Annotated in this window: 215 protein-coding genes, 5 tRNA genes and 2 pseudogenes (1 of these 222 running past the window's edge); 80 read left to right on the top strand and 142 right to left on the bottom strand. The window is 69.9% G+C overall.

The window, feature by feature from the left end; all coding sequences use genetic code 11:
* Positions 1-82: 82 nt before the first annotated feature.
* From HW837_RS04555 to HW837_RS04505, 11 genes are all read right to left on the bottom strand, one after another.
* On the bottom strand, positions 83-889 hold the full coding sequence (locus tag HW837_RS04555; protein ID WP_193383440.1) for a helix-turn-helix domain-containing protein: 807 nt from the start codon (positions 887-889) through the stop codon (positions 83-85).
* Positions 890-1493: 604 nt separating this feature from the next.
* On the bottom strand, positions 1494-2147 hold the full coding sequence (locus HW837_RS04550) for a hypothetical protein (RefSeq protein ID WP_193383439.1): 654 nt from the start codon (positions 2145-2147) through the stop codon (positions 1494-1496).
* A 198-nt stretch (positions 2148-2345) separates the two neighbouring features.
* Positions 2346-2765, bottom strand: a complete 420-nt coding sequence (locus HW837_RS04545) for a hypothetical protein (RefSeq protein ID WP_193383438.1) — start codon at positions 2763-2765, stop codon at positions 2346-2348.
* 56 nt (positions 2766-2821) lie between these two features.
* A complete protein-coding gene (locus HW837_RS04540) occupies positions 2822-3118 on the bottom strand; it encodes a hypothetical protein (protein ID WP_193383437.1) in 297 nt (98 codons plus the stop codon).
* 24 nt (positions 3119-3142) lie between these two features.
* Complete coding sequence (locus tag HW837_RS04535; protein ID WP_193383436.1) at positions 3143-3361, bottom strand: hypothetical protein; 219 nt, start codon at positions 3359-3361, stop codon at positions 3143-3145.
* Positions 3358-3606, bottom strand: a complete 249-nt coding sequence (locus HW837_RS04530) for a hypothetical protein (protein WP_193383435.1) — start codon at positions 3604-3606, stop codon at positions 3358-3360. Before HW837_RS04530 ends, HW837_RS04535 begins: the two co-directional genes overlap by 4 nt.
* A gap of 234 nt (positions 3607-3840) precedes the next feature.
* Positions 3841-5127 (bottom strand): AAA family ATPase, encoded by a 1287-nt coding sequence (locus HW837_RS04525; protein ID WP_193383434.1) that lies wholly within the window; start codon positions 5125-5127, stop codon positions 3841-3843.
* Positions 5124-5546 (bottom strand): hypothetical protein, encoded by a 423-nt coding sequence (locus HW837_RS04520; RefSeq protein WP_336512571.1) that lies wholly within the window; start codon positions 5544-5546, stop codon positions 5124-5126. Before HW837_RS04520 ends, HW837_RS04525 begins: the two co-directional genes overlap by 4 nt.
* A gap of 381 nt (positions 5547-5927) precedes the next feature.
* Positions 5928-6284 carry a hypothetical protein gene (locus HW837_RS04515; protein ID WP_193383433.1) on the bottom strand — a complete coding sequence of 119 codons (357 nt, stop codon included), beginning with the start codon at positions 6282-6284 and terminating at the stop codon, positions 5928-5930.
* 143 nt (positions 6285-6427) lie between these two features.
* Positions 6428-6772, bottom strand: coding sequence for a helix-turn-helix domain-containing protein (locus HW837_RS04510; RefSeq protein ID WP_193383432.1), 345 nt, complete (start codon positions 6770-6772; stop codon positions 6428-6430).
* The gene (locus HW837_RS04505; RefSeq protein WP_193383431.1) at positions 6772-6996 is read right to left on the bottom strand and encodes a helix-turn-helix domain-containing protein; all 225 of its coding nucleotides are present in this window, start codon (positions 6994-6996) and stop codon (positions 6772-6774) included. The genes HW837_RS04510 and HW837_RS04505 overlap by 1 nt, the downstream gene beginning before the upstream one ends.
* A 93-nt stretch (positions 6997-7089) precedes the next feature.
* On the opposite strand from HW837_RS04505, the gene HW837_RS04500 reads away from it, so the two are divergent.
* Positions 7090-7662, top strand: coding sequence for a helix-turn-helix domain-containing protein (locus HW837_RS04500; RefSeq protein WP_193383430.1), 573 nt, complete (start codon positions 7090-7092; stop codon positions 7660-7662).
* Complete coding sequence (locus tag HW837_RS04495) at positions 7659-9167, top strand: tyrosine-type recombinase/integrase (protein WP_193383429.1); 1509 nt, start codon at positions 7659-7661, stop codon at positions 9165-9167. Before HW837_RS04500 ends, HW837_RS04495 begins: the two co-directional genes overlap by 4 nt.
* A gap of 60 nt (positions 9168-9227) precedes the next feature.
* Here the strand turns inward: HW837_RS04495 and HW837_RS04490 are convergent.
* Positions 9228-9321 (bottom strand) — tRNA-Ser (locus HW837_RS04490).
* 211 nt (positions 9322-9532) lie between these two features.
* Between HW837_RS04490 and HW837_RS04485 the strand changes: the two genes are divergently transcribed.
* Both HW837_RS04485 and HW837_RS04480 read left to right on the top strand, forming a co-directional pair.
* A complete protein-coding gene (locus HW837_RS04485; protein WP_193382237.1) occupies positions 9533-10039 on the top strand; it encodes an SSI family serine proteinase inhibitor in 507 nt (168 codons plus the stop codon).
* A gap of 300 nt (positions 10040-10339) precedes the next feature.
* The gene (locus HW837_RS04480; RefSeq protein ID WP_193383067.1) at positions 10340-15688 is read left to right on the top strand and encodes a PAS domain-containing protein; all 5349 of its coding nucleotides are present in this window, start codon (positions 10340-10342) and stop codon (positions 15686-15688) included.
* 106 nt (positions 15689-15794) lie between these two features.
* On the opposite strand, the gene HW837_RS04475 is transcribed toward HW837_RS04480, so the two are convergent.
* From HW837_RS04475 to HW837_RS04450, 6 genes are all read right to left on the bottom strand, one after another.
* The gene (locus HW837_RS04475) at positions 15795-17453 is read right to left on the bottom strand and encodes a long-chain fatty acid--CoA ligase (protein WP_078853512.1); all 1659 of its coding nucleotides are present in this window, start codon (positions 17451-17453) and stop codon (positions 15795-15797) included.
* Between the two features lie 316 nt (positions 17454-17769).
* On the bottom strand, positions 17770-18396 hold the full coding sequence (locus HW837_RS04470; RefSeq protein WP_078853514.1) for a SigE family RNA polymerase sigma factor: 627 nt from the start codon (positions 18394-18396) through the stop codon (positions 17770-17772).
* 227 nt (positions 18397-18623) lie between these two features.
* Positions 18624-19790, bottom strand: coding sequence for a lipid-transfer protein (locus HW837_RS04465; protein ID WP_045558415.1), 1167 nt, complete (start codon positions 19788-19790; stop codon positions 18624-18626).
* Positions 19787-20218: a MaoC/PaaZ C-terminal domain-containing protein gene (locus HW837_RS04460; protein ID WP_193382342.1), complete on the bottom strand. Its 432-nt coding sequence runs from the start codon at positions 20216-20218 to the stop codon at positions 19787-19789. Before HW837_RS04460 ends, HW837_RS04465 begins: the two co-directional genes overlap by 4 nt.
* Before the next feature lie 26 nt (positions 20219-20244).
* Positions 20245-21222, bottom strand: coding sequence for a bifunctional MaoC family dehydratase N-terminal/OB-fold nucleic acid binding domain-containing protein (locus HW837_RS04455; RefSeq protein WP_193379341.1), 978 nt, complete (start codon positions 21220-21222; stop codon positions 20245-20247).
* 296 nt (positions 21223-21518) lie between these two features.
* Entirely contained in the window at positions 21519-21824 is a 306-nt protein-coding gene (locus tag HW837_RS04450) for a hypothetical protein (protein ID WP_045558418.1), read from the bottom strand.
* 362 nt (positions 21825-22186) lie between these two features.
* Here HW837_RS04450 and HW837_RS04445 point away from each other — a divergent pair, with 362 nt between their 5' ends.
* Positions 22187-23149, top strand: a complete 963-nt coding sequence (locus HW837_RS04445; RefSeq protein ID WP_045558419.1) for a bifunctional DNA primase/polymerase — start codon at positions 22187-22189, stop codon at positions 23147-23149.
* 146 nt (positions 23150-23295) lie between these two features.
* Positions 23296-23661: a hypothetical protein gene (locus HW837_RS04440; protein WP_045558420.1), complete on the top strand. Its 366-nt coding sequence runs from the start codon at positions 23296-23298 to the stop codon at positions 23659-23661.
* 31 nt (positions 23662-23692) lie between these two features.
* Here HW837_RS04440 and HW837_RS04435 read toward each other — a convergent pair whose 3' ends face one another.
* The 4 genes from HW837_RS04435 to HW837_RS04420 form a co-directional block, all read right to left on the bottom strand.
* Positions 23693-23965 carry an antitoxin gene (locus tag HW837_RS04435; RefSeq protein ID WP_371271449.1) on the bottom strand — a complete coding sequence of 91 codons (273 nt, stop codon included), beginning with the start codon at positions 23963-23965 and terminating at the stop codon, positions 23693-23695.
* Between the two features lie 205 nt (positions 23966-24170).
* On the bottom strand, positions 24171-24362 hold the full coding sequence (locus HW837_RS04430) for a KOW motif-containing protein (protein ID WP_045558421.1): 192 nt from the start codon (positions 24360-24362) through the stop codon (positions 24171-24173).
* 358 nt (positions 24363-24720) lie between these two features.
* Positions 24721-25116, bottom strand: coding sequence for a hypothetical protein (locus HW837_RS04425; protein ID WP_193379342.1), 396 nt, complete (start codon positions 25114-25116; stop codon positions 24721-24723).
* A 206-nt stretch (positions 25117-25322) separates the two neighbouring features.
* Positions 25323-25407, bottom strand: a tRNA-Ser gene (locus HW837_RS04420).
* Positions 25408-25536: 129 nt separating this feature from the next.
* Between HW837_RS04420 and HW837_RS04415 the strand changes: the two genes are divergently transcribed.
* Positions 25537-26040, top strand: a complete 504-nt coding sequence (locus HW837_RS04415) for a hypothetical protein (RefSeq protein WP_234442576.1) — start codon at positions 25537-25539, stop codon at positions 26038-26040.
* A gap of 84 nt (positions 26041-26124) precedes the next feature.
* Here HW837_RS04415 and HW837_RS04410 read toward each other — a convergent pair whose 3' ends face one another.
* Positions 26125-27831, bottom strand: a complete 1707-nt coding sequence (locus tag HW837_RS04410; RefSeq protein WP_193379343.1) for a S1C family serine protease — start codon at positions 27829-27831, stop codon at positions 26125-26127.
* Positions 27832-28101: 270 nt separating this feature from the next.
* On the opposite strand from HW837_RS04410, the gene HW837_RS04405 reads away from it, so the two are divergent.
* The 3 genes from HW837_RS04405 to HW837_RS04395 all read left to right on the top strand — a co-directional run bounded on the left by HW837_RS04405 (position 28102) and on the right by HW837_RS04395 (position 31073).
* Positions 28102-28911 (top strand): glycerophosphodiester phosphodiesterase, encoded by an 810-nt coding sequence (locus HW837_RS04405; protein WP_045558442.1) that lies wholly within the window; start codon positions 28102-28104, stop codon positions 28909-28911.
* A gap of 266 nt (positions 28912-29177) precedes the next feature.
* A complete protein-coding gene (locus tag HW837_RS04400; protein WP_078853516.1) occupies positions 29178-29807 on the top strand; it encodes an ATP-binding protein in 630 nt (209 codons plus the stop codon).
* Between the two features lie 276 nt (positions 29808-30083).
* Positions 30084-31073: a DUF5926 family protein gene (locus HW837_RS04395; RefSeq protein ID WP_045558444.1), complete on the top strand. Its 990-nt coding sequence runs from the start codon at positions 30084-30086 to the stop codon at positions 31071-31073.
* Between the two features lie 254 nt (positions 31074-31327).
* Here HW837_RS04395 and HW837_RS04390 read toward each other — a convergent pair whose 3' ends face one another.
* Complete coding sequence (locus HW837_RS04390; RefSeq protein ID WP_390623551.1) at positions 31328-32215, bottom strand: hypothetical protein; 888 nt, start codon at positions 32213-32215, stop codon at positions 31328-31330.
* A gap of 55 nt (positions 32216-32270) precedes the next feature.
* The gene (locus HW837_RS04385) at positions 32271-32936 is read right to left on the bottom strand and encodes a bifunctional DNA primase/polymerase (RefSeq protein WP_193379344.1); all 666 of its coding nucleotides are present in this window, start codon (positions 32934-32936) and stop codon (positions 32271-32273) included.
* Between the two features lie 513 nt (positions 32937-33449).
* Here HW837_RS04385 and HW837_RS04380 point away from each other — a divergent pair.
* Together HW837_RS04380 and HW837_RS04375 are read left to right on the top strand one after the other, a co-directional pair.
* Positions 33450-34973: a PP2C family protein-serine/threonine phosphatase gene (locus HW837_RS04380; protein WP_078853518.1), complete on the top strand. Its 1524-nt coding sequence runs from the start codon at positions 33450-33452 to the stop codon at positions 34971-34973.
* A 174-nt stretch (positions 34974-35147) separates the two neighbouring features.
* Positions 35148-36638 carry an aminopeptidase P family protein gene (locus tag HW837_RS04375; RefSeq protein WP_045558447.1) on the top strand — a complete coding sequence of 497 codons (1491 nt, stop codon included), beginning with the start codon at positions 35148-35150 and terminating at the stop codon, positions 36636-36638.
* 175 nt (positions 36639-36813) lie between these two features.
* Here HW837_RS04375 and HW837_RS04370 read toward each other — a convergent pair whose 3' ends face one another.
* Both HW837_RS04370 and HW837_RS04365 read right to left on the bottom strand, forming a co-directional pair.
* Positions 36814-37635, bottom strand: coding sequence for a triphosphoribosyl-dephospho-CoA synthase (locus tag HW837_RS04370; protein ID WP_045558448.1), 822 nt, complete (start codon positions 37633-37635; stop codon positions 36814-36816).
* Positions 37636-37644: 9 nt separating this feature from the next.
* Positions 37645-38580, bottom strand: coding sequence for an intradiol ring-cleavage dioxygenase (locus HW837_RS04365; RefSeq protein WP_177261929.1), 936 nt, complete (start codon positions 38578-38580; stop codon positions 37645-37647).
* A 382-nt stretch (positions 38581-38962) separates the two neighbouring features.
* Between HW837_RS04365 and fxsA the strand changes: the two genes are divergently transcribed.
* From fxsA to fxsT, 4 genes are all read left to right on the top strand, one after another.
* The gene (gene fxsA / locus HW837_RS04360; RefSeq protein WP_193379345.1) at positions 38963-39160 is read left to right on the top strand and encodes an FxSxx-COOH cyclophane-containing RiPP peptide; all 198 of its coding nucleotides are present in this window, start codon (positions 38963-38965) and stop codon (positions 39158-39160) included.
* Positions 39161-39203: 43 nt separating this feature from the next.
* Positions 39204-41642 carry an FxsB family cyclophane-forming radical SAM/SPASM peptide maturase gene (locus HW837_RS04355; protein ID WP_093790335.1) on the top strand — a complete coding sequence of 813 codons (2439 nt, stop codon included), beginning with the start codon at positions 39204-39206 and terminating at the stop codon, positions 41640-41642.
* A 230-nt stretch (positions 41643-41872) separates the two neighbouring features.
* On the top strand, positions 41873-43123 hold the full coding sequence (locus tag HW837_RS49905) for a TIR-like protein FxsC (RefSeq protein WP_060884057.1): 1251 nt from the start codon (positions 41873-41875) through the stop codon (positions 43121-43123).
* Positions 43124-43194: 71 nt separating this feature from the next.
* Positions 43195-47190: an FxSxx-COOH system tetratricopeptide repeat protein gene (gene fxsT, locus HW837_RS04345; protein ID WP_045558452.1), complete on the top strand. Its 3996-nt coding sequence runs from the start codon at positions 43195-43197 to the stop codon at positions 47188-47190.
* A 72-nt stretch (positions 47191-47262) separates the two neighbouring features.
* Here fxsT and HW837_RS04340 read toward each other — a convergent pair whose 3' ends face one another.
* Positions 47263-47709, bottom strand: coding sequence for an ATP-binding protein (locus tag HW837_RS04340; protein ID WP_045558453.1), 447 nt, complete (start codon positions 47707-47709; stop codon positions 47263-47265).
* A gap of 437 nt (positions 47710-48146) precedes the next feature.
* Here HW837_RS04340 and HW837_RS04335 point away from each other — a divergent pair, with 437 nt between their 5' ends.
* The 9 genes from HW837_RS04335 (at position 48147) to HW837_RS04295 (ending at position 58419) form a co-directional block, all read left to right on the top strand.
* Entirely contained in the window at positions 48147-48962 is an 816-nt protein-coding gene (locus tag HW837_RS04335) for a hypothetical protein (protein ID WP_193379346.1), read from the top strand.
* A gap of 259 nt (positions 48963-49221) precedes the next feature.
* Positions 49222-49974, top strand: a complete 753-nt coding sequence (locus HW837_RS04330) for a YcnI family copper-binding membrane protein (RefSeq protein ID WP_045558454.1) — start codon at positions 49222-49224, stop codon at positions 49972-49974.
* Positions 49975-50055: 81 nt separating this feature from the next.
* Positions 50056-50730: an SCO family protein gene (locus HW837_RS04325; protein WP_045558455.1), complete on the top strand. Its 675-nt coding sequence runs from the start codon at positions 50056-50058 to the stop codon at positions 50728-50730.
* Positions 50727-51197 carry a copper chaperone PCu(A)C gene (locus HW837_RS04320; RefSeq protein ID WP_093790332.1) on the top strand — a complete coding sequence of 157 codons (471 nt, stop codon included), beginning with the start codon at positions 50727-50729 and terminating at the stop codon, positions 51195-51197. Before HW837_RS04325 ends, HW837_RS04320 begins: the two co-directional genes overlap by 4 nt.
* Before the next feature lie 14 nt (positions 51198-51211).
* Entirely contained in the window at positions 51212-53293 is a 2082-nt protein-coding gene (locus tag HW837_RS04315; protein ID WP_193379347.1) for a copper resistance CopC/CopD family protein, read from the top strand.
* Between the two features lie 8 nt (positions 53294-53301).
* Positions 53302-54639, top strand: a complete 1338-nt coding sequence (efeB, locus tag HW837_RS04310) for an iron uptake transporter deferrochelatase/peroxidase subunit (RefSeq protein ID WP_093790330.1) — start codon at positions 53302-53304, stop codon at positions 54637-54639.
* A 100-nt stretch (positions 54640-54739) separates the two neighbouring features.
* Positions 54740-55675, top strand: a complete 936-nt coding sequence (gene pheA, locus HW837_RS04305) for a prephenate dehydratase (RefSeq protein ID WP_045558458.1) — start codon at positions 54740-54742, stop codon at positions 55673-55675.
* A gap of 570 nt (positions 55676-56245) precedes the next feature.
* Positions 56246-57523 (top strand): serine--tRNA ligase, encoded by a 1278-nt coding sequence (gene serS, locus HW837_RS04300; protein ID WP_045558459.1) that lies wholly within the window; start codon positions 56246-56248, stop codon positions 57521-57523.
* Between the two features lie 47 nt (positions 57524-57570).
* Positions 57571-58419: an HAD family hydrolase gene (locus tag HW837_RS04295; RefSeq protein WP_193379545.1), complete on the top strand. Its 849-nt coding sequence runs from the start codon at positions 57571-57573 to the stop codon at positions 58417-58419.
* Positions 58420-58525: 106 nt separating this feature from the next.
* Here the strand turns inward: HW837_RS04295 and HW837_RS04290 are convergent.
* From HW837_RS04290 to HW837_RS04265, 6 genes are all read right to left on the bottom strand, one after another.
* Positions 58526-58609 (bottom strand) — tRNA-Ser (locus HW837_RS04290).
* A gap of 281 nt (positions 58610-58890) precedes the next feature.
* Positions 58891-59160 (bottom strand): SGM_3592 family protein, encoded by a 270-nt coding sequence (locus tag HW837_RS04285; RefSeq protein WP_193379348.1) that lies wholly within the window; start codon positions 59158-59160, stop codon positions 58891-58893.
* 154 nt (positions 59161-59314) lie between these two features.
* The gene (locus tag HW837_RS04280; RefSeq protein ID WP_045558461.1) at positions 59315-60034 is read right to left on the bottom strand and encodes an ABC transporter permease; all 720 of its coding nucleotides are present in this window, start codon (positions 60032-60034) and stop codon (positions 59315-59317) included.
* A 10-nt stretch (positions 60035-60044) separates the two neighbouring features.
* Entirely contained in the window at positions 60045-60956 is a 912-nt protein-coding gene (locus tag HW837_RS04275; RefSeq protein WP_045558462.1) for an ABC transporter ATP-binding protein, read from the bottom strand.
* Positions 60953-61891, bottom strand: a complete 939-nt coding sequence (locus HW837_RS04270) for an ABC transporter permease subunit (RefSeq protein ID WP_045558463.1) — start codon at positions 61889-61891, stop codon at positions 60953-60955. Before HW837_RS04270 ends, HW837_RS04275 begins: the two co-directional genes overlap by 4 nt.
* On the bottom strand, positions 61881-62870 hold the full coding sequence (locus HW837_RS04265; RefSeq protein ID WP_045558464.1) for an ABC transporter ATP-binding protein: 990 nt from the start codon (positions 62868-62870) through the stop codon (positions 61881-61883). The genes HW837_RS04270 and HW837_RS04265 overlap by 11 nt, the downstream gene beginning before the upstream one ends.
* A gap of 403 nt (positions 62871-63273) precedes the next feature.
* Between HW837_RS04265 and HW837_RS04260 the strand changes: the two genes are divergently transcribed.
* The 5 genes from HW837_RS04260 (at position 63274) to HW837_RS04240 (ending at position 68572) form a co-directional block, all read left to right on the top strand.
* A complete protein-coding gene (locus HW837_RS04260) occupies positions 63274-65040 on the top strand; it encodes an SDR family oxidoreductase (protein WP_045558465.1) in 1767 nt (588 codons plus the stop codon).
* Positions 65037-65993, top strand: coding sequence for a MerR family transcriptional regulator (locus HW837_RS04255; RefSeq protein WP_193379349.1), 957 nt, complete (start codon positions 65037-65039; stop codon positions 65991-65993). Before HW837_RS04260 ends, HW837_RS04255 begins: the two co-directional genes overlap by 4 nt.
* A 141-nt stretch (positions 65994-66134) precedes the next feature.
* Positions 66135-66683 (top strand): RNA 2'-phosphotransferase, encoded by a 549-nt coding sequence (locus tag HW837_RS04250; RefSeq protein WP_045558467.1) that lies wholly within the window; start codon positions 66135-66137, stop codon positions 66681-66683.
* A 36-nt stretch (positions 66684-66719) separates the two neighbouring features.
* The gene (locus HW837_RS04245) at positions 66720-67622 is read left to right on the top strand and encodes an LLM class flavin-dependent oxidoreductase (RefSeq protein WP_045558468.1); all 903 of its coding nucleotides are present in this window, start codon (positions 66720-66722) and stop codon (positions 67620-67622) included.
* Between the two features lie 80 nt (positions 67623-67702).
* A complete protein-coding gene (locus tag HW837_RS04240; protein WP_045558809.1) occupies positions 67703-68572 on the top strand; it encodes an HAD family hydrolase in 870 nt (289 codons plus the stop codon).
* 22 nt (positions 68573-68594) lie between these two features.
* Here HW837_RS04240 and HW837_RS04235 read toward each other — a convergent pair whose 3' ends face one another.
* From HW837_RS04235 to hisC, 5 genes are all read right to left on the bottom strand, one after another.
* A complete protein-coding gene (locus tag HW837_RS04235; protein ID WP_045558469.1) occupies positions 68595-69659 on the bottom strand; it encodes a peptidoglycan DD-metalloendopeptidase family protein in 1065 nt (354 codons plus the stop codon).
* Between the two features lie 248 nt (positions 69660-69907).
* Positions 69908-73429: a thiol reductant ABC exporter subunit CydD gene (cydD, locus tag HW837_RS04230; protein ID WP_193379350.1), complete on the bottom strand. Its 3522-nt coding sequence runs from the start codon at positions 73427-73429 to the stop codon at positions 69908-69910.
* A gap of 99 nt (positions 73430-73528) precedes the next feature.
* On the bottom strand, positions 73529-74533 hold the full coding sequence (cydB, locus tag HW837_RS04225; RefSeq protein WP_045558471.1) for a cytochrome d ubiquinol oxidase subunit II: 1005 nt from the start codon (positions 74531-74533) through the stop codon (positions 73529-73531).
* A gap of 27 nt (positions 74534-74560) precedes the next feature.
* The gene (locus HW837_RS04220) at positions 74561-76069 is read right to left on the bottom strand and encodes a cytochrome ubiquinol oxidase subunit I (protein WP_045558472.1); all 1509 of its coding nucleotides are present in this window, start codon (positions 76067-76069) and stop codon (positions 74561-74563) included.
* A 218-nt stretch (positions 76070-76287) separates the two neighbouring features.
* The gene (gene hisC / locus HW837_RS04215) at positions 76288-77367 is read right to left on the bottom strand and encodes a histidinol-phosphate transaminase (protein WP_093790324.1); all 1080 of its coding nucleotides are present in this window, start codon (positions 77365-77367) and stop codon (positions 76288-76290) included.
* A 423-nt stretch (positions 77368-77790) separates the two neighbouring features.
* Here hisC and HW837_RS04210 point away from each other — a divergent pair, with 423 nt between their 5' ends.
* The 3 genes from HW837_RS04210 (at position 77791) to HW837_RS04200 (ending at position 81259) form a co-directional block, all read left to right on the top strand.
* Complete coding sequence (locus HW837_RS04210; RefSeq protein WP_078853520.1) at positions 77791-78903, top strand: LacI family DNA-binding transcriptional regulator; 1113 nt, start codon at positions 77791-77793, stop codon at positions 78901-78903.
* Positions 78904-79117: 214 nt separating this feature from the next.
* Positions 79118-80197: a metallophosphoesterase gene (locus HW837_RS04205; RefSeq protein WP_045558475.1), complete on the top strand. Its 1080-nt coding sequence runs from the start codon at positions 79118-79120 to the stop codon at positions 80195-80197.
* Positions 80198-80380: 183 nt separating this feature from the next.
* The gene (locus tag HW837_RS04200) at positions 80381-81259 is read left to right on the top strand and encodes a hypothetical protein (RefSeq protein ID WP_045558476.1); all 879 of its coding nucleotides are present in this window, start codon (positions 80381-80383) and stop codon (positions 81257-81259) included.
* 179 nt (positions 81260-81438) lie between these two features.
* On the opposite strand, the gene thiC is transcribed toward HW837_RS04200, so the two are convergent.
* Positions 81439-83265 carry a phosphomethylpyrimidine synthase ThiC gene (gene thiC / locus HW837_RS04195; RefSeq protein WP_045558477.1) on the bottom strand — a complete coding sequence of 609 codons (1827 nt, stop codon included), beginning with the start codon at positions 83263-83265 and terminating at the stop codon, positions 81439-81441.
* A gap of 220 nt (positions 83266-83485) precedes the next feature.
* Here thiC and HW837_RS04190 point away from each other — a divergent pair, with 220 nt between their 5' ends.
* Positions 83486-84976 (top strand): YibE/F family protein, encoded by a 1491-nt coding sequence (locus tag HW837_RS04190; protein ID WP_045558478.1) that lies wholly within the window; start codon positions 83486-83488, stop codon positions 84974-84976.
* Positions 84977-85005: 29 nt separating this feature from the next.
* On the opposite strand, the gene HW837_RS04185 is transcribed toward HW837_RS04190, so the two are convergent.
* The 4 genes from HW837_RS04185 to HW837_RS04170 all read right to left on the bottom strand — a co-directional run bounded on the left by HW837_RS04185 (position 85006) and on the right by HW837_RS04170 (position 87598).
* On the bottom strand, positions 85006-85443 hold the full coding sequence (locus tag HW837_RS04185) for an SsgA family sporulation/cell division regulator (RefSeq protein ID WP_033530686.1): 438 nt from the start codon (positions 85441-85443) through the stop codon (positions 85006-85008).
* 97 nt (positions 85444-85540) lie between these two features.
* Positions 85541-86266, bottom strand: coding sequence for an IclR family transcriptional regulator (locus tag HW837_RS04180; protein ID WP_060884028.1), 726 nt, complete (start codon positions 86264-86266; stop codon positions 85541-85543).
* Between the two features lie 639 nt (positions 86267-86905).
* A complete protein-coding gene (locus HW837_RS04175) occupies positions 86906-87118 on the bottom strand; it encodes a DUF5326 family protein (RefSeq protein WP_093790323.1) in 213 nt (70 codons plus the stop codon).
* 162 nt (positions 87119-87280) lie between these two features.
* The gene (locus HW837_RS04170) at positions 87281-87598 is read right to left on the bottom strand and encodes a cupin domain-containing protein (protein WP_045558481.1); all 318 of its coding nucleotides are present in this window, start codon (positions 87596-87598) and stop codon (positions 87281-87283) included.
* Between the two features lie 57 nt (positions 87599-87655).
* Between HW837_RS04170 and HW837_RS04165 the strand changes: the two genes are divergently transcribed.
* The 5 genes from HW837_RS04165 to HW837_RS04145 all read left to right on the top strand — a co-directional run bounded on the left by HW837_RS04165 (position 87656) and on the right by HW837_RS04145 (position 91376).
* Positions 87656-88033 carry a phage holin family protein gene (locus HW837_RS04165; protein WP_045558482.1) on the top strand — a complete coding sequence of 126 codons (378 nt, stop codon included), beginning with the start codon at positions 87656-87658 and terminating at the stop codon, positions 88031-88033.
* Positions 88034-88042: 9 nt separating this feature from the next.
* On the top strand, positions 88043-88534 hold the full coding sequence (locus HW837_RS04160) for a low molecular weight protein-tyrosine-phosphatase (protein WP_045558483.1): 492 nt from the start codon (positions 88043-88045) through the stop codon (positions 88532-88534).
* Positions 88531-89676 carry a cystathionine gamma-lyase gene (locus HW837_RS04155; RefSeq protein WP_045558484.1) on the top strand — a complete coding sequence of 382 codons (1146 nt, stop codon included), beginning with the start codon at positions 88531-88533 and terminating at the stop codon, positions 89674-89676. The genes HW837_RS04160 and HW837_RS04155 overlap by 4 nt, the downstream gene beginning before the upstream one ends.
* A 187-nt stretch (positions 89677-89863) precedes the next feature.
* Positions 89864-90769: a LysR family transcriptional regulator gene (locus tag HW837_RS04150; protein ID WP_045558485.1), complete on the top strand. Its 906-nt coding sequence runs from the start codon at positions 89864-89866 to the stop codon at positions 90767-90769.
* 124 nt (positions 90770-90893) lie between these two features.
* On the top strand, positions 90894-91376 hold the full coding sequence (locus HW837_RS04145; RefSeq protein ID WP_045558486.1) for an NUDIX domain-containing protein: 483 nt from the start codon (positions 90894-90896) through the stop codon (positions 91374-91376).
* 31 nt (positions 91377-91407) lie between these two features.
* Here the strand turns inward: HW837_RS04145 and HW837_RS04140 are convergent, their stop codons facing one another.
* The gene (locus HW837_RS04140) at positions 91408-92877 is read right to left on the bottom strand and encodes a globin domain-containing protein (RefSeq protein WP_093790319.1); all 1470 of its coding nucleotides are present in this window, start codon (positions 92875-92877) and stop codon (positions 91408-91410) included.
* 684 nt (positions 92878-93561) lie between these two features.
* Between HW837_RS04140 and HW837_RS04135 the strand changes: the two genes are divergently transcribed.
* Entirely contained in the window at positions 93562-94428 is an 867-nt protein-coding gene (locus HW837_RS04135; RefSeq protein WP_045558811.1) for a GNAT family N-acetyltransferase, read from the top strand.
* On the opposite strand, the pseudogene HW837_RS04130 reads toward HW837_RS04135, so the two are convergent.
* Positions 94343-95397: pseudogene (locus tag HW837_RS04130) on the bottom strand (MFS transporter). The gene HW837_RS04135 and the pseudogene HW837_RS04130 sit on opposite strands and share 86 nt — an antisense overlap.
* 120 nt (positions 95398-95517) lie before the next feature.
* On the opposite strand from HW837_RS04130, the gene HW837_RS04125 reads away from it, so the two are divergent.
* The gene (locus tag HW837_RS04125; RefSeq protein ID WP_045558812.1) at positions 95518-95970 is read left to right on the top strand and encodes a GNAT family N-acetyltransferase; all 453 of its coding nucleotides are present in this window, start codon (positions 95518-95520) and stop codon (positions 95968-95970) included.
* A gap of 78 nt (positions 95971-96048) precedes the next feature.
* On the opposite strand, the gene HW837_RS50250 is transcribed toward HW837_RS04125, so the two are convergent.
* The 3 genes and pseudogenes from HW837_RS50250 to dnaB all read right to left on the bottom strand — a co-directional run bounded on the left by HW837_RS50250 (position 96049) and on the right by dnaB (position 98962).
* On the bottom strand, positions 96049-96315 hold the full coding sequence (locus HW837_RS50250; RefSeq protein ID WP_419585444.1) for a DUF7586 domain-containing protein: 267 nt from the start codon (positions 96313-96315) through the stop codon (positions 96049-96051).
* A 162-nt stretch (positions 96316-96477) separates the two neighbouring features.
* Positions 96478-97433, bottom strand: a pseudogene (locus HW837_RS04120) (serine hydrolase domain-containing protein); the annotation flags it as partial.
* Between the two features lie 50 nt (positions 97434-97483).
* Positions 97484-98962, bottom strand: coding sequence for a replicative DNA helicase (gene dnaB / locus HW837_RS04115; RefSeq protein WP_045558488.1), 1479 nt, complete (start codon positions 98960-98962; stop codon positions 97484-97486).
* Positions 98963-99411: 449 nt separating this feature from the next.
* Between dnaB and HW837_RS04110 the strand changes: the two genes are divergently transcribed.
* Positions 99412-100758: an MATE family efflux transporter gene (locus HW837_RS04110; RefSeq protein WP_093790316.1), complete on the top strand. Its 1347-nt coding sequence runs from the start codon at positions 99412-99414 to the stop codon at positions 100756-100758.
* Positions 100759-100891: 133 nt separating this feature from the next.
* Here HW837_RS04110 and rplI read toward each other — a convergent pair whose 3' ends face one another.
* From rplI to rpsF, 4 genes are all read right to left on the bottom strand, one after another.
* Positions 100892-101338: a 50S ribosomal protein L9 gene (gene rplI / locus HW837_RS04105; RefSeq protein WP_045558490.1), complete on the bottom strand. Its 447-nt coding sequence runs from the start codon at positions 101336-101338 to the stop codon at positions 100892-100894.
* A gap of 18 nt (positions 101339-101356) precedes the next feature.
* Positions 101357-101593: a 30S ribosomal protein S18 gene (rpsR, locus tag HW837_RS04100; protein WP_003949403.1), complete on the bottom strand. Its 237-nt coding sequence runs from the start codon at positions 101591-101593 to the stop codon at positions 101357-101359.
* 81 nt (positions 101594-101674) lie between these two features.
* Complete coding sequence (locus tag HW837_RS04095; protein ID WP_045558491.1) at positions 101675-102271, bottom strand: single-stranded DNA-binding protein; 597 nt, start codon at positions 102269-102271, stop codon at positions 101675-101677.
* Positions 102272-102351: 80 nt separating this feature from the next.
* The gene (rpsF, locus tag HW837_RS04090; RefSeq protein WP_005482942.1) at positions 102352-102642 is read right to left on the bottom strand and encodes a 30S ribosomal protein S6; all 291 of its coding nucleotides are present in this window, start codon (positions 102640-102642) and stop codon (positions 102352-102354) included.
* A gap of 263 nt (positions 102643-102905) precedes the next feature.
* On the opposite strand from rpsF, the gene HW837_RS04085 reads away from it, so the two are divergent.
* From HW837_RS04085 to HW837_RS04075, 3 genes are all read left to right on the top strand, one after another.
* Entirely contained in the window at positions 102906-103220 is a 315-nt protein-coding gene (locus HW837_RS04085) for a hypothetical protein (protein WP_013002267.1), read from the top strand.
* Positions 103221-103444: 224 nt separating this feature from the next.
* Entirely contained in the window at positions 103445-104566 is a 1122-nt protein-coding gene (gene femX, locus HW837_RS04080; protein ID WP_045558492.1) for a peptidoglycan bridge formation glycyltransferase FemX, read from the top strand.
* Positions 104567-104631: 65 nt separating this feature from the next.
* Positions 104632-105663, top strand: a complete 1032-nt coding sequence (locus tag HW837_RS04075) for an alanine racemase (RefSeq protein ID WP_045558493.1) — start codon at positions 104632-104634, stop codon at positions 105661-105663.
* 145 nt (positions 105664-105808) lie between these two features.
* Here the strand turns inward: HW837_RS04075 and HW837_RS04070 are convergent, their stop codons facing one another.
* Positions 105809-107308, bottom strand: coding sequence for a glycosyltransferase family 87 protein (locus HW837_RS04070; RefSeq protein WP_078853555.1), 1500 nt, complete (start codon positions 107306-107308; stop codon positions 105809-105811).
* A 182-nt stretch (positions 107309-107490) separates the two neighbouring features.
* Positions 107491-110154, bottom strand: coding sequence for a transglycosylase domain-containing protein (locus HW837_RS04065; protein ID WP_193379351.1), 2664 nt, complete (start codon positions 110152-110154; stop codon positions 107491-107493).
* A 373-nt stretch (positions 110155-110527) separates the two neighbouring features.
* On the opposite strand from HW837_RS04065, the gene HW837_RS04060 reads away from it, so the two are divergent.
* The 3 genes from HW837_RS04060 to HW837_RS04050 all read left to right on the top strand — a co-directional run bounded on the left by HW837_RS04060 (position 110528) and on the right by HW837_RS04050 (position 113703).
* Entirely contained in the window at positions 110528-111208 is a 681-nt protein-coding gene (locus tag HW837_RS04060) for a PadR family transcriptional regulator (protein ID WP_045558496.1), read from the top strand.
* Positions 111209-111252: 44 nt separating this feature from the next.
* Positions 111253-112335, top strand: coding sequence for an inositol-3-phosphate synthase (locus HW837_RS04055; RefSeq protein WP_045558497.1), 1083 nt, complete (start codon positions 111253-111255; stop codon positions 112333-112335).
* A gap of 78 nt (positions 112336-112413) precedes the next feature.
* Positions 112414-113703: an MFS transporter gene (locus HW837_RS04050; RefSeq protein ID WP_193379352.1), complete on the top strand. Its 1290-nt coding sequence runs from the start codon at positions 112414-112416 to the stop codon at positions 113701-113703.
* Positions 113704-113802: 99 nt separating this feature from the next.
* On the opposite strand, the gene HW837_RS04045 is transcribed toward HW837_RS04050, so the two are convergent.
* Positions 113803-115251: a CCA tRNA nucleotidyltransferase gene (locus tag HW837_RS04045; RefSeq protein WP_045558499.1), complete on the bottom strand. Its 1449-nt coding sequence runs from the start codon at positions 115249-115251 to the stop codon at positions 113803-113805.
* A gap of 236 nt (positions 115252-115487) precedes the next feature.
* On the opposite strand from HW837_RS04045, the gene HW837_RS04040 reads away from it, so the two are divergent.
* From HW837_RS04040 to trxA, 7 genes are all read left to right on the top strand, one after another.
* Positions 115488-117896: a DUF6049 family protein gene (locus HW837_RS04040; protein WP_193379353.1), complete on the top strand. Its 2409-nt coding sequence runs from the start codon at positions 115488-115490 to the stop codon at positions 117894-117896.
* A gap of 47 nt (positions 117897-117943) precedes the next feature.
* Positions 117944-120160: a murein biosynthesis integral membrane protein MurJ gene (murJ, locus tag HW837_RS04035; protein ID WP_193379354.1), complete on the top strand. Its 2217-nt coding sequence runs from the start codon at positions 117944-117946 to the stop codon at positions 120158-120160.
* Between the two features lie 118 nt (positions 120161-120278).
* Complete coding sequence (locus HW837_RS04030; RefSeq protein ID WP_193379355.1) at positions 120279-122006, top strand: protein kinase family protein; 1728 nt, start codon at positions 120279-120281, stop codon at positions 122004-122006.
* Positions 122007-122029: 23 nt separating this feature from the next.
* Entirely contained in the window at positions 122030-122743 is a 714-nt protein-coding gene (gene sigM / locus HW837_RS04025; RefSeq protein ID WP_045558503.1) for an RNA polymerase sigma factor SigM, read from the top strand.
* Entirely contained in the window at positions 122740-123630 is an 891-nt protein-coding gene (locus tag HW837_RS04020; RefSeq protein WP_193379356.1) for an anti-sigma factor family protein, read from the top strand. Before sigM ends, HW837_RS04020 begins: the two co-directional genes overlap by 4 nt.
* A gap of 173 nt (positions 123631-123803) precedes the next feature.
* Positions 123804-124775 carry a thioredoxin-disulfide reductase gene (gene trxB, locus HW837_RS04015; RefSeq protein ID WP_045558505.1) on the top strand — a complete coding sequence of 324 codons (972 nt, stop codon included), beginning with the start codon at positions 123804-123806 and terminating at the stop codon, positions 124773-124775.
* A 41-nt stretch (positions 124776-124816) separates the two neighbouring features.
* On the top strand, positions 124817-125149 hold the full coding sequence (gene trxA, locus HW837_RS04010; protein WP_045558506.1) for a thioredoxin: 333 nt from the start codon (positions 124817-124819) through the stop codon (positions 125147-125149).
* A gap of 51 nt (positions 125150-125200) precedes the next feature.
* Here the strand turns inward: trxA and HW837_RS04005 are convergent, their stop codons facing one another.
* From HW837_RS04005 to rpmH, 9 genes are all read right to left on the bottom strand, one after another.
* Positions 125201-125818, bottom strand: coding sequence for a GNAT family N-acetyltransferase (locus HW837_RS04005; protein ID WP_045558507.1), 618 nt, complete (start codon positions 125816-125818; stop codon positions 125201-125203).
* Positions 125819-126142: 324 nt separating this feature from the next.
* Positions 126143-127234, bottom strand: a complete 1092-nt coding sequence (locus HW837_RS04000; protein ID WP_045558508.1) for a ParB/RepB/Spo0J family partition protein — start codon at positions 127232-127234, stop codon at positions 126143-126145.
* Positions 127231-128304 carry a ParA family protein gene (locus HW837_RS03995; protein ID WP_078853556.1) on the bottom strand — a complete coding sequence of 358 codons (1074 nt, stop codon included), beginning with the start codon at positions 128302-128304 and terminating at the stop codon, positions 127231-127233. Before HW837_RS03995 ends, HW837_RS04000 begins: the two co-directional genes overlap by 4 nt.
* A gap of 279 nt (positions 128305-128583) precedes the next feature.
* The gene (gene rsmG / locus HW837_RS03990; protein WP_045558510.1) at positions 128584-129300 is read right to left on the bottom strand and encodes a 16S rRNA (guanine(527)-N(7))-methyltransferase RsmG; all 717 of its coding nucleotides are present in this window, start codon (positions 129298-129300) and stop codon (positions 128584-128586) included.
* A 115-nt stretch (positions 129301-129415) separates the two neighbouring features.
* Positions 129416-129928, bottom strand: coding sequence for a Jag family protein (locus HW837_RS03985; protein ID WP_045558511.1), 513 nt, complete (start codon positions 129926-129928; stop codon positions 129416-129418).
* Between the two features lie 15 nt (positions 129929-129943).
* A complete protein-coding gene (gene yidC / locus HW837_RS03980; RefSeq protein WP_193379357.1) occupies positions 129944-131215 on the bottom strand; it encodes a membrane protein insertase YidC in 1272 nt (423 codons plus the stop codon).
* A gap of 3 nt (positions 131216-131218) precedes the next feature.
* On the bottom strand, positions 131219-131572 hold the full coding sequence (yidD, locus tag HW837_RS03975; RefSeq protein WP_045558513.1) for a membrane protein insertion efficiency factor YidD: 354 nt from the start codon (positions 131570-131572) through the stop codon (positions 131219-131221).
* Positions 131569-131940: a ribonuclease P protein component gene (gene rnpA, locus HW837_RS03970; RefSeq protein ID WP_078853524.1), complete on the bottom strand. Its 372-nt coding sequence runs from the start codon at positions 131938-131940 to the stop codon at positions 131569-131571. Before rnpA ends, yidD begins: the two co-directional genes overlap by 4 nt.
* A gap of 21 nt (positions 131941-131961) precedes the next feature.
* Positions 131962-132099 carry a 50S ribosomal protein L34 gene (gene rpmH, locus HW837_RS03965; RefSeq protein WP_005482975.1) on the bottom strand — a complete coding sequence of 46 codons (138 nt, stop codon included), beginning with the start codon at positions 132097-132099 and terminating at the stop codon, positions 131962-131964.
* 416 nt (positions 132100-132515) lie between these two features.
* On the opposite strand from rpmH, the gene dnaA reads away from it, so the two are divergent.
* The 10 genes from dnaA to HW837_RS03915 all read left to right on the top strand — a co-directional run bounded on the left by dnaA (position 132516) and on the right by HW837_RS03915 (position 146618).
* Complete coding sequence (gene dnaA / locus HW837_RS03960) at positions 132516-134543, top strand: chromosomal replication initiator protein DnaA (protein ID WP_193379358.1); 2028 nt, start codon at positions 132516-132518, stop codon at positions 134541-134543.
* Positions 134544-135578: 1035 nt separating this feature from the next.
* Positions 135579-136709, top strand: coding sequence for a DNA polymerase III subunit beta (gene dnaN, locus HW837_RS03955; protein WP_045558515.1), 1131 nt, complete (start codon positions 135579-135581; stop codon positions 136707-136709).
* Between the two features lie 210 nt (positions 136710-136919).
* Positions 136920-137795 (top strand): phosphogluconate dehydrogenase (NAD(+)-dependent, decarboxylating), encoded by an 876-nt coding sequence (gene gnd, locus HW837_RS03950; protein WP_045558516.1) that lies wholly within the window; start codon positions 136920-136922, stop codon positions 137793-137795.
* 119 nt (positions 137796-137914) lie between these two features.
* Complete coding sequence (recF, locus tag HW837_RS03945; RefSeq protein WP_045558517.1) at positions 137915-139039, top strand: DNA replication/repair protein RecF; 1125 nt, start codon at positions 137915-137917, stop codon at positions 139037-139039.
* On the top strand, positions 139036-139572 hold the full coding sequence (locus HW837_RS03940) for a DciA family protein (protein WP_064744235.1): 537 nt from the start codon (positions 139036-139038) through the stop codon (positions 139570-139572). Before recF ends, HW837_RS03940 begins: the two co-directional genes overlap by 4 nt.
* 385 nt (positions 139573-139957) lie before the next feature.
* Positions 139958-142027 (top strand): DNA topoisomerase (ATP-hydrolyzing) subunit B, encoded by a 2070-nt coding sequence (gene gyrB / locus HW837_RS03935; RefSeq protein WP_045558519.1) that lies wholly within the window; start codon positions 139958-139960, stop codon positions 142025-142027.
* A gap of 42 nt (positions 142028-142069) precedes the next feature.
* Entirely contained in the window at positions 142070-144664 is a 2595-nt protein-coding gene (gene gyrA, locus HW837_RS03930; protein WP_045558520.1) for a DNA gyrase subunit A, read from the top strand.
* A gap of 18 nt (positions 144665-144682) precedes the next feature.
* Complete coding sequence (locus HW837_RS03925) at positions 144683-145504, top strand: DUF3566 domain-containing protein (RefSeq protein WP_193379359.1); 822 nt, start codon at positions 144683-144685, stop codon at positions 145502-145504.
* A gap of 110 nt (positions 145505-145614) precedes the next feature.
* Positions 145615-145688: transfer RNA gene (locus tag HW837_RS03920), tRNA-Ile, on the top strand.
* A gap of 651 nt (positions 145689-146339) precedes the next feature.
* Positions 146340-146618: a helix-turn-helix domain-containing protein gene (locus HW837_RS03915; protein WP_193382343.1), complete on the top strand. Its 279-nt coding sequence runs from the start codon at positions 146340-146342 to the stop codon at positions 146616-146618.
* Positions 146619-147002: 384 nt separating this feature from the next.
* On the opposite strand, the gene HW837_RS03910 is transcribed toward HW837_RS03915, so the two are convergent.
* The 59 genes from HW837_RS03910 to HW837_RS03620 form a co-directional block, all read right to left on the bottom strand.
* The gene (locus HW837_RS03910) at positions 147003-147206 is read right to left on the bottom strand and encodes a hypothetical protein (RefSeq protein WP_193382344.1); all 204 of its coding nucleotides are present in this window, start codon (positions 147204-147206) and stop codon (positions 147003-147005) included.
* 302 nt (positions 147207-147508) lie between these two features.
* Positions 147509-148690 carry a helix-turn-helix domain-containing protein gene (locus HW837_RS03905; protein WP_193382345.1) on the bottom strand — a complete coding sequence of 394 codons (1182 nt, stop codon included), beginning with the start codon at positions 148688-148690 and terminating at the stop codon, positions 147509-147511.
* 101 nt (positions 148691-148791) lie between these two features.
* Complete coding sequence (locus HW837_RS03900) at positions 148792-149433, bottom strand: HAD family hydrolase (RefSeq protein WP_193382346.1); 642 nt, start codon at positions 149431-149433, stop codon at positions 148792-148794.
* 68 nt (positions 149434-149501) lie between these two features.
* Positions 149502-149756: a hypothetical protein gene (locus tag HW837_RS03895; protein WP_060903427.1), complete on the bottom strand. Its 255-nt coding sequence runs from the start codon at positions 149754-149756 to the stop codon at positions 149502-149504.
* Positions 149753-149977 (bottom strand): hypothetical protein, encoded by a 225-nt coding sequence (locus HW837_RS03890; protein WP_193382347.1) that lies wholly within the window; start codon positions 149975-149977, stop codon positions 149753-149755. Before HW837_RS03890 ends, HW837_RS03895 begins: the two co-directional genes overlap by 4 nt.
* Positions 149978-149980: 3 nt before the next feature.
* Positions 149981-150985: a LysM peptidoglycan-binding domain-containing protein gene (locus HW837_RS03885; protein ID WP_193382348.1), complete on the bottom strand. Its 1005-nt coding sequence runs from the start codon at positions 150983-150985 to the stop codon at positions 149981-149983.
* A complete protein-coding gene (locus tag HW837_RS03880; RefSeq protein WP_193382349.1) occupies positions 150985-151209 on the bottom strand; it encodes a hypothetical protein in 225 nt (74 codons plus the stop codon). Before HW837_RS03880 ends, HW837_RS03885 begins: the two co-directional genes overlap by 1 nt.
* 64 nt (positions 151210-151273) lie before the next feature.
* A complete protein-coding gene (locus HW837_RS03875) occupies positions 151274-151522 on the bottom strand; it encodes a hypothetical protein (protein WP_193382350.1) in 249 nt (82 codons plus the stop codon).
* A gap of 7 nt (positions 151523-151529) precedes the next feature.
* Positions 151530-153143, bottom strand: coding sequence for a right-handed parallel beta-helix repeat-containing protein (locus HW837_RS03870; RefSeq protein WP_319771727.1), 1614 nt, complete (start codon positions 153141-153143; stop codon positions 151530-151532).
* Positions 153144-153160: 17 nt separating this feature from the next.
* A complete protein-coding gene (locus HW837_RS03865) occupies positions 153161-156292 on the bottom strand; it encodes a hypothetical protein (RefSeq protein ID WP_193382351.1) in 3132 nt (1043 codons plus the stop codon).
* Between the two features lie 4 nt (positions 156293-156296).
* Positions 156297-158837, bottom strand: coding sequence for a phage tail tape measure protein (locus HW837_RS03860; protein ID WP_193382352.1), 2541 nt, complete (start codon positions 158835-158837; stop codon positions 156297-156299).
* 204 nt (positions 158838-159041) lie between these two features.
* Complete coding sequence (locus HW837_RS03855) at positions 159042-159569, bottom strand: DUF7426 family protein (RefSeq protein WP_060903420.1); 528 nt, start codon at positions 159567-159569, stop codon at positions 159042-159044.
* Positions 159569-160045: a phage tail tube protein gene (locus tag HW837_RS03850; protein ID WP_060903419.1), complete on the bottom strand. Its 477-nt coding sequence runs from the start codon at positions 160043-160045 to the stop codon at positions 159569-159571. The genes HW837_RS03855 and HW837_RS03850 overlap by 1 nt, the downstream gene beginning before the upstream one ends.
* Positions 160046-160054: 9 nt before the next feature.
* Positions 160055-160492, bottom strand: a complete 438-nt coding sequence (locus HW837_RS03845; RefSeq protein ID WP_193382353.1) for a minor capsid protein — start codon at positions 160490-160492, stop codon at positions 160055-160057.
* A complete protein-coding gene (locus HW837_RS03840; protein ID WP_060903417.1) occupies positions 160489-160839 on the bottom strand; it encodes a minor capsid protein in 351 nt (116 codons plus the stop codon). The genes HW837_RS03845 and HW837_RS03840 overlap by 4 nt, the downstream gene beginning before the upstream one ends.
* A gap of 9 nt (positions 160840-160848) precedes the next feature.
* Positions 160849-161166 (bottom strand): hypothetical protein, encoded by a 318-nt coding sequence (locus tag HW837_RS03835; protein WP_060903416.1) that lies wholly within the window; start codon positions 161164-161166, stop codon positions 160849-160851.
* Positions 161166-161834 carry a hypothetical protein gene (locus HW837_RS03830; RefSeq protein WP_060903415.1) on the bottom strand — a complete coding sequence of 223 codons (669 nt, stop codon included), beginning with the start codon at positions 161832-161834 and terminating at the stop codon, positions 161166-161168. The genes HW837_RS03835 and HW837_RS03830 overlap by 1 nt, the downstream gene beginning before the upstream one ends.
* Entirely contained in the window at positions 161834-162805 is a 972-nt protein-coding gene (locus HW837_RS03825; RefSeq protein ID WP_060903414.1) for a hypothetical protein, read from the bottom strand. Before HW837_RS03825 ends, HW837_RS03830 begins: the two co-directional genes overlap by 1 nt.
* Positions 162806-162820: 15 nt before the next feature.
* On the bottom strand, positions 162821-163267 hold the full coding sequence (locus HW837_RS03820) for a hypothetical protein (protein WP_060903413.1): 447 nt from the start codon (positions 163265-163267) through the stop codon (positions 162821-162823).
* Positions 163268-163270: 3 nt separating this feature from the next.
* On the bottom strand, positions 163271-164275 hold the full coding sequence (locus HW837_RS03815) for a hypothetical protein (RefSeq protein ID WP_193382354.1): 1005 nt from the start codon (positions 164273-164275) through the stop codon (positions 163271-163273).
* A complete protein-coding gene (locus tag HW837_RS03810) occupies positions 164272-164907 on the bottom strand; it encodes an FkbM family methyltransferase (protein ID WP_193382355.1) in 636 nt (211 codons plus the stop codon). The genes HW837_RS03815 and HW837_RS03810 overlap by 4 nt, the downstream gene beginning before the upstream one ends.
* Positions 164908-164910: 3 nt before the next feature.
* The gene (locus tag HW837_RS03805; protein WP_193382356.1) at positions 164911-165564 is read right to left on the bottom strand and encodes a hypothetical protein; all 654 of its coding nucleotides are present in this window, start codon (positions 165562-165564) and stop codon (positions 164911-164913) included.
* Entirely contained in the window at positions 165555-166481 is a 927-nt protein-coding gene (locus HW837_RS03800; RefSeq protein WP_193382357.1) for a glycosyltransferase family 1 protein, read from the bottom strand. The genes HW837_RS03805 and HW837_RS03800 overlap by 10 nt, the downstream gene beginning before the upstream one ends.
* Positions 166482-166523: 42 nt before the next feature.
* Positions 166524-167441, bottom strand: a complete 918-nt coding sequence (locus HW837_RS03795; protein WP_060903408.1) for a major capsid protein — start codon at positions 167439-167441, stop codon at positions 166524-166526.
* A 22-nt stretch (positions 167442-167463) separates the two neighbouring features.
* Positions 167464-168258 (bottom strand): hypothetical protein, encoded by a 795-nt coding sequence (locus HW837_RS03790; RefSeq protein WP_193382358.1) that lies wholly within the window; start codon positions 168256-168258, stop codon positions 167464-167466.
* A gap of 90 nt (positions 168259-168348) precedes the next feature.
* Positions 168349-169464, bottom strand: coding sequence for a phage minor capsid protein (locus HW837_RS03785; protein WP_193382359.1), 1116 nt, complete (start codon positions 169462-169464; stop codon positions 168349-168351).
* Positions 169465-169482: 18 nt separating this feature from the next.
* On the bottom strand, positions 169483-171000 hold the full coding sequence (locus tag HW837_RS03780) for a phage portal protein (protein ID WP_193382360.1): 1518 nt from the start codon (positions 170998-171000) through the stop codon (positions 169483-169485).
* Positions 170981-171226, bottom strand: a complete 246-nt coding sequence (locus HW837_RS03775) for a hypothetical protein (RefSeq protein ID WP_193382361.1) — start codon at positions 171224-171226, stop codon at positions 170981-170983. The genes HW837_RS03780 and HW837_RS03775 overlap by 20 nt, the downstream gene beginning before the upstream one ends.
* Positions 171223-172500 (bottom strand): PBSX family phage terminase large subunit, encoded by a 1278-nt coding sequence (locus HW837_RS03770; protein WP_193382362.1) that lies wholly within the window; start codon positions 172498-172500, stop codon positions 171223-171225. Before HW837_RS03770 ends, HW837_RS03775 begins: the two co-directional genes overlap by 4 nt.
* Positions 172487-172984, bottom strand: coding sequence for a helix-turn-helix domain-containing protein (locus HW837_RS03765; RefSeq protein ID WP_193382363.1), 498 nt, complete (start codon positions 172982-172984; stop codon positions 172487-172489). The genes HW837_RS03770 and HW837_RS03765 overlap by 14 nt, the downstream gene beginning before the upstream one ends.
* Positions 172985-173061: 77 nt before the next feature.
* Positions 173062-173586: a hypothetical protein gene (locus HW837_RS03760; RefSeq protein ID WP_193382364.1), complete on the bottom strand. Its 525-nt coding sequence runs from the start codon at positions 173584-173586 to the stop codon at positions 173062-173064.
* A 326-nt stretch (positions 173587-173912) separates the two neighbouring features.
* Positions 173913-174302 carry a DUF6221 family protein gene (locus tag HW837_RS03755; RefSeq protein ID WP_193382365.1) on the bottom strand — a complete coding sequence of 130 codons (390 nt, stop codon included), beginning with the start codon at positions 174300-174302 and terminating at the stop codon, positions 173913-173915.
* 4 nt (positions 174303-174306) lie between these two features.
* The gene (locus HW837_RS03750; protein ID WP_193382366.1) at positions 174307-174711 is read right to left on the bottom strand and encodes a hypothetical protein; all 405 of its coding nucleotides are present in this window, start codon (positions 174709-174711) and stop codon (positions 174307-174309) included.
* A gap of 145 nt (positions 174712-174856) precedes the next feature.
* Complete coding sequence (locus HW837_RS03745; protein WP_193382367.1) at positions 174857-175237, bottom strand: hypothetical protein; 381 nt, start codon at positions 175235-175237, stop codon at positions 174857-174859.
* Positions 175238-175390: 153 nt separating this feature from the next.
* Positions 175391-175600: a hypothetical protein gene (locus HW837_RS03740; protein ID WP_060903399.1), complete on the bottom strand. Its 210-nt coding sequence runs from the start codon at positions 175598-175600 to the stop codon at positions 175391-175393.
* Entirely contained in the window at positions 175597-175743 is a 147-nt protein-coding gene (locus HW837_RS03735; RefSeq protein WP_159061349.1) for a hypothetical protein, read from the bottom strand. Before HW837_RS03735 ends, HW837_RS03740 begins: the two co-directional genes overlap by 4 nt.
* A gap of 78 nt (positions 175744-175821) precedes the next feature.
* A complete protein-coding gene (locus HW837_RS03730; protein WP_159061348.1) occupies positions 175822-176445 on the bottom strand; it encodes a hypothetical protein in 624 nt (207 codons plus the stop codon).
* On the bottom strand, positions 176442-176951 hold the full coding sequence (locus HW837_RS03725; RefSeq protein WP_060903397.1) for a hypothetical protein: 510 nt from the start codon (positions 176949-176951) through the stop codon (positions 176442-176444). Before HW837_RS03725 ends, HW837_RS03730 begins: the two co-directional genes overlap by 4 nt.
* 9 nt (positions 176952-176960) lie before the next feature.
* Complete coding sequence (locus HW837_RS03720) at positions 176961-177116, bottom strand: hypothetical protein (RefSeq protein ID WP_193382368.1); 156 nt, start codon at positions 177114-177116, stop codon at positions 176961-176963.
* Positions 177117-177127: 11 nt separating this feature from the next.
* Entirely contained in the window at positions 177128-177922 is a 795-nt protein-coding gene (locus HW837_RS03715; RefSeq protein ID WP_193382369.1) for a DUF2637 domain-containing protein, read from the bottom strand.
* A gap of 291 nt (positions 177923-178213) precedes the next feature.
* The gene (locus HW837_RS03710; RefSeq protein WP_193382370.1) at positions 178214-179083 is read right to left on the bottom strand and encodes a hypothetical protein; all 870 of its coding nucleotides are present in this window, start codon (positions 179081-179083) and stop codon (positions 178214-178216) included.
* A gap of 88 nt (positions 179084-179171) precedes the next feature.
* Positions 179172-179579 (bottom strand): HAD family hydrolase, encoded by a 408-nt coding sequence (locus tag HW837_RS03705; protein WP_193382371.1) that lies wholly within the window; start codon positions 179577-179579, stop codon positions 179172-179174.
* A gap of 3 nt (positions 179580-179582) precedes the next feature.
* Complete coding sequence (locus tag HW837_RS03700) at positions 179583-179804, bottom strand: hypothetical protein (RefSeq protein ID WP_060903393.1); 222 nt, start codon at positions 179802-179804, stop codon at positions 179583-179585.
* Positions 179805-180033: 229 nt separating this feature from the next.
* Complete coding sequence (locus HW837_RS03695) at positions 180034-180972, bottom strand: hypothetical protein (protein WP_060903392.1); 939 nt, start codon at positions 180970-180972, stop codon at positions 180034-180036.
* Entirely contained in the window at positions 180969-181529 is a 561-nt protein-coding gene (locus tag HW837_RS03690; protein ID WP_193382372.1) for a hypothetical protein, read from the bottom strand. The genes HW837_RS03695 and HW837_RS03690 overlap by 4 nt, the downstream gene beginning before the upstream one ends.
* Entirely contained in the window at positions 181526-181861 is a 336-nt protein-coding gene (locus HW837_RS03685) for a hypothetical protein (protein WP_193382373.1), read from the bottom strand. The genes HW837_RS03690 and HW837_RS03685 overlap by 4 nt, the downstream gene beginning before the upstream one ends.
* Positions 181858-182007: a hypothetical protein gene (locus tag HW837_RS03680; protein WP_193382374.1), complete on the bottom strand. Its 150-nt coding sequence runs from the start codon at positions 182005-182007 to the stop codon at positions 181858-181860. The genes HW837_RS03685 and HW837_RS03680 overlap by 4 nt, the downstream gene beginning before the upstream one ends.
* Complete coding sequence (locus HW837_RS03675) at positions 182004-182837, bottom strand: hypothetical protein (RefSeq protein ID WP_193382375.1); 834 nt, start codon at positions 182835-182837, stop codon at positions 182004-182006. Before HW837_RS03675 ends, HW837_RS03680 begins: the two co-directional genes overlap by 4 nt.
* Before the next feature lie 69 nt (positions 182838-182906).
* On the bottom strand, positions 182907-184121 hold the full coding sequence (locus tag HW837_RS03670) for a 3'-5' exonuclease family protein (protein ID WP_193382376.1): 1215 nt from the start codon (positions 184119-184121) through the stop codon (positions 182907-182909).
* Complete coding sequence (locus tag HW837_RS03665; protein WP_193382377.1) at positions 184114-184731, bottom strand: hypothetical protein; 618 nt, start codon at positions 184729-184731, stop codon at positions 184114-184116. Before HW837_RS03665 ends, HW837_RS03670 begins: the two co-directional genes overlap by 8 nt.
* A gap of 59 nt (positions 184732-184790) precedes the next feature.
* The gene (locus tag HW837_RS03660; RefSeq protein WP_193382378.1) at positions 184791-185339 is read right to left on the bottom strand and encodes a 3'-5' exoribonuclease; all 549 of its coding nucleotides are present in this window, start codon (positions 185337-185339) and stop codon (positions 184791-184793) included.
* The gene (locus HW837_RS03655; protein WP_193382379.1) at positions 185339-185521 is read right to left on the bottom strand and encodes a hypothetical protein; all 183 of its coding nucleotides are present in this window, start codon (positions 185519-185521) and stop codon (positions 185339-185341) included. Before HW837_RS03655 ends, HW837_RS03660 begins: the two co-directional genes overlap by 1 nt.
* The gene (gene ssb / locus HW837_RS03650) at positions 185521-186024 is read right to left on the bottom strand and encodes a single-stranded DNA-binding protein (RefSeq protein WP_193382380.1); all 504 of its coding nucleotides are present in this window, start codon (positions 186022-186024) and stop codon (positions 185521-185523) included. Before ssb ends, HW837_RS03655 begins: the two co-directional genes overlap by 1 nt.
* Before the next feature lie 2 nt (positions 186025-186026).
* Positions 186027-186308, bottom strand: coding sequence for a hypothetical protein (locus HW837_RS03645; RefSeq protein WP_193382381.1), 282 nt, complete (start codon positions 186306-186308; stop codon positions 186027-186029).
* Positions 186305-186532, bottom strand: a complete 228-nt coding sequence (locus HW837_RS03640) for a DUF6011 domain-containing protein (RefSeq protein WP_193382382.1) — start codon at positions 186530-186532, stop codon at positions 186305-186307. The genes HW837_RS03645 and HW837_RS03640 overlap by 4 nt, the downstream gene beginning before the upstream one ends.
* Positions 186529-186825: a hypothetical protein gene (locus HW837_RS03635; RefSeq protein ID WP_193382383.1), complete on the bottom strand. Its 297-nt coding sequence runs from the start codon at positions 186823-186825 to the stop codon at positions 186529-186531. Before HW837_RS03635 ends, HW837_RS03640 begins: the two co-directional genes overlap by 4 nt.
* Positions 186822-187106, bottom strand: coding sequence for a zinc finger domain-containing protein (locus HW837_RS03630; RefSeq protein ID WP_193382384.1), 285 nt, complete (start codon positions 187104-187106; stop codon positions 186822-186824). The genes HW837_RS03635 and HW837_RS03630 overlap by 4 nt, the downstream gene beginning before the upstream one ends.
* Positions 187103-187801, bottom strand: a complete 699-nt coding sequence (locus HW837_RS03625) for a zinc finger domain-containing protein (protein ID WP_193382385.1) — start codon at positions 187799-187801, stop codon at positions 187103-187105. Before HW837_RS03625 ends, HW837_RS03630 begins: the two co-directional genes overlap by 4 nt.
* On the bottom strand, positions 187798-188277 hold the full coding sequence (locus HW837_RS03620; protein WP_193382386.1) for a hypothetical protein: 480 nt from the start codon (positions 188275-188277) through the stop codon (positions 187798-187800). Before HW837_RS03620 ends, HW837_RS03625 begins: the two co-directional genes overlap by 4 nt.
* A 355-nt stretch (positions 188278-188632) precedes the next feature.
* Between HW837_RS03620 and HW837_RS03615 the strand changes: the two genes are divergently transcribed.
* Positions 188633-188821 (top strand): hypothetical protein, encoded by a 189-nt coding sequence (locus HW837_RS03615; RefSeq protein WP_159061344.1) that lies wholly within the window; start codon positions 188633-188635, stop codon positions 188819-188821.
* A gap of 88 nt (positions 188822-188909) precedes the next feature.
* Here the strand turns inward: HW837_RS03615 and HW837_RS03610 are convergent, their stop codons facing one another.
* The 11 genes from HW837_RS03610 to HW837_RS03560 form a co-directional block, all read right to left on the bottom strand.
* Entirely contained in the window at positions 188910-189335 is a 426-nt protein-coding gene (locus HW837_RS03610; protein ID WP_060903379.1) for a WhiB family transcriptional regulator, read from the bottom strand.
* Entirely contained in the window at positions 189335-189607 is a 273-nt protein-coding gene (locus HW837_RS03605; protein WP_060903378.1) for a hypothetical protein, read from the bottom strand. Before HW837_RS03605 ends, HW837_RS03610 begins: the two co-directional genes overlap by 1 nt.
* Positions 189604-190119: a hypothetical protein gene (locus HW837_RS03600; protein ID WP_193382387.1), complete on the bottom strand. Its 516-nt coding sequence runs from the start codon at positions 190117-190119 to the stop codon at positions 189604-189606. Before HW837_RS03600 ends, HW837_RS03605 begins: the two co-directional genes overlap by 4 nt.
* Complete coding sequence (locus HW837_RS03595) at positions 190116-191588, bottom strand: UvrD-helicase domain-containing protein (protein ID WP_193382388.1); 1473 nt, start codon at positions 191586-191588, stop codon at positions 190116-190118. Before HW837_RS03595 ends, HW837_RS03600 begins: the two co-directional genes overlap by 4 nt.
* Positions 191589-191667: 79 nt before the next feature.
* Positions 191668-192951 carry an AAA family ATPase gene (locus HW837_RS03590; RefSeq protein ID WP_193382389.1) on the bottom strand — a complete coding sequence of 428 codons (1284 nt, stop codon included), beginning with the start codon at positions 192949-192951 and terminating at the stop codon, positions 191668-191670.
* Positions 192948-193244: a hypothetical protein gene (locus HW837_RS03585; RefSeq protein ID WP_193382390.1), complete on the bottom strand. Its 297-nt coding sequence runs from the start codon at positions 193242-193244 to the stop codon at positions 192948-192950. Before HW837_RS03585 ends, HW837_RS03590 begins: the two co-directional genes overlap by 4 nt.
* The gene (locus tag HW837_RS03580) at positions 193241-193831 is read right to left on the bottom strand and encodes a hypothetical protein (RefSeq protein ID WP_193382391.1); all 591 of its coding nucleotides are present in this window, start codon (positions 193829-193831) and stop codon (positions 193241-193243) included. Before HW837_RS03580 ends, HW837_RS03585 begins: the two co-directional genes overlap by 4 nt.
* Positions 193828-194592: a BN159_2729 family protein gene (locus HW837_RS03575; RefSeq protein WP_060903372.1), complete on the bottom strand. Its 765-nt coding sequence runs from the start codon at positions 194590-194592 to the stop codon at positions 193828-193830. Before HW837_RS03575 ends, HW837_RS03580 begins: the two co-directional genes overlap by 4 nt.
* Complete coding sequence (locus tag HW837_RS03570) at positions 194589-194924, bottom strand: hypothetical protein (protein ID WP_193382392.1); 336 nt, start codon at positions 194922-194924, stop codon at positions 194589-194591. The genes HW837_RS03575 and HW837_RS03570 overlap by 4 nt, the downstream gene beginning before the upstream one ends.
* On the bottom strand, positions 194921-195520 hold the full coding sequence (locus HW837_RS03565) for an RNA polymerase sigma factor (protein WP_319771729.1): 600 nt from the start codon (positions 195518-195520) through the stop codon (positions 194921-194923). Before HW837_RS03565 ends, HW837_RS03570 begins: the two co-directional genes overlap by 4 nt.
* Before the next feature lie 84 nt (positions 195521-195604).
* Positions 195605-196102 carry a hypothetical protein gene (locus HW837_RS03560; protein WP_193382393.1) on the bottom strand — a complete coding sequence of 166 codons (498 nt, stop codon included), beginning with the start codon at positions 196100-196102 and terminating at the stop codon, positions 195605-195607.
* Positions 196103-196333: 231 nt separating this feature from the next.
* Here HW837_RS03560 and HW837_RS03555 point away from each other — a divergent pair, with 231 nt between their 5' ends.
* From HW837_RS03555 to HW837_RS03545, 3 genes are all read left to right on the top strand, one after another.
* The gene (locus HW837_RS03555; protein ID WP_060903368.1) at positions 196334-196756 is read left to right on the top strand and encodes a helix-turn-helix domain-containing protein; all 423 of its coding nucleotides are present in this window, start codon (positions 196334-196336) and stop codon (positions 196754-196756) included.
* Positions 196757-196932: 176 nt separating this feature from the next.
* Entirely contained in the window at positions 196933-197181 is a 249-nt protein-coding gene (locus HW837_RS03550) for a hypothetical protein (RefSeq protein WP_060903367.1), read from the top strand.
* Positions 197182-197194: 13 nt separating this feature from the next.
* Positions 197195-198628, top strand: coding sequence for a site-specific integrase (locus tag HW837_RS03545; protein WP_193382394.1), 1434 nt, complete (start codon positions 197195-197197; stop codon positions 198626-198628).
* Between the two features lie 483 nt (positions 198629-199111).
* Here the strand turns inward: HW837_RS03545 and HW837_RS03540 are convergent, their stop codons facing one another.
* Positions 199112-199489, bottom strand: a complete 378-nt coding sequence (locus HW837_RS03540) for a DUF6344 domain-containing protein (RefSeq protein ID WP_193379360.1) — start codon at positions 199487-199489, stop codon at positions 199112-199114.
* Between the two features lie 363 nt (positions 199490-199852).
* Here HW837_RS03540 and HW837_RS48385 point away from each other — a divergent pair, with 363 nt between their 5' ends.
* Positions 199853-199981: a DLW-39 family protein gene (locus HW837_RS48385; RefSeq protein WP_003999697.1), complete on the top strand. Its 129-nt coding sequence runs from the start codon at positions 199853-199855 to the stop codon at positions 199979-199981.
* A gap of 296 nt (positions 199982-200277) precedes the next feature.
* The gene (locus tag HW837_RS03530; protein WP_193379361.1) at positions 200278-201870 is read left to right on the top strand and encodes a hypothetical protein; all 1593 of its coding nucleotides are present in this window, start codon (positions 200278-200280) and stop codon (positions 201868-201870) included.
* Between the two features lie 48 nt (positions 201871-201918).
* Here the strand turns inward: HW837_RS03530 and HW837_RS03525 are convergent, their stop codons facing one another.
* The gene (locus HW837_RS03525) at positions 201919-203856 is read right to left on the bottom strand and encodes a serine/threonine-protein kinase (RefSeq protein WP_193379362.1); all 1938 of its coding nucleotides are present in this window, start codon (positions 203854-203856) and stop codon (positions 201919-201921) included.
* A gap of 283 nt (positions 203857-204139) precedes the next feature.
* On the bottom strand, positions 204140-204688 hold the full coding sequence (locus HW837_RS03520; RefSeq protein ID WP_033530590.1) for a helix-turn-helix domain-containing protein: 549 nt from the start codon (positions 204686-204688) through the stop codon (positions 204140-204142).
* Between the two features lie 182 nt (positions 204689-204870).
* On the opposite strand from HW837_RS03520, the gene HW837_RS03515 reads away from it, so the two are divergent.
* A tRNA-Ala gene (locus tag HW837_RS03515) sits at positions 204871-204943 on the top strand.
* A gap of 470 nt (positions 204944-205413) precedes the next feature.
* On the opposite strand, the gene HW837_RS03510 is transcribed toward HW837_RS03515, so the two are convergent.
* On the bottom strand, positions 205414-206115 hold the full coding sequence (locus tag HW837_RS03510) for a DUF5324 family protein (protein WP_045558524.1): 702 nt from the start codon (positions 206113-206115) through the stop codon (positions 205414-205416).
* A gap of 360 nt (positions 206116-206475) precedes the next feature.
* Between HW837_RS03510 and HW837_RS03505 the strand changes: the two genes are divergently transcribed.
* Both HW837_RS03505 and HW837_RS03500 read left to right on the top strand, forming a co-directional pair.
* Entirely contained in the window at positions 206476-207009 is a 534-nt protein-coding gene (locus HW837_RS03505) for a peptidylprolyl isomerase (protein WP_045558525.1), read from the top strand.
* A gap of 150 nt (positions 207010-207159) precedes the next feature.
* Entirely contained in the window at positions 207160-208044 is an 885-nt protein-coding gene (locus HW837_RS03500) for a rhomboid family intramembrane serine protease (protein ID WP_045558526.1), read from the top strand.
* A gap of 303 nt (positions 208045-208347) precedes the next feature.
* Here the strand turns inward: HW837_RS03500 and crgA are convergent, their stop codons facing one another.
* Positions 208348-208602: a cell division protein CrgA gene (gene crgA / locus HW837_RS03495; RefSeq protein WP_045558527.1), complete on the bottom strand. Its 255-nt coding sequence runs from the start codon at positions 208600-208602 to the stop codon at positions 208348-208350.
* Between the two features lie 142 nt (positions 208603-208744).
* On the opposite strand from crgA, the gene HW837_RS03490 reads away from it, so the two are divergent.
* Genes HW837_RS03490 through HW837_RS03465 form a run of 6 tightly spaced genes read left to right on the top strand, consistent with a single transcriptional unit; the run spans position 208745 to position 213133 of the window.
* Positions 208745-209524 (top strand): DUF881 domain-containing protein, encoded by a 780-nt coding sequence (locus HW837_RS03490; RefSeq protein ID WP_177261925.1) that lies wholly within the window; start codon positions 208745-208747, stop codon positions 209522-209524.
* Positions 209525-209541: 17 nt separating this feature from the next.
* On the top strand, positions 209542-210234 hold the full coding sequence (locus tag HW837_RS03485; RefSeq protein ID WP_093790307.1) for a class E sortase: 693 nt from the start codon (positions 209542-209544) through the stop codon (positions 210232-210234).
* Between the two features lie 53 nt (positions 210235-210287).
* Positions 210288-210449: a hypothetical protein gene (locus tag HW837_RS03480; RefSeq protein ID WP_045558530.1), complete on the top strand. Its 162-nt coding sequence runs from the start codon at positions 210288-210290 to the stop codon at positions 210447-210449.
* Entirely contained in the window at positions 210446-211096 is a 651-nt protein-coding gene (locus tag HW837_RS03475; protein ID WP_033530582.1) for an aminodeoxychorismate/anthranilate synthase component II, read from the top strand. The genes HW837_RS03480 and HW837_RS03475 overlap by 4 nt, the downstream gene beginning before the upstream one ends.
* A complete protein-coding gene (locus HW837_RS03470; RefSeq protein ID WP_045558531.1) occupies positions 211093-212367 on the top strand; it encodes a class E sortase in 1275 nt (424 codons plus the stop codon). Before HW837_RS03475 ends, HW837_RS03470 begins: the two co-directional genes overlap by 4 nt.
* A 31-nt stretch (positions 212368-212398) precedes the next feature.
* A complete protein-coding gene (locus HW837_RS03465) occupies positions 212399-213133 on the top strand; it encodes a class E sortase (RefSeq protein ID WP_371271447.1) in 735 nt (244 codons plus the stop codon).
* A gap of 169 nt (positions 213134-213302) precedes the next feature.
* On the opposite strand, the gene pknB is transcribed toward HW837_RS03465, so the two are convergent.
* On the bottom strand, positions 213303-215291 hold the full coding sequence (pknB, locus tag HW837_RS03460) for a Stk1 family PASTA domain-containing Ser/Thr kinase (protein ID WP_193379363.1): 1989 nt from the start codon (positions 215289-215291) through the stop codon (positions 213303-213305).
* A 169-nt stretch (positions 215292-215460) separates the two neighbouring features.
* Positions 215461-216228, bottom strand: the 3' portion of a protein-coding gene (locus HW837_RS03455; protein WP_193379364.1) for a peptidoglycan D,D-transpeptidase FtsI family protein. The gene runs 699 nt beyond the window's last position; only the last 768 of its 1467 coding nucleotides appear in the window; its start codon lies off the right edge, out of view; it ends in the stop codon at positions 215461-215463.

The raw sequence follows: 216228 nt of genomic DNA, 5'->3' as shown, positions 1-216228 counted from the left end.
TCGACCTCTTCCGCCGTCTCGATGATGAGGCGGCCGATGCGCTCCGCAGCATCGTTGAGGATCCGCTCCCGCTCGTCCTCGATCATCGCTGCCCCCTCTCCGAGGCACGCGTGTCGATCGCGGACGCGTCCGCCGTTAGAGACCGCAGGGTCTGCTGCAACCGGAGCGCGTATCTCCGGTCACCGGACCGCTTCGCCGCCTTCAACCGCTCGCGGGTCTCCCTCAGACGACGGGCCACCAGAGCCTTCCCGTCGTCGTCCACGGAAGGCCGCGCCGAAGCCGTCACCGCCCGCTGAGAGGCCCACTCCCGGGCGGCCTGCCGCTCCGCCTCAGAAGGGCGCGGAGGCGGCCCTGGCGGCCGGCGGTCACCCGCGCGCACCCGGGCCCCCAGAGCGGCCATGAACGGGGCCAGCAACCCCGGGCCGCACACCCCGCACGGGTCCGCGCCGAACAACTCCTTCAACGCCGGCGAGAACTCCGGCGGACGCAGCCCGCGGAAGTCGGCGAACTCCCGCGCACGGCACCACCGGCAGCCCTCGCCATCCCGCACGCATGCCGCTGCGAGTTCCGCCGGCGAGAACACCGACCGCCACGTGATCGGCATCGCCTTGAGCCGCACCGCAAACGGGCGCGGCATCCCCAGCTCCTCGGCGTGCAGACGCTGACGTACCTTGCGGGCCGCGCTCACCGGGGTCTCCCCGGCCCGCGCCAGACTGGCGACGTTCTCCAGCACACGCCCCTGGTGGTACGCCTCGACAGCCGCCCGCGAGAACCGGCGCGGCCCCTCCCCGCCGAGCACGGAAAGGCGCCCTTCACGGGCTGCGAGGTCCACGGATTCGCGGCTGATGTCGAGCCATTTCGCGGCCTCGGCGGCGGTGAATTCGTCCATGCCCGGACGGTAAAAGCCACCCCGCAAAGATCATTCCGGAGCTTCCGGAAGGACACCTACGGAAGCCGCGCTACCCTCCAAAACAGTGCCGCCCCGGGGCCTGTCCGTGATCCAGGTTCCGGGACGGCCCAACGGCCCGCCCCGTCCTCCTTTGTTGGTCTGCACACCGGGGCGGGTCGCCGGAGCCCGCTCCCCCCAACGTCGGCCGGGGAAGCGGGCTCCACCCCGCTACCGGCCCGGCCTCCAAATCACCTCAGACATCGGCCCCCCAGAACGCCGCCACGGACGCAACCCGTACGCCGGCCTCACCGGCTCCTCCCGCGGCACGCCAATCCCGCGCGCCCTCTGCGCAGCCAACGGACTCGCAAACCCCGGCGGCAGACGCCACACCCCCGACGGCACCGGCCGCCCCCGCACCACCCGAGCCCGCCGCGCCTCCGCTCGCGCACGAGCAGCAGCACGGCCCTCCTCCTCCGCCCGCGCCATCTGCTCGGCCTTCAACGCGGCGTACGCGGACGCCACCGCCCCGAACTCCCGCTCCCGACCCTCACGCCGCAGCTTCGCCAACGCCTGGCGCATCTTGGCGAGCCGCTTCTCCGTCTCGTCAGCCATCCCCACGGCCCTCCTCCTTGTCGACCTCTGCGAGCAGCGCGTCGACATCGACGTCCTCGTCCGCGACCAGGTCCCGCAACCGCTGCTCCATCCCCGCACGCGGATCCACCGGCACCTCGACCGGAGCGGCAGGCGAAGAAGGATGCGGCGGAGGCGGAGGCGCATCAGCAGGCGGATCCTGGCCAGCCGACTGATACAACGCCGTCGACGCCGCGTACGCCGCCCAAGCCTGCTGCTCCGGCGACAACTCCAGCGCATCAAAGGCCGCCCGCAGCGCAGCCGCCACCAACTGACCCTGGTCGTCAAGGTGCCGCTCGAACGTCACCGCGATCGGCTCCACAGCGTCCGTACCCAGCGCCTTCGCCTGCCGCTCCAGCACCCTGAGCGCGGCGCCCACGGCCTTCGGGTCACCGCTCATCGCGGCCGGCCATACCGCGGCGAGCAGAGCGTCCGTACGCTCCTGCGCGAGCAGAGCCGCATCCGTACGAGCCACGTCACCGATGCTCGCCCTGATCTCACTCAAGATCTGCGACACCCTCTGTTGGGTCACACCATGCTGGCGGGCAATGGCCTCTTGGGTCGCCCCTGAGATGTACGCGGCCCACACCTGGCCGTCGCGTCCGTCGAGTCGTTCGGGTCCGTCCACAGCGGGTCACCTCCCTTGTGAAATCTTGTGCTCTACGAGGTCGTACGGATTCCGGACAGCAGAACGGCCCGGCCGGAAACCCAGCCGGGCCATCGCCACCACCCGCCAACCACACCTGGCCGGCCGTCGCGCGGACGGCCGGTGCGATCCTGGGGGTGGCCGGCCCGGTTCCCGCGGGCCGGCCGTTTCGTGTGCGGGTCAGGCGTTGGTGGACTCGACCGGGTTGCCGTACGCGTCCTGTACTCCGTCGCACGTGCAGTGCGTGCCCTCGACCGACGGCCCGTCGTGCAGCGGGCAGGGAGCGGGCAGCGACGCGGTCCAGGCCGCCATCTCCGCGTCCTTACGCTCCTCGACCATGGCGTGGGCCTTCTTCAGCAGGCCGCCGATGTAGTCGGCGCGGTGGTCGTCGAGGCTGATCTCAAGGGAGCGGCCGTCGCTGAACTCGAAGGTGACGTACACGGTGTTGTCGGTGTCTCCGTCGTCGTCGGTGTCGCCGAGCTGGACGCGGACGGCGTGCGGGTCGTTGGGTCCGGTGACGATGCAGGGTTCGGTGGGGCCGTCGAGCTGCGGGGGTTCGGTCTGCTCGGCGGTGTGCACGAGGCTGAGGGGCTTGTTCACGGTGCTTCTCCTTGCTCGGGTTGGCCGGCCGCCGGTCGACGGCCGGAGTGGGTTGGTTAGTGGTCCTCGAGGAGTTGTTTCGCGGCGAGGTACGCGGCGTGCGCCACCCGGAACGCTTCCGCCGTGCCGCCTCGGTCGGGGTGGGCGTCGGCGGCCTCGCGGCGGAGCTGCTTCACGAACTCGGCGGTGAGGATCGGGCGGGGCGGTGGCGGCTGGTACACGAACCTCGCAGCCCTCGGCGGCATGGAGTACGTGCGCGGTCCCTCGTAGACACCCTTGCGGCGGCGTGGCGGCGGCTCGGGTTTCGGTGGCGCGGTCCGATACGGGGCCTCCTCGAACAGGCCTTCCTGCATGGGGTGCATCTCCTTTCAGGCGGGTCAGTCGGTGTCGTCGTCCTGGTCGTGGTCGACGTCGTCGGCCTGGCGCTGCTCGGCCTCGGCGAGGTTTCGTAGCTTCCTGGCGTGCCGGTGGGCGAGGCCGCGCCGGCGGGCCTGGGCGAGGTCGTCCCTCCGCTCCTTCGCGGCGGCCACGCGGACCTTCGCGGCGGCGATACGGGCCGCTACCTGCTGCTCTACGTGGCTGGTCGACTCGGTCACGACGGCTCCGATCCGTCGACGGCGGGGTCACGGTTGGGGAGGTAGACGACGGACCATTCGTCCCGAGGGAAGGCTTTGAGGTCGAGCACCTCGGGCGGGTAGCCGCGGCCGGCGGGAACGAAGGGCAGCAGCACTGTGCCGCCGTCGAGGTCGGGAGCCAGGGTCCACGCGATGACGGGGTCGATGGCTCCGACGGTGTGGCTCTGGACGTACCAGCCGGGTGCGGCGGGGATGATCTCTGCCATTACTGCTCCTTACGTAAAGGGGAATGAATGACATACATGGCAAACATGGGGATGACCTGCGGTTTTGGGGTGACATTTATGGGTGACACGCGGTGACACGAATGGCATGAATGGCCGTCCATGCGTGTCACCATGCGTGCCATGTCTGTCACCTGACCCGTATGGCATCGATGCAGGTCACGACCATGTCTGTCATTCGTGCCATGTGTGCCATGGGGGTAATGAGGCGGGTGTTCACGACTCGCCTCCGTCCTCGACGACGGCCTCCGGCAGGCTCCACGTGGAACGCCGGTCCTTGCCGAACCCGGACTGCTGCATCGACACCCCGAGCTTCCGGCGGGCGCGCTGGAGGCTGGACTCGCTGATGCCGTCCTTCTTCGCTGCGATCTTGACGTCGGCGGCGAGGTCGGAGCCTCCCTGGTCCGTGAGGTAGGCGCGCAGCCATACGACGGTTTCGTTCGTCTCGCCGCGGTTGGTGTCGGGCATGGACTCGTCCCGCATGACCTCGCGCACGCTGGTCGTCGTCTCGCCGCCGAGGACGAACCGGGAGACGTGCGACGGGCCTTCGTCGGTGGCGATCGTGACGGGCTGGATCGCGTACTCGTACGAGGGGAGGCCGAGCCGCCCGAGGTTGTTCTTCTCCAGCGACATGACGAACCGGTCGGGCTCGTCGCGCTCACCCTCTTCCTTGGCGAACGCGATCAGGCTCCGGATGAGCTGGCCGAAGGCACCGGATCCTGCAACGCGGGCGAGCGGGTCGGCGGCACCGGACTTCGTGAAGTGGGCCAGGCCCAGGATCGTGAAGCGGTGCCGGTCGGCCGCCTCGACGAGGGGCTCCAGCGCCTGCCGGACTTCTGCGGCCCGGTAGTCGTTGATGCCCTTGTCGATGTACGACAGCAGCGGGTCCATGACGAGCAGGGCGACGCTGTGCCGCTCGGCTTCCTTCGCCAACAGGGACGTGTCGATCGGGAGCGTGAGCCGGGCGTAGATCCTTTCCTCGTCCCGTACGGAAACGTGGAACACCATCTCCATGTCCGCTCCGGCGGCCAGCAGACGGGGCGCAATGGTGAAGGACCACGAGTCCTCTGCGGCGGCGTAGATGACCGGGCGAGGCTTCCCGTACAGCTCACCGGGCAGCGTGCCCGTTGTGATGCGCGCAGTCATCCACACCGCGAACTGCGACTTCCCCAGCCCTGGGCCGCCGGCCGCGATGGCGAGGGAGTGCAGCGGAATCCGGCCGTGGCTGGTCGGTGGGGCACCCTCGGGGGTGGTGTCCCACAGCCAGCGCACGGGCCGGATACGGATGCCGGAGGCAGGCCGCAGCAGCAGAGAACGGGGCCGCGATTCCTGCTCGTCATCCTTGCCTACGACGTTCGGGCTCCGATCCTGGTCGGCCCTCGCCGAGCCTCCGCGCTCCTCTTCGCGGCACTCGACATGTCCGCACGGGAGGTACTGGCTGTGCTGCTCGCAGCGCGCCCGTTCGCCCGTGAGCTGGGCCATGAGGTCGAACGTCTCGGTCATGCCGCCATCTCCGTCCGCTGCGCGTCGACCTGGCGGCCGTTGACGAGGTGCCGGTACCAGCCGGGCCGTCCGGGGATCGCAACGGGCGGCCAGCCGCTGGCGGCCTGGACCGGTCGGGGCGGCTTCGGCTTCGCGAGTGCGTCCAGTTCGGCGCGGGTCTTCCAGCTCGCGAGCGGAGTGCGCGCACGGGACGCGTCACGGAACCAGGCCAACAGGTCTTCCTCGTCTCCGAACCGACGCCACAGTTCAGCGGCCGTGATCACTGCCGCGCCCTTGCGCGGGTCGTTCCCAGCGAGCCGATGCCACTCGGCGCTGCCGTACTTCGGCGGACGCGTCGCGCTGTCGCCGAGCAGCTCGGTCACGCGCGCCGATGCCCAGAGGGACACCGGGTCGTCGTCTGGCACGTTGATGACGCTCACGTGGTGCGGTCCTTGCGGTCGGGTGCGAAGCGGAGCCGGATCTCCCACAGCTGCCAACCGCGTGCGGTACAGCGGCGGATCTCGGCCCGGACCTCGCGAAGGGAAAGCCCGTACGGGTTGTTCAAGAGCGCGGTGCGGGTGCGCCCTGCCACCGAAGCGGCAGAGCCACCCGAGGCAGGGCGGCCGGCCATCAGACTCGTGCTCCGATGCGGCGCAGCGCGGCCCGCGTGTTCGTCAGCGTCCGGCCGCCCGACGGCGTCGACGACACCGACACGACCCCACGACGGCCACGTACAAGGAAGTGACCCGACCCCGTAGAGCGGACGGTGAACCCCTGCTCGCGAACCTTGTCGAGGAGCCGCTTCGTGTCCTTGCTGCCGCTCACCGGTCGCCCGCCTTCCTGCGCTCCTCCGCCGCCCGCGCCGCCTGGTAGACGTGAGCGGACGACCGGCGACGGCCGGAAGCAACGGCCCTCTCGTCGAAGAGGGCGGAGGCGGACAGCGGGCTCGGCGTCGTCCACGCGTCGGCCGGCCAACCCGGGCCCGGCTCGAACTCCGGCAGACCGCGCAGCGCGCGCGGCGTGTGGAGTGGGCAGCACAGGCCGGTGAGGTACGGGCGTACGCCCTCGATGGCACCGCAGTGGCGGCGCTCGGCGCCGATCCAGTGGGCGCAGATCTTCGAGGGCTGGCCGTCGGTCGGTGTGGTCTGGTCGGGCGGCTGGCCCGTATCGTGGGTCATGGTGATGGTTCCACTTCTGTGAAGCGATGCCCTGGGTTCCGGTCGAGTGGAGGCCCGGGGCTTCGCGCTTTCCGTGGTCTGTCGCTGAGGCCCCTCGCGGTCGTCGGTGCGGCTAACACCGGCGCATACGCGAGGGGCCGCTTCTATGCGCCCCTCAGGGGGCGGATCACCGCCGAATCGGCAGGGGTACAACCGCATGAGGTATGCGGTGTGCTGGCTGCGACCTGCGGATACTCGGCGTGATGGCACTGTGATGGCACTGCCGGGTTGGCCTGCGAAGCGGGCTCCGACTCGTACAGGAGTGCGATCAGGTCACGCGTCGGAATCTTGATCTTCCGGCCGAGGGTGAGCACGCGGGTCGCGGTCCACTCGCCGCGCCGGATCGCCGCGTACACGGTGTCCTTGTGCACGTCGAGGATCGCCGCCAGCGTGGGCACGTCCGTGACCGGACCGAGCGCCGCGATCGCATCGCGCGTCCAGGCGGACATCAGGCGGCACTCGCCTTCTGGTCCCCCTGGAGCCAAGCGAGTACGTCGCTGCGCCTGTATCGGACGCGTCCACCCTTGCCGGGCGAGAGCTTCCGGTAGGGCGGGCCGATCTTCTTCCAACGTCGGTCCGACAGCGTGCGCACGCTGAGCTTGGCGAGCTTGGCGGCCTCGGAGGGCGTGAGCCATTCGTCTACTTCGAGCACGTCAACTGCGCTCTTGCGCATTGCAACCTCCAGGAATCGCAGCGGTTACTGCGACACCTGAAACTGTACGGGACTGACGTTGACTACACAAGAAGCGCATGGGACGCTGCGAAAGTGACAGCGAATCCGACACCCCCCAAGCCCAAGCCCACCGGCTGGGGTCCCGTCAGCCGGTACGCGGCCGACAACCTCGTACGCCTCCGTAAGGTCCGCGGCCTTTCGACGACCCGCCTGTCCGCAGCGCTGAAGGAGATCGGTCACTCGATCCCGGCCACCGGGATCACGCGTATCGAGAAGGGCGAGCGGCGCGTCGACGTCGATGACCTGGTCGCGCTCTCCGTTGCGCTCAAGGTCTCTCCGGGCGCATTGCTCCTTCCGCCCACGGTCGTGGGTGAGGTGGAGGTGGCCGGCTCCAAGACGGTGCACGCGCTCGACGCGTGGCTGTGGATGAACGGTCAGCGCCCGCTCGAAGCACTTGAAGACGAAGAGCAGGCTGGAGCCGCCCTCGACGACCACCAGATCCATTCGCTTCCGCCGGGCTTGCGGAAGTGGCGCCCGCAGGACGTCACGGTGACCTTGGAAGACCAGGTTGCAGTGGTCGCGGCCATGGACCGGACCAGCGATGACGAGGCGCGCCGTGAGGTCTACCGCCGCGCCGGCATTGAAGCTGAGGGGGAGAAGGAGTGAAGCCGTACAAGGCCTGCTCGTGCCGGGACACGGAGACGAAGAAGCTGCTCGGCAAGAAATGCCCCGACCTCAGCAAGAAGGGACACGGCGGCTGGTACGCCCGGTACGAGGCACCGCCGTCCGCCGAGGGGAAGCGCCGGCAACCGCGCATCGGCCCGTACGACACCGAACGCGAGTGCCGGACCGAGCTGGGCAAGGTGCTCGGCACCGCCGCCAACCCGAAGGCGCACGACGAGCGGAAGACCACGCTCGGCGAGTACCTCGAACGTCGGTACGCCTGGCGGAAGTCGGAGGCCGAGACGGGCGAGGGCCTGAAGAAGTCCACCCTCGACGCCGAGCGCGAGACGATCGACCTGTACGGGAAGCCGGGGCTCGGTCACATCAAGGTCGTCGACCTCACCGACGAGCACTTCCGGGAGCTGTACGCGGCCATGCGGAAGATCAACCGGCCCGAGGAGCAGGGCGACCGGTCGGAGATCCTGCGCCGCCTGAAGGACGCGCGCGCCACCCGCGACGGGAAGCGGCTGCACTCCCGGCCGATCTCCGAGGGCCGCATCAGGCGCGTCCACGCGGTCCTGCACGGCGCCCTCACGGACGCGTCGAAGCTGTCGAAGATCCGGCCGGACAACCCGGCTGACGGGGTCTGGCGGTCCAAGGGCGGGAAGCGGAAGCAGGGGCGCGCGCGTCCACTGCTGTGGACGGCTGAGCGCGTCGAGGCATGGGAGAAGACCGGGAACATCCCGGCGAAGGTGATGGTCTGGACGTCCGACCAGTGCGGCGCGTTCCTCGACTTCGCCGAGGCCTCCGCCGAGCGGCTGTACCCCGCCTTCCACCTCGACGCGTACTACGGTCCCCGCCGCGGCGAGCTGGTCGGCGCCGAGGAGAAAGACCTCAGCCTCAACCGTCGGCGGCTGCACGTCCTGCAATCGCAGTCGGACGACGACCTGGACGACACGAAGACCGAGGCCGGGTACCGGCAGATCCCCCTCGACGACGAGACCGTCCGCGTCTTCAGGGCGTGGCACAAGCGGAAGCTGGAGGAGCGGCTGGCGTGGGGTGAGGCCTACCAGGACGCGGGCCGCGTGTTCTGTTACGAGGACGGCACGGCGCTGAAGGCGGAGTATCTGTCGAGCCGGTTCCGGATCTTGCTGGAGCGGTACGCGAACATCCGCGGGAAGGCCAAGGAGGGTTGGTCGATCGAGCGGATCGCTCGGAAGTACCGGACGACCGAGGCGGCCGTCGAGGTGGCGCTCAGGCTGACGCTCCCGCCGATCCGCTTCCACGATCTGCGGCACGGTGCGGCCACGATGTTGATCGCCGCCGGGGTCGACGACAAGTTCGTGTCCGAGGTGCTGGGCCATTCGTCGGTGGCCTTCACCAAGGACGTGTACGCGGTCGTCGCGGAGGAGCTGGCGGAGGACGCCACGCGCCGTATCGCCGCGTTCATCCCGCGCCAGAACCGGCTTTCCGCCGTTGGTGCCAGCACCGTGCCATCTGGGGGCTGAAAGTGGCTCAGAAAGCGACTCAGGGAGCCCCGCCCGTTTGGGCCGAACTCCCTGGTCAGGTGGCGGAGGCGGAGGGATTTGAACCCTCGATGGGATTGAAGTCCCAAACCGCATTAGCAGTGCGGCGCCATAGACCGGACTAGGCGACGCCTCCAGCACAACCTCCCGAGCGAGCGCGAGTGGTGCGTGCAGATGATGACACAGCCGGGTGGGCTGTCACCAATCGCCTCCCACGGTACTAGGCGGAGAGGTCGCAGGGCAAAGCCGTAGGGCACGTCGGGAGTGGTGCGACGTGCCACGGATCACGGCGCGCACAGCGCGACGCGGCGCCGCAACCGCGGGGCGGGCGTGGCGTTAGTCAGGTCATGTCGCAGAGCCTTCCCCCCACCCGCCCCACCCTCGCCCTGGGCCGGCTGTTCCTCGGTGCCGTCGCCTCGTTCGCCGCGGTCGCCGCCGGCCCCCTCGCACCGGTGGCGCCGGAGGCGTACGCCGCCGAGCCGGTCGCGCGCCCGTCGCCGCCCATGCCCACCCTCGCCGCCGGCCCCGGGGACCGGCTGACCGTCACCGTGCGCGAGGCCGGCGGCGGCGCGGACGGGACCTTCGAACTGCGGTGTCATCCGGAAGGGGGCGACCACCCGGACGTACGGGAGGCGTGCGGGCGGCTCGATCGCCGGACGACCTGGGGGACGGACCCCTTCGCCCCGGTCCGGTCCGGCACCGTGTGCACGATGCAGTACGGCGGTCCGGCCACCGCCCATGTGACCGGGACCTGGGCCGGGCGCCGTGTCGACGCCCGCTTCGACCGCGGGGACGGCTGCGAGATCTCCCGCTGGGACGCCATGGTCCCCCTGCTGCCGAAGCTCCGCGCGTAAAGAGGAGGGGCGCGAAACCGGCCACCCGCCGATCGGCGCGGTCGCTCCCCTCCTTGCCCCGCGCACAGCCCGTACATATGTGCCTCCGTCAAGGTCCTCCGGCAAAACACACGGTCACGGCATCCCCGTCCGCGCGGTCACCGCATCTCCAGATGTTCGGTGTGCGACCTCCCTCTCATCCGGCGTCGCGAGCGCAACCTCTGCCCGTAGACTCCCTCGCGTGACACGTTGCGGGCCGGTTGGCAAGATGGCCATGGGCCCAGCGGTCGGCAAGGTGCGGTAACAGGGAGGAAGCGTCTCGTGAGCAGCAGGCCATCCCGAGGCGCTGCTCGCCTCGCAGCCATACTGGACGCGCTGCCCGATGCGTTGGTGCTGGTCAACGCCAATGGGACCGTCGTCAACGCCAACACGATCGCCCTGGAGGCCTTCGAGGCGCCCGGCACCGCCCTGGTCGGACGCGGGCTGCTGGACCTCCTTCCCGAGTTCGACTCCCGGCTCATCCCGGGCTCCATGCGGCGGCCCGACACCATGGACCCGACGGGGCGGACCAAGCCGACCCGGATGACCGCCCGCCGGACCGACGGCAGCGAGTTCCCGGTCGAGGTCACAAGCGCGAATCTGGAGAACGGCCAGCAGGCGTACGACGGTTACGGCTACGCCAACGACGAGCTGCTCATGCTGGTCGTACGGGATCTTTCGGGCACCGTCGACACCGAGGCCGAACTCGCGCGTTCGCAACGGCAGACCGAGATGATCCTGCGGGCCGCCTCCGAGGGTGTCGTCGGGACCGACACCGACGGGCGGATCGTCCTCGTCAATCCGGCCGCCGCTCAGATACTGGGGTACCGGGCCAGTGACCTCGGCGGACGCGAGCTGCACACGCTCGTGCTGCACTCCCGCGAGGACGGCGCCCCCTTCCCGTACACCGAGTCCCCGCTCGCGGACACCCTGAAGTCCGGGCGCAAGCACCGGGTGCGCGGGCAGGTGCTGTGGTCGAAGAACGGCGAGAAGGTGTCGGTCGACCTGACGACCGCGCCGGTGCGCGACGGGGATCAGCTCGTCGGCGCCGTGATGACGTTCACCGACCGGCGGCCGTACGACAAGCTCGCCGAGGAGAAGGACGCCGAGGCCGAGACCCACGCCGAGGAGCTGGAGCGGCTCGCCAAGGAGCACGCCGAGGAACTCGCGGGGGTGCGCGAGGAGCACGCCGCCGAGCTGGCCGAGCTCAGCGAGCAGCACGCCGAGGAACTCGCCGCCGGGGACGAGCGGTACGCGGCGCTCGGGGAGCGCGAGAAGGACCGCTACGAGGCGCTGGCCGCGCGGCACGAGCAGTTGCTCGCCGTGCTGGGCACCTCGCTGCGCGGCCCGCTCGACCAGCTCCGCAGTGAGCTGGGCACCCTCGCCGCCGACGACGCCGGGCAGCTGTGGCCCGAGGCGAACCAGGTGCTGCACCATCTGACCGCCGGGTACTCGCGGATCACGACGCTCATCGACAACGTGCTCGGCTACCAGCGGATCGACGCGGGCGAGGACGAACTCGTACGGACGGCCGTGATGCTGGACGCGGTCGTCGCGGCCGGTGTCGACGGGGCCGTCGAGCTGGTCGGGCCGGGGCGGGTGCAGTTCGCCGTGCACGCGCCGCCCATCGAGGCCGAGGTGGACCAGACGCGGCTGGCGACCGCCCTCGCGCATCTCGTCGCCGACGTCGCCGGTGTCGACGCGACGGGCAACGCGCCCATGTCCACCGGCGGCTACATGGACAACACCGTCGTCGTGGCGGCCGCGCAGCGCGGTGAGGTCGTGCGCATCGAGGTGCGCGGGCCGTACGCCGGGGGAGACCCGGTGCACCAGCCGATCGTCCAGGGGATCGTGCGGGCGCACGGCGGTGTGCTCCAGACGGTCGAGGTGCCCGGGATGAGCGGCAGCGCGTATGTGCTGGAGGTGCCGCTGGGTGGTGGTGCCGGGGCCGTGCCCGCCGCGCAGCTGCCCGTGGCGATGGGCGTCGAGGCCGATCCCGGGGCCGTGGCCACGGGTGCGGAGGTCGCCCTGCCCGAGCAGGCCCCCGTCGGTGGCGGGCGGCGTCGGGCGCGACGGTCGTCGGTGGACGCGTTCCTGGAGAGCGAGGACGCTCCGGAGAGCCGGGAGGCCGAGGCCCCGGTCGCCCCGACCGGGCGGCGAAGGCGCCGGGCGGAGGACGCGGCCGGTGCGCCGGGTGCGGCCGTCGCCGTCGTCGGTTCCGGTGAGGGCGCCGAGGCCGACGGTTCCGGGGGCACCGGGCGGCGACGTGGGCGGGCCGCCGCTGCCGAGGAAGCCGGTGAGGCCGTGGCCACCGAGGGCGCCGTCGTCACGGCGGCCGAGCACGCGGCGGGTGCCGCTGCCGCCGCCACCGGGCTGGGCGGGACCGTGCCGCCGCAGGGTGTGCCCGCCCCCGGCGGACGGCGCGCGCGCCGGGAGCCCGCCGCACAGAACGCGTTGCCGCCGGCCCTGCCCGCGGGGCCGGTCCCGGCCGCCGACGGCCCCGGCGAGGCGGGCGGTGCCCAGCAGCCCACGGGCCGTCGTCGTCGCGCCCTCGGCGGCACCGAGGAGCGTGCCGCCGCGCCCGAGCCGGGTGCGCGAGCCGTCTTCGCCCTGCCCCCGGCCGAGGCCGACCGGGGCCCCGAGTACGCGGAGGCCGCGGGCCGCGGCCCGGTCCCGCTGCCGGCGGCGCCGGGCGCCTCCGGCACACCCATGCCGATGCCCCTGCCCGCCGGGACGACCGGCACCGCCGGACCCGTGCAGGGCGGGGGACCCGCGCAGGGCGGGAAGGGGTACGACGGTGAGGGCGCCCAGGGTGTCGCGGCCGCGGCGGCCGGGGTTCCCGGGGTCGGCGGGCCGGTGCCTGGAGGAGGGCAAGTTCCGGTGGCCGGGCAGGCCCCCGGCGGTGGGCAGGCCCCCGTGGGAGGGCAGGTGCCCGTCGGTGGGCCCGTGCCGCCCGGGGGAGTCGTGCCCGCCGGAGGGCCGGTGCCCGTCGCCGGTGTCGGGCAGCAGTTCACCGGAGTGGGACAGCAGCTTCCCCAGAGCGGTCCGGGGGCGCCTGGTGGCGTCGCCGGGCCGGGCTCGGGGCAGGGGGCCGACGCGGGGCAGCAGGCCGGTGCCGGTCAGGTACCCGCCGGTGGTCAAGTGGCCGCCGCGGGGCCGGTGTCGGGTGCCCCCGCCGACGGCGCCGACGACGGCCGCCATGACGCCGCGCTCCATGACCCGGGCGACGACCACACCCCGCCGCAGCCGCACCCGGTTCCCACGCCGACGGGCCGACGCCGTGCGGTACGGCAGTCCGCCCCCCAGCAGGGCGAGGGCGCCGGTGCTATGACGCCCGGGCAGCAGGCGCCGGTCCAGGGCGCCGGTGCTCAGGGCATCCCCCCGCAGGGAGGGCCCGGCCAGCCGGTCCCGGCGCAGGGCGTACCCATGGCGGCCGGGCAGCCCGTTGCCGCCCAGGGGATCCCGGGCGGCCCGCAGCCGGTTCCCGCCCCGGCCGTCGGGCCGACTCCCGGTCAGCCCGTCCCGGCGGGGATCGCGGCCGCGCAGGCCGCCGTTCCGCAAGGGGTCCCAGGAGGCGGCCCTGCTCAGGCGGTCGCCGGACAGGCCCTTCCCGGACAAGCCCTTCCGGGGCAGGCGGTCGCCGGACAGGCCGTCACAGGACAGCCAGTCGCAGGACAGCCAGTCGCCGGGCAACCCCTTGAGGCTGTCGCGGCGCAGGGCGCGGTCGCTGCCGCCCCGAACGCGCTGAACGCCCCGGGTCAGCCCGTCGTCGGACAGCCCGGTGCCGTCCAGGGAGTCGTCCCGCCGCAGGGCGCACCCGGTGGCCGACAGCAGGTGCCCGCGCAGGCCGGAGCCCTCGGGCACTCGGTCGTCGTACCGGGAGCACAGGGCGTACCGGGGCTCCAGGCCGTCCCGGGGGCGCAGGGCGCGCAGCCGGTGCAGGGCGTCGCGCAGCCCGTGCCCGCCGCCGGGGTGCCCGTCGTCCAGCAGGCCGCCCCCGCTCAGGTCGCCGCTCCCGGAGCGGCCCAGCCGCAGCAGCCCCAGTCGTGGCCCGACCCCCGCCATGCGACCTCCGGCGCCGGTATCCCCGTAGCCTCTCCTCAGACGGCGCTGCCTCCGCAGTCCACCCCGTCCTCGGGCACCCCGTTGCCGCCGGAGGTCGCGGTCCAGCAGCAGCCGCGCGCCGCACAGCCGTTGCCGGCCGAAGCCGCAGCCCCGGCCCCGGCCCCGGCGCCGGCCCCGGCGCCGGCCCAAGCTCAGGCCACGCCGACGCCCTCCGCACCCGCACCCGCACCCGCACCCGTCGACCCCAACTCCACCCAGGGCCGGTCGATCAGCGTGCGGACACTCGGCCAGGGTGTCCCCTTCTCTCGCCAGGGCGGCCCTCAGGTCCAAGTCCAGGCCCAGACACAGGCCCAGGCCCAGGCCCAGGCCCAGGCTCAGGGACAGGCGCAGCCCCAGGCCGGGTCCACGCCCGCCCCGAACCAGCCCGGTGGCTCCGGCAGGCGCCGCAAGCTGGGGACGCCGCCCACCGGTGATCGTCCCGAGACGACCGCGCGCCCCCACCCGCAGTCCACGCCGACCAACGGCACGGGCCTTCGCCTCGGTGTCGGCCAGACCCCACCCCCCGCCCAGCCCCAGCAGGCTGCCGCGCAGATGTCGCAGCCCTCGCTGGCCGGGCAGGTCCCGCTGCCCGCGCAGCCCTCGCTCGCGGGCCAGGTCCCGCTGCCGCCGCAGCCGTCGCTCGCCGGGCAGTCCCGGCTCACGGGCCGTACGGAGGGTGCCGGGCGGTCGTACGCCATAGGGGCGCCCGACGAGAACGCGGACGAAGGTCCCGAGCCGCTCGACGGGCCCGGCGGCGCGGTGGAGGTCCCGGACCGGCCGCATCCGCAGCCGATGGACGACGAGTTGCCGCCGGAGCCGCTCGACAACCCGCGCCGCCTGCTGGTGTGGCCCGCGCCGGACGCGACGACCCACCAGGCGTTGAGCGAGCGCGGCTACCGGCCCGTCATCGTGAACTCCCGCGAGGACGTGGACGCCCAGATCGCCGCGTACCCGGCCGCCCTCTTCGTCGACCCGCTCACCGGCCCCATCACCCGCACGGCACTGCAGTCGCTGCGCCAGGCCGCCGTGGCCGCCGAGGTGCCCGTCCTCGTCACGGCGGGACTCGGCCAGGCGACGCGTGAGGCGGCGTACGGGGCCGACCCGGCGATCCTGTTGAAGGCACTCGCCCCGCGCGACTCCGAGCAGCACCCGCCGCGTGTCCTGCTCATCGAGGAGCACGCGGAGATCGCGCTCGCCCTGACCGCGACGCTGGAACGGCGTGGCATGCAGGTCGCGCGGGCGGCGTCGGACGCGGACGCGGTCACCCTGGCCGCGCAGATGCGGCCCAACCTCGTGGTGATGGACCTGCTCCAGGTGCACCGCCGCCAGGCCGGGATCATCGACTGGCTTCGGGCGAACGGCCAGTTGAACCGCACCCCGCTCGTCGTCTACACAGCCGCCGTCGACCAGTCCGAACTCCCGCGCCTGGCCTCGGGCGAGACGGTCCTCTTCCTCGCGGAACGCTCCACGAGCCCCGAGGTCCAGACCCGGATCGTGGACCTGCTGGCACGAGTCGGCACCAACTGAGCCTCGTTGCACACACCGGCAGCTCGGCGGCGGTTTCGCGGACGGCAACAGGTGGGGCGGTGTTTCACGTGAAACACCGCCCCACCTGTTGCCGTCCCTACGCCTGCTAGATCTGCGTCACGTCCAACGCGCCCTCCGCGTACTGCCGTCGCAGCACCTTCTTGTCGAACTTGCCCACGCTCGTCTTCGGAACCGACTCGATGATCGTCCAGCGTTCGGGGAGCTGCCACTTGGCGATGTGGCCCTCATCGGCGAGGAAGGAGCGCAGGGCGGCGAAGTCGGCGGTGGAGCCCTCCTTCAGCACGACCGTGGCGAGGGGACGCTCGCCCCACTTCTCGTCCGGCACGGCGACGACGGCGGCCTCGGCGACGTCCGGGTGGGCCATGAGCGCGTTCTCCAGCTCGACGGAGGAGATCCACTCGCCGCCGGACTTGATGACGTCCTTGGCACGGTCGGTGAGGGTGAGGAAGCCGTCGGGGCTGATCGTGCCGACGTCGCCCGTCTTCAGCCAGCCGTCCTCGCTGAACTTGTCGTCGGGCCGGATGGGCTCGGCTCCCTGGCCGCCGAAGTAGGCACCCGCGATCCAGGGCCCCCGGACCTCCAGCTCACCGGCGGACTCGCCGTCCCAGGGGAGGCGTTCGCCGCCGGGGCCGGTGAGACGGGCCTCGACTGAGGCGGGGAAGCGGCCCTGGGTGAGCCGGTAGGTGAGCTCCTCCTCCGAACCGGGCTCGACATGGGCCGGCGGCCGGGCGATCGTGCCGAGCGGGGAGGTCTCCGTCATGCCCCAGGCGTGGCAGACGCGCATCCCCAGCTTGTCGAAGGCCTCCATGAGGGCGGGCGGGCAGGCCGAGCCGCCGATGGTGACCTGGTTGAGCGAGGAGACCTCGCGCGGGCGGGCGGTCAGCTCCGCGAGCAGGCCCTGCCAGATGGTGGGGACGGCGGCCGCGTGCGTCGGCTTCAGCGTCTCGATCATCTCGGCGAGCGGGCCGGGCTGCAGGAAGCGGTCGGGCATCAGCATGTTGACGCCGGTCATGAAGGTCGCGTGCGGCAGACCCCAGGCGTTGACGTGGAACTGCGGGACGACGGCGAGCGAGAGGTCCGCGTCCGTCAGGCCCATGGACTGGGCCATGTTGACCTGCATGGAGTGCAGGTAGATCGAGCGGTGGGAGTAGACGACGCCCTTGGGGTCGCCGGTGGTGCCGGAGGTGTAGCACATGGCCGCGGCGGTGCGTTCGTCCAGCTCGGGCCAGTCGTAGGTGGTCGGCTTGCCGGCGATCAGGTCCTCGTACTCGTGCACCTGGACGCTCGCTCCGGCGAGCAGCGAGCGGTCGCCGGGCCCGGCCACGACGACGTGCTCCACCGGCTTGAGGTGCGGGAGGAGCGGCGCGAGGAGGGGCAGCAGTGAACCGTTGGCGATGATCACGCGGTCGGCGGCGTGGTGCACGATCCAGGCGAGCTGCTCGGGGGGCAGGCGCAGGTTGAGGGTGTGGAGGACGGCACCCATGGAGGGGATCGCGAAGTACGCCTCGACGTGTTCCGCGTTGTTCCACATCAGCGTGGCGACCCGCTCGTCGCCGTCGACGCCGAGGTCCTCGCGCAGGGCGTGGGCCAGCTGCGCGGCGCGGGCGCCGATCTCGGCGTAGGAGCGGCGGTCGGGTTCGCCCTCGCCGGTCCAGGTGATCACCTGCGACGTCCCGTGGATGCTCGACCCGTGGGTCAGGATCCTGGAGATCAACAGCGGTACGTCCTGCATGGTGCTCAGCACGGCGTCCTCCCGGGGCGGCTCTGCCTACGCGGTGGTAACGGTTGCGCTGATTCTGCTCACATACCGCTCGGTATGTCACTAGCTGTCTGGATGATCGATCAGAGAGAGCCGTCCCGCGCGAGCCGCACGACAGGCCAACGAACGTGCCGGCGCACGGGTTCCAGGCAAGAGCATGACTTCCACGTCGGCGCGCGGTTCCGCGTCAGCACGCAGATTCCGTGCCGACGCACAGGTTCCGCATCAGCACGCAGATTCCCTGCCGACGCACGGGTTCCGCATCAACACGCAGATTCCCTGCCGGCGCACGGGTTCCGCGTCAGCGCACAGGTTCCAGCTCGGGGTCCTCGCGGAGTTTGCCCAGTGCCCGTGAGACCGCCGACTTCACCGTGCCGACCGAGACGCCGAGCACCTCGGCCGTCTGGATCTCGCTCAGGTCCTCGTAGTACCTGAGGACGACCATCGCCCGCTGCCGCGCCGGCAGCTTCATGATCGCCCGCCACATCGCGTCGTGCAGCGCCTGCTGCTCGGCCGGGTCGGCGGCCTGGGCCCCCTCGGGCTCCGGCAGCTCGTCGCACGCGAACTCGTCCACCTTGCGCTTGCGCCACTGGGACGTCCGGGTGTTCAGCAGCGCCCGGCGGACATAGCCGTCGAGGGCCCGGTGGTCCTCGATGCGCTCCCAGGCGACGTACGTCTTGGCCAGCGCGGTCTGCAGCAGGTCCTCGGCGTCGCACGGGTTCGCGGTCAGCGACCGGGCGGTCCGCAGCAGCACCGGCTGGCGGGCCTTCACGTACGCCGAGAACGACGGGTACGACAGGTCCGTCAGACCCGACCGAGCCGGCCGGGCGGTGTGCGAACGGGGCGAGTGCGAACGGGCCTGGGGCGACAGGGTCCGCGACACTGGAGCAGCGGCCTGCGAAGCGCTGGTGCAGACGGGTGTGGTCATGGCTCCACGCTAGGAGCGGGCCCCGCCCGGCGGATCGGCCGCAGGTCCCGAAGACGAATCCCCCTCAGGTTGTAGGAGTGGGGCAGACCCCACCTACTGGAGGTGGATGAACAGCCCCCAGGTACTGAGGGTGTATCCCTGAGAACCACCTGCCCACGGCGTACGTCGGCTGTCCCACCGGACTCCAGGGTGCCCGAAGGCCTCCTCAGCCGCCCCTTCCGCCACCCTCACCCGTCCGTTCCCAGCACCAACCCCGACGTGGGGACCCCCGTCCCCGCGGTGACCAGCACCCGCTCGGCACCGGCGACCTGGTTCACGGAGGTGCCCCGCAGCTGTCGTACGGCCTCGGCGATGCCGTTCATCCCGTGCAGATACGCCTCGCCGAGCTGCCCGCCATGGGTGTTGAGCGGCAGCCGGTCCTCGGCGACGAAGTCCGCCGCCTCCCCCGGCCCGCAGAACCCGAACTCCTCCAGCTGCATCAGCACGAACGGCGTGAAGTGGTCGTAGAGGATGCCCACGTCGATGTCGTCGGGGCCCAGCCCCGAGGTCCGCCGCAGCTGCCGGGCGACGACGCCCATCTCCGGCAGCCCGGTGAGATCGGCGTCGTAGAAGCCGGTCATCTGCTGCTGCGCCCGGCCCGCGCCCTGGGCGGCGGCCACGACCACGGCGGGCGGCTTCGGCAGATCACGCGCGCGCTCCACCGAGGTCACGACAAGCGCCTGACCGCCGTCCGTCTCCTGGCAGCAGTCCAGCAGCCGCAGCGGCTCGGCGATCCAGCGCGAGGCCGCGTGGTCGTCGAGGGTGATGGGGCGGCCGTGGAAGTACGCCGCCGGGTTGGTCGCCGCGTGCCTTCGGTCGACCACGGCCACGTGCCCGAACGCCTCCGGGGTCAGCCCGTAGGCGTACAGATAGCGCTGTGCCGCCATCGCGACCCACGAGGCGGGCGTGAGCAGCCCGAACGGCAGCGTCCAGCCCAGGGCCACGCCCTCCGCCGACGGCTCCCGGTGCCGTACGCCCGACCCGAAACGCCGCCCAGAACGCTCGTTGAAGGCCCGGTAGCAGACCACGACCTCCGCCACGCCCGTCGCGACCGCGAGCGCCGCCTGCTGCACGGTCGCGCACGCGGCACCCCCGCCGTAGTGGACGCGGGAGAAGAAGGACAGCTCGCCGATGCCGGCCGCCTGCGCGACCGTGATCTCGGGGCTCGTGTCCATCGTGAACGTCACCATGCCGTCCACGTCGGCCGGTGCCAGGCCCGCGTCGTCCAGCGCCGCGCGCACCGCCTCCACGGCGAGCCGCAGCTCGCTGCGCCCCGAGTCCTTGGAGAAGTCGGTCGCCCCGATGCCGACGATCGCGGCCCGCCCGCCGAGCCCGTCCTTGGCCCGTACGCTCACGCCGTCTCCCCCAGGGTCAGGGTCACCGTGCCGGTGACGTGCCGCCCGACGCTGTTGTCGCCGGTCACCCTGACCGTGACGGTCGTGCCGTCGGTCGCCTCGACGAGGCCGGTCAACACCATCGTGTCGCCGGGGTAGTTGGGCGCGCCGAGCCGGATCGCCACCTTGCGCAGCACGGCGGCCGGCCCGAAGTGGTCGGTGACGTACCGTCCCACCAGCCCGTTCGTGGTCAGGATGTTCATGAACACATCGGGCGAGCCGCGCCGCCGCGCCAGCTCCGGGTCGTGGTGCACGTCCTGGTAGTCGCGCGAGGCGATCGCCCCGGCGACGACGAGCGTGCGGGTGATCTCGATCTCCAACGACGGAAGCACGTCCCCGGCCCCGACGCTCGTGCCACCCCCGACGCCCGTGCCACCCCCGGCCCTCATTCCGCCCCTGTCCCCTCCTCGAACCCTCATGCCGACACCACGCCCTCCTCGATCGCGCGGAACACCGGAAGCTCCAACTCCTCGTCGCAGCGCAGGAACTCGAGCCGTACGGGCATCCCGATCCGCACCTTGTCGCACGGCACCCCGACGACGTTGCTGACCATCCGCACCCCCTCCACCAGCTCGATCAGCCCGACGGCGTACGGCGGGTCGAAGACCGGGAAGGGCGGATGGTGCATGACGACGTACGAGTACACGACCCCCTCGCCGCTCGCCTCGACCGTGTCCCAGGCGGCCGAACCGCACGCGTTGCAGCCGGGCAACCAGGGGAGCCGGAGCGTGGCGCAGTCGGCGCAGCGCTGGATGAGCAGCCGGTGCCGTGAGATCCCCTCCCAGAAACCGGAGTTGTCGCGGTTGACGACGGGGCGGGGGCGGCGGGGCTGTTCCTGGGGCGAGGACGTCGTGGAGGACGTCGTGGAGGACTTCGTGGAGGGCGGCGTGCCTGGCGAGGGAGCTTCGGGGGCGTGAGCCGGCGCGTACTTCAGGATCCGGAAGCGATGGGTGCCCACCAGTTCGTCGCCCACCCGCACATCCATCCGGGTCGTGACGAAGTGCCCGGTGCCGAGCCGGGTGGTCTTCCGCTCCGACACCGACTCGATGACCGAGTCGAAGGTGATCTCGTCCCCCGGCCGCAGCCCCCGCAGGTACTCCTGCTCGCAGTCCGTGGCGACGACGGAGGTGCATCCGGCGCCGTCGAGCAGCGCGAGGAGGTCGTCGTACGCCGGTGAGCGCGTCTCGTGGCCGCTCAGTCCGCCCATCGTCCACACCTGGAGCATGGTCGGCGGCGCGACGGCGTCCGGTCCGGTGTACGCGGGGTTGGTGTCCCCCATGGCCTCGCACCAGTGCCGGATCATGGGCGAGTTGACGGGATCCTTGCCACGGCCGCCGAGGACGGCCGGGCGCCCCTCGTAAGCCTTGAGCCGTACGGACAGGTCCTCGACCATCGTGGCGCAGCCCCCTCCGACGTATCTGACTGTCCGTCAGATTGAGGGCGCGCCCGCATCACTGTCAAGGTCGCCGCAGCACCGTGCGCGGACGACACGGGCGCCCCACACGAGGGCCCGCGCCGCACACCGGCGAAAACGCCTGTGCGGCGGCGCCGAAGCACCGCCGCACAGGCGTGTCACACCCCACGAACATGTCCCACACGTCCTACGTCGCCCGAGGGCGGTGGCCTCGGGGCCGGGGCGACCTCATCCATCCACCCCGGGCCCGACGACCCCGGCCGCCCTCGCCCGACTCACCAGAGGTTGGTGAAGCTGACGACCGCGTTGTCCTGGTCGATGGCCGTGAAGCCGGAGCCGTTGACCTGGGCGGTGTTGTTCTGGTTCGAGGCGCCCGAGCCGTTCGCCTGCTGCTGCGAGGTCGACGAGTTGCCGCTGTTGTCGCGACCGACACCGCTGCCGACGATGTTCGCCACGCCGGCGTTCGAACCGTCGTTCGCGAAGGAGCCGTTGTCGGCCGTCGCGACGCCGGTGAACAGGGCGGCGGCGAGCGGAAGCGCCGAGACGGCGGCGAGAACGCGGGCGGTACGGATGCTTGCCATGTGCATTTCCTCCAGGGCCTTTCACACAAGTACGGGGTGCCCCCAGGCAGTTGGCCGACCGCCTCGGTGCGTGTCTTCGGGACTTCGACGTCGCGAACCAAGAGTTGCCCACCGAATCCCCGGCGAACCACCCCGGAAGCCCTCATTCCCCCTGAAGCGTGACGACAAGTCGATAAACCCCCCTGGATCAAGGAACTCCCAGTTCAGGCGGGTCGCTCCCGACGAGGAGGATCAAGATCAAGGGAGGCAAGAGAGGAAGCGTTCCGCCACATTTCCACCCAACCTGCGAACAGACCTCCGACGACCGAAAGCACACCCCGTACACCCTTCCCTTTATCGAACACTCGTACGAACATGGAGGTATGGCCACCACGGACCGGCAGGCCAGCACCCTGGCCCTGGCACACGCGCTCTCCGCCGCCGAACGCGGACTGGCGGTGATCCCCCTGTCCCGCACCAAGCTCCCGGCCCTACGCTCCCCCCACCGACCGCCCCACTCCTCCGCCCCGACCCCGACTCCGCCCCCATCCCACTCGGCATCCCCCTCCCCTCCTCCATGCCATGGGGAGTGCGGGCGCTTCGGGCACGGTGTGTACGACGCCTCCACCGACCCCCGGCGCATCCGCGAACTCTTCGCCGCCGCCCCCTGGGCCACCGGCTACGGCATCGCCTGCGGTGTCCACCCCCACCATCTGATCGGCGTCGACCTCGACACGAAATCCGGTACGGACTCCTCGGCGGCCCTGCGCGAACTGGCCCTGCGCCACCTGTTCACGATCCCCGAGACGGTCGTCGTGCTGACCCCCAGCGGCGGCCGCCACCTCTGGCTGACCGGCCCGCCCGACGTCGCTGTCCCCAACTCCGCGAGCCGCCTCGCCCCCGGCATCGACATCCGCGGCGCCGGCGGCTACCTCGTGGGCCCCGGCTCCCGCACCGACCACGGCGTCTACACCGCGGCACCCGGCACGTCCCACCTCCACCCGGCCCCCTGTCCACCGGCCCTGCTTCACCTCCTGCTGCCACCACCGCGCACGGGCTCCTCGCGTACGCCGGGCGGCGCGTCCCGTACGCCGGGCGACGGCGTGTCTCATACGCCGGGCGGCGCCCAGGGCAGCGGCCACGGCCTCGTCCACTTCGTCCTGACCGCGCAGGAGGGGCAGCGCAACACCCGCCTCTTCTGGGCGGCTTGCCGCGCCTACGAGAACGGCCTCGGCCCCGAACTCACGAACGCCCTGATCGAGGCCGCCGTACGCACGGGCCTCACGGAACGTGAGGCGAGGTCGACGATCGCCTCGGCGGCGCGGATGGCGAGAGGGGGGCGCTGACGGGGGTGGCGTGCCCACGGGCGCCGCCCCGGCGCGCCGATGCGCCGATACGCGCGTTTCGGGGCGCCGGTGGTTGGAAGAACTGAAGGTGCCGCGGTCCGGCGTGGCCCGGCCCGTGTGAGTTACAGCCGCTCCGGAGGCACGTCGTGGACTGGGACAGGGAACACCGCCGGGAACTGCTCGCCGAGGTGCACCGGGAACGGGACCGACTGCTCCCCTTCCGCGCGGAGGCGACGGAGACCACGATCGAACTGATGCGCACGAGCACGGGCCAGGTCTCGGAACCGGACCTCGTGCCCTACCTGAACCTCATGTATCTCCTGACGGTCAAACGAGCCTACGGAGACGACCAACTCCTGGCCTTCGCCCTCTCCTTGGCGAACTGGGCGGTCGTCGCCATCGACGAGGTGGCGAAGGCGACGGGCCGCACGGCGGAGCAGGTCATCGACCAGTACGAAACGGAGATCATCGCGGCCCGAGAGTCGACTCCGCCGGAGACCGACGAGCCGTGACGGCACAACGCCCTACCCGTCACCGAGACCGTCACCGAGGCGGATCCTCGGGCCCCATACCCTCCCGCCCGACATCGGGCCGCCCGGTGTCGGGCCGACCGATGTCCGGACGCCCCGCATCTGGCCGGCCCGGCCCCGACCGCGCCTGATCCGAGCCCAACTGCTGATTGAGCCTCTCCTGCACGGAGTCGACCTGACCGCTGTACTTCCCCTGAGTCCGCCCGTCGACGAAGTCACCGGCCTTGTCGATGCCCTGCCCGGCCTGCTCCTCATGCCCCTTGAGCATCTGCTTGATCTTGCCCATCACAGACATGGCAGCTCCTCCTCCGGTAGCTCCCCCTCCCCACCAGAATCCGCGCCACACCGCCGGCCCGCATCTCGTAACCCCACGAACACGCACACCCCGCGACGGCACACAGGCACGGACGCTTGCGGACCCTCAGTGCAGGTGAGAAGCAGAGCAGCCCAGGGAACCCCAAGTTGCCCCGGGACGACGAGTGTTCATGGCGTCAGGGACCAGTGACCTTCTCAACTGTGTCGAGAGGGACGTCGATGACGGTGTCGTCCCCGAAAATCTGAACGACGAGGCGCACGCGCTCTCGCTCGTGGTCGATGGAACGCACCGGTCCCGTGAACTCCGCGAAAGGCCCGTCAGTCACCAGAACCTCGTCACCGACTTGTAGCTCCGGAGTGGTCCGCATCCCGTCTCCATCGTGGTCACGTGCAACCCTGATCAGGGGAGTGCTCTCTGGAGTGCCTCACAACGAGCAGATCGTGCCACAGTCGTGCCGAATGCACAGGGGCAGCCACGGTCAACAACGGGTAAGAGCGGGTGCATCCGCGCCCGCCGGCCCAACCGATGAAGCCGCAGGTCGCCGGCCACGCACCCCAGCCTGTCTCACAAGACGGTGTCGCAGGTTCGGATTCTGCCGGGAGCCCATAAGAAGGGCCAGCTCAGGAGAGTTTCCTCCCAGTCTGGCCCTCCGTCTTGGGAAGCGCAGGCTCGGCGTCTGAGCTTCTAGGGGCAGGACCTGGGGCAGGATTCGGAGAACACACGCTTCACTGGCTGAATCTTTCGACAAGGGCTTGCTGCTCTGCGTTGCGGATGTACAGACGCTTCCAACGGACGTGGTCGAATCCAGGTTCCTCCCGCCATGGCTCGGCCATGCACACCAGCCAGTTCCAGTGCAGGAGGATCCCCTTGCTAAGCCGCTCGGTGTTTGCAGATCGCTCCGCTGCCGTACCGAAGCGAGGCAGCGACTTGGCTTGGATGTATGAACTCAAGATCGGGACGACCTCGGACAGCAGGTTGGACACGCTCGCTGCGGCCCGATGCTCGTCGGACCCAGGAGGCTGAGTGTCTTGCACCTGACGGAGCCTAGGCCCAAGGAAGCGCTCGATCGCCTCCACGTCCGAACTGGCAAGCTCGTCGGACCACCGCAGCATCCGCTCCATAGCTCCCCCACCTCTGTCACCTGTACACAGGCAAGACGTTGCGCTGGCTCTACCCAACCGGCAACGACTTCCACCAGACAACAGTTGCCGTGCCGCCCCAAACGTGCCCGGTAGGCCGGGAAACCACGGGGAACAGCGGAAGCCCTCGGACACCGACCAAGCCGAAGGCCCCCGACCGATCTACCTGGTCAGGGGCCGTTCACCTGCGGTGGGTGTGGGATTTGAACCCACGGTGACTTGCGCCACGACGGTTTTCAAGACCGTTCCCTTAGGCCGCTCGGGCAACCCACCTGCGCCCCGCTCACCTGGGGCGGAGCGGGTACAGCGTACCGGCTGCGGTCATGATCATGAGATGGCGGTCCGGAACTGGCCGCCCGCGGCGTGGGCAACCGGCTACAACTGGTAGCGGGGGGGAGGCACATGAAGCCCGAAACGTTGATCTCCATGTCGGCGACCGTGATCGCGCTCGCTTCGCTCTGGGTGAGTTTCACGGAATCGAGGAGCATCAGGTCCCACAATCGGCAGTCGGTGAGACCGCTCCTGCAGATTCGGCGCGTGCTGAACTTCGAGGGAACGAGGACCGGGATCCAGCTCGTCAACGCCGGTCTGGGGCCGGCCGTGGTCACCAGGAGCGTGGTCCGGGTGGATGGCGACGTGGTCGGCGAGTGGGACCTCCGGATGTACAGGCAACTCACGCGCGGACACTCGGTGCAACCGAAGGTGTCGACGCTGCAACCAGGAGTTCCCGTACTCTCCGGCCAAGTCGTGCACCTGCTGTTTTTCGACGACTTCGACCAGAGTGAGCACGCGTGGTTCTGGACTCTCGTCAGTGAGCGCCTGATGGTCGAGATCTTCTACGAGTCGATGTACGGCGGCGAGAACTTCAGAGCCGCGCTGGTGCCGCCCTGGGAGCCCCCGTCCTGATCCTGTCCGGTGCCCGCCGAGCCGTTCCCACTCCCGCAACGGACGGCTGAGGGAACGGGAACGGCTCGGCCGCGGTGGTGTGGATCAGCTGTCGCCCTCGCGTTCGCCCAACGTGACCTCCGCCGTGCGGGTCTTGCCGTCGCGGGTGTACGTCAGGGTGACCTTGTCGCCGGGGACGTGGGTCCAGATCTCGCCGATGAGGGTGGGGCCGCTGTCGATCACGTGGTCGTCGAGCTTGGTGATCACGTCACCGGGCTCCAGGCCGGCCTTGTCGGCGGGGCCGCCCGTGGTGATGGAGTCCGCGCCGCCCTCACCCGAGTTCGTGATCTTCGCTCCGCCTGTGACCTCCTCCAGGGAGACCGAGGCACCGATCACCGGGTACACCGGCTTGCCCGTCCTGATCAGCTGCTGGGCCACGTTCTTGGCCTGGTTGATCGGGATGGCGAAGCCGAGGCCGATGGAGCCCGCCTGGCCGGAGCCGAAGCTGCCGCCGCTGCTGGCCGACTGGATCGCCGAGTTGATGCCGATGACGTTGCCGCGGGCGTCGAGGAGCGGGCCGCCGGAGTTGCCCGGGTTGATCGACGCGTCGGTCTGCAGGGCGCTCATGTAGGAGGCCTTGCTGCCGGAGGAACCGTCGCTGGAGGCCACCGGACGGTTCTTGGCGCTGATGATGCCCGTCGTGACCGTGTTGGAGAGGCCGAAGGGCGCGCCGATCGCGATCGTCGAGTCGCCGACCGCGACCTTGTCGGAGTCGCCGAGCGTCAGCGGCTGGAGGTTCGACGGGGCGTTCTTCAGCTTGATGACCGCGACGTCGTAGCCCTGCGCGTGGCCGACGACCTCGGCGTCGTACTTCTTGCCGTCGGGGAAGGTGGCCGACACCTTGCCCCCGTCGACGGCCTCCGCCACCACGTGGTTGTTGGTGACGATGTGGCCTTCCTTGTCGAACACGAACCCGGTGCCCGTGCCGCCCTCGCCGTCGTTGCCGGACGCCTCGATGGTGACCGTGCTCGGCAGCGCCGAGGAGGCCACGGCGGCGACCGTACCGGCCGCGCGCTTGACGTCACCGCCGTTCTGGGAGGCCGAGACGGTGGTGGAGCCCGTGGAGTTGTCGTTGCGGTCGGCCAGCGTGTAGCCGATGCCACCGCCGACACCGCCCGCGACCAGCGCGGCCACGAGGATCGCGGCGATCAGACCACCGCGCTTGTTGCCCGCCGGCTTGGGGGCCGGCTGCTGCGTCTGCTGCCAGGAGGAGCCCCAGCCGCCGTCGCCCGGGCCACCGGGACCGCCCGCGCCACCGGCGCCACCTGCGGCGCCCGCGTCGCCGTACGCGCCGGTGCTGTCCCCGTACGCGCCGGCGGCGGCGCCGTTGTCCGCGTACGACGGGACGGCGGGCGGCGGCGGGGGAGGCCACGAGGCGTCAGGCGCGGAGGACCCGCCCGGACCGGCCGGCCCACCCGGAGCACCCGGTGCCTGTCCGTACGCGCCGCCCGGCGCCTGGCCGTATCCGCCGCCGGGCATCTGGCCCTGCCCCTGGCCCGCCGCGTAACCGGGTGCCCCCGTGGACACCAGCTCGGGCTGGGGCTGCTGCGCCGTCGGGGGGACGGGCGGCAGCTGGGTCGTCGGGGCGCTGTCGGCGGCGGTCTCGGCGGAGGGGGCCGGAGCGGTGGTCTCGGCCGGTGACGCGCTCGGCTCGTGCGCCGGGGCCGGCGCGGAAGCAGCGGGAGCATCCACCGGCACGGGAGGCGCGGACGGGGCCGGGGGTACCGCGGTGCCCTCGTTCTCGGTGCTCACAGCTTTTCTCCTCGGTCCACGGCTTCACCTGGTAGGCGGTCGACCGTTCTCGGGTCGACTGTTGTCGGTCGCACAGAGGCGCTGTGCGTGATTTTTGTCTGCGGTCAGCTTTTCCCACGAGCCGTCAGGGCACCATAAGCGGTGTCTGTGGGTCCGGGACCATCCTTTATATAGGATCAATCAGACTAACTACGCATACTGTGCGTACAGACCCGGTCGTCCACGGTCACCACCCCCACGCGTACCCCGTCACGGTGGCACCATGACGCGGTGACCCACGCACGACAGCTCCCGATTCAGGTCGTCGCCCACCGGGGTGCCTCCGAGGCCGCCCCCGAGCACACCCTGGCCGCGTACAAGAAAGCGATCGAGGACGGCGCGGACGCCCTCGAGTGCGATGTGCGGCTGACGGCGGACGGCCACCTCGTCTGTGTCCACGACCGACGCGTCAACCGTACGTCGAACGGCCGCGGCGCGGTCTCCGCCCTGGAGCTCGCCGACCTGGCCGCCCTGGACTTCGGCTCCTGGAAGAACGGCGACGAGGCCCCCGACTGGGAGGTCACCCCCGAGGACCGGGCGGACACCTCCGTCCTCACCCTCGAACGCCTGCTCGAACTCGTGGCCGACGCCGGGCGCCGGGTCGAGCTGGCCATCGAGACCAAGCACCCCACCCGCTGGGCCGGCCAGGTCGAGGAGCGGCTGCTGGTCCTGCTGAAGCGGTTCGGCCTGGACGCCCCGGAGTCGGCCGCCGACTCACCGGTGCGGATCATGAGCTTCTCGGCGCGCTCGCTGCACCGCGTCCGGGCGGCGTCCCCGACCCTGCCCACGGTCTATCTGACGCAGTTCGTCTCGCCCCGGCTGCGTGACGGCCGGCTGCCGGCCGGTGTCCGGATCGCGGGCCCCTCGATCCGGACCGTGCGCAACCACCCCCTGTACATCGAACGCCTGAAGAACGCCGGGCACCAGGTGCACGTGTGGACGGTGAACGAACCCCAGGACGTCGACCTCTGTGTCGGGCTGGGCGTGGACGCCATCATCACCAACCGGCCGCGCGCGGTCCTCCGTCAACTCGGCCGCTGAGCGCACGAGTTCACACAACTCCGAACACACCGTTCCGGACAACTCCGCACACGCGCTCCGCGACAGTTCCGAACACGCCCCTGTTCACACCTGCGACCACCCCGTCACGCTCCTGCGGCGCCCCCGCGCGGTGGTTGGCGGAGGTAAGAATTCCGCCAAGACGGCCAGGCTCGGAGCAGGGACAAGTCGGCATATCGGGGACGAAATTCAGCCATCCGGCTACGGGGTGTGCACCGGCGCGTTCGGTCCGTATTCGAGTGCGAGGAGTGCGTCAGAGCACGTGGGTTGGCCGGTTTCCAGTCCAGTCCAATGGGGCATTCACACCGTGGCGTGGGGCGAAGGAGGTCTCGGGGGTGGCGTTGGTGGTGGCACAGGAGGTGCCCACGTCGTCGAGCATGGCCGTACCCCATGGCCCTGCGGGCGTGGGGGAAGCGAGGCACCGGATGCGCGATCAGTTGCGCACCGGCGGTGTGGCGGAATCGGTCATCGACGATGCCCTACTGATCCTTTCCGAACTACTCAGCAATGCCTGCAAACACGGCAGGCCGCTCGGCGACGCGTTCGCCGGCGACGGCGACGTGCTCTGCTCCTGGCGCATGGATCCCTCGGGGCGGCTCACGGTCGAGGTGACGGACGGCGGTGGTCCGACCCGCCCTGTTCCGTCCACGCCCTCGGTCACCGCACACGGCGGCCGCGGGCTGAACATCGTCACGGCACTGGCGGACGACTGGGGCGTACGGGACGACGCCCGCGGTGAGGTCACGGTGTGGGTCGTCGTCCAGGACGACGTCTACCGCGCTCACCGCCGGGACGACTTCGCCACCCGGGTCGTCGCCCCCTCGGTCTCCGCCCTCCCCGATCTGGACTTCGCGGACGCGTTCGACGACATGGACTGACGGGCGCATGGACTGACTGCTACATGGGCTGACTGCCACATGGCCGACGGGGACGCGGACTGGCGGGGACACGGACTGACGGGGCATGGACTGACGGGGCATGGACCGACCAGCCGGGCGCTTCCGGTCACAGCGCCGCGCCGCGCCAGGCACATCCGGCCCGAACCGCCGGTTCCGGGACGACTCGGTGCGTTGTCCACAGGGTCCCGTCGGGTGTCGTACGAGCGGCTAGGCTCGCGCGAGTACGAGACGAGCCGTGATCGGGAGACACCCACGATGGCCAAGAAGCGACCCCACACGAAGGCCAAGCGCCCGCAGGGCACCGGCGGAGTCGGCGCCGCAGGCGCCGATGGGCAGGTTCCGGTTGTCGGCGCGCGCGAGCAATGCCCCTGCGGCAGCGGCCGCCGCTACAAGGCCTGCCACGGCCGGGCCGCCGCCCAGGCCGTGACCGAGCTGGTGCAGCGCCCCTTCGAGGGCCTGCCCGGCGAGTGCGACTGGATCGCGCTGCGCGAGCTGGTGCCCGCCGCCACCGTCGAGCTGAAGCTGAAGGACGCGCTCCCCGAAGGCGTCCCGTCGGTGACGCTCGCCACCGTCCTGCCTATGGCGTGGCCCGCGCTGCGCCGCGACGACGGCTCGATCCTGCTCGGCCTGCAGAACGACACCGCGTCCGGTGACATCAGCCGCGACCTCGCCGACACCCTGCAGCGCGCCCTCGTCGCCGAGCCGGGCACTCCGGTTCAGGGGCGCCGCGCCCCGGCCGACGGGCCGCGGCTGCAGGACCTGCTCGACCCCGAAGGTGAGTTCGAGCCAGTTGTGCACACGGGCTTCGAGTTCTGGGTCCCGGACACGGAGAACGCGACTCCGGAGGTGACCGCCTCCCTGGAACGCGCCAACTCCGCAGCGATCCCGACGGTGAAGCTCGCGGGCGTCGACGCGGCCTACTGGTGCGAGACCCCGGAGAAGAACCACCTGCGCTGGGTCATGCCGCACGCCGAGGAGCGGCTGCTGGACGCGCTCGCCCGGCTGCACGCGGCGGGACGTTCGAGCCTCGGCGAGGGCACCCGGCTGGTCGGCTCCTTCCGTGCTCACGGCCTCACCGTGCCGGTCTGGGACCTGCCGACCGGGGTCGGCGCGGACGACGTCGAGAAGCCGGCGGCCGAGTTCGCCGAGCGGCTCGCCGGTGCCCTGGCCGACGAGTCCCCGCTCACGCCGGAGGAGCGCCGGGCGCGTGGCGGTCTCACCAACCGACAGGTCACGCTGAGCTGACGCGGGTTCCCGCGCCGACGGGGCGGTCGGCCGACCGAGTGCGTTCGAAGTGTGGTGACTCCTGTCACAACTCCCCTACGTGACAGGCAAATTCGTGTCCGAATAGCCGAGATCGAATTTGCGAAGCGCCGATCTCTTGTTACGGTTCCATTAGCCCGGTTGCTGGTGCATCCCCCGTCGCCAGCAACCGGGTCTTCTCATGCCCGGGTTCCGCGGCGGCCCCGCTGGACGGAACCCCCTGGGCGTCAACGCCCTTACGAGCGGCCCGAGTTGCTCCCTGAGCGCAGCAACAGCGGTCCCCCGCCGTCCGGTGCCGCGAACTCCGCGACGGCCGTGTACGCCCCCGTCCCGCCCCGCGTACGCTCCCTCGGCGTCTCGCACACCCCCGGCTCGTCGTGCGCGCCCACGGCGCAGTGGATCCGTACGGTGTGCCCGCCGGGCGCCATCATGCTGAGGATCGAACTCAGTTCACGTCCGGTGACGTTGCGGTAGTACGTGCGGGCCCAGGTCCGGTCGCCCTGGGTGAGGACACAGGTCTGCGCCTCGATGCCGTCGGGGGAGGTGAGGTCCGGACCGCAGCGGGCGGCGGTGGCGAGTCCGAGCCCGAGCAGCCGCGGGGAACCCTGATCGTCGTCCGGGGCGCCGGCGTCGTCCGCGGGCTTCGCTTCCGGCCCCTCGGCACCGCCCGCCTTCTGATCGGCGCGGTCGGCGGACTTCTCGACATCGCCGCCTGAGCCGTCCGCGCCACTCCCGGAGCCGTCGGCGCCGCCCCCGGACCCGGCCGTGCCCCCGGCGTCGCCGCTGTCGTCACGGGCGCCGAGGCCGGTGGCGTCGCCGACGCGCCCGGCGGCACGCTCCAGTGCGGAGGTCGGCTCCCGCTCGGGGGTGGCGGCGCGCTCGGACGCGGGAAGGTCGCCGAGCGGGCCCGCGGAGGCGACGAGGGGGAGACCGAGGGCGACCGCGACCGCGACGGTCAGTCCCGCGAGGCGCAGCCGGCGCGGATCCGGCCCGCCGCGCGCCGGCTCGGGGGCCCTACGGCCTTCGAGTGCCCTGCGGCTCTCGGGTGCTCTACGGCTCCGGGGCGGGGGAGCACTGTGACGGCCGCGCGACGGGGCCCCGTGGCCCCCGGGAAGACGCTGCATGTCCGGAAGATAACGACCGACCGGTGGCGCCCGGCCCCGCGCGCGCCGGGCGGGCTCAGAACTCGGGCGCGCTCACACCCGTACGAGTGAGGGCGTCGACGACGGCGTCCACGACCGCCTCGACGTCGGGCACCCAGGGCGCGGCAGAACCGGGCAGGGGTGCCCGCTCCCAGCGGATCAGGCCGTGTCCGGTCTCGGACGGGGGCAGGGCGAGATAGCCGCCCTGGCTGTGGAAGCGGAGGGAGCCGGGGACGAAGTCCTTGGCGTAGAGCAGCTCGCCCAACTGCTCCATGGAGTACGGCGCGACGAGGATCGCCCAGCGGTGCGGGGCCGCGACCACGGGGCCGAGGCGCATACCGGTGCGGTCGAGGGCGGCGAGGGCGCGTGAGGCGGCCGGCGCCGGCAGGCTCACCGCGCAGGGGGCGGTGCCTCCGGTGGCCATCACGATCGGCGCGGTCGGCCGGTTGGTCCACCACCAGCGGACCATGCGCTCGTCGGTGGTGGCGGCCAGCAGGCTGGGGTCGAAGGGGTGAGCGCCGGGCACCACGCACTCGGGGTCCGGGCAGCCGCAGCGGGCACGGCCCTGCGGGTCCGGCGCCACCCCCGGGAGTACGGGCCACTGCCATTCCGTCGCGAACGTCAGGGCCTGCTCAAGAAGCTCGGGCCTCCCGCCGTTGCGCTTGGACAGGAGCCTGCGTCGCTTTCCGGGGATCTCGCGCATGAGCGCTCGTCCTTTCCGTTGCACGCATGGCAACACGGTGGGTCACATCACAACATGTGTCGTTCACTGCACTGTGCGTACCTGCTGGCGCATCACACCCCTGTCGCGGACAAGGGGAACCCCTGCGGGCCGAGCTCGGTTACGTCCGCGTCCATCGCTTGCGTCGACTTGCGTCTGTCAAAAGCATGGGCATGGCGTAGGGGTGGCGGCGCCTGGCGTTTTGCTGTCCCGCATGTGCTCGCCGCCTCCGCCACGGGAGGATGGGGCTCGGTCGTCGGTGGATAGGACGCCCGGGTCCGTCGCCAGGTTCCGGGTGGCCTCCGCCGCCCCTGGCCTTCACCGGGTACGTACCCATCACGACCGCTGTGACGCTCTGTTGAACAACGCCAGTCGACCTCAATACACCGTTCACCACAACACTTTTAGGCCAACTTAGCTTTCTCCAAAGGACTGGACAAGAAGTCTGCGTTCGCACAACGGCGCCCCATGGACACCAGATGTCCTAGCAGGACAATGCTGGACATCCCCTCACGAGTGCGTGTACATGTGGAGACACTGCTAGCGGCGCAGAATGACATGGGGGTTTGCGATGCTTTTGAGCAATACGCACCGGTCGGAAAGCCGGACACCATGAACGCCCCTCACCCTCCGAAAGTGGCTGGAATCGATTCAACGGTTCCCTCTCCCGCACACACTGTCGCGCCCGCGCCCGCCGCCCCGAGCACCCCGACGGCCCCTCCCGCCACAGGACCGGGCACCGCCCCCGGGGCCGTGCTCCAGGACAGACTCGCGGGCTGGGTCTCGGACCTCACGACGCTGCACGAACTCACCGAACGACTGACCCGCACGGACTCGCTCGACAGCGCCCTCACGGAACTCCTGCACGCCGGAGCCGCCCTCGTCGGCGCCCGCCGGGGCCTCGTCGTCCTGGAACCGGCCGACGGACTGGGCCCGGACACCACCGTCGGCCTCGGCCTCGGCCACGCCGACCTCGGGCACATCGAGACCGTGCCCCGCAGCTCCCTGCCGTACGGCCGCATCCTCGACGGACTGCCCGGCGGCGAGGGCGAGATCGCCCAGCCCGACCTGTTCGCCGAGGACGGGCTCGATCCCCGCCACCGCGAGGTCGCCGCCCGGCTCGGCTACGCGGCGAGCTACGCCCTCCCCCTGTCCACCGAGAGGGCCGGCCGGCTCGGCGCCGCCGTCTGGCTGTACGACGAGCCCGCGGAGCCCGTCGAGCGGCAGCGGCATCTCGTCGGGCTGTACACCCGGTACGCCGCCGAGCACCTGGCCCGGATCGTCGAGGTCGAGCGCACGCGCACGTCCATGGCGACCATCGCCGAGGAGCTGCTCCCCTCCCGGCTGCCCCGCGTCTTCGGCGTCCAGCTCGCCGCACGGCACCGCACCGGGCCGCGCGGCGGTGGCGACTGGTACGACGCGCTGCCGCTGCCGGACGCCGCGCTCGGCCTCGCGGTCGGCTCGGTGACGGGGTCGGGGCCGAGTGCGATCGCCGCGATGGGCAGACTGCGGGCCTCGCTGCGCGCCTACGCCGTCATGGAGGGGGAGGACCCCGTCGCGGTCCTCTCCGACCTGGAGCTGCTCCTGCGGCTCACCGAACCGGCCCGCTCCGCCACGGCGCTCTTCGCCTACGTCGAACCCGCGCTGCGCAAGATCACCCTGGCCGGGGCCGGGCACAGTCCGCCGCTGGTGATCGGCGAGCGGCGCACGGAGTACGTGGAGACGTCCCTGTCCGCACCGCTCGGCATGCTCGCCTGCTGGGAGGCGCCCAGCATCGAGCTGACCGCCGAACCAGGAGAAACCGTCCTGCTCTACACCGACGGCCTCCTCCAGCGCACCGGCGAGCCCGTCGACCGTGCCTTCACCCGCCTCCACGCGGCCGCCGCCGGCGTCCCCCGAGCACTGCGCGACGACCCCGGCGCCCTCGCCGACCACATCCTCCGCACGATGCTCCCGGGCGGCCTCGACGAGGCGCACGGCACCGAGGACGTCGTGCTGCTGGCGGCGCGGTTCGAGTAGGGCGACGGATTCGAGGAGGGCGCCTCCGCGATCACGGGTTCGGGGAAGGCCCGCGGGGCCCCGTGACTGCCTCGTGTGAGGGGGCGGTGACCCCTTGTGAGAGGGGGTCGCGGGCCTCTCGGCCGCTGCGGTGCGACCGTACGATGGACGGGGTCCAGTGCCGTACCTAGGAGGATGACCGTGGCGGACGAGCTCGAGCCGGCGATCCCGGAGACCGAGGCGACCGAAGCCGAAGAGCCCATCAAGCAGCGCAAGAACGGCCTGTACCCGGGCGTGTCCGACGAACTGGCCGAGAGCATGAAGTCGGGGTGGGCCGACACCGAGCTGCACGGGCTGGAGCCGATCGCGCAGGCCGCCGAGACCGCCGCCCGTCGCGCCGCGCTCTCCGCGCGCTTCCCCGGCGACCGCCTGGTGATCCCCTCGGGCAACCTGAAGACCCGCTCGAACGACACCGAGTACCCCTTCCGGGCATCCGTCGAGTACGCGTACCTCACGGGCAACCAGACCGAGGACGGCGTCCTCGTCCTGGAGCCCTCGGCCTCGGGCGAGGGTCACGACGCGACGATCTACCTGCTGCCCCGCTCCGACCGGGAGAACGGCGAGTTCTGGCTCTCCGGCCAGGGTGAGCTGTGGGTCGGCCGACGCCACTCGCTGACCGAGTCGGCGAAGCTGTACGGCATCCCCGCCGCCGACGTGCGCGAACTCGCCGACAAGCTGCGCGAGGCCACCGGCCCGGTCCGCGTCGTCCGCGGCTACGACGCCGGCGTCGAGGCGGCCCTCACCGACAAGGTCACCGCCGAGCGCGACGAGGAGCTGCGGGTCTTCCTGTCCGAGGCCCGGATCGTCAAGGACGACTTCGAGATCGGCGAACTGCAGAAGGCCGTCGACTCGACCGTGCGCGGCTTCGAGGACGTCGTACGGGTGCTGGACAAGGCCGAGGCCACGTCCGAGCGCTACATCGAGGGGACGTTCTTCCTGCGTGCCCGGGTCGAGGGCAACGATGTCGGCTACGGCTCCATCTGCGCCGCCGGCCCGCACGCCACCACCCTGCACTGGGTCCGCAACGACGGTCCGGTCCGCTCCGGCGACCTGCTGCTGCTGGACGCGGGTGTCGAGACGCACACGTACTACACGGCCGACGTGACCCGCACCCTGCCGATCAACGGCACGTTCAGCGAGATCCAGAAGAAGATCTACGACGCCGTGTACGACGCCCAGGAGGCCGGTATCGCCGCCGTGCGGCCCGGCGGCAAGTACCGCGACTTCCACGACGCCGCGCAGCACGTGCTGGCCGAACGGCTGGTCCAGTGGGGGCTCGTCGAGGGCCCCGTGGAGCGGGTCCTGGAGCTGGGACTCCAGCGCCGGTGGACCCTCCACGGCACCGGGCACATGCTCGGCATGGACGTCCACGACTGCGCCGCGGCGCGCGTGGAGTCGTACGTCGACGGGACGCTGGAGCCGGGGATGGTGCTGACCGTCGAGCCCGGCCTCTACTTCCAGGCCGACGACCTCACCGTCCCCGAGGAGTACCGGGGCATCGGCGTCCGCATCGAGGACGACATCCTGGTGACGGACGACGGCAACCGCAACCTCAGCGCGGGGTTGCCCCGCAGGTCGGACGAGGTCGAGCTGTGGATGGCCTCGTTGCGGGGTGCGCGGGGCTGAGGAGCCGGTTTTTCGTCTGCGGGCGCGTGGGGGCTGGTCGCGCAGTTCCCCGCGCCCCTGAAAGGCCTACGGCCTTTCGGCCCGAAAAAGCACGGGGCGCAGCCCCTGCTTTTTCAGGGGCGCGGGGAACTGTGCGAGAAGCCCCACCGGACGGACGTCTGAGGGGGACAGAACCCTACGCGGCAGCGACAGGCAGCGCGTCGACGAACAGCGCGCCCGCCAGCAACGACGCACTGCCCCGAGGACTCCACCCCCGCTCCTGAAGATCCACGTCGAACGCCTCCAGCGCCGCCCTCCCCGCCACCGTGCCGGTACCCCCCGCGTCGATCACCCCACGCGCCCCCGCCTGCACATGCCGCAGCCCACGCGGCCCGGCGGTGTACAGCAACTCGGTGTCCTGGAGCGTCGACATCACCGTGAGCAGCGCGTCGAGCCGGGCGTCCGGCTCCGGCGTCCCCGCCGTACGCGCCTTCGCCAGCACGTCCAACGCCCGCCGCACATGGGGGAATCCGGCCCGTGCCTCACCCCGGGCCCCGGCCGCCCCGTACTTGGCGGAGACCGACGATCCCCGGGACGGCCGCCGGGGCGCGCGCCGGTCGGGGTGCGCGGCGATCTTCTTCGCGGTGGCGGCCAGTTCACGCCCCCGCGCCTCCGGGTCCATCGCCGCCGCGGCGACCAGCAGCCCGAGCACCCAGGTGGCGCCCCGGTGGCCGCCCCCGGCGAGCTGCATCGAGTGTTCGGTGCAGCGGCCGATCCCCCCGAGTTCGGCCCGGAGTTCGGGTGTCGCCGCACCGTTGCGGCGGGCGCAGGCCGCCATCGCCGCGAGCCCGGGCACCAGCGCCTTCGCCGACCAGCGCAGGGCGCGGTGGTCCTGCCGGGTGATCCGGGCGCCGAGGTCGCGCGGGTCGGGCAGACCGGGCTTGGGCATGAGTTCCAACTGCCGGGTCAGCGCGGCCACGGCGGCCCGCGCGAGCTTCTCGTCCTCGCGGCTGCTCATGGCCGTACCCTACGAGGCCGACTCGGCGGCCGTGGCGTTGTCGGTGGGGGCGTCCGTCGGGGGCTCGCCCGACGGCGGCGTACCGCCTTCGCCGCCACCGCCGCCGGCGCCGGTGTTCTCGGCGTCGGGGTCGATGCCGAGGGTGAGGAAGCCCCGGTAACCGCGGGCCGGGTCGGCCTTCTTCACGGCCTCCAGGGTGAGCAGACCACTGGCGGCGCCGCCGCCGTCGTAGACCATGTCGTCGTCGAGGGTGGTGTAGCTGCCGGTGTGCCGGGAGTAGGGCTCCAGCGTGAAGACCTGCTGGGCGATCTCGTCGTCGAAGAAGAACTGGCCGGTGTGGTTGACCTTGCCGCCCTCGTACGTGCCGTCCTCCTTCTCTCCGCCGGTGTGCACCTTGACGTGGATGTGGCAGGTGCGCGGGGTGTACCAACCGGGGAAGACGGTCTCGAACTTGACGACCCCGTTCGCGTTCGCGATCTGGTAACCGCGGAGATAGGTGGCGTCGTCGGCGGTCGAGCCGTCCTCGCTCTCGGCGGGCGCCGAGCCGCCGGGATTCGCGGTGGTGTAGCCGGAGTAGTAGCCCCAGGCGTCGCAGTGCCAGATCTCCACGGCGGCGCCGGGGACGGGGGTGCAGCCGTCGGTGGCGTCCACGACCGTGAGCCGGAGGGTCAGCGGAACACCGCTCTTGCCTTCGGTGATGTCCTTGCGGACCAGGGCGCCGTCCAGGTAGTACGGTCCCTCGGTGACGCTGGTCATCAGCGTCATGCAGGTGTCGGCGGTGCTCGTCGTGGCGGCCGTGGCCGTCGCCTCGGCGGTGCCGGTCGTTCCTTCCGCGAACGCCGACTGGTAGCCGGCGACCGCCAGACCGCCGGCGGCGACCGTCCCGCCGGTCACCGCGAGGGCGCGGCGCCGCGTGATCGTTTTGCTGGTGTGGTTTCCCGTCATGGCCCTGAAGTTAGGGACACGGTCCGTCAGGGGGCTGGGGGGCGGCTGTGCGGGGGCTGAGAGTGCCGAGGAGCCCGGAGCGGCCCGGATCGGGGGGTCTTCCGCTCAACTGCCGTGCTCGCGCCGGGCGGTGAGACGGTTCTCACGTTTGCCGCCCCGAATACGGACGAGGCTTGTGGTGCCGTCCGAAGCACTCCTCGGCGTCGGCTATGTTCTGGTCGCGACCAGCAGCCGACCGGATATTCGGCGCTGTTCGCCCGGTCGGCCGCTAACTTCTTCTGCGGCCGGTGCTCGAGTGAGAAATTCCTGTCGGCATCTGCTTCATCGAGCCGCAAGACTCCGCAACCCCGTCAGTTTCCACGCACAGATTGATGAGGTCCCCATGAACGCATCCCTCGACCCCACGGCCGAAGAGTCGGGCCCCGCGGCCGCCGTCGGTCCGGAGCGGGTGTCCTTGGTGCAGTTGGCGGCGCGGAGCGGCGGCGCGCTCTCGCCCGCCCTGACCCGTGCCATCTCCCACGGCGCCGAACGCCGGGGTCCGGCGAGGGTCGCGGTGGCGGCCTTCCAGTCCTCCGTCTGACACCGCCCACGCCCACCGACCCCGCCGGGACCATCGACATCACATGACCGTCATGGGCCGACCGCCCCTGCCCCTGCGTCAGTTCGTGCTGAAGATGCACAGTCGCTGCGACCTCGCGTGCGACCACTGCTACGTGTACGAGCACGCCGACCAGAGCTGGAGCCGTCGGCCCGTGGTGGTGTCGGACGAGGTCCTGTGCCGCACGGCGGAGCGCATCGCCGAACACGCCGGGGCGCACGGGCTGGCCGCCGTCCATGTGGTCCTGCACGGCGGCGAGCCCCTCCTCGCGGGCCGGACCCGGCTGCGCAGGGCCGCCACCGAGCTGAGGACCGCCCTGAGCGGCGTGTGCGAGCTGGACCTGCGGATCCACACCAACGCCGTCACGCTCGACGAACGGTTCCTGGACCTGTTCGACGAGTTCGACATCAAGGTCGGTGTCTCGCTGGACGGCGACCGGGCCGCGAACGACCTGCATCGCCGCTACGCGGACGGGCGCAGCAGCCACGACCGGGTCCTCCGGGGCATCGCCCTGCTCAACCGGCCCCGCCACCGCCATCTCTTCGCCGGCATCCTCTGCACCGTCGACCTGCGCAACGACCCGGTCGCCGTCCATGACGCGCTCGCCGCGCTCGCCCCGCCCCGCGTCGACTTCCTCCTCCCGCACGCCACCTGGGACGAGCCGCCCGCGCGCCCGGACGGCGACGGCTCCGGCACGGCGTACGCGCGCTGGCTGCTGGCCGTCCACGACCGCTGGACCGCGACCGGCCGCTCCATGGACGTCCGGGTGTTCGAGTCGGTGCTGCGGACCCTGCGCGGCGAGAGCAGCCTGACCGAGTCGCTGGGGCTGGCGCCCGCCGATCTCGCCGTGATCGAGACCGACGGGACCTTCGAGCAGGCGGACTCCCTCAAGACCGCGCACGACGGGGCGCCCGCCACCGGCCTGGACGTGTTCGGCCACTCCCTGGACGAGGTCGCCGCGCATCCGGGCATCGTGGCCCGGCAGCAGGGCCTGGACGGGCTGGCCGAAGAGTGCCGGGCCTGCCCGGTGGTGCGCTCGTGCGGCGGCGGCCTCTACGCCCACCGGTACCGCTCCGACGGCAGCGGCTTCCGCAATCCGTCCGTGTACTGCTCCGACCTGCTGTCCCTCATCACCGACCTCCGGGACCGTCATATGACCGACCAGTCCGCGCGGCCGGCGCTCGCCGGCCACCACCTGGCCGAGCTGGCCACCGGACGCGGCACGGGCGCCACGGTGGACCTGCTGGCCCGTCACCAGCTCGCCCTGGCCCGTGAACTGCTGGGCCTCGTCCGGCACGAGACGACGCTCGCGCCGGCCTCGGAGGCCGGCCAGGAGGCGCGGGGCACCCAGGAGGCCTGGGACACGCTGACCGCCCTCGACAGCGAGGCCCCGGAAGCCGTGGACCGGGTGCTGGCCCACCCCTACGTACGGTCCTGGGCGCTGGGCGCCCTCGGGGCCCGGCCGCCGGCGGGACCGCCCGGGAGCGCCGGGACGGCCGCGGCGACCGCCGCTCGCGGGATGGCGGAGATCGCCGCCGCCGCAGCGCTGCGGGCCGGGCTCCGGGCGTCGTTGGTCGTCCCGGTGCACGGCGGGCTGCTGCGGCTGCCCACGCTCGGGACGCTGACGGTGGACGCCGGCGCCGAACGGGCCCTGGTGCGCACGGACGTCGACGGCTGCACGGTCCACGTGGGCGACCGGACGTACGCCATCGCCCCGAGCGGCACCGCGGACCCCGCCTGGCGGGGCAGCCGGCGGTTCGAACTGGACGGCTGGTCCGTGACCTTGGAGGACACCGATCCCTGGCGGGACTGCCACGGCCATCCGGCGCAGCCCCGGCTCACCGAGGGGGAGGCCGAGGCGTGGCGGGCCGACCTGACCGAGGCCTGGGCCTGGATCCGGCGCGAACTGCCCGCGTACGCGCCGGGTATCGCCGCCGGGCTCCGGGTGATCACACCTCTCGCGCCCTCCCGCGAGGGCGTGGACATCAGCTCCGCGGCGCGTGACGCCTTCGGGGCGGTGGCCATCGCCCGCCCGACCGCGCCGGAGAACCTGGCGCTGCTCCTCGTCCATGAGTTCCAGCACGTGAAGCTGGGGGCCGTGCTGGATCTGGTCGACCTCCACGACCCGGCCTGCGAGACGTTGTTCTACGCGCCCTGGCGTCCCGACCCGCGCCCGCTGGAGGGGCTGCTGCAGGGGACGTACGCGCATCTCGCGGTGGTCGACTTCTGGCGGGCCCGGTGGCGCGGCGGGGGCGATCCGGAGGCCGAGGTGCGGTTCTCCCGGTGGCGGGACCAGACGGCGGAGGCGGCGGGGACGCTGGCGGACTCCGGGGCGCTGACGGAGGCCGGGAAGCGGTTCGTGGCGGGGCTCCGGGAGGCCCTGGCGAGGGACGAGGTGAGCGCGGACGCCCTGCGGGCGGCCCGGCGGGAGGCGGAGGAGCACCGGCGGGCTGTGCGGCCGTAGGGGAACGGGTGGGGAGTGCGGGGAGCAAGAGGGGAGTGCGGGGGAGCGAGAGGGCGCGAGGGGGAGCGCTCGGGAGTGAGAGGGAGCGCGGCGGCCCCGCGCTTCCGCTTGCTTGTTCGAGGGCTGTACGTGGGGCGAGCCGGCGCCCGGACATTGGGCCCGTTCGTCATATTCCACGTGCCCCTGCCCGCTTCCTACACTGAGGAAAGTCCGGGCATCGGGGGGCATGGGTGCGAGGAGATGCGGCCAGGGGCGGCGGAAGCCCTTATTTCTTCCTCAGTTACGCGCACACGCCGCGAAATGACGCCGGTGACACGGATCCGAACATCTGGGTGAGAAAGCTGTACGACGGGCTCTGCGCGCACATCATGCAGATGACCGATCTGCCGCGCGGCGCACGGGCCGGCTTCCTGGACCAGGGCATGGCGGTCGGCACCCGGTGGACCGACGAGCTGTCGGAGAACCTCGCGCGCTGCAAGGTGTTCGTCCCCCTGTACTCGCCGCGCTACTTCATCAGCGAGCAGTGCGGGCGGGAGTGGTGGGCCTTCAGCCAGCGGCAGATCAGCCACCGGGCCCGGGGCGGCGCCGCCCGGGAGCACGCGATCATCCCCGCGTTATGGGTGCCCGTGGAACCCGCCCAATTACCGCACGCGGCCAAGGACCTCCAGTTCAACCATGTGTCCTTCGGCCAGGACTACGCGGAGGAGGGGTTCTACGGGCTCACCAAACTCCGTTATCTCAGGGACGAGTACGAGCGGGCCCTGTACCGGCTGGCCAAGCAGATCGTGCACGTCGCCAAGGTCACCGAGCTGGACGAGGGGCAGACGTACGACGAGTACGAGTCGCTGCCCAGCGCGTTCGGCACCTCGGGCCACCCCCCGGAGTTCGACATCACCGTCATGGCGTGCACCCGCTCCGACCTGCCGCCGGGCCGTGAACCCGACTGCTACGGACAGCTGCCGCGCGACTGGAACCCGTACCACCCGGCCTCGACGCGCCCGCTCGGCGAGCACGCGGCGGACCTGGTGCGCACCATGGACTACAAGGTCAACATCGGGGACTTCGAGAAGGACGCCGACCGGCTGCTCGGCCCCGGCCCGCCCCGCGCCCCCGGACTGCTGCTGCTCGACAGGTGGGCCCTCGCCTCCGCCCGCGGCCGGGAGTTGATGGAGCGGCTGGGCGAGGAGCAGCGGCCGTGGATCAGCGTGATGATCCCCCGGTGCGACGAGGACGCCGGTCCGGCGCGGGAGAAGAGGCTGGTGGCGCTCACCGAGAGGGCCCTGGCCGCGCGGACGACGGAGGGCAGCGGCCACCGGACCCTCAACGGCGGCATCCGCACCCTGGACGCCTTCGGCAACGAGCTGCAGACGGCCGTGAAGCAGGCCGTGGCCTCCTACGAGGCACACGCACGGACCTATCCACCGGCGGGACCCCTCGTCGCACCCCCGCGGCTGCGGGGCCCGGCGGACCTGGGCGGCTAGGCCCCGGTGTCACCGGGACGTACCGGGAGTACGGCAAGAGCGGGTCGGACAGGGCGGAGGACGGCAGAAGCATGACGGAGAACCGCAACGGCACGGTCATCACGTTCTACTCGTACAAGGGCGGCACCGGCCGGACCATGACGCTCGCGAACGTGGCGTGGATCCTGGCCGCGGGCGGCCATCGCGTCCTGGCCGTCGACTGGGACCTGGAGGCCCCCGGCCTGCACAAGTTCTTCCACCCCTTTCTCAACCCGGCGATGCTCCGGGCCACCCCCGGGCTGAGCAATCTCATCAGCGACTACCGCCGGGAGGCGCTGCGCGACCTGCCCGACCGAGCCCCGGACTGGCACCGCAGGTACGCCCGCGTCCGGCCGCACGCGCTGACCCTCGACTGGACGTTCCCCGAGGGCGGCAGCCTGGACTTCCTCTCCGCCGGGCGGCGGCACGACGACTACCCCGTGATCGGCAACATGGACTGGGACCTCTTCTACGCCAGTTACGGCGGCGGCCAGTTCTTCGAGGCGATGCGCGCGGACATGCGGCGCCACTACGACTACACCCTGATCGACAGCCGTACGGGACTCAGCGACCTCGCCGACGTCTGCACCGTGCAGATGCCCCACACCCTCGTCGTCTGCTACACCCTCAGCGGCCAGAGCATCGAGGGCGCCGCCGCCGTCGCGCAGAGCGTCCGGGAGCGGTTCGGCCACAAGGGCATCCGGATCCTGCCGCTCGCCATGCGCATCGACCTCGGCGAGAAGGACAAGCTCGACGCCGGGCGCGCGCTGGCCCGGGAGCGCTTCGCCGGACTGCCCGCCGGCCTCGACGGCGACCGGCTGACCGACTACTGGTCCTCGATGGAGGTCCTCTACCAGCCGTACTACGCCTACGAGGAGATCCTGGCGGCCTTCGGCGACCCGCCGAAGACGGCGAACTCCATGCTGAGCGCCTGCGAACGGGTCACCTCCGTCATCACCGAGGGCCGGGTCACCCGGCTCCCGCTGATCGGCGAGGAGAAGCGGGCCCGGTACAAGGCCGCGTACACCCGGCGGCGCCCGCTGCCCGTCTCCCGGCTGGTGCTGTACTACGTCTCCGAGGACCGGATGTGGGTCGACTGGCTGGAGTCGGTGCTGCGGGACGCCGGCTTCGACGTGGCGCCGATGGACGTCCGGGCGCTGCCGCAGGACGCCGGCGGACTGCCGGGGGACGACGGCCGGGCGGCGTCCGGCGCCGAGGACACGGCCGACGGCTCGGAGCGGCTGCTCGCCGTGGTCTCCCCCGCCTTCCTCGACTCCCGGCGGGCGCGCCGGGCCTGGGAGGACGCCGTGCACGCCGACGGGCGCAAGCCGGGGAACCGGCCGGTGGCGGTCCGCGTCGACGACGTCCGGCTCAGCCTGCCGCACTCCTCCCGGGGCGCCATCGACCTCACCCGGCTGGACGAGGAACGGGCGTACCGGACCCTGCTGACGAGCCTCGACCACCCGGACGTCCTGTCCGCGCCGCCGCGCGGCGGCGCCCGCTTCCCCAACACCGGCACCCGGATCTCCAACGTCCAGCCCCGCTACCCGTGGTTCACCGGCCGCTCACCGATCCTGGACCGGCTGCGCGAGCGCCTGGTCAGCGGCCGCTCCGGGCAACGGCTGCCGCAGGTGCTGCACGGTCTGGGCGGGGTGGGCAAGTCCCAGCTGGCCCGCGAGTACGCCCACCGGTTCAAGGCGGACTACGACCTGGTGTGGTGGATCGACGCCGAACAGCCGGACCTGGTGCTGCCCAAGGTGGCCGCCCTCGCGCAGGAACTGGACCTGCCGGTCGGCGACGACGTCTCCGAGGCGGCGGAGGCGGCGATGAGAGCCCTCCGGCAGGGCGACCCGTGCGCCCGCTGGCTGCTGATCTTCGACAACGTCCCGGACCTGAACCTGGCGTTGCCGCTCTTCCCGGGCCAGACGGCTCCCCTGCGGGACCACGTCTACGGGCACATCCTGGTCACCACCCGCGACCGGCCCGGCTCGACGCTGGTGCAGTCGCTGGAGATGGAGGTCTTCACCCGTGAGGAGAGCGTGGAGCACCTGTGCCGCCGGGTGCCCGGACTGCGGGAGAACGACGCCGACCGGGTCGCCGACGCGCTGGGCGACCTGCCGCTGGCCGTGGAGGTCGCGGCCGCCTGGCTGGAGGCGACGGCGACACCGGTGGAGGAGTACATCGACCAGCTCCGGGAGCAGTCCACCCGGGTGCTGTCGGTGCAGGAGGCGGTGAACGCGGTGGAGTACCCGTCCTCCGTCGGCGCCACCTGGAACATCTCCATCACCCGGCTGCGCGAGGAGTCCCCGGCCGCCGCCCGGCTGCTCGAACTGTGCGCCTTCTTCTCCGCCGAGCCCATCTCCATGACCCTGATCAGCAGCGACGCGATGATCGACGCCCTGCTGCCCTACGACCGCGACCTGCGCGCCCGCTACATGCTCGGCCGCGTCACCCAGGCCCTGAACCGCTTCGCCCTCGCCAAGGTCGACTCCGCCGACAACTCCATCCAGGTGCACCGGCTGGTGCAGGCGGCGGTGCGGGACAGTCTGGACGACCAGCGGTACGTGGAGACCATCCACGAGGTGCACCGCATCCTGGCCGCCGCGCGGCCGCGCGAGGGCGCCGTGGACGATCCCGCGCAGTGGCTCGGGTTCGAGGTGATCTGGCCGCATCTGATGCCCTCGAACATCCGCGAGTGCGCGGAGGAGGAGCCCCGCCAGCTGATGGTGGACCGCGTCCGCTACCTGGGAAAACGCGGCGACCTCCAGGCCGCCCGCGACCTGGCCACCGACCTCGACGAGCTGTGGACGAACGAGATCCTGGACGGCGACGACGAGCAGGTCCTCAACCTCCGCTTCCAGTTGGCCAACGTGATGCGCTCGCAGGGCGACTACCAGGCCGCGCGGGCGATGGACGAGCGGACCCTGGACGGCCAGCGCCGGCTGCTGGGCGAGGACCATCCGAACATCCTGATGACCTCGGGCAGCCTGGCCGCCGACCTCCGCGCGCTGGGCCGCTACAAGGAGGCGCTGGACCTGGACCTGCGCATCCACCTGGGCTTCAAGGAGATCTTCGGCGACGACCATCCGCGTACGCTCTCGGCGGCCAACAACCTGGCCATCGACCTGCGGCTGGCCGGCGACAGCGAAGCCGCCCGCCGGCTCACCGAGGACACGGTCCGCCGCCGCACCGCGCTGCTCGGCCCGACCCATCCCTACACGCTCGCCACCAAGGGGCACCACGCGCGCGACCTGCGCGACCTCGGGGACTACCGGACCTCCGCCGAGCTGCTGCGCGAGGTCCGCGAGAGCTTCGAACAGGTGTTCAATCCAGGGGTGCCCGAGGTCCTCCAGGCCGACAAGAGCCTCGCGGTCTCGCTGCGCAAGGCGGGCCGCACCGCAGAGGCACTGCGGATCACCGAGGAGACCTGGAAGACGTACGCCCGCTACCACGACCGCTACGGCAGCACCATTCCCGAGGTCCTGGCCTGCGGGCTCAACCTGGCCGCCGACTACTTCGCCACGGACCCCGAGGACGGTCCGGCACGGGCGGTCCACCAGGTCGAGGAGGTGCTGGACGGGTACCAGGACTCGTTCGGCGCCGAACACCCGTTCACCATGTACTGCTTCAACAACCTCGCCATGTACCACCGGGCCCTCGGCGACATCGAGAAGGCGGAGGAGCTGAGCCGTCACGCCCGCGACTGCCTGGCGGCCACGCTCGGGGACGACCACCCGGCCGTGCTCTCCGCCGGCCTCAACCTGGCCAACGCGTACGGGGACCGGGGCCTGTACGACCACGCCGAGCGCTCGGAGCGCCAGGCCGTGGAGGGGCTGCGCCGACGGTTCGGCGCCGACCACCCCGATGTGCTGGTCGGCATGGGCAATCTGGCGATCACGCTGCGGGCCACGGGGGACGGGGAGGCCGCGGCGCTCCAGGAGAAGGCGGCGACCCGGCTGGCCCAACTACTGGGCCGGAGCCACCCGGTGACCACGCTGGTCCGGGGCTGGCAGCGGGTGGGGAGGGATCTGGAGCCGCACCAGATCTGAGGGGGCGGGTGGTTCCTGGAGGCGCCGGGGCACTCACTCTCAGGGCCGGACGGCTCTGGGGCTCCGGACGGCTCAGACGGCCACCAGGGGTGCGCCGTCGCGCCACTTCAGGATCTTGTCGAAGCTGACGATCGCGCCGCCGCGGCCCGGTTTGTTGCCGATGTGGACGTGGTCGGCGAGCTCCCGGATGAGACAGAGTCCGCGGCCGTCCTCGGCGTCCGTGGGGGCGGGGCGGACCGGATGGCGGTGCGGGAAGCCCGGGCCGGAGTCGGCGACCTCGATCCGGCACTTCTCACCGTCGAGGTAGGCGGTCACCCGGTACGCCTCGGTGGTGGTGCCGGCCGGGATCGCGCCGCCGTGCTCGACGGCGTTGGCGCAGGCCTCGCTGAGGGCGATGGAGAGGTCGTAGGAGACGTCCGGATCGACGCCCGCGGTCTCCATCGTGCCGATCAGCAGCCGCCGGGCGAGCGGCACGCTCGCAGCCTCGCGCCGCAAATGGAGTGACCACCAGATGCTCATGCTCCAGCCTCCCGGCCGCGGCTCGACATACCGTTACGTATTGCCGCAGAGAACCGCGCGCAATCGCCCGGAACCCGTCTGTCCGCCCATACGGCGGATGCGTCCCCCGCACATTCGGTGTATGCGGACCGAACCCTTCCGAATCACCCACATCTTTTGTCACTTTGCCGGGAGGGATGGGGGCGGTACGGGGGCTGGTGCGCGGCCGGTGCGGGGGCCGGCGTGAGGCCGGCGTGAGGGCATGGGCGGGGGCCGGCGTGAGGGCGGTACGGGAGCCGGCACGGGGGCCTGGGCCGGTGCCGGGGTCGGCGCGCGTAGGTGGGTGCCGCTCGGGGCGACCCGAACCCCCACCTGAACACCGCCCCCTCCCACCCCGTACCCCCACCCATGAACCCGCCGAACCCAGCGGAGCGCCCCGGTGCGATGATGGGCCCGCCATGACTGCCCCCCACCCCCACCGCCCGGCCGCGTCACGCCGGACCCGCGCCGGAGGCGACCTCCGGGTCGTGCGGGCCGCGGTGTTCGCCGCGGTCTGCGTCGTGCTGGCCGGCGCCGGCCACGCGCTCGCCTCGTGCGCGGCGGTTCCGCTGTGGAGCCTGGGTGTGGGATTCGCCGGTACCTTCTGCGTCGCCGCCGCCCTGGCCGGACGGCAGCGCTCCCTCCCCGGCATCGCGGCACTCCTGGCGGTGGGCCAGACCGCGCTGCACATCCTCTTCGGCCTGAACCAGCACGGGACGACGACCGCGGCACGCTCCACCGAGACCATGGACGCGGCCCTCGTCGAGCGCGCCGCCCGCTTCGTGTGCGGCACGACCGCGGCGGCCCTCAGCCCCGACAAGGCCCGGCGCATCCTCATCGACGCCGGAGTCGGCGGCACACACGTCACGCACGACCCGGCGGACGCCATGACGACCGCGCCGGGATCCACCGCCGCTCTCCTGCCCTCCCTGCCCATGCTGCTCGGCCACGTCCTCGCGGCCGTGGCCGCCGGGTGGGTGCTGCGCCACGGCGACCTAGCCCTGCTCCGCCTGACCCGGCTGGCGGCCCAGGAGCCGCTCGTACGGTCGCTGCGCGGAGCGCTCGCGCTGACGCTGGCCCTGCGGTCCGGGCTCCCGGGTGCGCCGGAGGCCGGTACGCGCGCCCCGCGCACCACGTACGCGGCGCCCACCGCGCTGCGGACGACCGCGCTCCAGCACACGCTGGTCCGCCGCGGCCCACCGGCCGCCGCCCCCGCCTTCGCTCTCGCCGCCTGAGCCGACGCGCACTCACTCCACCGAGGAGAGGGAGCCCGTCGCCCGGCGACGAGACCCGCGCACCGCTCCCGATCCGGGCCCAGTGGCTCCGACCGGGCGAACCCGACCCCGGCGGCTTCGGCCCGAACCACCGGCCCCAGCCTCTGGCCGTGGGCGTGGTCCCGACCCCAGCGGTCGGCGTCGGCCCAGGTCGTCGGCTCGCGGCGCGCGCTGCCCCAGTCCTCTCTTCTTCCTCACTCACTGTGGAGTGTCACCAGTCATGAAGGCTTCTCGTATCGCCGCCGTCGGCGCCCTCGCCGGCTCGGCCGTCCTCCTCCTGTCCGGCCCCGCGTTCGCCCACGTCAGCGTCGCGGCGGAGGGCACGGCGGCCAAGGGCGGATACGCGACCGTCAACTTCAAGGTCCCCAACGAGCGCGACGACGCCACGACCACCAAGCTCGAGGTGAACTTCCCGACCGACCACCCGCTCGCCTCGGCGCAGCCGGAGGCCATCCCGGGCTGGGACATCAAGGTCACCAAGGCGAAGCTCGACAAGCCGATCGAACTGCACGGCGAGCAGATCGACGAGGCCGTCTCCAAGATCACCTGGACCGCGGACGGGGCCGGCATCAAGGCGGGCTTCTTCCAGAAGTTCCCGGTCTCCATCGGTCAGCTCCCCGAGAACACCGACGAACTGGTCTTCAAGGCGATCCAGACGTACTCCAACAAGGAGGTCGTCCGCTGGATCGAGGTGCCGAAGGAAGGCCAGGAGGAGCCCGACAACCCGGCGCCCGTGCTCGCGCTGTCCGCCGCGTCCGACGACCACCACGGCTCGTCCGGCGCCTCGAACGCCTCCGACGACTCGAAGGGCGCCGACGCCGACGACGCCGAGGCCGCGTCGAAGGAGACCAGCGCCGCGCCCGCCGACAGCAGCGACACCACCGCCCGAGTCCTCGGCGTGGTGGGCATCGTCGTCGGCGCCGCGGGCGTGGCGTACGGCGTCCTGGCCGGCCGCCGGCGCACGAACGCCTGAGTTTCCGGCTTCCCGGCCCTCTTCCTCGGCGCGCACGGGTGCACCCGTGCGCGCCGGGCTCGAACCCACTGGACATTTCTCATGCGCACGAACACCCAGAAGAAGACGTTCGCGGCCGGTGCCCTGCTGGTCGCGGCCGTTCTCGGCCTCTCGGCCTGCGGCACGGGCGACAGCTCCACCACCTCGGTCGCCGAGGTCTCCGACACCGGCCCCCAGAGGAACTACACGGTCCTCGACCAGCCGTTCACCAAGCCGGACCTGGTCCTCACCGACACGAACGGCAAGTCGTACGACCTCCGGAAGGAGACCGCGGGCAAGCCGACGCTGATCTACTTCGGCTACACCAACTGCCCCGACGTCTGCCCGCTCACCATGAACAACCTCGCGGTGGCCAAGAAGGAGATCGCGAAGAAGGTGCCGAAGGCGGAGCTGTCGAACCTGCGGCTCGTCTTCGTCACCACCGACCCGGAGCGCGACACCTCGGCCGAACTGGGGAAGTGGCTCAAGGGCATCGACTCCGAGATCGTCGGCCTGACCGGCGACTTCGACGACATCCAGGCCGGCGCCCGCACCCTCGGCATCTCCATCGCCCCGCCGACCAAGGACAAGAACGGCAAGACCGTCTCCGAGCACGGCACCCAGGTCATCGCGTTCTCGCCGAAGACCGACGGCGGCTATGTGCTGTACGACGACAACGCCACCGTGCAGGACTACGAGAAGGGCCTGCCGAAGCTGCTCAAGGGCGAGAACCCGTGAGAGCACCGGCCGGCCCCGTCCTGATCACCGCCGCCGCGCTCGTCGCCCTCACCGGCTGCGGCTCCACCGGTTCCTCCTCCGGCGACTCCTCCGCCGCGAAACTGTCCGTGAAGGCGGCCTACATGCCGCAGCCCGTCACGGACGCCATGGCCGCCGGTTACCTCGTCATCGAGAACGGCGGCGGTACGGCGGACGAGCTGACCTCCGTCACCAGCGACCTCGCCCAGGACGTCACGGTCCACAAGACGACCGGGCAGTCGATGCGGGAGGTCGCGGGCCTGAAGGTCCCCGCCGACGGCGAACTCGTCCTGGAGAGCGGTGGAAACCACCTGATGTTCGAGAACCTGAAGCGCAAGCCGAAGGAAGGCGAGACGGTGTCCCTGCGGTTGAACTTCACCAAGTCCGAGGCCATCACGGTCGAGATGCCCGTGAAGTCGGCGACGTACCAGCCGACCAGCGGTCACTGAGGGAGGTAGCACCGGTGAGCCGGTTGAGGCCGTTGCTGTTGCTGTTGTTCGCCACCGTCGGAGCGCTGCTCGCCGGTGCCGTGCCCGTCTCCGCGCACGCCGCGCTGACCGGCAGCGACCCGCAGCAGGGGTCGGTGGTCCAGGAGGCACCGGACCGGGTGTCGCTCACCTTCTCCGAGAAGGTCGCGATGTCCGACGGCTCGGTGCGCGTGTACGACCCCAAGGGCAAGGAGGCCGACACCGGCGAGGTCACCGATCTGGGCGGCAACAGCTATGCCGTCGGGCTGCACTCGGGCCTGCCCGACGGCACGTTCACCGTCACCTACCAGGTCGTCTCGGCGGACAGCCACCCCGTCTCCGGCGCCTTCACCTTCTCGGTGGGGGCGCCCTCCAAGACGACGGTCGCGGTACCCCAGCAGGGGGCCGGCGGCGGGCTCGTCGGCGGCCTCTACGGCTTCGCCCGCTATCTGTCGTACGCCGGCTTCATCCTGCTGGTGGGCGGCGCGGCCTTCGTACTGGCCTGCTGGCAGCGCGGAGCCGGGGTACGGCCCGTGCAGCGGCTGGTGGTCTCCGGCTGGCTCGTGCTGACCACCGCCACTCTCGCCATGCTGCTGCTGCGCGGCTCCTACACCGGCTCCGGCAAGCTCGGCGACATCTTCGACCTCGACCTCCTCGGCCAGGTCCTCCAGACGAAGACGGGCGCCGCCCTCGTCTCCCGTCTGCTGCTCCTCGCCGCGGCGGCACTGTTCATCGCGGTGCTGTTCGGCGCCTACGCCCGGCGGGACGAGGAGCCCGAGACCGACGAGGAGCCCACCGACACCGACACCGACAGTAAGAACGGCACCGGCACCGGCACCAGGAGCGGCGCGGATTCGGGAGACGACGCGGGCTCCGGAGGTGACGCGGACTCCACGGACGACACGGACTCCGAGGACGACGACGAGTCCTTCCAGCGGGACCGGGACCTCACCTTCGGTCTGGCCATCGGCGGCGGCGTGGTCGCCGCCGGGCTCGCCGCGAGCTGGGCCATGGCCGAGCACGCCTCGACCGGTATCCAGACCGGCATCTCGATGCCCCTGGACGTGGCGCACCTGCTGGCGGTCGCCGCCTGGCTGGGCGGCCTGGCGACGCTGCTCGTGGCGCTGTTCCGGGCACCCGTCGAGGCGCAGATCGAGACCGCCGCCGTACGACGGTTCTCACGGCTCGCGTTCGGCAGCGTGCTCGTCCTGACCGCGACCGGGATCTACCAGTCGTGGCGCCAGGTCGGCAGCTGGTCCGCGCTGACCGGCACGTCGTACGGCCAGCTCCTCCTCTTGAAGATCGGCCTGGTCGCCGTACTGATCGGCATCGCGTGGATCTCGCGCCGATGGACCTCGCAGCTGGCGGAGGCGTCGACCGAGGCGGAGACGGCGGTGGTCGAGCAAGAGGATGCCACTGGGGAAAAGGAGGCCGCCGAGGAGAAGGAGCCGGTCGCCGTGCACGCCTCGGGCGGCTCCGCACAAGCGACCGGCGAGGGTTCCGAGCGAGCCGCTCAGCTCGCCCGGCAGCGGGCGGCGGTGGCGAGCGCCCGCGAGAAGCGGATACGGGACGCGGATCCGGGCCGTACGGGCCTGCGTCGGTCCGTACTGGCGGAGGCGGGCGTCGCCGTCGTCCTGCTCGCCGTCACGACGGTGCTGACGGCCACCGAACCGGGGCGCACGGTGGAGGAGGCCGAGGCGGCCAAGGCGGCCGTGACCCAGCAGGACGAGACGTCGGGGGCGCTGGCCCTGGACATGTCGTTCGACACCGGGGGCAAGAACGGCCAGGGCGTGGCCCGGCTCCAGATCGACCCCGCACGGGTGGGCGCCAACGAGATGCACGTCTATGTCCAGAAGCCCGACGGCAAGCCCTTCGACGTCCCCGAGGTGAAGGTCGCCTTCACCCTGGAGGCCAAGGAGATCGGACCGCTGCCCGTGGTCCCCGACCGCGTCACCACCGGCCACTGGACGGCGAGCGGCGTGCAGATCCCCATGGCGGGCGACTGGAACATCGAGATCACCGTACGGACATCCGAGATCGACCAGGTGACCGTCAGCAAGAACGCGAAGATCGGCTGAAACACACCATGGCAGACCAGAACCTCGTCGAAGACGGCTCCGCCGCGGTGACGCGAGACGAAGAGGCGGCCCCCGGGAGACTCGCGAACGGGCACCTCTCCCGGCGCCGTCTGCTCGGCACGGCCGGCGCGACCGGCCTCGCGCTGGGCGCGGTGGGCGGCGCCGCGGGCTATGCGGCCGGCTCGACCTCCTCGTCCTCCCCCGAGAAGGTCACCCCCCTCACCTCCCTCGGCGCGGGGGAGGTGATGTTTCACGTGAAACATCAGCCGGGGATCACCACGCCGCTCCAGGCCCGTGGCCATCTCGTCGCCTTCGACCTGGCCGCCGGGGCGGGGCGCAAGGAGGCGGCCGCTCTGCTGCGCCGCTGGTCCGACACGGCCCGACGGCTGATGGCGGGCGAGGCCGCGGCTCAGGACGACACCGGCATCGCCCTCGACGCGGGACCCTCGTCGTTGACGGTCACCTTCGGTTTCGGCCGCAGCTTCTTCGCCCGTACCGGTCTGGAGAAGCAGCGCCCGGAATCCCTGGACCCGCTGCCCGACTTCTCCTCGGACCAGATCGACAAGGCGCGCAGCAACGGCGATCTGTGGGTGCAGATCGGGGCGGACGACGCGCTCGTCGCCTTCCACGCCCTACGCGCGATCCAGAAGGACGCGGGCGACGCGGCCCGGGTGCGGTGGCAGATGAACGGCTTCAACCGCTCGCCGGGCGCCACGGCCCACCCCATGACCGCGCGCAATCTGATGGGGCAGGTCGACGGCACCCGCAACCCCAAGCCGGCCGAGCCGGACTTCGACGAGCGGATCTTCGTCCCCGCGTCCGCCTCCCCGAGCACCTCCGGCGACCCCGCGTGGATGGCGAACGGCTCCTACGCCGTCGTACGCCGTATCCGCATGCTCCTCGACGACTGGGAGCAGCTCTCGGTCAAGGAGCAGGAGGACGTCATCGGACGCCGAAAGTCCGACGGCGCGCCGCTGAGCGGGGGCTCCGAGGCGAAGGAGACGACCGCGATGGATCTGGAGAAGACGGACGCCCAGGGCAATCTGCTCGTCCCGATCAACGCGCACGCCCGTATCACCCGCCCCGACCAGAACGGCGGCGCGGCCATGCTCCGCCGCCCGTTCTCCTTCCACGACGGCATCGACGCGAAGGGCGTCCCCGACGCCGGTCTCCTCTTCGTCTGCTGGCAGGCCGACCCCCTGCGCGGCTTCGTCACCGTGCAACGCAAACTCGACCGCGGCGACGCGCTGTCGAAGTTCATCCGCCACGAGTCGAGCGGCCTCTTCGCGGTGCCGGGCGGCGCGGCGGAGGGGGAGTACGTGGGACAGGGGCTGCTGGAGAGCTGAGGGCCGCACCACCCGGCCGAGGGCCCTGCCACCCGGCCGGGGGTCGTACGGCCGGGTGCGAGGGTCGTACGGCCGGACCGGCGCCCATTAGGGTGAGTCCATGCCAGCCAGCTACGTGTACCTCGGCCCCGAGGGCACCTTCACCGAGGTCGCCCTGCGCACGCTGCCGGAGTCCGCGACCCGCGAACTCGTCCCGATGGTGTCCGTGCCCGCCGCACTCGACGCCGTCCGCAACGGCGAGGCCGAGGCCGCGTTCGTCCCGATCGAGAACTCCGTGGAGGGTGGCATCACGACCACGCTCGACGAGCTGGTCGCCGGCGCCCCGCTGATGATCTACCGCGAGGTGCTGCTCTCGATCACCTTCGCGCTCCTGGTCCGGCCGGGCACCCAGCTCTCGGACATCAAGACGGTCACCGCCCACCCGGCCGCACAGCCGCAGGTCCGTAACTGGATGAAGGCCAACCTCCCGCCGGACGTCGTCTGGGAGTCCGCCGCCTCGAACGCGGACGGCGCCCGTCTCGTCCAGGAGGGCCGTTACGACGCCGCCTTCGCGGGCGAGTTCGCGGCCGCGCGGTACGGCCTGGAGGCCCTGGAGACCGAGATCCACGACGCGGAGAACGCCCAGACCCGGTTCGTCCTGGTCGGCCGTCCCGCCCGGCCCGCCGCCCCGACCGGCTCCGACAAGACCTCCGTCGTCATCTGGCAGCGCGACGACCATCCCGGTGGGCTGCGCGACCTGCTCGGCGAGTTCGCCGTACGCGGCGTCAACCTGATGCTCCTGCAGTCCCGCCCGACCGGCGAGGGCATCGGCAACTACTGCTTCGCCATCGACGCCGAGGGCCATATCTCCGACCGGCGGGTCGCTGAGGCGCTGATGGGCCTCAAGCGAATCTGTCTCCAGGTCCGCTTCCTCGGTTCGTACCCGCGTGCGGACGCCGCCACCGCGAAGGTGCGGCCCATGCTGCCGGGCACCTCCGACGCCGAGTTCGTGGCCGCGGCGGACTGGGTGGCGCGCTGCCAGGACGGCCGGTTCTGATCCGGCCCACCGCTGGTGCTACCTGCTTATTTTCTTTGTCCACAGAAGTTATCCACAGGGAACCTTCTCGACCTGGGGACAAGTCGACAACGCAGCCCCACTCGGTCGACAAATCCCCTTCGCGGGCCCCACTGTGTCCACAACTCCGTAGGTCACCCTTCGTCCACGTGTTTCCTCACGTCAATCCTTTAGAGCGACCCATTCCCCCGCGAATCCACTCGAACGTGGGCGTGAAGGCGGTTTGGGTCGGGAATCCTCAGGACGGAACCCGTTTCCCCCGGCGGCCCTCCCCGTCATCCACAGATTTTTCGCACAGCCTGTGGATAACTCTGCGGCACCCTGGATTCCTGTGGATGACCGACCCCCAAGTCCCTTGCCGCACAAGGGAGTCGAGTCAACCAGGCGCCACACCACCGCCCCCGTTCAGGGGGCTGCCCTTGCCGCCATTGACTTTCACCGGCACCCGCCTGGACATGCCGAGGTGATCGACATTCCGGCCAAAGACCCACATGAAGGGCGTACCGCGAATTCAAGTCGTGGGCCGGAACCACGCACCGGTAGCCTTGAGGGGTGATTGACCTTCGCCTGCTCCGTGAGGACCCCGACCGTGTGCGCGCGTCCCAGCGCGCCCGTGGAGAGGACGTCGCGCTCGTCGACTCCCTCCTGTCCGCCGACGAGCGGCGCAGGTCGTCCGGCGTCCGCTTCGACGAACTCCGCGCCGAGCAGAAGTCGCTCGGCAAGCTGATCCCCAAGGCCTCCGCCGACGAGAAGGCCGAGCTGCTCAAGCGCGCGGAACAGCTCAAGGCCGACGTCAGGGCCGCCGACGCCGAACGCGACGCGGCCGACAGCGAGACCCAGGAGCTCCTCCTCCAGCTCGGCAACCTCGTCCACCCCGACGTGCCCGTCGGCGGCGAGGAGGACTTCGTCACGCTGGAGACGCACGGCGACATCCGTGACTTCGCGGCCGAGGGCTTCGAGCCCAAGGACCACCTGGAACTCGGCACGATCCTCGGCGCCATCGACACCGAGCGCGGCGCCAAGGTCTCCGGCTCGCGCTTCTACTTCCTGACGGGCATCGGCGCCCTCCTCGAACTCGCCCTGGTCAACGCGGCGATCGCCCAGGCCACCGCGGCCGGCTTCACCCCGATGCTGACCCCGGCGCTGGTCCGCCCGCAGTCGATGGCCGGCACCGGCTTCCTCGGCCAGGCCGCCCAGGACGTCTACCACCTCGACAAGGACGACCTGTACCTGGTCGGCACCTCCGAGGTCGCGCTCGCGGCGTACCACATGGACGAGATCATCGACGCCGACCGCCTCCCCCTGCGCTACGCCGGCTTCTCCCCCTGCTTCCGCCGCGAGGCCGGTTCGCACGGCAAGGACACCCGCGGCATCTTCCGCGTCCACCAGTTCGACAAGGTCGAGATGTTCTCGTACGTCGCGCCGGAGGACTCCCAGGCGGAGCACCAGCGGCTGCTGGACTGGGAGAAGCAGTGGCTGACCTCGCTCGAACTGCCCTTCCGTGTCATCGACGTCGCCTCCGCCGACCTCGGCTCCTCGGCCTCGCGCAAGTTCGACTGCGAGGCGTGGATCCCGACCCAGGGCAAGTACCGCGAGCTGACCTCGACGTCCGACTGCACGGAGTACCAGTCGCGCCGCCTGCAGATCCGCTTCCGTGACGGCAAGCAGGTCAAGCCGCTGGCCACGCTCAACGGCACGCTCTGCGCCGTCCCCCGCACCATCGTGGCGATCCTGGAGAACCACCAGCAGGCCGACGGTTCGGTCCGCGTCCCCGAGGTCCTGCGCCCCTACCTGGGCGGCCGCGAGGTGCTGGAGCCGGTAGCCAAGTGAGCGACGCGGCAGCCACCGAGGGCTCCACGGACTCCGGCAAGACCACGATGTCCGAGGCGCCCGGGGCGTCCGGGGTCTCCGAATCGTCCGCGACGCCCCCGGGCTTCCCCTACAAGCTGATCGCGACCGACCTCGACGGAACGCTTCTCCGCTCCGACGAGTCGGTCTCCCGGCGCACCCGTGAAGCGCTCGCCGCGGCCACCGCGGCGGGCGCCGCCCACATCGTCGTCACCGGCCGGGCGGTCCCCTGGACCCGTCACATCCTCGACGACCTCGGCTACCGGGGCCTGGCCGTCTGCGGCCAGGGCGCGCAGGTCTACGACGCCGGGGAGCACCGCCTGCTCACGGCCGTCACCCTGGACCGGCAGCTCGCCGCGGTCGCCCTCGCCAAGATCGAGGCGGAGGTCGGCCCCCTGCACCTGGCCGCCAGCCGCGCGGGCCTGGACGGGGAGATCCTGGTCGGCACCGGGTACGCCCTGCACGGCTCGCTCCCCACGACCCCGCTCACGGACGTGGCCGACCTGTGGGCGGCCCCGCTGAACAAGATCTACATACAGCACCCCACCCTGACCTCCGACGAACTCACGGAGGCCTCCCGTCAGGCCGCCGGGGGCTTCGTCACGGTTGCCATGGCCGGTGAGGGCATCGTCGAACTGCTCCCCCTGGGCCTGACCAAGGCCACCGGTCTCTCCCTCGCCGCGCGCCGCCTCGGCGCGAAGCGCACGGACACCATCGCCTTCGGGGACATGCCCAACGACATCCCCATGTTCACCTGGGCCACCCATGGCGTTGCCATGGCCAACGCCCACTCCGACCTCAAGGCCGTCGCCGACGAGGTGACCTCGTCCAACGAGGACGACGGCATCGCCGAGGTCCTGGAACCCCTGCTCCCCTGAGAACGACGCCAAAGGCCCCCGCCACGACAGAGCGGCGAGGGCCTGCGGCAGGGGGGCGGCAGCGCGACGACCCGGCCAGGTCACAGCGACAGCGACAGCGCGACGGCGGAGGATGCACGGATCGAACGTGCGCGGGCAGAACCCGACCACGGCTTAGCAAGCCGGTGCCTTACCACTCGGCCAATCCTCCGGGTGGGCGGCCCACGCGAAGCGATTCGCGCGCTCGAAGCGGCCGCCCCGGGCAACTCCCACTGGGAACGGACTCGACGGAGGGGTAACTACTCCGGAGCCCGCCGTGGGCTGCCCCGCCGGGAACTCGACGTACTGCGCCTGAAGGACAGCATCGCCGGGCTCCTCTCCCAGAACGTGGCGCCGGCTCGATCCGGCGACCTGGACATCAACCACTGTGCCCGGCAGCCGAGTTGTCCGCCACCGAATATCGGCCGCCCGGCCCTCGGCCACGCCGAACGGTCACCGGCGGCGCCACTTGCGGCGTCGCGCCTTGCTGAAGAACCATCCGGCAGGCGGCTCGTCCGAGCGCCAGGGCTGGGGATCCGGGGCCTCCTGCCGCCACCGCGCCGCCAACATCCGGGCCCGTGCCGAGGGTTCCGCCGCCTCGGCGGACGATATGAAGTCCTCGTCCAGCACGAGGTCGTCCCAGACGTCCTCACCCGCGCCCCGCGACTCGCCGCCGTCGGACCGCCCCTCCGACCGGCCGTCCGACCGACCTTCCGCTGTCATCCCCGTTCCTCCCGCCCTCCGGCCGCCCGTCCTGGCCGCGTATGCCCCGGCTGTCCGTCCCGCTCAGTCTGCCCGGACGTGCGTGAAGCCTTCGTCAAGACCGAAGCAGGACCGAAGGAGGAGACCTCCGGGGCGGATCGCCCCGGAGGCCGTGTCACTCCTCGCCGGCGAGCTTCAGCGTCCGCAGCTTCTGCCCGGCGTACCAGGTCGCGCCCGCCGTGACGACCGTCAACAGGATCACCGCGGTCGGCAGCCCCACGTCGGAGGTCACCAGACCGCCGTCGGTGACCTTCTGGGCCACGGCGAGCGCCCACTGCTGGACACTCAGGGTGCGGGCCCCGTCCACCAGAGAGCCGAAGAGGGTCTCCCAGACCAGCGCGTACACGAGGCCGAAGACGACCGCGTGCCGGGTGACCGTCCCGAGGAGCAGGAACATCGCGGCGTACGCGATCGAGGCGACCAGCGCCGCCACCGTGTAGGCGACGGCGATCTGCTGCCCGTTGCCGTTCAGGATGAGTCCCGCGATCAGCGTCGGCACCGCCGAGAACGCCATGGTCACCGCGATCGCCACGATCAGCTTGGTGAAGATGATGGTCGGCCGCTTCACCGGCTTGGCCAGCAGATACACCACCGAGCCGTCGTCGATCTCCGGCCCGATGGCGCCCGTTCCGGCGATGACACCGATGATCGGCACCATCGTGGCGAGCGCGAACCCGCCCAGGAGATCGGCGGCCACCTGGTCGTCGGCGCCGCTCAGGGCGCGCACGGCCACGGAGAGCACGATCAACAGGGCGGGCAGCGCGCTGAGGATGAGGGCCCGACGGCGGCCGAGCAGGGCCCGGTAGGTGAGCCGGGCGACTGTGGGGTCGTACATGTTCGGCCTCCTACGCCGCGACGAGATACGAGAAGACGGACTCGAGGGACTCGTCCGACGGTGAGACCGTGAGCAGACGGATGCCGTGGTCCCGGGCGACCCTCGGCAGCAGTGCCGTGAACCGGCCGAAGTCGACGGCCTGGATGCGCAACGCGCCCTCGGCCAGGTCCACCTCGATCCCGGCGGTCGACGGGTCGGCGATCAGCGCGGCGGCCAGGGCCCGGTCGTCGCTGGAACGCACCAGATAGCGGTGGGGGCGGTCGGTCATCAGCCGGCGGATGCGCCGGAAGTCGCCGCTCGCCGCGTGCCGTCCGGCGACGATCACCTCGATGTGGGCCGCCAACTGCTCGACCTCTTCGAGGATGTGGGACGAGAAGAGCACCGTGCGGCCCTCGTCGCCCATCCGCCGCAGCAGGTCCATCAGCTGCATGCGCTGGCGCGGGTCCATGCCGTTGAACGGCTCGTCCAGCAGGAGCAGCGACGGTTCGTGGACCAGCGCCGACGCCATCTTCACGCGCTGGCGCATGCCCTTGGAGTACGTCGAGATCTTGCGGTCCTGCGCGTACTCCATCTCGACCGTGGCCAGCGCGCGCTGGGCGGCCGCCGCGCCGAGGCCGTGCAACTCGGCGTTGGCGACGACGAATTCACGACCGGTGAGGAAGTCGTACATCGCCTCGCGCTCGGGAACGATGCCGATGTGCTTGTAGATCTGCTCGTTGCGCCACACCGGGGTCCCGTCGAGGGTGACGGAGCCCGTGGACGGGGCGAGGAAGCCGCCCATCATGTTGATCAGGGTGGACTTGCCGGCGCCGTTCGGGCCGAGCAGGCCGGTGACACCGGGGCCGATCGTCATCGTGACGTCGTTGACCGCCACCACGTTGCCGAACCAGCGTGAGACGTGGTCGATGTTGAGCGTGGTCACAGCCCGACCTTTCGGTAGCGGCGCATCAGCAGGCCGTAGGAGCCGGCGATGAGACCGAGGACGACGAGGACGTAGAGGGCGCCCTGCCCGTCGGAGGGACCGTGCCCGCCGGGGAAGGCGGAGGTGGCGCCCAGGAAGGCCGTCTGTACGCCGTCGATGAGCGTGATGGGCGAGAAGAAGCCGAGCCAGGGGACGACGTCCGAGCTGTTCTGCTCGGTCGCGATGGCCTGGACGACGGACACCGCGCCGTAGGAGATCGTCAGGACGGCGATGACGGCCGCGATGCCGAAGCCCCGCCGCGGGGTGACCGCCGAGATCACCAGGCCGATGCCGGCGAAGAGGAGCGACAGCAACGCCACGGACACCAGTCCCTGTGCCAGTCCCTTGGTCTGGTCGGTGAAGTCGAGCTTGGCCAGCAGCGCGCCGACGTAGAGCACGAGCAGGGGCACCGCGGTGAGGATGAAAAGCGCCGAGGTCAGCGCCGCGAACTTCGCGCGGACGTAGTCGGCGGTCTCGATCGGGCGCGAGAAGTACAGCGGGACGGTCTTGAAGCGCAGGTCGCGCGAGACGGACTGCGGTGCCTGGGAGGCGACGTACAGGCCGATGACGGCCTGCATGATGACCGCGTAGTCGGTGTACTTGACGGGCAGGTCGTTGGCCTGGGTGGCCACCGAGACCGCCACCATGATGGCCGCCGGCACGCACATCACCGCGAACAGCAGCATGGGCAGCACCTTGGACTTGGCCGAGCGGCCCAGTCCGTACGCGCCGCGCAGGGACTGCGAGTACAGCGAGCGCCGGGCGTAGGCGCGGCCGAGGCGGGGGCCGTCGTAGGAGCGGTAGCCGATGTTGTGGATACGGCTCTGCTCGCCCGTGCGGGCGGGCTGTCCGCCGTCGAGGGACGGTGCCGGTGCACCGTGCTGCTCAACCGCCATGGCCGACCGCCTCCTTTCCTGCGTCCTGGGCGCTACGGGTGCCCTGCTGCTCGTCGTTGTCCTGGAAGACCTCCGCGATCTGGTGCCTGCGCTGTTCCATGCGGACCAGGCCGAGGCCCAGGTCGGCGACGACGTCGCGGATCAGGTCGTAGGTCTCCTCGCCCTGGGCGGTGAGCAGCAGGATGTGCCCGGCGCCCGGGAGGCCGCTGCCGTCGGAGACGGTGACTCCGCGCGCGTGCAGGGCCTTCCGCAGGGCGCCGGTGCCGTCCGGGTGCTCGTCGCTGTCGGTGACCTCGATCGCGAGGGTCGCCGTGCTCTGGGTGAAGTCCCTGGTGGAGCTGGACCGCAGGAGCTTGCCGCCGTCGACCACGACCACGTGGTCGCAGGTGCGCTCCAGCTCACCGAGCAGATGGGAGGTGACGAGGACGGAGATGCCGAAGTCCGTGTGGATGCGGCGGATGAGGCCGAGCATCTCGTCGCGGCCGACCGGGTCGAGGCCGTTGGTCGGCTCGTCCAGGAAGACCAGCTGCGGATCGTGCACCAGGGCCTGGGCGAGCTTCACCCGCTGCTTCATGCCGGTGGAGTAGCCGCCTATGGGGCGGTACCGCTCCTCGTACAGACCGACGTGGCGCAGGGTGTCCGCGGTGCGCTCGCGGGCGGCGGTCGGCGGGAGTCCGGACATGCGGGCCATGTGCACGACGAACTCGGTGGCCGAGACGTCGGGCGGTAGGCAGTCGTGCTCCGGCATGTACCCCACGCGCTCGCGGATGGCGCCGCCCTTGGTGGCGACGTCGAGGCCGAGCACCTCGGCCCGGCCCTCCGAGGCGGGGGACAGACCCAGCAGGATTTTGATCAGTGTGGACTTGCCGGCGCCATTGGCACCGACGAGTCCGGTCACACCGGGTCCGATGTCCACGGAGAGCCGGTCAAGAGCGGTCACCCTCGGGAACCGCTTGCTCAGGCTTTCGGTCGCGATCACAGTCACGATTTAGACATTAGGGGCGCGGGCCGCCGCGGTCGTCACCCCGCAGGGCGGTCTGCCCTCACCCTCGAGTCGTACGGGCTCCTAGGGGGTATCCACCGCCGGTCCCCTTAGGGGTCACCCTGAGGTCGAACACCCGGACGGAGCCGGAGCGTGCGCGGTCGGCCGTCCTGAGGGGTAACGACCGGCGTCGCGGTTTCGTGCCCGTGTCCGCTTCTTCCCTCACCCCCGGCCTTCTCGACGCGCCGACCTGCGCCGCCGGCCGGTTTTCCACAGCCGTGGCGCACCCCGTTGACGCAGCCATCAATCACTGGCACATTCATTTACGTCACATTCCGAACACGGACCGTGGTCGACGGGAGCGGGTGGAGCGGTGACTGCCGAGGGCCGAGGGGGAGACATGACGAGTGCGGCGACGCTCGACGGTGCGCGGGAGCGCAGGGTGCGCGCGGACGGAGTCGAGTTGAGCGTCGCCGAACTCGGCGATCCCGAGCGGCCGACCGTGCTGCTCGTGCACGGCTATCCCGACTCCAAGGAGGTCTGGTCCGAGGTCGCCGTACGGCTCGCGGAGCGCTTCCATGTGGTGCTGTACGACGTGCGCGGCCACGGCCGTTCCACCGCGCCGAAGCCGCTGCGCGGCGGCTTCACGCTGGAGAAGCTGACGGACGACTTCCTGGCGGTCGTGGACGCCGTCAGCCCGGACCGCCCCGTGCACCTGGTGGGACACGACTGGGGGTCGGTCCAGGGCTGGGAGTTCGCGACGGTCCGACGCACCGAGGGGCGCATAGCGTCCTTCACGTCGATGTCCGGCCCCTCCCTCGACCACATGGGGCACTGGATCAAGCGGCGGGTGAGGCGCCCCACCCCGCGCCGGATCGGCCAACTCCTGGGCCAGGGCGCCAGATCCTGGTACATCTACGTGCTGCACACCCCCGTGCTGCCCGAGCTCGCCTGGCGCGGCCCCCTCGGCAGGTGGTGGCCCGGCCTGGTCCGAAGAGCCGAGAAGCTGCCCCACGGCGACTACCCGAGCGCGTCGTTGCCCACCGACGCCGCGCACGGCGCCTGGCTGTACCGGGACAACATGCGCACGCGTCTGGCCGACCCCCGGGACGACGCGCACGCCCATGTGCCCGTGCAGCTCATCACGCCCCTGGGCGACCAGTTCCTCTCCGAGCGGCTCTACGACGACCTGGAGTCATGGGTTCCGCGGCTCACCCGCCGTACTCTGCCCACCAAGCACTGGATCCCGCGCACGCGGCCCGATCAGCTGACCGCCTGGATCGGCGAGTTCGTCATGGCGACCGAGGCAGGACGCCCGGCGCCGAGGGCCACCGGGAAGCACACGGAACGATTCGGCGGGCAGTTGGTGCTGGTCACCGGCGCGGCCAGCGGCATCGGCAAGGCCACGGCCCTCACGTTCGCCGAGGCGGGGGCACGCGTCGTCGCCGTCGACCTGGACGCCGAGGGAGCGGCTCGCACCGCCGAGTTGTCCCGGCTGGCCGGCGCGCCCGCGGCCTGGGCGGAGCGGGCCGACGTCTCGGACGAGCAGGCCATGGAGAAGCTCGCCGAGAAGGTCGCCACCGAGTACGGCGTGGTCGACGTGCTGGTGAACAACGCCGGGATCGGACTCTCCGGACGCTTCCTGGACACCACCGTCGAGGACTGGCGCAAGGTCCTCGACGTCAATCTGTGGGGCGTGATCCACGGCTGCCGGCTCTTCGGCAGACAGATGACCGAGCGCGGCCAGGGCGGGCACATCGTCAACATCGCCTCGGCGGCGGCCTATCTGCCGTCCCGGTCGCTGCCCGCGTACAGCACGTCCAAGGCGGCGGTCCTGATGCTGAGCGAGTGCCTGCGCGCGGAGCTGTCCGGGCAGGGCATCGGGGTGTCGGCGATCTGTCCCGGCATCGTCGACACCGACATCACCTCGACCGCGCGTTTCGCGGGTGTCGACGCCGACGAGGAGAAGCGCCGGCAGGGCAGGGCCGCGAAGCTCTACGGCCTGCGGAACTACCCGCCGGAGAAGGTCGCGGAGGCCGTCGTGCGCGCGGTCGTCCGGAACCAGGCGGTCGTCCCCGTCACCCCGGAGGCCCGCGGCGGACGCTTCATGGCCCGGTTCACCCCCCGAGCTCTGCGCGCGCTCGCCCGCCTGGAGCCGCCGCTGTGAGTCCCGATGCCGAGAAGGACGAGCGGGCCGACGCACCGGCCGGGGCCGTGTATCGCATCGACGACCTGGCGCACCGCAGCGGCACCACGGTCCGGACGATCCGCGCCTACCAGGGCCGCGGACTGCTCCCCAGCCCCGAGCGGCGCGGCCGCGCGAACGTGTACTCCGACGCGCATCTGACCAGACTGCGCCAGATCGCCGACCTCCTCGACCGCGGCTACACCCTCGCCTCCGTCAAGGAGTTGCTGGAGGCATGGGACACGGGCCGCGGTCTCGGCGGGGTGCTGGGCCTGGCCGCGGAAGTGGAGGGGCCATGGACCGACGAGGAGGCCGTCCGCATCTCGCGGGCCGAGTTGGTCGAGCGGTTCGGCGGCGCCCTCGACGAGACGGCCGTGGCGGACGCGGTCGACCTGGGCGTGCTGGTGCCGGTGCCGGACGAGGAGGACCTGTTCCTCGTGTCGAGCCCCCAAGAGCTGGGTGTGGCCGCCGAGTTGCACGCCGCGGGCGTCCCGCTGTCCGTGATCGCGGGGCACCTGAGGGAGTTGAGGGGGCAGGTCGAGCACATCGCCGCTCGTTTCCTGGAGTTCACCACCGAGCACGTGTTCGCTCGGTACACCGGATCGCACCGGTCACCGACGGAGGACGACGCGGTCGAAGCGGCGGCACTCGTACGGCGACTGAAGCCGCTGGCCCAGCAGACGGTGGACGCCGAACTCGCGCGTGCGCTACGGCGATCGGCCACCCGCCGGCTGCGTCGGCACCTCGGTCCCGACACCGGGGCCCGGCCAGGGGAGGAGTCACGTTCCGTGCTGATCGCGGCGTCCACGATGCGAGCCGTGGAAAGCCTGGTCGGTCCGGATCAGGTCGCCGCGTTCGTCACGGCGGCAGCCGAACGCGAGGTGCAGTCACGCACCTTGGACGCACTCACAGCACATAGGAGGGAAACAAGATAAATTGACCAATTACCCCCAATCCGATGGATCGTTGTCCACAGAATCTCCAATTCCCCTGTGGATAACTACACTTGGCTGTGGATCAAACATCCGCATCAAAATCAAGTGCGTGACGCGGGTCTCGCCAGGCACGCTGGCGAGATGAACGAACGACGTACCGTGAGAGTGTCGAAGTACCTCTCGAAGCACCTGCGGCATCAGCCGGAGCGGATCGGGCTCACGCTCGACGACGGCGGCTGGGTCGGGATCGACACGCTCATGGAGGCGGCCGCCGCCCACGGCTTCCCCATCACCAGGGCCGAGCTCGACCATGTGGTCGAGGCCAACGACAAGCGCCGCTTCGCGGTCGACGGCGATCGGATCCGCGCCAACCAGGGCCACACCGTCGAGGTCGACCTGGGCCTCCCCCCGGCGACCCCGCCCCCGTACCTCTACCACGGCACCGTGGCCGCCTACCTGGGCGCGATCCGCGCCGAGGGACTGCGCGCCATGAACCGGCACGACGTGCACCTCTCACCCGACCGGGAGACCGCCACCCGCGTCGGCGCCCGCCGCGGCCGCCCCGTCGTGCTGTCCGTGGACGCGGGCGCCATGCACCGCGACGGCCACGTCTTCCGCGTCAGCGACAACGGGGTGTGGCTGACCGAGGCGGTCCCACCCCGTTACCTGCGCTTCCCGGAGCCGCACTGAGCGGAACCAACCGCCCGGTGCCCTTACGCTCGGGGTATGAGTCTGCGTCTGAGCACCGTGATCCTGCCGTACCTCCGCTGGCACGAGGGCGGCCGTGACACCTGGCAGCGGGCCGAGCAGCTCGGGTTCCACACCGCGTTCACCTACGACCACCTGTCGTGGCGGACCTTCCGGGACGGGCCGTGGTTCGGCGCCGTGCCCACCCTGACCGCGGCAGCCGCCGTCACCGACCACATCCGCCTGGGCACGCTCGTGACCTCGCCGAACTTCCGGCACCCCGTGACCCTGGCCAAGGAACTGATCTCCCTCGACGACATCTCCGGCGGCCGGCTCACCCTGGGCATCGGTGCGGGCGGCACCGGCTTCGACGCCACCGCGCTGGGCCAGGAACCGTGGACGCCGCGCGAGCGCGCCGACCGTCTCGCCGAGTTCGTCCCCCTGCTCGACCGGTTGCTCACCGAGGACTCCGTCTCGTACGAGGGCGACCACTACTCCGCCCACGAGGCCCGCAACATCCCCGGCTGCGTCCAGCGGCCCCGGCTGCCCTTCGCGGTGGCCGCCACCGGGCCGCGCGGAATGGGGCTGGCCGCCCGCTACGGACAGGCCTGGGTGACCACCGGCGACCCCAAGCTGTTCGAGACGGGCACGCCCGAGCAGTCGGTCCACGCCATTCGCGGACAGGTCGAGAAGCTGGCCGACACGGCCGCCGCGGTCGGCCGCGACGCGGCCCGGCTCGACAAGATCCTCCTCACCGGTTTCACCCCGGACCGAGGCCGCCCCCTGGAGTCGCTCGACGCCTTCGTGGACTTCGCGGGCCGGCACGCCGAGCTGGGCATCACCGACCTCGTGATCCACTGGCCGATCCCGGACTCGGACTTCGCCGCGAACGAGAAGATCTTCGAGCGGATCGCCATGGAGGCCCCGGCCCAGTTGGCGTGAGCGCGCCCCACCGCCCCGCGCTCACTCACCTGTGCGGGCGCCCGCACGACCGTGCGCGCATATGCGCGACAATGGGCTCCGTGACCTCAGCGACGCGACAGCCCGAGACCCCGGCCCCGACCGTCCCGCTCCGGCTCATAGCCACGGACCTCGACGGCACCCTGCTCCGCGACGACAAGTCGGTCTCCCCCCGCACCGTGGCCGCCCTCGCGGCCGCGGAGGAGGCGGGCGTCGAGGTCTTCTTCGTCACCGGCCGCCCGGCCCGCTGGATGGACGTCGTCAGCGAGCACGTCCACGGTCACGGCCTGGCGATCTGCGGAAACGGCGCCGCCGTGGTGGACCTGCACGGCGGCCCCGGCGCCCACCGCTTCGTCAAGGTCCGCGAGCTGGCCCGCGAGAACGCGCTCGACGCGGTGCGGCTGCTGCGCGAGGCCGCCCCGGGCACGGTGTACGCGGTCGAGCAGACGTACGGCTTCAACCAGGAGCCCGACTACCCCAAGCTCCACATGGAGGTCCCCGACGTCCTGGCGCCCGCCGAGAAACTGCTGGCCCCGGGCGGTGTGGCCGATCACGAGCCGGTGCTGAAGATCCTCGCGTACCACCCGACGATCGACCCAGACGACTTCCTCACCACCGCGCGCATCGCCGTCGGCGACCGTGCCACCATCACCCGCTCCAGCCCCAGCGCCCTGCTGGAGATCAGCGGACCGGGCGTCTCCAAGGCCAGCACCCTCGCCCTGTGCTGCGCCGAGCGCGGTATCTCCCACGAAGAGGTCGTCGCCTTCGGGGACATGCCGAACGACGTCGAGATGCTCACCTGGGCGGGCCGGTCGTACGCCATGGGCAACGCGCACCCGGACGTCCTCGCGGCGGCCTCCGGCCGGACCGTGGCCAACAACGACGACGGTGTGGCGGTCGTGATCGAACAGCTGCTGGCGGAGCGGCTGTAGCCGAGACCTCCGGCGCCCGCGCCTACAACGTCACCCCGTGCTTCCGCAGCCACGGGACGGGGTCCACCCCGGAGCCCAGCTCCGGGGTGACCCGTACCTCGAAGTGCAGGTGCGGTCCGGTGGAGTTCCCGGTGGTCCCCGACTGACCGATCCACTGACCCGGGCGCACCCGGTCCCCCTGGTCGACGGTGACGGCGGCGAGGTGCGCGTACTGCGTGAAATAGCCGTCCGCGTGCTCGACGACGATCTCGATACCGAAGGCGCCCCCGCACGACACCTTCACCACACGCCCCGCACCGACCGCCCGCACCGGGGTGCCGATCGGCACCGCGAAGTCCTGCCCGGTGTGCCGACTGGCCCAGCGCTCACCGCCGCTACCGTAGCCCGCGGAGAGTTCGTACGTGGCCACCGGGGCGACCCACGCGCCCGACGGCTCGCCGTCCGGCTGCTCCAGGCGGACCGCTCCCCGGCAGGATCCGGCCGCGACCGCTTCGTCGGCCTGGCCCTGAAGTGTCCACTGCGCCACTTCGAGCTTCTGCTCGATCGCCTTCTTGATCCCGGAGAGCCCGGTCCTCCACTCCTCCAGCGCCCGCCACGCCGTGGCCGCCTCCGCCTCGTCCGCGGCGAGCCGCGTCTCCGCGCGACGGCTCTTGGACACGGCGTTGTTGACGGCCAGATCGGCCTGCCAGGCCGCCCGCTGACCTCGCATCAGCTCCTCGGGGTTCTCCGCGAACAGCATCTGCGCGGTGTAGGGCACCCCGCCGCCCTCGCGGTACTGGGCGCGCGCGATCCGGCCGAGGTCGGCGTCGAGCACGGCGATCTGTTTCCGCTCCCGCGTGAGCAGCCTCTCCAGCCGCTTCGTCCTCGCCTTCTGTGCCTCCGCCGCCCGCCGCCCCGCCTCGTACCGCTGCGTGGCCACCGCCGCTTCCTCGAACAGCCGCGCCACCTGGGCGCTGATGCCTTCCTCGGCGGGCGCGCCCGATGACCCGCCACGATCGCTGTCGGCCGCCGTCGGCCGGGCCACGACGGTGGCCGAGGCGCACAGCACCACGGCGACGAGCAGCGAGTGTCGGCGAGAGAAGCGCATAGCAGCGATCGTGGCCCTGCCCCGCGCCGTAGTCCTGTTCGAGTCGTACGGCCGGGGGACACTCTGCCCCGGACGGGCCAAGGAATGGAGCCGAACAGGGTCTGTGCGGTGGGGCGTTCGGCGTGGACGCTTGCAACCGGGTCGGACCCGTATCGAACGGGCCCGACCGGCAGGACCACAGCGGCCTACCGGACACCGCACCGAACGTCGGGAACCGCCACGGGAGCTTCGGCGCGGCCGCGAGGTGGTCAGACGCCGGCCAACAGTTCTCCCGCCGCCTCCCGTTCCAGCATCTCCCGCAAGGGGCCGTCCACCAGGGCCAGTTCCGCGTAGGTCCCGCGCTGTGCGACGCGGCCCTCCGCCAGCACGACGACTTCGTCCACCGCGTCGAGGCCGGCCAGCCGATGGGTGATCAACAGGGTCGTACGGCCCTCGGTCGCGGCCAGCAGGTCCGCGGTGAGCGCGTCGGCCGTCGGCAGGTCCAGGTGCTCCGCGGGCTCGTCGAGGACGAGGACGGGGAAGTCGGCCAGCAGCGCGCGGGCGAGAGCGAGCCGCTGACGCTGGCCGCCGGAGAGCCGCGCCCCGCGTTCGCCGATCAGGGTGTCGAGCCCGTCGGGCAGTTCGTCGGCCCAGTCGAGCAGCCGTGCCCGCGCGAGCGCGTCCCGCAGCTCCGCCTCGCCGGCGCCCTTCCGGGCGAGCAGCAGGTTCTCCCGCACCGAACTGTCGAAGAGGTGCGCGTCCTGGGCGCACAGCCCCACGAGCCGCCGTACGGCGTCCCCGTCGAGCGTGCCCGCGTCCACGCCGCCCAGCGTGTAGGTCCCCTCGCGCACGTCCAGGAACCGCAGCAGTACCTGCGCGAGCGTCGTCTTGCCCGCCCCCGAGACACCGACCACGGCGATCCTGCGGCCCTCTTCGAGGGTGAGGTCCAGCCCGGTGAGCGCGTTCCGGTCCTGCCCGGCGTACCGAGCGCCGAGCCCTTCGAGCCGCAGCGGGAACGGCGACGCCGGCGCCTCGGCCGACTCCGTCGGTTCGCGTACGGGGTCCGGTGCGTCGAGCACCTCGTACACGCGCTCCGCGCTCCTGCGCACCCGCTGGCGGAACTGGACGGCGAGCGGCATCCCCAGGACCGCCTCGAACGCGGCCAGCGGGGTGAGCACGACGACGGCCATGGCCACACCGTTCAGCCGCCCGTCGACGACCGCCTGTGCGCCGAGGAGCGCGGTGGCGGCGACGGTGAGCCCGGAGACGAGCGCGGTGAGACCGTCGCCGAGCGCGGTGGCCGTGGCGGCTCGGGAGGCGATCCGGGTGAGGTCCTGGTCGGCCCGGCGCGCTTCCGCCCTGCGCACGGGCAGGGCGCCCGCGACCGCCAACTCGGCGGTGCCGGTGAGGAGATCGGCCACGCGGGTGGCCAGCTCGCCACGCGCCGGTGCGAGTCGGTGCTCGGCTCGCCGGGCCACGGCACCGGTCACGAGAGGAACCCCGGCCCCCGCGGAGAGCAGGCCGGCCGCCAGAACCGCTCCCGCCTCGGGCAGCAGCCATGCGGTGAACCCGACGGAGGCGGCGGAGACGGTCATCGCGGCCCCGGCGGGCAGCAGCCAGCGCACCCAGTAGTCCTGCAGCGCGTCCACGTCGGCGACCAGCCGGGAGAGCAGGTCGCCCCGCCGGATCGTCCGCAGTCCGGCGGGGGCGAGGCGTTCCAGTCGCCGATAGACGGCGACCCTCGTGTCGGCCAGCATCCGCAGCACGGCGTCGTGCGACACCAGCCGCTCGCTGTACCGGAACACCGCACGCCCGATGCCGAACGCTCTCGTCGCCGTCACCGCGACCATCAGATACAGCACCGGAGGCTGCTGCGAGGCCCGTGAGATCAGCCAGCCGGAGGTCGCCATCAACCCGACCGCGCTGCCCAGCGCGAGGCTCCCGAGCAGCAGCGCGAGGGCGAGCCGGCCCCGTCGCGGCGCGGCCATCCGGCGGACCCGGGTCAGAACGTCTCCGCTCTGCCCCAGTGGCAGGTCTTCCGCAGGCGGCATCGGCTCCGACGCCTCATCCAACGCCTCGGGCCGTTCCGGCCGAGCGGACGCGGCGACCGTGCGATCGCGCTCGGCGGCCGGCGCCGCCCCGCGTCCCGTGGCCTCCTCCAGCCGCACCACCCGGTCCGCCACCCCGAGCAGTGCCGGGCGGTGGACCACCAACAGCACCGTCCGGCCAACCGCCAGCCGCCGTACCGCCTCGACGACCTCCGCCTCGGTCTCCCCGTCCAGCGAGGCCGTCGGCTCGTCGAGGAGCAGCACGGGCCGGTCGGCGAGGAACGCCCGGGCGAGGGCGAGGCGTTGGCGCTGCCCGGCGGAGAGTCCGACACCGTCCTCACCGAGGACCGTGTCGACCCCGGCGGGCAGGGCGTCCACGAAATCGAGCGCTCCCGCGTCGGCGAGCGCCCGCCGTATCGCCGCGTCGTCCGCGTCCGGTCGGGCCAGCCGTACGTTCTCCGCGATGGTCCCGGCATACAGGTGCGGCCGCTGCGGCACCCAGGCCACCTGCGATCGCCACGCGTCCAGGTCGAGCGAGGAGAGATCGGCTCCCCCGACCCGCACCGAACCGGCCGTCACCTCCGTGAACCCCAACAGCACGCTCAGCAGGGTCGACTTGCCCACGCCGCTCGGCCCGACGAGAGCCACCGTCTCCCCGGGGGCCACGGTGAAGGAGACGTCCGAGACGGCTTCGTACGACCGACCGGAATAGCGGACGGTCACCCCCTCGAAGCGCAGCTCGCCCGTCAACGGCACCTCCCCGGCCCCGGCCGCCGGCACCGGTGTCTCCAGGACCTCGAAGATCTCCTCGGCCGCCGCGAGCCCCTCGGCGGCCGCGTGGAACTGGGCGCCCACCTGCCGGACCGGCAGATACGCCTCGGGAGCCAGGACGAGGATGACCAGACCTATGTACAGGTCCATCTCGCCATGCACGAGCCGCATACCGATGGTGACCGCGACCAGCGCGACCGAGATCGTCGCGAGCAGTTCCAGCGCGAAGGACGACAGGAAGGCGATCCGCAGGGTCCGCATGGTCGCCTGGCGGTACTCACCGGTGATCCGCTTGATCGACTCGGCCTGCGCCTTGGCCCGGCCGAACACCTTCAGCGTCGGCAGACCGGCGACGACATCCAGGAAGTGCCCCGACAGCTGCGACAGCAGCCGCCACTGACGGTCCATCTGCGAGCGGGTGGCCCAGCCGATGAGCACCATGAAGACCGGGATCAGCGGCAACGTGCCGACGATGATCGCCGCCGACACCCAGTCCTCGGTGACGATCCGCGCGAGAACCGCGACGGGCACGACGACGGCGAGACCCAACTGCGGCAGATAGCGCGAGAAGTAATCGTCGAGCGCGTCGACCCCACGGGTGGCGAGGGCGACCAGCGAACCGGTGCGCTGCCCACTCAGCCAGCCGGGCCCCAGGGCGGTGGCCCGTTCCAGCAGCCGCCCCCGCAGCTCCGACTTCACCGCCGCACTCGCACGGTGCGCGGCCAGCTCGGTGAGCCAGGAGACCAGAGCCCGGCCGAGCGCCACCGCGACCAGGAGCAGGAGGGGAGTACGGAGTTCGGCGACCGGCATCCCGTGCTGGAAAGCACCGACCACCACGTCGGCGATGAGCATGGCCTGCGCGATGACGAGCGCGGCTCCCGCGACACCCAGTCCGACGACGACCACCAGGAAGAAGCGAGTGGCGCGCGCGTACCGCAGCAGTCGTGGATCGATCGGTTTCACGTGAAACACCCTCTTCTCAGCAGGCATGTTTCACGTGAAACATGCCTCTTCGGCCTGAGGAGGGGTGTTTCACGTGAAACATCGTCAAACACCCCTCAGCACCGGGACTCAGTGCACCGACTCGGCGATGTGCTGCGTACCGATCCGCTTGCGGAAGACCCAGTAGGTCCACCCCTGGTAGAGCATGACCACCGGGGTGGCGATGGCTGCGCACCACGTCATGATCTTCAGGGTGTACGGGCTGGACGAAGCGTTGGTGACCGTGAGGCTCCAATCCTCGTTCAGCGAGGACGGCATGACGTTCGGGAAGAGCGTGAGGAAAAGCATCGCGACGGCGGCCACGATCGTGACCCCCGACAGGGCGAACGCCCAGCCCTCGCGCCCCGCCCGAACCGCCACGAGTGCCACCACCAGCGCGGCGACCGCCACGACCGCGGCGACCAGGGAAGCGCCGTCGCCCTTCTCGATCTGCGTCCAGAGCAGGAAGAGAAGCGCCACTCCGGCCGTCACGGCACCTATCCGCAGGGCCAGCGTGCGCGCCCGCTCTCGGATGTCTCCCACGGTCTTGAGGCCGACGAACACCGTCCCGTGGAAGGTGAACAGCGTCAGCGTGACCAGACCGCCCAGCAGGGCGTACGGGTTGAGCAGGTCACCGAGGCCGCCCACGTACTCGAAGTCGCGGTCGATCTTCACCCCGCGCACGATGTTGGCGAAGGCCACACCCCACAGGAAGGCGGGGAGCAGCGAGGTCCAGAAGATCGCCGTCTCCCAGTTGCGCTGCCAGCTCTCCTCGGGCCGCTTCACCCGGTACTCGAAGGCCACACCACGGACGATCAGGCAGACCAGGATGAGCAGCAGCGGCAGATAGAAGCCGGAGAAGAGCGTGGCGTACCACTCGGGGAAGGCGGCGAAGGTCGCGCCGCCCGCCGAGAGCAGCCAGACCTCGTTGCCGTCCCAGACGGGCCCGATGGTGTTGATGAGGACCCGCTTCTCCGGACGGTTCCGGGCCAGCAGTTTGGTGAGGACACCGACCCCGAAGTCGAAGCCCTCCAGGAAGAAGTAGCCGATCCACAGGACGGCGATGAGGACGAACCAGACGTCGTGAAGTTCCATGACTGTGCTCCCTTGGCCCGGTGCGGCCTAGTACGAGAAGGCCATCGGCTTGTCGGCGTCACGGGAGTCGCCGCCGATCTTCGTGGGCGGATTGAGGTCGGCCTCCGTCAGCTCGGGCGGCCCCGCCTTGACGTACTTCACGAGCAGCTTGACCTCGACGACGGCGAGGATGGCGTACAGCGTGGTGAAGACGAGCATCGAGGTGATGATCTCGCCCTGGGAGACCCCGGGGGAGACCGCGTCCTCGGTGCGCAGCACGCCGTAGACGACCCAGGGCTGGCGGCCCATCTCGGTGAAGATCCAGCCCCAGGAGCTGGCGATCAGCGGGAAGCCCAGGGTCAGCACCGCGATGCGCCAGTACCACTTGGTGAGCGTCGGACCGAGGGCTTTCTTCGGCAGCAGGACGAGATGCGGCACCTCGTCGTCGCCGACCCGCAGGTGCTGCGGCAACAGGAACTTCCGGCGGGTGAGCCAGAGACCGACCGCGCCGATCGCGACGGACGCCATGCCGAAGCCGATCATCCAGCGGAAGCCCCAGTAGGCGACCGGGATGTTGGGCCGGTAGTCGCCGGGCCCGAACTTCTCCTGCTCGGACTTGTTGACGTCGTTGATGCCGGGGACGTACGAGTCGAAGTCGTCGTTGGCGAGGAAGGACAGCAGGCCGGGGATCTCGACGGCGACCTTGTTGTGGCCCTCGTCGACGTCGCCGTAGGCGAAGACGGAGAACGGCGCGGGTGCCTCGCCGTCCCACAGGGCCTCGGCTGCCGCCATCTTCATCGGCTGCTGCTTGAACATGACCTTGCCGAGCAGGTCGCCGCTGATCGCGGTGAGCATGCCGGCGATCACAACGGTGACCAGGCCGAGGCGCAGCGAGGTCTTCATCATCGGGATGTGCTTCTTGCGGGCCAGATGGAAGGCGGCGATGCCGACCATGAAGGCTCCGCCGGCGAGGAAGGCCGCCGCGAGGGTGTGGAAGACCTGCGTCAGCGCGGTGTTCTGGGTGAGGACGAGCCAGAAGTCGGTGAGCTCGGCCCGGCCCTTCGCCTCGTTGATCCGGTAGCCGACCGGGTGCTGCATCCAGGAGTTGGCCGCGAGAATGAAGTACGCCGACAGGATCGTGCCGATGGAGACCATCCAGATGCAGGCCAGATGGATCTTCTGCGGGAGCTTGTCCCAGCCGAAGATCCACAGGCCGATGAAGGTCGACTCGAAGAAGAAGGCGATCAGCGCCTCGAAGGCGAGCGGGGCTCCGAAGACATCACCGACGAAGCGGGAGTAGTCGGACCAGTTCATGCCGAACTGGAACTCCTGCACGATGCCGGTGACGACACCCATCGCGATGTTGATCAGGAAGAGCTTGCCCCAGAACTTGGTGGCCTGGAGGTACTTCTCCTTCCCCGAGCGCACCCAGGCGGTCTGCAGGCCGGCGGTGAGCGCGGCGAGCGAGATCGTCAGGGGGACGAAGAGGAAGTGGTAGACGGTCGTGATGCCGAACTGCCATCGCGCCAGAGTCTCCGGCGCCAGAGCGAGATCCACGTCTTCTCCTTACATGCCGTGGCACTGCGGCAGTTTGTCCCGGGTGACACGCACATCTCAGGACAACCAGGACGCTTGTGAACGCGTTCACATTCACAAGCAATTATGGCATGCCCGTTCGAAGCGGGACCCCGGGGTCCCCGAAAAAGGCAAGGGGCCCGGAGAAGAATCTCCGGACCCCTGGTCGACGGCCCCGCAGAGCCGGTCGGGAACCCCGACTACAGCTCCTTGCGGAAGGTCTCCGTCACCTTCAGGAAGATGTCGTTGGCCTCGGTCTCGCCGATCGTCACCCGCACCCCCTCGCCCGGGAACGGCCGCACCACGACGCCGGCCTGCTCGCACGCGCCGGCGAACTCGACGGTGCGCTCCCCCAGCCGCAGCCAGACGAAGTTCGCCTGCGTCTCCGGTACCGTCCAGCCCTGCCCGCGCAGCGTCTCGAGCACCCGGTTCCGCTCGCAGACCAGTGAACCGACCCGGCCGAGCAACTCGTCCTCGGCGCGCAGCGAAACGACGGCGGCGTCCTGTGCGAGTTGGCTCACACCGAACGGCACGGCCGTCTTCCGCAGCGCGGCCGCCACCGGTTCGTGAGCGATCGCGAAGCCCACCCTGAGCCCCGCGAGCCCGTACGCCTTGGAGAAGGTGCGCAGCACACAGACGTTCGGCCGCTCGCGGTAGAACTCGACGCCGTCCGGAACCTCGACATCCCGCACGAACTCGCGGTACGCCTCGTCCAGCACCACCAGCACATCGCCGGGCACCCGATCGAGGAACCGCTCCAGCTCGGCGCGGCGGACCGCCGTGCCCGTCGGGTTGTTCGGGTTGCAGACGAAAATCAGCCGGGTCCGGTCGGTGATCGCTTCCGCCATCGCGTCCAGGTCGTGCACATCGCCCGGCGTCAGGGGCACCTGCACGGACGTGGCCCCGCTGATCTGCGTGATGATCGGATACGCCTCGAACGACCGCCAGGCGTAGATCACCTCGTCGCCCGGCCCCGAGGTCGCCTGCAGCAGCTGCTGCGCCACACCGACCGAGCCGGTGCCCGTGGCGAGGTCCGTGACCGGCACCCCGAACCGGTCCGCGAGCTCGCTCATGAGCCCCGTGCACGCCATGTCCGGGTACCGGTTGAAGGATGCGGCCGACCCCGTCACGCTCTCCAGCACGCCGGGCAGCGGCGGGTACGGGTTCTCGTTGGAGGACAGCTTGTACGCCACCGGGCCGCCCGCCGCGGCCGGCTTGCCGGGCTTGTAGGTGGGGATACCCTCCAGCTCGGCTCGCAGCTTGGGGCTCGTCTCGCTCACCGCAGTCCTCCTCGTCGACGTAATGCTTCTCACCTTATGAGGATTCGGCGCGCCTGCGAATGGCCTGTGGACAACCACGTCCGCTCCGCGCCCGCTCGGCGTCCACACCTCCAGCGTCACACCCGCCCCAGGGGCATCAGCGCACGAAGGGGTACGAATCAGGGGGCGCACTGCTCATGGACGTACGCGCCGGTGGCTCACGCCGTAGCGCGCATCACCCGTCCAGGTGAGTTGAGACCTCTTCGAAACATCGACAACTTGGCAGGCTCATGTGCGTCGACGCGTCACGTCCTGACATGGGATGGTTCAACTCCCTTGCAATACAAGGAAATTGCCCCTTGATGACCTTGCAGAAACGTGCCTGTCAACGAGTGCATATGCGTCCGCACTACCCCACCGCATGAGCCCTACTATCGGCTCGCCATGACAGCAGCAGGGAAGCACCAGGTGAGCCGCGCGGAAACTCCCCGCCGAGGCAGCCGGTCGGGCCGAGCGGGCATCCGGGACGTGGCCGCCGCCGCCGGAGTCTCCATCACGACCGTTTCCGACGCCCTCAACGGCAAGGGCCGGCTCCCGGACGCCACCCGACGCCATGTACGCGAGGTCGCCGACCGACTTGGCTACCGCCCCTCGGCGGCCGCCCGAACTCTCAGAACCGGCAAATCGGGCCTCATCGGCCTGACTGTGACCACCTACGGGGATGAACCTTTCACCTTCACCGAGTTCGCGTACTTCGCGGAAATGGCGCGGGCCGCCACCTCGGCCGCGCTGGCCCGGGGCTACGCCCTGGTCATCCTCCCCGCGACCTCGCGGCACGACGTGTGGTCGAACGTCGCCCTGGACGGCACGGTCGTCATCGACCCCTCCGACCACGACCCGGTCGTCAGCGAACTGGTCCGCCAGGGATTACCGGTCGTCTCCGACGGCCGACCGGCCGGCTCGCTGCCGGTCACCGCGTGGGTGGACAACGACCACGAGGCCGCCGTCCTCGGCATCCTCGACCACCTCGCTGACGCGGGCGCCCGCCGGATCGGGCTCCTGACCGGCACCTCGACGGACACGTACACGCACCTCTCCACCACCGCATACCTGCGCTGGTGCGAGCGCGTGGGCCAGGATCCTGTCTACGAGGCCTATCCGGCGCACGATCCGTGCGCGGGAGCCATCGCGGCCGACCGGCTGCTGGCCCGGCCGGACCGCCCGGACGCGGTCTACGGCCTCTTCGACCCGAACGGCACCGACCTGCTCGCCGCAGCCCGGCGCTACGGTCTGCGCGTCCCCGAGGACCTGCTGCTCGTCTGCTGCAGCGAGTCCACCGTGTACGCGACCACCGAGCCGCCGATCACCACGCTCTCGCTGAAGCCGCGCCGGATCGGCACGGCCGTGGTCCAGCTCCTCATCGACGCGATCGAGGGGGTCGAATCGGACCAACCGGTCGAGCAGGTGATACCGACGGAGTTGATCGTGCGGACCTCGTCCCAGCGGCGTCCGCCGCGTACGACGGTCAGCCCGCCACGATCACCCGAAGCGGGTTGACGCCCGACTTGAGGATCCGAACGGGGATCGGGCGGGGAGAGCCCCGCCCAATTCGGGAGAAAACCGCGGTGAACTGGGGCCCTGCGCCATTTCACCACCCCTGGGTCATCACACGGCGCGATCCGCATTCCTATGATGGGCGCACACACCGCGGGCCGCTGCGACCAGGCAGTCCGATGCGGTGCAGATGCGGGCGATGGTGGTGGAGGGGTCGATGACTCAGGGGGCCGGTCAGGGACCCGAGGTGCGGACGCCGACGGTGCGCGACTTCCGCGTGCCCGCGTACGTTCACGAGGCCGGTCCGTACGGACATTCCGCGGCCCCCGGCGAAGGCCCCGGGCCCGCGGAGGATCCCGAGGGCTACCCCGAGGGATACACCCCGACCCAGCGAGACCTTCCGGTGATCAACCGGGGCGACACCCTTCAGGTCGTGATCGACCCGGAGGCCGCGGCGGCCGAGCCTGCCTCCGACCGGCCGAGCCCGCTCTTCGTCGTCGGGGACGTCCACGGCTACCTGGACGAGCTCCTCGCCGCGCTCCACGAGAAGGGCCTCGTCGACGCCGCGGGCAACTGGTCGGCGGGCACCGCCCGGCTCTGGTTCCTGGGCGACTTCACCGACCGGGGCCCGGACGGCATCGGCGTCATCGATCTCGTGATGCGCCTGTCCGCCGAGGCAGCCGCGGCCGGTGGCTACTGCAAGGCCCTCATGGGCAACCACGAGCTGCTCCTGCTGGGCGCAAAGCGCTTCGGCGACACACCCGTCAACTCCGGCGCGGGCACGGCCACCTTCCAGGCCGCCTGGCTCCTCAACGGCGGCCAGAAGACCGACATGGACCGCCTCCAGGACCACCACCTCCAGTGGATGGCCCGTCTGGACGCCATGGAGGAGGTCGACGGCCACCTCCTGGTGCACTCCGACACCACCGCCTACCGCGACTACGGCGACTCCATCGAGGCGGTCAACGACACCGTCCGCGAGACCATCACACGCAACGACCCGGACGAGGTCTGGGACCTCTTCCGCAAGTTCACCCGTCGCTTCTCCTTCCGCGACGAGGGCGGCGCGGATGCCGTGCGCTCGCTGCTCGAGACCTACGGCGGCACCCGCATCGTCCATGGTCACAGCCCGATCCCGTACCTCCTGGGAGAGGTCGGCTCGGAGGACGGCGAGGACGGCACGGGCCCCTCGGTCAACGGACCGTACACCTATGCGGACGGTCTGGCCGTCGCCATGGACGGCGGTGTGACCATGGCCGGAAAGCTGCTGGTCCAGGAACTTCCCCTGCCTGACTGAGCCGTCGACGGGCAGGCGTACCCCGTCGGAAGACTTCGCCGGCCAGGGGCCAATTTCTTCAAACCCCCTGTCACCGCCTGCCGTCACCGCTCTACCATCGGCTTATCCGTAGCAGGCTCCCCTCCGTTTCTGCCCGACGGCTCGTCAGCATGCCGAGCCACAAGCCCTACGGAGCATCGGGGGATGCACATGAACAGCGTTCCGCAGCACCTGCTCAGTGAGGACCGCCAGGATTACGAGCGGATCCTCGGCGAGGCGCTGCGCTCCGCACCACACCGCCCGGAATTCGCCGCCGGCCTCCAGCGGCTCAACACCGAACAGCTGCGCACCATGGCCCTCAACGCCTCGGCGATCATCACAGCCGCCGCGGCGACCGAATACCAGTACTACGTCAAGGTGCGCGACGAGTTCCGCAGCCCGCCGTCGGCCACCACGCCCGCCACCGAGGGGACGGCCTCCGGCTCCAGCGAGCCGGACGGCTCCACGGTGAGCCTCGCCGCCACCATGGGCGAGGTCACCGAGGCGGCGGGGGCCGGCGCCGGTGCCGTCGCCGCGGTGCTCGCTCCTGTCCTCGCCGGAACCGCGGCAGTGCTCTTCCTGCTCGTGGGGTACGTCATGAAGGTGCTCGACCCCGAGCGGGCGATCGCCGAGACCCTCCTGACCACAGGGTGGGTCTTCGGCGCGGTCACCGCGGCGGCGATCCTGGTGGCCGCGGTCGGCCTCCTGCTGACCGCCCTGCGCAACAACGCCACCGCCCTCCTCGACGACGGAGTGCGCAGCGAGCTGAACGAGGAGTTGAACCGGGCCAGGGAGGCCTGGCGCGAGGCCCTCCTGGAGCGCGGCATCCTGCCGTTCCTCCGCGACGCCCTCGCGAACCCGGGTCCGGCGCTGCTGCTCGAGCCGGACCGTCCGGCCCCGCCCAGCCGCATGCCGCACCTCGGCTACAACCGCCCGAGCTTCAGCAGCAGCCCGGAGAGCGGCAGTGCCGGCTCCCGACCCAGCTACAGCAGCCCGGACTTCACCAGCCCGGACTTCGGCGGCCCGGAACACCAGCCGGACTGACGACCGGCCTCGGCCACCGCCCACCCGCGGCGGCGGGCTCTCCCGGCAACCGGCCGGCAGAGCACCGCTCGTCGCACGGGCGTCGCGATCCGCGCGGGCACACAGCCACCACGTCCACGCAACGGGACCCACGCACGAGGCCACTTCCCGGCCGTACGCGACGCTCCCGCGTGCGTATCTCAGTCCGCCATCGGCAGATACACCCGGTTCCCCGCTTCCGCGAACTCCTTGGACTTCTGGGCCATGCCCGCTTCGATGTCGGCCCGGGAGCCGCCGTGTTCACGACGGATGTCCTGGGAGATCTTCATCGAGCAGAACTTCGGTCCGCACATGGAGCAGAAGTGAGCCGTCTTGGCCGGCTCTGCCGGGAGTGTCTCGTCGTGGAACTCACGGGCCGTGTCGGGGTCGAGGGCCAGGTTGAACTGGTCCTCCCAGCGGAACTCGAAGCGGGCGTCCGACAGCGCGTCGTCCCATTCCTGTGCGCCCGGATGTCCCTTGGCGAGGTCCGCCGCGTGGGCCGCGATCTTGTAGGTGATGACGCCGGTCTTCACGTCGTCACGGTTGGGCAGCCCCAAGTGCTCCTTGGGCGTGACGTAGCAGAGCATCGCCGTGCCCCACCACGCGATCATCGCGGCACCTATGCCCGAGGTGATGTGGTCGTACGCCGGTGCGACGTCCGTCGTCAGCGGGCCGAGCGTATAGAACGGAGCCTCGTCGCAGATCTCCTGCTGCAGGTCGATGTTCTCCTTGATCTTGTGCATCGGGACATGTCCCGGGCCCTCGATCATGGTCTGCACATCGAAGCGCTTCGCGATCCGGTTGAGCTCCCCGAGCGTGCGCAACTCCGCGAACTGCGCCTCGTCGTTGGCGTCCGCGATGGATCCGGGGCGCAGACCGTCGCCGAGGGAGTAGGTGACGTCGTAGGCGGCGAGGATCTCGCACAGTTCCTCGAAGTTCTCGTAGAGGAACGACTCCTTGTGGTGGGCGAGGCACCAGGCCGCCATGATCGAGCCGCCGCGCGAGACGATGCCCGTCTTGCGGTTCGCCGTGAGCGGCACATACGCGAGGCGCACACCCGCGTGGACCGTCATGTAGTCCACACCTTGTTCGGCCTGCTCGATGACGGTGTCCTTGTAGATCTCCCAGGTGAGCTCCTCGGCCTTGCCGTCGACCTTCTCGAGCGCCTGGTACAGCGGCACCGTGCCGATGGGGACGGGGGAGTTGCGCAGCACCCACTCGCGGGTGGTGTGGATGTTCCGGCCGGTGGAGAGATCCATGACCGTGTCGGCGCCCCAGCGGGTCGCCCAGGTCATCTTCTCGACCTCCTCCTCGATGGAGGAGGTGACCGCGGAGTTCCCGATGTTGGCGTTGACCTTCACCAGGAACCGCTTGCCGATGATCATCGGCTCGATCTCGGGGTGATTGACGTTCGCGGGCAGTACGGCCCGGCCTGCGGCGATCTCCTCCCGGACGACCTCCGGCGAGACGTTCTCCCGAACGGCCACGTACTCCATCTCGGGCGTGATCTCTCCGCGTCGTGCGTACGCGAGTTGGGTCACGGCCCGGCCGTCGCGGCTCCGGCGCGGCTGGCGCGGCCGCCCCGGGAACACCGCGTCGAGGTTGCGCAGCCCGCCCCGCGGCGAGGTGTGCTTGATCCCGTCGTCCTCCGGGCGGACGGGACGGCCCGCGTACTCCTCGGTGTCCCCCCTGGCGATGATCCAGTTCTCGCGCAGGGGGAGCAGCCCCCGCCTGACATCAGTGTCCGCGTTCGGATCGGTGTACGGGCCGGAGGTGTCGTACAGGGTGACGGACTGTCCGTTGGTGAGGTGCACCTGGCGGACCGGCACTCGCAGATCGGGGCGTGAGCCCTCGATGTACGCCTTGTGCCAGCCGATGGACTTCCCGGCCTCCAGGGGCTGTTCGCCCTGGCTGTTCTCGCCCTGGGACGCGGCGGATGCCCCGTCCGTCTGGCTGGAGGCAGGCGTGCGTGTGTCCTCGATGGTCATGAGACCTACTCCCTACGCCGGCATTACCCGGTAACAGGTTCAGCGGTCGACGCAGCGATTTCCGCCCGACGATGTTCCACGTGAAACATCGCGTCTGCGGAGGTCAGCGCCCTCTCAGCCCGGTGCTCCGAGCTCCCGCGTGTGCAAAGGTGCCTCCACGCTAGCGGCAGATGTGGCGCGGTGAACAGTGGGCATCGCTCGTTCTTGCGATGATCGGTCGGTGACCACGACGCAGCAGCCCCCGCCTCCGCCCCCCGAGCCGCCCCACGGCCATGGCCCAGGAAACGGCCATGGGCATGGGCAGGGGCATGGCTCCGACGGTGGCCATGGATACGGTTCCGGAGGCGGCCACGGTTCCGGAGGCGGACATGGCTCCGGAGGGGGCCACGGCCAGGGCCCGTCCTCCGGCGGCGGCCACGGCCATTCCCACAGTCACAGCCACGGCCCCGCCGCGCCCGTCTCGCAGCACCTGCGCAAGGTCATCGCGGCGGTGCTGATCCCCTTCGCGACCGCGGTCGTCGTGGGTCTCGTCGTGCTCTGGCCCGGCGGCGCCCCGGCGCACGAACGCACGGGGGTGGGCTTCGACCGGCAGACACAGCAGGCCACCGTCACCAAGGTCGAAGAGGTCAGCTGCTCGTCGGTGAACGCCTCGGGAGAGACCCCGACCGGCGACACGTCCACCGCCGAGGGCTCGTCCGCGCAGCAGCAGGCGAACGGCACCTGCAAGAAGGCCACGGTCCGGGTCGACACCGGTGACGACAAGGGCCGTACCTTCACGGAGATCGTCCAGCCGGACCAGTCACGGCAGTTGGAACAGGGCCAGGAGGTCGTGGTCGCGTACGAACCCGCCGCGCCCAAGGACCTGCAGTACTCGGTCACCGATGTGAACCGGAAGTTCCCGATGGTGCTGCTCGCCGGGATCTTCGCACTCGCCGTCGTCGTCGTGGGCCGGATGCGCGGTCTCATGGCCCTGGTGGCACTGGCCATCAGCTTCCTGGTGCTGACCCTCTTCATCCTGCCGGCCATCCTCCAGGGCTCGAACCCGCTGGTGGTGGCAGTGGTCGGGGCGAGCGCCATCATGCTCATCGCCCTCTACATGTGCCACGGGCTCTCGGCTCGGACCTCCGTGGCGGTGATCGGCACCCTGATCTCGCTGCTGCTGATCGGCCTGCTGGGCTCGACGTTCATCGGCTCGGCCTATCTGACCGGCAACACGGACGACAACACCGGTCTGATCCATGGGCTGTACCCGACGATCGACATGAGCGGACTGCTGCTCGCGGGCGTCATCATCGGCTCGCTCGGTGTGCTCGACGACGTGACGGTCACCCAGACGTCGGCCGTCTGGGAGCTGCACGAGGCCAACCCCGCGATGGGCTGGCGGAACCTGTACCGCGCGGGCATCCGCATCGGCCGGGACCACATCGCGTCGGTGGTCAACACCCTCGTCCTCGCCTACGCCGGTGCCGCGCTGCCGCTGCTGCTGCTCTTCTCGATCGCGCAGAGCAGCGTCGGCACGGTCGCCAACAGCGAACTGGTCGCCGAGGAGATCGTGCGCACCCTCGTCGGCTCGATCGGTCTGGTGGCCTCGGTGCCGGTGACCACCGCACTGGCCGCCCTCGTCGTCTCCGCCGACCGTCCGAACACCTCCGAAGCGGCGTCGGTGCCCGCTCCGGCCCGTGGCGGAAGGGGGCGGCGCCGCAAGCGCTGAAGCGTTACGGCACCCCGTCGCCGTAACGTTCAGCCCGCGCTCTGCTCCTCTGCCAGGATGCGGTCCAGCGCCTCGTCGAGCAGTGCGTCGAAGTCGGCCAGGGAACGCTCCTGCCCCAGCGGCACGAGCTTGTCGGTGCGGTCCAGGAAGGCCACCAGCGGTGCCGTGCCAACCCGGAACATGGCCTGGTCGCTTCCCACCTGAAGCCGGATCAGGACCTCGCCGAAGGTCTCCGGATCGGCGGGCGCGATGTGGACGTCCCCGTCCCCGCACGGTCGGCCCACTCCGTCGATGAGCAGCTCCCGCCCGAAGGCCCAGGTCACCGGGGCGTCTCCGGGCAGGTGGAAGGTCAACCGCACAGCGTAGGGATCACAGGTCTCATAACGCAGCTCCACCGGAATGCGGAAGGAGAGCTCCTCCGAGACGAGGAAGCTCATCATGACTTCTGCCTGTACCGACTCGCGCATCGCCTACCCCGCCGTGTTCGTCGACTGGCCAGGATCATCCGCCTGACACCTCTGGAAGTTTGCTGAAAGTACACGGGAGATCACAAGGAGTGATTTTTCAGATGCTGATAGAGATCGCGAGTGTTCCTAGCAGCTTTCCGATCTCCGTCTGCAACTGATGGGCCAGCGGCAACAGCCGGGCCGCCTGGTGCGAGGGCAGCGAAATGGCGAGGGTCCCGGCGGTCGTCCCCGCGGTGATGGGAATCGCGGCGCAGACCGTCCCGAGGGCGTACTCCTGCTGCTCGACCACCGGCTCCATGCGCCCGAGGCGCCCGAGGCGCCGGAGCAGTGTCTCCTCGTCGCGAACGGTGTACGGGGTGAGTGACTGCACCGGATAGCGGTCCAGGTGGTCGCGGCGGGCCTCCTCGCTCAGTTGGGACAGCAGGCACTGTCCGATGGCGTGGGCGTGCCCCGTCTCCCGGAAATCGGCCCATTCCTCGACAGCCGGGGTGTTCGCGCTGTCGGCGACGCACATGACCTCGATCTCGCCGTCCCGGTAGATCGCGAAGTAGACGGGCACGCCCAGGGCGTCCCGCCAGTGCGCCAGTGCCTCGCTCACCGTGCTGCGACGTTTCTGCTGCGCTCCGCTGCTGCTCAGCCGCTCGGCCGCCCCGCCGAGGAAGAACAATCCCTTCTCCCGGCGTAGATAGCCCTCGTGGACCAGTGTGCGGAGCAGGTGGTACGCCGTCGGCAGCGCGAGCCCTGCGTCCCGCGCCAACTGTTTGGCGGGCGCTCCGTGTTCTCGCTCGGCGACGGCTTCCAGCAGCCGCATCGCCCGCTGCACGGAACCGATCAGAGTGCCGCTGTTTGTGTCGGGCGCGGCCTGCGGCGCAGGAGACGGGATGCGGGTCCCTCTCCCTGCCCCATGCCCGTGAGACGGCGCGGAGCGGACGAGCCCCGTCGACTGCGACTCGCCCCGGGGCGCCGGAGACTCCGGCCGCCGCATGTGCTCCTCGCCCGGCGAAGTGCGTGGCTGCACCGGGGGAGCCGAGGCCGTCGAGGGCGCCGTACGCGGAGGTGGCGGTGGGCCGTGCGTCTCCGGGGCTCGCACACGTGACGGATCGGCCGCCGCCGCAGATGTCGATCGCGGACCCGGCTGCGTCGGAGGAACCGCGCTCTGAGCCGACCGGGAGCGCGACCGGGCGGACGGATGGAGCGGTTCTGCTGGTGCGGTGTCAGCCGTGGCCAAGGGTCACTCCCGAAGCGCGAGGAGGGCCGCCCGTGCGAGGGACACGGGAGGAGATGCGCCGCCCGCGGGGATCGAGCCCGCGACGAGTTTCCGGACTCTAGCCGCCCGTCACCGCCCGCAGACGGCCCCGCCGGGAAACTTCCCCCTGGCGAGGGAACCTCACGTTCCTGTTACCGGCGCGCCCCTGACCGGCCTCACCCACTCACGCCTCAGCCGTTGCACGATGCTGACGCCTCACCAGTCGCCGCGCGACGAGGATCCCACCGTGAACTTCCTGACGACATAGATGAGTCCGCCGACCAGGGCCACGAAGACCAGCACCTTGAAGAGCAGGCCCACCACCACCTGGACGACGCTGACTATCAGCCCGCCGAACACCAGCAGGGCGATGACCGGCACCGCGATCCACTTCACCCACCACGGCATTCCCGCGAAGATCTCCCGCATCGCCCTTGCTCCTTGTGTCTCCACCCGTCGCCCGCCACCGGGGCACTGATTCCGGGCTTTCTGCTGTCCTGCCTCGATGCTAGGGCCGCGCAGGGACGTTCCGGGGGCTTCGCACCCCTTGTCCGTCCCTGATCGTCCCCCTAGGGAACGCCGAAACGGACGTCAGCCCTCCGGCGGAGAGAACACCACCACGACCCTCAGATCCTCGGTGATGTGGTGGAACTTGTGCGCGACCCCGGCCGGCACGTACACGACGCTGCCGCGCGCCACCTGGGTCGTCTCCAGCCCCACCGTGAGCGAGGCACGGCCGCTCACGACGAGGTACACCTCGTCCTGGTTGTGCGGCCTCTGCGGATCGAGCTCACCGGCGTCGAGGGCGTACAGGCCGACCGACATGTTCCGCTCGCGGAGGAACTGCAGATAGGCACCGTCGTTGGCGGCGCGCTCCGCCTCCAGCTCATCCAACCGGAATGCCTTCATCGACTTAGTCGCCCCTGCCCAGTACTCGTACCGATCGCTTCTGCCACGATCAGACACATGATGAATTTTCTAGTCAAGACGATCGCCAACGCGGGCGCCCTGGCGGTCGCGGTGTGGCTGGTCGACAAGATCACACTGACCGGGGCCGGCACGGGCAAGAAGGTCGGCACGCTGCTGCTGGTCGCCCTCGTCTTCGGCCTGGTGAACGCGGTGGTCAAGCCCCTCGTGCGGCTGCTGACCCTCCCCCTGTTCATACTGACGCTCGGCCTGTTCACGCTGGTCGTGAACGCGCTGATGCTGCTGCTCACCTCGTGGCTGGCCGACGTCCTCGACCTCAGTTTCCACGTGGAGGGCTTCTGGACCGCCGTTCTCGGCGCCCTGATCATCTCGATCGTCTCCTGGGCACTCTCCCTCGTCCTGCCCGACGGGGACTGAGGTTCCGGCATGACGTACCGAGTCTGTTTCGTCTGCACCGGCAACATCTGCCGTTCCCCCATGGCCGAGTCCGTCTTCCGCGCCCGTGTCGAGGAGGCGGGGCTCGGCGGACTGGTCGAGGTCGACAGTGCGGGCACCGGAGGCTGGCACGAGGGTGACGCCGCCGATCCGCGTACGGTCGCGGTCCTGGAGTCGCACGGCTACGACAGCGTCCACGCGGCCCGGCAGTTCCAGGTCTCGTGGTTCTCCCGCCTCGACCTCGTCGTGGCCCTCGACGAGGGCCACCTCAAGGCCCTGCGCCGCCTCGCGCCGACGGCGGCGGACGCGGACAAGGTCCGGCTCCTGCGCTCCTACGACCCCGCCGCCGGGGACGACCTCGACGTTCCGGACCCCTACTACGGGGGCATGGACGGGTTCGAGGAGTGTCTGGAGCTCGTGGAGGCCGCGAGCCCGGGCCTGCTGGCCGCCGTACGCGAGAAGGTGGAGGTGGGGGCCGCATGAGCACCGAGAACCCCGCTTCGGGTCCCGGCGAGGGCACCCGTGCGGTGCGCGCCGGACTGCCCGAGCCCGTCAAGCACGAGCCCACCCTCCCCGGACCGGTCTTCGCCGCCCACTACCACCTGCCGGGCGAGCCCACGGGCCCGTACGCCTACGGACGCGACCAGAACCCCACCTGGACGCTGCTGGAACGGGCCATCGGCGAACTGGAGGCCCCCGGGCAGAACGACGTCGAGACGGTGGCCTTCGCCTCCGGCATGGCCGCCATCTCTGCCGTCCTCTTCTCCCAGGTGCGCTCCGGTGACGTCATCGTCCTGCCGAGCGACGGCTACAACGTGCTTCCGCTGGCAGGTGAACAGCTGCGGTCCTACGGCGTCGAGGTGCGCAGCGCACCCACGGGCGGCGACGCCCAGCTGGACGCCCTGGACGGGGCCAGGCTGCTGTGGATCGAGACACCCTCGAACCCGGGGCTGGACGTGTGCGACGTGCGGCGGCTCAGCGAGGCGGCACGCGCGCGTGGCTGTCTGGTGGCCGTCGACAACACCCTGGCGACACCGCTGGGGCAGCGCCCGCTGGATCTGGGCGCCGATTTCGCCGTGGCCAGCGGAACGAAGCAGCTGACCGGCCACGGGGACGTCCTGCTCGGGTACGTCGCCGGACGCGACCCCGCGCTGATGGCCGGCGTGAGGCGATGGCGCAAGATCGTCGGGGCGATCCCGGGCCCGATGGAGGCCTGGCTCGCGCACCGCTCGCTCGCCACGCTCCAGCTGCGTGCCGACCGGCAGAACGTCAACGCCCTGGCCGTCGCCCAGGCGCTCAGGGGCCGGCCCGAGGTCACCGGGGTGCGCTATCCGGGGCTGCCCGACGATCCCTCGCACAAGATCGCCTCGCAGCAGATGCGGCGCTACGGGTGCGTGGTGTCGTTCGCGTTGCCCACGCGCGCGCGTGCCGACCGTTTCCTCGACGCGCTCCGCCTCGTGGACGACGCCACGAGCTTCGGCGGGGTGCGCTCCACCGCCGAGCGACGCGGCCGGTGGGGAGGGGACGCGGTCCCGGAGGGCTTCATCCGTTTCTCGGCCGGCGCGGAGGACACGGACGACCTCGTGGCGGACGTGCTGCGGGCGCTCGCCATGGCTACCGACTAGTACCGCGCTCCGTACGACGGACGGTCCGAGCCTCCCCCCTCGTGGCTCGGACCGTCCCGGTTCCCCGCGCGAAGAACCGCGCGAACAAGGCTAGTTGACTCTGTGTCAGTGTCCAATCACAGTAGCGACAGCGGCCTATCGACTTATTTATAGTTGGGCGCTCCGACGGCGGGGAGGGAAGGCGACCATGGACCTGGCCTTGCTGCGGACGTTCGTGACCGTGCACCGGGCCGGTTCCTTCACCCGCGCCGCCGCCCTGCTGGGACTCTCGCAGCCCGCCGTCACCTCGCAGATACGCACTCTGGAACGCCAGCTGGGCCGCCCGCTCTTTCTTCGCAGGGCCCGCGGGGTGACACCCACGACCATCGGCGACGAGCTCGCCCACAAGGCCGCGCCACATCTCGACGCGCTGGTGGAGATCGCCGAGGCCGGTCTCGACGACGACTCCTCCTTACGGACCCTCCATCTCGCCGGCCCTCCGGAGTTCACCGCCGAGCGGGCTCTGCCCGCGCTCACCGAGCTGACCGGCGACGACGGCCAGGGCTTCGCGCTGCGGGTCTCCTTCGGGCCCTCCGACGAGGTACTGGAGGGCCTGGCCGCCGGACACCACGATCTGGCCATCACCACCGCCCAGCCGCGTGGTGCCCTGCTCTCCGCGACCCCCCTCTGCGACGAGGAGCATGTCCTGGTCGCCGCACCGCGCTGGGCGGACGTGATCGGTCCGGGCAGGCCGGGGCGCAAGGGGGCGCACGCGCTGGAGGATCTTCCTCTCGTCGAGGTACACGAGTCACTGCCCTTCATCGCCCGCTACTGGGCCGCGGTCTTCGACGCCCGGCCCGCCGCCCCCGGGACCGTCGTCGTCCCCGATCTTCGGGCGGTCATCGCGTGCGCGATCTCGGGCGCCGGACTGGCCGTGGTCCCTCGCTACCTGTGCGCTTCCGCCCTGGACCGCGGGGACCTCGTCACCCTCCTCGAACCCCCGGTACCTCCGTTGCGGACCTATTTCCTGGTGGTCCGTACCGGCACCCTGGCCATGCCGCACATCGCGCGAGCGCACGAGTGGCTGCTGAGGGCCGCGGGGAACTGGTCCTGAGAGCGCTGCCGCGCCCCTGGACAGAGGGGGGGTGCCGCTCGTGGACCGCCCGTGAGCGCCGGGGTGCCGCGCTTCCTCGCTCCGGTGATGTTTCACGTGGAACATGCGGGGCCACATTTCTCCCATGACCGTACGACCCGTGGTCAAGCGCACCGCCCGCGCCGTCCTGCTCGACGGCGATGACCTGATCCTGATCAAGCGGACCAAGCCGGGCATGGATCCCTACTGGCTCACGCCGGGAGGCGGCGTCGAGCCGGAGGACACCACGGTCGTCGACGCGCTCCACCGCGAAGTCCACGAGGAACTCGGCGCCAAGATCACCGACGTGGTGCCCTGCTTCGTGGACACCGTGGAGCACATCGGCGAGGACGCCGGCGCGACCGGTGTGAAGGTCCAGCATTTCTTCGTCTGCCGTCTGGAGTCCATGGACCCCTCCAAGCGGCACGGCCCCGAGGTCGATGAGCCTCTGGGGGAGTACGAGATCGTGCGCATCCCCTTCACCCGGGTCGGCATCGCCTCCGTCCACCTCGTCCCGTTGTCCCTGCGGCACTATCTGGACGGGAACATCGAGGGCGTACGGGCGATGCACGCGCCCGACCTGGGCTGACCGTACGGCGGCGCTGCTCCTGGCCTCCGGCTCAGTCCCCGGCGGCCACCAGTTCCTCCACCGAGTCATGGCGTATGCGGTCGGCGGGGACTCCGGCGGCCTTCAGCGCGTCCACACCGCTGCGGATCATGCCGGGCGGGCCGGAGAGGTAGGCGTCGTACCCGTTCCAAGGGCCGTGGTCACGAATGGCGTCGGGCAGTTGGAGCAGTCCGTGCTTGTCCACGACCGGGCGGACCTCGAGCCACGAGTTGCTCTGCTGAAGCCGCAGCAAGGTGTCGAGGTCGTAGAGGTCCTGGCCGGTGCGGGCTCCGTAGAAGACCTCGACGGGACGGTGCCGTCCATGCTCGGCCACGTCCTCCACGATGGCCTTGATCGGCGCGATACCAGTGCCCCCGCCCAGGCAGAGCAGACCGCTGTCGCTGGTGTGGTCGACGGTCATCCCGCCGGCCGGCGGTCCCAGTCGCAGCACATCGCCGGGCCGGGCGCGGTGCACGAGCGAGTTGGAGACCCAGCCCGCGGAGATCGCCTTCACGTGGAACGACAGCAGCCCGTCCGACCGGGGCGCCGAGGCGAACGAGTAGTGCCGCCAGATCCGCGGCCACCAAGGGGTCTCCAGGCTCGTGTACTGCCCGGCGAGGAAGGGGTACGGCTGGTTCGGGCGGACGGTGAGGACGGCCGTGTCCGCGGTTCTCAGATCGTGTGAGACGACTTCGGCGAGCCACCATGGAGGGGATCGCAGTTCGTCCGCGGCCGCCGCGTCGATCATCACCTGGGAGATCGTCGTGTACACCCGCACCCAGGCGGCCTCGGTCTCGTCGTTCCAGCTCTCCTTGGCGTACCGACTGAGCGCGCCGATCAGACACTCGCCGACGGCCGGGTAGTGCTCGGCCTGGGTGCCGTACTTGCGGTGGCCACGGCCGAGGTTCTGCAGGTAGTCGACGAGCACGGGAGTGTTGTCGATGTGTTCGGCGGCGGTCAGCAGTGCCTTGAGCAGGCGGTCGCGCTGGGCGTCCATCGCCGGGGGGAACATCGAGCGCAGCTCCGGGTGCTGGACGAAGAGCAGCGCGTAGAAGTACGAGGTGACCTTGTCGGCGACGGGTCCGACCTCGGCCATGGTCCGCTGGATGAGAACGGCGTCGGGGGAGGCGGTCGCCGCGTGTCCGGCACGTTCCTCCGGTACCCGGGGATCGAAGACGGAGTGGTCGGAGCCTTGATCCGGGGTGGGCGGAGGGCTGGGAGGGGCGCTGGGAGGGAGGTCCGCACCGGTGCGTATTCGCTCCCGCTGGGTGCTTTCCCGGTGCTGCTGCGGGCCGTTCGGCGGCTCCTGGAAGCGGCCCACGGGCCGCAGGCCTGCGAGGCGGTTGCCCTCCGGCTCCTGGTCCCCGCCAGGGGGCGGCGAAGTGCGGGGCGTGAACCAACCGCCTCCGTCAGTGTCCCCCGAAGTACCGTTGCCGGCCGACGTGGTGGTCGGAGCGTCCATGGTCTGCCTCGCCTCAAGCATCTTTCGGTCGATCTGCGTACGCCCTCCCGACGGAAGTCGCACGTTTTCCCCCGCGGACGGCCTTGCTATTCCCCGATCGTTCCCCGTCGACCAATGCGGCCACATTCAACCCGCGTTCCCGCTCCGTACGGACAAGTAGGTGAGAGTGTGGCGTGAGCCGCAGCACTCATCGCAGCGTTCCACAGCGCGCGAACGCCCTCGCCTCGTAACGGTAAACGCAGGTTCTCGATCTTCCTGTCCGGTTAGGCTGCATTGAGCTGCGTTCGTACCCCCATCATGAGACGACTGCATCTCACTTCGGACACGAACCGGACTCGACCCTACCGGCAGGGGCGTCACACACAAGTCCCCCCTGGCCGTACCGGGAATTCAACGGGTGCGAATCAGCGATTCCTTCAATTACCGGGCGCGTCCCACCAATTCATAGGCATCTCGCAGATCCTGCCGCCGGATGCACGTGGACGGGCTTCACCGGCCGATCGTGGATCTCCGTTCAGGCGCCCCGAATACGCCACGCCATGGGCACCGGGGCCAACCGGGCCTGCACGCGTATGCCCGGAGACGGATGTTTCACGTGAAACATCCGTCCGTGCGTTGTGCGGTTGTGCGCGAGATGGCCAAAACGGCGTACGTCGACGGGAAACCGGTGGACGCCCACGGCGTGTGTCGGACAACCTGACCTGCGTGTCGACACCTTTCCCCGCCTCTCTGCCCATCCGCCGTCTGACGCCTCGCGATCTCACCGCCTGCGCCGACCTGTCCGAGGACCGAGGCTGGCCTCGCGAAGAGCACAAGTGGGGGCTGCTCCTGTCCGCCGGCACGGGATACGGCGTCGACGATCCCGCGGGCGGGCTGATCACCGCCTGTGTGGTCACCGAGTACGGCCCGGTGGGCCGCCCGGATCTGGGAGCGATCGGCATGGTGCTGGTCGCCGAGCGGTACGCCCGCCAAGGCATCGGCCGCCGCCTGATGCGCCACGTCCTCGCCGAGATGGGGACGACGCCCCTGACCCTGCACGCCACCCCGAACGGGCGGCCGCTGTACGAGGGGCTCGGCTTCAAGGTCACCGGCCGGGCCGAGATGGTGCGCGGGCACTTCACGGCAGAGGGCGTGGCACCCGCCGTCTCCACCCGCCCGGCCACGGCCGAGGATCTCCCCACGATCCTTCGGCTCGACGAACAGGTCTTCGGCACGGACCGCACCCACGTCCTCACCCGGCTTCCCGCCTTCGCCGACCAACTGCGCGTCGCGGAGGAGAACGGCCGGATCATCGGATACGCCGCGGCCTGGCCCAATCTGAAAGACCAGGTCGTCGGTCCACTGATCGCCCGTGACACGGAGGCGGCGAAGGCACTCGTCGCCTCCCTCGCGGCCCGCACGGACCGGCCGTTGCGCACCGACATCGACGTCCGCCACGAGGAGCTGTTGGCGTGGGTGAAGGAGCGAGGCCTGGAGCCGATCGCCTTCAACTCCGTGATGACGTACGGCATCGCAGAGCTGCCGGGCGACTGGGCCCGGCGCTACGCCCCGCTGACCGTGGCGGCGGGCTGAGGCTCGCCCCCTGCCGGCCCGCCGACCCTCGGTGGTGGACAGGCGTCCGCCGGGCGCCCGCTCCCCCAGACCCCGCGACGACCGTGCCGACGCTCCTCTCCTTGCGCTCCAGTGCCGCCGCGACGAACGCCAGCACGAGCGCGCTCGCGGCGAGAGCGGATCCGACCCAGTCGGGTGCCGTGTAACCGAGGCCCGCGTCGATGCCTAGACCGCCGAGCCAGGCGGCGAGCGCGTTGCCGAGGTTGAAGGCACCTATGTTCACGGCCGAGGCCAGTGTGGGTGCGCCGTGCGCCTGGTCGAGAACCCTCTTCTGCGACGGCGGTACGGTCGCGAAGCCCATTGCGCCGACCAGCACGAGCGTCACCGCGGCGGCGATCTTGTCGTGGGCGGTGAGAAGAACAGGGCGAGGACGACAGCCAGGACGCCCAGTGAGACGTACCGGAGGCGGACCTCGGCCGGCCTGGGCAGCTCGGGTACCAGCCGGGCAATGCCCAGCAAGCCGACGACGCCCAGTGCCGCGACCCTGGCGAAGGTGGCCCGCCAGCCGACGGACTGCCCGATCAGCGTGCCCAGAGGTACTCCGACGACGTTCGCGACGGTCAGACCGCTGAACATCATCGCGAGCGCACCGGCCTTGCGTTCCGGGGCGACGAGGTCGGCCGCGACCACGGAGCCGATTCCGAAGAAGGCCCCGTGCGCGAGCGAGGCGACCACCCGCCCGATGAGCATGACGGAGTAGGCGGGAGCGAGTGCGGAGAGCAGATTGCCCACGATGAACAGCCCCATCAGCAGCATGAGCATCCCCTTGCGGGACACCCGCGTGCCCAGCGCGGTCATGATCGGCGCTCCGATCACCACACCGAGTGCGTAGCCGGTCACGAGGAACCCCGCGGCGGGGATGGAGACATCGAAGCCGGCAGCGACCTCGGGCAGTACGCCTGTGATCACGAATTCGGGTCTCCGAGGCAGGTCTGCAACTCCTCGCGGCCGCGCGCCCCACCAAAGACGCCGCTGGCAGCCGAGAACCCCGAACTGGCCCCGCTCATGCGCGTCATGGAGACGCTGAACGTGCCCGCGTAGGGTGCGGGCATGGGAGATCTGGACATTCGCCCGGCGACCGAGCACGACGTCCCGGAAATCGTCGCGATGCTGGCCGACGACCCCTTGGGCGCCCAACGCGAGTCACCGGACGATCTGGCCCCCTACCTCACCGCCCTGGAGCGCCTCAGTGGTGACCCCCACCAACAGGTGATGGTCGCTGTCCGTCAGGGCCGTGTCGTCGGCACACTCCAGCTGACGATCGTTCCGGGACTCTCCAGACGCGGCTCCACCCGGGCGATCATCGAAGGCGTGCGTATCCACGCCGATGAGCGCGGAAGCGGCCTCGGTTCACGGCTCATCGAGTGGGCGATCGACTCGTCACGGGCTCAGGGCTGTCAGTTGGTGCAGCTGACGTCCGACGCCACACGCACCGAGGCCCACCGCTTCTACGAGCGGCTCGGCTTCGAGGCCACTCACGTGGGCTTCAAACTGCCGCTCTGAAAAGCGGCGCAGCAAGGGCCGTGGGGTCCTGTTTCACGTGAAACATCGCAAGTCGGACCCCCACAGCGGCAGGCGCGCCTACGAGATCCCGCGCCACCCCTCGGGATCCACTCCACCGGGCACCGGAGCCCCCTCGTCGTACGGCTGGCGCGTGAACACGAACGATCCGAGGTCCAGGTGGCTCACGGCCCCGTCGGGCCGTCGTACGGCTCGCAGGAGCTCTCCGGCGAAGTAGCCATTGAGCCCGGTCCAGCTGCCGTCGTCGTTGCGTCGGAAGCGAGCACCGCGCAAGGTGGCGGCGAGCGGCTCCAGCGAGAGACCTCCCTCGGCGGTGAGCCGCAGCACGAAGCTGTACGTCCCCCAATACCAAGGGCCGACCAACTCCAGGACCGACCGGTCCACTTCGGGCAGCGGCCGCCAGGGCTCGGGGATCCGCGGCTCGGCCTCCGCGACGATGCGCACGAGATCGGCGGCCACCTCCGACACCACCGGACCGGAGGTGCAGTTGGTCAGCACGACGGCTGCCACATCGTCCTCGACGCTGATGGTGAGCTGGGCAAGAAATCCGGGCACCGAGCCTCCGTGCCCGACGAGGAACCGGCCACCTCGGTGCTGAAGCTGCATCCCGAGGCCGTACGCCGCTCCGGCCGCCACGTCGGCGGCCTCCCCCGGTGCGGCCGGCGTGCGCATCTCCAGGACCGACTCCGCACTCAGCACCCGCTCGTCCCCCTTCGCCAGGAAGGCCGCGAAACGAGCCAAATCGCCTGATGTGGACCAGAGTTGCCTGCGGGACCCATACGGCCCAGGTCCTCGACCTGCTCCGGCAACATCACGTCCGCCCAAGGGTGCACGGCCCAACCGCCGGCGTGTGGTGCCTCCGGGTGCCAGGTCGTGCGACGCAGACCGAGGGGTTCCAACACCTCTCGTCGCAGCGCCTCTTCCCAGGGAGCACCTCGCAGCTGCTCGACGAGCGCGCCGAGGAGTGTGAAGCCGGGGTTGGAGTAATGGAAGCGACGGCCCACGGGATGGCGGTGGGGCTGCTTCCCGAGCACATCGGCGAGTTCCGGGCGCAGGGATCCCGGCGTGCGCTCCCACCAGGGCGAAGGGGACTCCGCCGCCAGCCCTGCCGTGTGCGAGAGCAGTTCGGCGATGGTCGCCTCCCCCGCACCGGTGCCCGGCAGATGCTTCTCCAGCGGGTCGCCGAGGTCCAGGGCGCCCTCGTCACGAAGCCGCATGACCAGAACGGCGGTGAAGGTCTTGGTGATCGAACCGATCCGGTACTGCACGTTCGCGTCCGGCCCGTGCCCGTCCACCGATGTGCGTGCTCCGTGCCACACCGTCTCCCCGCCCCGGACCACCGCCGCGACCAGAGAGGGTGCTCGCCCCTCGGTCTGAGCGACGGCGATGCGGTGCAGCAGTGCCCGGCGCGTGGCGGGAAGCAGCTCTTCGTGAGGTGTTGTCATGCGCTCAGTCCACCGGGCCCGGCACCGGGAGTCGAGCGCATTTCACCGGGTCAGGTCTGTGCCATGTCCACGAAGCGGGAGTAGTGGCCCTGGAAGGCGACCGTGATCGTGGCCGTCGGACCGTTACGGTGCTTGCCCACGATGATGTCGGCCTCGCCGGCGCGTGGCGACTCCTTCTCGTAGGCGTCCTCGCGGTGCAGCAGGATCACCATGTCGGCGTCCTGCTCGATCGATCCCGACTCACGCAGGTCGGACACCATGGGCTTCTTGTCCGTACGCTGCTCGGGGCCACGGTTGAGCTGCGACAGGGCGATCACCGGCAGCTCCAGCTCCTTGGCCAGCAGCTTCAGGTTTCGCGACATGTCCGAGACTTCCTGCTGGCGGCTCTCGGACCGCTTGCCGCCGGACTGCATGAGCTGCAGGTAGTCGATGATGACGAGCTTCAGATCATTGCGCTGCTTCAAGCGCCGGCACTTGGCCCGGATCTCCATCATCGACAGGTTCGGGGAGTCGTCGATGTAGAGCGGTGCGGCCGACACGTCCGGCATACGGCGTGCCAGCCGTGTCCAGTCCTCGTCCGTCATCGTGCCGGACCGCATGTGGTGGAGGGCCACGCGTGCCTCGGCCGACAGCAGACGCATCGCGATCTCGTTGCGCCCCATCTCGAGCGAGAAGATCACACTCGGCATGTTGTGCTTGATCGAACAAGCGCGCGCGAAGTCCAGCGCCAGCGTGGACTTACCCATGGCGGGACGGGCCGCGATGATGATCATCTGGCCCGGGTGCAGACCGTTGGTGAGCTGGTCGAGGTCCGTGAAGCCGGTCGGCACACCGGTCATCTCCCCCGACCGCGAACCGATCGCCTCGATCTCGTCGAGCGCGCCCTCCATGATGTCGCCGAGCGGCAGATAGTCCTCGGTCGTGCGCTGCTCGGTGACCGCGAAGATCTCGGCCTGGGCTCTGTTGACGATCTCGTCCACGTCGTCGTCGGCCGCGTATCCCATCTGCGTGATGCGGGTGCCTGCCTCGACCAGGCGGCGCAGGACGGCACGCTCGTGGACGATCTCCGCGTAGTACTCGGCGTTCGCCGCCGTCGGCACCGTCTGGACGAGCGTGTGCAGATAGGAGGCGCCACCCACCTTGGTGATCTCGCCACGCTTGGTGAGCTCGGCGGCGATGGTGATGGGGTCGGCCGGCTCGCCCTTGGCATAGATGTCGAGGATCGCCTGGTAGATGGTTTCGTGCGCCGGCTTGTAGAAGTCGGGACCCTTGAGGATCTCGACCACGTCGGCGATGGCGTCCTTGGACAGCAGCATGCCGCCGAGCACGGATTGCTCGGCGTCGAGGTCCTGCGGCGGAACGCGCTCGAAGGCCGAACCTCCGCCGCCGTCCCACTCCCCGTTGTCCCGGCCCCTGTCGTGCCGCTCGTCCCTGCTCCGGTCGCCGTCCGGACGCCGACGGGAAGGGGGCAGACGATCACTGGGCCCGCTGTCGGCCCACGGGTCGTCCAGGGGCTCGGAAATGCTCACTGAGCGACCTCCTCCCGTCCGCCGAGCGGACCTCGCCGTGCTTCTTCTTTCTACGGCACGACACTGACAAATGAGAGGCCCAACTCCGGTTCTGGCGCGTCGGTTTTGCGAGGTTTCCGTGATCGGCCAGGGAGTGGGCGCCGCACCACCGTAGGCCCCTGGGCACCGTCAGCCAATCTGGTTATCCACAGGCCATGTGGACGACGGCCCAGATGCTGTGGAGAACCTCGCAAAACCTGTGCACGACTCGGTGGACAGCCCTGTGAACAAGAACCCGATTGCACCCAGGGAGCAGCCCTGAGCTGCACTTTTACCGTCCACGGGCTGTGCAGAAGAAAAACTTTCCCAACCGGATCAAGATCATCGAGATCAGTGTGCGAGAACGCACTCGACCAGGCAGCATGTAATAGCCACAAGCGCATTGCATCTCTTACCTGTGGAAGATTAGATTGGTGCTCATGACACAGGCTTCCGCGACCACCAGGGCCACCCGGCGCCGGCACGATCGAGAGATCATCACTCTGGCCGTGCCGGCCTTCGGCGCGCTGGTCGCCGAGCCGCTCTTCCTCATGGTCGACACCGCCATCGTCGGCCACCTCGGCACCGCGCAACTGGCCGGTCTCGGTATCGCCTCGGCCCTCCTCGTCACCGCGGTGAGTGTGTTCGTCTTCCTCGCCTACGCCACGACGGCTGCCGTCGCCCGACGCGTCGGCGCCGGTGATCTACGGGCCGCCATCCGACAGGGCATGGACGGCATCTGGCTCGCTCTACTGCTGGGAGCAGCCGTCATCGCGGTCGTGGTGCCCACAGCCCCCACCCTGGTGGCCCTCTTCGGATCCTCGGACACGGCGGCTCCCTACGCCACGACCTATCTTCGGATCTCAGCCCTCGGCATCCCGGCCATGCTCGTCGTGCTCGCCGCCACCGGTGTCCTGCGCGGCCTCCAGGACACGAAGACACCTCTGTACGTCGCCGTGGCGGGCTTCGTCGCCAACGGCGCCCTCAACGCGGGCCTTGTCTATGGAGCCGACCTGGGCATCGCCGGGTCAGCGTGGGGCACGGTCATCGCCCAGTTCGGCATGGCTGCCTCATACCTCTGGGTCGTGATCCGTGGCGCCCGCAGACACGGAGCCTCACTGCGCCCTGACCTCGTCGGCATACGAGCCTCGGCTCAGGCGGGAGCACCTCTGCTGGTCCGTACGCTCTCGCTGCGGGCGATCCTCATGATCGCCACCGCCGTGGCCGCCCGGCTCGGTGACGAGGACATCGCCGCACACCAGATCATCCTCTCGCTCTGGAGCCTGCTCGCGTTCGCCCTCGACGCGATCGCCATCGCCGGGCAGGCCATCATCGGTCGCTACCTCGGCGCAGGAGACGCCCAAGGAGCCCGCGACGTCTGCGTCCGGATGGTCCAGTGGGGAGTTGCCACGGGTTCTGTGCTCGGACTCCTGGTGATCGCTGCCCGTCCTTTGTTCATCCCGCTCTTCACCAGCGATCCGAACGTCCAGGAAACAGCACTGCCCGCTCTGATCGTGGTGGCGCTCTCCCAGCCGATCTCCGGCGTCGTCTTCGTGCTCGACGGCGTACTGATGGGCGCGGGAGACGGGCCCTACCTCGCCCGGGCCATGCTCCTGACCTTGGCGGTCTTCGTCCCGGCCGCCTTGCTCGTCCCCACCTTCGGCGGTGGTCTGACCGCTCTCTGGGGCGCCATGACACTAATGATGGCGACGCGCATGCTGACCCTGTGGCTGCGATCGCGGTCCGGGCTCTGGATCGTCACCGGAGCGACCCGCTGAGAGTTCGGGCGATGCTCGCGCTGAGGACACCGCGAGCCCGCGATGTTTCACGTGAAACATCGCCCCGACAAGCATGTGGGGCCGCACCCTTCACAGGGTGCGGCCCCATACACCGCTTCAGCGAGCGCGACCCTTAGGCCGCGATGACCTCGATGTTGACCTTGGCGGCAACCTCGGGGTGCAGACGCACGGACGTCTCGTGAGCGCCCAGCGTCTTGATCGGAGCACCCAGCTCGATGCGACGCTTGTCGACCTCGGGGCCACCGGAAGCCTTGATCGCGGAAGCGATGTCGGCCGGGGTGACGGAACCGAAGAGACGACCGGCGTCGCCGGAGCGGACAGCCAGACGGACCTTGACGGCCTCGAGCTGGCCCTTGATCTGGTTGGCCTGCTCGATGGTCTGGATCTCGTGGATCTTGCGAGCACGACGGATCTGCTCGACGTCCTTCTCGCCGCCCTTGGTCCAGCGGATCGCGAACTTCCGCGGGATCAGGTAGTTGCGAGCGTAGCCGTCCTTGACGTCGACGACGTCGCCGGCAGCGCCGAGGCCGGAGACCTCGTGGGTGAGGATGATCTTCATGTGTCGGTCACCCTTCCCTTATCGCGCGGTGGACGTGTAGGGCAGCAGCGCCATCTCACGGCTGTTCTTGACGGCCGTGGCGACGTCACGCTGGTGCTGCGTGCAGTTGCCGGTCACGCGACGGGCACGGATCTTACCGCGGTCGGAAATGAACTTCCGCAGCATGTTCGTGTCCTTGTAGTCCACGTACGTGACCTTGTCCTTGCAGAAAGCGCAGACCTTCTTCTTCGGCTTGCGCACAGGCGGCTTCGCCATGGTGTATCTCCTGTGTGATCAAGAAGTTTGGGGTGCGGCCCCGCCCTCGACCTCGACGACCGGTGCTCCGGCCTCGCAGGCTTAGAAAGGGGGCTCGTCCGAGTAGCCGCCGCCACCGCCGCCGCCGGAGCTTCCGCCCCAGCCGCCGCCACCGCCGCCCTGGTTGCCACCGGCGGGAGCGCCGCTGGCCCACGGGTCGTCGGCGGGAGCGCCGCCGCCCTGCTGGCCGCCGCCGGAGCTTCCGCCCCAGCCGCCGCCACCCTGGCCGCCGCCACCACCGCCGCCGTAACCGCCCTGGCCACCGCGGCCGCCTCCGGCGGTCTTGGTCACCTTGGCCGTGGCACTGCGCAGGCTGGCGCCGACTTCCTCGACGTCCAGCTCGTAGACCGTGCGCTTGACGCCCTCACGGTCCTCGTAGGACCGCTGCTTCAGCCGGCCCTGCACGATGACGCGCATGCCTCGCTGGAGCGACTCGGCGACGTTCTCCGCCGCCTGACGCCAGACCGAGCAGGTCAGGAACAGGCTCTCGCCGTCCTTCCACTCATTGGTCTGACGGTCGAAGGTGCGGGGGGTGGACGCGACACGGAACTTCGCGACCGCCGCACCGGAAGGGGTGAAGCGCAGCTCGGGGTCGTCAACAAGATTGCCGACAACCGTGATGACGGTCTCGCCTGCCATGGGGAACCTCTCGGCGGGTTTGCTGCTCTGGCTGCTTGGTTGCTGCTACTCGAATCCCGGGATCAGCTGAGCGGGAAAGCTCAGTGGGTCTCGGGGCGGAGGACCTTGGTCCGGAGGACCGACTCGTTCAGGTTCATCTGGCGGTCGAGCTCCTTGACGACCGCAGGCTCGGCCTGCAGGTCGATGACCGAGTAGATGCCCTCAGGCTTCTTCTTGATCTCGTACGAGAGACGACGACGGCCCCAGGTGTCGACCTTCTCGACCTTTCCGTTGCCCTCACGGACGACGGAGAGGAAGTTCTCGATCAGGGGGGCGACGGCGCGCTCCTCCAGATCGGGGTCGAGGATGACCATCACCTCGTAGTGACGCATGTAGAACCCACCTCCTTTGGACTCAGCGGCCACGGTCGTTCCGTGGCAGGAGGGTTGTGATGCGTACGCAACGGTATCGGCAGCCACTGACAATCGGGTCCCCGCGAGGGGGTTCCTGTCATGGCCTGGGCAGACACCGGTGCAGACGGTACAGACTACCCGCACACCCGCTTCCGGTTGAAATCCGGTGGTGGTGACCGTCAATCTGTACACATCGGGTGTGTATGGCGCTACGATGCGCCGTTTTCCGCAGGAGGTGCCCCATGGCACAGACATTGCGACCCAACATCGCCGGCTCCCTGTTCGCCACCGACGACAAGCCCCACCCCGTGCAGGACACCCTGCTCGCCGTGACGCTCGTGCTCGGGGCGGTCTCGTTCATCACGGCGATGTTCCACCATCTGCACCTGCTCAGTTCCTGGACGGGCCTGGTGGGGATTCTGACCGGCGCATACGGACAGTTCATCTCGGAGACGACCCGTGAGCGCTTCGGCCTGATCGTGGGTCTCGGTGCCTCGGCCGTCGGATTCTTCCTCGGCATGGCCCACGGGGGTCTTTTCGGCGGGCTCATCGGCTGACCCCCCGGCGCCGGTCCAACGGTCGGCGGACGGTACCCCGTGCCGTCCGTGGTCCCACATCGGACCAAGCGGCCGAATAACACCACCTGACGTCCTGACCACGTACTGGCCGGGCTCCAGGTTCCATACAGCCATTCGGGGCGCCCGCAGGGCGCAGTAGGCTTCGGCGCGAGAGCCGGAGCCCCTGTACCCATGGGGACACACCAGCCCGAGGAGCGCCCCGAATGAGCCTGACCCTGAGGACGATCAGCCGTGAGCAGCATCTGGCATACATCCAGAGCCTGCCCGCGGCTAGCCACATGCAGGTCCCGGCCTGGGCCGACGTCAAGGCCGAGTGGCGCTCCGAGAGCCTCGGGTGGTTCGACGACAAGACCGGCGAGATGGTCGGCGCCGGCCTGGTGCTCTACCGCCAGCTGCCCAAGATCAAGCGCTACCTCGCTTACCTGCCCGAAGGCCCGGTCATCAACTGGTTCGCGCCCAATCTCACCGACTGGCTGGAGCCGATGCTCGCGCATCTGAAGCACCAGGGCGCCTTCTCGGTGAAGATGGGCCCGCCGGTGATCATCCGGCGCTGGGAGGCCACCTCCATCAAGGCGGGCATCCAGAACCCGGACGTGAAGCGTCTGCGCGACATCGAGGCCGACTTCATCGAGCCCCGAGCCTTCGAGGTCGCCGACAAGCTGCGCCGTATGGGCTGGCAGCAGGGGGAGGACGGCGGCGCCGGCTTCGGTGACGTGCAGCCGCGCTACGTCTACCAGGTGCCGCTCGCCAACCGGTCCCTGGAAGAGGTCCACAAGAACTTCAACCAGCTGTGGCGCCGCAACATCAAGAAGGCCGAGAAGGCCGGTGTCGAGGTCGTCCAAGGCGGCTACCAGGACCTGGAGGAGTGGCAGCGGCTGTACGAGATCACGGCCGTGCGGGACCGCTTCCGGCCCCGGCCGCTGTCGTACTTCCAGCGCATGTGGACGGCCCTCAACACCGAGGACCCCAACCGGATGCGGCTCTACTTCGCCCGGCACAACGGCGTGAACCTGTCCGCGGCGACCATGCTCGTCGTCGGTGGACACGTCTGGTACTCCTACGGGGCCTCGGACAACATCGGGCGTGAGGTCCGGCCCTCGAACGCGATGCAGTGGCGCATGCTGCGCGACGCCTACGCCCTCGGCGCGACCGTCTACGACCTGCGCGGCATCTCCGACTCGCTGGACGAGACGGATCACCTCTTCGGCCTGATCCAGTTCAAGGTGGGCACGGGCGGACAGGCCGCCGAATACCTCGGCGAGTGGGACTTCCCGCTGAACAAGCTGCTCCACAAGGCGCTCGACATCTACATGTCGCGCCGCTGACGCCCCCGTTTTTGTTTCCATACCTCTGATACACCGCAGCCACGAGAAAGGTTCCGGGACCGTCCATGGCGCTCACGCTGTACGTCGACACCGCGCGCTGGCGGGCACACCACAAGCACGTTCAGGAGCAGTTCCCGGGACTCGTCCCCGTCTGCAAGGGCAACGGCTACGGCTTCGGGCACGAGAAGCTGGCGGAAGAGGCCACGCGTCTCGGGTCGGACATCCTCGCCGTCGGTACCACGTACGAGGCCGCCCGGATCAAGGACTGGTTCAGCGGCGACCTGCTGGTGCTGACGCCCTACCGGCGCGCTGAGGAGCCCGTCCCCCTGCCCGACCGCGTCATCCGCTCCGTGTCGTCGGTCGACGGCGTGTACGGCCTCGTGGGCGCCCGTGTCGTCATCGAGGTCATGTCCTCGATGAAGCGGCACGGCGTGAGCGAGCAGGAACTGCCCCAGCTCCACGCGGCCATAGAGAACGTGCGCCTGGAGGGCTTCGCCATCCACCTGCCGCTGGACCGCACCGACGGCTCGGACGCCGTCGAGGAGGTCATCGGCTGGATGGACCGGCTGCGCGCGGCCCGCCTGCCGCTGCACACCATGTTCGTCAGCCACCTGAAGTCCGAGGACCTCATCCGTCTGCAGCAGCAGTTCCCGCAGACCCGCTTCCGCGCCCGCATCGGCACGCGGCTGTGGCTGGGCGACCACGAGGCGACCGAGTACCGCGGAGCCGTCCTGGACGTCACCCGCGTCGCCAAGGGCGACCGCTTCGGATACCGGCAGCAGAAGGCGGCCTCCGACGGCTTCCTGGTGGTCGTGGCGGGCGGTACGTCGCACGGAGTGGGCCTGGAGGCCCCGAAGGCACTGCATGGCGTGATGCCGCGCGCCAAGGGTGTCGCCCGGGCGGGCCTCGCCACGGTCAACCGGAACCTTTCTCCGTTCGTCTGGGGCGGCAAGCAGCGCTGGTTCGCCGAGCCTCCGCACATGCAGGTGTCGATCCTCTTCGTGCCCTCGGACGCCCCGGAGCCGCAGGTCGGCGAGGAACTGGTGGCCCATCTGCGGCACACCACCACTCAGTTCGACCGGATCGTCGACCGCTGAGCCCCTGCCCGCCTGAGTTCAGGAACCGGGGCCCAGCGGATCAGTTCGCGGAGACGAATGCGGAAGGCCGTACACGAGGGCTCGTGTACGGCCTTCCGCATGTCGTCCTTGCGCTGCCCATCTCGCCCTGTTCGCTCAGAGCGAACTACCTCCCCGGGTCGCGGCTGCCCCATTCCACCTGAGGCCCCTCGAAAGACATCGCGTGCCGCGGGGGCCGGGCAGCCGCGCCGTACACATGGACGTCCTCCGCGCCGTCGAGCACTCCGCCGGAAGGATCGTCGTCACCAGCTCTGCGCACGGTGTCCCGCTCGGGCAAGAAGATGTCGCACACGACGACGACGCACAGGTAGAGCGTGCCCAACAGGTGAGCCAGGATGGCGAGTTGGTAGCCCTCGGCGGGCAGACCCTTGTGAGCGTCACCGCTGGTCGTGTACGCGAGGTACATCCAGATCCCCAGGAAGTACGCCACCTCGCAGGCCTGCCAGATCAGGAAGTCCCGCCAGCGGGGCCGGGCCAGGGCGGCGAGCGGGACCAGCCAAAGCACGTACTGCGGCGAGTAGACCTTGTTGGTGAGGATGAAGGCCGCGACGATCAGGAAGGCCAGCTGCGCGAAACGCGGGCGGCGCGGGGCGGTGAGCGTGAGCGCCACGATGCCCGCGCTGACCAGCACCATCGAGACCATCGCGTACGCGTTCGCCGTCTCGGCGGTGATCTGGATGTTCAACCGCTGCGAGATGACGAGGAAGAAGGAACCGAAGTCCACACCGCGTTCCTGGCTGAAGCGGTAGAACTTCGACCAGCCGTCGGACGCCAGCAGCATCACCGGAAGGTTCACGGCGAGCCAGGCCCCGACAGCGCCGAGGAGCGCCGTCGCGAACGCGCGCCACTTGCCCGCTCGCCAACACAGCACGAAGAGCGGTCCGAGCACCAGGAACGGGTAGAACTTGGCGGCCGTGGCAAGTCCGATCAGCACGCCGAAGGCGAGGGGTCGCCGGCGCGACCACATGAGCATCGCGGCGGCCAGCAGGGCCACCGCGAGGAGGTCCCAGTTGATGGTGGCGGTCAGTGCGAAAGCGGGCGCCAGAGCCACCAGAAGGCCGTCCCACGGGCGCCGGCGGTGGATGCGAGCGCAGCAGACCGCGATGACCGCCGCACACGCCATCAGCATCCCGGCGTTGACCATCCAGTACCACTGCTCCTGGTCCTGGGTGCTGCCGCTGCCCGGGGTGAGCCAGGCGGCGACCTCCATGAACAGGCCGGTCAGTACCGGGTACTCCAGGTACTCCATGTCGCCGTCGATCTTGTCGAAGTACGGCACAAGGCCGTCCGCGAAGCCACGGCCCTGGTAGAGATGCGGGATGTCCGAGTAGCAGGCGTGCGTGTACTGGGAGCTGGCTCCGAAGAACCAGGCGCCGTCGTAGCAGGGCAGCTTCTGTACCATGCCGAGCGCGAACATGCCGATGGCCACCAGCGCGACAACGCGTACCGGCGTCCACCAGGACGTGCCGAGGAGCGCTCGGCGCCCGATCGGGCCGCCGATCAGCTCACTGCCGACCGAAGCGACCTCGTCCTCCCTCGTGGGCCGCACCGGCTCCGGCTCGTCCGTGCTCACTCGCGTCGTCTCTGCACTGGGCATGCCGCACATCCTGCCGTACGCATCCAGGAATACGCCGAGGACCACCGCATCCCGTCCTGTCCGACGGTCTGTGTTTCACGTGAAACATCGGCCGCCCGCGTCGTGCCGGCAGGGGATATGGCATGGGCCACCGCACCTGATCGGTGCGGTGGCCCATGTTTCACGTGAAACACATCCTGCCGAGCGTGGAGCTACCCGTCGTTGCCTCCGAAGAGGCCCCCGTTCTGGTTGCCTCTCGAATCGTCCTCCGACTCGGACGGTGACGCGGTCACTCCACCGTCGATTCCACCGGTGTCCGTGCCACCGGCGTCGGTGCCTCCGGTCTCCTCACAGGTGGGGTTGAACGGGTTGCGGCAGGTCTCGCTGGGCGTCGGCGAGGGCAGGATCTCGCTCTCGCTCGGCGTCGGGCTCGGCTCGGGCGACTCCTCCTCCGACTCGGTCACCGTCGGGGTCGGCGTCGGGTCCGGGTCGTCGTTGACGATGACACCGATCGGCTCCGGCTCCGGGAAGTCCTCGGCCGGCTGGCCCTTGAGAGCGTCCTCCATGTAGTCGTGCCAGATCTCGGCCGGGAAGGAGGCACCGTGGATCGTCTCCTGGCCACCCGTGCCGTACATCTCCAGGAACTTGCGGTTCTTGTTCGACTCGTCGTCGTCCATGCGGTACATGCTGATCGCCGTCGACAACTGCGGGGTGTACCCGACGAACCAGGCCGACTTGTTGCCGTCGGTGGTACCGGTCTTGCCCGCCACCTCGCGGCCGGTCAGCTGAGCCGACGTACCGGTTCCCTCGTCGACGACGGTCTTGAGGACGTCGGTCACATTGTCGGCGACCTCCGTCGTGAAGGCCCGCTTGGTATCGGCGACGTCGTCGTGGTTGAACCTGGTCAGCCCCTCGTACTCGACGCTCTTGACCGAGAACGGCTCGTTCTGCTTGCCGCTGGCGGCGAAGGTCGCGTACGAACCCGCCATGCGGATCGCGCTCGGGTCCGAGATACCGATCGAGAAGGACGGGAAGCTCGTGCCGGTCAGGCTGCCTTCCTTGAGGCCTGCCTCCATGGCCGCCTCCTTCACCCGGTCCAGGCCGACGTCCATGCCCAGCTGGACATAGGGGGAGTTCGCCGAGACCCGCATCGCCTCACGGAGATCGATCTGGTACTTCGGCGGGCTGCCGTACGACTCGTCGCCGTCGTTGGCCTGCAGCCACTCCTTGCCCTCTTCGTTGGTCCAGATGTCGCCGTTGTAATCCCTGATCTTGAGGTCGTTCTTCCCGCTGTAGAGGCTCTTCGGCGAGACGATGGTCCGCTCGTCCTGCGCCTGGTCGGGGTCGAGGTCGGGGTCACGCTTGCCCCAGGTCATGGCAGCCGCGAGGACATAGGGCTTGAACACCGAGCCGACCTGCGCGCCGGTGACGTCGGCGTTGTTCGTGAAGTGCTTGGTGGCGTCCTCGCCACCGTAGATCGCCTCGATGGCACCCGACTTCGGGTTCACCGACGCGCCACCGAACTGCACATGGGTGTCGGTCTTCGGGCGCAGGTCCGGCTTGATGTTCTCCTTGCGGACCTTCGTGACGGCCTTCTCGAGTTCCTTGACCTTCCTCTTGTCGAAGGTCGTGTGGATCTCGTAGCCGCCCTGCTCGAGCTGCTTCTGCGTGATGTCGGTGTTGTTGAGGATGTAGCCCTTGGCCGTGTCGACCAGGTAACCGATCTGGCCGCCCAGCTGTGCGTTGGAGCGGGGACGCTGGATCTTGGGGAAGTTGGGGTACTTGGCCTTCTCGGCCTCGGACAGATGCTTGTCCTTGACCATCTCGTTGAGGATCCAGTCCCACCGTTCCGTGGCCCGCTTGGTGTTCGCCTCCGACGTGGCGGCGGGGTCGATCGCTGTGGCTCCGGCCGGGTCGTAGTACGTCGCGCCCTTGAGCACCGCGGCGAGGAAGGCGCACTCGCTGGGGTTGAGCTTCTCCGCGCTCTTGTCGAAGTAGGTGCGGGCGGCCGCCTGGAGACCATAGGCGCCACGGCCGAAGTAGGCCGTGTTCAGGTAGCCGCGCATGATCTCGTCCTTGTCGACGGAGGCGCCGACCTTCACCGAGATGAAGAGTTCCTTCACCTTCCGGGACAGCGTCTGCGACTGGTCGTCGAGCATGGCGTTCTTCACGTACTGCTGGGTGATGGTCGAGCCACCCTGCGTCTGACCGCCCTTGGCCATGTTGACGACGGCGCGGGCGATGCCCATCGGGTCGACGCCGCTGTCGGTCTCGAACGTCTTGTTCTCGGCCGACATGACGGCGTAGCGCATCGCCTTGGGGATCTTCTCGTACGCGATGATCTGACGGTTGACCTCACCACCCGTGGCGACCATCTGCGAGCCGTCCGACCAGTAGTAGACGTTGTTCTGCGCCGTAGCGGCCTGAGCTGGGTCGGGTACCGCCACAAGCGCGTACCCGATGCCGGCCCCCGCCACGAGGCAACCGAAGAACCCGATGAACAGCCCTGTCACCTGGCGCCACGAGGGCACCCACCGCATCGCCCCGTACCTGCCGGCGCGCGGATAGTCGATAAAACGCTGCTTGCCGGGCGGGGCCGCACGACCTCGGCCACGACCCGGCCCGTGCCCCGCGGGCTCGGCCGCTCTGCGACGGCCACCGCCCGGACCGGCGCCGGTGCTTCTCTGCGCCGCACGTCGCGACGCCGCGCGGCCCTCGTAGGTGGACTCCTCACCTCCCGCACCGTAGGTGTCGGAAAGTGACCCGGTGGCGCCCCGCGGTGCCGCGCGGCGGCCGGAGGATGCCGACTGGCCGCGTCGGGCCGCGGCACGTCCGCCTCCCTGCGGCTGCGGCGGTTTGCGACGGTGCTCGCTCATCGAACGACTACTCCTCGGGCAGGCGCACCCGTGCGCGCCTGGAAACGGCGGCTGGTTTCCGGTCCCCCCGAAGTACGGATGTGGTCGTGCTGGCATTCATCCGTACCGCACCCAGGAAGACGACGTGCTCAAACGTCACTCGGCTCCCAGTGGTGTGCATGCCGCACAGACTACGCACCGCCAAAACCCACTGAGCACCGAACTTCACCCCAAATCAGGCAACTTGCTTCCTACTAATTGGTGATGTGACCCCGTTCACCGGATCCCCACTTGTCGCATCCGTAGGGGCGTTCTATCGTCGTGATGTATCGAGTCGATACATCAGCTCGGCATACATCGTGTCGACAGGGCCAGTGGAAGACAGGAGGCGACGATGAGCCGGCGCTCCGGAATACTCGAGTTCGCCGTCCTCGGTCTGCTCCGCGAAGCCCCGATGCACGGCTATGAGCTGCGCAAACGACTCAACACGTCGTTGGGTGTGTTCCGGGCGTTCAGCTACGGGACGCTCTACCCCTGCCTCAAGACGCTGGTCGCCAACGGCTGGTTGATCGAGGAGTCGGGTGGTACCCCGGAAGATGCTGCCGCCGCCCCGCTCACGGGTCGCCGCGCCAAGATCGTCTACCGGTTGACGGCGGAAGGTAAGGAGCACTTCGAGGAGCTGCTCTCGCAGACGGGTCCCGACGCCTATGAGGACGAGCACTTCGCTGCTCGCTTCGCGTTCTTCGGGCAGACCTCCCGCGATGTGCGTATGCGCGTCCTGGAGGGCCGTCGCAGCCGTTTGGAGGAACGGCTGGAGAAGATGCGTGTCTCGCTGACACGCACCCGCGAGCGCCTCGACGACTACACGCTCGAGCTCCAGCGCCACGGGATGGAGTCCGTGGAGCGCGAAGTGCGCTGGCTGAACGAGCTCATCGAAAGCGAGCGGGCGGGCCGGGACCTGAAAGGCCCCGGCCACGGAGAACCCGCTCGCGACACCACAGAGGGAGCGCCGGGCGCCCTGCCCCGGCCCGGGGACACCCCCGGGCCGGATGCGCCCGGCGACACCACCACGTGAGGTCCCTGCCAGGACCTCACTCGTACACACAGGGAGCAACCGGAATGGGTTCGGTTCGCGTAGCCGTCGTCGGTGTGGGTAACTGCGCCGCGTCGCTGGTGCAGGGAGTCGAGTACTACAAGGACGCCGACCCGGCGTCCAAGGTCCCGGGCCTCATGCACGTGCAGTTCGGTGACTACCACGTCAGGGACGTGGAGTTCGTCGCCGCCTTCGACGTCGACGCCAAGAAGGTCGGGCTGGACCTCGCGGACGCCATCGGCGCCTCCGAGAACAACACGATCAAGATCTGTGACGTGCCGAGCACCGGTGTGACCGTGCAGCGCGGCCACACGCTGGACGGTCTCGGCAAGTACTACCGCGAGACCATCGAGGAGTCCGCCGAGGCCCCGGTCGACGTGGTCCAGATCCTCAAGGACAAGCAGGTCGATGTCCTCGTCTGCTACCTGCCCGTCGGTTCCGAGGACGCGGCGAAGTTCTACGCCCAGTGCGCCCTCGACGCCAAGGTCGGCTTCGTCAACGCCCTCCCGGTCTTCATCGCCGGCACCAAGGAGTGGGCGGACAAGTTCACCGAGGCGGGCGTCCCGATCGTCGGTGACGACATCAAGTCGCAGGTGGGTGCCACCATCACGCACCGCGTCATGGCGAAGCTGTTCGAGGACCGTGGGGTGATCCTGGACCGCACGATGCAGCTGAACGTCGGCGGCAACATGGACTTCAAGAACATGCTGGAGCGCGACCGCCTGGAGTCCAAGAAGATCTCCAAGACCCAGGCCGTCACCTCCCAGATCCCCGACCGGGAGCTCGGCGAGAAGAACGTCCACATCGGCCCGTCGGACTACGTCGCCTGGCTCGACGACCGCAAGTGGGCGTACGTCCGTCTCGAGGGCCGCGCCTTCGGTGACGTCCCGCTGAACCTGGAGTACAAGCTGGAGGTCTGGGACTCCCCGAACTCCGCGGGTGTCATCATCGACGCACTGCGCGCCGCGAAGATCGCCAAGGACCGTGGCATCGGCGGCCCGATCCTGTCGGCGTCGTCGTACTTCATGAAGTCCCCGCCGGTGCAGTACTTCGACGACCAGGCCCGAGAGAACGTGGAGAAGTTCATCAGGGGCGAGGTCGAGCGCTGATCAGACGCTCGTAGCGGGCCGTTGAGGGTCCCTGGGGCAGCTGCCCGGGGACCCTCCCCGTATGTGAGGCTGTGCCCCATGTCCGTCGTGCGCGACCTGCGCGTCCTGCTCCGTTTCCGGGACTTCCGGCATCTGCTGGCCGTACGGCTGCTGTCCCAGGGAGCCGACGGCGTCTACCAGGTCGCGCTGGCCACCTATGTCGTCTTCTCGCCGGAGAAGCAGACGTCGGCAGCCGCGATCGCCTCCGCGATGGCAGTGCTCCTCCTCCCGTACTCCCTCGTCGGCCCGTTCGCCGGTGTCCTGCTCGACCGCTGGCGACGCCGCCAGGTCCTGCTGTACGGAAACATCCTCCGCGCCCTGCTGGCGTCGGTGACGGCCGTCCTGATCCTGAGCCATGTGCCGGACTGGCTCTTCTACGCCTCCGCGCTGTGCGTGACGGCGGTCAATCGCTTCGTCCTGGCGGGCCTCTCCGCCTCGCTGCCCCGTGTGGTGGACGCCGACCGCCTGGTGATCGCCAACTCGCTCTCGCCGACAGCCGGGACGCTGGCCGCGACCGCGGGCGGCGGACTCGCCTTCGCCGTACGCCTCGTGGCGTCGGACTCCGACGCCGCAGTGGTCCTCCTGGGCGCGTGCCTCTACCTCTGCGCCGCACTGGCCTCCCTGCGTATCGCCCGAGAACTGCTCGGCCCGGAGCCCGAGCTGGTGCAGCCACGACTGGGTGCCGCCCTCGCCGGCACCGCACGGGGTCTGGCAGCGGGCGTACGACATCTCGCTGAGCCGGGACGGCGGGCTGCTGCCTGGGCGCTGGCCTCGATGACGCTGATGCGGTTCTGCTACGGCGCCCTGACCGTCATGGTGCTCATGCTCTGCCGCTATGCCTGGTCGTCCGACAGCTCGGGGAGGTCCGACTCCGATGAGGGATTGGCCCTCCTCGGTCTCGCCGTCGGCATCTCGGGAGCGGGATTCTTCACGGCGGCGGTGATCACCCCTTGGGCCGCGGGGCGGCTGGGCCCCGGCCTTTGGATCGTCACCTGCTCCGCGGCCGCCGCCGTGCTGGAGCCGGCGCTCGGCCTGCCCTTCACGGAGGTGCCCATACTGATCGCGGCGTTCGTCCTGGGTCTGGTCACACAGGGAGCGAAGATCTCGACGGACACGATCGTCCAGTCCTCCGTCGAGGACGGCTATCGGGGCCGGATCTTCTCCCTCTACGACGTCCTGTTCAACGTCGCCTTCGTCGGCGCCGCTGCCGTGGCCGCCCTGATGCTCCCAGCGGACGGCCGCTCGGCCGCCCTGGTGGTCACCGTGGCGGTGATCTACGGAGTGATCGCTGCGGCCATGGCCCGCTTCGGCGTGACCCGGCGGAGCTGATACGGCGACGGCGATGTTTCACGTGAAACATCGACCTCTGTTTCACGTGAAACATCGCCGTCGCGCCGATGCCGACCGAAGACGGCCGACCGGCTGTCGTCAGGAGACCTGCGACGCCTGAGCCCACCACTCCTTGAGTGCTGTCACGGCCTCGTCGTGTTCCATCGGCCCGTTCTCCAGACGCAGTTCCAGCAGGAACTTGTACGCCTGCCCGATCACCGGGCCAGGCCCGACGCCCAGAATCTCCATGATCTGGTTGCCGTCGAGACTCGGGCGGATCGCGTCCAGTTCCTCCTGTTCCTGCAGCTGGGCGATGCGCTCCTCCAGACCGTCGTACGCCCGGGAGAGAGCGCTCGCCTTGCGCTTGTTCCGTGTGGTGCAGTCGGAGCGGGTCAGCTTGTGGAGGCGGTCCAGGAGCGGGCCCGCGTCTCGCACATAGCGGCGGACAGCGGAGTCCGTCCACTCACCGGTGCCGTATCCGTGGAAGCGCAGGTGGAGTTCCACCAACCGCGAGACGTCCTTGACCTGGTCGTTGGAGTACTTGAGGGCGGTCATGCGCTTCTTGGTCATCTTGGCGCCCACCACCTCGTGGTGGTGGAAGGAGACCCGGCCGTCCTTCTCGAAACGACGCGTGCGGGGCTTGCCGATGTCGTGCAGCAGCGCGGCGAGCCGCAGCGTGAGGTCCGGCCCACTCTCCTCCAGCGCGATCGCCTGCTCCAGAACGATCAGTGTGTGGTCGTAGACGTCCTTGTGCCGATGATGCTCGTCACGTTCCAGCCGCAGCGCCGGCAGCTCGGGCAGGACGTGCTCGGCGAGACCGGTGTCGACCAGGAGGGTCAGACCCTCACGGGGGTGAGCGGACAGGATCAGCTTGTTCAGCTCGTCCCGCACCCTCTCCGCCGAGACGATGTCGAGACGGCCGGCCATGTCGCCCATCGCCGAGACGACCTCGGGAGCCACCTCGAAGCCCAGCTGGGCGGCGAAACGCGCGGCCCGCATCATGCGCAGCGGGTCGTCGGAGAACGACGCCTCGGGTGTGCCGGGAGTACGCAGAACGCGCGCCGAGAGGTCCTCCAGCCCGCCGTGGGGGTCGATGAACTCCTTCTCCGGCAAGGCCACCGCCATCGCGTTCACGGTGAAGTCACGGCGTACGAGATCGTCCTCGATCGAGTCGCCGTACGACACTTCGGGCTTGCGCGAGGTCCGGTCGTACGCCTCGGAACGGTAGGTCGTGACCTCGATCTGGTAGCCGTCCTTCTGCGCACCCACCGTGCCGAAGGCGATCCCGACCTCCCAGACGGCGTCCGCCCAGGGCCGCACGATCCTCAGCACGTCCTCGGGGCGGGCGTCCGTCGTGAAGTCCAGGTCGTTGCCGAGCCGCCCCAGCAGCGCGTCCCTGACCGAACCTCCGACCAGGGCGAGCGCGAAGCCGGCCTCCTGGAAGCGGCGGGCGAGGTCGTCGGCGACAGGGAACACCCGCAGCAGTTCACTCACCGCGCGGTGCTGCACCTGGCTCAGGGCACTGATGTCTTCGTTGGCGTTCGGCACAACTGAAAAGGGTACGGGGCGCCGGTGGCCGCAGTCGCCTCCATTGAACGTGCACAAGGGCTTCGCGCACGTGACCCCCTCACACGCCCCTTTGATACATGCACATACGGGGACAGCGCGGTCTCGTTCCCCGATCTTGTGGAGCGGACTGCGGCACTTCCTCTCAGCGCACCTCGTTACCATGCGTGGACGCACATTCCGACGACCACTGACGACGACGAGGGACGGGCGAGCGCGTGGCCGAGGCGGCAGACTTCCAGGGGACGAGTCCCTCACCTGCCCGCCGGTGGATGCTGCGCACCGGCGCCATCCTCGCCGGGGCGCCCCTGCTGGCCGGCTTGTTCCAGCTGCCCGCGCCTCCGTCCGCGCAGGCAGCCCCGAAGGTCTCCCTGGCCGAGGCCACGGGGTCGAACACCGTCGAGGTCTCCCTCGACTCGCTCAGCCCGAGCCTGCCCACAGACGGCGACACGGTCACCGTCTCGGGCTCGGTGACGAACAAGGGCAAGCAGACCGTCACGGACGCCCACGTGGGCCTGCGCGTGGCCCCGGCCGCCGTGACGGGCCGCTCGTCCATCGACGACGCGGCCAAGCGCACCGGCTTCGACCAGTACGCCGACGGGCCGGAGGTCGGCGGCAAGTACGTGGAGAAGTTCTCCGCGCTCGCCTCAGGAGTGGCTCAGCCCTTCACCATCTCGGTGCCCGTCAAGGAGCTGGACCTCGGCCCGGACGGTGTCTATCAGCTGGGCGTCTCGCTCTCGGGCAGGACCGGCGCCGCTCAGTACGACCAGGTCCTCGGCATCCAGCGCACATTCCTGCCGTGGCAGCCCGACGAGGCGGGCACCAAAACGAAGACGACCTACCTCTGGCCGCTGATCTCCACCACTCATCTGACGGCCGAGACCGGTCCGGGCGAGCAGCAGACGCCCGTCTTCCTCGACGACGAGCTGGCCAAGGAGATCTCCGCGGGCGGACGCCTGGAGCAGATGCTCACGCTGGGCAAGGACCTGGACGTCACCTGGGTGATCGATCCGGACCTGCTGGCATCGGTTGTCGCGATGACGGGCGTCTACCAGGTCCGCAGCGGGGGCACGACCGTGCCGGGCAAGAACCAGGCTGTCGCCAAGGAGTGGCTGGCCGAGCTGGAGACCGCGGTTCAGGGCGAGGAGGTGATCGCTCTGCCCTTCGCCGACCCGGATCTCGCGGCCCTGGCCCACAACGGCAAGACGATCACCGGCTCGCTCAGCCGGCTGAAGGACGCCACCGATGTGGCCTCCGACACGGTCCAGAACATCCTCCGGGTGAAGCCGGAGACGGACTTCGCCTGGCCCGTGAACGGCGCCGTCGACCCGTCGATCGTCAAGGTCGCCATCTCGGCGGGCGCCGACAAGGTGATCGCCCGCAGTGACAGCCTGCAGGAGAACAGCAGCCTGTCCTACACACCCAACGCGGCCCGGCCCATCGGCGGCGGTACCACGGCCGTGGTCGCGGACGCCCGGCTGTCGACGGCCTTCCAGGGCGACATGACGAAGGCCGAGAGCTCCACACTGGCCGTGCAGCGCTTCCTCGCCCAGAGCCTGACCACGGACCTCCAGAACGGCAAGCAGCGCAGCGTCGTGATCGCTCCGCAGCGCATGCCGACGGCGAGCCAGGCACAGACCATGGCGCAGGCCCTCACCGCGCTCGAGGGCGGTAACTGGTCGCAGACTCAGGACCTCTCGGCGGCGGCCGCGGCCAAGCCCGATCCGAACGCCAGCACCAAGATCCCGTCGGCCTCGGCCTACCCCTCGTCGCTGCGGAAGCAGGCGCTGCCGAAGTCCGCTTTCGAGGAGATCCGGACCACCCAGACCGACCTCGACCGCTTCAAGGTGATCCTCTCCGACCAGTCCCGAGTGGTCACGCCGTTCGGCAGGACCATGGACCGGGAGATGTCCACCTCCTGGCGAGGTCGGTCCATGGACGCGGCGGTCTACCGCAACGGCGTCCAGACGCACCTCAACTCGCTCACCGAGCAGGTCCGGTTGATCGAGAAGTCCGAGACGAAGCTCTCGGGCCGCAGCGCGACGATCCCCGTGACCGTGCAGAACAACCTCGTGCAGGGCGTCGACAATCTGACGCTGCGACTCACGTCCAACGCGCCGAAGCGCCTGAAGATCGGCGACATGGACTTCGACGAGCGGTCCGTCGACATCTCCGGCGGACACAGCGAGTCGGTGAAGTTCACCACCAACGCCGAGGCCAACGGGCCGGTCACGGTCGTCGCCCAGCTCTACACCGTGGACGGCGAGAAGTATGGTGACGAGGTCAGGTTCACGGTGAACGTCACCGAGATCACCCCCACGGTGATGCTGGTCATCGCCGGTGGCGTCCTGCTTCTCGTCCTCGCCGGTTTCCGGATGTACACCCAGCGCAAGCGCGCCGCCGCCAGGCTGGCGGCGGAGGGACCCCCGGCGGACGCCGAGGACCCGGAGAGCGCCCGGAAGGACGGTGAAGCGAACACCGAGGCGGCCTCAGTCGTACACACTGGCGAGGAGAATCCCCCGGCGAAGTCGGGGACGGATGAGCCGGAGCACCCGAGTGACCCGGCACCGGACACCGCTCCGGAAAGCGCCGACCCGTCCGGCACGGGTGAGAGAGTGGACCGTTGAGCGATTGTCGTGGCCGGTTGGCCCGGGGACGATGAGGTGGGGTAAGCATGAACGCGCCGTACGACGGTGACCGCGGCCAGGGCGCGGCCGACTCGGGGTATCCCGACGGCCAGCTGCCCGGGCCGGGCCAGGTGCCGCCGCAGCCCCCCGCGGACATGTACCTCCAGGACGCCTACGACCAGGACCCCTACCGCGCACGGGACCTCGCCGCCCAGGACCCGGTGGCCGAGGCGCTCTACGACCGGGCCGCCCACCCGCCGCCGGCTCCGGGCACCTACCAGCCGCAGCAGCCGCTCTACGCGCAGCCGTCGGCACCGCAGTACGCGCCCGACCCTCGTGTGTGGGCCCAGACTCCGGCGCCCGAGCCCGAGGGCCCGACCCGGCATCTGCCGTACGGCGACGACGCCCGGACCACGCAGTTCGTGGGCGTGGACGACCTGGTGACACAGGCGGGTGAGGAGCGCCACGAGCCGGACGCCTTCGCCCATCTCTTCCGTGACCAGCAGCAAGGCGGCTCCCCTGTGGGGCAGCCGTCGGTTCCCGGGCCGACGCCGGCCCCCGGCCCCGAGGTGGGCCGTCCGGCCCGCGAGGAGCCCTCGCCCGTTCCCACGCCGGCGCCTGCCGCGAAGAAGGGCGGACGGGCCTCGGGCCTGCTGAAGTCGAGCGCCGTCATGGCGGCGGGCACCATGGTCTCGCGCCTCACGGGGTTCATCCGCTCGGCGATGATCGTCTCGGCGCTGGGTCTCAGCCTTCTCGGTGAGTCCTTCCAGGTGGCCTATCAGCTGCCTACGATGATCTACATCCTCACCGTCGGCGGTGGTCTCAACTCCGTCTTCGTGCCCCAGCTCGTGCGGGCCATGAAGGAGGACGATGACGGCGGGGAGGCCTACGCCAATAGGCTCCTGACGCTGGTCATGGTGATCCTCGGTCTCCTCACCGCGCTAGCCATGTTCGCCGCGCCACTACTCGTCAGGGCGTTGTCGACCCCACTCGCCACGAACGCCGAAGCCAACGACGTCGCGGTTACTTTCACCCGGTACTTCCTGCCCTCGATCTTCTTCATGGGCATTCACGTGGTGATGGGGCAGATCCTCAACGCCCGTGGACGCTTCGGCGCGATGATGTGGACCCCGGTCCTCAACAACATCGTCATCATCGTCACTCTCGGCGCGTTCCTCTGGGTCTACGGCAGTGCCGCCAACTCGCATATGACGGTCGAGACCATTCCCCCGGAGGGGGAGCGACTGCTCGGCATCGGCATTCTCCTGGGTCTCGTGGTCCAGGCCCTGGCCATGATCCCGTACCTGCGGGAAACCGGCTTCCGGCTGAGGCTTCGCTTCGACTGGAAGGGGCACGGTCTCGGCAAGGCCGCGATGCTCGCCAAGTGGACGATCCTGTTCGTGCTCGCCAACCAAGCGGGCGCCCTCGTGGTGACTCAGCTGGCGACCGCAGCGGTCACCGAGACGAGGATCGCCGGTACCGGTTTCAGCGCCTACGCCAACGCCCAGCTCATCTGGGGCCTCCCGCAGGCCATCATCACCGTCTCGCTCATGGCCGCCCTCCTGCCCCGCATCTCGCGCTCGGCAGCCGAGGACGACGCCGGCGCGGTGCGTGACGACATCTCACAGGGCCTGCGCACCACGGCGGTCGCCATCGTGCCCATCGCCTTCGGCTTCGTCTCGCTGGGCATCCCGATGTGCACGCTGATCTTCGGTTCGTCCGGCACCGGCGCGGCGACGAACATGGGCTTCATGCTGATGGCCTTCGGCCTCGGCCTGATCCCGTACTCCGTGCAGTACGTCGTCCTCCGCGCCTTCTACGCGTACGAGGACACCCGGACGCCCTTCTACAACACGGTCATCGTGGCCGCCGTCAACGCGAGCGCCTCGGCGATCTGCTTCTTCGTGATCCCGGCCCGCTGGGCCGTGGTCGGCATGGCCGCCGCGTACGGTCTCGCCTACATGATCGGTGTCGGCGTGGCCTGGCGACGCCTCAAGAAGCGGCTGGGCGGGGACCTGGACGGCTCCAGGGTCATGCGCACGTACGCGCGCCTGTCGATCGCCTCGCTGCCCGCGGCGCTGCTCAGTGGTGCGGCCTGCTACGGCATCAGCCGGGCCCTGGGACAGGGCGTCGGCGGCTCGATGCTCGCCCTCGCCGGGGGCGGAATCGTTCTCCTCGGTGTCTTCTACGTCGCCGCGCGACGCATGCGCATCGAAGAGCTCAACTCGATGGTCGGTATGGTCCGCGGACGGCTGGGGCGCTGAGGCTGGGGTAGGCGCACAACCATCGTCCGCCGACGCGTGTCGCTCATAGCGGCGGACTGTGGGCACAATTGGCTTTGGCGTCTTGGAACGCTCAACGGATGGGGAGGCAGGGACGACGGTGGCGGAACGGAGCACGGCTGCCGTCGACGTGGCAGACAACAGCGGCGACGAGCCGCTGACCGCACAAGCGGACCAGTCCACGGCCGACGGGGAGGCCCAGAACCGGGAGCGGGACACGGAAAGCTCGGCGAGCGAAGAGGCCCAGGGGAGCGGCGGCACCGAGAGCCCTTCCAAGACGACACCGCCCGAACTGCACAGCGGTCACAAACTCGCCAGGCGCTACCGCCTCGAAGAGTGCGTCACCCGTCTGGACGGTTTCAGCAGTTGGCGCGCCGTGGACGAGAAACTGCGCCGCGCGGTCGGGGTGCATGTGCTGCCCGCCGACCACACACGAGCTCGTTCCGTGCTGGCGGCGGCCCGCTCCTCGGCGCTGCTGGGTGACCCCCGCTTCGTCCAGGTGCTGGACGCGGTCGAGGAGAACGACCTCGTGTACGTGGTGCACGAATGGCTGCCCGACGCCACGGAACTGACGACGCTGCTGGCCTCCGGTCCGCTGGAGCCGCACGACGCGTACCAGATGGTCACGCAGATCTCCCATGCCATGGCCGCCGCGCACCGGGAAGGTCTCTCACATCTGCGGCTCAACCCGAGTGCCGTGCTGCGCTCCGCCGCCGGCCAGTGGCGCATTCGCGGTCTCGCGGTCAACGCCGCCCTGCGCGGCATCAGCTCGGACACCCCGCAGCGCACGGACACCGAGGCGATCGGCGCGCTGCTGTACTCGGCACTCACCCAGCGCTGGCCGTACGAGAACGACGCACACGGCCTCTCCGGACTCCCCAAGGGCGTCGGGCTCATCGCGCCCGACCAGGTCCGTGCGGGCGTCCACCGGGGACTGTCGGAGCTGTCCATGCGGGCACTCGCCAACGACGGTGCCACGGCCTCCCGCCATGAGTCTCCGTGCACCACCCCGGAGGAACTGGTGAAGGCCATCGGCGAGATGCCCCGCATCCGGCCGCCGGAGCCCGCCTTCACCGCACCCCCCGAGTACCAGCACACGTCGTACCAGCAGGGGAGCTACGGTCGTCCGTCCCCGCACGCCGGCATCACACAGCCCCTGCAGACACCGCCTCCCCCGCTGCAGAGCAGGACCGGCAAGGCCCTCAAGTGGGCCGTGTCGGCGCTGCTGATCGCCGCGCTCGGTCTCGGCAGCTGGCAGCTGGCCGACGCGCTAGTGGGCAGCGGCAGCCAGTCCACCGAGCCGGACTCGCCCCAGACGAGCGACGGCAACGACAAGGGCACCGACAAGGCCAAGCCCGTCACGACGCTCAGCATCAAGGGCGCCGCTGAGTACTACCCGGACGGCAAGGCCCAGCACCCGAGCGACGTGGGCCTGACCTACGACAGCAGCGGGTCTACATACTGGCGGACCTACTCCTTCAAGGGCGGGCCGACCCTGGCTCCGTACAAGCAGGGCGTCGGCATCGTCTACGACCTCGGCTCGGCCCAGGAGGTGTCGGCTGCCTCGATAGGGCTGTACTACCCCGGCGATCGCACGACGGCCACGCTCTACGCGGCCGACTCCCTGTCGTCGTCCGCTCCGCTCAGCTCCATGACGAAGATCGCCACCAACGGGACGACCGGGACGGAACTCAAGATCTCCGCCAAGAAGTCGGTGAAGACCCGGTACGTTCTCGTGTGGCTCACGGATGTACCGAAGGCCAACGGCGATCAGTACAGCAACCCTGGCTACAAGCAGGCGATCACCGACGTGAAGTTCATGGGCTGAGTTCACCGACGGGAGGGGGTCCGATGGCGCACAGCGCTGACCACAGCGAGGCGAGCGATCAGGATCTCCTGGCCCGGCACGTGGAGGGGGACGCCGACGCCTTCAGTGAGCTCGTGCGGCGGCACCGGGACCGCCTCTGGGCGGTGGCGCTGCGAACCCTGGGAGACCGCGAAGAAGCCGCCGACGCCGTCCAGGACGCCCTGGTGTCCGCCTACCGGGCCGCCCACACCTTCCGTGGCCAGTCGGCCGTCACGACCTGGCTGCACCGCATCACGGTGAACGCCTGCCTGGACCGCGCCCGCAAGGCGGCGTCCCGCAAGACGTCGCCCGTCGACGACACCGAGCGCCTGGAGCAGCTCCTGGAGCCGTACGAATCGGCGTCCGCTCCGGCCGAGCGCAACGATCTGCACCGCCAGCTGCTGGAAGCCCTGAGCACCCTGCCGAAGGACCAGCGGGCGGCGCTCGTCCTGGTGGACATGCAGGGCTACCCGGTGGCGGAGGCCGCACGCATCCTCGATGTACCGACCGGCACGGTGAAGAGCCGCTGCGCCCGTGGCAGAGCCAGACTTCTGCCGCTCCTGACCCATCTCCGCGCGGAGGGCGAGGGGGAGAGCGGCAGAAAGTCGGGGCGGGGAAGGAACCGGGCGCCGGGGACATCCGTCCCACCCGCAGCGGGAGCACACGATGCAGGGCCAAGCGATTCAGCTGCTGTGAAGGGCGGAGGTGGGCGAGCGTGACATCCACGACCGACACGGCCGGGCACCCGGAGGTCACGGAGATCTCCGACCTCAGCGAGGGACTCCTTCCTCCTTCCCGCACCGCGGATGTCCGTCAGCACTTGGACGAGTGCCCTCTCTGCTCCGACGTCTATGCCTCGCTGGAGGAGATCCGTGGCCTCCTCGGCACCCTGCCAGGACCTCCCCGCATGCCCGACGACGTGGCGGGAAGGATCGACGCCGCTCTGGCCGCCGAGGCTCTGCTGAACGCCACGGGACCCGCAAGCGAGACGCCCGACGAGCTCGCCGCTGCCTCTCGCACCGCTGCGAGCGAGAACGACGCGCATGTTTCACGTGAAACATCGTCGCGCGTGGACGACCGTCCGGCCGGTCGTCCACGCGCGTCCACCGGCCCGGGCAGGACGAGCCAGAAGCGGCGCAGCCGCCGTCGGACGGCCATCGGTGCCGTCTTCGCGATCGCCGCCCTGGGCTTCGGTGCCGTTCTCGTCCAGTCGCTCCGTGACGACGACAGCCCTCCGGCCAGTGCTTCCGACACCTTCTCCGGCGTCAAGTTGGAGAAGCGGGTCGAAGACCTCCTGACCAAGACGGAGAGTGGAGGCACGGGCGGTAAGGAGCCCTTCGGGACCGCGACGGCCCCGGACAAGGGCACCAAGACGTTCTTCGCCCCCGACGTGCCCGACTGCATCGCCAAGGGCATCGGGGACACCACAGGTGCGATCGCTTCCGAGCCGGGTACCTACCAGGGAGCCGACGCGTACCTCGTGCTGCTGCCCGACCGCTCCGACGACGCACGCGTCACCGCCTACGTCGTCGACGCCTCGTGCTTGAAGAAGGCGTCGGAGCCCGTCGGTGACGTTCTCGTGAAACACGCTTACGCCCGTCCCTGAGCACCGTCTAGCGCGCTGAGCCACCTCCGGGATCTCCCGTGTGGCGTCGCGCCTCCGTGTGCCCGGACACACCGGGAATGCGCGCCCCTTAGGATCCGTTGGGTGGGGTGAGAGTTTCGAGAGCAGCTCCCACCGGCAGTACGCAGCAGTCCCCAGAGACGAGGAAACAAGCCGTGAGCGACGTCCGTAACGTGATCATCATCGGCTCCGGGCCCGCCGGCTACACGGCGGCGCTCTACACCGCGCGCGCGTCGCTGAAGCCGCTGGTGTTCGAGGGCGCCGTCACAGCAGGCGGTGCGCTGATGAACACCACCGATGTGGAGAACTTCCCGGGCTTCCGGGACGGCATCATGGGCCCCGACCTCATGGACAACATGCGGGCGCAGGCCGAGCGCTTCGGTGCGGAGCTCGTTCCGGACGACATCGTCGACGTCGACCTGAGCGGCGAGATCAAGACCGTGACGGACACTGCGGGCACGGTGCACCGGGCCAAGGCCGTCATCGTGACCACGGGCTCCCAGCACCGCAAGCTTGGGCTTCCCAACGAGGACGCGCTCTGCGGACGCGGTGTCTCCTGGTGCGCCACCTGTGACGGGTTCTTCTTCAAGGACCAGGACATCGCCGTGATCGGCGGCGGCGACACCGCCATGGAGGAGGCCACCTTCCTCTCGCGGTTCGGCAAGTCCGTGACCATCGTCCACCGCCGGGACACGCTGCGTGCCTCCAAGGCCATGCAGGAGCGTGCGTTCGCCGACCCGAAGATCTCCTTCGTCTGGGACAGCGAGGTCGCCGAGATCCAGGGCGACCAGAAGCTCGCCGGTCTGAAGCTGCGCAACCTCAAGACGGGCGAGACGTCCGAGCTGCCGGTGACCGGCCTGTTCATCGCGATCGGCCACGACCCGCGCACCGAGCTCTTCAAGGGGCAGCTCGACCTGGACGACGAGGGCTACCTGAAGGTGGAGGCCCCGTCGACCCGGACGAACCTGACCGGTGTCTTCGGCGCCGGCGACGTCGTCGATCACACCTACCGCCAGGCGATCACTGCGGCCGGCACCGGGTGCGCCGCCGCCCTCGACGCCGAGCGTTTCCTCGCCGCTCTCGCAGACGGCGACCAGGCAGCCGAGCCCGAGAAGACCACCATCTGACCCCCGTCCGCCCCACCGCACCAACCAGTTAGGAGCCCTCAGTGGCCGGCACTCTGAAGAACGTGACCGACGACTCCTTTGAGCAGGACGTCCTCAAGAACGACAAGCCCGTCCTGGTGGACTTCTGGGCCGCCTGGTGCGGCCCGTGCCGCCAGATCGCGCCGTCCCTCGAAGCGATCGCCCAGGAGTACGGCGACAAGATCGAGATCGTCAAGCTCAACATCGACGAGAACCCGGCCACGGCTGCCAAGTACGGCGTCATGTCCATCCCGACGCTGAACGTCTACCAGGGTGGCGAGGTCGCCAAGACCATCGTCGGCGCCAAGCCCAAGGCCGCGATCGTGCGCGACCTCGAGGACTTCATCGCCGAGTGATGTTTCACGTGAAACACGAAAGGGCCGACCCTGGAGGGTCGGCCCTTTCGCTTAGAGCGGTCGCAGCACCGGCTCCTTCTGCACGGCTCCCAGAAGCCGGTCCAGCGCCAGCTCGACGTCCTCTTTCCACGAGAGCGTCGTCCGCAGCTCCAGCCGTAGCCGGGGGTGGGCGGGGTGGGGCCGCACCGTCTTGAAGCCCACGGCCGTCAGATGGTCGGCGGGAAGCACACACGCCGCTTCCTTCCAGTTGACGTCCCCGAAGGCCTCGACCGCCTTGAAGCCCCGTCTCAGCAGATCCTTGGCTACCGTCTGAACCATCACACGACCCAGCCCCTGCCCCTGGTAGCCCGGCATGATGAAGGCCGTCATCAACTGGACGGCGTCAGGGGAGACCGGGCTCGTGGGGAACGCAGTGGAGCGGGGCACATAAGCCGGAGGCGCGTACATCACGAAGCCCACCGGTACGTCGTCCACGTAGACGACCCGACCACAGGACCCCCAGTCCAGCAGGACGGCTGAGATCCATGCTTCCTTCTCAAGAGCGGGAGTGCCCGCCTTTACCGCGGCTTCGCCGCTGACTGGGTCCAACTCCCAGAAGACACACGAGCGACAGCGCTTGGGAAGGTCCTGAAGGTTGTCCAGCGTGAGCGGTACGAGCCGACGCCCCATGAAGGCTGATCCTCGCTTCCTTCGCCCGCAGCGTCGCGAGCGGCTGTCAGAGCGCTCCGCTCCCTGAGCAGACTGCCGACGAATCCGCCGACGGCACCCAGTCCCAGGCCTGCGGTCACCAGTCCGGAACGGCTCACGGTTCGCATGGCCCGCCTCTCCACAAAGATCCGCCAGGTCGATGCGCCATACCCGAACGCATCGTATCCACGATGCGATTGCCTAGATACCGCCTCAAAGCAAAGAGCGGGCTGTGTCCGGTATACATCGGACACAGCCCGCTCATGCGGTCGACGAGCCGAAGGCCCGCCCTGCGAATCAGAGGGCTCAGGCCTCCGACTCCTCCGTGGCGTCGTCCAAAAGACTCCTCTGCAGAGCGAGCTTCTCGCCGGGAGCGAGCGTGCTCAGGATCCGCTCCAGGTCCTCCGTGGAGGCGAACTCCACGGTGATCTTGCCCTTCTTCTGCCCCAGGTCGATCTTCACGCGCGTCTCGAAGCGATCCGAGAGTCGCGTCGCGAGCTCGCCGAGCGCCGGGGACGGCACGGAGCCGGCCCGCGGGCCCTTGGACCGTGTGGCGCTCTTCGGATGCGATCCCATCAGGGTGACGATCTCTTCGACCGCTCGCACCGAGAGGCCCTCGGCCACGATCCGGTGAGCCAGCTTGTCCTGCTCCTCCGAGTCCTCGACGGAGAGCAACGCCCGCGCGTGCCCGGCGGAGAGAACACCCGCTGCCACACGGCGCTGAACCGCCGCCGAAAGCTTCAGCAGACGCAGGGTGTTGGAGACCTGCGGGCGCGAGCGACCGATTCGGTCGGCCAGCTGGTCATGCGTGCAGTTGAAGTCCTTGAGCAGCTGGTCGTAAGCGAAGGCTTCTTCCAGCGGGTTCAGCTGGGCGCGATGCAGGTTCTCCAGGAGCGCGTCCAGCAGAAGCTTCTCGTCGTCCGTCGCCCTCACGATCGCCGGGATCGCGTCGAGCTCGGCCTCATGGCAGGCGCGCCAGCGCCGCTCACCCATGATGAGCTCGTAGCGGGCCGGGCCCACCTGCCGTACGACGATGGGCTGGAGAAGGCCGACCTCCTTGATGGAGGTGACGAGTTCCTGAAGGAGATCCTCGTCGAACACCTCGCGGGGCTGGCGCGGGTTCGGGGTGATGGAGTCGAGAGGCAGTTCGGCGAAGTACGCGCCGACAGGTGCTGCGGGCAGGTCGGCCGCGGCATTCTGCGACAGCTCCTCTGTTTCACGTGAAACAGCCGGGAGCGTGGCCAGCTTCGAAGCCGCCATCCCACGTTCAGGGGTGAAGACAGATGGCGCTGACGCGGCGGCGGGTGCAGCAGCTGTCGGTGCCTCCTTCTCGCCCGTCGCGGCCGCTGGGATCAGTGCGGCGAGACCACGGCCCAACCCCCTCCGTCGATCACTCACTGGATCCCCTCCACCACACTCGGATTGTTCTGAGCACCGATGTGCGCGTGCGTCGGGTCGTACCCGACGCCCACACCCTTCAGTGCGATTTCTCGTGCCGCCTCAAGATAGGAGAGGGCACCGCTCGATCCTGGATCGTAAGTCAGCACCGTCTGCCCATAGCTCGGCGCCTCGGAGATCCGGACCGAGCGGGGAATGCTCGTCCGCAGCACCTCTTCGCCGAAGTGGGTGCGCACCTCGTCGGCGACCTGGGACGCCAGGCGGGTCCGGCCGTCGTACATGGTGAGCAGGATGGTCGAAACATGGAGGACGGGGTTGAGGTGCCCCCGTACCAGGTCGACATTGCGGAGCAGCTGACCGAGGCCCTCCAGCGCGTAGTACTCGCACTGGATCGGGATGAGGACTTCCTGGCCGGCGACCAACGCGTTCACCGTCAGGAGACCGAGCGAAGGCGGGCAGTCGATGAGGATGTAGTCCAGCGGCTGCTCGTACGCCTGGATCGCCCGCTGCAGTCGGCTCTCTCGTGCCACCAGCGACACCAGCTCGATCTCCGCACCGGCGAGATCGATCGTGGCGGGGGCACAGAAGAGACCCTCGACATCGGGAACGGGCTGGACGACTTCCGACAACGGCTTGCTGTCGATCAGCACGTCATAGATGGACGGCACCTCTGCGTGGTGGTCGATACCGAGCGCGGTGGACGCATTGCCCTGTGGATCGAGGTCGACCACGAGGACACGGGCGCCGTGCAGAGCCAGCGAAGCGGCGAGGTTGACCGTCGTCGTGGTCTTTCCGACGCCGCCCTTCTGGTTGGCGACGACCATGACTCGGGTCTGCTCGGGCCGAGGCAGTCCCTCACCGGCGCGGCCCAGAGCCTCTACCGCCAGTTGGGCAGCACGACCGATGGGAGTGTCGTCCATCGGGGGCGGTGTTTCACGTGAAACATCCTCCCCCATCGACTCGGTACGGGGACCGGGGACCGGATCGGTCATCGGTCCCGCGATGTTGGCGTCGGACCGCAAGGATTCACTCTCCTCGACTTCAGGCTCGCAATGAACAGAGCCTCCCATGCCTTCGGGGTCGTGAACCAGTGAGGCCTGGTGTTCTGTGGAGAATTCCACCTCTGTGGAAAACTCCGTTACCTCTCCGAGTGACCCGAGAGGCTTCCGGTCGCGCGGTTCGGCCGCGGCGCGGCCACGGCTGATGATGCCGTGCAGCAGTGAGCGACGTTTCACGTGAAACACGATGCCCAGCGGCACAGGCCACGCTCGCGCGACACTCCGAGATGCCTGGGTTTGGAAGCTTGTGTGGAGTATTCAGGACAGATCAGCGGCCATCCAGATCAGTGCCTAGCGGCGACGCCGTACCCGTCCTGTCCGAGCCGCCTTCGCGCGCTTCGCCGCGAAGCGCACACCACCCGGGCTCTCCCCGACCTCCACACGGACGACCGTGGACAGCGGATCGACCACCCCTTCGCCCACATGGTGGATGGAGGTCTCCACGGCACCGAGCTTGCTCAGGGCAGTGGCTGCGCTCTTCAGCTCCTCCTCCGCCGTGTCGCCCTTGAGCGCCAGCATTTCTCCGTACGGACGCAGCAGCGGAATGCCCCAGCCGGCCAGTCGGTCCAGTGGGGCCACAGCTCGCGCCGTCACCACATGGACCGGCTGCAGCGTCCCGAGGACTTCCTCGGCCCGGCCACGGACCACGGTCACATGGTCCAGGCCCAGAAGCTCGACCACCTCGGTCAGGAAGTTCGTACGCCGCAGCAGAGGCTCCAGCAGCGTGATCTTCAGATCCTCCCGGACAAGGGCCAGCGGGATACCGGGCAGGCCGGCACCGGAACCGACATCGCACACCGTCACCCCCTCGGGCACGACCTCGGAGAGCACCGCGCAGTTCAGCAGATGCCTCTCCCACAGGCGGGGTACCTCGCGCGGGCCGATGAGTCCGCGCTGCACTCCCGCCTCGGCCAGGAGCTCGGCGTATCGGACCGCGTCCGCGTAGCGATCTCCGAATACGTCGCGCGCCTGCTCGGGCGCAGGGGGGAGCTCCGCTGCCTCCGTCACGGGGACCGTCCTTCCGTACCGCAAGAGCGCACTGGGCGCTGACACCAGAACAACAGGCTGACAAAGTCCGGCCCCGCCTGCAGGCAGACGGGGCCGGAGAAGCGTGCGTACCGAATCAGGCAGGCAGGACGACGACGAAGCGCTGCGGCTCCTCGCCCTCGGACTCGCTGCGCAGACCGGCGGACTTGACCGCGTCGTGCACGACCTTGCGCTCGAAGGGCGTCATCGGCTGCAGCTTGACGGGCTCGCCGGTGCTCTTGGCCTCGGCCGCCGCCTTGGCACCCAGCTCGGAGAGCTCGGCGCGCTTCTTGGCCCGGTAGCCCGCGATGTCCAGCATCAGACGGCTGCGGTCGCCGGTCTCACGGTGCACGGCCAGGCGCGTGAGCTCCTGAAGAGCCTCGAGCACCTCGCCCTCGCGTCCGACGAGCTTGCCGAGATCGCGGCTACCGGAGTCGCTGATGATCGAGACAGAGGCACGGTCGGCCTCGACGTCCATGTCGATGTCGCCGTCGAGGTCGGCGATGTCCAGCAGACCTTCCAGGTAGTCCGCCGCGATCTCACCCTCCTGCTCCAGGCGGGTGAGGGTGTCGCCACCCTCGGAGGCGGCGGAGGTGGTGCCTTCCGTCACGGGATGGACTCCTTCTTACTTCTTGGACGGGGACTTGGGGCGCTGCTGACCCTTGCGCTGACCGGACTGAGCCTTGCTGCGGCCGCCGGCACCGGGCTTGGGCGCGGCCTTCTTGGCAGCGGCCGCCGGCTTGGCGTCCTCCGGCTCGTCCGACTTGGTCAGCGAGGTGGGCTCCGGCTCGATGTCGTCGGCGGCCTTCGCACCACCGGACTGACGCTGGGCCTTGGACTGGCGCTTGGGCTGCTGACGCTTCGGGGTCGTCGGCGTACCGTCCTCGGCCGTGGCGACGGCCGAGACCTCGCTCTGGATCACGGTGCCGTCGTTCTGGGCCGCGAGGCCCTCCTTGCCCAGGCCGGTGATGAACTTCCGCTCGTACTCGTTGCGGTCACGGCCCTTGGCGACGATCGCCTTGACGATGGCGCGCTCACGACGGTTGCGGGTCTTGCCGTGCCGCGTGACGTGCTTGGCGAGGCGCTCCAGGTAGGCGGCCTGCGCCTTGGAACCCGGGGTCGGGTTGTTGTGGATGACGTACATCTGCTGGCCCATGGTCCACACGTTGGTGGTCAGCCAGTAGACGAGGACACCGACCGGGAAGTTGATGCCGAAGACGGCGAACATGATCGGGAAGATGTACATCAGCATCTTCTGCTGCTGCATGAACGGCGTCTTCACCGTGGTGTCGACGTTCTTCGTCATCAGCTGACGCTGCGTGTAGAACTGCGACGCCGACATCAGGACGATCATGATCGCAGTGACGATCCGGACCGTGGTGATCGAGGCGTCGAGCGCTGCGGCTTCAGCGGCGGTGTCCGTGAAGGTCGCGGCGAGGGGGGCACCGAAGATGTGCGCCTTCTGCGCGCTCTGCAGCAGGCTCTCGTTGATGACACCGATGGTGTCGTTGTTCGCGATGCTGTTGAGCACGTGGTACAGGGCGAAGAAGAACGGCGACTGCGCCAGGATGGGAAGGCACGAGGAGAGCGGGTTGGTGCCCGTCTCCTTGTACAGCTTCATCATCTCTTCGGACTGGCGCTGCTTGTCGTTCTTGTAGCGCTCCTGGATCTTCTTCATCTCGGGCTGCAGTGTCTGCATGGCCCGGGTCGCCTTGATCTGCTTCACGAAGAGCGGGATCAGGCAGATACGGATCAGGATCACCAAGGACACGATGGACAGGCCCCAGGCCCATCCTGTGTCAGGGCCGAAGAGGGCGCCGTACACCGTGTGGAACTGGACGATGACCCAGGAGACAGGTGTCGTGATGAAGCTGAAGAGGCTGGCAATCGTGTCCACTAATCATGCTCCTTGGGCATGGGACGGGGTCTCTGCGGCCGGGCCCGAGGAGACATGCCCCTCGGTGGCCGGTTCGGCGGCGGAGGTCCCGCCCTTGCGTGCACGCCAGGCGCCACGCAACATCTCGTGCCACCGTGGGCGCTTGCGGGGTGGGACGTGGTCCACACCGCCGAGCGACCACGGATTGCACCGCAGGATGCGCCAGGCGGTGAGTGCCGTTCCCTTGATCGCACCGTGCCGGTCGATGGCCGTATAGCCGTAGTGGGAGCACGACGGGTAGTACTTGCAGACCGGCCCGAGCAGCGGACTGATCGTCCACTGGTACACCTTGATCAGCGCCAGCAGCGGGTACTTCATCGTGCGCCCCCTCCCAGCAGCCGCCCTATGGCGGCATCCAGGTCTTGGGCCAGTTGTACGTGGTCGGCGTCACCCGCTCCGGGTAGCGCTCGTACGACTACCAGGCTACCGGGGGGAAACAGGGCGACTCGATCGCGCATCAGATGGCGAAGCCTGCGCTTCACCTTGTTGCGTACAACCGAACCACCGACGGCCTTGCTCACGACGAAACCCGCACGCGTCGGGGGAGCGCTCTCCCCAGGCGCGTGCGGGTCCGTGGCACCGCTACGTAGGTGAACGACGAGGAGAGGGCGTCCGGCCCTGCGTCCTCGTCGTACCGCGGTCGCGAAGTCCTCGCGCCGCCTCAGCCGATGCTCGGTAGGCAGCACGACGTCATGACCTGATCAGGATCAGGCGGAAAGGCTGGCGCGACCCTTGCTGCGGCGGTTCGCGAGAATCGCGCGACCGGCACGGGTACGCATCCGCAGGCGGAAGCCGTGGGTCTTCGCGCGACGACGGTTGTTCGGCTGGAAGGTGCGCTTGCTCACTCGGGGGCTCCAGAAAGAAATCGGTGTTTGCGGGTGCCGTCCTGGCTGTCACCGTGCGCCCACGAGTAGCTCGCTCAACGCCCGAGTGCACCGCTGTCCGATCACCTGAAGTGACCTGTGCCCATCGGAGGCAGGCGGCAGCAGCCATCGACAACTCGACCTGGTTACGGTACGCGCGGCTACGCCATCCGGTCAAACCAGAGATCACGGAGAGACACTATCCACAGGCTGGGGACAACAACTTGAACCGTACCGGTCGCCGTGACTACCGTGACTGAACTCCGATTCGTTCCCTTTCCTTTGGCTGTTGGGACCCGACCCGCCCACCAGCAGCTCGTTCCGAGTGCCCCACCCGAGTTCCAAACCGACCTGTCCCAGAACCACACGTTCGTGGGACCTGTGAGAGAGCGTGCCCTGTGGCTGACGTACCTGCCGATCTTGCCGCAGTGTGGCCACGCGTACTGGAAAAGCTCCTGGGTGAGGGCCAGGGCCAGGGTGTCGAGGTCAAGGACGAGCGCTGGATCAAGCGCTGCCAGCCCCTCGCCCTGGTCGCGGACACGGCACTTCTCGCCGTCCCGAACGAGTTCGCGAAGGGCGTACTCGAGGGCCGGCTCGCGCCGATCGTCAGCGAGACCCTGAGCCGGGAGTGCGGCCGTCCGATCCGTATCGCGATCACCGTCGACAGCTCCGTCGGCGAGCCCCCGCCCCCGCTGGTGCAGCGCCGCTTCGACGAGCCGGAGCTTCCCTCCGTCCCGGCCCAGAACCGCGAGTCGTACGACAGCAGGGACGCGTACGACGGTCCGGGGCGCGAGGCGCGCGGCGAATACGAGAAGCAGGGCACGTACGACAATCCGAACGGATATGACAGCCAGGGGCGCGACCCCTACGAGGGGTACGGACGCCACCGGGCCGACGACCGCGGCCCGGGCCGCGGCGAACAGCTGGGCGGCGGTCCCGGCGATCTGCTGCCGCCCCCGCGCACGGATCAGATGCCCCCCGGCCGCTCGGACCAGCTCCCGACGGCGCGGCCCGCGTACCCGTCCGAGTACCAGCGGCCCGAGCCGGGTGCCTGGCCGCGGCCGTCGCAGGACGACTACGGCTGGCAGCAGCAGAGACTCGGGTTCCCCGAGCGGGACCCCTACGCCTCGCCGTCGTCGGACTACCGCTCGCAGCCGATGGACCGGTCACCGTACGACCAGCGCTCCGAGTACGACTCCGGGCGCCCCGACTACGACCAGCCCCGCGGCGACTACGACCGATCCGGTGGCGACTCCGACTACCAGCGACCGGACCGGCGCGAGCTCCCTCAGCCGCCGCCCGGCTCGGGACACGTGCACCGGGGCGGGCCGGCCAGCAGTGCGCCCGGCCCGCTGGCGGCGCAGCCCGCGCCGGCCCCCGGGCCGGGCGAGCCGACGGCTCGGCTGAACCCGAAGTACCTCTTCGACACCTTCGTCATCGGCGCCTCGAACCGCTTCGCCCACGCGGCCGCGGTGGCGGTGGCCGAGGCGCCGGCCAAGGCGTACAACCCCCTCTTCATCTATGGGGAGTCGGGCCTCGGCAAGACGCACCTGCTGCACGCGATCGGGCACTACGCGCGCAGCCTCTACCCGGGCACGCGGGTGCGGTACGTGAGCTCGGAGGAGTTCACCAACGAGTTCATCAACTCCATCCGCGACGGCAAGGGCGACAGCTTCCGCAAGCGGTACCGCGAGATGGACATCCTGCTCGTCGACGACATCCAGTTCCTGGCGGACAAGGAGTCGACGCAGGAGGAGTTCTTCCACACGTTCAATACGCTCCACAACGCGAACAAGCAGATCGTGCTCTCCAGCGACCGGCCGCCCAAGCAGCTGGTGACCCTGGAGGACAGGCTGCGGAACCGTTTCGAGTGGGGTCTGATCACCGACGTCCAGCCGCCCGAGCTGGAGACGCGGATCGCGATCCTCCGCAAGAAGGCGGTGCAGGAGCAGCTCAACGCCCCGCCGGAGGTACTGGAGTTCATCGCGTCCCGTATCTCGCGCAACATCCGTGAGCTGGAGGGCGCGCTGATCCGGGTGACGGCGTTCGCGTCGCTCAACCGGCAGCCGGTGGACCTGGGACTGACCGAGATCGTCCTCAAGGACCTGATCCCGGGCGGCGAGAACGCGTCCCCGGAGATCACCGCCACCGCGATCATGGGCGCGACGGCCGACTACTTCGGGCTCACCGTCGAGGACCTGTGCGGCACCTCGCGCGGCCGGGCCCTCGTCACGGCCCGCCAGATCGCGATGTATCTGTGCCGCGAGCTGACCGACCTGTCGTTGCCCAAGATCGGCGCGCAGTTCGGCAACCGCGACCACACCACCGTCATGCACGCCGACCGCAAGATCCGCGCGCTCATGGCCGAGCGCCGGTCCATCTACAACCAGGTGACGGAGCTGACGAACCGCATCAAGAACGGCTGACGACACAGGGACGACAGGGCGGACAGGGCCGTCGGACGTCGGCCGCAGCACACCGTCGTACGTCGCTGAGGGCGCCCCGGGACGAGTTCCCGAGGGCGCCTTCGGCGTTCCCGGGCGGCCTCGACGGGGCTGCTGGGCCGCTTCGATCCGGCTCTCGGGCCGCCTCCACGCGTCCCCCGGGCCGTTTCCATCCGCCTTCTCGACGGCTTCGGCCCGCTGCGGGGCGGCCCAGGCCGTCGCCGTCCCGTCATCGTGTGTTCGATTACCCGCGACGTTACGGCCTTCCTCCACAGATTCGGGGACTTTCTCCCGTCCACACCCTGGGGACCGGGAAGTTATACAGATCGTGTCCACAGGGCGGGCTGTTGAGAGATCATCGGGCCAGGTCAACCGCCTGTGGATCCGTGGACAAAAGATCTCCACAGGCTGTGGACGAAGCAGGGATCCACAGACTGTGGACGGAGTTGTCCACCGACGGCCCACAGGCTCTGACTGGTTGTCCCCAGTGATCGTCGGCTTCTCCACATGCCTGTCCACTGTTCGGCAAGGCCACGCGCCTCCTCACCGTGTCGAGTGAAAGGCGTCACACGAAGTTGCCTGGTTGGGCTGTGGGAAAGACGGGTAAACCTGGGGACGCCGCTGGGGAGAAGTGCCCCGGGGCTGTGCACGGTGTGTGCAGAACTTTCCGTTCTCCACAGAGACCCCGGGTTGTCCACCGCCTCCGCCCACAGGCACGGTGGATAAAATTTGCCGTCTGAGCTGCGAAAACGGGGTTATCCACGGTTTCCACAGGCCCTACTACTACTCCCAACTAGAGAGAGCTGGGAATCCGTTTCGAAGTGGGTCCTGTGCACAACTCGCTCTCGGCTGCCTGACCGCGCCTCGTCACGACTTGACCCCGAGAGGCTCCGAGTGTCAGTGGTGTGCGTCAGACTGTTCCCCGGTGTCCTTCCCGTCACAGGAGCCAGCGACACCGAGACAGACGACGAAGCCAGGCAGGGCGAGAAGCGCCGGCAACAGCAGGAGGCGGCAACAGTGAAGATCCGGGTGGAACGCGACGTACTCGCGGAGGCAGTTGCCTGGGCGGCGCGCAGCCTCCCGGCCCGTCCACCGGCGCCGGTCCTCGCCGGCCTCCTTCTGAAGGCCGAGGAAGGCCAGCTGAGCCTCTCCAGCTTCGACTACGAGGTCTCCGCACGGGTGTCCGTCGAGGCCGAGGTCGACGAGGAGGGCACGGTCCTCGTCTCCGGCCGCCTTCTCGCCGACATCTGCCGCGCCCTCCCCAACCGCCCGGTGGAGATTTCCACAGACGGTGTACGGGCGACGGTGGTGTGCGGCTCCTCCCGGTTCACCCTCCACACACTGCCTGTGGAGGAGTACCCGTCGCTGCCGCAGATGCCGAACGCCACGGGCACCGTCCCCGGCGAGGTCTTCGCCTCCGCCGCCGCCCAGGTGGCCATCGCCGCCGGCCGCGACGACACGCTGCCCGTCCTCACCGGTGTGCGGATCGAGATCGAGGGCGACACGGTCACGCTGGCCTCCACCGACCGCTACCGCTTCGCGGTCCGCGAGTTCCTGTGGAAGCCGGAGAACCCCGAGGCGTCCGCGGTGGCCCTGGTGCCCGCCAAGACGCTCCTGGACACCGCCAAGGCCCTCACGAGCGGCGACAGCGTCATCCTGGCGCTCTCCGGCTCGGGCTCCGGTGAGGGCCTGATCGGCTTCGAGGGCGCGGGCCGGCGCACCACCACGCGACTGCTGGAGGGCGACCTCCCGAAGTACCGCACGCTGTTCCCGACGGAGTTCAACAGCGTGGCCGTCATCGAGACCGCCCCCTTCGTGGAGGCCGTCAAGCGTGTCGCCCTGGTCGCCGAGCGGAACACCCCGGTGCGGCTGAGCTTCGAGCAGGGCGTGCTGATCCTGGAGGCCGGCTCCAGCGACGACGCACAGGCTGTGGAGAGGGTCGACGCCCAGCTGGACGGTGACGACATCTCGATCGCCTTCAACCCGACCTTCCTGCTGGACGGCCTGAGCGCCATCGACTCCCCGGTGGCCCAGCTGTCGTTCACGACGTCCACCAAGCCCGCGCTGCTCAGCGGCAAGCCGGCCGTGGACGCCGAGGCGGACGAGGCCTACAAGTACCTGATCATGCCGGTGCGGCTCAGCGGCTGACCGGCCGGACACCGCCGTGGCAGCGCCGCGGAGTTGTCCACAGCGCTGTGGGGCCCGGTGGATCACCGGGCCCTCGGCACGAAGCCGCAGGTGGGGGTGTACTTATGAGCGGGTATGCCCACAGGTGTGCGTGAGCGTCCGGGTTTAGGCTCGTGCGTGGGTACGCAGTTCAGGTGCCCTCCTGCCACGTCGCAACCTAAGGAACAACTGATGGAGCTCGGTCTCGTCGGCCTCGGCAAGATGGGCGGCAACATGCGCGAGCGGATACGCCGCGCGGGCCACACCGTCATCGGATACGACCGGAACCCGGATCTCGCCGATGTCCACAGCCTCGAAGAGCTTGTGGGCAAGCTCGCGGCCCCGCGGGTCGTGTGGGTGATGGTCCCGGCCGGTGCCGCCACCCAGTCGACCGTCGACGAGCTGGCCGAGCTGCTGGAGCCCGGTGACGTCGTCGTGGACGGCGGCAACTCCCGCTGGACCGACGACGAGAAACACGCCGAGGAGCTGGCGGCCAAGGGCATCGGCTTCGTCGACTGCGGTGTCTCCGGCGGCGTCTGGGGCCTGGAGAACGGCTACGCGCTGATGTACGGCGGCGACGCGGAGAACGTCGCCAAGGTACGACCGGTGTTCGACGCCCTGAAGCCCGAGGGCGACCTCGGCGCGGTGCACGCCGGCAAGGTCGGCGCCGGGCACTTCGCGAAGATGGTCCACAACGGCATCGAGTACGCGATGATGCAGGCCTATGCCGAGGGCTGGGAGCTCCTGGAGAAGGTCGACTCGGTGACGGACGTCCGTGAGGTGTTCCGTTCTTGGCAGGAGGGCACGGTCATCCGCTCCTGGCTCCTCGACCTGGCGGTGAACGCCCTCGACGAGGACGAGCACCTGGACGGTCTGAAGGGCTTCGCACAGGACTCCGGCGAGGGCCGGTGGACCGTGGAGGCCGCCATCGACCACGCCGTCCCGCTGCCCGCGATCACGGCCTCCCTCTTCGCGCGGTTCGCGTCGCGCCAGGAGGACTCGCCGCAGATGAAGATGGTCGCGGCGCTGCGGAACCAGTTCGGCGGCCACGCGGTCGAGAAGAAATAACCCACGGCACGAAGCGACGCACGGCACAGAAGACGACAGCACACACACGACGGTCGACGACAAGTCGTCCACAGGGCCGCACGGTGGTCCACAACCCTGGGGGAGGTCGGCACCCGACCATGCACGTCACGCACCTGTCGCTGGCCGACTTCCGCTCGTACGCCCGGGTCGAGGTCCCGCTCGACCCGGGCGTCACCGCGTTCGTGGGCCCCAACGGGCAGGGCAAGACCAACCTGGTCGAGGCCGTCGGCTATCTCGCGACCCTCGGCAGCCACCGGGTCTCCTCGGACGCGCCCCTGGTCCGCATGGGCGCCGACCGCGCGGTGATCCGGGCACAGGTGCGGCAGGGCGAACGGCAGCAGCTGGTCGAGCTGGAGCTGAACCCCGGCAAGGCCAACCGGGCCCGCATCAACAGGTCCTCGCAGGTCAGGCCGCGCGATGTGCTCGGCATCGTGCGGACGGTGCTGTTCGCCCCGGAGGACCTCGCGCTGGTCAAGGGCGACCCCGGTGAGCGGCGCCGCTTCCTCGACGAACTGATCACCGCGCGGGCCCCGCGCATGGCCGGGGTGCGTTCCGACTACGAGCGCGTCCTCAAGCAGCGCAACACCCTCCTCAAGACGGCCGCGTTGGCCCGTCGGCACGGCGGCCGCTCCATGGACCTGTCCACGCTCGACGTCTGGGACCAGCACCTCGCGCGCGTGGGCGCCGAACTGCTCGCCCAGCGCCTCGATCTGGTCGCCGCGATCCAGCCGCTCGCCGACAAGGCGTACGAGCAGCTGGCACCCGGCGGCGGCCCGGTCGCACTGGAGTACAAACCCTCCTCGCCCGGCCTCGTCGGTCACGCGCGGGAGGAGCTGTACGAGCAACTGACGGCGGCCCTCACGGAGAGCCGCAAGCAGGAGATCGAGCGGGGCGTCACGCTCGTCGGACCCCACCGGGACGACGTGACCCTCAAGCTCGGCCAGCTGCCGGCCAAGGGCTACGCCTCCCACGGCGAGTCCTGGTCGTACGCCCTGGCGCTCCGGCTCGCCTCCTATGACCTGCTGCGCGCCGAGGGCAACGAGCCGGTGCTGGTCCTCGACGACGTCTTCGCCGAACTGGACACCCGGCGGCGGGAGCGTCTGGCGGAGCTGGTCGCGCCGGGCGAGCAGGTCCTGGTGACCGCCGCGGTCGACGATGACGTACCGGACGTACTGACGGGGACGCGGTACACCGTGTCCGACGGGACGGTGGAGCGCGTATGAGCGGATCCGAGGGAACAACACCCGAGCCGCCCGAGCCCTCCGGCGTGGACCTCGCGCGCGTGGCGCTGCGCGCCGCGAAGGAGGCCGCACGCGCGCGTGGCGAAGCCACCCAGCAGCAGAAGCAGGCACGGCGGGGCGGTGGGCTGCGCTCCGGCGCGCGTGCCGACGGCCGCGACCCCATGCCGCTCGGCCCGGCCATCAACCGGCTGATCACCGAGCGCGGCTGGGAGGCGCCGGCCGCGGTGGGCGGTGTGATGGGGCGTTGGCCGCAGATCGTCGGCGAGAAGCTCGCCGCTCAGTGCGTACCGCTCAAGTACGACGAGGACGAGCGTGTCCTGATCGTGCAGTGCGAGTCCCCGGTGTGGGCGACCGAGGTGCGCCGGCTCGCGCCGAACCTGGTCGCCCGGCTCAACGAGGATCTGGGACACGGCACGGTCCGGCAGATCAAGGTGCAGATGCCCGGCGGCGCTCCTCGCCGCTACGGCCCGTTGCGGGCGCCCCGGAGCAGCGGGTCCGGCGACTTCTACGAGTGACCGTAGTCACACCCAAAAGCCCCTTGGGGGAGCCTTCCGGTACCGGGCGACGATGCCTCGCGCCCCGCTGCGGACGTTCGCATGCGGATGTGAACGCGGACCTGACCCGGGAGTAGCAAAGGGTTGACACCCGGAAGCGCTGAGTGCCGCTGTGAGCCTCTTGGAGCCCCGCTCCGCATATGGGGAGTCGGGAGAGACCGGTTCAGGGCGGCACATGCGGACTCAGGTACCGGCAAACCCCCATCACTGTCGGCGCTACCGGTAGACTGGAAGCTAATCCCGCCCCATTCGTGGGGACCGCTTCGGAAACACTGTGCAACGCTGACAAAGGCTTCCACCGCAACATGCCGCAGCCGCTCCGGCAAACCCGCCAAGAGCCTGGCTTGTGCTGTGCCAGAAAGGGCGCTTCGTGGCCGATTCCGGCAACCCCAACGAGAACATCCCGTCCACCGAGGCCCTGGCCGGAACGACCGAGGCCTCGCCCTCGGCGTACGACGCCAGTGCCATCACCGTCCTCGAAGGGCTGGACGCGGTCCGCAAGCGGCCCGGCATGTACATCGGCTCGACCGGTGAGCGCGGCCTGCACCACCTCGTGCAGGAGGTCGTGGACAACTCCGTCGACGAGGCCCTGGCGGGCCACGCGGACACCATCGACGTGACGATCCTGCCCGACGGCGGTGTCCGGGTCGTCGACAACGGCCGCGGCATCCCGGTGGGCATCGTCCCGTCCGAGGGCAAGCCGGCCGTCGAGGTCGTGCTGACCGTCCTGCACGCGGGCGGCAAGTTCGGCGGCGGCGGCTACGCGGTCTCCGGCGGTCTGCACGGCGTCGGCGTCTCCGTGGTGAACGCCCTGTCGACGAAGGTCGCCGTCGAGGTCAAGACCGACGGCCACCGCTGGACCCAGGACTACAAGCTGGGCGTCCCGACCGCCCCGCTGGCCCAGCACGAGGCCACCGAGGAGCACGGCACCTCGGTCACCTTCTGGGCCGACCCGGACATCTTCGAGACCACCCACTACTCCTTCGAGACGCTCTCGCGGCGCTTCCAGGAGATGGCGTTCCTCAACAAGGGCCTGAGGATCAACCTCACCGACGAGCGCGAGTCGGCGAAGGCCACCGCCGGGGCGGACGAGGCCGGTGAGGACGAGAAGCACGAGGTCAAGGCCGTCTCGTACCACTACGAGGGCGGCATCGTCGACTTCGTGAAGCACCTCAACTCCCGCAAGGGCGACGTGGTGCACCCCTCCGTGATCGACTTCGAGGCCGAGGACAAGGACAAGGCCCTGTCCGTCGAGGTCGCGATGCAGTGGAACAGCGGTTACAGCGAGGGTGTGTACTCCTTCGCCAACATCATCCACACGCACGAGGGCGGTACGCACGAAGAGGGCTTCCGCGCCGCGATGACCGGTCTGATCAACCGCTACGCGCGTGACAAGAAGCTGCTCCGCGAGAAGGACGACAACCTCACGGGTGACGACATCCGCGAGGGTCTGACCGCGATCATCTCGATCAAGCTGAGCGAGCCGCAGTTCGAGGGCCAGACCAAGACCAAGCTGGGCAACACGGAGGCCAAGACCTTCGTGCAGAAGGTCGTCCACGAGCACCTGACGGACTGGCTCGACCGCAACCCGGTCGAGGCTTCGGACATCATCCGCAAGTCCATTCAGGCGGCCACCGCGCGCGTGGCGGCCCGCAAGGCGCGTGACCTGACCCGCCGCAAGGGCCTCCTGGAGACGGCGTCGCTGCCGGGCAAGCTGAGCGACTGCCAGTCGAACGACCCCATCAAGTGCGAGATCTTCATCGTCGAGGGTGACTCCGCCGGCGGCTCGGCCAAGTCCGGCCGCAACCCGCAGTACCAGGCGATCCTCCCGATCCGCGGCAAGATCCTCAACGTCGAGAAGGCGCGGATCGACAAGATCCTGCAGAACCAGGAGATCCAGGCGCTGATCTCCGCCTTCGGCACCGGGGTCCACGAGGACTTCGACATCGAGAAGCTCCGCTATCACAAGATCATCCTGATGGCGGACGCCGACGTCGACGGCCAGCACATCAACACCCTGCTGCTGACCTTCCTCTTCCGCTTCATGCGCCCGCTGGTCGAGGCCGGACACGTCTTCCTGTCGCGTCCGCCGCTCTACAAGATCAAGTGGGGCCGGGACGACTTCGAGTACGCCTACTCCGACCGCGAGCGCGACGCCCTGATCGAGCTCGGCCGGCAGAACGGCAAGCGCGTCAAGGAAGACTCGATCCAGCGCTTCAAGGGTCTCGGCGAGATGAACGCCGAGGAACTGCGCATCACGACCATGGACGTCGACCACCGTGTCCTCGGTCAGGTCACGCTCGACGACGCCGCCCAGGCCGACGAGCTGTTCTCGGTCCTCATGGGTGAAGACGTCGAGGCCCGGCGCCAGTTCATCCAGCGCAACGCCAAGGACGTCCGCTTCCTCGACATCTGAGTCGGTCTCAGCTGACCGCACCAGGAAGGATCCCCACCAGCAATGGCCGACGAGAACCCCCCCGTCACGCCTGACGACGCCGGCGAGACGACCGTGCGCATCGAGCCCGTCGGGCTCGAGACGGAGATGCAGCGCTCGTACCTGGACTACGCGATGTCCGTCATCGTGTCCCGCGCGCTGCCCGACGTCCGCGACGGTCTCAAGCCCGTCCACCGCCGTGTCCTGTACGCCATGTACGACGGCGGCTACCGGCCCGAGAAGGGCTTCTACAAGTGCGCCCGCGTCGTCGGCGACGTCATGGGCAACTACCACCCGCACGGCGACTCCTCGATCTACGACGCGCTGGTCCGCCTCGCGCAGCCGTGGTCGATGCGGATGCCGCTGGTGGACTCCAACGGCAACTTCGGCTCGCCGGGCAACGACCCGGCGGCGGCCATGCGCTACACCGAGTGCAAGATGGCGCCGCTGTCGATGGAGATGGTCCGTGACATCGACGAGGAGACCGTCGACTTCACGGACAACTACGACGGCCGCTCCCAGGAGCCGACCGTCCTCCCGGCCCGCTTCCCGAACCTGCTGATCAACGGCTCGGCCGGTATCGCGGTCGGCATGGCGACCAACATCCCGCCGCACAACCTCCGCGAGGTCGCGGCCGGCGCCCAGTGGTACCTGGAGAACCCCGAGGCCTCCCACGAGGACCTCCTGGACGCGCTGATCGAGCGCATCAAGGGCCCCGACTTCCCGACCGGCGCCCTCGTGGTCGGTCGGAAGGGCATCGAGGAGGCCTACCGCACGGGCCGTGGCTCCATCACGATGCGCGCGGTCGTCGAGGTCGAGGAGATCCAGAACCGCCAGTGCCTGGTGGTCACGGAGCTGCCGTACCAGACCAACCCGGACAACCTCGCGCAGAAGATCGCCGACCTCGTGAAGGACGGCAAGATCGGCGGCATCGCGGACGTCCGTGACGAGACGTCGTCCCGTACGGGCCAGCGCCTGGTCATCGTGCTGAAGCGCGACGCGGTCGCCAAGGTCGTGCTGAACAACCTGTACAAGCACACCGACCTGCAGACCAACTTCGGCGCCAACATGCTGGCCCTGGTCGACGGCGTGCCGCGCACCCTCTCCCTGGACGCGTTCATCCGCCACTGGGTGACGCACCAGATCGAGGTCGTCGTCCGCCGCACGAAGTTCCGGCTGCGCAAGGCCGAGGAGCGCGCGCACATCCTGCGCGGCCTGCTGAAGGCCCTGGACGCCATCGACGAGGTCATCGCGCTGATCCGGCGCAGCGACACCGTCGACATCGCGCGCACGGGCCTGATGGACCTCCTGGAGATCGACGAGATCCAGGCCAACGCCATCCTCGAGATGCAGCTGCGCCGCCTGGCCGCCCTGGAACGCCAGAAGATCATCCAGGAGCACGACGAACTCCAGGCCAAGATCCGCGAGTACAACGCGATCCTCGCCTCGCCCGTGCGTCAGCGCGGGATCGTCAGCGCGGAACTCGCCGCGATCGTCGAGAAGTACGGCGACGACCGCAAGACGATGCTGGTCCCCTACGACGGCGACATGTCCATCGAGGACCTCATCGCCGAGGAGGACATCGTCGTCACCGTCTCGCGCGGCGGCTACGTCAAGCGGACCAAGACGGTCGACTACCGGGCGCAGAAGCGCGGCGGCAAGGGCGTCCGCGGCACGAAGCTCAAGGAAGACGACATCGTCGACCACTTCTTCGTGTCCACGACCCACCACTGGCTGCTGTTCTTCACCAACAAGGGCCGCGTCTACCGGGCCAAGGCCTACGAGTTGCCGGACGCCGGGCGTGACGCGCGTGGACAGCACGTCGCCAACCTGCTGGCGTTCCAGCCGGACGAGGCGATCGCCGAGATCCTCGCGATCCGCGACTACGAGGCCACGCCGTATCTGGTGCTCGCCACCAAGGGCGGACTTGTGAAGAAGACGCCTCTGAAGGATTACGATTCGCCCCGTTCCGGCGGCGTCATCGCGATCAACCTCCGTGAGAAGGAGGACGGTTCCGACGACGAACTGATCGGAGCCGAACTCGTATCGGCAGAGGACGACATCCTTCTGATCAGCAAGAAGGCACAGTCGATCCGCTTCACGGCGACGGACGAGGCGCTGCGGCCCATGGGCCGTGCCACCTCGGGTGTCAAGGGCATGAGTTTCCGCGAGGGGGACGAGCTGCTCTCGATGAATGTTGTTCGACCCGGTACGTTCGTGTTCACTGCCACAGACGGCGGGTACGCGAAGCGGACCGCCGTCGACGAGTACCGCGTCCAGGGTCGCGGCGGCCTCGGCATCAAGGCCGCCAAGATCGTCGAGGACCGCGGTTCCCTCGTCGGCGCGCTGGTGGTCGAGGAGACCGACGAGATCCTCGCCATCACGCTGTCGGGCGGTGTGATTCGTACGCGAGTCAACGAGATCAGGGAAACCGGCCGTGACACCATGGGCGTCCAACTGATCAACCTGGGCAAGCGCGATGCCGTGGTCGGCATCGCTCGGAACGCCGAGGCGGGGCGGGAGGCGGAGGAGGTCGACGGCGACGATGCCGTCGACGAGACCGCCGAGACCGTCGCCACGACCGGTACGGACGAGGGTGAGGCGCCCTCGTCCGAGTAGCACGAGGAGTGAGTCAGCGTGAGCGGAGCCACGGGCGCGGGATCGTCCGGTACTTCGGCCGGCACATCGACCGGGTCGGAGGCGGACGGCGGCGGCCGTGGCTCCGCCGCGCGTGCGATGGACACGCACACGACCCAACTGAAGGCCATCAAGCCGGACGCGACGGACGCGGCCGTGCCCGCGCCGGAGAAGCCCGGACCCCAGGGGGCGACCGTGACGGACACCCGCGGTCCGCAGGCCCAGAAGCCCGCGTCCGGCGGCCCGGCCGCGGCTCAGGGCGGGTCCGGCCGTCCGGCCGCGGCGCAGCCCCAGCCTCAGCCTCAGGCCCCGGCGCAGGCCGCGGCCTCCGCGCTGCCCGGTGAGCGGCAGTCGCAGCAGCAGGCGGGCCCGTACCACCCGCCGCAGGCCTACGCGCCGGCCCCGGAGGCCTCCTCCCGCAAGCCGCGTACGGGCGCGCGCACGACGCCCCGCACGCGCAAGGCGCGGCTGCGGGTGTCCAAGGCCGACCCGTGGTCCGTGATGAAGGTCAGCTTCCTGCTCTCCATCGCCCTCGGCATCTGCACGGTCGTCGCGGCCGCGGTGCTGTGGATGGTCATGAACGCGATGGGCGTGTTCTCCACGGTCGGCGCCACCATCTCCGAGGCGACCGGCTCGAACGAGTCCAACGGCTTCGATCTGCAGGCGTTCCTGTCGCTGCCCAACGTGCTGATCTTCACCACGATCATCGCGGTCATCGACGTCGTCCTCGCCACCGCCCTGGCCACCCTCGGTGCCTTCATCTACAACCTCTCCGCGGGCTTCGTGGGCGGCGTCGAGCTGACGCTCGCCGAGGACGAGTAGGCGCGGCTCACCGCGTCGCCGTCGCCCTGCGGGTATCGATTTTGGGACTGCCCACGTCGTGCGCTAATCTTCAGGAGTCAGCGCGCGGGACACACACCGCAGAGCGCGGCGGGGCTATAGCTCAGTTGGTTAGAGCGCATCCCTGATAAGGATGAGGCCACAGGTTCAAATCCTGTTAGCCCCACAACGGCATAGCGCCAGGTGAGAAGCCCGGTAGGTCCCCAGGATCTACCGGGCTTCTACATTTGTTGATCTTGAGAATCCGGTACTCGTCCGTAACAACGCCTCGTTCCTTGCCTGGTGGGCGCTCCCGCTCGTCGACAGCTAATCGAACGAGCGTTGGGCCACGTGTTATCGGCAGAATGTTCACAGGACCACACGTCTACAACCTGTAGATCGTCCGCTGCTGTGGGTACAGTGCACGTAGGGGAGACGGGCGCGACGCTTCCGCCGTCTGACGCATAACCCCAAGCGAGCCCGGTCGGGTGTTGGGCCTCAACGGCCCCCCGGGAGACGCCCGATCGGAAGGGCGCCCCCAGCCGCATCATTCGGCTGGGGGCGCTTCGGCACACAGTAAACCGCCCCGTCCTCCATACGGAGAACGGGGCGGCGACGTTCAGCCATCTCGGCCGAACGCCTTGCGAGGGCGACGGACGCATATCACGCCGCCCCCGCCGTCCGGGCCGACGCCGCTCAAGCGGGCGGCCCGGGGCTTGTGGACTCCAGCAATCACTCGTGGCAGGTAAATCGCTGAGCTACCCCAGCACCAGCAAGATCACACAAATTAGGGTCGACCCTAATCTCATTTGATCATGCGCTCGGGAGCGTTGGACGAGTGTCGCGTCCCACTCCCCCCTCCGACCGGGTCCTCGCCCGCCGCCGCGAGCTCGGAGACCAGATCCGCCGCGTCCGCGAACACCACAACCTGACCCAACAGGCGGTGTGCGACCGGTCAGGGCTCGACGTGGCCACCTACAGCCGCATCGAGCAGGGCCACGCATCACCCCGGTTCGACACCCTGGTCCGCATCGCTGACGCCATCGGAGTCGGCGAAGTGGACCTGATGCCGGACCCCGCCGCCGGGGCGGGGGAACACCCGGCGGCGGGGCGCTAGCCGCCCCTCATCGGCACGAGGGACGGAGGACGGCGCCCTGGAAGGTGAACGGGCGCCGGGTCTCAGTGGCGCGATGAGCGAGCCTTTCTGTGGCAGGCGCAGCCGCAGCGCAGCGTCATCAGCGGGACCTCCCACGGCGGTGCCCCCTCCCGGCGTACCTGGCGAGGACCAGAGCAGAGATGGTGCATGCCGTGCTGGCACTCAGGCGCCTCCTCGTCCTGGCTCATAGCGGCTGGTCGGCGAGAGGGGCCAAGTCGTGTGCGTGGCGGCACCGGGCGCAAGCGAAGAGCTTGCCAGCCTCACCGACCTGGACCAGGCGGGCCGTGTCCGACAGTCCGCCGTGCCAGCTGCACCAGGCGATCGCGCGAGGGTTCTCGTCCTGGTTCACGTCGGCCCCTCGCGGTGCCGAGGGTGACGGCGCATCTCGACCTCGAACATCGTCGCGCGGCGGACGTCCTTGTCCTCCTCCGCCTGGGCACGCTGCTTGTCGAGTGCCGCGCACACGCCGCAGCCGGGCGCCGGCCGGGGCGGACGCGTCGGATCGGGCAGCGAGACGGGCGGCTCCGATGCGGTCTGCTGACTCGTCATGACACGGCCGCCTGCCTGCGACAACCGCACGTGACGACCGGCCAGACACGGTCGCTGCCGACCAGGGTGATGCAGCCGTCCGCGTACAGCGTCCTGGCCACGGCACCGCAGTGCAAGCAAGCCTCACCGTGCTGTCGTGCGATGCTCACCGGCCCTTGAACCAGGACCGGTGCGGCGGGTTCAGCTGTACTCATCCCGTTCCCATCTGCCTGTTCGATCTGGACAGACAGATGATGGGCGCCCGCAAGGGCCACAAGTGACACACCTTGTGTCACCCCGGGTGACACAGCCCGCTGCAGCGATCAGACGGCGCCGATCCACTCGGCAAAGCTCGTCAGCGACTCCGAGTCCGCCCGCTTCAGCCGGCGCAACGTGGCCGCATCCTCGCGCGCCCACCGGTGCCCGCGGGTGTGCTGCGGCGCGATCCGCCGTGCGACCTTCAGCGACTCGAACGCGTCGTCCGCCAAGCCCGCCCAGAGCTGGGCCCGGCCGAGTTCGATGTAGAACCCGGAGCGCCGCTCGGCAGGGAGGGAATCCGGCGGCTTCCACTGGCTTGCCACGTCGAGGGCGTCCTGGACGTGGTCATCGCCGAGGCCGACAGCAACGGAGACCTGGTGAATGCGGACGCTGTCGGGCCCGAATGCGGTGCCCAGGTAGACGTCTTCGGGCACCAGGTCGCCGAGCCGGGTTGCCTCGTTGAGATGGGTGCTGGTCGCATCAGGGTCCCCGGCGCGGCTGGCGACGACAGCCGCCCGCATGTGCAGGGCGCCACGTGCAGCCGCCGTCGACGCGGATGCCGGCGCAGGGGCGACGTCGATGGCTTTCTCCAGGGCGCGCAGGCCGGGCCTGTGCGCGCGGGCGGCGAAGAACATCTCGGTGCGAACGTATGCCACAGAGGCCTCAAGGAGCGGGTCATCCGCCTCGGCGGCTGTCTCCCGCATGAGGCCGATGAGGCGGGCTGAGAGGTCACGGGCACCGAACTTGTAGGCCATGGCGTCGGCGCAGCGGTAGGCGCGCACGAGTAGCGAGGCCACATGCGCGCGGTCGTTGGCTGGCGTGGTGTGGAAGGCCCGGGCCAACTCCATGAGGAGCGAGGGGACGTTGCGGCTGATCTGCACGTACTGGGCGGCGAGCCGCCAATCGACGGCGTCGTCTACGGCTTGCTCCAGTTCGTGCAGCGGGCGCACGGGGCCGTCGTCGGGATCCTCGTGGGCGGCGATGGCCACGGAGACCGCAGGCAGGGCCTCGTGTACCCGGCTGTCTGTGCGCTGATGTCCGGTGAGGAGCCGGCCCGGGTCCACGGTGAGGGCTGCGGCGAGGGCGTCGAGGGTGTCGTCGCCGGGGAATCTGCTGCCTTGCTCGATCTTGCGCAGCATCGACAGAGACACGAACGCGGCGTTCGCGAGGTCCTGTTGAGTCATTCTGTGGGCGCGGCGGGTGGCGGCAATGCGTTCGCCTACCTCGCGCGTGGTGTTGGCGGGCATACTGGCTCCAGTTCGGTGCGTCCACTCCGAACCGTACCCGCGCGGTAACGCGCTGGATACGCGAACGGCCCCGACAGCCCAGCGCTGTCGGGGCCGTGCCGTTACCCCGTTACGACTTCGGCGAGTTCTGTGAGCGTGCCGATCTGCCAGTCCGCGGCCGCCATCACCTCTGGGTCGTCAGCCCAAAGGTGCCCCCACGGTCCGCGCCGGAGGTGCGCGGCGAGCAGCCCCGCCTCCTTCGCAGGGAAGACGTCATTGGCCGGGTGGTCACCGACATACAGGGTCTCGCCCGGCTCGGCCTGCGCCGCTTCGAGGGCCCGCGCGAAGAACTCGGGCTGGGGCTTGGCCACTCCCCACTCCTGAGACGTGGCGATCAGATGAGCGGGCAGCTCTAGTCCGTGCAGCAGCTGGCCGACGCGGGCAGTCTGGTTCCCGGCGATGATGACGCGGATGCCGAGCTGACGCAGGGCGGAGAGCGCGGGGCGGACGTCTTCGTACAGGTCCGTCTCGTCGAGCTCCTCACCACAGCCAGCGGCCTCACGGGCACGGTACTCAGCTGCGATGTCGATGCCCGGGCGGAGGAGCCTGAGTGCCTCCGCATTGTCCTGGCCTTGCGCGACGACGGCACCTACGAGCGCGGACAGCGTGTGGCGAGGGACATTGATCCAGTCGGCCCACGAGTTCCAGTAGCGGTCATCGCGGGCGATGGTCTCGCCGATGTCGAACACGACTGAACGGATCATGCAGAGAAGCGTATCCAGGCATGACAAAGGGCCCCCTCCCGCCCGAAGGCGAGAGGGGGCAACCCGCGTCAGTGGCCAGTGGCCTGCCAGACGGCCACACCGAGGGCTCCGAGAGCCGTCAGCGCGGTCACTGTCGGCAGCGGCCACCGGTTGCGCTCCAACGTGTCGAGGCGCTGCTCGTGATCGGCGAGCTTCTGATCGGTCTGGTCCGTACGCTGCACCAGAAGCGCTAGCTGCCCCTGGGTGGTCGCGTTCCCGACGTCTACGGCACGCCGCAGCTCGGCCAGCTCCAGCGCGATCGACGTGGACTCCGGCGGCGTCACTCTCGGGTCCCGTCATCCGTGCGGAGCCAGCCGGGCAGCAGGGCCTGGACGCCCGGTACCGCCATCACCCGGGCGAATCCGCCGGCCACCGCCAGGGCGACCGCGACCCAGGGCAGCGTCGCCGGGATCCCAGACTCGTCCACGATGAGCGGCAGCAGTACAGCGATGCCGAGGGCGGTCTGGAGGACGGTGCGCCAGGTGCGCTTCGTCGAGTCCTTCATGGGTTACTCCTTCACGTCGAAGCCGTACCGCTGGCCGAGCTTGACCAGCGACGCCTTGCCGGGGATTCCGTCGGCCGCCGCGCCGGTGTAGCCGAGGCGCCGCTGCCACGCCGCGTAGGCGGTCACCGTGGCGGAGCCGAAGTGCCCTTCCGCCAAGGGCCGCGCGAGCAGTTGCTGAGCGACCAGGCCGAGCTCGACGAGCTGTGTCTCCGGATACGACACCGGGGCCCCGGCCTTGGGCGGATCGGTGCGGGCGGCCTTCGCCAGCTCGGACAGGTCCACCACCGGCCGCACGGGCGGCGTCGTCGGCGCGGTCACCCGGCCGGGCACGGCGAGGACCTGGCCCGGGACGATCGTGTACGGCGCACGCAGGCTGTTCGCGGCGGCCAGCTGCTGCCACGTCATGCCGCGGTACTGTCCGGCGATCGAGTACAGCGTCTCCCCGGGCCGCACCGTGTGCGTGCCGCCTCCGGGCTTCGTGCCGGCCACCGCTGCAGCAACGCCGGGCATGACCACGTCGTGGAATTGAGCGATCCGCGCGGCGCCGGGGCAGGCCGTACCTGACGTCGACCAGGCCCGGTACAGGCTGTGGAAGCCGATCCCCGGATCGTCCGAGCTGCGGCAGACACGGACGGGGATGCCGTGCTCAACGTGGGCCCAGACGCCGAGGGCGATCAGCTCGGCGAGCTGTTCGTCCGTCCACGGGTCGCTGGCCTTGGTGTTGGAGGCGGTCTCCACCGAGATCGCGCCGGTGCCGTCGGCCCTGCGGTTCGCGCCAGCGTTGGCGTCGGCGCGGGTCGTGGTCGTCAGGTACTGGGCGAGGTCTCCGCCGTACCCCAGGCCGAAATGCGACTCAAGCGCCGTGCTGTCCCGCCAGAACTCATACGTACGCCGCGGCGTCCACGGGGCGACGATGCTGTGGAAGATCAGCTGAGTGGGGCGGATGGCGGGCTGCTGCTGGGCCTCCGGCAGCAGCTCCATCCTCGTCGCGCCCGCGTACCAGGACATCAGACGCCCTCCCGTTCAGCGTTGGACGCGGCCAGGACCGCCCAGTTTTTCGACTTCCACAGGTCGTCGAGCGCCTTGGTGACCTCCGGCCTGGACAGCGTCTCGGCGAGCCGCTGCGCGAGGTCGTGGAACGGCTTGCTCACCGCCTGGAGGTGCTGGGGCAGGTGGTCGTAGCGGAAGTTCCGGAGCATCGCGGCGGTAGCAGGATGGATCTCTGCGGGCATGAACGCCTCCAGGGCATGAAGAAGCCCCGGGCCGTTCGGCGCGGGGCGTACGGGGCGGGGCGGGTCAGTCCTCCGGGGCGATGACCCGCATAGGCCGGATCACGATCGTCACGTTCCGGCTGGTCGCGTCGTGGTGGCCGGCCGCCTCGACGAGGACTCCGTTCGGGGCGCCCGGGCCGGTCGGCCAGGCTGCCAGCTCGGCCAGCACGAAGGCTCGTACGGCCTCGAACTGGGTGGTGTCGCCCTGGTTGTCGGCCGCCTCGACGGCCTCGGCGACGTCTGCGACCAGTCCTTCCGCACGGAAGCTGCCCATGGTTCTCCTAGCTGAGGTCGGTGGCGGACGTGTTCGGGGTGATGCTGCCGTCGTTGAGTCGGCCGGTGGCGTAGGTGCCGAGCCAGTCGTTGCCGTACCGGGAGAGCGTGGTCACGGTGTTCGTCGCGGAGAACGCGTACGCGGCCTCGTTGCCGCTGCCGTGCGGGCGGACCTTGTTGCCGGAGACGTTGACGCTGTCCGCCGCCGTGGACAGGCGGATGCCGTAGGCGTTGTTGTTCGTGTTCCGGCTGGGGGAGCGGATGAAGTTGTCCCGCAGGTGCACGTACTGGCCGCCCTGCACCAGGATCCCGTTCTCGCCTGGCTCGCGGACTTGGTTGCCGACGACGTTGGTGTTGGTGATGTCGACGAGGGTGATGCCGTGGCCCTCGCAGTTGTAGACGTTGTTCCCGGTGATCGTGAGGGTGTTGCAGTCCTCCGTGCTGATGCCGCTGCCGTCGACGTTGTTGATCGTGTTGTCGCCGACCGTGATCCGGCTGCACTCCTGGAGGCGGATGCCGCCCTGCCCGGACGTCGAGCCGTCGATGGTGTTGCCGGTGATCGCGACGTTGAGGACGGTGCCGGTGGTCTCACCGAGGCAGATGATCGGCTCGTCGTAGGCCAGGCCGCCCCGGAACGAGTTGCCGGCGATGACGATGTTCCGCAGGTTCTGCGACGCGGACGTCTGCGTGCCATCGGGAAGTTTGGTGTCCTCGGTGTCGGCGACGATCACCGTACGGACCCGTACGCCGGAGCCGCAGTCCAAGAACGTGTTGCCGACGACCGTGACGTCTTCCCAGTTGTACGCGCTGACCGCGTACTGGAGGATTCCCTCGAAGCTGTTGCCGATGACCCGGATACGGCGGTGCCACTTGGTGATCGTCGCCGAGTGCGAGCCGACGCCGCGCGGCCAGGCCGTCGTCCCGGCCGTGCCGGACGCCCCGAAGTGGCAGCCGACGATGAGGACGTCTTCGGTGGGCGTGTGGTCGTACGGACCGAACCCCCCGAACACCGAGCTGGACTTGGCGAGGTCGAGCTGGATCGCCTCGGAAAAGTCCCTCGAACCAGGGTCCACGTAGCCGCGGAAGCGACAGTTCTCGATCAGCCCGTGGGAGGTCGAGTTCAGCTCGATGGCGTGATACCCGGGCAGGTCGCGGACTTCGAGGTCGCGGATGACGATGTCGGTGGCGTGCCCGATGCTGATACACATCGCGCTCGCGGTCAGTCCGCTGGTCGTCCCCCTCATGTTCCACAGGCCACCCTCGATCACGATGTTGCTGTGACCGGTGTAGCCGGCGAGGTCCTGCCCACTGTCACCGTTGATGATCATCGTGGCGGCGACATTGCGGCGGAACTCCGCGCCCGCCATGAGCGTCAACCGGGTGTTCGTGTAGATCCGCAGGGTCGCGCCGATCAGGTACACACCGGGCGGCACCAGGACCTGCGCACCGTCCAGGTCCCGGGCGGCATCGAGCGCCGCCTGGATACCCGGTGAGGCGTCCACGGTGCCGCTGCTGTCCGCACCGAAGTTCGTCACCATGAAGCTGGAGCGCTGGTTCATCGCCTCCAGGCGGCCGGCCGTGACGTCCATCCCGACGAACCACTCTTCAACCGGTGTCGCCACAAGTCCTCCTCTTCCTGCTACAGGGACGCGGGCGCGCGCCGGCCCACGGTGACGGGCGTGCCCGCGGGGTGCGCCTTGACGACCCCGTTGAGGGCCCGGACGACGGCGAACTCCTGCACGCCCTCATACGGGTCGCTGATCGCCGTGACGTCCATGTGCTCGCCGCCGACGTCGATCCGGATCGGCATCTCGTTCAGGTCGGTTGTCCACAGGGGCCCGGCGGTGACCTCGACGGACAGCGTCGTGTCGTCTGTGTCCACGCCGTCGGCGAGCTGGCTGCCGTCGGTGCCAGCCTTGGTCGGGGCGTAGGAGCCGAGGAGGATCCGTAGGTCGTCGATGTAGACGGCGTCCTCGCCGCTGACGGCCGAGTTGTCCTTGGCGTACCGGAAGAGGACCGCCGTTTTGCCGGTGACGTCGGTCGTGAACTGGGTCCACCCGGTGGTGCCTTGGGCGCGGAGGACCTGGACGCCGTCGACGAGGACCAGGAGCCGGTCCCCCTCGAAGCCGGGCCCGGACGCCTCGCTGGAGGTGCGGTACCAGAACGACAAGGTGGTTGCCCCCGACGGGACGGTCACGGTCACGTCGCTGGTCTGGTTGTTGCCGATCGCCCCGGAGCGCAGGGAGTACGTGCCCGAGCGGGCCTGTGTGCTCGTCCGCGTCCACGGCAGGGTCCCGCCAGCGGTCAGGGTGACGTCGTACGTCTCGTCCTCGAACCCTTCGTGAATGACGTTGATGGTCGCCAGGTCCCAGGGACCGCCGGGCTCGCACGTGAACGTGATCTCCCACGTACGGGGCAGCAGGGTCTCCGACCAGCCGGTGACGATCAGGTCGATGTCTCCGTACGCCACCCACGGGGGCAGGCCGGTGATGCGGATCAGGTCGCCCTCGCGCAGCGCGAGCACGGCCGGGATCAGCGCCGGAGCCCGGTGCAGAAGCACACGTACGGACGGGTAGCGGGCACCGTCGTACGTGCCGTGATGCAGCCGCCAGTACGCGATCGGCTCCGTCTGGATGTCGTCGGCGAGCGCCAGGGGGACGGAGTCGTCGTACAGGCCGATCCCATTCGGCGGAGCCTGCACGGACAGCTTGCCCTCGCGCAGGACCGCGCGCCCCTCAGAGCCGCCATCGCGTTTGACCGTGCGGTCGTTGCGAACGACATCCGCCTCGTCGTCCGGCTCCAGCGGCAGCGACAGCCCCGGCGCCCCGTACGTCAGCGTGAGCGCCGGCTCCTGCGTGTACATCGAGGACCGATCCCGGTACACCAGGCCGAGCCGTCTGCGGTCCTCCAGCAGCATCCCGCCATCGGCCGCCGCCGCGTCCGCGAGCACCTTCAACAGGGTCTCTGTGCGCTGCGGCCCGACCCGCTCCGGCGCCAACTGGCCCGGAACCCGACCCATCGGGAGGCCCTCCTCACCAGCCAGACGCAGCATCCGCTCCCAGGCCGTCTCGCCCGAGTAAGCCCGGTCACTGCCGCTGTACAACGTCGACGCTGCCTCTGGCAGAACCGACAGGTGACCGAACGCCCACCCCTCGGTGGCCGCGCCCCAGTTCGCGGTGACGGCGGTTACCCGGCCGGAGGCGCCTGCGACGGTGCGGCTGATACCGCCCGCGTCGCCGCCGGGGTCCTGGAAGAACATGCCCCAGGTCACGGTCCCGGCGTCCTCGCTGACGTAGAACCTCAGGCGTACCCAGCCGTGGAACACGTCGCCGCCCAGCGCCACGCTCTGGTTCACGATGGCCGTGCCCGAGGCGTCGTAGCCGAACACCGTGCCCGCACCGTTGCGCAGGTTCAGGGACCAGCGCCGCACGGTGCCGGTGGTGGAGATGCTGACGACTTCCGTGTTGGCCACGGGTGCCTTGTCGTCGGCGTTGTAGACGAACTCGACCTGCCATTCGCCGTCGTTGGCGGTGCCGGGCACGATCGCCGACAGGGTCGCGGCGGCCGTGAGCCGGGGCAGGGCCTTCGAAGACGGCAGGGTGTCCACCGATGCCCACTCCACGCCGGTCACCGCCGCTGGTGAGACGCCCTCGATGGGTGAGTAGGCGCGCGAGGCGAGGTTGTCCTCCTCGAACGGCCAGTACGCGTCCGGAGAGCCGCTGGGGATTCGGCGACGAAGCGTGGAGTCGAGGGGCCGCTGTCCCTGCCCGAGACGGCGCAGGATTCCCGCCGCCTGTACGCGGGTCCACACCAGTGCGCCAGACGGCACCCAGCGCTGCGGCCAGTTCGCGATCTCCCCGACGAAGATCTCCTGCCGGTCCGCGACTGCGGCGTTTCCGGCGAAAGACCACGTGCGGCCGGCGGAGTCCGCGAACGAGGCGGTGCCGAGCGGTTGGGCGGTGAAATCGGGGCTCGCGACGAGGACGCTGGCTCCTCGGACCTCGGCCTTGTAGACCTTGCCCTCGACCGGCTCACGGGGCGGGGTGACGGCCAGGTGTGCCGGGGCGATGAGCAAGGGGGCTGTGCTGGTGTGGACGGTGATCGGGCCGATGTCGGTGAAGCTGAACGTGTCCCCGATCTGCGTCCAGGGCCCGGCGATGGTCGGCGCCCAGTAGTGGCTGATCGACCAGCCGCCGGCGCCGTTGTCCGCGTCCAGGACCGTGCGCAGCGCGGCCCGCTCAGGCAGCACCGGCAGGGGCTGGGCGGTGTGGACGAAGGCGCTGCTGCCGTAGTGGACTTGCATGTAGAGCGAACCATCTTGCAGGCGCATGTGGTAGGACCGGTCGCCGACGGCACCCCACTTGCCGATGAGCATCCGCGCCCCGGGCCCGTACCAGTTGGCCTCGCCCTCCCATCGCAGGTCGACATCGCCGGTGATGTCCAACGAGGCGTGGTCGGGGGTGGAGGCGTAGTTGTCGGGGCTGCCGTCGAGGTCGAGGAAGTGGTCACCGCCGGGGATCCACAGCCGTACGGGGGTGTTGAGGCTGAGCTGTCCGTAGTAGGGGCTCATGGGGTTGCGTGGGGAGAACACCCCGTCCTTGTTGTTGATCTTCAGAGGGGCGGAGGCGGGCTCCGCGCTTGTGCCCTTGTTGCGGATCCCGCGCGAGTGGACGACCGGATCGTCTGTCTTGCAGCGGACGGTGATGTCTGTCCACGCTGTGCCGGGCCGGATCTCGATCTTCAGGCCGAGCGGGTCTTCAGGGAACGCCACCTGGTCACCTCCTCGGGCTGAGGTAGAGCTGGACGTCGCCGCCGCCGATGCCGACGCGGTCGCGGATCGTCTCGATGACCATGTCGCCCCAGGCGTCGCCGCCCCGTAGCGTCACGACCTGGCCCGGACGCGTACCGCCTGCGCCCGCGCCACCAGCCGTCCTGGCCGCAGCCAGCTCGCCCGGAGTCGGGGTGGCAGCGAGGGCCCCCAAGGAGGAGTCCGCCATCGCATCGGGCATGCCGGGCATGCCTGCCAGGGCACGGCCGACCTGACCGGAACTGTCGCGGATGCCCTGCGCGAAGCCGTCCATCAGGGCCTGGCCGGAGTACGTGGTGTACCCACGGCCGGCGAACGGGCCCTTCCGGGCGGGGCTGAACGGGAAGTAGTCCCGGGCCGCGCTGACGACGGACGACGCTGCGCTGCGAACGCTGCCGATCTTCGCCTTGATGCCGTTGATGAAGCCCTGGATGAGGCTGCCGCCGGCGGCCAGCAGGATGCTGCCGACGTTGCCGAGGGCCGACTTCGCCCGCCCGGGCAGACCTCGCACCCAGGACAGGAACTCGGTGCCCTTGCGGGAGGCGCCGTCCTTGAATCGCTGCCAGGCGTTCCCTGACACAGTGGCGAGGATGGAGCCGAGCGCGGCCAGCGCCGCCAGTGTGCGGCCGGGCAGCGCGCGCACGCTGGTGATGAATGAGGACCAGGCGCGCGAGACGGGGCCCCCGATGTAGCGGGACCACAGGCCCCCGAACCAGACCCCGATGGCGAGGCCGACAGCAGCGAACATGCTGCCCGCTTCGCCCGCTTTGGCGGAGACCCAGTCCCGGAAGCTCTGCCACCACTTGGGCAGGTTGTCGTTGAGGCCGGTGATCAGGTTCCGTACGAATCCGATCATGATCATGGCGACGGCCGCCGACAGCGCGGCCCCCACAGTGATCGGCAGAGCGACGATCGCGAGGACGATCGCCGCCGCGATGAGCCCGATCTTCAGCACCTTCTCCGGGTTCGCGGCGACGAAATCGGCGATCTTCCCGCCGAAATTCATCAGCCCCTCGATCGCCTTCGGCACCTGCTCCGCCAGCTTCGAGCCGACCTTCTGCGCGAGCAGCCCGAAGAAGCTGATGATCCGGTCCGCCGTGCCCTCGCTGCCCTTCCCGGCCTCGGACCACATCCGGCCGAACACGCCGCCGACCTTGCTGCGGAAGGTCTCCAGACCGGGGATGACGGCTCCACCGAGGAAGTCGACGAGGTTCTGCTGCATGCCCCGCTTGAAGGCCTCCAGCTTCGTGCCCGCGTTGTCCCGCAGGGTGTCGCCCATCCGGTCGGCCGCGCCGCCCACCTCGCCGAGGCTTTCCACAGCCTTCGACGGGTCGATCCCGAACAAGGCTTTCTGCATGTCCTCGGACTTGGTGCCGAACAGCGTCAGCGCCAGAGCTGACCTGTCCGCAGGGTCCTTGATCTTGCGGAGCCCGTCGAAAATCTTGTCCAGCGCATCCTCGGCCGCCGGACCACCCTTCGAGAACGCCGCCTGCATCTCCTTGCCGGACAGGCCGATCTTCGAGAAGGCGGCGTCGACCTCGGCGCCGCCGCCCTGCGTGATCAGGACCAGTTCCTTCAGCGAGTCCGCGACCACGTCGGTGTCCCGGGCGCCGGCCTTCAGGCCCTGCGACATGATCCCGGTCGCGTCCTCGGCGGAGATACCCAGCTGCCGGAAGATCGTCGAGTACTCGTTGAAGGTGTCGGCGATGTCGTCCGCGCGCGGGCCCATCACCTGAAGTCCGCGGGTGAGGACGTCGAGCGCCTCGCCGCCGTCCCGCGCGAGCCCGGTCTTCAGGATCTGGCCGACGGCGTTCGCCGCCTGGCCGAGGTCGAGTTCGAAGGTGGTCGCCAGGTCGGAGACCTTGGTGGCGATGGACTCGATCTGTGCGTTCGTCGCGTCCGGAGGCAGGAGGCCGGCACGCATCGTCGCCGAGATCGCGTCGGCCGCGCCCTGGAAGTCCTCCGTGATCGCCTTCGAGTACAGAGCGCCAGCGATCTTTCCGTACTTCTGAGCCTCCGCCGGGGTGGCGCCGAGCTGCGCGCCCAAGCGTCCGGTGATCCTCGACTGCTCCATGGCCTGCGCCATGGACGCCATCAGCACAGCACCAGCGGCCAGACCGATGCCAGCCGCCGCCGTCTTGAGCTTCTCCAGGCCGTTCACCGCTGCGGCGGAGGCGTTGTCACCCCCTTGCTCGGCGCCTTCGCTGAGACCGTCCCCGAAAGCCTCGCCCGTGTTCTCGCCCTCGGAACGGGCGGCGGTCGTGGCGTCGTCGCCCGCCTGGCGGACCGCCCTGACGAACCTGCCGTTGATGTCCCGCAGCCGCCCGTCGGCGCCCCGCACGAGACCCTCGCCGAGGTTCTCCCCCGCCTGCCGACCGGCCCGTTCGGCGTCGTCGCCCATCTGCTCACCGGTGTCCCGCATCGCGCGCTCGGCACGGCGCAGGGCAGGATCCACCCCCGTGTCGTCGAGGGTGATGACACCGGTGAGTTCACCAACGACGAGCGCCACAGCGCTACCTCCTCCGTGGTTTGGGCTCCGGAGGAGCGAAGTGCCGGCTGATACGGGACTCTGCGGAGAGCAGCCCGTACAGGCGGGTGAGGAACCAGCGCCACGACCGGGCGCGAAGGAGGCCAGGGGTGTTCAGGTCGAGGCCGTATGTCTCCTGGAAGTCGGCCTCGACCAGCGGCCACTGCTCCAGGAGATCGGTCCGGGTTACCCGCGGCCTGCGCCGCCGGCCCCCTTGCGACCGCGCTGGCGGGAGCCCGCCTTCGTACCATTCGTAGAGCCCCGTGACCGGGTCGTACTCGCCGCAGCCGATGCCGAGCGCTGAGACTTCGGCTGCCGACGGGCCGCCCGGTTCGGGGCGAGGCGAGAAGGGTCGCCGCCCGCAGACCAGTACTTGGCGGCGGAGTCGCGGTCCTGGACGATCCACACCATCGTCGTGAGAGCCACGTGCCGGAACCGCGTCCAGCTCACGTCCGCGAGGATCTCGTCATGCATCGAGCCAAGGACCAGGCGATACAGGTCCCGCTCCTCGTCGTCGTCGAGGAGTTCCTCGTCCGGCGAGACGCCGTTCAGGAAGAGCCGCGCTGCCGCCTTGGTGATCTCCTCGACGCGAAGACCGTCCTCAGCGGGCGGTGACGGGATGCGGTACGTACGTGTCTGCCCGTCCTTGCCGCGCACCGGCAGCTCAAGCCAGTCGTCGAGGAAATCGCCGAGCGCTTCGAACTGCGCGGCCATCAGCTGCCCGCGAGCGGGTTGTCGATCGTCGTGCGCGGCCCGTCGCCGGTGAAGTTGACGGCGACCTCGCCGAGCGCGGTGTACTCGCCACCCTGAGGCTCCCACTCCGGGATGGCCTTGCCCTCGTACGCCTCCGGCAGGCCCTCACGGTTGTACCAGCGCAGGTGCACCAGGTTCGCCTCGCCGTACGCGTCCGCAGCCAGCCGGATCGCCTCGTGCACCGGGTGGAACACCTTGACGGTCTTGTTCGCCTTGCGGCGGATGGTCATCTCCAGGGCCCACGACTGCGCGGTCTTGGTGTTGCCCGCCCACCCGTCGGAGTCGTAGTCGCTGGAGTCCTCGATGTTCGGCGGGGCCGTGTGCTGGAACTCGCGGACGCCGGGGCACAGCTGCCAGTCAGGCACCTCTTCCGTGCCCATGTTGACGTCGACCCGCCACTCGCGTGCGAGCTCGTTCTCCTCGATGGGAGTGGACATGCGGTCCTCCTAGTCGATCAGGTGGGGCCCGGACCGGATCGTCCGGAAGTAGTAGTTGGCGACCAGCTCCATGCGGCCGTGGGTGTCCTGGCCGATCCACGCCTGGCTGTTGCGCCAGGAGATCTCCACCCGCACGTCGTGTGCGTCGTACGAGCGCCGGTTGTGCAGGACGGTGAACACGTCGTTGGCGAGCTGGACGACGTCGACCGGGTCCGTGCCCGCTCGCATGCGCGCCTGGATGCCGGTGACCGTGTCCGTGGAGTCGTCGTCCGACACCGGGTACGGGGTCAGGCCGATTGCCCGGTCTGGGCTGTCTGGGACCTTGCCGAGCACGATCCCCGTGGCCCCGGCCGGCAGTGCGCCGCTGGGGTCGTAGGTGCCGACGTTCTCGGCGTCGAGGAGTTCGGCGACGCCCTGGAGGAGGTCGGCGTCGTGGGTGGTGCTCATCGCATCGCCCGCCTCAGCTGCGCCGCGATGATCGCGGCGACCTCGGAGCGGGCGGCATTGAGCGGCCCTTCGAGGTACTTCGCCTGCCGGCCGGGCGCGTGCCGGTAGTCCAGCTCTTCGTGCTGGCGGACCGCGTACGGGCCGTCGTACGACACTGCCGCCGTGAGTGTGCCTTCGTCGACGCTGGCCGTGCCCGTGCTCTGGAGGTAGCCCTCGTCGAGCGGCACGACGGCCTGAGCCTCGGTGAGGACGTGCTCGGCAGCGAGCACCAGGCCACGCGAGGCTGCGGCACGCAGCTCCCGTGCGACGGTCGCCCCGTTGAAGTCGAGCTGGAAGCGTGCGGCCACGGGCACTCCCTATTCGAGCTGGATTTCCAGGTGGTTGGGGGTACCGAGCTTCTTGCCGTCGCGCCGCTTGGTCTGGATGACCTTCGTGACCCGACCGTCCGGCAGCGTCACCCGCGACAGCGGCGGCACGTTCTCACCGAGGCCGGCATAGGCGGTCGACGTGGACGTGACCTGCTCACCACCAGGCGTCCGCACGGCACGGGTCTGCTCGTCGAGGAGGCACTTCACTGTGGTCGGCATCCCGTACAACGGGCCTCGGCTCGACTCGCCCGCGGGCGGCTCGACGGTGATCTCATGGATCATGAAGCGCGGCGGGATGCTACCCATCAGTAGCACCCCGTGGACACGGTCAACCGGAACTTCGACGACGGCAGCGAGGCAAGCGCGCGCGCCAGCTTCGGCGCGTAGTACGACGGCCCCGACCGGTTGTCGCCCGCACCGTACTGGAGACTCACCGAGCCGATCGTCACACCCTCCAGCGGGCCGGAGATGTCGGTCTCTGGGCCGACCTCCTCCCAGAACTCCACCTGCGCGCACACCGCTTCCGCGAACGCCGCCGCCACTTCCGCGTCGGTCGGCAGACCGTCGTCGTCGACGTCGTACACGGCCGGGATCAGGAAGTCTCGGTCCAGGAGCCGGGACGCCTCCAGCAGCAGCCGGGCCGCGTCCAGCGGGGGCGCCGCCTGGAGGTAGTTGGCGAGCTGCGTTGTGGTCGCGTAGACCCGGCCCGTCAGCCCGGCGCCCGGGGTGGGTGCCACGGAGACCCGCTGGTTCTCGACGCTCGCCCCGGTCCCAGTGACCGTCCACCGCAGCAGCCACACACCGGCCTGGGTGTACGTGACCGGCGCCGTCCACGTCTGCCCGCCACCCGACCCCGTCACAGGCGGGCTCACCGTGGTGCCGTCCGGCAGCGTCACCACCAGCACCGCATCCGTCGTGTTGTCGTAGGGATCCACAGTCAGCGACGCGGTGACGAGGTCTCCGACATCAGGCATCAGCCACCTCCACTCACAGACGTCGTCAGGGTCGGCCCGTTGGCACCGGCCGTCAGAAGCGGGCCGGAGACACCCGCAGTCAGGGACTCGGCAGGGCGCTGCAACACGGTGGCGAGGGGCCGTGCGGCAGTCGTCTCGACTGCGGTACCGAGCGTGAGCCGCTTCCCGCCGACCAGCGGCCGCGCGGTCGCGCTCCCCGTAGCGATGCCGAGGGCCAGTCGTTTGCTGACACCGAGTGGCCGGGCCGTACTGGTCTCGGCGGCCTCGCCGAGCACGAAGGTCTTGTGCCGGCTGAGGGGCTGCGCGGCGTCGGTTCCGGCGGCGACGCCCAGGGCCCGCGTCTTGGCCGAGATGAGCGGGCGGGCGGTGTCCGCCTCGGCGGCCAGGGCGAGCGCGAGAGTCTGGCCGAAGACGTTGACGTTGTCGAACTCGGCGAAGTCGTCGGCGCCGTCGGAGCGGTGGGCGATGAGCTGGAACTCTAGATCCGCATCCCCGACCCATGAAGGGCTGGTCTCCGACCGCCGGTTCGTCCAGTCGACGCCGTCCGGGGAGGTGTCCCAGAAGACCGTTCCGCCAGCCTCGCGAACTCGTAGCCATGCGTGATCCGTCGACGAGTACGGGACGGCCACTTCGCCCGGGTCGAAGTAGCCAGTCCGGGAGAAGCACACCAGATCGTCACTGGTCATGCGCAGCTCGAACCCCAAGTCGGTTCCGCCCGTGCTGCTCTTGATCAGGATCTGTGCCCACGCCTCCGTCGTCGCCCCGCCGCCTGCGTGCGAATACGCGCGCAGATACACCGAGGATTCCTGGAGGGTGTAGGTGAGGGCTGTGCTGTAGGCGTTGAAGCCGGTGTCACAGGCGACCCGGGCCCTGCCGCCCACCTCCGAGATGTTCCCGAAGGAGTTGGGCCACAGCGTTCCGTCGATCGCGTTGTCGTTGAAGTTGTCCTGCACCGTCTCCAGCAACGCCACCCGGGCTCACCCCCTCTATGCGGCTGAGGTGGCCCGCGCGATATCGCTGACGGTCAGCGTGAAGTCGGTGCCGTCCGGCGTCATCACGCAGTCGTGCTTGGTCAGCGGTACCAGGTCGGCGTCCGTGCCCGCCCCGATGTCGGGGTCGTAGCAGATGACCGCGGCGCCCACGGTGTTGCCGCTCGTCGCGGTCCACGTCACGTCGGCGGCGTCGATTGCGACCCGGTCGTTGGCGTCGTCGACCGTGACCGTGACTGACGCCAGGGCCTTGCGGCCCATGTCGGTCTGCTCGTTGGACGCGCCCGCGAGGATCGCGTCCAGAGTGTCGTAGTCCCGCATCGTGGCGTCCGACACGAGACCAGCCGCTTCCAAGAGGACCAGGACCAGGCCGTCGCTTGCGGCCGGCAGGGAGGCGTAGTGGGCGAGGCGGCCCAGCGCCTGATTGAAGACGATGTCCGCCATGGGTCAGGCCTCCTTCGGGCCGTAGCGGTGGATGAGTTCGGCCTTGGTGAGGGCGGCGATCGCGGCGGCCTCGTCGGAGTCTTGGGCGCGGCTGGTGGCGTACTCCACCCAGGCGGCTTTGGAGTCCCGCGCCGACGGCTCTGCCGGCGGGCTGCTGCTCGGCGGGTCCTGGGCGGGCGGTTCCGGGGTCTTGGGCTCCGGGGCCTTCACCGGCTGCGGCGCGGCGACCCGCGACCAGTTGGGCAGCATCTCCAGCCGGGCGTTGCGGTGCCGGTACTCGACCTCGTCGCCCGTGTTCGCGTTGCGGTACCTGTACGTCATGGGGGATCCCTCCAGCGGGGTCGGACAGAACTCGGCCACCAGCGCCCGCATCTGCGCGGTCTGCCCGGAGGCGGCCTGGTAGCGGCGGTAGCGGGCCAGAGACTCAGCCGAGCCGACCGCGCGGGACCGGCGCGGGGCGGGCGGGTGCCACAGGTGGAACAGGTCAGAGTCGCCGCGCCACATGGGGCCAGCCAGCGTCTGAAGGGCGAGAGCCCACGCTTGGTCTTCCTGGCCCCAGCCGGTGAAGGCCGGGTCCATGGGGACGCCTTCGAGGACGTCCCGCGAGAGGACGACCAGGCCGCCACCAGGCGTCCCAGGGTGGGTCTCCTGCGTCGGCTGGCCGGACATCGCGGCACCCGCCAGGACCGCCTGCGTCGCCTCCGGGGTCAGGCGGCGTACGAGCTGGTGAGGCATCGCCCACCGGGCCCGGCCGGTACGCACCTCCTCGACGGCGAACGGCGTCCCGACGCTCCACACGTCGGCATCCGCGACGATCAGCACCTCTGCGGCCGTCTGCCGCAGCGCATCGGCAACCGCCGCGCCCTTCGACCAGAGGCCGTCAGGACAGGCTCCAGTGACGATCTCCCAGCTGGGATGGATCGCCTCCCACCGGGCCCGCACGCACGCCCACACAGCCTGTCGTGGACCACCGTCGGGGCGCCACGGCACCAGCACGGCGACGCTCACACCGGCTCCCGGTAGAAGACGACGTCCCGCACCTCACCGCCGCGCGGGGCCTGGCCCGGGCCGCGGGCCCAGCGGTTGAGCCAGTCGTAGTCCCGCGCCCACCGGTCCACTTCACGGAAGTCGTGAGCCTGCATCAGCTCGACGACATCCTTGTACGGGCTGGCCATGGTGGAGTCGGCCACGGTGCAGGTCTCGACGACGACCAGGCGCAGCGACTGCCAGGGGGCTGCGGCGAGAACGTCCAGTTCCCTGCCCTGCGCGTCGATCGCTGCGGCGTCCGCATGGGGGGCGATCTCGTCGAGGCGCCGCACGTCGACCTCGATCGTCTCGGTCACCCGGTCGCCGCGCTGCGGGGCGGCGAGGGTGGACAGGTTCGAGCGCGCCATCACGTGCAGCTGCTCGCGCCCGGGCGCGGCCCCGCACGCGCACTCGTGCACGATGGCGTCCGGGTGCTTGTCCCGAAGCCGTGCGGCGAGTGCGGGGATCGGCTCGACGAGCGTCAGGTTCGGGATGCCGGCCTCGTAGTAGATCGGCACCTCCTGGCCTTCGTGGGCGCCGACGTGCACCAGCTCGGTGGGCGTGAAGCCCAGGTTCTTCAGCAGCGCGGGCAGAGCGCGCATGACGTTCGCCACCGGTCAGCCTCCTCGGGTTGCCGGGTGGCGCAGATAATCGGCCACGGTGTCGAAGTCGTCAGTGAGGTCGTCGATCTCGGTGAACCAGTCCTGGCTCACCCTGTGCTTGCCGAGCGGGGTCCCTTGCCATGCCCGCAGCAGCATCCACCCGGGCGGCCGCGTCACGACGCCCGTAGCCCGGACCCCGTGGACGTGGGCGAGGCGCTTGTCCATCCGCCCGTGCTGGCCCGACCACCACGAGGCGGCGAAGATCTCCCCGTACGGCGTCCCGGTCACCTTGGACGGGCCGTAGCGGCCGAACACCCGGTACGTCTGCGGCCGGAACGAGGCGATCGTCTCCAGCGCGGCATCGGTGAAGTACACGTCCCCGAGGAGGAGCACCGTGCGGCCGGCCTTCGCCCACAGGTGCCGGGTGGACGTGTACTCGCACAGGCCGCTGCCGTCCTGCTCATGCACTGTCACCCCGGGCACCCGGTACCGGGCGTCCCCGGCCGGGGCGGTCACGTGGACGTCGTCGGTGAGCTCGCGGACCTGGCCGACGGTGCGGTACAGCAGCGGCACCCCGTGGTGTGCGGTGAGCGGTGCCAGATGCTTCGGGACCCCGAGGTGGTTGCCCCACTTCTCTGGGGAGCCTGCGCACGCGATGATCACCCGCACCCGAACACCACCTCCGCAACGTCTCGAAGCCGGTGCTCCCACAGATGCCGCTCACTGATCAGCGTGATCGCCGCATCCGTCATCTCCCGCCGGCGCCCAGCGGTGAGCGCGTCGATGCGGCGACCCAGGGCGGGGAAGTCCCCGCGGTCGTAGAGCAGCATCACCTCGTCGGTGAAGCCGAGTTCGGCCATGCCCTCGACACGCGGGTGCGCGAGGAGACCACCGCGGCCCATCGTGCAGACGACCCGGTCCGACCAGTACCGGGCGGCTTCGGCGGAGTCGCCGAGGACGAGCTCCGTTGAGGCGTACAGGGTGCCGAGGTCGGGGCCCCAGACGGGCCGTGAGCGGCCGTACTGCACGAACCGGTGCCCCCACCTGCGGCGGGCCCAGTTCAGCAGTGCGGGGCGGTGCTGGCCGTGGATGTCGGGCACGTAGCCGCCGACGAACACCGCCTGCCCGGGGAAGCGGCGCCGGTCCGGGGCGCTGCGGCCGAGCCAGCGGCGGCCGAGCGGCGGAGGCAGCCAGAAGTGATTCACCCCCCGCTGCAGAAACTGCTCCTGGTGGCCGCCGTCGGCAGTGAACACGAACTGGCACGACCACCACGGATCCACACCGATCTGCCGCTCACGACGGCCGATCCCCCAGTACAGATCGAGGTGCAGGCCGACCGTGGCCGTGCCTGCGTCCTCGATCTGGCACAGCATCGCCCCAACGTCGCCGGTGGGGTCGTGGCCGTGGGTGCGGGCCCAGATCATCAGGTCCGCGCCCTTGCACGCCCGTACGACGTCGTCGGCGGGGATGCCCCGGGCGGGGAGGTGGAGCATGTCCCAGCCGAGTTCCTGGCCGCCTTCCGTGAGGCAGTCCTTCCAACGGTTCAGGTGGAGCGGCCGGGGGGCGCCGAGCACAACCACACGCACGGCGCCCCCTTTCACCCGCCACCCCACCTCACCCAGGAGGGGTCAGGAGCCGGTGCCGTCGCTGATGACGACGGCCCGGTTCGCGTCGAGGGTCTTCGTGCCGTACAGGCAGTCGACCGAGACGACGGTCTGCTTGTACTTGATGTCGTAGTCGTAGACCACGCGCAGCGCGAACCCCTTGTAGTTCATGATCGTTGCGTCCTGGGCGCCCGGAGGAACCTCCAGCGTCCGGGTCACCAGGGCGAACGCCGTCTTGTGGAAGGCGACGCTCTCCTCCGGGTCCGTGACGTTCTGCGTCATGTACGGGTCGAACCCGGACACGCGCCCACCGAACGAGGCCTCCCGCAGGCCCTCCGTGTCACCCCGCTTGTCCGCCTCACGCCAGGTGCGCTCCGCCACCCAGCGGGACTTCGTCAGCGGACCGACGACCACGCGCCGCTCCGACGGCGGGACATTCTGCTGGTCCAGGACCCGGCCGGCCTCGATGAGGACACGGGAGTCGGACCACGGGTAGGCCCCGCCGGGGTAGTTGTAGTCCTCCCCGGCGGTGTTCTCCGCGACGGCGCCGATGGCCTGGGTGACGTCGTCGCGCAGGGCCAGGAGATCGCGGTCGATCTTCTGGGCCATCGCCTCCATCATCGGGTCGAGGAGCTGCTCGCCGAAGTCGTTGATCTCCAGCGTGAGCTGCTCGGTCGTCACCGCGACGGAGACGTCCGGGAAGTGGTTGAGGACGACCGGGAAGCCGGTCTCGGTGGCGTTCTGCGGCACGATGCCGGTGCCGCGGTCGAACTCCGTCGCGGTGAACGTCGCGGGCTTGCGCACGGTGATCGTGTCACCGACGCGGCCGGCGAAGTCGGCCTCGTAGTCGCGGTGGACGAGCATCGCCATGTGCGTGGACTCGTACAGGGTCGCCAGAGCCCGGCGGGCGATGATGTCGGGGGTCAGGAACGTGTTGGCCACGGGAGCCTCTCTCTATGAGGGCTCAGCCGCCGCGCGCCTTCCGGCGTGCTTCGCGGTGAGCTTCGATCGAATCGTCCTTGGGGCGTCCTCCGGTCCCGCCGGAGAAGTCGCCCGATGTGCGCGCGGGCGCCGGGGCCTGCGCCTTGAGCTTGGGGTTGTCGTCGACCGCCTTCTTGATGGCGGCCTGTACTGCCTTCGCGAATCCCTCGTCGGACGGGTCCAGGCCCTTGATCGAGTTCAGGAAGGCGCGGCTGTCGGTGAGGGCGTCCGGGTCGGCGCCGAACTTCGAGGCGCCCCGGTACACCGCCAGCTCGACCGCGGTCTCACGGTGCGCGGCGGTCGCCTGCTCGATCCTCGCGGTCAGCGCGGCCGGGTCGGGCGGGGTGTCCTTGTCGTCCTTGATCAGGCCGAGGGCCTTGCCGAGTTCCTGCACGATCTCCGTGCGGGCCTCGTCGGCCGCGTTCTTCTTCGCGGTCGTCCGGGCCTTCGCCGCGTCCGCGTTCGCCGTCTTCAGCTCCTTCTGGAGCCGGGCGATCGTCGTAGCGGTGTCCTCCCCGTCGTCCTTCCTGGCGGGCGGCTTGGGCTTCGGCTTGCTGTCCTTGCCCGCGTCGTCCTGGCCGTCGTCGTCGCCGGTCCCGCCAGCGCCGTCGTCGTCCTGGCCGTCGTCGTCGCCGGTGCCCGAGTCGTCACCGCCGCCGTCGTTGGATCCGGAGCCGTCTCCGTCCCCGCCGTCGGCGTACCACGGGGCGAAAGGGCCGTGACCGTACGGGTGGACCCAGCCAGCGCCAGCCAGCCGGGGGAGGGTTCGCTTCTGCATGTCGTGCACTCCCGGTGCGCGTAGGAAAGCCCCGCACCCGGCGGGGCTGTACTGCAATCCGGCCCGCACCCGGCGGGCGGAAGACTCTGGTCAGCGGGCTGTCTCCAGCTGCTCGCGGTGGGCCTTGCGCGGCAGACCCGTCTCGGCGGTCAGCTCACGGATCCGCCCCTGATACGCCCGCGCCCGGGCACGCGCGGCCGTGCGCTTCGCGTCGTCCATGGCCACGTCCTCCAGGCGCTTCCACTTCCGCACCTGCCGCTCGAAGTACCGCTGCCGCTGCGAGTCCTCGTACGTCCCCCGCGACGCCTGCACAGGCGGGATCCGGGAAGCACCAGGCAGGTACGCGGAAACGGTGTGCCGGCAGTTCGGGTGCATCAGCCCCGCCGTGCGAGCTTCCGGCAGAGACCCAGCCACCTGCACGGTGACCATCTCGCCGTCCTCGGTGGCGTGCTCCACCTGCACGTCCCGCTTCCCGGGCGCGCCCGTGCGGGCGAGAATCTTCCGCTCCCACGGGCGGCACAGCGGGCACTCCTCCGGCGCCTGCGACACCAACACCAGCTCCACCCCGGCCGCGCCGAGACGCTCGGAGTGCGCCTCGACGGCGGCCCGGCCGACCGCCGACCGCATCGCCATCTCCACGTAGCTCCGCAGCTCCCACGAGCGCCCAGCCCGGTCGACGAAGCCCGTGACACCCCGGTTGGCGAACGCGTCGAGGGCCGACTGAGCGGCCTGCCTGCGGGTCTGCGCACCCAGGACGGGAGCAGCTGCCGCGCGGCCGATGACCTCGCGGTAGGTGTCCATCGTCTGCCGCAGGATCCGCAGGTACACGGGCCCGGTGTCGTTGATGACGGCAGCCGCCAGACGGTCGACGACCGGCGCCGTGGGCAGCGCAGTCGCAGCGGCTGCCGTCTGCCCCACGCCGAGCGCCCCCAGCTCCGCCACGGCCGCCTGCTGGCCACGCTCGTACGCCTCAGCAAGGGCCTCGTGGATGGCGCCAGACGCGTCCGTTTGAAGCGCCCCCAGAACTTCGTCGATGGCGGCCTGGAGGTTGCCGACGGCCGCCAACTTCAGCTCCACCCACGCGGGGCTGTCGATGCCTGCCGCGAGGGCCTGGCGCAGCTTCTGAAGCAGTGCGCCCTCGGCGGCCTCGTACAGATCGGCGACGGCGGCGGCGAGGTCTTCGGCCATGGCCGGCGAGACGGGCACAGCCGACCACCCCCTGAGCTACGGAAGCGCGCCGGTCTGCATCGGGTCCGGGACGGCCTGCCCGGTCTCCGCCTGAATCCGCCGGACCTCGGCCTCGACCAGGCCCTTGTCCCACTCAGGGTGGACCATCCTTACTCGCGTCTCGGTGGACGCCGCCATCGCCCGGTTGAGGACGTCGGCCGTGTTCGCCAGCGACAGCGGGTCCTCCTGCACCGAGTCGTAGAACTCGATGTTCGGCCGCTGCGGGACCACCTTCGTGCCGAACACGTGCCGGTCGACAGCGAGGAGGGCGTGTACTGCGTTGCCGAGGCCCGGCCGGGTCCGCAGAATCTTGCGGCCTCGGGTGGTCATCGACCTGCGTTCCTTGGCGTTGGTCTCCGTCGCGGTGATCGCGACGTCCCCGCCGATCCCGAAGGTCTGCCCCGAGTAGCCGGCCGACCTCAGGATCTGGTTGACGAGATCCTCAGCGGTGTCCCGGTGCTCCTGGACGCGGATGTCGAACTGCGCCACGGTCAGCTGATTGCTGTCGCCGCGCGCGAGCATGTCGATGCCCGCGAACGCCTCCTGGTCCGGGTTCCAGGACGCCCCGCGCCCCGGTCCGTTGGACTGGAGGTACGCGTTCGGGACGACGATGCGGCCCTTGCCGAGACGGATGTCCCGCATCCACGAGGCGTACGTTTCGTCGAGGGCATCCATGATCGGCTCGACGCCGTCCAGGTCGGACCGGCCGAGGTGCTGGAGCAGCGGGTTGCACCGCCACCGGCGGGACACATCGTTGGGGATGTGCGAGACGTCCAGGCCCTCGTAGCCGGTCTCCACCAGGCCTTCGTCGGTGACGACCTCGGCGAGCCCCTCGGTGGCCGGGTGGTCCTCCAGCGGCACCCGGTGGCCGAGCTTGGACTTAGTGCCCTGGAACAGGCCGTGCTCGATGACGCCGGGCTCGTGCCGCTCCAGGTGGCGCCAGACCTGGCCATCCTCCTCGTGGACGATCCGCCAGAACGTCACCGCGGCGAGCCGGTTCCATCGGAACTCCGGGACGGCGCGGTCGGCGTGGACGGCGTCGAGCCACGGCCGATCGGCAAGGGCGGTGTCGTACACCGGCCGTAGGTACACGCTGCCCAATGCGGCGCCGACTTCGGCCGCGGCCTGGAGGGTGGCGAGCATGCCGTCATCGACCAGCTCGTCAAGGCGTTCCTGCGTCGCCGTGTCCTTGTCGTCGACGGTGAACGTCGGCGGCTCGGAGAACAGCAGGTTCGCGGAGCCGCCGCAGAGGTCGCCGGCGATCGGGACGTGCAGCTTGGTGCGGCGTTCTCCGGGTGCGGTGGGTGTGCCCCACCACCAGCGGGCCAGCTTGCCGACGACGCCGCCCGCGTACTGGAGCCGCTTGGGGTCGGGGCCGCCGCCGTTGCTGCCGCCGTAGAGGGTTTCCAGCCGGTCGGGGTCGCCGGACCACCAGGTGTCCCAGACGTGCATGGCGTCGAGGGCGGGGGCGAGTGCTGGCGGGGGCCAGGGGACGTTACCCGTGGGCAGCGGCATCGGTCACCTCCCTCTCGGAGCGCCAGGCACGGAAGTTCTTCGCGTACACCCAGCCGTATGCGAGCGCTGACGCCAGGAACCCGTACTGCCTGGTCGATAGTGCGTAGGCGACCCACAGGAGCTGAGCCCCGAGGCCGATGGCCCAGCCGAGGGCGCGCTTCCGGCCGGCGAAGTAGAGGCCGGTCACGCCGACTGCGGTGAGCAGCCACGACCACCAGGCGATCACGCGGCGACCTCCAGGCGGGTTGGTAGGTACGGCCGCCACAGGGACTCAGTCGTCCGGATGCCGTACCGGAGCGCGTCAACGCTGTGGTCGTCCTGCTTGATCGGCTTGTCCTCGCCGTGCTCCGCCGCCTCGTCATCCCAGCTGTAGCCGGGCATCTCGTCGATCAGGCCCTGCGCGGACTCGTGGATGAACAGGTCGTCGGTCGACAGCAGTGAGGACACCGTGCGGATGCCGTCGAGGACGGAGTTGTCGGCCTGGGTGACGCCGAGCACGCGGTCGCGGTGCAGCTGCTCGATGTACGAGCTGGCGGACGGGTCGACGACCGTGAACTCCGGGGCCACGCCGATCATGTTCGTACCCGGCTGTGGAACCTTCGCGAGCCAGGTCCGGCGGGCCTTGGAGTACTCGGAGTCGGTCATCTGCTTCCGCTCGCGGCGGGAGTCGTACCGGTACTCGGAGACGACGTACAGCTTCCGGTCCGCGCCCAGGCCGATCAGGACGTCGGCGTACGGGTTGACGGTGCCGTAGTCGATCGCGTCGCACAGCCAACGGTCGATGCGGGGGAGCGTCGAGACGACGTGCTTCTTCGCGTCGAAGCACTCATAGATCGCGCCCTCACTCTGCACCCAGTGGCCGAGGATGTACCGCCGGTACCAGAGTCCGACGAACGCCTTCTTCATGCGGGCCACGTACTCGGCCGAGAGCGCGGGGTTGTCGTCGAGGGTGAAATGCCAGGTTCGGATGCCGAGTTCGTCGGCCCTGAGCAGCCACTCTTTCCTCAGCCAGTGCCCGGGGTTGTCGGGGTTCGTCGTCCCGAAGATCAGGGCACCGGGGACGGACATGCGGTCGATGAGCCGCTTGAAGAACTCTTTCGGCACGAGCGTCATCTCGTCGACGTACGCGCCGGCGCCCGTGAGGCCGCGGAGTCGGGCCTCGGCCTTGGCGTCGTTGGCGGTGATGACCTCGATCTGTTTGCCGAGGATCCATGCGACGCTGGAGCCGCGGGTGTAGGACACGAGCTTGGCGACTTCTGGGCCGACGATGCTCGGGTCCTGGAGTGGCCCGAAGACGTTGCGGGCGACGGTGTCGTAGGTCTTGCCGACGACGACCAGTTGCCCGCCGGACGGGGCTGTCGCGACGTACATCAGCCAGCGCAGCAGCGACGCGATGGTCTTGCCCGACCGGACCGAGCCCTCCCACACGTTCAGCCAGGCCGTGGAGTGCGCGATGGAGATCTCTTGCTTGTCGGACAGCCGTAGCTCAGTGGTCCCCATGCCGGGCCCGGAGCGTGTCGAAGAGGTTCGTGAGCAGTGAGCCGACCTGGTCGGCGCCGCCCTCCTCCTTCGGCGGGGAGAGCCTCAGTGACCGGTCGACGGCGGTGGCGACGAGGGACATGTACGCCCGCTTGTCGCCGGGGGTCGGCTCGGGTGCGTCGTGGGTGTCGAAGTCGTGCTCTTTGCCGCCCCAGTCCCAGTACGTGTGGGGCTGGTTGATCTTCGCGGCCTCGCGTTCGGCGATGTCCTGGAGCTTGATGGCGAAGGCGGCGCGGCGGGCGGCGAGGTCGGCCTGGCGGATCTCGGTGGCCTGGCGTACCTCGGCGGCCCGGGAGAAGGAGAGGCCGAGGTCTTTGGCGATGGTGCTGATGGTGCGGCCGCCGCGTCCGAGGATCTCGGCGATTTCGTTGCGGCCCTTGCCCTCGGAGTGCAGCTGGCGGACGCGCTCGCGTTCCTTGTCGGTGACCGGCTTGGCTGTGCCCATGCGCGGTCACCCCCCTGAGCGCGCGAAGGCCCGGCCTCGCACGGGCGGGCCGGGCCTATGTGTGGGCGGTCGTACAGCTAGAGGACTGCGGTGCGATCGACGTTGAGGATCTTGCAGGTGATCTTTGTGGCGTCCTTCAGATCCTCGCCCGTGGCGAAGGCCGCGTTGTTCTCGGCCTTCGACTTTCCATGGTTGAGGTCCTTGGCGAAGGCGTTGATGGTGGTGATCTGGTTGCCGTCCTGGTCGGTTACTTCGCCTTCGACGAGGTAACTGGCTCGGTCTTTGCCGTTGTTGGTGACCTGGAGCTTGACTTTCAGCTCCTGGCCGCCGAATCCGTCGTCGCCGATGCTGCAGGCGGTGATCTTGACGTCTTCCTCGCCGGCGCGCTTGTTCTCGGCCTCGCTGGACTTCTGGTCGCGCTTGATTCCCTCGTCGACCTCTTCGGCGACTCCGCCTACGAGGACGGCGCAGCCGCCGAGGAAGAGGAGGCCGAGGACGGTTGGGATGCCGCATCCCAGGGCGACTTTGGCCCCGGTGGACATCTTCTTCGGCGGCTGTGGCGGAACCCACCCCGGCTGCTGCTGTGGGTACTGCTGGCTCATGTGGCCCCTCTTGGTGGGATTTTGGGTGAGAGGGGCCAATGTAGTGAGTGTGTGAGGTGCGTGAAGGCGTCGAAGCGCTTCTGTGACACGAGTGAGGCATAGCTCGGACACGGGTGCGGCGGGGAGATGGCGAAGGCCCGCGCTGTGGCGGGCCTTCTGTGTGCCTGTGCACTCTGGGCTTCGGTGTCCGGGCACGCCGGACTTGGCCCCAGGATGGATCACGTTGTCCCGGAATGCAACAACGTCGCGGAACTGTGCCGACGAATGACGAACGATGAGGAACAGATGGACCCCGGCGGACTACCTGGACTTGTCGCGCGTCGAGGCTACGGCCGCCATTCCTCGCGGTAGCCGGGCCGGTCCGCGTACACGGCAGCGAGAGCGGCGAGGATGGGCGAGTCATCGGATTGCGGGTCCCAGCCGCCCATCATGCGGCGGCGCTCGGCCGCGTAGCGCTCGTGCTCGGCGATGATCCGCCGCTTGCTGTCGATCTCCCGCAGCACCCGTGCCGGATCCCATGCCGCGATGTGCACCGCCTGCCCCTCAGATGGCCAGCCCTCGTAACACACGACCCGCTCCTGCTCCGAGTCGCGGATCGCCGCTGGATCCCCCAGGTAATCCGGTGACCGGGACCAGGCGAGGCCGCCCGCCGCCCGCGCGATCCGTTCGTCCTCGTCGAGCTGGGCGTGCAGCCACTGCACCAGGTCTTGAGTCATCAGGTCAGCCTTCCGTGCTGCGGCGGTATCCGCGACGGCCCGTCATGGCCGTCATGACGGTCTGCCCGGTCCAACGGTTCACGCCGTTCCCGGTGTCGTCGGGCTCGGGCCAGCGGTTTCGGGTGAGGTCTGCGCGGATGGTGCCGGCCTTGATGCCGATGCCCGCGTCCTCCAGTTCCTGGGCGGTGTAGAGCCGGGCCGGTTCGAGCTCGGCGGCCTGGCGCTCGAAGTGCTCGGCGATGACGCGGTCGACGGCGGTGGGGTCGTAGATCTTGAAGCGGCCGCGCTTCCCGATGGGGTCAGGCCAGGCGGGGTGGCGTGACCACTGTGCGCGGAGGGTGTCGTACGCGCGGCCGTGGCGGGCGGCGATCTCGGGCAGGGTCTCGCCCTGCGGCTGGCTGTCTACCATGGTGGTCCGGCCCTTCTGGCTGGGTGGGACCGGCAGGTTTTCGCGAGCACCCCACGGGGTGCCTGGGCTTCGGCCCGGGCCTGCCGGTCGTTCTTATTCTGGAACGGGGTCCGCCCCCGGCTGGCTGCCGGGGGCGGTGGGTTGATCAGCTGTCTTCGGGCTCCGGCTGTTCCCTGATCCAGACGGCGACCGCCTTGGCCGAGTCCTCGGCCATGATCAGGTTGGCCAGTGCGGACTGGACGCGGACCTCGTGGAAGTCCCGGGTGAGGAGCCCGTAGAGGTCGATCGCGGCGAGCCAGAAGACGCAGGAGGCGAAGAGTTCCGCCTGCACCTCCTCGGGCATCGGCTGGTCCTCAACGATCTCGGCGACCCGGCGGACGGCCGGGATCACCTCGACGTTGGAGACGGTGCCGATCGGGAGGACGATCTCGACCGGGAGGCTCATGCAGAGCAGGGCGATGCCGGTGTAGATGTCGCCGATGCGCGAGGCGAGGTATCCCATCGTCATGTCCTGGGAGTCAGCCATGTCCGGCTTCCTTCCTGTTTGGGTGGTGGGTTGGGGTTCGCGGCCCCTTCCCGTTTACGGTTCCATTGTCGCACATTGATGTATTGAATTGCAACACTCTTGGGGAAGGAAACGGCCCCGACCCACACCAGGGATCAGGGCCGCAACCTGACGTCAGGCCAACCGCCAGCCCGACAGACGATCACCCGGGCCGACCTCGGCCGTCAGTCGCTTCCCAGGCAGCTGACCGCGCCGCAGCCCGACCGCCTCGGTGATCTCCGCCACCGGGTACCGAACGGGATCCGAAGTGTCGGCCGCGTCAGCCACGACCTCAGCTTGATCGCCCACCACCAGCAGGATCTTGACCTTCACGCGCTCGCTCACGCCTTCTTCTTCTCCTTCGGTGTGCCCGGGACGGGCTTCTCCTCCGCCTTGAACCAGCCGCCACGCGACGCCTGGTAAGTCGTCTCGTGCCCCTGCAAACGGGGATCGTCCGGCTCGGGTGCCTTCTTCCAGCCGAGTGCCATGATGGCGCTCCTGTCTCTTCTCGGGATGGGGAACCGGGCCGGCCGGAATGCCTGGAAGCTGTCGGCCGGCCCGGAGTCTTAGGTGCGGGCGGAGCCGTGGTGGTCGTTGCTGCTCAGGTCGAAGACCCGGAATCCGTCGTCGGTGCGCTCTACACGGATCCCCTTCTCTGGATCCCCTTCTCCGCCGTTGTCGGTGTTGCCGTTGTCGTCTGACCTGCAACAACAACCGCCACCATGGGCGTCGACGACGACGGGAGAGGCAGCGGGCGGGATGTCGCCCTTATGCACACCCGGGCCATTCCCCAGGCTGGTGCGCACGGCCTTCCACTTGATGCCGGCCTCGTCCAGGAGCTGCTTCACGACCTTCGTGTCAGGGAGCTTCAGGTCGTCGCGGAGGCGGGTGAGGAGGACGCCGTTGTCGTCACCGACGAGACGGCGCAGAGCCTCGCCGACGTCAGGCGCCGGAGCCTCCTCCGTCTCCTCGGCATCGCTGGCACGACGAGAGCCAAGCCACGTCCGCCCCTTCTGCCAGGCAAGGCAGGCGAGCACCCCGACCACGAAGTAGGCGACGTAGGGGGCCACGGTCACGATGGCCTTCAGGACCAGGACGGCGACGCCGGTGAGGACCACGGCAACGCATCCGCCAGCGATACGGCTGGGCGCTTCCTCCTCGGTCTCTCCCCCGGCCTTCTCCTCGGTCATGCGATCGCCCCGTACAGGCCGTCGCCAGCCCAGTTCACGGCCTGCGCGAGCGGCACGGCAGCGAGGCCCGCAACGCCCGCGCTGGTGCCGAGGGTGATGCCGCACCACATGCCCATGAACAGGTCGTCGCGGCGGGCGGACACCTTGAGGGCGGCGCACATGGTCGCGGTGAGGATGAGGGTGAGGCCCGCGCCGGGCTGGGTGAGCGGCAGGTAGGAGACGCCGGAGGCTCGTGTGCCGCCTTGACCGCCGACGCCCCAGACGAGCGCGACGTCGCCGAGCCAGGAGTTGATCCACAGCCAGGAGTCGGCGATCCAGCCGACCAGGCCTCCGATGCTGAGGACGGCGAGGACGCCGTAGCACCAGGCGAGAACGAAGGGGAGGAGGCGGGCGAGCTGTCGGAAGGGGTCGGTGCGCAAGGTCTTGGCGCCGGGCCACCACTTGACGAGGGTGTAGGCCAGGATGCAGAAGCCGATGGTGACGCCACCGATGGTCACGAAGGTCACAGGGGTTCCTCAGCGGAGGATGGCGACGCCGAGCGCCGCGAAAGTCAGGATGAGCGCGCACGTCCCGGTGATTCGGGGGACGTCGCGAGGGGTGACGAGCACCAGGCCGACGAAGGCCACCAGCACGCACACGGCGCAGAACACGCCGAACACCACGGCGGGCATGAGCTGCGCGGTCAGGCGGTGATGGCGACGGGGGCCGGCGGCAGGCTGGCGAGGAGCGGTTCGTGCTTCTCGATCTCGGCCCGCAGGGTGCCCCGGATGAACCCGTCGGACAGGTCCGGGTACCCGGCCGCGATGATCGCGGTCCGCATGGCCTTGGTGCCCGGGCGGGTGCCCGCGTCGTACAGGGGGCGGATGACGGAGCACCGCGGGTCGCTGTACTGGATCGGCGCGGGGATGGACGCGGGCGGGGCCGGGGGCATGACGGGGGGCGCGGGCGGCATGACGGGAGCCGTCACGTGCTCCTCTTCACCGTCAGTCTCCTCGGCGGCGGGCGCGACAATGGGCGCGGAAGCCTCGGCCCGCTGGGCGAGGAGTCGGTACAGCTGGTTCATCAGCGCGCCGAACGCCAGCAGCGATGCGACCGGCGGGACCGCGGCGACCACGTAGTCGAGCACGTGGGCGTTCTCGCCGACTCCGGCGATGTTCAGGGCGATGGATCCGCCGGCGCCGAAGACGACCAGGCTGATGGCCCACCAGTCGATGCGGCGGGCGAGGGCAGCGCGGAGGATGAGGACCTCTCCGGCGGCGTAGAACAGGTCGAGGGTGGCGGGCCAGGCCCAGGCACGGATGGGGTCGTCAGCGAAGCCGTGACGGGCGCCGACGTCGTGGAGGTGCTCGTAGGAGAGCCAGAGGGAGACGCCCGTCAGGAGGAAGATGAGGGCGGCGGCGGTGATGGCCAGCGCGGTGATGGCGCGTGGCTGGGTGTTGCTGGGGTGGGTGGGCGCACTAGGGTGCTGCTCAGCCATAGGAGGTCACTCTCCGACGGTCAGAGCCCTGGCGGGAGTTGGAGTCTCCTTGCCGGGGCTCGCTTTGTGTGGAGGTGACGCCCTACGGGGGGCATCTGCCGTCCATGACGGTACCGCGCGGGGCGCGGGTGGTGCTACAGGGTCAACGATCTGGGTGGCTGACGGGCGTCACTGGGCGTGGTGCGTGGGTGGTGCAGCGCCAACCGCAGGGGTAGAGGCGGGCGTTGCCGGGTGAGTGTTCTCCGGTGGGGACGTCGCATGGCTGTGGCTGTCGAGGGCCGTCAGGGCGCGTCATGCGGCGGTCTCGGTCCAGGTGCGCCCGCAGTGTCGTTCGGTGCAGCGGACGATCGGTGCTTCGCCGTCCCCTCCCTCGACGACCAGCTGCCCGCCGCAGGGGTGCGGGCACGGGTGCGGGACCGGCTCGACGCGACGGGCGTCGCCGAGGCTGCGGCGGACGAGCTCGCTGGCCATGCGGGCGACCTCGACGACGGCTCCGCGTTCGCCGTCGTCGAGTCGGCGGAACGGGCCGGGCCGGTCGGCGAGGCGTGCGGCGAGCCACTCGGCGGCCGCCGTGGCCGTGCGCTGCCCGGTGAAGCGCCACCGGGCCGGGTCGGCGGAGTCCTTCGCGGCGAGCAGCACCGCGGCCTTGTGCGCCTCGTCTCCCCAGCCCTTCCCGGTCGGGGCCTTGACGGGCTCGCGCTGGATACGGGAGGCGAGCCAGTCCGCAGCCGTGACCAGACCCGTCTCGACGGTCGTCATGACGTCCAGGACGTCCACGTCGACCGGGGCTGGCCGGGGCCCGGGGGCGTCCGGGTCGGTGTCGGCTCGCTCGTCGGCGAGCTCCTGGCGCTCCTCGTCGGACATGAGCCGGGTGATGCCCATGGCCGGGGGCCAGCTGGTGACCGGGCGGGTGCCGGCGCGCTCCTCCAGGGTTTCCCAGCGGTCGGCCACAGTGCCGAGGTGACCGAGCGTGCAGTCGGGGTGCGGGTGGACCTCTTCGCCCAGCTCCTCGTAGCAGAGGCCGCAGACGAGGAGCCGGGGCGGCCGGTACGCGCACGTGTCTGCGCAGGTGGTGCAGTGGCCCTTGCGGGTGTCGTGCGCGTCCTGCGGGTGGTTGCAGGCGCCGCAGGTGGTGGGTGGGGTGGGGATGGTGGTGGTCACGGTGTTCTCCCTGGTGGGCGGGGGTACAGTGATCAACACCTGGGGGCGTGCCTGGTCTTGGCGGAGTGGGCACGCCCCTGCCGTGTGTTCAGGGGCTGGTGAGGTCGGCAAGCGCCTGGTCCCAGGTCTCGAAGCGGACGGCCCGGTCGTCGAGGTACGCGGTCGCGGGCAGCTTGCGGTTCGTCACCAGCAGTTGGCCGCGCTGGTTCCAGAACGTGAGCAGCCTGGTCCCCTTGCAGGTCGTGCAGATGGTGGTGACGCCGAAGGGCGGGCAGTCGGGGCACGACTGGTTGGTGGTGACGTCGAAGCCGTACCGCTCCAGCCACGGCGCGACCTGCTCCGGGTCCCGGGCCGTGAAGACGAACACGCTGTCGTGGTCGAGGAGATCACGAAGCCCGTCGAGGGCGCCGGGCATGGGCTGGTCGTAGATGCTGCCGTCCTGCCAGCCACGCCGGTAGGAGTGGATCACTCCGTCAAAGTCCACAGCGATCGTCATGGATCAGTCCTCCCAGTGGATGCTGTTGTTGGCGAAGGCGCGGACGATCGCGGGGTCGTCGAGGAACAGCTGCAGCGAGTCCAGTTCGGTGTCCCAGTCCTCGGCCTGGAGATCAGCGATCAACTTCGTGAGGACCTTCTCCTTCAACTCGTCGGAGGCGCCAGCCTCGATGAGGGAGCGGGCGACGGGGTTGAAGAACGTGAGCCCTGCGCTGCCGAATCCCATGGTTGGCTCCTTTGCTCGATGATCTCTGCGGTCCGGTTGATGCGGAGGGCGTCCGGGTGGAGGTCCCAGCGGCGGCAGCGGATGACCTTGATGTTCGTGAGGCCGCGCAGGCGTTCCTCCCGGTCGGCGAACATCACCTCGCGGTCGTTCGGACGCAGGCCGCTGTCGCGGCACCAGGCCCGGAACTCGTCGTAGTTGAGGGCCAGCACGACGAGCATGGTGCGCCCCGTCATGACGGGTCCTTCGTGCCGAGGACGGCTTCGCGGAGTTCGACGAGGCGCTTGTCCCACCAGCGCGCGAGGGGCGCGCCGAGGGGCGGCGGGCCGGCCTTCACCCACCGCTCGTAGAGATCCACGACGCGCTGCACCTCAGCCTCAGCGTTGCGGGCGCGGTCAGCAGCGATGCGGGTGGCGGGCGGGATGACGGCGAGGACAGCCTCCGTGATCTCGTTCCGGACCGCATCGTGCTCGTCGGTGCGGTTGTGCTCGGGCCAGTCTCCGAGGATGCGGTCGATAGGCGCGGCGATCTGCTCGCGGAGCCCGGCCGGGGAAGACGCGGGCAGGACCACGGCCAGGACGTCGTTCGCCGCTCGACGCGCGGTCTCCTGCCGCACCTCGCGAACGGAGACCACAGGCATGAGGGCGTGCTCGATGGTGTCGGCGATCTGCTCGGCCAGGATGCGCGGGGCAGGCGTGGGGCGTGGCGTGGTGCAGGGGGCGACGGTGCCGAATCCCGGCGGCAGGTCGGGCACGGGCACGGTCACTGCGGCCTCGACGGCGGCAGCGTGCTCGGCGCGCGCGGCCGTGTCCTCCGCGAAGGCCTTCAGCAACGAGGGCGGAGCGACCGGGCCGCAGTGCTGGTCCTCGTCCTCGCCGTACGAGTCGAGGTCTGCGGCCACGGCGGCCGACAGCTCGTCGAGCCGCCCGGCCTGCCGGATCACGTCCTCCAGGTCGGCGTGGGAGTGGGGGTCGTCGTCTTGGATGGCGCCGATGTCGCAGAGGGCGCGGCGGATGCCGTCGAGCTGGTGCTCCTTCGCGCGGCGGGCTTTGTGGGCGAGGCGGTTCCGGCGCCGGTACTGGGCGAGTTCGGTCTCGGCGGCGCCGAGCGACTTGATGACGTCTTCGAGCTGGTGGCGAAGCTCGCTGTCGGTGAACGGTTGGTCGGTCACGTCTGGTCCTTGAGAGCGGTGCGGATGGCGTCACGCAGCTCGCAGCCGGAGCAAGCCAGGTTGGCGCCGAGGTTGTCGTGCCAGGCCACTGAGCCGTGGAGGGCGGACAGGTGCGCCTCGGTGCGCTTCAGCAGGTCGACCAGGCCGACGGGACGGACCGCGGCCAGGACGGCGTCGGCGAGCGCGGGCACCCACTCCTGTGTCTCGGGGGTGTCTTCGAGCGCGTACGAGACGTCGTCCATGCCGTAGTCGTCGAACGGGAAGCTGCGGATGGCTGCGGCGATCTGGTCGCGTGCTGCGGGCGGGGTGGGCGGGAGGTCACCCGCAAGGTAGGCCTTGCCGATCGCTGTCTCCAGGCGCTGCACAATCGTCTCCATCGCCCCCTCGGCCGTGCCGCCTTCCAGGACCTGGACGGCGGCGGCGAGGCCGGTGAGCATCCCGGAACCGAAGGCCATGGCCGGGGTGCCGGCGGTGCCCTCGGTGAGCGTCTTGGACTCGGCGGCCAGGGCTTTGATGTGGGTGTGGGCGCGCTGGTCGCGCACGGTGGGCTGGCTCATCGGTGTGCTTCCTGCCGGTCGAGGTCGGTGATGATCGCCTGGCAGACGGCAGCGACCTGCACGATCTCGGCGCGGAACTTCGTCAGGTCGGCCTCGGCGCCGGCCTCGTACGCCTCCTCCAGCAGGATCGTCATCCAGCACCGCTCGGCCCGGTTCGTGTTGATGCCGCGCAGGCCCTGCGCCAGGTCGGCGAAGAGGGCGGTCGAGTGCAGGCCTTGCAGGATCGGGTGGTGCTGGTCGCCGAACTTGGCGAGTTGGCGCTGTCGTTCGGCGTCGACGGCTTCGGCGAAGTCGCGCATGCCGGGTGTGGTGAAGAGGGCGGGGTAGCTCATCGGTTGCTCCGAGGGCGGTTGGTGGGACGGATGGTGCGGCGGAGGACGGCGCGGACGGCGAAGCGCGGAAGGTCCTCGCCCTGGTGGCCGCAGACGATCGCGCTGAAGGCGACGATGAAGGCGAAGACCACGACGACGGCCGTCATGACGGGCCGTCGCTGGGGAGCTGGTAGCCGGCCTCCGCCAGCTGGTGGACGAGGTCCGAGGCGTCGAGGCCGTGGCCGTCGTTGACGTCCACGAACCAGGACTCGACGATCCGCATGGCGCCGTCGAGGGTGCAGATCTGCTCGGCCAGAAGGTCGAGGTTTGCCTGCGCCTGTCGCTCGTCGCGCTGCTCCTCGTCGGCCTGGGCCGGATCGTGCAGTCGAGCCTCAGCCGCCAGCCACTCAGGCCAGCTCGCGAGATCGCCGTGGAAGTGCCGGCCGACCGGCTTGTCCATCGGTACGCGCGCGCCGTCCTTCATCCACCAGCCCTTGACGTACGCGTGAATCCGGCCCAGCTGGCCGTCCGGCGTGGCCCGGTAGGTGAGGGTGATCTCGGTCGGGGCGATGGTGAGCCCCTTCGTGTACTCGTCCGGGACCTCGGGCATGCCGCGAACGATGTAGACGACGGACTGGGCGACGGGGAACCGGGCGGTGGTCTTGTCGAGAGCTTGCTGAGACGGCCAGGTGATCGTCGGGGTGGCGCGGTCGGCGACGAGGCGCAGCAGTTCGTCGGCCGCGCGGGTCACGCCCTCGGCCGCGCGCTGTCCGGCGTCCTCGTAGACGGCGGCGAAGAGGGTGGTGCGCAGGTGCTCGGCGGCGATCCGGAGGGTGGCTTCGCGGAGTTCGGCGCGCTCCTGGGCCTTGGCGGCGCGGATCTTCGCTTCGAGCGGGGCGATGGCGGCGCGGGCCTCGGCGGTGGCCGTCTCCTCGTCGGGGAGGTTGGCGGCGGCGAGGAGGGCGTCGAGGGCCTTGGGGCGGTCGTCCATGGACATCGTGGTGCTCCTGGGTGGTGGGATGGTGGGGGTCCGGCCGCCCGCACTGCTCGCGGGCGGCCGGACCGGTCAGACGTGTCCGAACTCGATGTCGGCGAGCTCGGCGCGGGCGTCGGCGATGGTCGTGCGGCCGTTGGCGAGGTCGTAGATCAGGCCGACGGCGTGGTACTCGCCGCTGTCGGTGGCGTCGCGGAGCCGGGTGGCGATCTCGGAGATCAGCTCGAAGACATCGCCGTCGGAGTCGCCGTCCTCCTCGAACTCCTCGTCGTCCTGGTCGTCGTCGGCGCACTGGTCGCAGGCCTCGCCGACGGTGCAGGTGCACGGCGTCTCGCCTGCGTTGACGGGCTGTGACGGGCCGTCAAGGCGGCGGAGCGTCTCGCAGGGCCATGTGTTGTCGTACGCCGGGCCGAAGGCGACACAGTGCACGCAGTCGTCGCCGTGCGTGGCCTTACGGTGCAGCCCGCGCACGCGCTCGATGCCAGCCCGTACGTCCTCGACGTCCTCGACGACACCCCGGGCCGGTCCGCGGACTTCGCCGACGGCCGCCTTGTGCATGGCGGCGATGGTCGCGCAGGCGCTGAGGTAGTCCCGCTTGTGCTCGTCCCGCTCGCGCTCGGCGTCCTCCAGCTGGATGGCGGTCGAGGTGTAGAGGCCGATCGCGTGCTGCGCGCGGCCCTCCCACGACAGCGGGAACTTCTCCCGGGCCATGGCGGCGTCGTACACGTCGCGGGCCCAGCGGGCGTCGCCGAGCGCGGTGTGCGCGGCCTCGGCGGTGGGCGGCTCGATGCCGACCGCCCGGGATAGCACGTGCGCGCGCCACGGGAGCGGGCCGGCAGCCTGGGCGCCGATCTTCGCGGCGGCGAGCTGGACGATGTCGTACGGCCGGTAGTGCCACTGGGCGCGGCCCCGGCCGACGAGTCGCCGGAGGTGGCGGTCGTCGAAGCCGGGGTTGCTGCCGACGAGAACGGCGCCGGACAGGACGTTGACGATGGCGGTGACGGCCTCGCGACGGGTCATCGGCGCGACGTGTCCGCTCTCGTCGGCGGTCCACGCGGCCTCGGCGTTGGGCGGGACGGCGAACCGCTCCTCGTAGCGGCCGATGCGGAGGGCCTCGGGGTCGGCCTTGGCGAGGTTGGGGCGGATCTGCCAGGCGTACTCGGTGTCGGTGGTCTGCTCGCCGTGCTGCTCGCGGAGGATGACGGCGACCTCCCAGGCCTCGCCGATGCTGGCGTCGAGGTGGGTGGTCTCGCAGTCCACGAAGGCGATGGGGTAGGCGTCAGGCACTGCGCACCTCCGGCGTGACGGCCGTCGACGCCCCGTCAGCACCCAGGCTGTCGAGCGCCAGGAGCCGGACGTGGTTGTGGATCCGCTCGTACTTCTGCTCCGACCCGTGCCCGTCCCACTGCGCCCGGACATCGGTCACGTCGACCACGGTCACGTGCCGGAACAGCTCCGCGTCGCGCGGGTGGATGTGCCAGGACAGCTGCCAGCCGCCGGCCACGAGGTACAGCAGCTGCCAACCGTCCTCGTCGACGTCGGGCGAGGCGGTGATAACGGTGGTTGCCGGGTGCAGTGCGGCGAGCCAGGCGAGCAGCTGCGCCCGCTCGCGGTACGCGCCGTCCCGCTCCTTCTCGGCCCGCTCCAGTTCGTCCCGGTAGTGGTGGCTCAGAGCCGAGGCTTCGGCGCGCTCGGTGTCGTAGGTGTCGGCGTGCCGCTTCCACCGTGCGGCCTCGTCCTGCGCGGCCTGGAGGTCGCGGGCGAGCGGCGGCAGCGGGTCGAGGGCCGGGGCCTCTCCGTTGATACCGCGCGCGAGGGGCCGGGATCCGGGGCGAACCGGTTCCGGTTCCTGGTTCCTGCGGGGGTTTCTGCGGAAGGGGTTGTATGGCATGGACATGCTCCGGTCTGTGGCCGGGGCGGGGCCCTGCGTGGGGCCCCTGTCCGCTGCGGGAAGGGTCAGTGCTGGGCGGCGATCTCGTCGAGGAAGCGGGCGCGGACGAGGTTGTGACGGGCGTCAGCGAGGGCGTTGTGCAGGCCGTCGGGCTGCTGCGGCAGGTCGTTCGGGCGGAGGCCGAGCCGCTTGGCTTCGGTGACGATGTCGTCGCTCTGCATGGGGATGCCGCGCGGGAGGTTGATCATCGGGCCCCAGAGTTGGGCGAGGGCGACGTGGTCGTACGCCGAGTAGTACGCCCAGAGCTGGGGGTCGGGGGTGTCGAGGATGAAGTCCGCTACGAGGTTGGCGATCTGCGCGCGGGAGCGGACATCCGGGCTGCTGGTGTCGAGGTGGCCGGGGCCGCAGTGGCAGCGCATGGTGCCGGGGTGCTTGTAGCTGGGCAGCGAGGACCAGACATTCTCGACGAGCCAGGGGTTGGCCTGGAGCTTGAGGACGTTGAACTGGCTGCTGACGGCGTACAGCTCGGCGCCGTCTTCGCGGACCATGCCGATGCTGACGAGGTCGATGGTCGTGCCGTCGTCGATGAATTCGGTGTCGTAGAAGATCCGCATCAGGTCTCCGGGGTGGCTGGTGTGGGGAGCTGGTCGAGGGCGTCGCCGATGTTGTGGGCGAGGTTGCGCCAGCGGTTGGCGAGGTCGGGAGCCGCGGTCTGCCTGGCTTCGGCGGCGGTGAGGAGGCCTTCGACGATCTCGGAGACGTCGTCGGGGCTTGTCAGCCGTACAACGATGGCCATCAGAACGGGGGTTCGTTGCTGCCGGTGGCCCAGGGGTCGTCTTGGGGCGGGCCCTGGCGGTACTGCTGCTGCCCTTGCTGGCTCTGGGGTCGCTGCTGGTTCTGCGGGGGCCGCTGCTGTCCGCCCTGGGCGTTCTGCTGGCTCGCGGCGTCCTTCGCCACCTTGGCGACCGCGAAGGCCAGGTTCGGGGCGATGGAGCGGATGAGGAGTGCCGGCCGCTCGTGCTTCTGGCCGTCCTTCTCCCACGACTCGGTGCGGAGCTCGCCGGTGACGATGACTTCCATGCCCTTGGACAGGGACTCGGTGGCGTTCTCGGCGAGGCGCTCCCAGACGGTGCCGCGGATGAAGAAGGTGTCGCCGTCCTCCCACTGCTGGGTCTGCTGGTTGAGGCGGCGGCTGTTGAAGGCGAGCGGGATGGAGGCGACGGCCTTCCCGGCCTGGGTGAAGCGGAGCTCGGGGTCGGCGGTGAGTCGTCCGACGCCGGTGAGGGTGGGCAGAGACAAGGTCACTTCTCCTTCGTGGTGTTGGGCTTGACGCCGGCGGCGTCGTACCAGGCGTGGTATTCGTCGGCGCCCATGCCGGGCTCGCTGCCGTCGACGGGGGCCTGCATGGCGGTGGCGGCGGTGTGGGCGAGGGTGGCGTGCGCCTGGGCGCGGGCGATCAGGGCGGCCTGGTGCTCGGGTCGCATGGGCATGCCCTGGTGGGTCACGGGGTTGCCGGTGATGCTCTCGTGGGAGGCCTGGGACAGGAGGCGTTCGGCTGCTCGGTAGTGCTCGGGTCCGGTCAAGGTGTGTGCTCCTCAGGTAGAACGAGTTGGATCGGGATGGTGGTCTGGTCGGCGTGGACGTCGGGCGTCGTGACGGCTTTGACGGGGATCGTCGGGCGGGCGTGACGGGGCGTCGGCTTCGGGATCAGGCCGAGCTTCTGGCCACAGATGGGCCCGTAGCCGCGGGCTCGGGACTCCGGGGTGAGCAGGAGCTGCGGGCAGTACCGGCACCTGACGGCCTTCATCGGCGGTTCTTCTTTCGGCGGTGCTCGGCGAGGCTGGTGACGCCGAGCGGGAGGGCGAGTTGCTCCTGCCGGGCGGGGCAGGTGGCGACGTGGGGCTTGTGGAGCCGCTCCCAGCCGGTGATCGGGAGGTCCGCGCTGGGGCGTCGGGAGCGCCAGCTTCCGGTGCCGTCGCGCCAGATGGCGGTGTTGCCGGCGGGGTCGGGGTCGGGGTCGACTGCGAGGCGTTTCCCGGCCTCGGTGGTGGTCCAGAGGATGGGGCGGCGGCAGTCTCTGCACGGGATGAGTCGCTTCATGGGGTGGGGGCCGGGGTGTGGGCGGCGGTGATGCGGGCCTGGTGGAGGTCGGGGGTGATCGTGCAGAGCTGGCCGGGGGTGGCTTGGCAGATCCGCTCGGGGCACCGGGTTGACATGACCCTGTCCCATTCGTCGCGGCGTGCGTGGTGGGTGTCGCGGCGCCGGTCCTTCGTGCTGCGCTGGTTTGTGCACAGCTCACCGACGCCTGCGTGGCACCAGGTGCACTGCACGGCCATGGCGGCGAATCGGTACGGGCGGCGGGGTCGGGCGACGGCCGTCATGACGCCTCGGCCTCCTGCTCCTGGTCCTCGCCGCGGACCGCGAGGGCGGCGGCGGACGCGGCCTGGATCCGGGCCTGCTCCTGGTCGTGGTCGAGGAGCGGGAGGCCGGCGGCCGCGCGCTGGGTGTCCTCCAGGCGGATCGGGTGGACGTCGCGACGTCGGCGGCCGTTTGTGGTGCAGCTGCTGCCGGGGGCGGCTCCGCACCGTCGGCAGGCCCGGCCGCGGGGGTCCTTGGTGGTGTCCCGGTTGGCGGGCATCTTGCCGATGGCGGCGCGGGCGGCGGCTGCACGGCCCTCGTACGGGCCATGATCGGCGCCAGGGGGCAGCGCGGGGCGTTCGGCGGTCCCGAGCGACCGGCCGATGCTCTGGGGCCCTGTGAGGCCGTCTGCGGCGGCTTGGATGAGGGCGCGGACGGATGCGGCGGAGTCGGCGCCGGTTTCGGTGGGGTCTCCGTCGTAGACCACGTTGGCCAGCTCGATGCGCTCGGCGCGACGCTCGCGGATCTCGGTGACGATCTCGGCCGGGGAGACGAACGGCTTGCGGCGGGCGACGGCGATGACGGCGGCGCGGGCCTCGTCGACGGCGTACGGGGCGAGGATCTCGCCCCAGACGTCGGGGGTGTACTCCCCGAACTTCTGGGCCGGGCAGGCGGCCTGGACGTACTCGGCGATCTGAACGGCTTCTTCTTCGGTCACTGGGTCTGTCCTTCCTGGCGTGCTGCGGCGCGGGCGGCGGCGCGGGCGCGGGCGCGGTCGAAGACGGATTCGCCGGCGGGCTGCTGGCCTCGCGGGGTACCGGCCGGGCCGGTGGCGTTCATGACCTCGTGGACGACGCTGGCGAGCGTCGAGGGGTGCAGGCCCTTCTGCATCCAGCGGGCGATGCCGCGGCGGATCCAGTCCGGGTGGATGTGGTCCTCGTCGAGGAGGATCCGGATCTCCTTGGAGAGCTGGCCGATGACGCGGGTCGGGGGGCGCTCGGTGCAGCGCTCCAGCCATTCGCCGACGATCGTCTGCGCGGTGACGGGTGGCTCGGAGTCGTCGGCCTCAGCCTCGGCTTCCGGCTCGACGTCGATCACGTCGTCGCCGGGTGCGTCTCCTGTGTCACCGGGGGGTGGTGTGGCGGCGGGACCGGAAGCGTCTGCCTCGCCCCCGAAGGGGACCTCATCGGACACGGGACCCAAGGAACTATTGGGGGCAGCTCCTGCCCTAGAGGGGGGCATCTCCTGCCCTAGCTCTAGGGCAGCTCCTGCCCTAGGTTGGGGCATCTCCTGCCCTAGCCCCTCTTCGTCTAGGGCATCTCCTGCCCCAACAGGGGGCATCTCCTGCCCTAGCTCTGTCGGGTCTGGGGCATCTCCTGCCCCAGGGGAGGGCATCTCCTGCCCTAGGTCAAAGGGGCCCAAATCGTCCGGCTCGACAGCGACCGGCACCAAGAGCCGGTAGTGAGTCCGAGCCTTCTTCGTCCGCGCGGCGGCCACCGAGGGGCGGTCCCTCTTCAGCCACCCGCCGGTCTCCAACTTGGTCAGGTGGGTGCGTACGGAGGCCCTCACCATCCCCGTCGTCTCCTCCAGCACGGTCAGAGACGGCTGCCGACGGTCGGGGATGATGCCGGTCCGTACGTCCGCCCAGGTGGCGATCGTGAGCGCGAGCAGCCGCGACAGCGACGGCAGGTCGCTGCTGCGGATCGCGCGCTCGTACTCGAACCGGCTCGGCATGTGAAGTGGTGCTCTTCTCTTCCAGAGGGGCAGTTGTCGCAGCTGGTGGCCGGTGGCCCGGCGGCCGATGTCATCCGCCGGGCCACCGGTGCTCATCGGGCGGCAGGGACCTTCGTGGAACCGGTGCGCCGGTACTCCCGGTTGGCGAGTGAGTTCGCGTCCCGGCATGCCTGGTCGATCGGCTCTCGCTTGCGGCGGTGCCGCTCGTACGCGGACTTCGTGCCGCACGGCGCGATCGGCCGCCCCGCCCCCGGGGGCTTCGGCTCGGCCGCCGCCTTCGGAGCACGACCCGCGGCGTGCAACTTCGCCCGCTGCCTTCCCGTGAGCCCGGCCACGATCCCGAAGCGCAGGGTGTCCGCCGTCAGCGATTCACGAGCGAGGATCGCCTCCAGGCACTCCTCGCGGACCGGACAGACCTCCAGGCAGATCTTCTTGGCCCGGGTCCACGTCCTCTTGGAGAACCACATGTTCGGGTCCTCGCTGCGGCACACGGCCTGCAGCTCCCACTCCCTGTCCATCACGACCACTCCTTCGGGGTGTGCTTCGAGGCGTCGGGCCAGATCTCCTGGCACTGGGTGAGGTCCGAAGACGGCGCGCCGGGCTGGGTCTCGCGGTGGGCGCCGGCGACGGCCGCACGCATCCGCTCCAGGCCCTCCGCGTACGACGGGCGCAGTCGCGGCCCGTGCACCGCGGCCGTCCTGGACGAGCGACGGAACGACGCGATGTACCCGGTCAGGGCGATCAGCCACAGGGCGCAGAGGCCGATGGCGACGGCGGTGACGGGCGTCATGACGTCGCCACCGGAGCCATGACGTACGTGCCGTGCTTGAGGTAGTGCTGCCGAGACACTGCCTTTGCAGCCCGGCACGGCGCGCACGTCGGCTCCTTCAGGCGGTAGTGCCGCCGGTACCCGGCATCGGTCCCGCATTCCACGGGCTGCCGGGCCCTCCGGGGAGCCTGCCGGGGATTCTGTGCCGCCTTGGGCGTGCCTCCCGGGAACCACTTCAGCATCGTGGTTCCGCTCACGCCGAGCCGCTTGGCGATGACGGAGTACGTCAGCCCGTGCGCGAATCCCACGGTGGCCGCGTAGAAGGCCTCATCGGGTGTGAGCGTCCACCCGTCGCGGAGGCCGTTGATCGCGCGCTCGACGGCGATCAGGTCCACGTCGACCAGCCCGCTGGGCGTGGCCATCCACACTGTGGGGGCGCCCATGGGGACGGCGATCCAGTCCCGCTGACGGCCGACCGGAACACCAGGCTCGATGGAACGGAGGACGTACCGCATGCGCTCGGGAAAGCTCATCCGGTCACCGCCGTCACGTCGCGCACCCAGGCGAGCGCGGTGTCGTCGAGCTGCTCGCGGGCCCGGGTCACCGCCACGTAGGCGAGGCGGGCCTCCTCGCGCGGCAGGATGACCAGACCGGTCTTCTGGTCGGGCTTCGGCGCCCGGAAATCGGCGTGGATGCGGACGGCCGGCCACTCGCGGCCCTTCGACCGGTGCGCGGTGGAGACGACCAGCTCGGCCTGCTGCTCCGAGCACAGCCCGTCCGCGGCCGCGACGATCCGGTCCGGCCCGTGCTCATCGATGAGCTTCACGAGCACTTCGAGGGAGCCGTCTTCCTCGGCGGCGTACTGGCGGACGTCGTCCCAGGACGCGAATCCGCACAGCTCCGGGTGGTCGGTCGGCTGGCCGCTCTGGAGGGCTTCGGCGGCCCAGGCGAGGCGCTTGATGTCGCCGCCGCCTCCGACCAGCGCGACCTTCCGGCCGTACGCGAGGCCCTCCATGACGATGCCCATGGCGCCCGCGTTGGTGCGGCAGAGGATCGCGTCGGGGGCGTCGAGCTGGCCGACGGTCGACTCGGCGGCCTCCCAGCCGGTGAGGCGGAGCGGGGCGTCGATCAGGCGGAGCCACACGTTGGCGCGGGCGGCGATGGCCGGGCCGAACCGGAACGACTGCGACAGCGTCAGCTCGGGGCAGCCGAGTTCGGCCGTGAACTTCTGCAAGGCGTCGTTGGCGCCGCGCCAGCTGTAGATCTGCTGTGCGGAGTCGCCGACGGCGATGCGTTGTGCGTGCTCCTGGGCGAGCAAGACGGCGGAGAGGACGTCGTTGGTGTCCTGGGCCTCGTCGAGGAGGACCACGTCCGTCGGGATGGTCGGCCGGGAGAGGGCCCACATCTTTAGGTAGTGGTCGTGGGACAGGTTCAGGACGCTCTCGTCCTGCTTGAGGTCTTCCCAGGCTGCCCGGGCGACCGGCAGGACGAGCCGCTCCAGCTCGCTGCGGGCCTGCTTCTTCGTGAGGCCGTCGTAGTGCGGGATGTGCCGGGCGGTGATCTCGTCGTCGGCGCTGTGGCAGTACCGCTCGATGGTGTCGAGCGCCATCCGCATGATGATCTTGGAGGTCATGGCCTTCGGGTGGCCGATGTCCGTGGGGATCGTCGGGGTCGCGCCGATGATGTGGAGGATGGAGCGCACGTCGAGGGCCTGCGCGGCCTGGTGGGCGGTCTGGCGGGGACGGTTGAGACGTCCGCCGTACCGCTGGTCGAAGGCGAGGCCGTGGCCGGTCTTGGCCATCACGTTGGAGGGGAAGCTGCGGCGGGCGTCGGCGACGATGGACGTGTTGTAGCCGACGTACGTCATCCTGCGCCGCCGGTCGGCCCGGGCGATCATCTTGAGCGTCGAGGACTTGCCGCATCCGGCGCCGGCCTGGAGGACCAAGTCGAGTCCGTCGCCGTACGCGTCGATCGCGTCGGTCTGTTCTGGGGTGGGGTTCACCACTGGGGGTGCACCTCCTCTCTGGAAGGTGCGGGACCGCCCCGCATGGGGTCGGGGCGGGCCCGCGGTCAGTGGTGAATCAGGCGGCGTGGTCGGTGGCGTCGTCGCGGGAGTGAAGGTCCTCGTCCTCCAGGCCCTGGACCATGGCGGCGAAGTCGGCGGGCCCGTTCTCGCGGTTGCCGTATGCGGTGAGCGTGTCGAGGAGGGTCTGGGCCTCGTCCTTCGTCAGCTCGTTGGCGGAGCCGATCTGGCGGCCGATGATCAGGGAGGTGGCCCGGAGACGCTCGGCGCGGGAGTCCTTGTGACCGAGGCCGACCTTGGAGAAGCAGGCGTGCATCATCCGCATCTGCGGGGCCGTGACGGGCGTCGGGGCCTGGGCCTGCCCGGCGTCTGACGGGGCACCGGCCGGGGTGCTCTGCTTCTGCCCGGCGGGCGGCGCTGACGGGGTCGACGGGGCGTTCGTGACGGGCGTCGCGGCGGGCTTGACTGCCTGCCCGTACTCCTTGATCAGGTCCCCGAGCTTCCCGGGCTCGCCCGTCTTCGGGTGCAGGAGGTCGGCGCCGAGGAGGTTCCGGCTCTGGGCCTGGCTGTGCAGCTCCAGCGCCCGGTCATACGTCAGACCCTGCCGGACCAGTTCGTCCACGATGACCTGGACGGGGTCGACGCCCTGGCCGAGCTGCTCCAGGATCGCCTCGGCGAAGTCGGGACCGGGGTGGTGGACACAGGCGCCGTCCAAGGCGGAGTACCTGGTCTTGGTGACGGTGCCGGTGCCCTCGACCATGTCGATCACGACGTCGACTTCGTACTCGGCGCCCTCGCGCTGGACCGTCTTGACGCCCAGCTTCTTAACCTTGCCGCCGCTCAGCTCGTAGTCGTTCTTCGTCCGCATGGTGACGATGACGTGGCCGGGGAAGCCGAGCAGGACGTCCAGCATGTCCTGTTCCATCTCGTTGACCGGAGCCCAGGCGGAGAACTTGCCGCCGCTGATCTTCTTCCCCTCCTCCTCGACGCGTGCGAGGAGACCGCCCTTGCCTGCCCAGTAGTGCGACCAGCTGTCGATGATGAGGACGGCGAGCCGGGCTTCCTCAGCCGACTTCACCACCGCGATCAGGTTCTCGGGGGAGCAGAACGCCATCGGCACGTGCACGAACTCGTGCGCCTCGATGTCCGGACGGCCCGGCACCGGGGCGTACTTGAGGGCGGAGCCGCGCTCGGAGTCGACGACGCCGATCAGGCCGCCCTTGGCGAGCGCCTCGGCCATGCGCAGTGCGGTCTTGGTCTTGCCGCTGCCGCCCGGGCCCTGGAGGGCGATGCGGGCCTTGGCGGTCTCGCGGGTGGCGGGGGCGAAGGTGAAGGTCGTCATGACGTGCTCCGATTGCGCTGGTGCGGCGGGGAGAGAAGGAGGGGGGAGGCGGCGAACTCGCGGAGGCGGTTCACGACGGTGATCGCGGCGCCGTACGCGCGGCGCTTGCGTCGGAACGAGCCGTCCGTGTCGGTGTCGGTCCGCCGGTACTTGCCGTCGAGGTCCGCCTCCAGGGCGGTCGCCAGCTCTTGGCCGGCCTCCTTGCGGAGGTCGACCAGGAGGGCGGCGGCCTCGTCGGGTCGCAGGGCGCGACCGCTGGTCAGGGCCTTGAAGGCGGTGGTGTAGGCGCTCACTTGTCCGCCTCCTGGTCCTCGGCCAGGGCCTGAGTGGGGGCGAAGGCGCGGGTCAGCCGGTCCGGCCGGACCGGGCCGAGGTCGACCCAGCCATCGGCCCACGCCTCGTCGCTCAGGGCCGAGGAAGCCCACGGGCGGCCGTTGCCGGGCTGCTCGAAGCCGAAGGCCCGGAGGACGCCCTTGGTCGGGTGGACAGCCACGCCGACGCACTCGAAGTTGGGCCGGTCCTCCGGCGCCCGGAACGGCAGGTCACGGGTGTACGCGCGGCCGGGGCGGAAGAAGCTGGAGGTGGGCTCCTGGTCCGCCCGCAACTTTTCCGCCGCGTCCGACAGGGCCTCGTTCAGCGTCTGCTGCTCCGCCTCCAGGTCGAGGAGACGGCGCAGCACCGGGCCCATCCGCTCGCCCATGAACGAGGTGAGGTTCATGCAGAACCAGTCCTCGCGCTGCGTCGTGTGGTCGTGCTCCCGCGCGTCACGGACGGACTCGCCGAGCGACAGCACCAGCCCGATCTCCGCGGGCTTCGCGTCCTCGCCGATGAAGCTGGCCAGCGCCGTGCGCTGCTCGGGGGTCAGAGGCTCGAAGGTCACTCCGACTCACCGCCCTTCGCGGTGACGGGCGTCACGGGCAGCCTGACGGGCAGCAACGGGCCCGCCATCTCCACGATGTTCGCGAGCGAGCACCGCTCCGGCCGCCCGTCGACCGACAGCAGCGGCATCCCGTCCGGGCGCTGGTCGCCGTGGAAGTACCAGACGTCCCCGTGGGCGTCCCGCTGCGGCCGGGCCAGGTCGTACACGGTCCCGTCCAGCTCGTACGGACGCTCCGCTTTCTGCGTCTCCCGAGCCCGGACCTGCGGGACGTCGTACGCCAGAACGGAGACGCGCACACCGTCGCGGTAGCCCTCGCCGCCCACCGCGTGCGGCAACGACCGCTCCGCGCCGTGCGTGATCCCGAAGTACCGGCGCCACTCCGCCCACTGCTCCTGGCCCGTGATCTGCAACGCGACCAGGACCCGGTCGCCGTCCGTACGGACGCTCTGGAACGCCGGGTGCTGCCCGGCCTGCTGCTGAATGGAGGCCGCGACCAGCTGCGCGCGCTCGCAGGACTGGTCCCACGCGACCGCCTGCTGTTCCAGGTCCGTCAGCTCCCGCTCGGGGTGGGGCTTGGCCTGCGGCTCCCGGGACCATCCGCCGGCGGGCGTGCGGTGCAGCACGGTGCCGTACGAGCGCTCCGGGTCGGTCAGGAGCCGGACGTCGTTCAGGGCCTGGACGACGGCGGTCGCCGGGTCGTTGCTGGCGGAGGCCAGGATCTTGCGGACGACGCGCACGGCGTGCGGGATGTTCTTGTTCATGCCGTCGCCCCTTCCGGCTGGCTTTCGGGCTGGGTGTTGGTGAAGGGGGCCCACACGTCGATGCGGATGTTGTTCACGACCGCCTCGAAGGTGAGCTGCTGGTTGCTGCCGTACGTCTCCAGCGCCACGCTCGTGGTCGGTACGAACAGCGCCTCGCGCCAGGTCTCGACGGCCTGCATGTTGTCGAGCTGCACGCGCACCACGTCCGGGTCCACCGAGCTGAAGACGATGTAGGCCGGGGGCAGCTCGGGGTTCTTCTGCGCGAGGCCAGCGAGGAAGGTGAGCGCGGCGGCCTGCGAGCCGAGGGCCTTCGCGAAGCCGATGGACGTCACGCCGCCACCCCTGCCGTGAGGGTCTGCCGCATGATGCTCATCGCACGGAACTGGAGCGTCTTGACCGCCCCAATGTCCTTGCCCAGCCGCGCCGCCGTCTCCGGTCCCGTCAGCCCTTCCAGGAACCGCAGCTCCAGGCACTGGCGCTGGTACGGGGTGAGGTTGCGCATCGCGGCCGTGACGGTCTCGACGGCCTCGGCGATGTCCAGCTCCCGCAGGGCGTACGCCTCGGCGGAGCGGTCACGCTCGTCGCTGTCGGCCATCTCCGCGACCGGGACCTCCAGCCGCGTCCGGGCCAGCTTCACGTGGTCGAGGTGGATGTTCCGCGCGATGACGGAGAGCCAGCCAGCGAAGCCGGCGGAGCGCGGGGCGGTGAAGGTCTCCATGCGGCGCAGGGCGCGGACGAAGACGTCCTGCGTCAGGTCCTCCGCCAGGTTCCGGTCACGGGTCCGGTTGTAGAGGAAGGCGTACACCGTGTCGCGGTGCGCGGTGTAGAGGGCGGCGAACGCGGTGCGGTCGCCGGCGCGGGCCCGGGCGACGAGCTCGGACTCCAGCGCACCTCCCGCCATGATCATGCCGTTAACCTGTGTAGACACGGTCCGTTCTCCTTTGACGTAGGGGCTTGCGGTTCGTGGGTTGGGGGCCGTTCCGGAATGCCGTCCGGGGCGGCCCTTCTTGTGTCAGGCGGCGGTGCGCTGCTTCCGCATCGCGTCGAGGACGGCGTGCGGGTCGAAGCGCCGACTACGGCCGACGTAGATCAGCCCGGGCCAGAGCTCGCCGCGCTCCTTGGCGTCCGCGATCTGGGCGTCGATCCACGACGGCGACTTACGCAGGAACTTCGCGAGCGCCCGCTGGTCCATGAGCTGTGCGGGCAGAGGCTTCCGCCCATCAACCGTCCACGAAGTGCGTGTGGATGTGGATTCTCCGAGCGTGAAAACGACAGGCTCGAAGAGGGTCGTGACCTCCCGGCCGAGCGCTGCCGAGACGAGCTCTGCCGCTCGGTCGCTGCATTCCTCGCGCGCCGTCTTGCCGCCGCCGACGATGAAGCCGATCAGCGACTTCGAGAGCCCCTTCTGGTCGGGGTCGATCTCTCGGGTCTTGGCGGCGAGGCGTGGGATGTCCAGCTCGGCCGCCTTCATGGCGGCCCGCAGCGGGGCACCTTTGTCCAGTCGTCGCATGGTGATCCTCTGGGCCGTGTGGCCCGGATAGGGGTTGAGTAGGCCGCTTTGACCTGCTGCATCCACAGTCTGCATGTGGATGTGGATTCAGTCAAGGGAGGCGCACAGGGTTGTGTAAAAGGTGCACAAGGGTCGAGGGGGGTTACGTAGATGCGCCGAGGCCCGTCAAATACAGGTCATCAATCCACGTTCTACTTGCGTATGTAGATTTATTGCCCGACTCTGTTGCCTGTGACCACCGCCCCGAGCCACTCCGGCGAGCCCGACCGCCCCGCCGATGACTCCACCCCCAAGGGTGAGGACCTGGCGGCACTACTCCTGCGCCTGCTGTCAGAGACCCAACACACCCAGAGGGAACTCTCAGACACGACAGGCATCAAGTACACGCGCCTCAACATGTGGCTCACAGGGAAGCGCGGCACCTCCCGCGTGGAGACCGACGAGCTGCGCAGCCTTGCCGACGCCTTCACTCGGTGGGGAGCGGACTTCACCCCGAGGCAGATTTTCGAAGCCTCGGGCCGGCCTGTGCCTGGGCGGGCAAGCGAGGAGCGAGAGGCGCGCCTGCTGAAGATCTACAGGGCGCTACCCGACGCCCAGCAACGAGACGTCGTCAAGTACGCCGAAGCCATGGCCGCGGTCAGTCGCGTCTCGTAGCTGACGGTAAGGGTTGCCTTAGAAAGGGGTAAATTCACGCGACTGGGGTGGCAGAAAACATTCCTCCCCGAATATGACAACAACCTCCCCATCATCAATACACACAGGTACGATCAGTCACCCGCTGTCCTCCCGGGAGCGGAAAACTGCCGTCGCGCATCCCTGGGGGGATACCTGTGTGCATCCGCATCGCCATTGCCGACGCTCTCCAGCAGATCGCCATCTGGGACCCGGACGAGATCACCATCCTCGTAGACAGGGGCACCCACCCTCACGACCTGATCAGAGAACTGCACGATCTCCTGGCAGTCGACCTCGGCGCACCCATCACCGGCGCCGGCCTCACCTGCTTCTGCGGCGACCCGCTTGAGCTCCCCACCGAGCTCACCCCTGTCCCCGCAGCATCCGGCGCGCCCACACTCTGATCAGGAGCACACCGTGGGGCGTAAGAACACCACCGCCAACCCCCGCCAGATCCGCAGCAAGCGCTGCGGCTGCAAGCTCTGCCTGGCCAAGTACCCAGGCACCCGGGCCAAAACGAAGGACTGCATCGGCTCGTGGCAGGCCCGGTACACACCACCTGGCCAGCGGGAACGAGCCGTCAACTTCGACACCGACACGGAGGCGGTCGCCTTCCTCGAGCGCACCCGTACCGAAATCCGCGAGCGCCGGTGGATCGATCCCGCACGTGGCGAAATCACGCTCATGGCGTGGCACACGCTCTGGTGGAAGTCGCAGACCGCGCAGCTGGAGGAGAACACCATCGACCGCGACAGTCGGTCGTGGCGCAACCACGTCCAGCGGCGGTTCGGCACCGTGCGCCTGGTGGACATCACCTGGCTCGACGTCCAGAACTGGGTGAACTCGATCTGGGACGGGGCCGGCGGCCCCCTCGCTGCGTCCAGCGTGACGAAGGCCTTCCAGGTCCTCGACCGCATGATGACCGCGGCCATGCGCGACCGCCGTATCCCTTTCAATCCGTGCGACGGCGTCAAGCTCCCGTCTGGGCGGGGAAAGCACCCCGACGACCGGCGGCCGCCGACGACCGACCAGCTCGCCCTGGTCCGCGAGAAGCTGCCCGACTACCTGCGGCCCGTGCAGCAGCTCGCCGAGGAGACCGGCCTGCGCTTCGGTGAGCTCGCCGGCCTCCGCTGGTGCCGGGTCGACTTCGCCTCCCGGCGGCTCCAGGTCCGGGAGGTCCTGATCGAGCCGCGCGGGCACGTCAAGAGGAAGGCGTACCCGAAGTCCGACGCGGGCCTGCGCACCGTGCCGCTGACGGAGACCGCCGTGCAGCTGCTGCGCGAGCTCTGGTCCGCCGAGCCGGACGCGAGCCGGACACAGTCCGAGCCGGAGGACGGCCTGCGCACTGAGGAACTCGTCTTCCACGGGCGGAACGCGATCCGCCGCGGCTCGAAGAGGGCCGGCGGCGAGGGCGAGCGGTACCGGGCGCCGCTCCGCCGAAGCAGCGTCCGCCGGCGGTGGGTCGACGCGATCGAGAAGGCCGGGATCGCCCGGAAGGTTGTGAAGACCTGGACCGAGGAGGTCGAGGACCCGGAGACCGGGCGCATAAAGAAGGAGGAGAAGGAGAGGACGGACTGGTGGCCGGACTTCCATGACCAGCGGCACACCTTCGCCTCGCGCCTGCATGCGCTCGGAGTGCCGGAGGCGATCACGCAGGAGATCCTCGGGCACGAGCGAGCGGGCGAAGTGACGTGGCTCTACACGCACGCCTCGGCGGACTACGCGGGCCAGGTACTCGCGGCCCTCGAGGGCGCTGTGCCTGGTCAAGCGCAGCTCAGGATGGTGTCGGGGGAGTCCGGTGGAGTCCGGGAAGAGTCCGGACCGGGTGTAAGTCGGGCCGGGGTCGCATGATGTTGACTGGTGTAGACGCGTGTAGGCGCTCTACCACCAGGCACTTCCCCTACCAGCGGCGACGTCGAATTTGACCCAGGCCCTGATAAGGATGAGGCCACAGGTTCAAATCCTGTTAGCCCCACCAGACGGAAGACCCCCAACCGATATCGGTTGGGGGTCTTTGCTGTCGTCGGCGACACGTGGGGTGTCCCGGATCTCGGCCGGCCAACAAGGACGCGGAGCGGACGACTTGCTCCTCTGACCGGCGGGGGCTCCGGGTGTCTGGCGGGTGGTCTGGAGACCTGCAGTGGCTCTGGTGACCTGCGGTGGTTCCGGTGATCGGCGGTGGCTCCGCGACCTTCGGTGGACCGTGCTCGGACGGGCCTCCACGCAACGACGAAGACCCTCAGCCGCGTGTGGCTGAGGGTCTTCGTCGTTCACGGTCTTCCACCGGGCGTCGTACGCAAGATCGCCGCTGGGTCGGTGTCTTCCCGCCGGGGATCAGCGCTGGAGAGGTGCTCCTGGAGGCTCGGCCCGTGGGAGAGGGGCCTCCGGGGCCGCGACATGGCCCGTGGCGCTCGTGGCGTTCGCAGCGGTGTCCGTGGCCGTGTGCAGGGCCGTGCGGTGGCGGCAGGAGGGGGAGGAGCCGTGGGCCTCGGCGCGGATGCGCTGTTTCATCGTGGGAGGCAGAGCACGGTCGTGGGGCCGGGCCGGGAGGGGCATCGCCGGGGCCGCCGCGGGGACCACGCAGTTGCGGGTGGTCTCGGTCTGCGGTACGGCCGCCGAGGCCGTGGTCGTGACGAGTCCGAGCGCCGTGCACAGCGCGAGGAAGGCGGTGACGATGGCGGTCCACAGCTTCATGACCTTGTTCTGGGCCATGGCCCCTCACTTTCGGGTTGGGCGATTTGCGTACTTTCCTCATGATGTGTATGTGGGCTCCGAAATCATGGACCGACGTCCATGGCGCGTCGATCTTCGGATGAACACCACTCGGATGGGTGCAAGGAGGTCTGAGGACTTGCAGGAAGCCGAGGTCCGTGGGATCCGCCGAGGTGTGCGAGATGTGATGGACCTGTGTGCGGACCTGTGTGATGAGCCTGCGATCGGAACAGTGGCGTCCGGTTCTACTGCGGTCTTCCCTGCGGGAGTTGGGGGGCCGACGCAGGTCACCGATCGGTATCGGTCGGTGTGTATAGTCGGGCGCCAGAGGTCCCCTACGTCAAGGAAAGACGAGGTCGCGCGGTGAAGAAGCTTCTCCTGGTCGCACTGGCCGCCATCGGCGGGCTCCTCGTGTACCGCCAGATCCAGGCGGATCGCGCCGAGCAGGATCTGTGGACGGAGGCGACTGACTCCGTGCCCACGGGTTCGTGAACGTCGACATCAGTCTCAGAGCAGACCCCGGCCGCCTGGCGGCCGGGGTTTTGTGTCGCTCGGGGGCTTCCCTCCCCTTCCGGACCATGTGCCGACATTCCGCCGGACTTGGATTCGCCTTGGCGAACGAGGTGCTTGCGGGAGCAAGGCGCCGTTCCGGATAGCGGCCGTTTTCGGCCGCTCCTGCCCAGGAAGTGAGGCATCGGCGCGCACGGCCCGGCAGGATGGGCGCTTTCGGGGCCACGAGCACCTGGTGGGGCCTCGGGAGGACGGTCTACGACGAGGGGTGGCGCTTGATGGGGCGGCGCACGGTCTGGTGGTGGCGAGCTGCGGCGGCCGTGGGAGCGGCCCTGTGCGTGACGACGGCGCAGACCGGCCCCGCCGTGGCGGCCGACGCGCCCACCCCGTACGCCTACGCGCGGGACGCGATCACGGTCGAGGGCGCCACGAGCAGCACGGAAGCCGTACGGCTGGCGGTCGGCAAGACCTATCGCAGCTCCATCGGGCCGGGCGGCAAGCTGTACTTCCGTCTCGATCTCGGGGCCGCCGCCAACGCGTACGTCTCGGCCACGGCCGTACCGGAGGCGGGATCGGCGGTCGGCTCCGCGGACGGGGTCAGGGTGTCCGTGCAGGACGCCGACGCCCATCGCTGCTCCTACGAGACCGCCCGCTTCGGACCGACCCGCAGCGGGCACCCCGTCACGGCCTGGGCCTCGCGGGTGATCGGCAGCGACGAGTACATGTGCCAGGGGGGCGGGGTCTACTACGTCGTCGTCGAACGGGTCGGCTCGGCTGTCGGGGGCGGTGCGGGGACGAGCACGGGTTCGGCGTCGGGGGCGGTTTCAGGCTCCGCTTCGGGTTCGGCGTCGGGATCGGTTTCCGGCTCTGCTTCGGGCTCGGTGACGGGTTCCCCGTCCAAGGGCGGCGCGGAGAAGTGGGGGCTGGAGCTCGGTTTCGTCTCGGAGCCCGTGGTGACGAAGGGTGGTGCGACGAACGCCCCCCAGACCTGGAACTCCGCCTCGCCCGAGGCCGTGTCCGGTGACCCCGAGGACCGTCGCGGCGGGAGCGGCTTCGCCGCGGCGAGCCCCGTGGCTCAGGGAGTCTGGCGGGACGAGGCCGGCATCAGAGCCGGGGAGACGCTCTTCTACAAGGTGCCCGTCGGCTGGGGGCAGCAGCTCCACGCCACCGCCGAACTGGGCAGTACGACCGAGGGCGACGGTTATGTGGGGAACGCGTTCGTCATGTCGCTCTACAACCCCGTACGCGGGCTCGTGGACGACAGGACGGCCAACTACGGGGGCGACCAACGCTCCGTCGCCCTGGACCCGCTCCCGCCCGTCGCCTACGAGAACCGCTTCTCCCCCGACGACGAGGTGGGCGGGATGCGGTTCGCCGGCTGGTACTACCTGGCACTGCACCTCGGGACGTCGGTCGCCGACCGGTTCGGCGACGACCCGGTCGGGCTGACGCTGCGGGTGCGCCTGGAGGGCGAGGCAGGGGCCGGGCCGGGATATCTGGGAGCCTCCGTGCCGCGTGGGGTCTTCGAGGTCACCGAGAGGGACCGGGAGGCCGCCGAGAACGGCACGACGGGGGACACGCTGGAGGACGGCGCCGGGGGTGCCGGGGGTGCCGAGGGCGGCGGTGACGGAGGGAGCGCGGGGCGTTCCGGCGACGCGGAGGGGTTCGGGGGTTCCTCGGGCGGCGGAGACCAGCGTCTGGCCATGACCGTCGTCGCGGCGGGCGGCATCGGCACCGGGAGTCTGCTGGTGCTCGGGCTGCTGCTGTGGACGGTCGTGGCCCGCCTGCGGGCTTCCGCCGCCACCGAGTCCGAACGACCGAGGGCGGGCACGGCGTCCCGGGGGCGGCACGGGGCGTCCCGGGGGCGGTAGTACGGGGCGGCCTGCGGTCGGTGCGGCCGGTCAGGCCGGTGGCAGGGGTCAGAGTCGGCCCAGTGCCCAGAATCCCACCGCGAAGCAGGCCAGGGCGACCAGCAGGACCGGGATGACCACCTTGGCGGGAGGGCCCGGACGGCGCCGGGGAACCGCCCTCGATCGACGTGGAACCTGCGTCGGCCGAGCGGTGTATGAACCAGTAGAGGCATACGCGTGCTGCACCGCCGATGCCGGGGCCTGAGAGAGGCCCAGGGGTGGGTGCGACTGGGGGGAGGGCACATGCGCGGGTTCGGGGTGGTGCGCCGGGGCTGTTCGGACGGGGGTCCCGGCAGGGTGGCCGGTCTGCTGCTCGGGTCGCTGTGGTGGGTGCCCGAGGCCGGGGACGTGCTGCTCGGCCTGCTGCGGCGGTGCGTCGGCGGTGAGTACCTGGGGCGGGGGCAGGTGGAAGCTGCCGGTGTCCGACATCGTGGAGGGCCGTGCTGCCGCGGGGGAGCTTTCGGGCCGCGGTGGTACGGCGGAGGGGGCCGACTCGGGAGGCGTGTGACCGGTGTGGGTCGGCGACGCCGAAGACGCCGAGGAAGCGGTGTCGGCGTCAGCGAGCCAGTGATCGGTTCCTTGTCGTGCGCCGACGCCTGAGTCCGTGCTGGAGGCGGTGCCCGAGGAGCCGGTGGCGAAGCCGACGCCGGAGCCGTTGCCAGATCCGTTGCCGGAGTTGGAGGAGCCGGTCGGGGGCGGGGCGGTGGTGGGCATGGGGGGCGGGGATATGGAGCCCGTGGCTGTGTACGGGGGCTGAGGGACGGCGCCCGGCAGCGGTGCCGGTGTCGCGGGGCCTCTCCCGGGCTGGGGCGGCGGGTCCATGGGCGGCGGGCCGTATGCCGGCGGATGGTGAGGCGGCGGCGGTGTGGCGTCCGAGACGAGCGGTGATACGGCGGGCGCCGGGGAGGCGCCGGAAGCGGGAAGCGGTGAAGGGAGGTGCGGACCTGGTGAGTGGGGAGGGGCAGCGGGCGTCCCGTGGCCGGGGGTGGGGGAGGAAGTGCTGCCGGTGCCCGTGCCACTGCCGGTCCTGGTGCCCGTGTCTGTCTTGTCCAGCCCCGATGCCCTGTGCAGCGGTCCTTCGGGAGCGAACCCCTGGGGAAGCGGGCCCAGTTGGTCGAAGACCTCCACCAGTTCGTCATCGGGCCCCGGCTCGGGCAGCAGCTCGATGGCGGCGGCGAGGGCCTTGCGGGCCCCGGTGGCGGTGCGGAAGCGGGAGTTGGGGTCCGGCTGGAGCAGCGTGGCGATGACCTGCCACAGCGGCCCGGGGATGCCTCGTGGCGCCTTGGGGGTGCCGTGGGCGGCGAAGTGCTCGATGAGGGCCTTGGCGTCGGGCTTGGCGCCCTCCAGGAGGTACAGGGCGACCAGTCCTACGGCAAAGAGGTCGGCCGGGAAGTCCGGATCCGCGCCCAGCATCTGTTCGGGGGCGAAGTAACCCGGCGTGCCCACCACGTAGTTGGTCTCGGTCAGGCGTGGCTCGCCCAGGCGCATGGCGATGCCGAAGTCGGACAGACGCAGACGGGGACGGGCTGTGCCCGTGGCCTCCAGGAGCACGTTGGCGGGCTTGATGTCGCGGTGGATGACTCCCTCGGCGTGCACGGCGGCGAGGCCGGACAGCAGTTGGTCGAGCAGGCCGCAGACGTAGGCGGGCGGAAGGGGACCGTAGTCGTTGACGAGGTTGACCAGTGATCCTCCGGCCACCAGGTCCATGGTGAACAGGACCTTGTCGTCGTCGGCGGCCCAGCTGGCGGGGGCGAGCACATGTGGGTGGTCGATCCGTACGGCCTGCTCGCGGACGAAGCGCAGCAGGGCGTGCGCGTCGCGCTGTTGCAGGACCTTGGCGGCCACATAGCGGCGGCGGCGGTGGTCCCAGGTGCGCCAGACCGCGCCGACTCCCCCGCGCCCGATCGGATCGACCAGTTCGTACCGGCCGGCGAAGACCTCACCCATGGCTGTGCGTCGTTCCCCCTTCGGCTCCCCTCCTGGCTGCCCGTCGGCGGAGGGCACGGCGCTCGTGCCGCCCTCCGCGGAGCCAGCTCGTACGCGCCCGGCTTCCCTCGGAGCTGGTACCCGCTTCTGTCCCCCTGCTGCTCTGTCCCGCTCATGCTTCACGGTTTCTGCGCGGAGCCTACGTCCCTGATGCCGTGGCTCACGAGGGGCCTACAGACCCCTTGTCCCCCTCTTCGGCCCCGGCCCGGTCGCCGAACCCCCTTTCGGGGACCGGGCCTTGAACTCAGTTCTGGTGGGACTGGTAGTGCGCCACCGCGTCCGAGGTGCGGCCCGCGCCGTACACCCGGAGGAACTCTGCCAGCTCCGGGTGGGTTGGGGCGAGGGTGTCCGCCGCCTCGATGATGTCGCCCGCGGCCGCCACCGAGCGAAGCAGCGACTGGATCTCGCGGACGACCCGCTTGACCGTGGGCGCCCCCGAACTCGTCGTCGACTGCGTGGTGTTGCTGAGCACCGATCCCCCCTGGGACTTCTTGATCTCATCCATGCGCTCGGTCGCCTCGGCGGCGCTCACGCTGCCGTCCGCGACCTGACCCGCCAGGTCCTGCAGCAACTGCACCCGCTGGACCACTGCCGGGTTGCCGATCTTGGCACGCTGACCGCTCATCAGCTGCGACAGCATCGGTGCGGAAAGGCCCAGCACCCCCGCGAGCCGGGCCTGGTTGAGACCCAGGTCCTCGATGAGCCTACGGAAGAGCGCCCCCAACGGCTCTCCGTACCAGTTCCGCTGCAGCTCCCGGGCTCTTGCGGTCGCTTCCTGCTGTGCGGCGTCCATTGCGTCTCCCCATCGCTTCCCCAAATACTGCGGTTCGCTGTAGCGAACCACGACGAGCATCTTACGGAGAGTGGTCGTTCACGGGGACCCCCAATCTTTTTGCGAGATCCCGGGGGTGACCCGGTACTCTGGTCTGCGAAGCCTCCCGGCGGTCCTTCTCTCCGGGTGGATGCTTCCCTTCCGGGGCCTTAGCTCAGTTGGTAGAGCGCTGTCTTTGCATGGCAGATGTCAGGGGTTCGACTCCCCTAGGCTCCACAGCGGATCGGCCGGGCCGGATGTCGTAGGACATCCGGCCCGGCCTTTTTGCTGCCCGCGGGATCACGGCCGTCGGTGGCGTCCCGGTAGGGGGTCGTCGCGATCGCTATCTGTGCACTTCACGGGAAGAAGGCCGCTGGAACGGGGCAACGGTTGATGGCACGTGTCGACGTGCGCAGATGCGAAACGAGTGTGCTGGGTCACATGGACGGCCGGTCAATTGTGTACGTCACCCTTCGCAATCGGATCAATACATTCCGGTCGGAGGATGGTGAGGTCTTGAGGGGCGGCGCTGTTTCACGTGAAACAGCCCTGTGGGGCAGAAGACCGGCAAGTCTTCTGCCCCACAGGGCTGTTGAAAGGTGTCCCGTCGAACGCACCCTCGGGCAGGGTCGAGTCGGGAAGGAACACGTCCTCCCACACCGGTAGCCGTGGAAAAGTGCCCTCGGCTGCCGGTGCTCAGTCGGTGCTCAGCGGCGGTTGTCCCGGTCGGCGGCCTCGTCCTCGGCCTGCTTGGCCTGGACCTCGGGGTCGAGAGCGGACTGGCCGCTGCCGTCCACGGAGGACAGCCGACCCGAGTCGGACACCTCGGTGGCCGCGGGGGGCTCGACCAGCCAGTCGGGGTTGGCCTGCTTGTCCCACCACTTCCAGGCGGCGAAGGCGCCGCCCGCCAGGACGCCCAGCACGGCGATGCCCTTGGCGGCACGGCCGAGCCTCGCTCGACGCTGCTGCCTGCGGACCAGCCGCTGGATCTGCTTCGGCGAGACCTGCCCGCGGAGCGCGGCCAGTGCCGCGACACTGCGGGCGGTGGCCTCCTCGCGGACGGGGCCGGCCGCGGCCACGGCCTGTTCGATACGTGGACGGGAGTAGTCGGCGGCCTGGCGGGCCGCCTTGCGGGTGCGTGCGGCGGCTTCGTGGGCCGCGTGGTCGACCTTCGGCGGCACATGCGTGCGAGCCTGCTCCAAGCGCGGGACGACATGGGCGCCGTACTGGACGCGTGCCTGTTCCGCGGCCAGCGACACCTTCGGCGCGAGTCGTACACGTGCCTCCTGCGCGTAGTGCGAGGCCTTGTCCTTGGCCGTGTCGGCGTAGGGCGCCACCACTTCCGCGGCGTGCAGCACGCTGTCCTTCGCCGAGCCGGTCGCGGCGCGCACGCTGTCGATGCGGGTCACGGGATCCTCCTCCTCGGTGGCGTACGTAATTCGACTTTCCACCCTTTTGGGGATCATGCCTCCCGGAGCGCTCCGGGGCATGTGCGGGCGGGCATCCGGGTCATGGCCCCGGCTCCGGCCGACCGTCGGGCAGAGCCGCTCATGAACCCGTTCACATGCAAGAGAGGATGAATACGGGGGAACGGGAACTAGTCCACGACAGTGCCGACAATGCCACGGATCGCCGCGAAGCGCGCCGGTAGCGGGGGTACTCGGCCGGTTTTCCGCGCGCCCGCGGTACAAGAGCGTGGGCGTCGGGGGACGGACGGCGTCGTCCGTGCGAGGATCGGGGGAGTCACAAAGGACAACGGAAGGCAGATCGTGGCAGAGCAGCTGTACGCCACCCTGAAGACCAACCATGGCGACATCGAGGTGCGGCTGCTGCCGAACCACGCGCCCAAGACGGTCCGTAACTTCGTCGAGCTCGCCCAGGGCGAGCGTGAGTGGACCAACCCGGCCACCGGGCAGAAGTCCACGGACAAGCTCTACGACGGCACGGTCTTCCACCGGGTGATCAGTGGATTCATGATCCAGGGCGGTGACCCGCTGGGCAACGGCACCGGTGGTCCCGGCTACCAGTTCGCGGACGAGTTCCACCCGGACCTCGCCTTCGACAAGCCGTACCTGCTGGCCATGGCCAACGCCGGACCGGGCACCAACGGCTCGCAGTTCTTCATCACCGTCTCCCCGACGGCGTGGCTGACCCGCAAGCACACCATCTTCGGTGAGGTCGTCGACGCGGCCAGCCAGAAGGTCGTGGACGCCATCGCCGGTGCCCAGACCAACCCGCGCACCGACCGTCCGGTCAACGACGTCGTCATCGAGTCGGTCGTCGTCGAGACGCGCCAGGGCTGAGCCCTCGGGCCCGTCGCCGGGCCGAGCGTCCCGGTTCACCGCGCGGACCGGACCCGAAAGGTTCACAAGGTCCCGAAGGGAACCAATCGCCCCGCCCATCCGTAAGGATGAGCGGGGCGAGGCGTTCCACACAGGAGACGGAGGGACCCGATGGATCAGGTGCCGAGCAGCTCGCAGGACGCGCGGAGCCTGCCCACCTGCTACCGGCATCCGGACCGCGAGACGGGTATCAGCTGCACCCGCTGCGAGCGTCCCATCTGCCCCGAGTGCATGGTGAGCGCCTCTGTCGGCTTCCAGTGCCCCGAATGTGTCCGCGACGGCTCGGGCACGGGCCGAGCGCCCTCCGCCTCGGCCCCGCGCACCCTCGCGGGGGGCACGGTCACCGCCGACCCTCGGCTCCTCACCAAGATCCTGATCGGCGCGAATCTGCTGCTTTTTCTGGTGAACGAGGCCATCGGTGACGCTTTCACCGATCGGTTCGCCCTCGTCGGACAGGGCTTTGATTCCGTCGGCTCCGTGCAAGGCGTCGCCGAAGGCCAGTGGTACCGGCTTGTCACGTCGATGTTCCTGCACAGCGGTGTCATGCACATCGCCTTCAACATGCTCAGCCTCTGGTGGATCGGCGGCCCGCTGGAAGCCGCCCTCGGTCGAGCCCGCTATCTGGCCCTCTACTTCGCCTCGGGTCTCGCGGGCAGCGCGCTCACCTACCTGCTCGCCGCGCCGAACCAATGGACGCTCGGCGCCTCCGGCGCCATCTTCGGCCTCTTCGGCGCGACAGCCGTCCTCATGCGCCGGCTGAAGTACGACATGCGCCCGGTCATCATCCTGCTGGTCATCAACCTGGTCATCACCTTCGGCTGGTCCGGCATCGCCTGGCAGGCCCATGTCGGCGGTCTCGTCGGCGGTGTGCTGATCGGCTATGCGATGGTGCACGCGCCGCGTGAGCGACGGGGGCTGATCCAATACGGCGCGTGCGCCCTGGTCCTGCTGGCCGTGGTCGTGGTGACGCTGCTCAGGACCGCCCAGCTGACCTGAGGTGATGCCGGACCGTCACCGGTTCGGCGCTCCGTCGGCACCGTTACAGCACTGTTGTCCACAGACCGTGGCGGATCTTGTGCATAGGGTGCGGGAACAGGTGTGCCCCCTGTCGCTCACCTGCGTTTTCGCAGGTCAGGCAGGGGGCGAACATCCTTGCGGGTGCCGGTAGGTCAGTCGTACCGGCGTCAACGCCCAGTGAGTTATCCACAGATCGTCGTTCTTTTTCCCCACTGTGGAAAACGCCTGTGGATAACTCCGTGGATTGCTCTGGGGAGAACTACCTCCACAGGGCGGAGACCGCTACTTCCACTGGGTCGAGACGCCGAATCCGGCCGCGATGAAGCCGAATCCGACCACGATGTTCCAGTTGCCGAGCGAGTCGATCGGCAGCGAGCCGTCGGTCACATAGAAGACGACGATCCAGGCCAGCCCGATGAGGAACATGGCCAGCATGACCGGAGCCACCCAGCCACGGCTGTTCAGCTTGATGTTCGTGGCCTGCTTGGACGGCGGCGGCGTGTAGTCGGCCTTCTTGCGGATACGTGACTTCGGCACGAGGGTCTCTCCTGTCGATGCGCTGCGTGGCCGCGCAGGGAACTGTGGCGGGCTCCGGGGCAGCGTACAAGGGGACACTGAATGCTCCCCCGGGCGTCCGTTAGCGTAGTGCTTCCGCGGCGCCTAAGGAGATAAGGGTACGTTGAGCAATTCAGCCGACTCCCCCGAGCCGGGTTCCGGCACCTCCCCCCGAGGCGGTTTCCGGCCCGTGCGCGTGCTCACCGTCGGGGTCTTCGCCCTCGCCGGGCTGATCTTCTTCACCAGCTTCGACACGGCCAAGGGCACCAACATCCGTACGGACGCCTCTCTGCTGAAGCTCTCCGACCTGATCCAGGAACGCAGCCACAAGAACGGGCAGCTCGACGAGTCCAACGCGGTGCTCCGGGACGACGTGGAGGCCCTCGCGGAGCGCGACGACGGCAGCACCAAGGCCGAGGACGCCCGGCTCAAGGCGCTGGAGAAGAACGCCGGCACCCAGAAGCTCAGGGGCCAGGCCCTCACGGTCACCCTCAACGACGCCCCTCCGGACGCCACCGCCAAACTCCCCGGATATCCCGAACCGCAGCCCGACTACCTGGTCATCCACCAGCAGGACCTGCAGGCCGTCGTGAACGCCCTGTGGCTGGGCGGCGCCGAGGGCATCAAGGTCATGGACCAGCGGCTGATCTCCACCAGCGCCGTCCGCTGCGTCGGCAACACCCTGATCCTCCAGGGCCGTGTCTACTCGCCCCCGTACAAGATCCAGGCGGTCGGTGACCCGGAGAAACTACAGAAGGCGCTCAGCGCCAGCAAGGCGATCCAGAACTACATGGTGTACGTGAACGTCTACGGGCTGGGCTGGAAAGTCTCCGAGGACGGGCCGGTGACTCTTCCCGGCTACTCGGGCACAGTGGATCTGAAGTACGCGAAGCCCGTGGAGTAACGGCAGCCGGGGGACCCGTGTCGGTGCGCGTGATCGTGAGGACCGCCAGCGAACTCTGCATCACCGTCGGCACCCTGATCGTGCTCTTCGTCGTCTACGTGCTGTTCTGGACCGGTGTGAAGGCCGACTCCGAGATGGAGCACCAGGTCGACCTGCTCCAGGACAGGTGGGCGGAACAGCCGGTGCGACCGACCTCCGGCCCGGGCCCCTCGGTGGCTCCGGAGCCGCCCGCCGCGTACGAGAGCGGCGAGCCCTTCGCGCTCATGTACATCCCGCGCCTTGGTTTCACGTGGAACAAGCCCGTCTTGGAGGGCACGAAGACGGACACTCTCAAAAAAGGGCTCGGCCACTACGCGAACACCGCGCAGCTGGGACAGAAAGGGAACTTCGCGGTGGCCGGCCACCGCCGCACCCACGGAGATCCCTTAAAAGATTTTCCCAAGCTGCGCCCCGGCGACAAGGTCGTCCTGACCGACGGCGCGGACTGGTTCACGTACGTCATCGACAAGGGGCCCTTCCGGACATTGCCCACGGACGTCCAGGTCATCGACCCCGTGCCGAAGAAGTCGGGCTACACGCGCGCGGGGCGCTATCTGACGCTGACGACGTGCGACCCGGAGTGGGGACACAGCCACCGGCTCATCGTGTGGGGCCATCTGGATTCCACACAGCCTGTGGAGTCAGGGAAACCGGAGGCACTACGCCGTTAGTCTGGTGGCGGTACGGCGTGAGTCCGGTGCCGTGGTGTGAAGGAAGGGACGGCATGTACGGCTGGATCTGGCGACATCTGCCGGGTAACGCGTGGCTGAAGGCGCTGATGTCCATCGTGCTGATCCTGGCCGTCGTCTATGTCCTCTTCCAATACGTCTTTCCCTGGGCCGAGCCCCTGCTGCCCTTCAACGATGTGACGGTGAACGACCAGTGAGTGCCGCCCGACCCGCCCGGGTCCTCGTCGTCGACAACTACGACAGCTTCGTCTTCAACCTGGTCCAGTACCTGTACCAGCTGGGCGCCGAGTGCGAGGTGCTCCGCAACGACGAGGTGGCGACCGCCCACGCCCAGGACGGGTTCGACGGCGTGCTCCTGTCCCCCGGCCCGGGCACCCCCGAGGAGGCCGGCGTCTGCGTGGACATGGTCCGCCACTGTGCCGCGACCGGCGTCCCCGTCTTCGGCGTCTGCCTCGGCATGCAGTCCATGCAGGTGGCGTACGGCGGTGTCGTGGACCGCGCGCCCGAACTGCTGCACGGAAAGACCTCGCTGGTGGAACACGAGGGCAAGGGGGTCTTCGCGGGCCTTCCCACCCCCTTCACCGCGACCCGCTACCACTCCCTGGCAGCCGAGCCGGCCACGGTGCCGGCCGAGCTCGAGGTCACGGCGCGCACGCACGACGGGATCATCATGGGCCTCAGGCACCGGGAACTGCCGGTCGAGGGCGTGCAGTTCCACCCCGAGTCCGTGCTCACCGAGCACGGCCACCGCATGCTCGCCAACTGGCTGGCCGAATGCGGTGACCAGGGGGCCGTGGCCAGGTCGACGGGGCTCGCCCCCGTGGTGGGCAGGGCCACGGCGTGACGGCCCTGCGCCCCGAGCGCGAGAGTGCCCCCTACGGCGGCGAGGCCGCGTACGGGGGCGCCGAGTCGTTCGAGGCGGAGGCCTTCCCGCAGGGAACGCCGTTCGGCGACGCCGCCGAGCCCGAGCCGTGGACTCTTCAGCAGGCCGCCCCGTACCCCCAGAACGACTGGTACGGACAGCAGCAGCCCTACGCCGAGCCCTCGTTCGAGCAGTACGAGTCCTACACGCCGCCGCGTACCCAGCCCTCCTACGAGGGCTACGACGAGCCCTACGGGACGCCCGGCACCGCGAGCACGCCCGGCGGGGCCGCGGCCGAAACCGCTCTGGAGCACCCTCCGATCGACGAGGAGACGGTGGCGCTCCGGGTGGAGGAGGCGCGGCGGCTGGCCGCCGCGGCCGAGCGGATACCCGCGCCCCCGACTCCCGGAGGCCGTGCAGCCCGCCGTAAGGCCGCGAGACGGCACGGGAGGCACGGGGGCTCCCCGGGGGCCCACGCGGGCTCCGGAGCCGCTCAGGGGCCCGAGGAGGGCTTAGGAGAGGACGGCCTGCCGTCGCCCCGCTCCAGGGTCGAGGCGCGACGGGCGGCGCGGGCGCGCAAGCCCAGCGTGGGAGTGATCGCGAGCCGGGTCATCGGCGAGGTGTTCATCACCACCGGCGTGGTGATGCTGCTCTTCGTCACCTACCAGCTCTGGTGGTCCAACATCCGTGCCCATCAGCAGGCGGGCCGGGAGGCGACGAGCCTCCAGGAGGAGTGGAAGAGCGGCAAGCGCGCGCCGGGCGCCTTCGAGCCCGGGCAGGGCTTCGCCATCCTGCACATTCCGAAGCTGGACGTCGTCGTGCCGATCGCCGAGGGCATCAGCAAGTCGAAGGTCCTGGACCGCGGAATGGTCGGCCACTACGACGAGAACAGCATCAAGACGGCGATGCCCGAGGACAAGGCGGGCAACTTCGGTATCGCCGGACACCGCAACACCCATGGTGAACCGTTCCGTTACATCAACCGACTCAAGCCGGGCGATCCGATCGTCGTGGAGACGCAGGACACGTACTACGTCTACGACATGGCCTCGATCCTGCCGGTGACCCCGCCGTCGAACGTCAGCGTGCTCCAACCCGTGCCCCCGGGTTCCGGCTTCACCCAGCCGGGTCGCTACATCACGCTGACCACGTGTACGCCGGAGTTCACGAGCAAGTACCGCATGATCGTGTGGGGCAAGATGGTGGAGGAACGGCCGCGCAGCGAGGGCAAGCCCGACGCGCTCGTCCAGTAGGGGCTCGACCAAGGGCGGAAGAACTGTGGCAGTGACCACCGACGACACCGAAGAGAAGACGGACGCGCCCGAGGCCACGCCGCGGCGCCGCGGCATGAGCCGGATCGCCATGGCGGTCAGTGTCTTCGGTGAACTCCTCATCACGGCGGGCCTGGTGCTCGGTCTGTTCGTCGTCTACTCGCTCTGGTGGACGAACGTCCTCGCCGACCGCGAGGCGGACAAGGAAGCGAACAAGGTCCGAGACACCTGGGCCTCGGACGACGGACCCGGCGCCCTGGACACCAAGGACGGCATCGGCTTCCTGCACGTCCCCGCCATGAAGAACGGCGAGGTCCTGGTGAAGAAGGGCACCTCCGCCAAGATCCTCAACGGTGGTGTCGCCGGCTACTACACCGACCCGGTCAAGGCGACCCTCCCCAGCTCAGACAAGGACGGCAACTTCACCCTGGCCGCCCACCGCGACGGACACGGCGCGAAGTTCCACAACATCGACAAGCTCGAGAAGGGCGACTCGATCGTTTTCGAGACCCGCGACAACTGGTACGTCTACAAGGTCTACGACACCCTCACCGAGACCTCGAAGTACAACGTCAAGGTCCTCTCGAACATCCCCAAGGAGTCCGGCAGGAAGAAGGCCGGCAAATACATCACCCTCACCACCTGCACGCCCGTCTACACGTCCCGGTACCGGTACATCGTGTGGGGCGAGCTGGAGCGGGTGGAGCGCGTGAACGCGGAGCGCACGCTGCCGAAGGAACTGCGTTAACTGCGCGGTGGGGTTACTCCCGCGCAGGGATGTTTCACGTGAAACATCCGGTTTCACGTGAAACATCGCGATCACGACGGAGCCCCGGCACCCTCTCAGGGAGGGCGCCGGGGCTCCGTCGTCGTACGGGGCAGGGAGCTGATCAAGCCCCCTGCCATGGGCGGAGGCGCTAGCCGAAGGGGCCTCCGTCGCCGCCGCCACCGTTGTTGCCGTTGTTGCCGCCGAAACCGATCGAAGCGAGCGTGATCGTCGTCTGGGCCGGGTCGGCTTCGTTGCCGCCGTCCGGGTCCTGGTCGGTGACGATCGCGGTGTCGCTCTGGTCGCTGCCGCCGGCGAACTGGATGCGGGTGAAGCCGGACGCCTGAAGGATCTGCTTGGCCTGGCCCACGGTCCGTCCCACGACGTTCGGGACCTCGGCCTCCTGCTCCTCCTCCTCGGCCGCCTTGCCGATCTGGATGGTGACCGTGTCGCCCTTGTTGAGCTCGGAGCCCGCCTCGGGGCTGGTCGCGACGACCTTGCCGACGAGGTTCGGGTCCTGGGTCTCGACCTCGGTGCAGGTGCCGACGAGGTTGTTGGCCGCCATCTGGTTCTTGGCGGCGTCACAGCCCTGCCCGGCCACGTCCGGGACGGTTTCCTTGTCCGGAGCCCTGGCGACCGTCAGCGTGACCGTGGAGCCCTTCTCGAGCTTGCCGCTGGCCGGGTCCTGGTCGATCACGACGCCGGCCGTGCGGTCGGACTCCTCGGTCTTCTTCTCGACCTCGAAGCCCTTGTCCTTGAGCGTGGCCTCCGCCTCGTCGAACTTGATGCCCTGGACGTCGGGGACCGTGACCTTCGGAGCGCCCGTCGAGATGACCAGGGCGATGGTGTCGCCCTTCTTGACCTCGACATCGGCCTTCGGGGTCTGCTCGCAGACGTTTCCGGTCTTCTGGTTCTCGCACTCGGCCTTGGTGGTCGTCACCTTGAGGTCGACGTTACTGGCCGCCTGTTTGGCCTCGGCCTCGCTCTGACCGATGAAGTTCGGTGTCTTGAGCGTGTCGTTGCTCGTGTCGTTGCCCGAGAACATCCACTGGCCGATGAGGACCGCGCCGATCAGCACCAGGACACCCGCGACGACCAGGAGGATCGTCGAGGTGTTGTTCTTCTTCTGCTGCTGGCGGCGACGGCCCTGGCGGTCGTCGTAACCGCCGTAGCCGTCGTCCGGGCCGACCGGCGGGAGCATCGTCGTGGCGCCGGCGTCGGCCCGCAGGGCCGTGGTCGGCTGGTCGTCCGGGTAGCCGCCGTAACCCACCGAGCCCATGGCCGCCGTGGCCGCGACGGGCTGACCGTCGAGGCAGGCCTCGATGTCGGCACGCATCTCGTCGGCGGACTGGTAGCGGTAGTCCGGGTCCTTGACCAGGGCACGCAGGACGATGGCGTCCATCTCCGGAGTGATCTCCGGGTCGAAGACGCTCGGGGGCTGCGGCTCCTCCCGCACGTGCTGGTAGGCGACCGCCACAGGGGAGTCACCCACGAACGGCGGGCGGACCGTCAGCAGCTCGTAGAGCAGACAGCCGGTCGAGTACAGGTCGGACCGGGCGTCCACCTGCTCGCCCTTGGCCTGCTCCGGGGAGAGGTACTGGGCGGTGCCGATGACCGCGGACGTCTGCGTCATCGTCATGCCGGAGTCGCCCATGGCGCGGGCGATGCCGAAGTCCATGACCTTGACCTGGCCGTTGCGCGTCAGCATGACGTTGGCCGGCTTGATGTCGCGGTGGACGATCTGGTTGCGGTGGGCGTACTCCAGTCCCTGGAGGATGCCGATGGTCATCTCCATGGCCCGCTCCGGCAGCAGCTTGCGGCCGCTGTGGAGAAGCTCACGGAGGGTCGAGCCCTCGACGTACTCCATGACGATGTACGGGATCGAGACCCCGTCGATGTAGTCCTCGCCCGTGTCGTAGACCGCCACGATCGCGGGGTGGTTGAGCGAGGCGGCAGACTGGGCCTCCCGGCGGAACCGGGCCTGGAAGGTGGGGTCGCGCGCGAGGTCCGCTCGCAGCGTCTTCACCGCCACGGTGCGGCCGAGGCGGGTGTCCATCGCGAGGTAGACCTCCGCCATGCCACCACGGCCGAGCACCTGGCCCAGCTCGTACCGGCCGCCGAGGCGACGCGGCTCTTCCATAGCTTCCTACCAGCCCTCTCAGTCGGTCCCGACCGCACCCGTGTGTGGTCCGGCGGCTGTGCTCCGGGCATACGGTACCCGGCTCGCCTTCTGTGACCTGGCCAACCGCGTCACCCGATACAGGACCGGTATCGCAACGTGCACCGATGTGAAGGCGACGTGAGCGGGGTCACTTCTTGCTCTTGATCACTGCCTCCATCACGCTCTTCGCGATCGGAGCGGCGAGACCGCCACCGGAGATGTCGCCGCGGTCGGCCGCGCCGTCCTCGACGACCACGGCCACGGCGACCGGCGAGCTGCCGTCGCTGAGCTGGGCGTACGCGATGAACCAGGCGTACGGCTTCTCACTGTTGTTGAGGCCGTGCTGCGCGGTACCGGTCTTGCCGCCGACGGTGACGCCGTTGATCTTCGCCTTGCCGCCCGTGCCCTGGGGGTCGTTGACGACGGTCTCCATCATGTCCTGGAGCTTCTGGGCGGTCTCACCCGAGACCGCCTGGGACAGGGGCTCGGGCTCATGGGTCTCGATGATGTCGAGGTTGGAGGCGCGCAGCTGGTCGACCATGTACGGCGTCATCAGCTCGCCGTCGTTGGCCACGGCGGAGGCGACCATGGCCATCTGCAGCGGGGTGGCCCGGTTGGAGGCCTGACCGATGCCGCCCATGGCGTTCTGCGGATCGTTGTCCTCGGGGTAGACGCTCTCGGCGGCGCGGACCGGGACGTCCATCTCGTCCTCGTTGAAGCCGAACTTCTCGGCCTGCTCGATCATCTTGTCGTTGCCGACGCTGTGCGACATGTTCGCGAAGACCGTGTTGCAGGAGACCATCAGCGCGTACCGCAGGCTGGCGTTCTTGCACACGCCGTGCTCGTTGGTGAGGTCGGTCGTCGTGCCGGGCAGCTGGTACGGGTCGGGGGTCTTGGTCTTGTCGTCGATGCCCGA

The sequence above is a fragment of the Streptomyces caniscabiei genome, assembly GCF_014930365.1.
Lineage (GTDB): Bacteria > Actinomycetota > Actinomycetes > Streptomycetales > Streptomycetaceae > Streptomyces > Streptomyces caniscabiei.
This window is presented reverse-complemented; position numbering and strand designations above follow the sequence as displayed.

Coding starts and splice junctions, on each gene's coding strand:
- HW837_RS04555 (WP_193383440.1), bottom strand. CDS start 889: ATGGACGAATTCACCGCCGCCGAGGCCGCGAAATGGCTCGACATCAGC.
- HW837_RS04540 (WP_193383437.1), bottom strand. CDS start 3,118: ATGCAGGAAGGCCTGTTCGAGGAGGCCCCGTATCGGACCGCGCCACCG.
- HW837_RS04530 (WP_193383435.1), bottom strand. CDS start 3,606: ATGGCAGAGATCATCCCCGCCGCACCCGGCTGGTACGTCCAGAGCCAC.
- HW837_RS04525 (WP_193383434.1), bottom strand. CDS start 5,127: ATGACCGAGACGTTCGACCTCATGGCCCAGCTCACGGGCGAACGGGCG.
- HW837_RS04515 (WP_193383433.1), bottom strand. CDS start 6,284: ATGACCCACGATACGGGCCAGCCGCCCGACCAGACCACACCGACCGAC.
- HW837_RS04510 (WP_193383432.1), bottom strand. CDS start 6,772: ATGTCCGCCTGGACGCGCGATGCGATCGCGGCGCTCGGTCCGGTCACG.
- HW837_RS04505 (WP_193383431.1), bottom strand. CDS start 6,996: ATGCGCAAGAGCGCAGTTGACGTGCTCGAAGTAGACGAATGGCTCACG.
- HW837_RS04485 (WP_193382237.1), top strand. CDS start 9,533: ATGTCGCAGAGCCTTCCCCCCACCCGCCCCACCCTCGCCCTGGGCCGG.
- HW837_RS04470 (WP_078853514.1), bottom strand. CDS start 18,396: ATGACCACACCCGTCTGCACCAGCGCTTCGCAGGCCGCTGCTCCAGTG.
- HW837_RS04460 (WP_193382342.1), bottom strand. CDS start 20,218: ATGAGGGCCGGGGGTGGCACGGGCGTCGGGGGTGGCACGAGCGTCGGG.
- HW837_RS04455 (WP_193379341.1), bottom strand. CDS start 21,222: ATGGTCGAGGACCTGTCCGTACGGCTCAAGGCTTACGAGGGGCGCCCG.
- HW837_RS04450 (WP_045558418.1), bottom strand. CDS start 21,824: ATGGCAAGCATCCGTACCGCCCGCGTTCTCGCCGCCGTCTCGGCGCTT.
- HW837_RS04445 (WP_045558419.1), top strand. CDS start 22,187: ATGGCCACCACGGACCGGCAGGCCAGCACCCTGGCCCTGGCACACGCG.
- HW837_RS04435 (WP_371271449.1), bottom strand. CDS start 23,965: ATGGGCAAGATCAAGCAGATGCTCAAGGGGCATGAGGAGCAGGCCGGG.
- HW837_RS04430 (WP_045558421.1), bottom strand. CDS start 24,362: ATGCGGACCACTCCGGAGCTACAAGTCGGTGACGAGGTTCTGGTGACT.
- HW837_RS04425 (WP_193379342.1), bottom strand. CDS start 25,116: ATGGAGCGGATGCTGCGGTGGTCCGACGAGCTTGCCAGTTCGGACGTG.
- HW837_RS04415 (WP_234442576.1), top strand. CDS start 25,537: ATGAAGCCCGAAACGTTGATCTCCATGTCGGCGACCGTGATCGCGCTC.
- HW837_RS04395 (WP_045558444.1), top strand. CDS start 30,084: ATGGCCAAGAAGCGACCCCACACGAAGGCCAAGCGCCCGCAGGGCACC.
- HW837_RS04390 (WP_390623551.1), bottom strand. CDS start 32,215: ATGCAGCGTCTTCCCGGGGGCCACGGGGCCCCGTCGCGCGGCCGTCAC.
- HW837_RS04385 (WP_193379344.1), bottom strand. CDS start 32,936: ATGCGCGAGATCCCCGGAAAGCGACGCAGGCTCCTGTCCAAGCGCAAC.
- HW837_RS04380 (WP_078853518.1), top strand. CDS start 33,450: ATGCTGGACATCCCCTCACGAGTGCGTGTACATGTGGAGACACTGCTA.
- HW837_RS04375 (WP_045558447.1), top strand. CDS start 35,148: ATGACCGTGGCGGACGAGCTCGAGCCGGCGATCCCGGAGACCGAGGCG.
- HW837_RS04370 (WP_045558448.1), bottom strand. CDS start 37,635: ATGAGCAGCCGCGAGGACGAGAAGCTCGCGCGGGCCGCCGTGGCCGCG.
- HW837_RS04365 (WP_177261929.1), bottom strand. CDS start 38,580: ATGACGGGAAACCACACCAGCAAAACGATCACGCGGCGCCGCGCCCTC.
- fxsA (WP_193379345.1), top strand. CDS start 38,963: ATGAACGCATCCCTCGACCCCACGGCCGAAGAGTCGGGCCCCGCGGCC.
- HW837_RS04355 (WP_093790335.1), top strand. CDS start 39,204: ATGACCGTCATGGGCCGACCGCCCCTGCCCCTGCGTCAGTTCGTGCTG.
- fxsT (WP_045558452.1), top strand. CDS start 43,195: ATGACGGAGAACCGCAACGGCACGGTCATCACGTTCTACTCGTACAAG.
- HW837_RS04340 (WP_045558453.1), bottom strand. CDS start 47,709: ATGAGCATCTGGTGGTCACTCCATTTGCGGCGCGAGGCTGCGAGCGTG.
- HW837_RS04335 (WP_193379346.1), top strand. CDS start 48,147: ATGACTGCCCCCCACCCCCACCGCCCGGCCGCGTCACGCCGGACCCGC.
- HW837_RS04330 (WP_045558454.1), top strand. CDS start 49,222: ATGAAGGCTTCTCGTATCGCCGCCGTCGGCGCCCTCGCCGGCTCGGCC.
- HW837_RS04325 (WP_045558455.1), top strand. CDS start 50,056: ATGCGCACGAACACCCAGAAGAAGACGTTCGCGGCCGGTGCCCTGCTG.
- efeB (WP_093790330.1), top strand. CDS start 53,302: ATGGCAGACCAGAACCTCGTCGAAGACGGCTCCGCCGCGGTGACGCGA.
- pheA (WP_045558458.1), top strand. CDS start 54,740: ATGCCAGCCAGCTACGTGTACCTCGGCCCCGAGGGCACCTTCACCGAG.
- HW837_RS04295 (WP_193379545.1), top strand. CDS start 57,571: ATGTCCGAGGCGCCCGGGGCGTCCGGGGTCTCCGAATCGTCCGCGACG.
- HW837_RS04285 (WP_193379348.1), bottom strand. CDS start 59,160: ATGACAGCGGAAGGTCGGTCGGACGGCCGGTCGGAGGGGCGGTCCGAC.
- HW837_RS04280 (WP_045558461.1), bottom strand. CDS start 60,034: ATGTACGACCCCACAGTCGCCCGGCTCACCTACCGGGCCCTGCTCGGC.
- HW837_RS04270 (WP_045558463.1), bottom strand. CDS start 61,891: ATGGCGGTTGAGCAGCACGGTGCACCGGCACCGTCCCTCGACGGCGGA.
- HW837_RS04260 (WP_045558465.1), top strand. CDS start 63,274: ATGACGAGTGCGGCGACGCTCGACGGTGCGCGGGAGCGCAGGGTGCGC.
- HW837_RS04250 (WP_045558467.1), top strand. CDS start 66,135: ATGAACGAACGACGTACCGTGAGAGTGTCGAAGTACCTCTCGAAGCAC.
- HW837_RS04245 (WP_045558468.1), top strand. CDS start 66,720: ATGAGTCTGCGTCTGAGCACCGTGATCCTGCCGTACCTCCGCTGGCAC.
- HW837_RS04235 (WP_045558469.1), bottom strand. CDS start 69,659: ATGCGCTTCTCTCGCCGACACTCGCTGCTCGTCGCCGTGGTGCTGTGC.
- cydB (WP_045558471.1), bottom strand. CDS start 74,533: ATGGAACTTCACGACGTCTGGTTCGTCCTCATCGCCGTCCTGTGGATC.
- HW837_RS04210 (WP_078853520.1), top strand. CDS start 77,791: ATGACAGCAGCAGGGAAGCACCAGGTGAGCCGCGCGGAAACTCCCCGC.
- HW837_RS04205 (WP_045558475.1), top strand. CDS start 79,118: ATGACTCAGGGGGCCGGTCAGGGACCCGAGGTGCGGACGCCGACGGTG.
- HW837_RS04200 (WP_045558476.1), top strand. CDS start 80,381: ATGCACATGAACAGCGTTCCGCAGCACCTGCTCAGTGAGGACCGCCAG.
- thiC (WP_045558477.1), bottom strand. CDS start 83,265: ATGACCATCGAGGACACACGCACGCCTGCCTCCAGCCAGACGGACGGG.
- HW837_RS04185 (WP_033530686.1), bottom strand. CDS start 85,443: ATGCGCGAGTCGGTACAGGCAGAAGTCATGATGAGCTTCCTCGTCTCG.
- HW837_RS04175 (WP_093790323.1), bottom strand. CDS start 87,118: ATGCGGGAGATCTTCGCGGGAATGCCGTGGTGGGTGAAGTGGATCGCG.
- HW837_RS04170 (WP_045558481.1), bottom strand. CDS start 87,598: ATGAAGGCATTCCGGTTGGATGAGCTGGAGGCGGAGCGCGCCGCCAAC.
- HW837_RS04165 (WP_045558482.1), top strand. CDS start 87,656: ATGATGAATTTTCTAGTCAAGACGATCGCCAACGCGGGCGCCCTGGCG.
- HW837_RS04160 (WP_045558483.1), top strand. CDS start 88,043: ATGACGTACCGAGTCTGTTTCGTCTGCACCGGCAACATCTGCCGTTCC.
- HW837_RS04155 (WP_045558484.1), top strand. CDS start 88,531: ATGAGCACCGAGAACCCCGCTTCGGGTCCCGGCGAGGGCACCCGTGCG.
- HW837_RS04150 (WP_045558485.1), top strand. CDS start 89,864: ATGGACCTGGCCTTGCTGCGGACGTTCGTGACCGTGCACCGGGCCGGT.
- HW837_RS04145 (WP_045558486.1), top strand. CDS start 90,894: ATGACCGTACGACCCGTGGTCAAGCGCACCGCCCGCGCCGTCCTGCTC.
- HW837_RS04140 (WP_093790319.1), bottom strand. CDS start 92,877: ATGCTTGAGGCGAGGCAGACCATGGACGCTCCGACCACCACGTCGGCC.
- HW837_RS04125 (WP_045558812.1), top strand. CDS start 95,518: ATGGGAGATCTGGACATTCGCCCGGCGACCGAGCACGACGTCCCGGAA.
- rplI (WP_045558490.1), bottom strand. CDS start 101,338: ATGAAGATCATCCTCACCCACGAGGTCTCCGGCCTCGGCGCTGCCGGC.
- rpsR (WP_003949403.1), bottom strand. CDS start 101,593: ATGGCGAAGCCGCCTGTGCGCAAGCCGAAGAAGAAGGTCTGCGCTTTC.
- HW837_RS04095 (WP_045558491.1), bottom strand. CDS start 102,271: ATGGCAGGCGAGACCGTCATCACGGTTGTCGGCAATCTTGTTGACGAC.
- rpsF (WP_005482942.1), bottom strand. CDS start 102,642: ATGCGTCACTACGAGGTGATGGTCATCCTCGACCCCGATCTGGAGGAG.
- HW837_RS04085 (WP_013002267.1), top strand. CDS start 102,906: ATGGCACAGACATTGCGACCCAACATCGCCGGCTCCCTGTTCGCCACC.
- femX (WP_045558492.1), top strand. CDS start 103,445: ATGAGCCTGACCCTGAGGACGATCAGCCGTGAGCAGCATCTGGCATAC.
- HW837_RS04075 (WP_045558493.1), top strand. CDS start 104,632: ATGGCGCTCACGCTGTACGTCGACACCGCGCGCTGGCGGGCACACCAC.
- HW837_RS04070 (WP_078853555.1), bottom strand. CDS start 107,308: ATGTGCGGCATGCCCAGTGCAGAGACGACGCGAGTGAGCACGGACGAG.
- HW837_RS04065 (WP_193379351.1), bottom strand. CDS start 110,154: ATGAGCGAGCACCGTCGCAAACCGCCGCAGCCGCAGGGAGGCGGACGT.
- HW837_RS04060 (WP_045558496.1), top strand. CDS start 110,528: ATGAGCCGGCGCTCCGGAATACTCGAGTTCGCCGTCCTCGGTCTGCTC.
- HW837_RS04055 (WP_045558497.1), top strand. CDS start 111,253: ATGGGTTCGGTTCGCGTAGCCGTCGTCGGTGTGGGTAACTGCGCCGCG.
- HW837_RS04050 (WP_193379352.1), top strand. CDS start 112,414: ATGTCCGTCGTGCGCGACCTGCGCGTCCTGCTCCGTTTCCGGGACTTC.
- murJ (WP_193379354.1), top strand. CDS start 117,944: ATGAACGCGCCGTACGACGGTGACCGCGGCCAGGGCGCGGCCGACTCG.
- sigM (WP_045558503.1), top strand. CDS start 122,030: ATGGCGCACAGCGCTGACCACAGCGAGGCGAGCGATCAGGATCTCCTG.
- HW837_RS04005 (WP_045558507.1), bottom strand. CDS start 125,818: ATGGGGCGTCGGCTCGTACCGCTCACGCTGGACAACCTTCAGGACCTT.
- HW837_RS03995 (WP_078853556.1), bottom strand. CDS start 128,304: ATGGGAGGCTCTGTTCATTGCGAGCCTGAAGTCGAGGAGAGTGAATCC.
- yidD (WP_045558513.1), bottom strand. CDS start 131,572: ATGAAGTACCCGCTGCTGGCGCTGATCAAGGTGTACCAGTGGACGATC.
- gnd (WP_045558516.1), top strand. CDS start 136,920: ATGGAGCTCGGTCTCGTCGGCCTCGGCAAGATGGGCGGCAACATGCGC.
- recF (WP_045558517.1), top strand. CDS start 137,915: ATGCACGTCACGCACCTGTCGCTGGCCGACTTCCGCTCGTACGCCCGG.
- HW837_RS03940 (WP_064744235.1), top strand. CDS start 139,036: ATGAGCGGATCCGAGGGAACAACACCCGAGCCGCCCGAGCCCTCCGGC.
- gyrA (WP_045558520.1), top strand. CDS start 142,070: ATGGCCGACGAGAACCCCCCCGTCACGCCTGACGACGCCGGCGAGACG.
- HW837_RS03910 (WP_193382344.1), bottom strand. CDS start 147,206: ATGACGAGTCAGCAGACCGCATCGGAGCCGCCCGTCTCGCTGCCCGAT.
- HW837_RS03905 (WP_193382345.1), bottom strand. CDS start 148,690: ATGCCCGCCAACACCACGCGCGAGGTAGGCGAACGCATTGCCGCCACC.
- HW837_RS03900 (WP_193382346.1), bottom strand. CDS start 149,433: ATGATCCGTTCAGTCGTGTTCGACATCGGCGAGACCATCGCCCGCGAT.
- HW837_RS03890 (WP_193382347.1), bottom strand. CDS start 149,977: ATGAAGGACTCGACGAAGCGCACCTGGCGCACCGTCCTCCAGACCGCC.
- HW837_RS03885 (WP_193382348.1), bottom strand. CDS start 150,985: ATGTCCTGGTACGCGGGCGCGACGAGGATGGAGCTGCTGCCGGAGGCC.
- HW837_RS03880 (WP_193382349.1), bottom strand. CDS start 151,209: ATGCCCGCAGAGATCCATCCTGCTACCGCCGCGATGCTCCGGAACTTC.
- HW837_RS03875 (WP_193382350.1), bottom strand. CDS start 151,522: ATGGGCAGCTTCCGTGCGGAAGGACTGGTCGCAGACGTCGCCGAGGCC.
- HW837_RS03855 (WP_060903420.1), bottom strand. CDS start 159,569: ATGGCCGCGCAGTTCGAAGCGCTCGGCGATTTCCTCGACGACTGGCTT.
- HW837_RS03850 (WP_060903419.1), bottom strand. CDS start 160,045: ATGTCCACTCCCATCGAGGAGAACGAGCTCGCACGCGAGTGGCGGGTC.
- HW837_RS03845 (WP_193382353.1), bottom strand. CDS start 160,492: ATGAGCACCACCCACGACGCCGACCTCCTCCAGGGCGTCGCCGAACTC.
- HW837_RS03835 (WP_060903416.1), bottom strand. CDS start 161,166: ATGGGTAGCATCCCGCCGCGCTTCATGATCCATGAGATCACCGTCGAG.
- HW837_RS03830 (WP_060903415.1), bottom strand. CDS start 161,834: ATGCCTGATGTCGGAGACCTCGTCACCGCGTCGCTGACTGTGGATCCC.
- HW837_RS03820 (WP_060903413.1), bottom strand. CDS start 163,267: ATGGCGGACATCGTCTTCAATCAGGCGCTGGGCCGCCTCGCCCACTAC.
- HW837_RS03790 (WP_193382358.1), bottom strand. CDS start 168,258: ATGCAGAAGCGAACCCTCCCCCGGCTGGCTGGCGCTGGCTGGGTCCAC.
- HW837_RS03780 (WP_193382360.1), bottom strand. CDS start 171,000: ATGCCGCTGCCCACGGGTAACGTCCCCTGGCCCCCGCCAGCACTCGCC.
- HW837_RS03770 (WP_193382362.1), bottom strand. CDS start 172,500: ATGGGGACCACTGAGCTACGGCTGTCCGACAAGCAAGAGATCTCCATC.
- HW837_RS03765 (WP_193382363.1), bottom strand. CDS start 172,984: ATGGGCACAGCCAAGCCGGTCACCGACAAGGAACGCGAGCGCGTCCGC.
- HW837_RS03760 (WP_193382364.1), bottom strand. CDS start 173,586: ATGAGCCAGCAGTACCCACAGCAGCAGCCGGGGTGGGTTCCGCCACAG.
- HW837_RS03755 (WP_193382365.1), bottom strand. CDS start 174,302: ATGACTCAAGACCTGGTGCAGTGGCTGCACGCCCAGCTCGACGAGGAC.
- HW837_RS03750 (WP_193382366.1), bottom strand. CDS start 174,711: ATGGTAGACAGCCAGCCGCAGGGCGAGACCCTGCCCGAGATCGCCGCC.
- HW837_RS03745 (WP_193382367.1), bottom strand. CDS start 175,237: ATGGCTGACTCCCAGGACATGACGATGGGATACCTCGCCTCGCGCATC.
- HW837_RS03735 (WP_159061349.1), bottom strand. CDS start 175,743: ATGGCACTCGGCTGGAAGAAGGCACCCGAGCCGGACGATCCCCGTTTG.
- HW837_RS03730 (WP_159061348.1), bottom strand. CDS start 176,445: ATGACCGAGGAGAAGGCCGGGGGAGAGACCGAGGAGGAAGCGCCCAGC.
- HW837_RS03720 (WP_193382368.1), bottom strand. CDS start 177,116: ATGCCCGCCGTGGTGTTCGGCGTGTTCTGCGCCGTGTGCGTGCTGGTG.
- HW837_RS03715 (WP_193382369.1), bottom strand. CDS start 177,922: ATGGCTGAGCAGCACCCTAGTGCGCCCACCCACCCCAGCAACACCCAG.
- HW837_RS03705 (WP_193382371.1), bottom strand. CDS start 179,579: ATGACGATCGCTGTGGACTTTGACGGAGTGATCCACTCCTACCGGCGT.
- HW837_RS03700 (WP_060903393.1), bottom strand. CDS start 179,804: ATGGGATTCGGCAGCGCAGGGCTCACGTTCTTCAACCCCGTCGCCCGC.
- HW837_RS03690 (WP_193382372.1), bottom strand. CDS start 181,529: ATGAGCCAGCCCACCGTGCGCGACCAGCGCGCCCACACCCACATCAAA.
- HW837_RS03685 (WP_193382373.1), bottom strand. CDS start 181,861: ATGAGCTACCCCGCCCTCTTCACCACACCCGGCATGCGCGACTTCGCC.
- HW837_RS03680 (WP_193382374.1), bottom strand. CDS start 182,007: ATGACGGCCGTCGTCGTGGTCTTCGCCTTCATCGTCGCCTTCAGCGCG.
- HW837_RS03675 (WP_193382375.1), bottom strand. CDS start 182,837: ATGTCCATGGACGACCGCCCCAAGGCCCTCGACGCCCTCCTCGCCGCC.
- HW837_RS03665 (WP_193382377.1), bottom strand. CDS start 184,731: ATGTCCATGCCATACAACCCCTTCCGCAGAAACCCCCGCAGGAACCAG.
- HW837_RS03660 (WP_193382378.1), bottom strand. CDS start 185,339: ATGCGGATCTTCTACGACACCGAATTCATCGACGACGGCACGACCATC.
- HW837_RS03655 (WP_193382379.1), bottom strand. CDS start 185,521: ATGGCCATCGTTGTACGGCTGACAAGCCCCGACGACGTCTCCGAGATC.
- HW837_RS03640 (WP_193382382.1), bottom strand. CDS start 186,532: ATGAAGGCCGTCAGGTGCCGGTACTGCCCGCAGCTCCTGCTCACCCCG.
- HW837_RS03635 (WP_193382383.1), bottom strand. CDS start 186,825: ATGAAGCGACTCATCCCGTGCAGAGACTGCCGCCGCCCCATCCTCTGG.
- HW837_RS03630 (WP_193382384.1), bottom strand. CDS start 187,106: ATGACGGCCGTCGCCCGACCCCGCCGCCCGTACCGATTCGCCGCCATG.
- HW837_RS03610 (WP_060903379.1), bottom strand. CDS start 189,335: ATGGACAGGGAGTGGGAGCTGCAGGCCGTGTGCCGCAGCGAGGACCCG.
- HW837_RS03605 (WP_060903378.1), bottom strand. CDS start 189,607: ATGACGCCCGTCACCGCCGTCGCCATCGGCCTCTGCGCCCTGTGGCTG.
- HW837_RS03600 (WP_193382387.1), bottom strand. CDS start 190,119: ATGAGCTTTCCCGAGCGCATGCGGTACGTCCTCCGTTCCATCGAGCCT.
- HW837_RS03590 (WP_193382389.1), bottom strand. CDS start 192,951: ATGACGACCTTCACCTTCGCCCCCGCCACCCGCGAGACCGCCAAGGCC.
- HW837_RS03575 (WP_060903372.1), bottom strand. CDS start 194,592: ATGAACAAGAACATCCCGCACGCCGTGCGCGTCGTCCGCAAGATCCTG.
- HW837_RS03560 (WP_193382393.1), bottom strand. CDS start 196,102: ATGCGACGACTGGACAAAGGTGCCCCGCTGCGGGCCGCCATGAAGGCG.
- HW837_RS03540 (WP_193379360.1), bottom strand. CDS start 199,489: ATGGCCCAGAACAAGGTCATGAAGCTGTGGACCGCCATCGTCACCGCC.
- HW837_RS03530 (WP_193379361.1), top strand. CDS start 200,278: ATGGGGCGGCGCACGGTCTGGTGGTGGCGAGCTGCGGCGGCCGTGGGA.
- HW837_RS03525 (WP_193379362.1), bottom strand. CDS start 203,856: ATGGGTGAGGTCTTCGCCGGCCGGTACGAACTGGTCGATCCGATCGGG.
- HW837_RS03520 (WP_033530590.1), bottom strand. CDS start 204,688: ATGGACGCCGCACAGCAGGAAGCGACCGCAAGAGCCCGGGAGCTGCAG.
- HW837_RS03500 (WP_045558526.1), top strand. CDS start 207,160: ATGGATCAGGTGCCGAGCAGCTCGCAGGACGCGCGGAGCCTGCCCACC.
- HW837_RS03480 (WP_045558530.1), top strand. CDS start 210,288: ATGTACGGCTGGATCTGGCGACATCTGCCGGGTAACGCGTGGCTGAAG.
- pknB (WP_193379363.1), bottom strand. CDS start 215,291: ATGGAAGAGCCGCGTCGCCTCGGCGGCCGGTACGAGCTGGGCCAGGTG.